This is a genomic window from Corynebacterium cystitidis, from assembly GCF_900187295.1.
Classification (GTDB): domain Bacteria; phylum Actinomycetota; class Actinomycetes; order Mycobacteriales; family Mycobacteriaceae; genus Corynebacterium; species Corynebacterium cystitidis.
In genome coordinates this window covers 689,674-920,359 of the sequence record NZ_LT906473.1, presented here as the reverse complement: position 1 = coordinate 920,359, position 230,686 = coordinate 689,674, and the positions used below count along the sequence as shown (strand labels likewise).

Sequence of the window (230,686 nt, the reverse complement as noted above, 5' to 3'; positions counted from 1 at the left end):
CCACAATAATCACCAAGGACCACGTGGTTGGCACCTCAGGTACGTCAAGGTTTTCTCCACCGTTAATGAACGGCAGGTTGTTCTCATGCAGAGCATGCAGGAGGAGCTTCACGCCAATAAAACCGAGGATCAGTGCAAGACCGTACGGCAGGTAGACGAGGCGGTCCAAGAGACCGTCGAGCAGGAAGTACATCTGGCGTAGACCCATCAAAGAGAACGCGTTCGTGGTAAAGACCAGGTATGCCTCGGAGGTGATGCCATAGATCGCGGGAATCGAGTCGAAGGCGAACATCACGTCGACAAGCCCGATAGATACAAGGGCAACAAAAAGTGGAGTCAGAGCAAACTTGCCGTGCTGATCCTTAGTAGTCAGCTTGTCACCATGGTAAGAAGCTGTAACCGGAACTACCTTACGCAGCCACTTGATAATGGCCATATCGTTGGGATCGGTTTCTGGCTGTTCTGTCGCTTCGTCGTAGATGAGTTTGATGGCGGTGTACAGCAAGAAAATGGCGAATAAGTAGAACACATCCGACCACGCGGCGATAACGGCTGCACCGAGCAAGATAAAGATTAAGCGGGCAATCAAAGCTATGACAATGCCCAGCAGCAACACCTTTTGTTGGTATTTGCGCGGAATTTTAAAAGCGCCCATGATCAGGGCGAATACGAAAAGGTTGTCAATAGAAAGCGCCTTTTCTGTTACATAACCCGTGTAATACTGCAGGCCATGCTCAGCGTCCCAGCCAAACCACACGAAAAGACCAAAAACCAGGGCCAAAACAACGTAGAACAGAGTCCAAAAACTCGACTCTTTCATCGTCGGCTCATGTGGTTCCTTAACGTGGGTATAAAAGTCAAAGATAAAGAATCCAGCGATCACAATGATTGTGATCGCCCAGACCCAGAATGGAACAGACATAAGGTGTTAGCCTCCGGTCGCGAACGAATAGAAATGTGACCGGAGGTCTCCCCCACCACTAACGGTTCACGTGGCCGACCCGACCGGGACCACGCTAGTCACTCTAGCCATGGTCCGTGCTGACGATCAAAGCCGATTGTGGAGTACTCCCCTCCAAGATACGAATCGACTATACATCAACGAATCACTTATTGTGCGATGCGCCGGCCAAGAAGGCCGCTTGACCAAGATGCTGCAAAGAATCAACAAGAACTAACGAGATGCGATCCTGACGCTTTTCCGGCTTCCCCTGAAACTCACCAATAATCTCGTCCCAGTCGGTGGTTTCCAGAGAGTCCACATAGCGACGCAGATTCTCAAGCCCAGCCTTGATGTAATCAACGAGCAAAGAATGCTTACGCACGTAAATACGGGCAGCCTCCTCCTTGCTCTGGCCGAAACCGGTTCCATCAGCAACATCACCTAAGCCGAACTTCTCCCGAAAGCCCTGTTCTTCCCATACAGGAGTGGTACCAGCCACCGGCGCGATCATGCCATCAAGCACTCGGCCTGTATGCCATAAGTTCCACGCAACCGAGTTGGGATGGCCAGCAGCCTTATAGTTCAGCTGCTTTTCGGTCAGCGCTGGGATCTTCTCCAGCTGAGCCTCGGTGCGATTGATGAGGTCAAGGTAGGTGTTCTTAGTATCCATGCTCTCTACCTTACTGAAAAAAGAATGAATATGCGCTGCACATCGTGTAGGTACACCCGCTAGAACGCACCGCTTGAAGGGTTGTAGGTAGCTTGGACCACTCGGGTATCAGAACCGGAATCCACATCGCTTGCCTCAGCAGTCTCGGCAGGGGCTTCGTCGTCAAGCGCCTGCTCTTCGAGGACTTCCTTCGGAGCATCAGCTGGGTCAGCGCCCTTGATCATCCAAATGATCGTGTCCAGCTCTTCAGGTTTAACCAAGACCTCACGGGCTTTGGATCCCTCAGATGGTCCAACAACACCGCGCGATTCCATCAGGTCCATCAAACGACCGGCTTTAGCAAAACCGATGCGAAGTTTACGCTGGAGCATCGAGGTAGAGCCAAGCTGCGAGGTCACAACAAGTTCAACAGCCTCAAGCAGGTCATCCATATCCTTGCCGATGTCATCATCAATGACCTTCTTCTCGGATTCTTTCTCCTCAGTAACGTTTTCAACATAGTTCGGCTCGGCCTGATTCTTGGCAGCTTCAACAACCGCTTGAACTTCCTCATCGGTGACAAACGCGCCCTGCATACGCTGCGGTTTACCGGCACCTTGAGGGATAAACAAGCCATCGCCCATGCCGATCAATTTTTCGGCACCCGCTTGGTCCAGGATCACTCGCGAATCAGTGAGCGACGAAGTGGCAAATGCCAGCCGCGATGGCACATTGGTTTTAATCAAGCCGGTAACAACATCGACCGATGGGCGCTGAGTAGCCAACACGAGGTGGATACCTGCAGCACGCGCCTTCTGGGTGATGCGGACGATCGAGTCCTCGATCTCCTTCGGAGCGGTCATCATCAGGTCCGCCAACTCGTCGACCACGCACACGATGAACGGGTATGGCTGCATCTCACGCTCCGATCCAGGAGGAGCCTGCAGCTCACCGGAACGGATCTTGGCGTTGTAGTCCTTAATATGGCGCACGCGTGCAGACTTCATGTCCATATAGCGCTGCTCCATCTCCTCGACCAGCCACTGCAAAGCAGCCGAAGCCTTCTTTGGCTGCGTAATGATTGGAGTGATCAGATGTGGGATCCCCTCGTACGGCGTAAGCTCTACCATTTTCGGGTCAACCAGAATCAGGCGGACCTCCTCCGGCGTCGCACGCGTGAGCAGCGAAACCAGCATGGAGTTCACAAACGCAGACTTACCGGAGCCAGTCGAACCAGCGACAAGGAGGTGGGGCATCTTCTGCACAGAGTGGGCAACGAATTCGCCTTCAATATCCTTGCCCAAACCGATCAGCATCGGATCATGATTGCCCCGAATCTTCGGAGCGTCGAGCACATCGCGCAAACGCACCATCTCGCGGTCCAGGTTGGGCACCTCAATACCTACTGCTGATTTGCCGGGGATTGGGGTAAGCAAACGCACATTGTCCGTAGCCACTGCGTAGGCCAGGTTGGACTGAAGGTTGGTGATCTTCGAGACTTTAACGCCGGGGCCTAGCTCAACCTCGTAGCGGGTTACTGTTGGACCGCGCGAGAACCCAGTGACCTGTGCATCAACCTTGAATTCACTGAAGACCTCAGTAATGGCCTCAATCATCCGGTCATTGGTCTCGGTCCGTGTCTTGGGCACATCACCTGCCACCAGAAGGTCCGTCGAGGGCAGAACATAGTCAGTTGCAGGTTCCGGTGTGCGCGCCTGGGGAGTGGGAAGATTCTTGTCCAGCTCAGACTTCGGAGTAGCTGCCGGAATAGCACCAGCGTCAATGCCGGAACGGGCGATGATTGCCTGTCGTGTCTTTTCTAAAGAAGTGGTAACCGCATCGTCCTGGCTGCGTGTAGGCTTCTCCACTACGGGTATTTCGTCGGTGTCGTCGTGGGATGCGGCAGGTGCGGGGCGCGATTTGGCTTGACGAAAACGCGATGGTGCTCGCTTTTTGGACGATGCAGGCAGAGTTTCACCTCGATCATCGTCGGCAAACTCAGGTTCTGCATTAGGGTTGAACTCGTCGCTTGGTGCCTCCTCGATAATTCGTGGATCAGCAATCAGGGTTTGTTGCGCATCGGCTCCTGCAGCTGGGTAGTTCTCCATCGGAGTAGGTTGCGCACGGCGGCGAGTAGGTCTCGGAGTATGTGCAGGGTTCTTTCTGCGATTGCGCGTTCGTCCCGCAGCTATGTCATCGACATCATCAGCCACATGCGCGTAACGGTCATCAGAGGCTTCGTCATCGAATTCATCGGGATCATCGGTGAAATTGCGTGACCCCATCGAGGAAAACAGCTCCCCGATTTGATTGAACAGTTGGCGGACCGTCACGCCCGTCATTTTGAGCGCACCGTACACAATCAAAAGAATCAGAAGTGGGACTGCGACATAACTGGAAAAGCCAGCAGCAAGGCTTCCGCCGATTATCGCCCCTATGGCACCCCCAGCAATTTTGCGAGTCTCCCAATCAGCAGGATTACCAGCAAAGATATGCATGAGCGAAAGCATGGCAACCACGATCAACACGACGCCTACTGTGATTCGAGTCTGAGTTTTTCGATCCGCCTTATAATCCAGCATCAGAACGATGGCAATGGCCACCAATGCCACTGGCAAGACCAAAGCTCCCGCACCGATCACTAGATGAGTAGCAGATTCGATTGCTGCACCAATGGGGCCCGCAATGTCGAGCCACACCGATGCACCGAGCACGGCCGCCAAACCAATCAACACGAGGCCTGCGGTATCCCCACGGTGGGAACCATTGCCACGGGTAATAACAGTGGTTGAGTCAGAATCCCCAAATTCAGAAACGTCGGATTCGTCTAGCGCTTCGATGGGCTTGTCCCCCTTGCGGTTTTTGAGGGCTTTTCGGCCTCTCGTGGTTGCCTCTACGTCGTCCAAGTGGTTGTCAGTGTTTCCGTCAATGCTTGTGTCGGAGTGGTCGCCCCTTCTTCGGGTCCGACCGAGTTTAGCACCCAGGCCTGCAACACCACGGGTCAGCGAGCCCATTCCGCGCGCTGTTCCACGCGCAAGTGCCCCGAAAGTCGATCCTACAGCCTTGTAGGCAGAACCAACACGCTCATCGGCCGTGTCTGCGGCCAACTGAGTGGTTGTTGCGGTCGATGGGTGCGTGGAACGAGTAGTGTGACCGACAGTTCGCGTCGTACCACCTCTACGTGCACGGCTCTTCGGGCCGCGAGTAGAGCGGCGCGATGAGCGCGACGGAGAACTTTTGACAGACATGCACCAAGGATAGCCCCATTTATCACATTATTCACATCTGCCACACCGGAAACTTCGGCATTTACTTCTCACGACCATCGAGAAGTAAATCCTAACCCCTTGACTTAGCTACGTGATCGGGGTCCCCGGTAACAGTTACCTCGACTACGTCACGCCCAAACACCCACAACAGTAACTCCCCTGGTTCGCCGACAACACGTATGACATCGCCACCACGCTGAGCGACGCCACGCTTGTCCCCCACGGTAAGAGGTGGAAGCGTGGTCGGCGACAAAATGACTGGAACCGGAGAGGACTTTAACAGCAACTTTCCAAATTGTCCGGCTAGTTTTGCCAGTTCCTTGTTAAGGACCGAGCTGAATTCGCGCGGTCGAGCAACTCCATCGCCTCGCAAAACATCCTCGTGATGCACGAAATGCTCTGCTGTATTCATGACAGTGTCGAAAGGTCTAAACAACAATGGTGGCCCAGCAGCCCATTCGCGGACGATATCGGCATATTCTCGCTTCGCAATCCTGTTGTCGAAGTAGCGCCCTACCCCAGGCAGAAACGCTAGCTGGTTCTGTTCCCGATGATACAAATGCTCTGCCAAATCTTGGGTTTGCCAGCCCTGGCACAAGGTTGGAGCGTGGGGGCCGACGCTTAGCAAAGTATCAGCGAGCCGTAAGCGTTCCGTTGCAGCAAATGACATGCGCCCCAGCATAGCTGAGGCGCATGATGTGGTGGAGCTAAGTTATCTAGAGAGATTCTCTCGCTGCACGAATATCGTCATCATCGACCGGAGTATCGTCTTCCGTCATCGGAACGACAGTCGGCAGAATCACTGGCTCTCGCCGGTACTTCTGCTCGATGGCGCGAGAGACCTTACGCCGCACCTGCTGTACCATCCGGTATGGATCATTCTCGCCTTCTGCGGCGAGGTCATTCATAGTCTCTTCCACCAGGTCAACGACCTCTGGAACAACACCACGATCGTCTTCAGAGAAACCAGTTGTCGACACTGCTGGACGCTCCATCAAACGTCCGGTGCGCGAGTCAATGACCGCCGTAATGGAAACAACACCACCTGCGGCTAGATTGGTACGATCAGCTAAGACATCAGCCTCAACCTCGCCCATGGTTTCGCCATCAACGTAGAGGTGACCGACCTGGTACTGACCAACAACCTTTGCATGACCGTTAACTAGGTCTACGACCACACCGTTCTGAGCAAGCACGGTATTTTCGCGCTTGACACCAGTCGAAATCGCGAGTTCATTGTTGGCTCTCATATGCCGCCACTCACCGTGGACAGGCATCGCGTTCTTCGGACGAGCCGCATTGTAAAGGAACAACAGCTCACCGGAGTAACCATGGCCGGTGGCGTGAATATGAGCGTCCTTGTTGGTGATCACCGTGGCACCGATCTGCGCAAGGTTATTGATCACTGAGAAGATTGCTTCTTCGTTTCCGGGAATCATCGACGATGAGAGGATAATCAAGTCACCCTCGCGGACAGTAATCTGGCGGTGTTCACGGCGCGACATCCGAGACAGTGCAGCCATCGGCTCACCCTGAGTACCAGTGGTGATTAGGAGCACGCGGTGTGGGGCCATCTTCGAAGCTTCATCGATGGTGATGATAGTACCCTTCGGCGCCTTAAGAAGGCCCATTTTTTCAGCGATCTCCATGTTGCGCAGCATCGAACGCCCGTTAAACGCCACTTTGCGACCTGCCGCAACAGCTGCGTTTACAGCCATCTGGACGCGCGAAACGTTCGACGCGAAAGACGCCAAAATGACGCGCTGTTTCGCCTCACGGACGATGCGGATGAAGTTATCTTCGATTCCCGCCTCGGACTCTGAGAAACCTGGAGTCGCGGCATTCGTCGAATCGCACATCATCAGATCCACACCCTCGTCGCCGAAGCGGGACAGAGCAGGAAGGTCGGTGGGTTTTCCATCGTATGGAGTCTGATCCAGCTTGATGTCTCCGGTCATAATGACTTGGCCGGCGCCGGTCCGGATCGACAACCCCAAGGCATCAGGGATGGAGTGCCCTACCGTCCAGAACCGGACGTTGAACGGGCCACAGGTGATCTCTGAATCCTTGTTTACCTCGTGCAGCTTGGGCCGCTGACGGTGTTCTTTAGTCTTAGCAGCGATAAGCGCGTTGGTGAATTTCGCAGAGTAAATTGGCAAATCAGGGCGCAGTTTAAGCAGCCATGGAATCGCACCAATGTGATCCTCGTGCCCGTGCGTGACGACGAGCGCCTCTACCTTATCCAGCTTCTTTTCAATCGGCCCGAAATCCGGCAGGATGAGATCCACACCAGGCTCACCCGAGGACGGGAAGAGCACACCACAGTCGACAATCAGGAGACGGCCGTTGTATTCGAACACCGTCATATTGCGACCAATTTCAGAAATACCGCCCAGCGCGTAAATGCGAAGCCCGTTTTGTGGGGCCTTGGGAGGTGCCGGCAACCGTTTGGTCATGTCGGTACCCTGCATGGACTTCATCGGGTTACGGCGGTTCTGTCCACCCCGGCCACGACCCCGACGACGGCCACGGTTGTTATTGCCGTCAGATTTCTTCTGTTGCGCATTACCCTTGGGTGCATCACCCTTGCTTGTACCATCGGCTGCCTGAAAAACAGGCACCTGGTCTCCGGCCTCCGGCGGGCCAGCCTTGCGGGTGACCTTTCGGGACCGATTACGGGGTTCATTCATATTCAGAGGACTCCAGCCTTCTTCAAATCTTCACGGAGAGCCTCAATTTGCTGGCTACTAGCTGCAGCGACTGGCAAACGAGGTTCCCCCACATCAATGCCCTGCAAACGCAGAGCTGTCTTAGCAAAAGTTGCACCACCCAAAATTGCCTGCTGAGTAGCAAGCACATGCATGGTGTTGGCGTTGATTTCCCGGGTTCGGGCGAGGTCGCCTTCCTCAAAGCTTGTGTATAATTCACGCAGAAGTGCAGGCGCTGCATGTCCAACCACCGAAATGAATCCGGTGGCACCGAGCGCGAGCCATGGCACGTTCAACGGGTCATCGCCAGAATACCAGGCGAGACCAGTTTCCTGAATTAATGGGGCAGCCTCAAACAGATCACCCTTAGCATCCTTCATCGCCTTAATCGTAGGAAGCTTCGCCAGCGTCCGGATTGAATCAGCAGCGATAGGAACTCCGGAACGGCCTGGAATGTCATAGAGACAAATAGGCAAATCGGTTGCCCCCGCAACCTCGGTGAAGTGCTGCACCAACCCCTCTTGGGAAGGCTTCGAATAATACGGAGTAACCACCAGCAGTGCATCGGCACCGGCCTCGGCAGATGCCTCGGCTAATGCAATAGAGCTACGTGTATCGTTAGTGCCTGCACCGGCGATCAAGGTCGCGCTGCCTCCCACCTCTTCCTTGACAGCCTTCAGGAGTGCCATCTTCTCTTCGGTGGTGGTGGTGGGCGATTCGCCGGTAGTGCCCGCGAGGACAAGCGAGTCGATTCCGTTATCCACGAGGTGGGCCGCCAGCTTTCGACCTGCGTCGAGATCGAGAGCGCCATCCTGATCAAACGGAGTGACCATGGCGACGCAGACGGTGCCGAAGTCAGATGCTCCGACGTTTGCTGTCAAAGTAATGCCCATGAGGCTCTAGATTACCTTCTTCTTTGCTTAAGCGTGCAACCCACCACAGCAATTGGTGTGTCGCAAACTCCTCTTTAGTTAATGTATGGGCTGGCTGCCATCTCAGAACCATCGGCCAAAGTGGTGACCAAAAAGTCATCAAACAGCGCGGGAGCCTGGTCTTGCAAAATTTTGAGACAGGTCACAGCGAGATTGCGAATTTCTACGTCGGCATGCTCAGTCGCACGCGCAGCGATGAAGTGACGCCAGGTCCGAAAATTCCCCGTGACGACAATGCGTGACTCCGTGGCGTTGGGCAAGATGGCACGCGCAGCTTGGCGTGCCTGCTTTTTCCGCAGAAGTGCATTGGGTTCGTCGGCAAGCTTCTCTTCGAGCGCGTCGAGCAGCTCATCATAGACAAATCGCGATTCATCAACAGCGCGGAGGAAAAGGTGCGTCAACTCCTCATCCTGAGCGATGAGCTCTGGAACCACCACATGGTTGGTATCCGAATGGACGAAACGCTGCGACAACTGCGAGAAGGAAAAGTGGCGATGCCGGACCATCTCGTGCGTTGCCGAGCGGGATAACCCCCGGATATAGACGGTGGCCGTGGCATGTTCGAGCAACGCGTGGTGCCCAACCTCCATAATGTGCCGGAGATAAGTCTCATTCGTCGCCGTATGAGGGTTTGGCTTATTGAAAGTTTCGTAACACGCACGGCCGGCGAACTCCACCAGCCCCTCGGCATCAGTAGCAGTCTGATCCGCTTCCCACTCCACATCCACGGGAGCAGTAAATCGGGTAGCCGCAATCAGCTGAACATCGAGCTGCGTAGGCTGCGACATTTACCCCTCCTTAGAGGCCCAAGTAGGAGTCGAGCCCGATGGTCAAGCCCTTGTGCGCCGAAACGTTACGCACACCGGTTAAGACCCCGGGGACGAAAGAATCACGGCCGTAGGAATCCTGGCGAATGGTTAAGGTCTGATCTTTGGTGCCAAACACGATATCTTCATGTGCGACCATGCCCGTCATCCGCACCGCATGAACTTTTACCCCGTCTACATCTGCTCCGCGCGAGCCTTCCAGTGCCTGCTCGGTAGCATCCGGCATTACAGCCATACCCGCGTCACGACGTGCTTGAGCGATCCCTTGAGCCGTTTTGACTGCGGTACCGGACGGGGCATCAAGCTTGTTCGGGTGGTGGTACTCCACTACCTCAGCGGATTCAAAAAACGGAGCCGCCTGCTTTGCAAAGGCCATGGCAAGAACTGCGGAAATTGCAAAGTTAGGAGCGATGAGCACCCCCACCTCAGGGTTGTTGTCAAGCCAGCCACGCACCTTGTCATAGCGCTCCTCATCAAATCCGGTGGTGCCCACGACGGCGTGAATACCGTTGCTAATGCAAAATTCAAGATTGTCCATCACAACATTGGGCGTGGTGAAGTCGACAATAACCTCCGCGCCAGCATCGACTAGGGCGGTTAGTGAATCATCGACATCAATCTCTGCGACGAGTTCGAGATCATCAGCCACTTTAATTCCCGCAACTACCGCTGATCCGACACGCCCCTTCGCTCCAAGAACGCCAACCTTAATTGTCATAGTTTCTACTCCTTCACTGCATACCTTAACTGCATACCTTAACTGCATATACGCATTAAAAAATGTTAAATTATCGCGCACGCGTAGCGCGTATATTCTTCCGCCCAGTGTATTCACACCACAAGGCATGCGGACACAGCGGTAGCTATCCACATCAAAATCACGTCTATTTAGGTCGAGACAGTCTTCAATCAGAGTGTCGTCGGCACGCGCGCTCCCGAACACCCCAGCCTGTCACTACCGGTCGACTGTAGTTGCAACGATTCGCTTACGATCACCTTGTCATGCTTCATCTGCACCGCAGGACGGGTTACCGTTAACTTATGAAACATAAGACACTCGCACTCATTTCCCTACCATTGGTTGCGGGCGTCATGCTGGCCAGATGTTCGTCCAGCGACGACTCCCTCGCCACAGACCCACAAACAGCATCCACCGCTTTGAAGGAAGCCGAGGAACCCACCGCAGCGGAAACCACAGACCCTAACGGCGAGGTCATGCTGGGTGCTGCCTCAACAAAACCGTCGTCCTTCATGAGTCCGAACCTCGGCGAGCTAGTTATTGCTGATGTCCGCGTCGGGGAGCACAATGGCTTCGACCGCGTCGTCTTCGAATTCACGGGCACAGGTACTCCTGGGTTCCACGCGGGGTACACCGACCAGCCACTGCAGCAAGCCTCAGGACTTCCCATCGAAGTCGCTGGCAATGCAGCATTTGAAATCATGATCCACGGCACCCCCATGCACCTGGGCGACTGGGACAGCCCGCTGATTCAAACCGGCCCGATGGATCTGCAGGCCGGCCACATCAAAGGCGTCACCCATGGTGGAGTGTTCGAGGCAGACACCCAGTACTTTGTGGGCCTAGACACGCAACGCCCTTACTCGGTCACACTGCTAGAAAACCCCACCCGCGTCGTGGTCGACTTCGCTAGCTAGTGCACTTAAGCGAGCACGCTTAACGACGATAAACCCTCCGGCTCATCGTCGTTGAAAAAGCGTGTGCGTAATCTTTAGTCTTCATCCTCGCCGACTGGCACTAAAGAGATCTTGCCACGGTTATCTACATCAGCGATCTCGACCTGGATCTTGTCGCCTACGTTTACAACGTCTTCGACCTTATCGATGCGCTTGCTTCCGCCCAGTTTGGAGATGTGCACGAGGCCATCCCTACCTGGAGTCAGGGAAACGAACGCACCGAACGCCACGGTCTTCACTACGGTGCCCAGGAAGCGCTCGCCCACCTTAGGCATCTGTGGGTTAGCAATCGAGTTAACCTGCTCAATCGCCTCATCAGCAGCCTCACCTGACGCTGCAGAAATGAACACGGTACCATCGTCCTCGATGGAGATGTTTGCACCAGTATCCTCGGTGATCTGGTTGATCGTCTTACCCTTCGGGCCAATGACCTCACCAATCTTGGCTACTGGCACCTTAATGGTGGTGATCTTCGGAGCAAACGGGCTCATCTCGTCAGGCTCTTCGATAACCTCAGCCATCGTATCCAAGATCGCTTCACGGGCCTCCTTCGCCTGCTCTAGAGCATCAGCCAAAACCTTGGAAGGAATGCCGTCCAGCTTGGTGTCTAGCTGCAGCGCGGTGATGAAATCAGGGGTACCGGCAACCTTGAAATCCATATCGCCGAACGCGTCTTCCGCGCCCAGGATATCGGTCAGGGCTACGTACTTGGTCTTGCCATTAACCTCACCGGAAATCAGACCCATGGCGATACCCGCTACAGGGGCGGCTAGCGGAACACCTGCATTGTAAAGCGACAACGTCGACGCACACACAGAGCCCATCGACGTCGAGCCATTGGAGCCGAGTGCCTCAGATACCTGGCGGATGGTATACGGGAAATCCTCACGCGAGGGGATGACAGGCTCCAAAGCGCGTTCGGCCAACGCACCATGGCCAATCTCACGGCGCTTCGGTGAACCAACCCGCCCCGTCTCACCGGTGGAGTACGGAGGGAAGTTGTAGTGGTGGATGTAGCGCTTGGATTTCTCAGGGTGCAAAGAGTCCAGCTGCTGCTCCATCTTCAGCATGTCCAGGGTAGTCACGCCCAAAATCTGGGTCTCGCCACGCTCAAACAGTGCTGAGCCGTGCGCACGCGGGATGAGGTCCACTTCGACACCCAGGTCACGAATATCGGTGGTGCTGCGACCATCGATGCGATAGCCCTCAGCCAAGATCTTGCCGCGAACAACATCTTTCATCACAGCGTTAAACGCAGCACGAATCTGCTTCGATGCACCCTCCTCACCCAACTCATCCTCGAACTTATCCAACAGGGAGTCTTCAATCTGCTCCATGTATTCGTTCGAGGCGTCATCGCGATCCTGCTTACCAGCAATAGTCATGATCCCGCCGAGCTTCTTGCGCGCTTTCTTATCCACCGCTTTGTATATCTCGTCGGTATAAGCCGGGAACAGCGGAAACTCCTGGGTTTCCTTCGCAGTGCGCTGCGCCAGTCCAGCCTGCGCCTCGCACAGAGTTTGGATGTATGGCTTAGCAGCCTCGATCCCCTCAGCAACGACAGATTCGGTCGGCGCGATCGCACCGTTTTTAACCTGCTCCACCACGTTGACACCAGCACCGGCCTCAACCATCATGATCGCCACATCGTCGACTTTCTTGCGGCCCTGCTTACGCGTGACCATCCGGCCTGCAACAACCATCTCGAATAATGCGCGCTGGTGCTGCTCATGGTTGGGGAACGCGACCCACTGGCCTTCTGGGTGGTTGTCGTCAGCGATAAGCGCCACTCGCACACCACCAACAGCGCCAGAGACCGGCAGGCCCGACAACTGGGTTGCGGCAGAAGCGCCGTTAATGGCAACTACATCGTAGTAATCCTCCGGGTTTTGGGACATCACAGTGATGACAACCTGGACCTCATTACGCAATCCCTTCACAAATGTCGGGCGCAAAGGACGGTCTATCAAACGACATGCGAGGATAGCTTCTGTGGACGGGCGACCTTCGCGACGGAAGAAGCCCCCGGGCAGTTTTCCTGCCGCATACATCCGCTCTTCGACATCAACAGTCAGGGGGAAAAAATCGAAGCCCTCACGTGGATTGTTCGACGCGGTGGTGGTAGCCAGTAGCATGGTGTCATCATCGAGGTAGGTGGTCACAGACCCATCAGCTTGGCGCGCCAGCTGGCCAGTTTCAAAGCGGATGGTACGAGTACCAAAGCGGCCATTGTCAATCGTTGCTACAGCTTCAGTGATTCCGTAATCATCATCGACTAGAAATTCAACGGAGTTATCAGGGGTGAAGTTACTCAAAGAAGGATCCCTTTCCTTTGGGGTTAATCCCGGCGATCTTCGGTGTCGCCGCTTAAAAGATATTTGGTGATGGGCGCTACATTACCAGGAATGAGGATAGTTTGCCCGGATCGACATACCGACTCCACCGAGCGTCAGATTGCCACCGAAATAAAACCGCCCATCCCCCTCTGCAAAAGAAGACGATGGGCGGTAGGTGCTCGTCGTTAAGCGAGCATTGAAGCAAAAATCTTAGCGACGCAGGCCAAGGCGCGCGATCAGGTCACGGTAGCGCTCAACGTTGTTGCTTGCCAGGTACTTCAGCAGACCACGACGGCGACCAACCAGCAGCAGCAGACCACGACGGGAGTGGTGATCGTGCTTATGGAACTTCAGGTGCTCGGTCAGGTTATTGATGCGCTCAGTAAGCAACGCAACCTGTGCTTCGGTGGAACCAGTGTCGGTTTCGTGCAGGCCGTACTCCTTGAGGATTTCAGCCTTCTTCTCGGTGGACAGTGCCATGAGAGTTACTCCTTGTTTATTTCAGTCCACATTCTTCGAAAAAGTCATAGAATCGCGCGCACTGCTGTGGACCACAGTGACGATGCGAAAGACCTCGGAAGAGAATACCCGAGGTCCGAACAAAAACCAAAACAAAAACCAAAACGTGGCTAACTTGGCTTTCTCAGCAACGCTATACCGCAGGGGTGTTCTTTGCCAGAACAGTCAACCGCTGCATGAACTCTCCCAAGAAGCGCTGCACATCGACAGCAACAGCAACCTGCGCGGTCTTCACACCATCGTTGAGGCGCTCTTCGTCACCAATGGTCCGGCCGCGGGTAGCGCCCTCGGTGTCGCACTTCATGTTCACACCAATGGTGGTAACCAGTGAAGGGTCCACCGCCACAGCGACAGCCAACGGATCGTGCAACCCACAACCACCCAGATGCGGGCTGGTGGTCTCGTACGCCTTGATGTAGTAGTCGGTGGCATCAGCCAAAAAGTTGCCACCGGTGGTCCCTAGTGCCCGCCACTTCGCGGTTTCTTCACTGGTGAGCAAAGTCTGCAGGGTGACATCCAGGCCGATCATGGTGACATCCTTGGCACGCTTGAACAGAAGATCCGTAGCCTCTGGGTCCTGGTTAACGTTCGCCTCAGCCCAGGCGGAGACATTGCCGGGCACGGTTAGTGCGCCACCCATCATCACGATATGCGCATTGTTTGCAAAGTCCTCGTCAGCCTCGATCGCTGCAGCCACAGTGGTCGACGGGCCAGTAGGGACAATCACGAGGTCATCACCGTACTCACGTACGGACTCCACCATGAAATCCACCGCAGACTTGCGCTCTACGTGGCGCGTCGGCTCTGGCAGCTCTGCCCCGCCGATCCCATTAGCCCCGTGGATGAACTCTGAGATTTCCAGCACCTCGAAAGAGTCACGCTTGCGGGCGTGATCTGGGCCAGCGAACACAGGAACGTCGGTCCGACCAAACAATTCGAGGATTGCCAGCGAGTTGCGCACCCCGGTTTCTACTAACACATTTCCGTAAGTGCCGGTCACACCGATAAGTTCAAGCTCCTCAGAGCCAAGCGCGTACGCCAGTGCGAGGGCATCATCAATGCCGGTATCGAGATCGAGAATGATCTTGCGTGCCATAAAGGGCGGTCTCCTTGCCTATATCCGTGAACGGCTTCACGACGAAAAAGAACACTACCTACTGTAGGCCAAGCACCTCGCGAGTGGTTCTCACATCTCGCGCCATATTCTTTAGTAGTTCCTCGACAGAGTGGAATTTGACCATGTCACGAACCTTTTTCACAAACTCAACTTTTGCGATTTTGCCATAAAGGTCTGCCTCTTGGCCCAAGATAAACGATTCAACCGAGCGGCGATGATCACCAAATGTCGGATTTGTCCCAATCGAAATCGCTGCCGGGTACCGCACGCCTGGCTGCATATCTCCGTCGATAGGTTGACTACCCAGTACAGTAAACCAGCCGGCGTACACACCGTCAGCCGGTAGAGCGACAGACTCCGAAAAGTATTGGTTGGCGGTGGGGTATCCGAGTTCTTTACCACCACGGCCTGCTCCATGTTCAATTTCTGCAACCACAGCATAGTTGCGCCCCAACGCCTCATTTGCTGCAGGGATATCGCCGGCAGACAGTCGCTGCCTAATAAAGGTGGAAGACACACGTTGGCCATCGTCGAATAGTAAATCCACAATCTGCACATTGACATTGTGACGCTGGCACAAGTCGCGCATCGTGTCGGCTGTTCCGGCAGCGTCTGCCCCGAATGTGAAATTCTCGCCGACTACCACGCAGCGCGCCTTGAGCGTATCGACGAGCACGGTGGTGAAGTAATCCTCGGGAGAAACCCCAGCGAGCTCGCGCGTGAAGTCCACAACCAACAGATGGTCTACGCCGAGCTCCGCTACCAGTTCTGCGCGCCCTGTCAGCGTCGAGAGCATCGTCGGCGTGCGCTCGGGAGCGAATACTGCAATGGGGTGTGGGTCAAAGGTCATCAGCACGCTAGGTACACCGCTGGTACGGGCGGACTCAACCGCTGTGGCAATTAACCGCTGGTGTCCGCGGTGTACCCCATCGAACACGCCAATGGTCACCACCGATGCAGTGAGGCTGTCAGGAACAGTGTCTAGTCCGTACCAAATATCCACGTCCCTTAGATTACGGCATACTTGTCAGTTATGAACCAACACCTGCATGATCCCCTGTCCGATTCCGGCATTGTGGTCGTCGATAAGCCCCAGGGTATGACAAGCCATGACGTGGTGGCACGTCTGCGGCGTTTCTTCGGCACACGCAAAGTGGGTCACTCGGGCACACTTGATCCGATGGCCACCGGTGTCCTGATCGCCGGCCTGGGCAGGGGCACGAAGTTGCTGGCGCATTTCGTGGCCCATGACAAGGTTTATGCCGCCACTGTCCGCTTGGGGCAGGCCACGTCCACCGAAGATGCTGACGGAGACATCACCTCGACGGCAGATGCCTCTGACGTCACCGTTGAACAGATCACCCAGGCTATTGGGGGCCTGACTGGTGAGATCATGCAAATCCCATCGAAAGTCTCCGCAATAAAAATCGATGGCAAACGCGCACATGAATTGGTGCGGGAGGGCAAGCAGGTGGAGATCCCCGCACGCCCCGTCACCGTGTTTAGCTTCGATATTTTAGAGATTCGACCCCATGACCAACTGGTAGATATTGACGTGCGCGTGCATTGCTCCTCTGGGACGTATATCCGGGCTTTGGCGCGCGATCTCGGCGAGGTCTTGGGGACAGGGGCACATCTGATCGCTTTAAGACGAGAGGCAGTAGGCCAGTTCGGACTCGATGATGCACGAACGCTTGTGCAATTAGAACAGTCACCCTCGTTCTCCTTGTCTCTCGATGAAGCGATGAAGCGTGTCTGGCCTGCTATGGAAGTATCTGAGCGAGAATTCGCAGATTTGGCCATGGGCAAATGGTTGCAACCTCGCGGGCTCGACGGGGTACATGCTGCCATCGGCCCTGATGGACGAGTCGTTGCGCTTGTTCAGGAGAAAGGAAAGCGCTTATCGACGGTGTTTGTGGCCCGACCATCGACTCTGTAGCAGTTTTCCTCCACTGATTCTGAACAGGCATTTCACCCCGCACACGAAATGTCCAGACACTGTGAAAACTTCTTCATTTCTAACTCATGGCTGCTTCACCTAGGGGTTCCATACTTGGTTCTTGACGTTCTAATTCGTCTTACCAAACCAAGGAGGACACCCCGATGCGCCGAGATTTTCGTTCTCGCATAGTCGGCATCTTTGCCGTCCTCATCATCCTCACCTTCGCGGTGATGCTGTTAACTACCAGGCAGGTTATGCACTCAATAACCACCCAGGAAGCAACAGCGGACATTGCCCAAGAGATTGATGAATTTACCACCTACGCAGAAACCGCGAAGGACCCAGACACTGGTGAACCAATCACCGATGCTGGCCGGCTCTTCGAGGTTTACCTCGCGCGCCAGGCCCCTGACTCTGGCGAAGCCATTGCTGCAGTCGTCGACGGCGCGCTCGTGGAGAATTCCACAGCACCCCGGCCCTTGTCGGCAGAAGGCCCTCTAGTCACAGACGTTCTCGCCTCTCCGGATTCTTCCGGAGGTTTTGATGACCAAGCCCACGGCGAAGTCATGTGGGGCAAAGTTTCTATCACGGCGGGAACTGATGAAGCGACACTGATCATCGCCCGCTTCCTCGAGGAGGATCGCGACGTTGTCGCATCGAATCTCAGGCTCATCACTTTGATTGCGTTCGGTTCCATCCTCATCGCAATCATTGTGGCCTGGATCGTCGCCGGACGCCTGATCAACCCGGTCCGCCAAGTTGGCCTCGAAGCATCCGATCTCAGCTTAATCAAGCCTGGTTCAACGCTCGAGACGACAGGACATCCTGACGCAGACGCACTGGCGACTACGTTCAACACAATGCTGGCTCGCGTCGACGCAACAGACCACGCCCACCGCGGGGTCATGCGCCGTACCGTCCACCAACTCGAAAACGCCAGCACCGCCGTGGATGGTCGTGACGATACGCTAGATGCGCTGCGTACCTTACAGGACCTCCCCGTGGGGCGTCGAGTGCCCTCAGCAGCACCGTCCACTCTGGATCACTTGTACACCCGGGTCCGTACGGCGGTGCGCGATGAACTGGGATCACAGGTTGTCTTTTCCTCACAAAATATTGACGACACTGAGGTCGAAGTCACCCCAGATCTCGTCGTTGCGGCTGCGCGCCACGCAGCGCGATCAGCACAGTCCCGACTCCCAGACAAAGCTGATGATGGTGCTAAACAGCCGATCGTCTCGATGCACATGGGGTTTGTCGACGGTCAGCTGACCGTCTCCGCCACCGATAGTTCATCCGCAATCGAGGCCGAAAGTCTGCCCGCTTTCTTTGAGTGGGATCCCGACCCCCTGGCGATTGACCAGCTCGCAGACCAGCCTCATCTCTCGCACGCCATCATGCGGGTGGTCGCTGATGTTCATGGTGGGCAAGCCTGGGTGGAGTCCGAGGCAGACAAGGGCACATCCATTGGGATTACTATCCCGGCACCTTTGACATACCCAGAGGACGCCGACGACGAGGAGGAGTCATGAGCATTCCAACCCGGTATTCCACGACTCCTCCCCCTGTCTACGACATTTCGCTAACCGACGATCAGCAAGACCAATTTCTTTCCGCCTTGCGGTGGACCCCAAAATTGGTCATCCAGATCATCAGCGCGGTGGCCATCGTGTTGTTCTGGCTGATGCCAACCAGCATGGAGCCAGAGGCGCGGACCACCCTTGCTGTGTTTGCTGCGGCGATCTGGTTCTGGATCTTTTCCTCCGTCCCAGATACCTATGTGGCTTTAGTCGCTGTATCGGCTGTGGTGCTACTGGACATCATCAGTGTAGAAGCGATGTTTGCGCCACTGGGGCATGACACCACTTGGCTGCTCATTGGTGCCTTCATCTTGTCCACGGCAATCACCACATCCGGGCTGGCCCATCGGGCCGCGGTTGCACTCACCGTGGGAGTATCCAGCCCCCGCGCACTAGTCCACTTGTTGACCTTTGCTACGGTGCTCACCGCGTTCGCCGTACCCGCTACCTCGGGACGCGCAGCTTTAATCCTGCCGGTCATAATCACCATTGCCTCTGTCGTTCCGGCGTGGCTTCGTCGAGTGCTCGCCATCGGTCTGCCATCAGTCGTGCTGTTTTCGGCGGTTGCCACGCTTATCGGCGCAGGTGCACACCTCATTACAAACCAGGTATTGGCTGGTAACGGTTTTGGCGAGATTAGCTTCACCCGGTGGATTGTGCTCGGTTTTCCTTACGCGCTGATCGTCTCCCACCTCGCTGCCGAATTGATCTACCTCACGTTCTCCACCGCTGAACAGCGTAGAGAACAGCTTTCAATCACGCGTCGCAAGCTTACTCGTGATCACCCGCTGTCCAAGCGGATGCAACGCAGCGAGGTTATGGCGCTGAGCATCTTGGCCACCGCAATCCTTTTGTGGTTCACCGAGAACCTGCACGGCATCCCGCCCGCTCTTGTAGCAATTCTGGCTGCCTTGCTAGCGTCATCTCCGGCAATCGGCATCACCGATTTCGCCTCCGCAATCAAGAAGGTGCCATGGAACCTGCTGTTATTCATGGCCGCCACGGTTGCACTGGCACAAGCCTTGACTCAGTCGGGTGCCGCCCGCGCTCTCGCGAACATGGCTTTCGGTAACCTGCCCGGTTGGTTATATATCATCGTGGTAATACTTGTCTCTACAGCAGCACACTTGGTGATTCAGTCACGCTCGGCACGATCCGCGGTCTTGATTCCGATCATTATCGCGACTGCTCCTGCAGCGGGGGTGAATCCAGTCGCAGCGGCGTTCATTTCTACTGCTGCCGCCGGGTTCTGCCACACCCTTCCCGCATCAGCCAAGCCTTTGACCATCTTCCGTGGAGAAGACGACAACCCGCGCTTCACCAACCAGGAGCTTCTGCGCGCCTCGGCAACCTTGGCACCAATGTTTATCGTCGTCACGCTCCTCTTCGCATTTTTCGTGTGGCCGGCACTCGGCCTCCCATTGTTCAATTCATAATTCCCTAGAAAGGATCCATCACTATGCCTATGACCATGTACTCCCCGACCCGTATCCTCGTGGCACCATCTGGCTTTAAAGAGTCACTGTCGGCTGTGGAAGTTGCGGACGGCATCGCAGCAGGTGTGCGCCGCGTCCTGCCTGGTGTGCGTGTAGACCAGTTCCCCGTTCCCGACGGTGGCGAAGGCACCCTGGAAATTCTGAGTCTGCGCCCAAACACCCGTTTTCACCGCTCAAAAGTCACTGGCCCGGTAGGCGATCAGGTACGTTCCCGTTGGCTCGAATTCACAGGCGATACTCCTGAAGAGTCCGTTGCTGTCATCGAGATGGCCTCGACCGCCGGTCTGTCCCTGGTGCCTCGCGATATGCGTGACCCTGGAGCGACCACAACAACTGGTGTCGGCGAACAGCTGGCTGAAATTCTCAACCGTGGTATCCGCCGCATTGTTGTCGGATGCGGTGACTCCGGCACCTCCGATGGCGGCGCCGGTGCTCTGCGCGCCCTCGGGCTGAAGATCTACGACACTCACGGCAACGAGATCGCCCAAGGCGGCGCAGCACTTGCTAAGGCACACACCCTTGATGCTAGCGGTATGCACCCCGGTCTCGCCGAGGCGGATATCACCTTGGCCTGCAACATCCACAACATACTGACCGGCCCGCGAGGTGTGGCCCGTGTCTTCGGCCCGCAAAAGGGTGCGACACCCGCACAGGTTGAAGAGCTCGAGCAAGGCCTCGAACACTTCGCTGATCTGCTCGTCGACACGTTCCACCCCCAGTCCGATATCCATTCCGGCCGTGGTTCAGGTGCCTCGGGTGGCCTAGGCGCCGGGCTGATGTCCATCGGGGCGACCGCTCGCGACCGCTTTGAGGTTCTGCTCGGCGACCTTCCCGCAACGGAAGACATTGACGCGCTGATTGAGCAGGCAGACCTCGTAATCACAGCTGAAGGCGCAGTGGATTTTCAAACCCCGCGCGGCAAGGTGCCGGCAGAGATCGCACGGCGTGCACAATCCACCGGTGTGCCGGTCATCGCGCTGGCTGGTTCCCTGGGCAAGGGTGCACACGACGTGTACGAGGTGGGGATCTCTGCAATCCAGTCCATTATGACGGTGCCGATGGCGTTGGAAGACGCTGTCCGCGACGGCCGAAAGCTGCTGATCGACGCAACCGAACGTGCAATCCGCATGCTCCAGATCGGATGCGTCGTCTCCGCCCGCCAGGAACAGGCGGTACGTCACCGCTACCAGAACCGCGAATCAGCCTAAACACGACTAACCGAGAAGGAATGCTCCACGTGCCTACCAGGTTCCGGACACGTTTCACTCGCACGGTCGCGGTGCTTAGCCTCATCATGTATGTCGTCGCTATGGCAGTGCTGCACTCCACGAGCCAATCACTGGCGGTGCGTTCTTCTAGTTCCGCTGACCGCGACCTGGCGTGGAGCAGTGCAGACTTCCTTCGTCGTCATGTGCAGCCTCACGCTAATCCTGAAAAAGGCTCCTACAACACCGCGGTACTAGCAATAATATAATTGCCGCGTATCGCCCAACGACCTTCGATGAACGGCACCGGGGTGGGTCGCACCAGTAGGTATGCGAGGAACGAGCCGTCAGAACGAAGGTCGATCTGAGCGTCCTCGAACCCTAACCAACGAAGTGTCATAGGAAACCACGCCTTATACACTGCCTCTTTGGCACAAAACAACAACATGTCGGCGTTTAGTCCCGGGATTTCGTGGTTAAGCGTTGCCAGTTGCTCTAACTCCCCACCACGCGCGATTTGTTCCAACACTCCCTCAGCAAGTTCGGAGTTGGATTCAGCATCAATGCCAAGCGAGCGGACACGTGCGATGGGCGCGGCCACAGCTGCGCGGAAACCGTCGGTGTGGGTCATGGAACCAGTAAAGCCGGCAGGCCATAACGGCATCCCCCGTTCGCCTCTAAGAATCGGTGGCGAGTCAGTAACTCCGAGTTCACTCAGGGCTCGATGCGCGCACCAGCGGGTATCGCCAAATTCCGCTTTACGACGATCGACCGAATGACTTACCAAGCTCTGTTCGCGTGGGTCAAGCTTTTCAAAATTTGCCATATCCTGCGATGCCGGATCCGTCAACACGTACACGTAGCGCGCGGATTCTGGAAACAGGTGGGTGTCTTGCATTACTGCTTCACCTCCATGACCGGGTCATGACCGGGTAGGGCCACGGCTGCGAAAGATGGTTCTCGCGCTGCCACTCCTTTGGGTAACCCAAGGACACTTCGATGTGTTTCACACCATCGATCACAGTGGTTTTCGGCATGTGAAGATGCCCGTAAATAACCGCCCTCGCGTTGTACCGAGTAGCCCAACTACGGGTATGGCGGGTGCCACACCATAAAGCGATCTCACTCCAGCGCATATCCAAGGTAGGTTCTTGCACCAATGGCCAGTGGTTGACCAGCACGGTCGGCCCGTCGATCCGTGACAATCGCTTAATAGAATATGTTAGGCGGTCCCAGCACCATGCACGGATATCGACGAAAGGGGCGATGGCCACCTCGTCTGTCATCATAATGTGTTTCTGTTTGGCTGAAGCGATAGCTTCCTCCACGCTCATGCCCGGGCCACGGAAAGAATAATCGTACAGAGTAAAAAGGGGCACCACGGTCACACCATCGAAGACGGGGTATGCGTCCTCTGGGGTAACTACCCCAATCCGGCGCAACGCAATAACCAGCTCTTCGTACTTGGCGCGCCCCTGATACCGGTCGGTGGTCCGCGAAAAAAGTTCATGGTTTCCAGGAACCCAGATCACTTTTGCGTACCGCTGGGCCAAGTCTTTGAGCACACGCACCACAACCTCGGTGCGTTCTGCGACATCCCCTGCAACTATCAGCCAATCGGCAGGGTTGGGCGGGACCAATGCATCGATGCGCTCATGGTTTGCTTTGACCGCCGCGTGTAAATCCGAGACGGCCCACAGCGTGGTGGTGGTGGCCATACTTACAGCTCTACCACGGCCCACGCCATCGAGCGGAATCGAATGACCACACCCACCAACCGAATCAGAATGAAAGCCACTAAACCCGCCCAGATGCCGGTGAGACCGCCGGATACAACGTGGCTGATCCAGACTCCCGGGAGGAATCCGAGCAGTACAGAGGCGATGGTGAGGTTGCGCAGAAAAACGGCGTCACTGGCGCCCAGCAGCACTCCGTCAAGCGCGAAAACCACACCTCCCGCCACGATCATGACTAGCAGCAGCCACCATGGGGTAGTCATGTGGTCAAGGACAGCTTGATCAGTGGTGAAAATACGTTGGATCCATGGCGCTGCCAGGCCGAAGACCACAGCCAGACCGCCGGCAAATATCGTTGAGTACACGGTGACTTTCGTGCCAACAGTGCGGGCGTCTTTCACATTTCCGCTGCCCAGCGCGGAACCAGTCAGGGTTTGCGCGGCGATCGCTAGCGAGTCCAGCACCAAGGTAATGAAATTCCACAGTTGGAGCAAAATCTGGTGTGCGGCCAGTGCGACCACTCCCACGCGAGCTGCAACAGCTGCGGCCGAAATGAATGCAATCTGGAAGGAGAGCGACCGCAAAACAAGGTCACGCCCGAGCACTAACTGCTTCTTCATCACGCCCCACAGCGACCTCCAGCTCCCCTTGTGGCTGCGCGCCAGGGCGACCAGGAAGCACGTTGACGTGATGGATACTCCCAGCACGTTGGCGGCAGCGGAACCGACTAGGCCCCACCACCCGACAAAAATCGGGATAGCTATCGCCCCAGGGATCACCCCAGCAAGTGTGAAATACAGTGGCCAGCGGGTGTTTTGGACACCTCGCAACCAACCATTGCCTGCCATCACAATTAAGGTCAAAGGAATCGCGAACGCAGAGACATGGAGCCACGAAGCCGAGCGGGACGCAGTATCCGGGTTCCCGGTCAAGGCTAAAGCAATTGGGTAGGCAAACACCCATACGATGGTTGCTAGGAGCAGTCCGACGACAATCCCCACCCACGTTGCTTGGACGCCTTCCGCGACCGCCTCATCGCGTTTTCCTTGCCCATAGAGGCGCGAGGAACGCGCGGTAGTTCCGTAGGACAAGAAGGTCAGTTGCGTGGTCACGGTGGATTGTACTGTGGTGCCGGCAGCAAGCGCTGCGAGTTGGTCTGCACCAAGCCTGCCAATCACAGCAGTGTCCAGGAGCAGATACAGCGGGGTAGCTGCAAGCACTCCTAGTGCGGGGAAGGCAAGCGAAAAGATGGTGCGCGCGGAAATCTCGCTTGCCTTTACTGTCACGTACAGCGGAGGGCATCGACAAGCTTGTCGACGACCTCCTGCACACTCCCCATAGCGGAATAGCCAGCAGCAGGCGAATGCCCTCCCCCGCCCAAACGCTTTGCTACTAGTGACACGTCGATATCGCTAGACCGCAAAGACACAGACCAGTCTCCGGGGTGGGTCTCTTTCAACACCACGCCAATATCTGTCCCTGCAAGGACGCGGGAGTAATCAATCACAGTCTCTACCGCAGGCTGCGACATGTGCTTCAAGTTTGCGGAATCCGCAATCAGAATCATTAGTTGGTAGCCGTGTGCCCGACGGATTTGTACCCCAGACACAATTTTGCCCAGGTGATGCAAATCAGTCGCACTCATACTATCCATCAGTTCCATGGAAATTTTGCGCGGATCCAGCCCGTACTCCAAGAGTTCCGCCGCCAGCGTATGCATGCGTGGGGTGCCCCACTTAAAGCTCCCAGTGTCTGTCACCAACCCTGCATACAGCGAGTAGGCCAGCTCGTAATCCAGTTCCACTCCTAAATGCTCGAACACGTCACGCAGCAATGTGGTGGTCGACTCTGCTTGCTGGATCAAATTGTGGTGGCCAAAGCCGGTATTGCTTACATGATGGTCGATAACAAGTACCTGTGGGGCCACCGCTATCTGGTCAGCCAACATTCCAGTGCGGTCTAAGGAAGCACAGTCAACTGTGACGATCAGGCGACCGTCGTCTAGCTCCCCTCCTAGCTGGATTTCTCCAGACCCAGGGATGCAGCGCAGGTTTTCGGGAAACGGGTGTGGCTCACCGATCAGGATGTTTACCTCCGTGCCTAGGGTGCGCAGTGCGCGTGCCAAGGCCGTGGCGGAACCGATGGCGTCGGCGTCTGGCCGGATGTGCGTCACGACGCTCACACGTGAAGCTGCTTGGAGAATTCGGGCCGCACCAGCAGAGTCGACGACGGATCCAGACGACATCAAGCTCCATCACTTTCAGACTTATAGGGATTTGCCTCACCTGCAGGCTTGGCATTCTTTTTCAGCTCAGCAAGCTCTGCATCCCGGGCACGCGCCTTGGCCAGTAATTCTTCCATCCGGGCCGAAGCTTCCGGCACAGTATCCAGCTCAAAGCTCAGAGTTGGGGTGAAGCGAACACTCAACTCGTCACCGACGATCTTGCGCAGCTGCCCACGTGCGCGATGCAGGGCTTCCGCAGCCTGCTCATAGTCAGGTTCATCATCAATATTTTGTCCGCGGACGGTGTAGTACACAGTGGCATCATGGAGATCACCCGTCACACGAGTATCAGTGACGGTGACAAGCTCCAAGCGGCGGTCCTTGATCTGACGTTCAATCGCGGTAGCTACGATCGTCTGGATCCTTTTGGCCAGACGGTTCGCACGTGGATTCTCAGCCATGTCATCTCCTCATCTCAACGGGGCAGTCTTCAACGCAGCCAGTGTACCTAACAGTGCGCTTGGCAGCTAAGTACCCATCCTGCGAACGATGCTGGATGAAAAACACCCTGCTTCTTTTCTGCGGCTGCAGAAAAGAAGCAGGGTGTGCGTCGTTACGCGAAACTAGTCGCGGGGAACTTCCACCATCTCGTAAACCTGGATGATGTCGTCGACTTCGATGTTCGGGTAGCTGAGCACCATACCGCACTCGTATCCCTTGTCCACCTCAGTGACGTCGTCCTTTTCGCGACGCAGCGACTCGATGGTTGCGTTCTCGGTGACCACGGTGCCGTCGCGGACCAGGCGTGCCTTGCCGTTGCGCACGACCTTGCCTTCGGTAACCATGCAACCTGCAATGAGTCCGACAGCAGATGCCTTGAAGATTTGGCGAATCTCGGCGGAACCGACCTCGCGCTCTTCGTAGATCGGCTTGAGCATGCCCTTGAGCGCGTCTTCCACGTCCTCAATCGCCTGGTAGATGACCGAGTAGTAACGGATATCCACGCCTTCTTCGTTGGCTTCCTCGGTTGCTGTGCCTTCGGATCGGACGTTGAAGGCCAGGATAACAGCGTCGGAAGCTGCAGCTAAGGTGACGTTGGTCTGGGTGACAGCACCGACACCACGGTCGATGATGTTCACCTCAACTTCGTCGTCCACATCGATCTTGAGCAACGCATCTTCCAGTGCCTCGACGGAACCAGCATTGTCGCCCTTGAGAATGAGGTTGAGCTGGCTGGTCTCCTTGAGCACCTGATCCAGGTTCTCCAGCGACACTCGCTTTTGGCGACGCGCCTGCATTGCGGAACGCTGACGAGCGTCACGCTGGGCCGCAATCTGGCGAGCCACGCGGTCATCATCGACCACGAGCAAGTTATCGCCCGGCCCAGGCACACCATTAAGCCCCTGCACCTGGACAGGGCGCGATGGGCCTGCCCATTCGACGTCGTTGCCCCACTCGTCTGTCATGCGACGCACACGGCCGAACGTAGAACCAACGACGATAGATTCGCCGACGTTCAACGTACCGCGCTGAACAAGAATCGTCGCAACAGGACCCCGGCCACGGTCGAGGTGTGCCTCGATGGCCAAGCCCTGTGCGTCCATGTCTGGGTTCGCCGTCAGCTCGAGGGCTGCATCGGCAGTGAGAGTGATTGCCTCTAGCAAATCGTCGATACCTGTGCCCTGTTTTGCAGAAATATCGATAAACATGGTCTCGCCACCGTACTCTTCTGGCACAAGGCCGTACTCGGTAAGTTGACCACGGATCTTTTCCGGCTGTGCTTCAGGCTTATCAACCTTGTTCACTGCAACCACGATCGGCAGCTCAGCCGCCTTAGCGTGGTTAATTGCCTCAACAGTCTGTGGCATCACGCCATCATCTGCTGCGACAACGAGCACTGCTAGGTCTGTGGATTGAGCACCACGGGCACGCATCGAGGTGAATGCTTCATGGCCTGGGGTATCCAGGAAAGTCAATACCCGTTCCTCGCCCTCAACCTCGACAGTCACCTGGTAGGCACCAATCCCCTGGGTGATACCGCCAGCCTCGCCGGAGCCCACGTTGGCTTGGCGGATGGTATCCAGCAGTCGAGTCTTACCATGGTCAACGTGGCCCATGACAGACACCACCGGTGGGCGCTGCTCAAGCTCTTCGTCGTCGCCCTCGTCTTCGCCAAATTGCAGATCGAAGGATTCAAGCAGCGCGCGGTCCTCATCCTCCGGTGAGACGAGCTTAACCTCATAGTTGATCTCAGCACCCAGCAACTGGAGGGTCTCCTCCGGCACGGACTGGGTAGCAGTGACCATCTCGCCCAGGTTGAACAGAGCCTGAACCAAGTTGGAGGCATCGGTGCCGATCTTCTCCGCGAAGTCCGCGAGAGATGCGCCCTGACGCAGACGAACGGTCTTACCGCCGCCGTCTGGCAAGCGCACGCCACCAATTACGTTCGGTGCCTGCTGCTCCTCGTACTCGTTACGCTTCTGACGCTTCGACTTACGTCCACGGCGAGGTGCGCCACCTGGACGTCCGAATGCACCCGCGGTACCGCCGCGACGACCGCCGCGTCCACGGAACCCGCCACCTGCACCTGGGCGTCCGCCAGGTCCACCCTGGCCGCCCTGTCCACCACGACGACCGCCACGAGAGGACTTCTGCGGCATTACACCTGGAGTCGGTGCTGCTGCCGCCATATCTGCAGGAGTTGGTGCTGGACGCCGGCTACCGCCCCCAGATCCTCCTGGACGTGGTGCTTGGCGCTCGCCCTGGCGCTGCTGGCCTCCGCGTCCGCCAGGCTTCGGGCTACCTTGGCCCTGACCACCTCGACGATTTTGCTGTCCACCGCGGCTCCCGCCTGGGCGTGGAGCCTGTCGGCCGCCACCGGATCCGCCGGTGGAAAATGGGTTATTGGCCACCCGTGGTGCACCACCAGGCTTGGGGCGGGGACGAGGCATTGCACCTGGCTTGGCTGCTACCTCTTCTTCACGGCTCTCAGCGAGCTTCTTTGCAGTCTCACCAGGTTTTGGAATGCTGTTAGCCGGCTTGGTTCCACCGGGCTTCGCGACAGACGCGGCGGGCGTCGCTGCAGCCGGGGTCTCTTCTTGCGGCTTATCCTGTGTCTTCGCAGGACCAGGCTTCGCAGCAGGACCGGGCTTCGCCGCAGCGCCAGGTTTTGGTGCCGCGGGGGTCTTTGCCGCAGCACCAGGCTTCGCTGCAGGTTTAGCAGCGTCTCCAGGCTTCGCAGCAGGCTTGGCCACCGGCTTCGTGGCCTCTCCAGGCTTGGCCGCCGGCTTCGCGGCAGGCATCGCACCAGGTTTTGCCTCCGGCTTGGCCTGTGTGTCTGGGGTCTTCTCGGCTTGGTCACCGGCATCGCCGGTTTCTTGCTTCTGTTCGTAGAGCGCCGTCATCTTCTTGACCACCGGTGGTTCGATGGTGCTCGATGCGGTTTTGACGAACTCTCCCTGCTCCTTGAGAGCCGCGAGTAGTTCCTTGCTTGTTACGCCGAGCCGCTTTGCGAGCTCGTGTACACGTAGCTTTCCGGGCACTTGTCTCCTCTTAGTTTGAGCTAGAGAAGCGGCCGCGGAAAACCGAGCCACCCTCTAGACGTTTACGTTGACTTTCATCGCTGATGCTTCATCGTGTTGTACTCATCAGTGTTCGGTCTTCCTTACAATCTCGGGTCCATCTGCATGTCTATCTGCATGTTCTGCGATGTACTGGCGTACAGAGCTTAAGTCCACGGGTGTGGACACGCGGAGTGCATGACTAAAAGCGCGCCTTTTCTCCGCAAGCTCAAATGCTTCCCATGTTGGGCTAATCCACGCTCCTCTACCAGGCAATCGCCTAGCCGGGTCTGCAATCACTCGAGCCGTCGACGCGGGGTCTAATACGCAGCGTAAAAGCTGTGTATCAGGAAAGAGCTGTCGGGTTGCTATGCAGGTTCGGTGCCTAATACTCAAAGGGCTCCTTACTGGGGTACAACAACAGGTCTTCGCGACACGGCCCGCACAATTACTCCCCTTTCGGGGCCCCACTACTGGGGAGCGCTCAAATGGGCCGTTGTCCAGCGTACTCTAAAGTTAAGAGAATTTGAACTTACGCACCCACAAACCTCCTTTAAGCGTCAACATCGGAATGGATATCAATCTTCCACCCCGTCAGGCGTGCCGCCAACCGCGCATTTTGGCCTTCCTTGCCAATCGCCAAAGATAATTGGTAGTCCGGCACGATAACTTTGGCAGTTTGGGCCTCTGCGTCGATCACCTCAACACGGACCACTTTGGATGGTGCCAAAGCGTTACCAACAAACACAGCTGGGTCATCCGAGTAGTCGATAATGTCGATTTTCTCGCCACCGAGTTCCTTCATAATATTGGTCACGCGCGCTCCTCGTGGACCAATGCACGCGCCCTTAGCGTTGATCCCTTTGGCCACGCCACGCACGGCCACTTTGGAACGGTGACCTGCTTCGCGCGCAATGGAGACGATCTCCACAGAGCCGTCAGCTACTTCAGGAACCTCCAGCGCAAACAGTCCACGCACAAGTTCTGGGTGTGTCCGCGAAAGATTCACCTGAATGGCCCGCTCGCCACGATTGACGCCAACTACATAAGCCTTGATTCGGTCACCGTGCGTCAAAGACTCCCTTGGGATCTGTTCCGCAGGCAGGAGGATACCGTCTTGAGGTTGTGCTTCTGTGCCGATTTGGACAATGACCATGCCACGCTCATTGGCCCGTACATCTTGCTGAACCACACCGGAGACGATTTGCCCTTCAAAGGTGGCGTATTCATCGTAGGCGCGTTCTGCTTCCGAGCTGCGCAATCGCTTCACAATGGCATCGCGAACGGCGGACGCCCCGATGCGTGAAAAGTTCACAGGGGTGTCGTCGTACTCCGAGATAACGGCGCCTTCGTCGTCAAGCTCACTGACGATCACCGACACGTCGCCTGTGCTGGTGTCGATGTCCACGCGGGCCTTGGAGCCGGGCGCTGCTGGTACATCTTTGGAGTCGCGGTATGCAAACAGCAGTGCTTCAGCAATTGTCTTGAGGAGTTCATCAACACTGATGCCCTCCTGCTTTTCGATGGCATTTAGCGCTGCAATGTCGATATTCACTTGTTTTCCTCTCGCCGGGCTACGGCTGTCTCGAACGTTTCGTCGGCAACTTCTGCTTCGGCCGCCGACGGCTTTCCAAATTCAATTTCTACCACTGCGCGAGTGGTTTCGAAAACCGGCACCACCTCAACCTCCGGGGACCGAACTTGTGAGGTCCCCGCTTGTGAGGTCCCCTCGTGCTTAACGACGATCACGTGTGTCTCCGCGTCGTTCAGCGCACCGATGCGCCACAGTGTTTTCTGTCCTTGCTCATCCGTCAGCTTTACCAAGCGGCCGCGATTTCGGCGCCAGTGCCGCGGTAGGGTCAGTGGGTGATCGACGCCGGGTGTGGTGACTTCAAGACTGTAACCCGCCCCGAAGCTCAGAGCGCCAGCCGCCTCGGCATCGTCAAGGATCTCGCCGATATCGTTCGACACAACTTCAAGCTCGTCGAGGGTCGGGCGCGAATCCGAGTCCACAGCAATCGAGACAACCGATTTCTTACCGGCCCGCGTAGTACCTACGTGTTCAATATCCATGGAGTGTGCATCCGCAACGGGTTGGATCAGCGTAGTGAGTTCTTCTGGGGTGGGAAAAGCCATGGCGCCATCTTAGCTGTGTCTGCCTCAACCTGTACCATCTTGTGTGTGTTTAGTTCCCGTAGACCTGCTGCCATTCTTTTCGCCGCTATCGCCCTTTCCGTTGTCCCGGCGAGTGGCTGCTCGGTCGTGCTTGATGCTGTTGGCCCGCGGCCGGATACTGAGTTGGTGCAGCTGGCGCATCAGGCTGACGCTGATGCAGCATCCTTGTCTGAGCCGTCTGCACAGGCGTTGCGGGAGAAGCAGGCGCGCGAGCTTTACGCCGAAATCAGTCGCGTCTGTGGTGTCGACTCGGATGGTCGCCCTCCTGCATCGTGCGAGGTGAAGCAGGCGAACGAGGCCACCGGTGCTGCAAATTTGGCGGATGCTGGTGAAGCTATGGCCCGGTTTACTGCGGATGAGGCACAGCAGTTGCCGGACGGGTCGATTGATTTAGTGGTCGCACAGGTCGTCGATACGCTCGCGGCTTCTGACTTCACTCTGCCGGGCGCGCCGGAGGTTCTTACTGATGAGCAGGATGCGCGGGCTGCGCTTGAGATGGCACAGCGCGAATATGCATTTCGGTATGGTCTTGGCTTGGCCAGCGCGTATGCCGATGACGCACTCCAGGAGCGGATCGACGCGCTGCAAGATGCCAGCCAGGAAAGACTAGGCCTTCTAGCCACAGTGGTTCCTGAGCAACTCCATGATCCTGCGGTAGCTGCTGGCTACGAATTTCAGGGAATTGAGCCCCCTACCACCACGGAGGCTGCCTCTGCGTTAGTCGATTCGCTTGTGCACAGTGTGGTAGGACAATGGCGCGTGACAGCAGCGGATGCGAACACTGGTACTTGGTTATACACATCGGCTCATCTTGCGGCGCACGCTCAGCGTGGGCAATAATCTCGATACAACTTTCCCGAACTACGTAAGGATTGCTCGGTGACTGCACAATCCGTTCGGCTCATGCGTTGGGTCTCACTGGCGATCATCGCCGTGACCATAGTCCTCATAGCTATTGGTCCAGCTCAATCCCCATCATCGCCCACCGCGATGTTGCCAGATAACTCTGATTCCACCGCGGTTGCACAGCAGCGGGCACAGTCGTCCGAGGATGCCGGTAACGCCGCTGTCGTATTGTTTACTGGAGTAAACCCGGAGAGCTTTGGGCAGCTTCAAACCAAGGCCGAGGAACTCGGTGGGCCACTTATCCCGAATGATGAGATGGATGCTGCCATCGTCCCGGTAGAGGTCAGTTCTAATTCCCTCCTCGGCAATGTTGATGCCGTCGACGACCTCCGCACCACGGCTGCTGCAGGCCTGCCAAACGGAGTTCAGTCGCAGGTTACCGGCCCAGCCGCTATTGATGCAGACTTATCCGGGGTATTTGAAGGCGCGAACTTCACTCTGCTGGCGGTGACAGCCATCATCGTTGCCGCCCTGCTGATTATTACCTACCGCAGCCCAGTGCTGTGGATCATTCCGCTGTTAGTGATAGGATTTGCCGACCGCCTGGTAGCGACTACCTATACCTGGGTTCTTGATGCAGCTGGCATGGTGTGGAACGAGTCCACCGGCGGCATCCTGTCAGTGTTGGTTTTTGGTGCGGGCACCAATTACGCCCTACTTCTCATCTCGCGCTATCGCGAAGAACTCACTAATTACGACAGTCGCTTTGAGTCGATGGCCCGGGCCTGGGCTCCGACGGTGAGAACAATCTTGGCTTCTGCTTTTACTGTGGTTATTGGCGTGTTGTGTCTTCTGGCGTCACTGACGCCTACTACTCGTGCGCTCGGTGCGGCTGCTGCATTCGGCATTGTCGTCGCGTTCCTGTTTTCCGCCTTCGTTCTGCCAGGCGTGCTGGTCTTGTTTGGCCGCTGGATTTTCTGGCCGCGGCGCCCCAACGTCGGTGACACGACCACCCACCGTGTTTTCGATGCCGTGGGCAATCAAATAGCCAAGCGCCCGATAACCATCTTGACTGCCTCACTCATTTTCCTCGGCATCCTCTGCCTGGGCTACTTCCAGATCACGACAGGACTGACGCAGTCGGATCAATTCATTGAGAAGCCCGAGTCAATCACAGCAGCAGAGTCGCTTTCCGACGAATTCCCCGCCACATCTGCAACACCCGCCGTCATCTCTACTTCCCAGCCCGATGCAGCGACTGCAGCTCTTGAGACCGCAGGATTTACGGTGACAGACAGCGACGGATTTTTGCAGGTTTCTGGCGGAACCACAGCGGAGATCCGCTCGTCGTTAAGCGATGTCGATGCCAAAGTTGGTGGCGCCGACGCTGAGCTGTACGACACGGAGCAGGCCGCGAAGCGTGACCGCGTAGTAGTCTTTCCGCTTGTGCTCGGGTTGGTTTTCATTGCGTTGATCTTCCTGCTGCGTTCGATAGTTGCACCGGTGATTATGGTGACTTCCGTACTCTTGACCAACATCGCGGCGCTGGGTTTGGGCTGGTGGGTATCCAGCGGGCTGTTTGGGTTTGAGCGATTCGATTCCACCACTCCGCTGTACGCATTTGTGTTTCTGGTTGCCTTGGGTATTGACTACACGATTTTCCTAGTCACCCGGGCACGCGAGGCTGCTGAGCGGGAGGGCACACGCCACGGCATTCTCTCGGCGCTATCGGCGACAGGTGGGGTTATTACCTCAGCCGGTATTTTGCTGGCGGCCGTGTTCGCGGCACTTGGCGTGCTACCGCTGGTGGTGTTGGCGCAGGTGGGCATAGTAATCTGCTTGGGCGTTTTGCTGGATACCTTGGTTGTGCGCTCGCTGGTTGTGCCTAGCATCGTGCAGCTGCTGGGAGAAAAATTCTGGTGGCCAGCTCGCCCGGATTGGCCCGCGACGGCTGTGGCGGACAGCGGCTCTACGAAGCTTGAAGAACACCTTTAGGCCGTTGCCTTCCCCCATATTAGGGTGAAATTCTTTCTGGTCGCATTGCAGAATCTTTACCCCCGGAAGATTACCCCCTAACCTGCCGTTAAGCCTTCGTTGTCAGCGCGAAAAAATTCGATTGCCAGCAGAAATGGCCGACGCTCAAGCCCGGAAGTCAGTAGCGTTGATGGAGTACGACATCCGAACACGAGTTTTACTCGGTCACCGGGGAACGTGCCCTGTACCGGATTACCGGCACCGCCCTCTTTGGCCCGCCAAAGGAAGGAATTATCGACTGTGACGACACAGCCTGATAACCGTATTGATTTCATCTACCTGTCCGAACCAGAGATGCTCGAGGCCGGCGTGGGGGACGCCGCTCGTTGTGTAGAAACTATGGAGGAAACCCTCGTCCTCTTGGCCCGGGGTGATTACCGCATGGCCGGCGCGTCTGCGAACTCGCACGGCGCGCAGATCAACTTCCCAAAGAACCCAGAGCATGAAGGTATGCCTGCCGACGGCCCTGACCGACGTTTCATGGCTATGCCAGCCTATATCGGGGGACGTTTCCGCACCACCGGTGTGAAGTGGTATGGCTCCAACGTAGAAAACCGCAAGCGGGGCCTGCCCCGCTCCATCCACCTGTTCGTCCTCAACGACACCGATACCGGCGCCCCGCTTGCTGTGATGAGCGCAAACACGTTGTCCGCATACCGCACCGGCGCTGTTCCTGGGGTGGGTGTGAAACACCTCGCAGTAGACAACGCTGAGACTGTGGGTATCATCGGCCCTGGTGTGATGAGCCGCACTATTTTCTCTTCCGCGGTGTCCCAGCGCCCCAGCATCAAAAACTTGAAGATTAAGGGCCGCTCCAAGGATTCCACCGAGCGCGCTGCGAACTGGTTCAGCGAAAAGTTCCCCGAGATTGAGGTCACTATCGTCGAATCGGAGCAGGAGGCGATTGAGAACTCTGACATCATCATCGGTGGCACCTCCACTTCGAAGGATGGCCCCTCCGGCTTCCCATATTTCAAGACGGAGTGGCTCAAGCCTGGCGCTCTGGTCCTGTGCCCTGCTGCTGCGCGTTTCGACGATGACTTCGTAGCATCTGACAAGGCCAATTTGGTCGTAGACTTCCGCGGCTTGTACTCCGAGTGGTTCCACGAGAACGGCAAGGATGTCACCTATGAGGATCTCTTGGGCATTCCTGGCAATCGCTGGTGGGACATGATCCAGGAGGGCTCACTAAAGGAAGAGGAACTGGTCAACATCGGTGATATTGCCGACGGTAAGGCGCCAGGCCGAGAAAACGACGAGCAGATCTTCCTGTACTCCATTGGCGGCATGCCCGTAGAGGACGTTGCATGGGCGACGGACCTGTATGAAAACGCCATCAAGAAGGGTATCGGCACAAAGCTGAACCTGTGGGACGATCCGATCCTGTCCTAAATCTGGATGAAAGTGGCCCGCGTGGGCAATTTTCCACAATGCCTTTTCCTGACCAATCTACCAACCAAGAACAAGAATTGAGTGTTAGCTTCGATGGCTTTCGAATCAGCCGAACAACTACGCAAGTTTATGAAGGACGAGGAGATGGAATTTCTCGACATCCGCTTCACCAACCTCACGGGCATGGAGCACGCACTGTCGGTCCCTGTCGACGAGTTTGATGATGACGCTGTAGAAAATGGCTTCGCTTTCGATGGTTCGTCCGTTGCGGGCTTCACAACGGTTGAGGCATCCGATATGACCTTGGTGCCAGACATTGGTACCGCCCATGTCGACCCGTTCCGTGCCCGCAAAACGGTAAATATGAAGTTCTTCGTGCATGACCCGTTTACGATGGAGCCGTTTAGCCGCGACCCGCGCAACGTTGCCCGAAAGGCTGAAGAGTACCTGCAAGAAACAGGCATCGCTGATTCATGCTCCATCGGTGCTGAGGCGGAGTTCTACGTGTTTGACTCGGTGCAGTATTCCACTGATATCAACGCAGCGTTCTATAAGGTCGATTCCGATGAGGGTTGGTGGAATTCGGGTGCAGACACCATGATTGATGGCTCCCCGAATCGCGGCAACCAAATCCGTGTCAACGACGGTTACTTCCCCACCGCACCGTATGACAAGACGATTCCAGTGCGCGATGAGATTGCCGTGATCTTAAGCCAGGTGGGCTTTAAGATTGAGCGCTTCCACCATGAAGTTGCCACCGGCGGCATCCAAGAGGTCAACTACCGTTTCAACACTTTGTTGCGCGCGGGTGATGATCTGCAGACTTTCAAATACATCGTAAAGGGTACTGCGGAAAAGATGGGTCAGACCGCCACCTTCATGCCCAAGCCACTGGATGGTGACGGTGGCTGCGGCATGCACGCGCACCAGTCATTGTGGAAAGATGGCAAGCCGCTGTTTTATGACGAGAATGGTTACGCCGGGTTGAGCGATCTGGCGCGCTGGTACATCGGTGGTCTGCTCAAGCACGCCCCTGCTGTCATGGCGTTGACTAACCCCACCACTAACTCTTACCGCCGCTTGTACTCTGGGTTTGAGGCGCCGGTCAACTTGGCGTACTCGCAGCGCAACCGTTCTGCAGCGATCCGTATTCCTGTCACTGGTGATTCTCCGAACGCGAAGCGCCTGGAGTTCCGCGCACCAGACCCCTCCGGCAACCCGTACTTAGGATTTACGGCACAGATGATGGCTGGACTAGACGGCATTAAGAACCGTCTCGACCCTGGCGAGGCGGTGGATAAGGATCTGTATGAACTTGAGGTTCAGGAGGAATTCAACGTGCCAAAGGTCCCGCACTCTTTGGAGGAATCTTTGCAGGCACTTGCCGACGACCATGACTTCCTCACCGAGGGCGACGTGTTCACGGGGGATCTCATTGAGATCTACATCCAGTTGAAGTACGACAATGAGATCATGCCGCTGCGCCAGGGTCCCACTCCGAAGGAATTTGAGCTCTACTACAACGTATAGGAGCCCTCTTCGCTAAAACCCGCAGTGAAGTTCTGAGGTGAAAATTTCTTGCCCGTGACCAGATGCGTCACGGGCATTCTTTTCTGCAATTTTTCAGTGCTCCTTTACCCCCTAATTTCACCCCCTTTTTTATTCAGCAAGCCCTACCAGTGACGAGAATCACATAACGACCCCCTTCCATCCCATCACCTCAACCCATTTTCAAAAAGCTTCCGCTAGTGAAAACGCAGGCCACACCGGCAAAACATAACCTAAGTAGAGCCTTAATTTTTTTAACGTTTAACTTATTTTCAGCTAACTGATTAGGAATCACTCTTCAAACTAAATAGTTTACCTATTAAATTTAAACGGCTTGACCTGCTATTGCTTATCGACAAACCGTTTCGATAACGTTTGAATAACACGATTGTCACACTCTTATTACTTTCCCAGGTTTTTATGGCACGCTATATCAGAGGCCGACGGGGGCAAGGATACAGCTGAAGGAGTCGGCCAGTCAGCGCGACGAAATAGGAGGAAGTTTGAACGGATTCCACTGACTGGAAACCACAAAAAATTACCAGGAATTCACTGCACACATTGAAGCAATTTGAAAGGCAAAATCATGTCGAAGAAGTCAAGACACATGATGCGAGCTATGGCAGGCGCAAGTGCGGTTCTTGCCATGAGCCTTGCTACGTCTGGGATCGCCTACGCTCAGGAAGATCTTCCCAATGAGCCAGGCGGAGAAACCGTGGACGAAGCTATCGACCCAGAAAACCGTGAAGCCATCACCACCTCCACCGACCGTTTCATCGTCGAATATCACGAGGATGTCCAAAAGGATCGCGACGAGCGAATGAGCGTGATGCAGGAGACGGGAGAAGCTCTGGATGAAGACGTAACAGAGGTCCGCGAGCGCGAAGACGGCACTGTGGTGGTCGAGGTAGAGGAGTATCTTGACCCGCAGGCGTCTGAAGAGTTCATGGAAGAGATGCGGAACTCGGGCAAGGTAGCGCACATCGAGCCGGATGCCCGTATGATGCCGATGGCTGTCAATGACCAGCATTACCGGCAGCAATGGCCAATTCATGGGAATTGGGGTGGAAAAGCGGACAAGGCATGGACGTTTGCTCCTAAACTCGGCGAGGGTGTGGTTGTGGCTGTCGTCGATACAGGAACAACCAGGCACCCAGATTTGGATCCCAATCTTCTGCCCGGATATGACTTCATTTCGGATCCTTCCATGTCCCGTGATCGAGACGGCCGTGATCCTAACCCGCAGGATGAAGGTGACTGGTACGCAGCCTATGAATGTGGTAAAAATCCGCATCCATCGAACTCATCCTGGCACGGCACCCATGTGGCAGGCACCGTGTCCGCTGTAACCAACAACTCGATTGGTGTGGCCGGTGTGGCACCTCAGGCGAAGGTTGTTCCTGTTCGTGCACTGGGCAAGTGTGGCGGCTACTCCTCTGATATCGCAGATGCGATTGTGTGGTCTTCTGGTGGCTCCATCAATGGTGTACCGGCTAACCGGAACCCAGCTCAGGTAATCAACCTGTCGCTGGGTGGCTCGGGCACCTGCTCACGCACTTACCAGCGGGCTATCGATACCGCGCGCGGTAATGGAGCGTCAGTGGTGGTCGCAGCTGGCAATGAGTCGCGCAACACCCAATACGCTCAACCTGGCAATTGCCCTGGGGTCATCAATGTAGGTTCTTCAGGTGTAACCGGACACTACGCCAGCTACTCTAATTTTGGCACGCATGTTGATGTGACCGCCCCTGGTGGCGATCAGCAACGCGGCACCACCGTCTTATCCACCCTCAATACTGGACGCACTACACCAGGTTCGCCCAGTTACTCCTTTTACCAGGGCACATCCATGGCTGCGCCCTATGTTTCTGGTATCGCTGCTTTAATGAAGGCGCAAGATCCTAGCCTCAGTACCGAACGCGTCGAGCAGATCCTGAAGTCCACTGCCCGCCCGCTAGCTCAACCACGCCAAGGCTCTGGAGCGGGGCTTGTCGACGCTGAAGCAGCGCTTAAGGCAGTCAACCCGGGGTCAGCGCCGGCACCACAGCCGGGGCCAGCCCCTGGGCCGAACCCACAGCCCCAGCCAGATCCTTGGCCGAACCCACAGCCCCAGCCAGATCCTTGGCCAGCGCCTTGGCCGGAACCACGGCCCGAACCACGGCCCGAACCACGGCCTCAGCCTAGGCCGGAACCACGGCCCGAACCACGGCCAGAGCCACGGCCTCAGCCTGTGCCATGGTGGCCATTCCCCTGGTGGCCTTTCTTCTAAAAGGTGACTTCCACAAGGAAACCGCAGTGTACCTCGCAGGTGTGCTGCGGTTTCTCGCTTTCAGAACACCCTACTTTGGTGGCACGTCGCCGTACATCTGCACCTTTTGCAAGTCTTCGTCCCACTCGAATGAGGCGTAGGCGCGCCCAGATGCATTTGCGGTGCCTTCGCCTGTCAGGGGATACGTGTACACCACGTTGATCATGTTGTCGGACGCGCGGGTAACACGAGGGAAGAAGCCGTAGGCTTCATAGGTGGCGGTGCCTAAATAGTCCCCTTTGTGGAACAGCATGATGTGGTTCGGCGACGAACCGGTCACCCCTTCCACAGTGATAGTGATCCATGACAACGCCGCACACGGGTCATAGCCTTCTGTGTAGGAATAGTCAGTATCCCACGGATAGTCACGAACTCTCCGGACTTTGCCAACGTTTGTGATAAGGGCTTGGTTAGCGCTCATCGTTCCACATTCAGAGCTGGTGTTTGGTTTTTGCGTGACAGTTTCAGTTTGTGTTTCCACCGCCGTGCTTGACGACGATCCCTGCCGGGTTTCTTCCGGCTGTCCCTCAGGGGCTGCCACAACGGTACTGACCTCTGTAAGTACCGCAGTGGGTTCCGCCACTGGTTGCTCGAAGAACTGCCCGCACGAGGAAAGCAGTAAGCCTGCTGCCACCATACTTGTAGCACGCATCACCCCTGCGTACCACGCTTTAACTGCGGACAAGGCCCAGCACCTTTTCAACGATCTGATCAAATGGCACCTCGGTGGTTTCTCCGCCGCGGATCCGAAGCTCTACATTGCCGTCTTTGAATGCGCGGCCCAGGATCACAGCATAGGGCATACCTAGTAGCTCAGCGTCCTTGAATTTCACGCCTGGGGAGACCTTGGGCCGGTCGTCGAAAAGCACCTCGATGCCTGCAGCGTCGAGTTCGGCGACCAGCTTGTCTCCTGCTTGAAGTGCTTCTTTGTCCTTGTTCGCCACAGCAACATGCACCTGGTACGGAGCAACTGCCGCAGGCCAGACCAGGCCTTTCTCGTCGTGCATCTGTTCCACCAGCACGGCCATCATCCGCGAGATCCCAATGCCATAAGACCCCATGGTTGGTACCGCCTGGCGGCCGTTTTCATCAAGGATCTGCACATCCATTGCTTCGGTGTATTTGCGCCCTAGCTGGAAGATGTGGCCCAGCTCAATGCCACGTGCCAGTTTCAGGGTGCCGTTACCTGTTGGTGATGGATCGCCCTCGTGGATTTCGGCGGCCTCGATGGTCTCGTCGACAGTGAAGTCCCGGCCTGCCACCAGTCCCACCCCGTGGTGTTCTTTCTTGTCCGCTCCGGCAATCCACGCGGTGCCGTCGACAATGCGCGGGTCAGCATAAATCTTGATGCCATTGGCCTGCAAAGCGCGCGGACCCACATAGCCCTTGACTAAAAACTCAGAGCGGGCAAACTCCTCGTCGGAAAGGAACTCCCAGGTTGCTGGTTCGAGCGCTGCGTCAAGACGGTCTTCGTCAAGTTCACGGTCGCCAGGGATGAGCACACCGATAATCTGCGGACTCGCGTCCTCGTCCTCCTCCTTTTTGTCGGCGGGCGCCAGCCCGACCCCGTCGACCTTGATCACCATGCACTTGAGCGTGTCGGAGGCAATCACATCGCGGCCCTCAACCTGAATACCGGCGCTATTAGCCCACTGCACCAAAGTCTCGATGGTCTCTGAATCCGGGGTTTCATAGTCCACTGCTTCGGGCAGTCCCTCGATCGGCCGTGGCTGCAGCGCCACAGTAGTTACTGCCTCAACGTTGGCTGCGTAGTCGCCGGCGGTGGAGATCACGAAGGTGTCTTCACCGTTGTCGGAGTACGCGAGGAACTCCTCTGAAGCAGACCCACCCATAGCGCCCGAGGTGGCCTTGCAAATCTCGTAACGCACACCGAGTGAGTCGAAGATGCGCTGGTACGCCTCGCGGTGAGCAACATAGGAATCGTCCAAGCCCTCGTCGTTCATGTCGAAGGAGTAAGAATCCTTCATCACAAACTCTCGGCCTCGCAGGATGCCGGCGCGGGGGCGGGCCTCGTCGCGGTACTTGGTCTGGATCTGGTACAAGGTGACCGGGAAGTCCTTGTACGAGGTGTAGAGGTCTTTGACCGTGGAGGTAAACATCTCCTCATGCGTTGGCCCCAGGAGCATATCGTTGTTACGGCGATCCTTGAGGCGGAACAGTTCGGAGCCATATTCATCCCAGCGGCCAGTGGCCTCATACGGTTCGCGCGGCAACAGTGCTGGGAACAGCATTTCCTGAGCACCCATTGCGTCCATCTCAGCGCGTACCACTGCCTCGATCTTGCGCAGTGTGCGCAGCCCTAACGGTAACCAGTTATAGATGCCGGGTGCGGCGCGACGAATGTATCCGGCGCGCACGAGCAGCTTGTGGCTGGGCACTTCGGCATCGGCAGGGTCTTCGCGCAGAGTGCGCAGGAAAAGCTCAGACATACGTGTGATCATGGCGATAATCGTACCCTCTCACAGGTCACGGTACGCTAGTACCGTGCTGATTGTGTTGCCCCCTTCCGAAACCAAAGCCCCCGGCGGAGAGTCCGACCCGATGGATGTCTCCTTCCCTACCCTCGACCCGGTCCGCGAAGAGATCATCGCCGATCTCGCCGCGTTGCCTGTCGACGCACAACTTGCCGCTTTGAAGATCAGCGAGCGCCAGCGCGCTGAAGCTGAAGCCAATCTCACTCTGGCCACTGCCCCTGTGATGCCCGCAATCTACCGCTATACCGGGGTCTTATACGACGCTCTCCAGGCGGATTCGCTTTCCGACGAAGCCCTGAAACGACTGACCATCGGGTCGGCACTGTTTGGTGTCGTGCGAGCCGATGACATGATCCCTAAGTATCGGCTTTCAGCGGGATCGAAAATTCCCCGTGTTTCCTCCTTCGTCGGAGACACGGCAGAAGTGCCGACGATGAAGGCGCGCTGGCGCACCCTGATTACTGAGGCACTACAAGAAACCGGAGGGTTTATCGTCGATCTGCGCTCCGGTCCATACCAGCAGCTGGGCAAAGTTCCAGAAGCAATGACAGTGCGCGTAGAGGCTGTGCAGCCAGACGGTTCACGGAAAGTGGTGAGTCACTTTAACAAGTTTTACAAGGGTGAGCTGGCCCGTCTGCTAGCTTCCGCGCCACGGAATGCAGATTCCATCGAAGGTGTGGCCGATATCGCCGAGGAATCAGGCCTCAACGTTGAAGTAACGGGCAGTGAACTAACACTCGTCGTTAAGCCTTGAGTTTGCGTGTGGTACCTGCACCAATCCACTGGATGCCAATTGTTGCAACAACACAGGCCAGGAACATCACGACAGCCATCGCGATCGGCTGCGACATGCCAAACCCAGCCACAATGCCCACCACCGGGCTGACGATACCGGCGAACATGAACTGACCGGCACCCATAATGGCCGAGGCGGTACCGGTAACGCCTTGTGCGCGGTCGATAGCCAGTGCTGAATTGTTGCCCAGATTCACGCCGTTCGACGCAACCACCACGAAAAGGCCCACCAAGACAAACCAGCGGTTCAACCCCATTACCGTAACCGCGATCAGGTAGATGGTGGCTGCTAGCTGCACGAGGTTGAAGATGCGCGAAAGGATCAGGGGCCCGGTGCGCCCGACGATGCGGCGGTTGATGATGGTGAGGATCGCAAGCCCCGTGGTATTCACCGCGAAAATGACAGCGTACTGGATGGGTGTAAACCCATAGTGCTCCTGCAACACGTACGGCGACGCCGAGACGTACGCGAACATGGTGACAAATGAAAACATGAAACCGAGCGAGTACCCCACAAAAGCACGGTCTTTACTGAGCTGAGTAAACGCGTCGCGGACGGCTTTAAGCGTGAAGGTGCGGCGCTTCTCGGCGGGTAATGATTCCGGAACGAAACGCCACACCCCCAGCCACATCAGCAAGTTCAGGAGAGCCAGCAGCCAAAACACGCCACGCCAGCCAACAAAGTCGACGATAAGCCCACCCAGGATCGGCCCGACCACGGGGGCGATTGACCCCAGCATCATCAGCAGGGCAAACACGCGGGCGAGTTCTTTTCCACTTGCAAGATCAGCTGCCACTGCGCGAGCCAGCACGACGGCGGTGCCGCCGGCTAAGCCTTGGGCCACACGGGCAAGGTAGAGTACCCAGATATTCGGGGCGACGGCGGCAAGCACGGATGCGGCCATGAGTCCGAGTGTTCCCCGAATGAACAACGTGCGGCGGCCGAGGGAATCCGAAACCGGCCCGACGATGATTTGGCCAACGGCAATGCCCGCCAAGAATGCGGTCAGTGTGAGCTGACCTGCCGTCTGATCTACTCCGAGGTCGCGTGAGAGTTGCGGCATGCCGGAGAGATACATGTTGATGGACAGCGGTTCGATCGCCGAAACGAGTGCCAGCACTGTCAGTAGCAATGGTGGGATTGCACCACTGGTACGTGTGTCACCCTGACTTTGTGTACGTGTCATCATAAAACCCCACACTAATACCCCGTGGGGTATACTGCAAACGGAACCCAATGGGAAAGAAAGTCTACACCGTCAAACGCGCCTACCGTTATGTAAAATATACTTTACATTCATTAAATTATGATTTACAATCCGGAAAAGAAAGGAGTCATATGGCACAGGATCCCAGCCCCACCACCAACAATATGGTTCGCCAGTGGCGTCGCTGGCTCGAGCTCAGCCAGCAGGAACTCGCTGACGCCGCCGGAGTATCACGACAAACCATCGCCAACATCGAAAAAGGCAACTATTCCCCCTCCGTCCACCTCGCACTCGACATTTGTCACACCCTTGGAAAAACGGTCGAAGAAGTTTTCGGCCGGGAACAGGACAACCAATGATCCAGAAATTCGGCGACTACGCCATCGAATTCACCGAACGCACCTCCAACGACGAGTACCACCGTCTTAAAACCCACGAGTCAAGCACTGTTGCCTTGTGGGCGATGCCGTTGACCATGTTTCTCGGCGCAGCAATACTGGCCTGGACCCTCCCAGGCTGGTACTCGACACTTGGCGCTGGGGTGATCATCCTGTGCACAGCCGCCACCCAGCAAGCAGGTTTGCAATGGATGAGAGGCTATGCACCTCGCCCCAAAACTGCATCTCCCCCGCCCTACATGGCTGCTGCACTACTGCTAGTGCTAGCTATGCTGGCAGGCGTTATCTGGAATGCAGCACTGTCCTATGAACGCTCCTGGCCACTAGCTTTCGGCATTCTTGGTAGCGCTGTCATTGGTGTGATCCTCGCCCTCACTACTGTTCCTCGCAGCATGTCTCGTCAGCATGAAAAGGATATTGCACGCATCGAGGCTGGATTGGAGGACTAAACTACACGCCATGTTTTCTGTCCGCTGCACGTTCGGCTAGGTGCTTTCCGACGACGTCCCTGGCACCAGCCCCAAGATCTGGGCTGGCCGCGCCACCGTCCTCAGCGAGTTTTCCACCGCTCTAGAATCCGGCCCAGGTCACCCCAACCGGTCCTTGACCATTTCCGGCTCGCGCGGCATCGGCAAAACAGTTCTGCTCACCGAACTGGAAGACCTCGCCCGCACCCAGGGCTGGGTGGTCATCCGCGCATCAGGCGCCAAGGCATGGCAGAAACACTGAAACACTGAAACACCGCCAAGCGCCGCTTTGTGGGTATGTCTGTGGTGGGCATCGGTTCGGTGCGCAGCGAGCTTAACGACGAACAACCTGCGGTCCCCCGCCTTGTCACACGGTTACACGAGCTTCTTGCTCTCCTTCATGGCACCGGGGTGCTCACCACCATTGACGAGATACAGGATGCTATTGCCGACGATCTCCCCGAGTTCGCGGGCGAGCTCACCCAAGGTTACCCCTACCTTGTGCAAATGATCGGCTACCTGGCCTGGAATGTGGCCGGTGATCACGAGATCACCCGGGCCGATGTAGCGTCGTTACGCGCGGTGCCCCCACGCCAGCGCGAGTACCTAGATGCGATGGCGCATATCCAGTACCAGACCGGGCAAACCACTGTGTCAACAACTGACTTGACCACTGCGCTGGACAGGCCGAGTACGGCTTTGTCGGATACCCGTGGCAAACTTATTGATCGTGATTTGATTGTGGCTGCTGGCTGGGGTGCGGTGGAATTCGCGCAACCGTATCTGGGTGATTATCTGCGCCGTGAGCAGAGGCCGGAAAGGGTGAATTAGATGCCGAGGTTGTGGAGGTTATACGGGCTAGCCATTGCCATAATCGTTGGTGCTTTTGGTTATGTGGCGGTGATCGTGCCTGAGCAGATCGTCGCGGCAACTCCCGGGTTTCTCACCGCGGCACTCATGGTGGTCCTGTTTGCGGTGATCGTCCCACCTGCACAGTTGGCGTTTGTGGGCAAGCCCGTGCCTGCTGATTCGCAGATTCCGTTCTCCCAGTCCCTGGCACAGCGCATCGCTGGCCTGCTTGATTCGGTGCACGTCATGATGGCGTGGCTGGCGGTGTTTTTGTCTGCTGCGATCTCGTTTAGCACTCTGGTATCCGTGTTGCCGGGCTGGCAGCGCTACGAAACGGCCGCCGAAGTGATTGGTGGGGTGGGCACGATTGTGGTGGCCCTGACCCTAGTGGTCAAGGTGTTTATGGACCATGACAGGCTGCGCAAGACGATTCCCGCCGACGAAGATGAGAAGAAGCGTAACCACGAATTACGCAACCACAGCGGGCTAGGGCTGATCAAGAACCCGGCCGACCCGTTGGTGCTACTGCAGGTGCCCGCCACCTCCACTAACATTAACGTGAATCTAGCCCACCGCGAAGGGCGGAAGGCCGCATTGTTCGGCGTCGGTATTTTAGTGGTGTTCTTGGTGGCGGTGATTACTCTAGCGGCGATGTAGTGTTCAGCTGTAGTGCTCACGGCCACCGCAGTATGCCTAGTGTTGAGTCCGTGTATATCAGCCCGCGGGGCTCATCAGCCCCAACGTTGTTGGAAGCCAGGTGGATACCGCTGGCACAAACACCACAATGAACAAGGCGATCAGGATCGCCGCCAAAAACGGCCATAGCCGTGCAATCACGGGCTCGATACGCAGACCGGCAACCTGGGCGCCCACGAATAGGACGTTGCCTACTGGAGGAGTGATCACGCCGAGCGAGAGGTTCATCACCACCATCGCACCAAAATGAATCGGGTCCACTCCAAGTTCGGTAACGATCGGCAAGAAGATCGGAACGAAGATCAGGATAGCCGGAGTCGGGTCCATGAATGTACCAATGAGCAGAAGAATCAACATAATGATAAGCAAGATCACTACTTTATTGGTGGACACAGCCAATAGCCCCTGCGAGATCAAGGCTGGGATTCCAGCAAAAGCCATAACCCAGGACAGTGCTGAGGATGCTGCCACAAGCATCATCACAATGCAGGTGGTGCGGGTAGCGCTTAGCAGCACTTGTGGTAAATCCTTCACTTCCAGCTCCCGGTAAATGAAGCCAAGTGCCAGGCAGTATACCACCGCGATCGCCGCAGACTCGGTCGGGGTAAACCAGCCAAGCAAAATACCACCGACCACAATCACGATCATGAGCAGTGATGGGACGGCACGCCAGAGCACCACAAACGCCTGGCTCAACGTTGGGTGTTCAGTGTCTCGGCGATAGTTTTCTTTCCGCGCTAGCCACACACCCACGACCAAGACCGCAATAAGCCATAACAGGCCCGGACCAATTCCTGCCATAAATAACGCTGCGATCGAGGTTGATGACACCAGTGAGTACACGATGAACGTATTCGACGGTGGCAACAGCATGCCTGCAGGTGCAGACGCGACGTTGACAGCGGCCGCAAAGGGCCGCGAGTATCCGTCCTTACGCATTTGCGGAGCCATCACAGTACCCACCGCAGACGCGGCGGCAACCGCAGCACCAGAGACAGAGCCGAACAAACCATTAGCCACGACATTAGTCTGCACCATCGATGCAGGTAGCTTACCGACGAGTACCCGGGCGGCGTCAATCAACCGGGTGGCAATACCGCCCGAGTTCATCAACGCACCCGCCAACACGAAAAAGGGGATGGCCAACAAAGAAAAAGAGTTAGCTCCGGTAAACATGCGCTGGGTCACGGCGGCTGCACCATTTTCTACTCCCAACACCGCCATCGCCGCCAGCATCGAAGGCAGGCCGATGGCTATAGCAATCGGAACAGAAGCGGCAATTAGTACGACAACGCCAACTAAAAGAATTAATGCTGCAACAGCTGCGGGCGACATTATTTCTCCCCTCCTGTGACGCTTTTCTCGTATTCTTCCACGTCTTCCTGGCCCCGAACCGCTTCTGGGTCCTCGATTTCGGGATAAGGTTCTTGTTTACCGGTTGCGACCTCAATCAGGTCGATCACTGCAAAAATGGCGATGCATACACCGGCGATGGGAATAACTACGTACACCCAGCCGATCGCAAACGGCAGCGCTGTCAGGTTCTGATACCATGCGTTACCTGCTGCGAGAAAGCCTCCCCACAACATGCCGACTACCGCAAAAAACAGTATCATGAGCTGCACGAATAACTGCATGGCGCGTTGGCCTGCAGACGGAAGTTTGCGAGCAAGAAAGTCCACGGCGATATGGCCACGTTCGCCAAAAAGAAACGCAGAACCAAGGAAAGTCAGCCACACGAAGCAGATTTTGGCGAACTCTTCGGACCACGTAGACGGTGCGTGAAAAACCTGCCGAGAAATCACCTGCCACGAGGTGGTAATAACTAGGACCGTGAACAGCACAATAGAGATAACCGCAAGAATATTGCGCAGCCCCACTTTGATCGCATGCATTAGTTCTCGCCTCCCTCTGCGGCGCGGATATCGTCGTAAAGCCTGTTTTGAAAATCAGTGGTGAGGAATTCCTGCCGGATTGGCGCTAGCGCTTCCTGGAATGCCTCGGTGTCGACGGCGACAAATTTTGCGCCTTCCGACTGTGCCTCCTCGATCGCCCTTTCGGTTTCTTCCGCCCACAACTCAGTGTGCTCTGTCATAGCTTTGGCCCACTCCTCATCGAAGATGGCGCGGTCCTCATCGCTCATGGCATCGCGCAAGTCTGCGCGCATGATCATGTAATCCAATCCAACAAGGTGCTCGGTACCGTTGAAGAAAGGTGCCACCTCGTTATGCTGCTGGGTGGTATAGGACACCTCATTATTTTCCGCACCGTCAAGCACACCCGACTGAATTGCGGTGTACACCTCGCCGTAGGACAATGGCGTCGCCGACGCGCCCATGAGCTCGATCATGCGGATATGCATGTCGGATTCCTGGACACGGATTTTCAGTCCATGCAGATCATCTGGAGATCGCGCTGGCCCACCCTTGGTGTACACGTTTCGGCTGCCCTGGGTAAACCCCCCGATTACAGTGATGTTGTCCCGATCCTCCAACGAGGTAAACAATGGCTCCATCAGGTCTTGGTTGCGGATCACACTCATCTGGTGGTCTATCGAAGAAAAAGTAGTGGGCATGTTGAGAACCTGGAAATCTCTATTGAGGTTTTCCAACTGGGTACCCGAAACGATTGCCATTTCGATAGCGCCGGACGAAACGAACTGCACCACCTCCTGCTGGGAGCCAAGTTGTTCGTTCGGGAAGATCGTAATCTTCCATCGGCCGTCAGTACGCTCCTCAAACCGTTGCGAGAAATCGTCCAGCGCAATATAGGACGGGTGATTCTCAGTCTGGTTCAACGCAAGCTTGACATAGGTGGTTGTGTTCGGCTCCCCCACAGTTTCCAGATTGAGCCCCCCGAGGCTGCCACACGCAGACAACATCAATGCGGTGACAGCAGTCGTCCCGGCAGTTGCAAGGTGTGAGGTTTTCACATCAGCTCCCTATAAGTAATACGAAGGTCTTGCATGCAAGTCTCACACATTAGACGAAGGACACACAAAGAAATAAAAGTGATGTACCTCATACAACTTTCGTTCATGCAGGCACGAACGTTAAAAGTCTTCATATTATTTACCCCCGACTACCCCCCCAAACCATCCTTGAAGTACGCCCGCGCCCAAAAATTAGCGTGCGCGCAACACCGTATAGCGCTTATTCCGCGCTACTTCCTTGACCCCTTTGAAGCGTCGTTTCACCTCATCACGGTAGCGCAGGTGCGAATTATGGACCACGAACACCTCGCCCCCATCAGCTACTAGGCGCCGCGCCGCATCCAATAAGTGTTGCACCAATGTCGCATCAACCGTAGTCCCCTCATGAAACGGTGGATTTAATGCAATCACGTCAAAACCTGGTTCGAGTTGTGAACCTGCATCATCCCATGTGACCTTCACACGTTCACCGAAAGGCTCGAAGGTGGCCCGCGCCGACACCACAGCATCCGCATCTGAATCCGTGGCCGTCACCTGCGTATCCGGCCACGCCTCCACGATGCGCTTGGCCACAGACCCGTTACCACAGCCCAAATCCAGCACCCGGCGCGGCGCGTCGCACGTATCGACGATCACCTGCGCCAACAGCTGCCCGCCATAGTCTTCTTTCGCACCACTAAACACGCCACCCACGCCAACAATGCCGTTGCGCTGAGCCGGCTGATACTGGCCCGGTTTCGGCCCTGAGGCGATCAAGCACCGGAGCTTTCCCCGCCCACGGGAGGCATGCACGTGTTCGAAGGAGCGCGCAAGCACCTCATTCATCCCGCGCGACAGATGCTTGTTATTGGCCCCTAAAACTACGGTCACTTCATCAAATCCTGCAGACGATACCGAGCGTGCCACATAGTCCAGCCGTTCCAGCGATTTTGGCATCTGGCCCACAACCACCGCTATGCCAGATCCACGCAGGTGGTCGTCGTAAAGCGAATCCCCTAACACCTCCGCCCCGGCTGCGCGTGCTGCTTGAGCCTGGCAAAAGTCAGACTGCAGCGAAACCACCCGCCCGGCGGCAGCCTGCAGCAAGCTGCTCTCAGGGTCATCGACGATGATCCATGTCTCGGCGTTCGGAGTGTTGTCTAGGATCAATGCATCAAGGGTGCGCAAGGCCAGCAACCTCCCCAATCACATAGACGGCTGGGTTGGTAATGGAGTGGGCCTCCATCTCGTCCGCAAGCGTGGCCGCTGTCGCTCGGACCACGCGCTGGCGCGGGGTCTCACCATTTTCGATCACCACCGCCGGTGTCTGCGCAGCCAGACCAGAGCCAAGCAGAGTCTCCGTGATCGCGCGCGCATTCTTCACCCCCATGATCACAACAAGCGTGCCCCCAACTCGCGCCAGCGCCTCCCAATCAATCAGCGACTTCGGGTGGTCAGGCGCCAGATGCCCGGAGACCAACGTGAACGAGTGCGTGATCCCCCGATGAGTGACCGGGACCTGCGCGGCCGCCGGTACTGAAATCGCGCTAGTAACACCCGGGACGACGGTGCACGCAACACCAACCCGAACGCATTCCAGGTACTCCTCAAAACCACGACCAAAGACATACGGGTCACCTCCCTTCAGGCGGACCACCTTCTTACCCGCCAACGCGTGTTCAACCAGCAGCGCATTCGTCTTGTCCTGTGCTACCTGCTTGCCGTACGGCAGCTTCGCCACATTGATGACTTCCTTGCCCGAAAGGTCTAGAAAATCCTCGAGCTGGTTTGCCGGCCCTAGGTGGTCCGTCAGGATCACATCGGCCGCCTCCAGTGCGCGCAGACCGCGGATTGTCAGCAGGTCCCACGCACCTGGGCCGCCGCCGACTAGCGTCACTTCTCCACTACTCATAGCCATCAAGTCTAGGCTGGTGACCATGGCTTACCCCCACCTGGATCACAGTTTCGCCGCCGCGCTACCCGAATTGGCCATCGCGTGTGAGGCCGCCACCCCACCGTCGCCCGCTCTTGTTGTGCTTAACGACGACCTCGCCCGCGCTTTAGAACTTGAGCCTGACTGGTTGCGTTCCGACGAAGGTGTGATGTGGCTTTGCGGTGCTGCTGGCGGCCATGCCACTGGTTATGCAGGCCACCAGTTCGGCCAGTTCTCTGGCGTGCTTGGCGACGGGCGCGCCCTCCTGCTGGGTAACCGGTGTGGATTGGAGATCCAAACAAAGGGTTCCGGCCACACCCCTTTCTCGCGAGGATACTCCGACGGCAAAGGGGCCTTGGGGCCGATGCTGCGTGAATATTTAGTCAGCGAATTCATGCACGCGACGGGGGTGCCGACCACCCGCGGCCTAGCGGTGGTGACAACCGGAGAACCCGTGCGCCGCGACGGTGGTGTTGAGCAAGGAGCCATTGTGGTGCGTGTCGCTCATTCTCACCTGCGCGTGGGAAGCTTCGAGTTGGCCGCCACACAGTCAGATCAGCTGGTGGAGCGGATGATCTTCTTTGCTGGGTTTACTGGTGCGAACGAACTGCTAGAGACCGTGGCCCGCCGCCAGTTAGATCTGGTGGCCCAGTGGATGCGCATCGGTTTTGTCCATGGCGTGATGAATACAGACAACACCGCCATCTCCGGCGAAACCATCGACTATGGCCCCTGCGCGTTCACCGAGAAGTTTGATCTTTCTGCCGCCTACTCCTCCATCGATACCCAGGGCCGCTATGCCTTTGGCAACCAGCCTGACATCATTGCCTGGAACCTCACCCGACTGGCCACCGCTTTGGGTGATCACCTAGACCATAAGAAAGCTCAGGACCTATTCGCTGACCTCCCCGCAATGTGGGAAAAAGCCCAACATAGGCACATGCCCGATATTGACGCTTTGGCACGTGCCGACGACATCACCACTTATAACCGTGAACATCACGGTGGCCCGGTGTTCATCCCCCGGAACCAGATGCTGGCCAGTGCCCTAGAGTCGGCCGAAGCCGGGGATTTCGGGCCTTACTTTTTACTCCTCGGTGCAGTCACCGATCCGTTTAACCCTGAGGCGGGACCTGAGTGGTTGTCACGGCCGGAAGGCCCGGCCGATTTCACGACGTTTTGTGGCACCTAGCCCGGGGTGTATTTGCCTGACCTAGCGGTCCAGCTTCAGCATCTTCTGGGTGTAATCCCACTGCTCTTGGAACTTAGCCTTGTCGCGCGACAGTGGCTCGCCGTAAGTTGGGATCATTTCGTAGAGCTTCGGGCCCCAATCGATCATGTGCTCACCGAAGCAGCGCTCGATCAGCTCAAGCATCACGGCTGGCGCGATTGACGCGCCAGGGGAAGCACCAAGGATGCCCGCGATGGAACCGTCCTGGTTGTTCACCAACGCAGTACCAAACTCCAGGGAGCCGAAGCTTGGTGGAGCGGTAGGCTTGATCACCTGCACGCGCTGGCCAGCAACGATGGTCTCCCAGTCAGATCCCTCAGCAGACGGGACGTACTCCTTGAGTGTTTCGACCTTGGCATCGAAGTCTTTGGTGACCTCCTCGACGAGGTACTTGACCAGCCCGAAGTTGGTTGCTGCAACTCCAAGGTAGGACGGAATGTTGTCTAGGCGGATGGACTTGAACAGGTCAAGGTAGGAACCTTTCTTCAAAAACTTCGGGGTCCAGCCACCGTACGGGCCAAACAGCAACCCTTTCTCCCCGTCGATCACGCGGGTATCCAGGTGCGGCACCGACATTGGAGGAGCGCCGACTTTAGCCTTGCCATAGACTTTCGCGTTGTGCTGTTCGATCAGCTCCGGGTTGGTGGAACGCAGCCACATCCCCGAGATTGGGAATCCTGCGTAACCACGAACCTCAGGAACGTTTGCCTTACGCAGCAGGTCTAGCGCGTAGCCACCGGCACCGACGAACACGAAGCGCGACTTGGTGACTTTCTTGTCACCGGTGTGGACGTTTCTAACGGTGACGCGCCAGAAGCCACCTTCTCTTTTCAGTCCAATAACTTCATGCCCGTAGCGCACCTCTGTGCCTGCGGCCTCAGCGGCAGTCAGGAACTGGCGGGTCAGAGCACCAAAGTTCACGTCCGTGCCCTGCGTGGTCCAAGAGATCGCCACTGGCTCAGCATCGAAGTCGCGTCCCTTGGCCATCAGCGGCAACTTTTCCGCGAACACTGAGTGATCGTCGCTAAATTCCATCTCTGGGAAGAGGTGGTTAGCGTTCAGCAGCTCGTAGCGGCGGCGCAGGTAATCGATCTGATCCTTGCCTTGAGCGAAGGAGACGTGCGGTACGGGGTTGATGAATTCCTCTGGGTTTGTCAGGATACCGTTGCCCAGTTGGTGCGCCCAGAATTGCCGGGAAACCTGGAATTGCTCGTTGATAGTCACCGCTTTAGTGATATCGATCTTGCCATTCTTTTCCGGTGTGTAGTTCAGCTCGCACAGCGCAGAGTGTCCGGTACCGGCGTTGTTCCACGGGGAGGAGGATTCTCCCGCTGGTCCGTCCAGGCGCTCGTAGACCATCTGAGTCCAGCTTGGCTCCAGTTCACGGAGCATGGAGCCAAGAGTTGCGCTCATTACACCTGCGCCGATCAGGAGGACGTCTACCTCATCTTGGGGAGTGCCGGTTGTATTGTCGTTCGTCACCTGTATAAACCTCTTTTGTTGTTTCGCGTGCGCCTGCGGCCACGTTCCGTAACGTGGTAGCTGCCGGAACGCCCGCAAGATTTGGCTTCTTTTCCATAATACGCAGATACTCGGCGGGGGTGAAAGAAGCGGCTTACTTCTTTCACTTTTGTTGGAATTCACTCCTCTAGCAGGGGTACAACGGGGTAGGTAATAGGAGGCAAGAATCGCAGCACGAGCTTTCCGACGCCCACCTGACCTGCCCATATTCATCACACCATAGCGCTGAGCGGGCGAGAAAGGGCCAGTGCTTTAAAGTGGATATCTATGACACCTTCCGCAGTCCATTTTGATGACTTGTCATGGCAGCCAGACGAGCTGGGCGACCAGTTTGAACGTGCCGACATCCAGTTAGGCCCTGATCCTGAAGGGGAAGGTGAGGCCGTAGCCACCCTTGTGCGCCATCTCCCCGGTGATTCCACGGGCAAGCCGGCCTTATTGTGGGTACACGGGATGACGGATTATTTCTTCCACGACCATGTCGCTGAGTTTTTTGCAGCCAAGGGGCTTCCTTTTTACGCGCTTGATCTTCGCAAGTGCGGACGAGCCCACCAGGTGGGCCAGACGTGGCACTACGCCGAGCAGTTGGAGCATTATTTCCCTGAGCTCACCGCTGCAGTTGAAGCTGTAGCTGAACGCCATGGTTCCATTGTGCCGATTGCGCATTCCACCGGCGGGTTGATCGTTCCAGTGTGGGCGGACCATGTTCGCCGTACCCGCCCGGAGGTTCACGCACATCTGGCAGGCATCGTTCTCAATAGCGCGTGGCTGGATATGATGTATCCCCAGTGGGCCTTGCGGATTGCCACACCGGTGATCAAATTCGTCGGCAAGCTTTGGCCGCGCATCGCTATTCCTGGTGGGAACTTGGGCACCTATGGCAAGTCGATCCATTCCAGCGCTCATGGACAGTGGGATTTTGATCTTGAGAAGAAACCAGTGGGGGGCCACCCCAAGTATCTCGGCTGGGTGCGCACCGTTATGGCCAATCAGGACCTCGTCCATCGTGGCCAGATTGATGCGGGTGTCCCGGTGCTCAGTCTGTGTTCTTCCAAGTCATATTTGAACAAGCCATACTCGGCAGCGTCAAACACAGCAGATACAGTGCTCGATGTGGAACAGATTCAACGCTGGTCTCCGCGTTTGTCGAAAGATGTCCGTGTCGTGGAGATTCAAGGCGCACGGCATGACGTGTTTTTGTCCCTGGAAAATCCACGCCACCACGCTTTCCAGATAACTATGCAGTGGCTGGATCAGCTCGGCGACTAGCATGGAGCGATCGCCTTGGGAATCAACTAGCCACGGTGCACGGTGGCCCCAATGTATTTATTTAAGAGTAAGAAGTATAGAAAGACGAAAAAGAAGAGGCGCTTGTGCGCATCTACCAACCATTTAGAGGAGTTTGTTGTGACCACCCCTACGGCACCTAGTGTCGACGCCCATTACGACTACATCATTATTGGTGCTGGCTCTGGCAATTCGATTCCGACGGACGATTTTGATGACAAATCCATCGCCATCGTGGAAAAGGGTTTGTTTGGCGGCACGTGCATGAACGTTGGTTGCATTCCGACGAAGATGTATGTGGTTGCAGCAGACACTGCGCTGTCCGCGGCCGATTCTTCCCATTTGGGTCTCGACACGAACTTTCATGGCGCAGACTGGAAATCGATTGTCCAGCGCATCTTCCACAATCGCATCGATCTCATCGCACAAGGTGGTGAGGAATACCGTCGCGGGCCCGAGACACCAAATATCACGGTATACGACAATCACGCCTCCTTTGTGGCGCCAAAGACGATTCAAACTGGCCAGGGCGCCGAACGAAAAACCATCTACGGCGACACGATCATCATTGCGACAGGTTCCCGCCCTATAATCCCGTCCGCGATTAAAGATTCTGGTGTGCCGTTCCACACCAACGAGACGATCATGCGACTCGACGAGCAGCCTGGGTCTCTCACGATCATTGGTGGTGGATTCATTGCTATGGAATTTGCACACGTATTCCAGTCGCTTGGAACAGATGTCACGGTGATTAACCGTTCTCCTCTGTTGCGCACCCTCGATGGGGATATCACTACTCGCTTCAATGAACTTGCGGAGCAGCGTTACACAACTCATATTGGGCGGACGGTGAGCACTGCACGTCACGACGACAGTGGTGTCACCGTTGTGCTTGATGACGGTACTGAGGTGAGTTCGGAAGCGTTGCTTGTTGCGACAGGCCGCAAGCCTAATGGTGATCAGATGAACCTAGACGCTGCAGGCATCGAGATGCACTCTGATGGCCGGATTGTTGTCGACGATTACGGCCGCACTACGGCTGACGGTGTGTGGGCGCTTGGCGACGTTTCATCCCCCTATCAGCTCAAGCACGTCGCAAACGCTGAGACCCGTGCTGTCCGCCATAATATTTTGAACCCCGATGGCATGGTTGCGATGCCGCACGATCATGTGCCGTCCGCTATCTTTACTCACCCGCAGATCGCCACTGTTGGGCTGACGGAAGAGCAGGCGCGTGAAGCAGGCCATGATGTCACCGTTAAGGTGCAGAACTATGGCGACGTCGCGTACGGCTGGGCTTTAGAGGACACAACGAGCATTGTGAAACTCGTTGCGGATCGGTCTACAGGCACCTTACTGGGGGCGCACTACATGGGGCCGCAGGCCGCAACCCTAATCCAGCAAATGATCACCGTAATGGCATTCGATTTGGACGTGCGCGAGGTTGCTACCCATCAGTATTGGATTCACCCCGCACTTCCGGAAGTGACTGAAAACGCGTTGCTGGGACTTGACTTTGAGTTCCCTGACGTTTAAGCACCGTTTGGGCAACAAGTAATTGGTGTGCCCTGCGTCGCCTCTCCCCCATTTGCGCAGAGTGTGACGCAGGACACTATTTGGGTTCCTGAGAGGGCGTAAGCTGCAAAACCAAAGGTCAATGGTTGCATCGTCAACACTCATCGACTTTGAATGACTTGTAAACTCAGCTTTCCCTCAGGCACGTTTACGCCACTTCGTGCTGGATCGTGCGCTTCCATCAAGTTTCGGTTACAGTTACGTACCGACACCGGGACTGAGCCTATAAGGGCTACCGGGTGATCATGGCAAACATGCAGGGTTTGCCACGATTCTTTTCAGATTTCCAACCCGGAAGTCTTGTCAGAACTACAAAGAAGGACTAGTTTCATGCGCAATTTCCGCAAGGCAGCACTGGTCGGCGCAACTGCTTTAGCAGTCGCTTTCGGCTCTACCTCCGTCGCAGCGGCTCAAGAAAATCCAACTTCTACAATCGGTGACTCCAACCTGTCTTCCCGGATTGGTGCTGCCCTGGGCACTGACCCGTCGAACCACGGTGCAAACAACCCAGCCCAGGGAGAGCCGGACAACACCACTGATGGAAAGGCACTGTTCGGTTCCTCCAAGGGCCAAGCTGAAGGCGAAGAGACCTTCAAGGCTCAGCCAGCTTGGGCCAAGCTTCTTTACGGTGGCACCATCTTTGCTGGCGTCGCGGGATTGGTTGGCTTGGTCTTCGGCCCACTGTATAACCTCTTCGTACACGGTATGTAAACTGCGGAACTCCGCACCCGACAACTAACTCACATTCTTTTCGAAAGAAGGAAAATCACAATGCGTAAGTTCCGCAACGCAGCTCTCGCTGTCGCAACCGCCACCACTGTTGCATTCGCAGGCGTCTCCGTCGCTTCGGCGCAGGAGCCGTCAGAGCAACCTGAGAAAGCCGTCACCGCCCCAGAAAATGACGGCAAGCCTGGTGAGAACGGTTCTACCAACCCAGTGCTGTCCTCTGGCTCCTCCCAGCCAGGCGATGCAGATGCGGATAAGCTGTCTGCGGCCGCCACTGCCGGCTTGTCCTCGAAGAATCCTAACCTTGCCGAGCTTGGCAAGGTGACCGGCGCAGACCAGCACGCCAACGCTCTAGACCTGCTGGGCTCCTCCGTTGACGACACCAAGAACCCACAGTGGTCTCGCATCTGGCGCGATGCTGCTAACTGGGCTGCGATCGCAGCAGCACTGGGTGGCGTCATTGCTGCTTATAACTACGCCGTCTTCCAGGGCATCATCCCTCACGCTATCCAGTTCTAATCACAGGCTAAGCGCACAGAGTCTAGCCTCCGAGTGAAGCCCCCGTTGAACTTGAGTTCAACGGGGGCTAACTTTTGTTCTTTTACTCCCAGGGCGAGGTGAACTCGTCGTCGGGAAGCGTCAAAACCTCATTACCGTCTTCGGTAATCACTAACGTGTGCTCAAACTGTGCGGTGAACTTGCCATCCAGGTTCTGGACAGTCCAGCCGTCATCCCACACGCGGTACGGTAGCTCGCCAAGGTTGATCATCGGCTCAACCGTCAGCGTCATACCAGGCTCTAGCACGTCCGTATAGGCATCAGAATCATAGTGCAGGACTACCAGCCCATTGTGGAATGTCGGGCCCACACCGTGGCCTGTAAAGTCGGTGACCACGTTGTAACCAAAACGTTTGGCATAAGACTCGATCACACGCCCGATCACATTGACCTGGCGGCCCGGCTTGGCCACCTTGATGCCACGCATGGTGGCTTCACGGGTGCGCTCCACCAGCAGGCGGTGTTCTTCGCTCACATTGCCAGCTAGGAAGGTTGCGTTAGTGTCACCGTGGACGCTATTTTTGTAGGCGGTCACGTCGATGTTGACGATGTCACCGTCCTGGATCACCGTGGTATCGGGAATGCCGTGGCAGACAATCTCATTGAGCGAGATGCACGTGGACTTGGTGTAGCCACGATAGCCCAAGCACGACGGATAAGCACCGTGGTCCAGCATGTATTCGTGGGCAATCGCATCTATCTCGTCGGTGGTCTTGCCTGGCTCCACCGCTTCCCCAGCAAGTGCCAAAGCGTTGGCAGCAATCTTCGATGTCTCACGCATCGCCTCGATTACCTCCGGCGTCTGAACAAAAGGCTCACCTACGTTCTCTTGGACGGTGTCCTTCCACACATACTCTGGCCGTTCGATGTGCTTGGGCACCTCGCGGATCGGAGTGGCTTTTCCTGGGGTCAACATTGCACGTTCAATCATATGAACAATGCTAGTCCTCGCTCATCGACGAAGACTACGCAGGGTGAACAGCCTGGTCGTAGTTGATCAGCATTCGATCCGTTACCGCAACAGCGGCCTCCGATCCACCACCTAACACAACAAGTGTTGCAAAGGCTATATCATCCCGGTATCCCGCAAACCATGAGTGCGAACCCTCGTTGATCTCCGCTTCACCAGTTTTGCCGTGGATTTCTCCGCCCGCGCTCATTCCCCGGGCGGTACCCTCAGTGACCACCGAGCGCATCATTTGCCGCACACCCTCGATAGTGTCCGGGCTCAATGGGGGCACTTGTTCGTTCACCACGGTCTCCTGGCCTTCGATCAAGTATGGGACGGGGGTGACACCGTTGGCGGCTGTGGCTGCCACCATGGCAAGACCAAACGGGCTGGACAGATCATAACCCTGGCCGTAGCCGGCCTCCGTGCGCTCCAGAGGGGTCACACCTTCTGGGATGGATCCCGTCATAGTATCTAATCCAGGAATGTCATAGTCCACTCCCAGCCCAAACTGCTTGCCCACTTCCTGCAGCTCTCCCGGCTCCAACTTGGTCGACATATCCGCAAACGTGGTGTTACAAGAATTGGCAAAGGCACGCTGCAGTGGCACGCTGCCCAATGAGAAGCCTGCATAATTCGTCACCACACGGCCGTAGATGTCCATAGTGCCCGGGCACGGCACGATAGCGGACGTCGATAAGCCCTGGCGTTCAAGCCCGGCAGCAGCCGTAATGATCTTGAATACCGAGCCCGGCGGATACTGCCCCATCAAACCAATATTGCCCTCGCGATCTGCGGCTGGTGTCTGCGCAATAGCGAGGATCTGGCCGGTCGACGGGCGCACCGCTACGATCACCGCTTGCTGCCCGGCAACGGGTTCCAGCGCCGCTTCAGCTGCGCGTTGTAAGTTGTGATCCAGGCTGATCCGCACTGCTGGCGCCGGGTCAGGTTCGTGGAATTCCACATCCTCCATCGCCGCACCTTCCTGGTTGACCTTGGCCACACGCCACCCGTTCGCGCCGTCGAGGTCATCGCCTACAATGCGGCCGACCCGTGCCATGATATCCGGAGCAAATGTTGGATCAGCGTTTACCATGGCAGCCTCCTCGTTGAGGCGCACGCCGGGCTCACCAGCAAGAGCCTCAGCCACCGCAGGCCCCTGCGCCTGGGGGATCATCGCAACGGAGTAAACCCCGGCCGCGTTCTCCAGCTCCACGGTAAGCTGGCCGGCCTTACGGGTGGGCACGGCACCGTCGCGATCGTGTGCCTCAGCCAGCGCTGTCGAGATCGCATGCGCTGTCTCCGGCGCCCGGCGCATCGCATCGGTATCCACCAACAACCTGTAGGCCACACCGGGCTTCAGCAGTTCCACACCATCCGATGAAATCACCGATGCTTTCTCCGCCTGCACCGGGCGCAGCTCTAAGTGCTGATGCGCACCCAACGACGGGTGCAGCACCGACGGCTGCCACCGCACCGTCCACTCCTCGTCAGTCTGAGTGAGAATCATCGACGTGTCATAGGCAAGCTCGCGCTGGCGGGGCAGCTGCCACCGCAGAGAAAAATGCGCAGTTGCGAGGTTCTCATCCTGTTCTACACCTGTCAGTTCTGTTGTGAGGCCCTCGGCCTGCAAACCAGAAAACGTCGCATCAATTGTTCCGGTCGCCGCGGCGGAGTCGTCGACAAGCGCGGCGATGGCATCCGTATCATGGCGAGCCAGCGCATCTATAAATTCTTGAGCAGTGGGCTCGGCCGAGTTCGGTTTCGGCGTACATGCGACGAAGCTGGCACCAAGGAGGATCACGGTGAGCAGCACCCAGATGCGTTTCATGCCCAAAAAATAACAGCACCGACCGAACGGTCAATGCTGCCACTTCCTAGTCGAAGAAAGTCTAGCGAGTAACCTTGACTTCCACCTTGTTTCCCGACTTCTCTTCTAGGCCTTCTTCCTCAGCGATCTGGTGGGCCATCGCAATGAGCGTCTCGACGATTTCTGCTTCTGGAACCGTCTTCACGACCTCACCCTTGACAAAGATCTGGCCTTTACCATTGCCAGATGCCACGCCGAGGTCAGCGTCGCGCGCCTCCCCTGGGCCGTTGACAACACAGCCCATCACAGCCACCCGCAGCGGGTATTCCAGATCCTCCAAACCAGCGGTGACATTCTCCGCTAAGGTGAACACGTCCACCTGTGCGCGACCACACGATGGGCACGACACGATCTCCAAGCCACGCTCGCGCAGGTTCAGCGACTGCAAGATTTGGTCGCCTACCTTGATCTCCTCTATCGGGTCGGCCGACAAAGACACGCGAATAGTATCGCCGATACCCTGGCTCAGCAGCGCACCAAACGCCACCGAAGACTTAATGGTGCCGAGGAACTTCGGGCCGGCCTCTGTAACGCCGAGGTGTAGCGGGTAGTCTGTTTGCGCAGCCAGCTGGCGATAGGCCTCCACCATCAACACCGGGTCCGAGTGTTTCACCGAGATCGCGATATCGCCGAAGCCATGCTCCTCGAACAGGCCCGCCTCCCAAATCGCGGACTCAACCAGTGCCTCGGGAGTAGCCTTGCCATACTTTGCCAAAAGCCGCTTATCCAGCGAACCGCCGTTGACTCCGATACGGATGGGGATACCCGCATCTCCGGCTGCCTTCGCAACTTCTTTCACACGGCCGTCAAATTCCTTGATATTGCCCGGATTCACGCGCACGGCAGCGCATCCGGCGTCGATCGCAGAAAAAATATATTTCGGCTGGAAGTGAATATCAGCGATCACGGGGATCGGAGACTTTTTCGCGATGATGGGCAATGCCTCAGCATCGACGGTCTTGGGGCACGCCACGCGTACTATATCGCAGCCTGCGGTGGTCAACTGCGCGATCTGCTGCAGTGTGGAGTTGATGTCATTAGTCTTCGTCGTGGTCATCGACTGCACGGTCACCGGATGGTCAGAGCCAACCCCTACCCCACCAACGGACAATTGGCGGGTCTTGCGGCGTGGGGCGAGCGTGGGGGCTGGGCCTTCCGGCATTCCAAGGCCGATGGGTGAAGTCATCATTCTCCTCAATCACGACGAACTAGCGGTAGCGCTGCCCACCAGATTAGCACTGGTGTCAATTACCCGAACAGCCTAATCGGATTCACCACATCCGCGACGATCACAATCACACCAATGGTGAGCAATGTCGCCGCCATGACAAAAGTCAGTGGCATGAGCTTCTCATAGTTTGCCGGCGGTCCCGGTGGCAGCCGACGCAGGCCACGGAAAAAATCGCGAACCTTCTCATATAGCACCACAGCAATGTGTCCACCATCTAATGGCGGGAGGGGCACCAAGTTGAACATGGCGAGAAAGAAATTCAGGTTAGCCAGCAGCATCCAAAACACGCTCCACAAAGAGCGCTCCACCAACTCGCCGCCGGCCATCGACGCACCCACCACGCTCATCGGGTCCTCAACGTCGCGTTCAGCGCCAAAAACTGCAGCCACCACACCTGGGATCTTCGCTGGGAATTCGAGGAGCGCGTGGAATGTGGCTTCTATTGTTTGCGCTGAAAACGTTAACGACGCGGGGACAGCCTCAAGCGGGCCAAACTGGCGGATCGGATCCTTAACTGGTGCATTGACTAGGCCGATCGCCCCTGCATCGACCATCTCGCCTTGGGCGTTTAAACGCTTCACCGGCTCCACGTTGATCGGCAGCGTCAACTCCTGCCCACCTCGGTCCACTGTCAGCTCCACTATTTCCCCGGGGCGCAGCATCACATAATCCCTCAGATCCGTGAAGTGTTCCAACTGGTGGCCATCGACCGAAACGAGCTTGTCTCCGACCTGCACACCTGCCTCACCGGCGGGGCCGGAACCTGAACAATCCGCAAGTGTTTCTTCGTCGATCTGATCGGATACACACGCTACTTCGCCTACTGTGGGTGTGCGGTCCGCGTACGGGTTAGGGATACCAGCACTCACCGCCACGAAGTACAGGATGATAAACCCCAAAAATAGGTTCATCAGAACGCCACCAGAAAGCACAATGACACGCTGCCACCACGGCTTATTCACCATGGCATGTGGCGCCTCTTCTGCAGTGACTGGGTCCTGGGCGGTCATTCCCGCAATGTCACAAAACCCGCCAAACGGTAACGCAGCAACACCGTATTCTGTATGCCCCTTTGTGGTAGACCACACTGTAGGGCCAAAACCAATGAAGTAGCGGCGCACGCGCATGCCAAAGCTCCGGGCAGCCAACAGGTGGCCTAGCTCATGCAACGCAATGGTGACGGCGATGCCCAAAGCAAACAGGACAACACCCAAAATATAAGACCCCACCGTGGGTGAGCCCCTTTCTTACCAGGCCTTTTAGTCGGCGATTTCGTCGATTAGCGCGTTAGCGCGACGACGAGCTTCGTCTTCTACAGTCACAACATCTTCGAACGATGTTGCCGGAACCGCAAAATCGGCAGCCCCACCAACTATCTCGGCGACCACATCCACAATCTGAGGAAAACGGATCCGACCACCCAGAAATGCCGCTGCGGCCTCTTCGTTCGCCGCGTTGTACACCGCAGGGAACGTACCCCCTTGAGTTGCCACATCGCGTGCCAGCTGGACAGCGGGGAAGGCTTCGTCGTCAAGTGGTTCGAAGCGCCAGTCATGCGACTGGCTGAAGTCGAGCGCAGGCTGGGCATCAGCAACGCGACGTGGCCAAGCCAAGGCGTGGCTGATCGGTAGCTTCATACTCGGCGGGCTAGCCTGAGCAATGGTACTGCCATCGACGAAGGTCACGGCTGAGTGGATGATGGACTGCGGATGCACGGTCACATCAATCAGCTCAGGGGCCACGTTGAACAGCAAGGTGGCCTCAATCAGCTCAAGGCCCTTGTTCACCATGGTTGCCGAGTTCAGCGTATTCATCTGCCCCATCGACCACGTCGGATGCGCGGCCGCCTGCTCGGGAGTGACGTCCCACATCTGCTCACGGGTCTGCCCCCGAAACGGCCCGCCAGATGCAGTGAGCACGTAGCGCGCCACTTCGTCGGCACGCCCGGCACGCAGGCACTGCGCCATCGCAGAATGCTCAGAGTCCACCGGCACGATCTGTCCCGGCTGCGCCTGAGACGTCACGAACGTGCCGCCCGCCACCAACGACTCTTTATTTGCCAGCGCAAGCGTTACGCCCGTCTTCAGCGTGGCCAGCGTGGCAGCCAAACCCATCGAACCGACCAGCCCGTTCAGCACGGTATCCGCACGGTGCTTATCGACGAGCAAACGTGCCGCCTCCTCCCCGGACAAGACAGTGCCCCCCAGTTCCTGGCTGACCTGACGCGCAGCTTCCGGCTTGGCAACTGCCACTTGTTCAGCGCTCAGCCGCAAGGCGCGCGCCTGCTGAACCACCAGGTTTGGGTTAGAACCCGCAGCACTAATTCCCACAACCTCAAATCGGTCTGGATTCGCCTCGACAACCTCGATGGCCTGTGTGCCAATCGAGCCAGTAGACCCCAGGATCACAATCTTTTTCTTCATGCTCACGTCCCCATTGTGACACCCAAAAACCGTCAAGCGAAAGTATGAAACATTTAGGGGGTGACAACTCACGTTATGCCTGTTTCGTATGCAAAGATAGAAGCCAGGTATCAGTGCATGTCGTATGCTGGTTTCACTGTGCTTTAACCGTGCTTTAACCGTGGCGTACTGCACTGCTTTTAACTGTGAATGACAAGGAGAACACATGGCTACGTCCCATGAGAAGACCTACGAGGTGTATAACGGCGTCTCTGAGCAAGACGTTCCATCAGCAAAGTGGGGCTGGTCGGAGCTGAGCCCGAAGACGATCCAGATCGCCGGCTGGATCTCGGTGATCGTCCTTGTGGCTTACCACTTCGGCAACCACCGAGGTCACGTGGAAACCCTCTGGCTCATCGTCATTGCAGCACTGATCGCGATCGGCCTGATCCTGTTTGCGCTGCGCCCGCAGCTATCTCAAGTACGCACGCTGACAGGTGTCAACCAGCCTGTCGGCTACCAGGAAAAGGACTGGGATTATGACCAGAAAACCCTGTCTGGTGATTACGCAAAGCTGACTGATTCCCAGCTGCGCGCACTGAACATTGATCCCGCACGCGTTGCACACTTGCGTGAACTGGACTCCGCGGGGAAGACTGCCGGTACCTTCGCCGGCATCGATTCCACCAAGGCTCCTAACGCTCACACCACCCGCGTAGACCGCTCCGGTTCTACAGCAGCCAGCGAGAAGTAACAGCTTTCTCCCTATAATTACCCCGGGTCCCTCTGTAAGGAGGAGCCGGGGTTTTGTATGTGCTAGACGTAACTTTTCGCACTCGCTACCTCGAATCACGCTGCCAGAATTACTGAGTGTGGAAGTCACAATGCAGCTTTAAGCGTGTCGCTGGCTTCGGAGTCACAAACACGCAAACTTCCACAGTGTGACTTCCACCCTCAACAAAATCGGGGCCGGGGACCGGGCCACAACGGGGTCGCGCTAGGCCTCCTTAATTGATCCAGTGCCCCACCTTGGCGAAGATTTCCGGGAAGTGGGTAGCGTAGCGTCGTGAAGCAAGAATGATCGCACCGGCGTAAAGTGCTGCGGGTAGTGCCAGTACGAGCACGACTCCGGCCGACACCACGCTGATCGACGAACCCCACCCGATTGCTGCCAACGCAGCACCAGGGGCTACAGGAATCCAGCTGACCAGCAATGTGGCAAACACAGACACATAGGCAGCAGCGTTGTTGCCCGACTTATCGGACCACGGGTTAGTACCGGGCCGCGACATCGGGTACGGGTTGAAAGCAGACAACACCACTGCGAGCGCGCATGAAGACAAGGCAAGGCCGAGACATACCACTGCCACAACCGCAGCTAATGCCGTGTTGTCCATGATCACTACTAGCGCCACGTTGAAGACGATGGCGAAGAACACTGGAACTGTGATGGATGCCAAATGTCGAGCAAACACGACTGTGCGCGCGGGCACGGCAGCCAGCGAATAGGACGCAATGCCCGGACCATCGTAGCCAAAATCATTGATTGCAGTAGATGCAACGAACAGGCTAATCACCACCGCACCGAAATACAGCATATTTGTGTCAATAATGAAGCCCTGGATGATAAACACTCCCGCAACAATTGGTATTATCACCAGGGTTCCCATCACGCGCGAATCACGACGCAAGTAGCGAAGAGCACGTGAATAGATCACTCCCCCAGGACCAGCCGGCACCCAAGGCAACAACAGGGAGCGCGCCACTTCTTCGGCAGCTCTGGACGTATCAGTGGTGTTGTCGCGACGCACATCGAGTGGCGCAGTGAGCTCTCGAACCGTCCAGAACCGCCACAGGTAAATTCCACCCACCGCGGTGGCAACCGCGATCAGCAGCTGAACAGTTGCGGCCAGCCACGCCCCGTGCATCGCGCTGGCCAACGTACCAGGCGCTGCCGCCAGCGGTGTCCAGGCAAGATACCGGCCGTAGGATGACAGCGGGATCTCCCCCATCGAACCCATTAAGTAGTTAAAACCGAAGATCGCACCGAAGCCGACTACCAATGTAATAACGTTGGTCAACTCTTTGCTTCGTCGCGTTCCACCACGGTTAAAAGACGCAACCAACTCCCCCAAAACCACCGTAGTCAACAATGCCACCAGCATCAGCGGTATAGCAGCAACCGCAGCTAGCGGTCTGCCTGCGCCCGCGAACATCGCAGTAGCCACCCCAGTGGTGACCACAGTGGCAATCACAGCGGCAATGCCTCGGCTAGAAAGCACAGATGCCCACCCCATTGCCGGCAGCACGTCACGCGAAGTGACAGGTTGGGCCGCCAACTGCGCAGGACTAATCTGATTCTCCCCGTTGGGAAATACCATGGCAGCCAGAGCGTATGCGCCGGTACCAATAGCTACTGCGGCGGTCAAGGCATGCCACTTGCCACTACTTAGTTCCGTACTCATGGCTAGGCCAATAGAGACCAACCCGAGCAGCGTGTACAGAATAATCAACACCGCAATCATGGCTACCGACACATTGTTTTTCACATTGCGCCACCACAACGTCCGGTGCAGTTTGAGCAGCAAGCGGGTCACTGGTTATCACCCCGCAGCCAACCCAAAGTACCTTCTGCCAGCGCTTCACCGCCGACAAACTCCACAAATGCATCATCAAGGGAGCGGCCTTGCGCCACATCCGAGACAGGCCCGGCAGTCAGCACAACACCCTTGTTGATGATCGCCACGTGATCACATAGGCCTTCTACTAGGTTCATCACATGCGACGAAATCACCACAGTGCCGCCCGCAGCTGCATAGGCACGAAGAATAGACTGGATCAACCTGCCTGAGACAGGGTCGACAGCTTCCAACGGCTCATCAAGCACCAGTACTTCTGGATTGTGCAGGAGTGCTCCCGCCAGAAGAATCTTCTTAGTCATACCCGCGGAGTAGTCAACGATCTGTTTATCGTCGGCCTCCACGAGCCCGAGCGCCTGCAGCAACTCAGCCGTGCGCGATTCGACGACCGACTGGTCCATCCTGCGCAGCCCACCCAAGTAGGCCAGGTACTCCCGACCGGTGAGACGGTCGAAGACCGTAGCTCCGTCGGCAAGCAAACCCAACGCACGCTTCGCCTCAACTGGTGTACTCCACACCTCGTGTCCCGCGATCCACGCCTCGCCCTCCGTCGGGCGAGAAAGGCCACAGGCCATGGTGATCATGGTTGTCTTACCCGCACCATTCGGACCAACTATGCCAAAGATGGAACCACGAGGAACATCCAAAGATAAACGATTGACTGCGACATTGTTCCCGAACACCTTAGTCAGCCCCCGCACTGCCAATGCTTGGGTAGCAGGGTCAGGGGCCAGCGGTGGAAGGACCGATTGGATAGACGACATGTCCTCCAGCATACTGGTTAATTTACTGGGCAACACCAGTTTTTTCATCAGCGGCTAGCTGCCCGCACGCAGCCGCGATCTCCTGGCCCTTAGTGTCGCGTACGGTACACGTCACTCCCTGGGCCACAACGCGGCGCACAAATTCGTCTTGACGTGGCTTGGGCGATGCATCCCACTTCGACCCAGGTGTAGGGTTTAGCGGAATGAGGTTCACGTGGGCTTTCGAGCCGAGCGCGTCGTGCAGCTTCTTGCCCAACATGTCGGCACGGAAGTCTTGATCGTTAATGTCGCGGATCAGCGCGTATTCGATAGACACACGCCGCGAGGACTTGTCAGCATAGTAGCGTGCAGCGTCGATTACTTCCTCTACTGAGTACCGCAAGTTGATTGGTACTAGCGTGTCGCGGAGTTCGTCGTCAGGTGTATGAAGGGAGACCGCGAGTGTGCAGGAGAGACCTTCGTCGGCAAGCCTCCTGATTGCCGGCGCAAGTCCCACCGTAGAAACTGTAATATTACGCTGCGAAATCCCGAACCCATCCGGCGACGGCTGCGTGATCTGACGTACAGCAGAGACCACACGCTTGTAGTTGGCTAACGGCTCCCCCATCCCCATAAACACGATGTTAGACAGGCGCGAACCTTCCGACTCCATGCGGGCCGCAGCCTCACGCACTTGGTCAACAATCTCGGCCGCAGATAAGTTGCGGTCCAGCCCACCCTGGCCCGTCGCGCAGAATGGGCAGGCCATACCGCAACCAGCCTGAGAGGAGATGCACAATGTGGCGCGGTCCCGGTAGCGCATCAGCACCGACTCCAGCAAGATTCCATCATGGAGGCGCCATAGCGTCTTAGTGGTGTCGCCTTCATCGGTCTCCACGGTACGGACCGGGCGCAGCAACTGTGGGAACAAGGCCTTTTTAACCAAGTCGCGTTGAGCTGCAGGAAGATCCGTCATCGTGGTGGGGTCCGCCGCGAAACGACCGTAGTAGTGGCGCGCGATCTGGTCTGCGCGGAACTTTGGCAGACCCAGCTCCTGAATGGCCTCCTGGCGCTCCTCTTTGGCCAAGTCAGCGAAGTGCTTAGGGGGCATTCCATGCTTCGGTGCAAGTAGTTGAATCTTAGGAATGTTGTCACTCATCAGGTGTGCTCCGTCAACGTTGTCTGGGTCTATGCAGGTAGCAAGCTTAGTATTGATCCAGTGGCACATCGTAAATCGAACAAAACGACGGGTGAACTGCCACCATCACACCGCCGGGTTTACACTTGGGGCATGACACACGAACATAACCCTGTAAACCAGCCGGGCGCTTATCCGGACCAGTTTGATGCCACAAGTCAGCCACCAGCTACGCGCGACGAATCAGTCTACATCACTGAAGAGTCGAACTCCACGCGCGAACAACCGCGGCAGGAGCCTGACTACGAGCCTCGTCGAGAAGTAACCAGAGAAGAAACCAAGGAGCAGACAAAGGTGAAGGGGTCCTTCGCCGGAGGCACATGGGCTGCGCTAATTATTGGCGCGTTTCTGCTTATCGTGCTTATCGTGTTCATTCTGCAGAATCAGCAAGAAGTAGAAATTACCTTCTTGCAGTGGACTGTCCACTTCCCTGCCGCAATCGCCTATCTGCTCTCCGCGATCACTGGCGCTTTGATCATGGCCCTGGTGGGTGGCTGGCGCATTATTGAGCTGCGCCGCCAAGTGAAGAAAGCCAGCCGCTAAATTGCGATTACGCTCAACACCAGCCAGGTTGCTGCGGCGGCAGGAAGCATCCCATCGAGACGGTCCATGAGACCGCCGTGGCCTGGCAGGATCTTCGACATATCTTTAATGCCCAGCTCACGTTTGAATTGGCTTTCGACTAAGTCACCCATCGTGGCGCACACGACGAGTGCGAAACCGAGGACCAAACCAATCCACCAGGATGCGTGTAAGAGAAAGATTACGCATAACACCCCGGTGACCATCCCGAAGACCACGGATCCAACGAAGCCTTCCCACGATTTCTTCGGGCTTACCGCTGGAGCCATGGGGTGGGATCCAAACATTACGCCGGCGACGTAACCTCCGATATCGGACGCGACAACACACAGCATAAACGTGAGAATGAATAGCGGGCCCGACACCTCCCACCTTTCCAGTTTGGAAAGCATAGCGGCGAACGCGCCAAACAATGGGATCCAAACCAACACAAAGATGCATACCGCGGTATCACGCAAATAATTCTTTGGGGGTGTCGTACGCCCATGGTGGAATAAGCGCCCAAACATGAGCAGTAATACACTCATGGTGAAGGCGAAGAGCAGACCGGCTGCATCAAAGGGCCACGTCGCCCAGATCATCACTTGCCCCAAAATGATCATGATTGTGCGGGGCAACACGTAGCCTACTTCACGCAGACGGGTCAACACTTCGTACATGGCAACGCCAACTGCAACGGCCACCAACGGGTACCACCCCACCGGGCCGGCAATCAGGGCAATGATGACGATAACGCCAAGGAGAGCGCCCACGGCGATTGCTTGCCGTAGGTCTCGGCCAGCCGAGTTTTTCGGCTTGGGCATCTCGAGGTGAAGTTTCTCCTCAAGATGTTGTCGCGCACGGTCCCGTTTTCGGCGCCGCGCCTGTTCTTGTTTCTTAATCAAATTCGTGAGGTCGCTACTCAAAGGGCTTTAGATCTCCATCAACTCTGCTTCCTTGTTTTCCACCAAGTCATCGATCTGCTTGACATACTTGGCGGTGATACCGTCAAGCTCCTTTTCCGCCGCGGTTACTTCGTCCTCACCAGCATCGCCGTCTTTCTGAATCTTCTTTAGCCCGTCCATACCATTACGACGAATATTCCGGACTGCGATCTTACCGTCTTCACCCTTCGACTTTGCTAGTTTCACCATGTCGCGACGACGCTCTTCGGTCAGTTGCGGGATGGTCACACGCAACACCTGGCCATCATTGGTCGGGTTGACTCCAAGATCAGAATTGCGGATCGCGTCTTCAATATCGCCCATTGTGGACATGTCGTACGGCTTGATAAGGAGCATGCGCGGTTCAGGTACCGAGATCGTTGCCATCTGGTTAATCGGCGTTGGGGCGCCGTAAAAGTCAGCCACCACACCATTGAACATCGCTGGGTTTGCACGGCCGGTACGAATCGTTACCAGTTCCTCACGCGTGTGCTCAACGGAGTTTCCCATGCGTTCTTCGGCGTCCAACAGGATGTCATCAATCATAGTGGTTCCTTTAGGTCTCAGATTTAGTCCAGCTTCTAATCTTAGCAGCGGGTGTTACCCCACCACTCTACCCGACCTCATACCCTGCATACGCTGGGCTAGGCGACGAGCGTGCCGATCTGCTCGCCTGCGATTGCACGCTTGATGTTGCCGTGCTCCAACAGATTAAACACGAGTATGGGCATGTTGTTGTCCATACACAGTGAGAACGCGGTGGCATCTGCAACCTTCAGGCCCTTTTCGATGACCTCGCGAGGGCTGATCTCCGTGAACAATTCCGCGTTTGGGTTGGTACGGGGGTCATCGGAGTAGACGCCGTCGACTGCTTTCGCCATGAGCAGCACCTCGCAACCGATTTCTAAGGCGCGCTGTGCGGCGGTGGTATCCGTAGAGAAGTACGGCATACCCATACCCGCACCGAAGATGACTACGCGACCTTTCTCAAGGTGGCGTGCTGCACGCAACGGTAGGTAAGGCTCTGCAATCTGGGCCATGTTAATGGCGGTCTGCACACGAGTGTCGATGCCCCGCTGCTGCAAGAAGTCCTGGAGTGCCAGGCAGTTCATCACCGTGCCGAGCATACCCATATAGTCGGAGCGCGCGCGGTCCATGCCACGCTGCTGCAGCTCAGCTCCGCGGAAGAAGTTACCGCCACCGATGACAACAGCGATCTCAGCGCCAGTGGATGCAACCTCGGCGATTTGTGTGGCAACGTTTTCAACAACGTCAGGATCGATACCGACTTCACCGCCACCGAACATCTCACCACCTAACTTGAGCATCACGCGCTTATAACCTTGACGTTGTGGGGATTCCGGGGCAGACACTGCTGTAGGCTCCTTAAAGGTGGTGTGTAAAACTGCTCCCATACTACCTGCTCACCACGCACAGACCCACTCGCCTAGCCACTGGGAGCTTCGGAGGAGACGAACTAACTGGTCTCCGAGCCGACCTGAAGCAAATTCGATCTCCACACAACAATCTCGAGCTGCCACTCTTGCTAGATTTGTTTCAAACCGAATGATCACGCTTTGCGTTGCTTTTGACACCAAAACCCCCGGGAAAGCCTTCTAAAGAAAAGCTGCCGGGGGCTTAAGAGTTACAGCGATTTACTGCTGACCAACCTCGAAGCGAGCGAAGTCAGTGATTTCCACACCGTTTTCTTCGCAGAACTGCTTGGTGGTCTTCTTGGAGTCAGCCAGTGCAGGCTGCTCCAGCAGGACGATGTCCTTGAAGAATGCGCCAACGCGACCCTCGACGATCTTGTCGATCGCGGCTTCCGGTTTGCCCTCGTTGCGGGTGATCTCTTCCTGAACAGCGCGCTCTTTCTCCACAACGTCGGCAGGAACCTGGTCACGGGTGAGGTAGCGGGCTTTCATGGCCGCGATCTGCAAAGCGACCTGGTGAGCGGCCTCATCAGCCTTCTCGCCCTCGCCGGTGTAGGCAACCAAAACACCAACAGCTGGGGGCAGATCAGCAGAGCGCTGGTGTAGGTACTTGTGGGTCTTGTCGCCTTCGACGGTGACTGCGCGACGCAGCTCCAGCTTCTCGCCAATCTTTGCGGACAGTTCCTGCAGGACGTCGTGTGCGGTCTTGCCGTCGACGTCAGCGTTTGCGAGCTCCTCTTGAGAGTTTGCCTTCACTGCTGCGGCGGCATCAGCGATCTTGCCTGCGACATCCTTGAACTCCTGGTTTTTAGCCACGAAGTCAGTCTCGGCATTCACCTCGATCATGGTGTTACCGGAGACTGCGATCAGACCTTCGAGAGCGTTGCGCTCTGCGCGCTTACCCACGTCTTTTGCACCTTGGACGCGCAAGATTTCGACAGCCTTGTCGAAGTCGCCACCGGATTCTTCCAGAGCCTTCTTGCAGTCCATCATGCCGGAGCCGGTCATCTCGCGGAGCTTCTTAACATCAGCAGCGGTGTAGTTCGCCATAGTGGGCGATCCTCCTCGTTAAATCGTGATCAGTATCAGTTGTTGATCTTGTAAAAAGACTAGTCGACTGCCAGTGCACTGGCATGTCAAAAACGACTACACCCCCGGTGAACCTGACGTGCGCCCTGATTGTGATCGGACGTGGCGCAGGGCACGAGGGGTGATAATCGTTACTGAAAGCGCGGTGTTAAGCCTCGGTCTTTTCCTCAGCCTTCGACTCTTCAGCCTTGGTCTCTTCTACCTGGGCTGGCGCCTCGGCAGTCTCGGCTGCCTCAGAGTTCTCGGAAGCCTCTGCTGCAGCAGATGCGTCGTTGGCTGCTTTCTCATCGGTGTCGCCAGCCTGCTCACGAGCAGCCGCTAGCTGGCGCTCTTCGCGCGCCTGCTTACCAGCGATAACCGCCTCACCGATGACGTGGGTGAGAACCTTGACGGACCGAATTGCGTCGTCGTTGCCCGGGATTGGGAAGTTCACCACGTCTGGGTCACAGTTGGTATCCAGGATTGCGACAACTGGGATACGCAGCTTTTCAGCCTCTGCGACTGCGATGTGTTCTTTGTTGGTGTCCACGATCCACAGGGCGGAAGGCACCTTGGTCATGTCGGAGATACCGCCCAGGACGCGCTCCAGCTTGGTGCGCTCGCGGTTCAGCATCAGGACTTCCTTCTTGCCGCGACCTGCGTAGCCGTCTTCGGCTGCGTCCATTGCCTGCAGTTCCTTCATGCGGCGCAGACGCTTGGACACGGTTTGGAAGTTGGTCAGCATGCCGCCGAGCCAGCGGTGGTTGACGTATGGCATACCAACGCGGTCTGCCTCTTCCTGTACTGCTTCCTGAGCCTGCTTCTTAGTTCCGACGAACAAGATGGTGCCACCGTGTGCGACGGTTTCCTTGACGAATTCGTAAGCCTCGTCGATGTAGGTCAGCGTCTGCTGCAGGTCAATGATGTAGATGCCGTTACGGTCAGTGAAGATGAAGCGACGCATCTTCGGGTTCCAGCGACGGGTCTGGTGGCCAAAGTGCACACCAGCGTCGAGGAGTTCGCGCATGGTTACAACTGCCATGGGAAGCTCTCCTTCGGAGTAAAATCAGTTCGGTTACATGTCAATGCACAGGTTTTTATCCTGCGCCCTAGCGACGAGCCACTTCAACACCCAGCTCAGCTGGGACCGTTGTCGAAGATAGCGCCGTGATAACCACGGTGAATCGTCGCGCGTAGTCAGCGGGCCGAGTAGCCCCGAAAGGCTGTAGACACACTGCTGTTGCCTAGTGTAGACCCTTGGCACACTTTCGGCCAAACGAAAAGGCACCGTTATCCACAGGGCTTATTTCATCCACAGATTATCGGGTACCTGCCTGCGACGTTGCTTCGGTTTTGCGACGATACAGCTATGAACCACATTCGCTTTTCGCTCAGCGCACTGCTGCTGATTGCCACTGTCCTTTTGTCTTCTCCCCTCGCCTGGGCTTATATCGATCCCACCACAGGCGAAACGTCGGCCGGCAGGGTGTTGCGCGGCGCCGACATCCCAGAGAAAAATTGGCTTCCCGGCCACCGTGGGGTCGACCTCGAGCTTGCCGTCGGCGCCGACGTCCTCGCAGCTGAGGATGGCATCGTCGCTTTTCGTGGGGTGGTCGCTGGCACGCCGGTAATTTCCATCGACCACGCAGATGGGATACGCACGACCTATCAGCCTGTGCATTCACTTCTCGACGAGGGCGAGCCGGTATCCGCAGGTGATGTGATTGGGCGGCTGGGTCACGCAACCGATGGTTACCCTGGTTTGCATTGGGGTGCGTTGATCGCGCGAGATACGTATATCAATCCGTTGTCACTTCTCGACGAACCAGTGATTCGCCTTAAGCCCGTGGATGCGCCCGCGCGTAGACCTCTTTAAGCCGCTGCGCCGAAACGTGGGTGTAAATTTGGGTGGTCTGTAAGGATGAATGGCCGAGCAACTCCTGGACCACGCGCAGATCGGCCCCACCTTCAAGTAAATGGGTAGCGGCGGAGTGACGCAGTTCGTGCGGGGTGAGTTCGCTCACACCTGCTCGTTGTCCAGCGCGCTCGACGATGCGGCGGACTTGACGTTGATTAATGCGCCCACCACGAACCCCGACGAAAAGCGCGTCGGTGTCCGAGGCCAGGTCGTCGCGGGCACCCTCGATCCAGGCGCGAAGTGCTGATGTGGCCTGTGTACCGAAGGGAACTACGCGTTGTTTGTTGCCCTTACCTGTCACGCGGGCTTGCTGGCGTTTGAGGTCGATATCGTCGATATCAAGTCCGACGAGTTCTGCCACTCGCATGCCGGTGGCGTACAGCGTTTCTAGCATCGCCTGGTCGCGCAACTGTTCTGGGCCCGCCTGGTCGGGGGCTAAGACGTCGGGGGCCTGGACAATGTCTTTAGCACGTTCCGCGTTAACTACTGTGGGTAGGTGTCGGTTGATTTTCGGGGTGGCAAGTCGTGCCGCAACATCAGAGTTTATGTGTCCGTGGTTGTACGCCCAGGTGGAAAATGACCGGGCTGCTGCGGTGCGGCGGGCAAGCGTAGTGCGTGCTAAGCCTTGGTGCACGGCGTCGGCAAGCCATGAACGAAGCGTAGTCAACGACAATGATCGGAAGGTCGGCGCATACTCAGTCAGTGTTGCAAGGTCTGAGCGGTAGGCGCGTACGGTGGCCTCGGAACGGCTCTGGACGAAGCGTAGGTAGTCGGCGAAGTCTTCGATGGCTTCGCCGACTTGGGTAATTTCACTCCTGTCACTCACGTTTCATTACTATACCCGTTGCCAGAGACTGCCTTCCCGGATTACAAGGCCACGCTTAGCCAGATCCACCAGCAAATGCACTGTGAGGGCGACCGGCAGATTACTCTTCGCCGCGATCTCCTCGGCGGTCAGGTGGGTTCCACCCGGCGCGGGCATGGCATCATAAACACGCAGCTCATTACGTGAAAGTTGCTGGACAGGGGTAGCTTCAAACTCCAGTTCCAGCTGCTCATCCATATCAACGGTGCCTACCGCTGCGATATTGGCATGCACTTCTCGCACATCGGCGATGGGAATAACTTGATGGTTACGGATCCGCACATTGCACCCTGCGGAACTGATGTCAGTGATCGGACCCGGCACTGCCATCGCCACTCGGGCAAATTGCTGCGCCCGCGTCAACGTATTCAATGCTCCCGAACGGTACCCAGCTTGGGTCACTACTGTCCCCTGTGACAGTGCTGCTACCAGCCGGTTACGTTCCAAAAACCGGTACCTCTGCACAGAACTGCGGGGATAGTATTCGGTGAGCAAGGCCCCACCTGCTTCCACTATCCGCTCGAACAAATCAGTGTTGTGCCGCGGGTAGACGTAGCCAGGCCCACCCGCCATCACCACTACGGTGGGCGTGCCTCGTTCTAGTGCCACGGTGTGCGCCTGCGTATCCACGCCTAGCGCCCCTCCGGAGATGATGGTGTACTGGTGTGCCGCTACGTCTTCTGCGATTCCGCGTGTGACGGCCTTGCCGTAGTCGGTGATGGTACGCGTGCCGACGATGGCCACTGACCGAGCAGCCAACTGCCCTAAGTTGGTGTTACCACGCACCCACAACCCGTGCGGTAGAGTCAGTTCGCCAACCGATGTTTTCTGATTAATCGTTGCATCCTGTGCAGCCGCCTGAAACGCGGTGGTAAATTCTGCACGTGGCCACCGGTTATCGTCCGGAGTAAGAAGCTCAAACCCTTCACGGTCTGCCTCCTCCAACATCTGGTGTGGGCTGGCGCGGTAGCGTGTGGCAGTTTCGTCATAGAGGGGCCCGATCCAGCTTTCCCGGTTTTTAATGCCGGCGACGATTTCTTCTGGGCTGCGCTGTGCGCGGAGCAGGCTTTGCAGGTTCTGGGATGGCCCATCGACCACACTTTTGAGGTATGCCCAGGTGAGAAGCGATGTCATGCTGCCACCTGCCCGCCTGGAACGTCGCGGAGCTCTGCTGCTCGCGCGACATGATCAAGATCGGGTTGCGTCGCGTTGTCCAGATCCGCCAAAGTCCACGCCACCTTCATTGTCTTGTCCACTCCGCGCTGGGTGAGATCACCTGCAGCTAGGTAGGCACCCAACATCGCCATCCCCGCCTCGGTTGCTGGGAAGTCCCGGCGCAGCCTGGCTCCCGAAACCGTTGCATTGTTGATATCCCCTAGCCCTGCCGTGGACCACCGAGCCCGGCTACGTTCATGAGCTGCAGCTACTCGGTCGGCGATCGCACGTGATGGCTCGGAACCATGTGCGTGGAGCACCGCGGTGTCCCCGCTGGTCTGCACAGAAATGTCGACACGATCACGCAACGGCCCTGACAGATTGCTTAAATAGGTGGTGCGCTGGCGGGACGTACACGTACACCCTTTCCAATCAGCCGCCCCACACCGGCATGGATTTGCGGCCATTACCAGCTGAAATTGGGCGGGAAATACTACCTCTCTTTGTGCCCGCGACAAGCGCACACAACCTTCCTCGAGTGGCACCCGCAACCCATCGAGCACGGCTGCCGGTATCTCACTGACCTCGTCGAGGAATAACACGCCGTGGTGGGCAAGACTGACCGCGCCGGGCATGGGACGCCCGCTACCACCGCCGATCAGTGCAGCTTTTGTGATGGCTGGGTGCGGCGCTACATACGGTGCGTGTGTGATCACTTCCGAGGCGGTCTCTGTTGCCACCGAGTGCACGGCCGTTGCCTCGACCATCTGTGTCGTGCTCAGCGGGGGCAGGATCGACGGCATGCGTGCTGCCAACATTGATTTTCCGGAGCCGGGTGGGCCTGTCATAAATACGTGGTGACCTCCAGCAGCAGCCACTTCGAGTGCCCACTTCGCTGAAGTTTGGCCCGCGATGTCCGCGAAGTCAGCGCACGCGGGTGCGGCGGGGCGTGGTCCCGCCACATCTATAGCGGCGGCCAGCTCGCACTGGTTTTGTGCCCACCCCCACACCTCAGCAAGATCATCGGCAACCAGGATGGAGCGATCACCTAAAAGTGCGGCTTCGTCAGCATTGGCGCGCGGAATAATCTTATAGTCTACGGGTGCGTCGGCGAGCAGCATGGGCAGCACACCGTCGACGGGTCGCAGCCGCCCGTCGAGGCCGAGCTCCCCGGCCAAAAGGGTGCGTTCCAGTACAGGAACGAGTTCTGGAATAAAGGTGCTGAGCACCGCGACGGCTACCGGTAGGTCAAAGTGGGAGCCCGCCTTGGGCAGATTCGCAGGCGACAGCGACACGGTGATTTTCGTCTTTGGCCACGGTAGACGCGCGTTACTTACGGCCGTGCGGATCCGGTCTCGCGACTCTTTAACCGCCGCGCCTGCCAACCCCACAATGAACATGCCGGGTAGCCCGTTTCCGATGTTGGCTTCTACCATCACTGGGTGTGCTACCACCCCTTCCACGGTGGCGGAATACGTTCTAGCAAGCGCCATTGTCCACCCCTTCGAATAGCTCTACCGCGAAGGTATCCCCCACCACGTTCAGTGCCAGCACGTCGAATCGCACCGGCGCATACGGCTTATCCATCAGCCATCGCAATGCTGCCCGACGCATTCTGTCCAACTTGCGCTGGGTGACGGATTCAGCGTTGCCGAAACCTAATCCGGACCTGGTCTTTACCTCTACGAACACCACCGTTCCATCGGTTTCTCTCACAATCAGGTCAAGTTCACCGAAGGTGTAGTACACGTTGCGCGCAAGTACGGTTGCCCCGCGGCGTTCATAAAAGTCGGCGGCGGCCTGTTCCCCACGACGCGCCAACGACATCCGAGTAGTCGTCATTGTTTCCCCCTGAGAATGAATGTTGGTACACCCTCATCATCCACGCCCGTGAGGTGGGCGTCGATAAGCGCATAAAAAATGCCCGAAATCTGTGGAAAACAACATTTTTATCCACAGATTTCGGAGCAAATCCCGAGAAAGGCTATCTAATCATCGGGGAAAATAAGGTCAGGCTTATCAAGTTCTTCGATATTGACATCTTTGTACGTAATGACGCGCACGTAGCGCACGAAGCGCACGGCACGGTACATGTCCCACACCCACGCATCGGACATGCGCACCTCGTAGTAGACATCCTTGCCCTCAGTGTGCGGGATCAGCTCCACGGCGTTGGCTAGGTAGAAACGGCGATCTGTTTCCACCACATAAGAAAACTGGCTGACCACGTCGCGATACTCCCGATAAAGGCTCAGCTCAACCTCTGCCTCGTAGTTATCCAGTTCCTCAGCGCTCATGGGCACGCACTCCTTCTTGGTACATCGCGTTGGCTGCAGCCACGTTGGCATAAGTGTAACGATGCAAAGGCGTTGCCCCGTGGCGGCGCACCGCATTCATATGGGCTTTTGTGCCGTAGCCCTTATGCTTATCCAGCCCATACTCGGGATAATCTTGCGCGAGCTTGACCACGAGCCGATCCCGGCTCACCTTCGCCAACACACTTGCCGCTGCTATGCAACGGGCAGTGTAATCACCCCCTACGATGGGCAGCTGAGGCTGAGTAAGGCCAGGCACATGGAAAGCGTCGATAAGCACGTAGCCGGGCCGCACACGCAAGCCCGCTACCGCCCTGCGTGCCCCGTCCAGGTTGGCATTCTGGATTCCACGGGCGTCAATTGTTGCTGCGCTGATATGTACCACGTTGAAGGCGGTTGCGCATTTAACGATCACATCAAAAAGTTCATCGCGACGCTTCGCGGTGAGCTTTTTCGAATCGGTCAGCCGGTCAAGCTCCGGGATCACGCGGTCCGGCAGGATGCAGGCCGCAATCGTGATTGGGCCGAAACAAGCACCACGGCCAGCCTCGTCGATCCCTGCGGCAGGACCGAGTCCCGCTTTCGACAGTGCAACCTCATAGGTGCGCAGCTGCTGTAGCCGACGCACGCTACTGCTGGATATCCGGGTCTTCAACCGCCCCGAAACGACCGAGAGGCAGGATAATCAGCTGCACTTTACCGCGCAGATTCTCCTCCGGGATCGCCCCCTGGTGTGGGTCACCAATGTGGTAGCGCGAGTCCAGCGAGTTAGTGCGATTATCGCCCATCATGAAGTAGTGATCTTCCGGCACCTGGATAGGGCCGAAGTAGTCACCACCGCAGGCCTGCGACCCAGTCTCAGGATTGACCGGGTAGGTGGGGGGCTGCAGTGTGTAAGACTGGTCAATCGCCTGCCCATCAACCATCACCGCCGGATCGCCTTCCTGGCACGACACCGTCTGCCCACCGGTAGCCACAATGCGTTTGACCAGATTATTCTCATCAGGAGCCACCAAACCCACATAAGACCCCAGTTTCTGCAAGCCGCGAACCACACCATTGTCACTGCGCTGGGAAACAAACCCCTGGTTCCACGAATCAGTGCCCTCGAACACCACAACATCACCGGCTTTCGGTTCGCTGAAGTAGTACGAGACCTTTTCGACGAAAATCCGGTCCCCAGTGCAGCCCTCACAGCCGTGTAGGGTGGGCTCCATTGATGCCGACGGGATTAAATAAATACGCCCCACAAACGCCTGCAGCACGAAGATGATCGCGAAGGTCACAACAATTACCAGTGGAATTTCGATATACCACGGGGTAGTTTTTTCTTCTTGCTCTTCCTGGTTCGGATCCTCAGATGCCGCGTTAGTTGAAGTGGTCACAAGGGGCTACTTTAGCAGCCTGGTTCAGAAAAAGCGCCCCCGGCACCTGCCAAGAATCTGACAGTGTGGCGGGGGCGCTCCTCGAAAAGCGTCCTCAGACTAGCGGCGTTCTTTAATACGCGCTGCCTTGCCGCGCAGATCGCGCATGTAGTACAGCTTCGCGCGACGAACCTTGCCACGGCGGTCTACCTTGATCGACTCGATGTTTGGAGAGTGCACTGGGAAAGTACGCTCCACACCGATACCGAAAGAGATCTTGCGTACGGTGAAAGTCTCGCGGATACCGTCGCCCTGGCGGCGGATGCACACACCCTTGAACAGCTGGGTACGGATGGTGGAACCCTCGATGACCTTCACGTTAACGTCCAGGGTGTCGCCCGGGCGGAAGTCTGGGATGTCGTCGCGCAGCTGGGCTGCATCAATCTTGTCGATTATGCCGTTGCTCATTGAAGCAATCCTTTTCAATTCTGGATAGAGGATCCTGGCGGCTTCTCCCGCGCGGGGCGCTCGTGCCGGTTCATATCAGCTACAAAGTACAAGCGAATATTGTGCCACAGACCAGGCCTACTGGCCAAATCCAGCCTTGCGCAGCGCATCCGCCATACTGCCAGAGCCGGCGGAACCGCCAGACCGACGCTTTGCGGGCGCCTTCTTCTTCTTCGCGCCCTTCCTCCTAGCTGCGGCGGCGCGAGCCGGCGCGCCAGGTTCGTCGTCAAGGCGCAGGCTCAACCCGATGCGCTGACGTTCAACGTCAACGTCCATCACTTTCACCTTGACCACTTCACCAGAGCGCACAACGTCGTGCGGGTCTTTAACAAAAGTAGTGCTCATCGCGGAGACGTGAACGAGACCGTCTTGGTGCACACCGACATCTACGAACGCGCCGAAAGCGGCAACGTTGGTCACGGTGCCTTCTAGAATCATGCCAGGGGTCAAGTCCGAGACCTTGTTGACACCTTCCTTGAACGTGGCTGTCTTAAACTCGGGGCGCGGATCGCGGCCTGGTTTGTCCAGCTCGGCAATAATATCAGTGACGGTTGGCACGCCGAAAGTATCGTCTGCGAAGTCCGCGGGCTTGAGTTTCTCCAGCACACGCGTGTTGCCGATCAATTCATCGACATTCAGGCCGGTACTGGAAGCGATCTTTTCGACGACAGGGTACGCCTCTGGGTGAACTGCCGACCCGTCCAGCGGCTGGCTGCCACCATTAATACGCAGGAATCCAGCGCACTGCTCGAACGCTTTCGGGCCCAAGCGTGGCACCTTGCATAGCTCCTTGCGTGTTGCAAAACTGCCGTTGTCGTCGCGGTAGGCCACAATATTTTTTGCCAGGGTGTTGGAGATGCCGGCAACACGCTCTAGCAAAGGCACCGACGCGGTATTGAGATCCACGCCCACGGCATTCACGGCATCCTCAACCACATCATCGAGTGTTTTCGCCAGTGCTGTTTGGTTCACGTCGTGCTGATACTGGCCCACACCGATCGACTTTGGATCCACCTTGACCAGCTCCGCTAGTGGGTCCTGTAGGCGACGAGCGATAGACACTGCGGAACGCAGCGAGACATCCATGTCGGGAAATTCTTGAGCCGCGATCTCGCTGGCCGAATACACCGACGCACCGGATTCGCTGACGACGACAGGGGTGGGTCGAACTCCCCCAGCTTTCTCAATCAGGTCTGCGACTTCTCCTGCCAACTTCTCTGACTCACGGCTCGCCCTGCCGTTGCCAATCGCGATGAGTTCTACACCGTGCGCAGCCGCGAGCGTCGAAAGCTCTTGCACCGCCTGGGCCCACTGGTTTTGTGGCTGGTGCGGATACACGATAGTAGTGGCCAGCACCTTTCCGGTCTCATCCACCGCGGCGCACTTCACGCCGTTGCGATAGCCAGGGTCCAGCGCCAAGGTGGCGCGCTGGCCGGCCGGTGCTGCCAGCAACACGTCGCGTAAATTCGTAGCGAAGATCTCCAGCGCGCCCTGCTCCGCCTTTTCTTTGAGGCGCATGCGCGTATCCAGGCCCGAGGACACCAGCAGCTTTGTGCGCCAGCCCCACCGCACCGCCTGGGCTAACCACTCAGAGGTCTTAGTGTCCAGCTCAAAGCGGTCTGCGATCTTCTGCTCATAGATCGCGTCATCGCCGGGATCCAGATTCAGGGTGAGCACACCTTCTTTCTCGCCGCGCAGCAGCGCGAGAATGCGGTGCGAGGGCAGCGAAGTGAAGGCCTCATTGAAGTCGAAGTAGTCCTTGAACTTCGCACCTTCTTGCTCTTTACCTTCGACGACAGTGGCACGCATGGTTCCGGTCTTGTACATCTCCTCGCGCACCTCGCCGACCAAGTCAGCGTCGAGGGCAAACCGGTCGATGAGAATCGCGCGCGCACCGTCCAGCACCGCCTTTATGTCAGCAAAGCCTTCCGCGATGTACCCCTCGGCGAGCGTTTCAGGATCGGCAGAGGGATCGTCGATAAGCGAATCCGTCAGCGGCTCAATACCCGCCTCACGTGCGATATCCGCCTTCGTCTTGCGGCGCTTCTTAAACGGCAAGTAAAGATCCTCCAAGCGGGATTTGGTGTCGCAGGCCTCGATGAGCGCGCGCAACTCATCGGTTAGCTTTCCCTGCTCTTCAATAGCCTCAAGGATCGTTTGTTTACGCTCGGCGAGTTCGACGAGGTACGTAGTGCGCTCCTCAATGTGTCGCAGTTGGGCGTCGTCAAGCCCGCCGGTAGCCTCCTTACGGTAGCGGGAGATAAACGGCACAGTATTACCTTCAGCAAGCAGGCTCAGCGCTGCCTGGACCTGCGTATCTTTGATACCTAGTTCTTCTGCGATGGTGCGGGCAATAAATGTCATTCATGTGATTCTAGCGGATGCACCACTGCCCTATTGATGGCTGCCACAAGGCCCACGACTCGCCTCATTTCCGGCTTTATTCTCGGTGGTTCCATGCGCAGGCAGCAGTGACACCTGGCTCCTTGTACCCCTCATCGGTAGTGCCATACCAGTACGTTCCGGCAGGCAACGCCGCAACCACTGCTTTTGTGGCATCGCGCAGGTCTAGCGCGCTGCGCCCATTAACCACCACTCGGTACAAAGATTCGGCCACCGGCACGTGCCCTTCCGCCTGCTCGAACTGGGCGACCAGCATATTGTCCGGCTCACAGCTCAGATCCACCTGCTCAGCGTGAATCTCGCGCGGTTCAAAGCCTGCTTTGCGTAGCTTCTTCGGCATCTGCCCCGCCGCACGTTCCCACTCGGCTGCGGTGATCAGCACATTCAAATCAGTAGCAATGTCGCGGGCGTTCAAGGCAAACAGGTCCTCCTTGGTCAGGGTGCTTTCATCGATCAGCTCGGGGCGAACAGACTTAGTCCGAAGCAGCGATTGGTCGCGCCGCCACCGCTCAATCTTGGTGTGATTTCCGCTCAGCAGCACCTCAGGGGCTTCGAGCCCGCGCCACACCCGCGGCTTGGTGTAGCTCGGGCCCTCAAGCAACCCATCCGAAAACGAATCCTGCTCGTGGCTGGCAGTATTGCCCAGCACACCGGGGATCAGCCGAGTTACGGCCTCCGCGATCACTAGGGCTGCTACTTCCCCACCGATCAGCACGTAATCGCCGATGGAGACTTCACGTACCCGGTAGCGCTTCTCGGCATCCTCGAATACGCGCTGGTCAATGCCTTCGTAACGCCCGCACGCCACCACAATGTGGTTTTCGCGCGACCACGCCTGCGCATCGGCCTGCGTAAATGGCGTGCCTGCCGGAGTGGGTACTAAAAGCAGTGGCTTAGAACGATCCTCGCCAATAGCAGCATAAGGGCGTGCTTGGGTGCCGTGGACTTCGTCGTGGCGCAGCCGGTCATTACGGTGCTTGCTTGCCGACGACAACTCGTACCCCACTCTGCCTGCAGCGATATCGTCGAGCGCCGGGCCCCACACCTCGGGTTTCATCACCATGCCGGGCCCGCCACCCAGCGGAGTATCGTCGACAGATTTGTGGCGATCAGTTGCCCAATCACGCAGGTTGTGCACGCCGACTTCGAGGATTCCTTCCTCAATGGCCTTGCCCAGCAGGGCATGGCGGAGCGGTTCGAGGTATTCGGGAAAGATGGTGATGATATCGAGTCGTAGCGCCAATTGAGTCACCTCTTCTACGATACTAGGGGCCATGCCGAAGTTGAATCGCCTTGTCCCTCTCACCGCCACTGCTACCATCGCAGCTGTCCTTGTCGCCTGCGGCTCGGGCTCAGAATCTGCCGCGCCGGCGCCTATGCCAACAGCACCACCTGAGGTGCTGCAGAATGATTTGCCCAGCGAGTCTCCGGCGCCTGAGATGGCACCTGAAACCACCGGCAACCGCGAGGAAGACCTCGCCTCCGGCACGGACAAGGGCGCGTGCATTACGGAGAATCTCGAAGTGGTGCTAGCTAATGAGCAAGGCGCTGCCGGCTCGCGCATCTTCGAAGTGGAGTTCACCAACACAGGCCGCAAGTGTGAGATGATCGGCTTTCCCGGTGTCAGTATTATTGGTGATGGTGTGGGCCGCCAGATCGGTGCGCCAGCCAATCGCGAACCGGCGGGAACAGATTATGTCGCGCTCAATAAGGGTGATTCTGCAACCGCCACCGTCACTGTCTCCCAGGCAGGCGCTTACGACGAAGCCATCTGCTCCCCCACCGAGGCCGATGGCCTGCGCGTATTCCCACCGGCGAACACAAACTCGGTGTATGTCCCCATTCCAGGTCTCACAGGCTGTGACAACCCGGATGTATCAATTTTGAGTGTGGGCCCAGTTCGCTAAAGTTCGAACAGTCCCTCCGGAGGGGTGACCACAGCGATACCTTCTTCGAGGTCGACCTCGGGCACGATGTCGTACACGAATGGCACGAGCACTTCTCGGCCTTCGTAGGCGACCTCGAGTATCTGACGGCCCGGTGTGTGCATGACACCGGTAATTTCACCGATGTCCTCTCCGTCGCGCACCACTTTCAACCCGATCAGCTCGTGGTCATAAAAACCATCGTCATCTTCTTCTTCGCGGGGAGGTGCGAAGAACACTGTGCCACGCAGGGTTTCGGCAACATTGCGGTCTGGCACTTCCCGGAACTTGATCAACAGGCGCCCTTTGTGCGGACGCACAGTTTCCACGGTAAGTTCGTGCTCTTTGCCGGTTTGCTTCCCGGCGAGCACCTCGTCGATAGCAAACCGGATTTCCGGCACATCCGTAGTGGGGTCCACGACCACTTCACCCTTGATGCCGTGGGATTTGACCACACGGCCGATCTGTAATTCCATGAGCGCTGATTCTACCTTGTCCCAGACTCGTGCTTACCGGCACGACTCATGAAACACATCAGGCCTATCAACGAAGTCCCACACGAACCGCATCACTGATTCGCGGTAGGGCAAAAATTGTCCGGCTCGCATCAGTTCGATCACCTTGTGGTACCCCACCCAGCGCACCTCTGCTACTTCCTGGTTGGGCACCGCAAGTTCTTCAATGTCTACGTTGTGACGCAGCACATACACATCGTCAAAGCCTTGGGCGTAGTTCACGGTGAATGCTGGCCTGCCAAGTTCGAGATCAAGGCCTAGTTCTTCACGAGTTTCCCGCTGTATCGCCTCGCGTGAATTTTCGCCTGCGATGGCAGACCCGCCAACGGTCACATCCCACAGCCCCGGCCACAGAGCTTTATCTTCCGAGCGGCGCTGGATCAGCATCCGGTCTTGGTGATCGAACAGGCACAGCGTGACTACAAGGTGAAACTCTCCTTCACCATGTTCGGCGCCAGCATCGACGATTTTTCCGGTGCGATTGCGGTTCTCGTCGTAAATGTCCCATTGCTCCATGGATTTAAAGATACCCCGCACCACAGTGTGGTACGGGGTCAGGAAAACGACAGAGTTTTTACTGCGCGTCCTTCTCTTCAGCTTCCTCAGCTGGGGCCTCTGCCTCAGCTGGGGCCTCTGCCTCAGCTGCCGCTTCTTCCTCTGCCTTCTTTTCAGCCTCAGCCTCAGCAGCAGCCTTCGCCTCTGCTTCTTCCTTCGCCTTCTTGCGCTTTTCGGTGATCGCTTCGGCGGTTGGGCCGTTGTTGGCCTCCTCCAGAGCCTGGTTGAACAGGTCGAGCTTGGATGGCTTTTCTTCAGCGGTCTTGAGAGTGCCTTCTGCGCCAGCCTCGCCCTTGTGCTTCTGCCAATCACCGGTGACCTTCAGCAAAGCTGCAACAGGCTCGGTTGGCTGTGCGCCAACGCCCAGCCAGTACTGTGCGCGCTCGGAGTCGATCTGGATGAGCGATGGCTCTTCCTTTGGGTGATAGATGCCGATGTTCTCGATGACCTTGCCATCGCGGCGGGTGCGTGCGTCTGCAATGACAACACGGTACTGTGCGTTGCGGATCTTACCCACACGCTGCAACTTGATCTTGACAGCCATAATTTTTCCTTACGGTCACTGGGCAGTTCAGTCACCCGCCGCGGATTCGGCAGGCCGGTTCAGCCCCTGGTTTTTACCTGCGCGTGACACGACCGGCGGGACATACCCGTAATCGGCGCTGACGCAGTGCATTGCGCGCTTGACGACGAGCACACAACCCGAATAATCCTAGTGGATTGGTACTGCACTTTCCAAACCGCTGGCATCTCTGAGCGCGTGGCAACCATCACCCTAGCATCACCCTCAGAATCAATCATAAGTTTGGCAGGGGTGGGCCGCACTTAGGTCCTACCCGCTTTTCGCGCTACAGTCTGGAGGACGTTTTCTTCCAGCTTTAACGGGTGGTGCTATGACTTCCGCACAGCGCAAGCCCACGTACCGGCATGATCTCGATGGTCTGCGCGGTTACGCCATTGCGTTGGTAGTTCTGTTTCACGTCTACGTCGGCCGGGTCTCGGGCGGTGTTGACGTGTTTCTGCTCCTGTCAGGTTTCTTCTTTCTAGGTTCCCAACTACGTTACGCGTTACGACGCCACGCCAGCCTCAATCCGTGGTGGCCAATCTGGAGGACTGCTCGCCGGCTTCTCCCGGCGCTTGCTGTGACTCTTATTGCCACGGTTATTGCGGTTTTGACACTTGCTCCGGAGCTGCTGACTCCGGAACTCACCCAACAATTCACCGCTGCCGCGTTCTATTACCTGAACTGGCAGCTCATGGCCCAGGATGCAGCCTACTCGGCCGCCAGCGTAGATACGTCCCCGCTGCAGCATTTGTGGTCCATGAGCGTGCAGGGCCAGTTTTACCTGCTCGGTATCGTGTTTGCCCTCGGTGTGGCGTGGTGGATTCGCCGCTTTCATACCCCGCCGGAGATTGTACGCCGGACGGTAGTAATCATCCTGCTCGTGGCGACACTCCTCTCTTTCGCGTGGGCGTCACGCCACGGCCTTATTGGTACGGCCGACAACTACTACTCCACCTTCTCACGCATGTGGGAAATGACACTCGGCGGCTTGCTCGCCATTGTGGCCCACCGCCTCACTATTCCGTCAAAGTTTGCTGCATGGACAGCGGGATTAGGCGTTGTCATGATCACGATCACGGGCATAGTGGTGCCCACCTCGCTGGCTTTCCCTGGCCCCGTTGCATTACTGCCATTGGTGGGTGCGGTGCTGGTGATCACATCCGCGGGCGACCACCCGATCTCCCGCGTTTTGTCGTCGAGGCCGGCGACGTGGCTTGGACGTATCGCCTACTCGCTGTATTTGTGGCACTGGCCGATGCTGATAATTACCACTGCTATGACAGGCCATGAGACTCCTCCAGTCTGGTTGGGCACCCTCGTGGTCGCAGCGTCGCTACTGTTGGCGCACGTGACTCACCGGTGGGTGGAAGAGCCTCTAAAACAGCATCGCAAGCGCCCGACGCTCGTCGAAAAGCCAATACGTGATGCCCAGCTCAGCCTGAAGCTTCCAACCGGACGCAAACGTGCTGCAGGTGGCGTGGTTGTCGCTGCTCTCATGGGGGCGATTGTGGCGGTACAACCGGTCTGGGACTCCGTCACCGAAGATGCGAGCAAGCGCCTTGACCCTGCGCGCTACCCCGGCGTGATGGCACAGTTCGGGGCCGATATCCCTGATGTGAAGCCGAAGCCAGACCCCACCCTCATCGCAGGGATGTACCCTCCGATCGGCGGAGACGGCTGCATGATCGGCATGCATGATTCTGCCGACGAATTTCGTGGTGATGAATGTATCTACGGCAACCCGGACGCTGAGGCTACCGTGGTCCTTGTGGGTGGCTCCCACGCTGAGCCCTATGGCATACCGCTGGACAGCCTGGGCTGGCAGCACAATTTCCGAGTCATCCCGTTTGTTCGCCAACAGTGCCCGATAATGCTTGGCGACGACACCGGAGTCCTGCCTGAATGCGCCGCGTGGAGCGAGAATGCCTTCCAACGCATCGTTGAGCTTGATCCGGACTTAGTCGTTTCTACATCGACGCGGCCCGAGGGTGAGTTCGGCCATGGCCCGGACTTTGTACCGGCAGGCTATATCGGTTTCTGGCAGGCACTCGACGAGCACGCCATCCCATTTTTGGGACTGCGCGATAACCCCTGGTTCTTCGATGCGGAAAAACTGCCCGAGGACCCGAACCATTGCCTGATCCGCACCAAAGATGAAAGGGTGTGTTCAATGCACCGCGACGATGTGTACGCTCCTGTCGACCCAGCCCAGGAGATCGTCGCTGACCTTAACCATGTGACCGCGATCGACACCGCCGATTGGTTCTGCACCGCCGATTACTGCTCACCGATTATCGGCAATATCTACGTCTACCGAGACACCAACCACATCTCCAACCAGTTCGCAGCCTCCACCGAGGAGGTGTTATGGAACGGCATGCAGTACGCAGTGCAGTGAGGGGTGACGCGATTCATGAACTAGTTACTTACCCTTGTTCATCCGCTTCATGGCTTCGCTGAAGTCCAAATTATTAAGGTCAATATTTTCCATGCCCTTTGGCATAGGTGGCATGGCTTGTCCCGGCATTCCTCCGCCCTGCTCCATTTGCTGAGCGAGCTTCTGCATTTCAGCCATGTTCGGCATGCCACCACCTCTGCCGCGACGGTTCTTCACTGGCTTGCGCTTACCGTTTTTACCCCTGCGGCCTTTCGGCTTCTTTTTAGTGGCAGAACGACGCATTCCTGGCATGCCTGGCATGCCCATCTGATTAGCCATTTTGCTCATCATTTTCTTGGCTTCGAAGAAGCGCTCCACGAGCTGATTAACCTCAGAGACTTCAACGCCGGAGCCATTGGCGATCCGCTTGCGCCGCGAAGCATTCAAAATCTTGGGATCCTGGCGTTCCGCTGGAGTCATGCCACGAATAATGGCCTGAATGCGATCGATCTGTTTCTCATCGACCATGTCAGCCATCTCGTTCATCTGCTTACCACCGGGCATCATCTTTAACAGATTGCCGATGGGGCCCATACGGCGGATCATCAACAGCTGGTCGAGGAAGTCTTCCAGAGTGAGCTCACCGGTGCCAATCTTCATGGCCGCGTCAGTGGCCTTTTCCTGGTCCATAACGGACTCAGCCTGCTCAATCAGCGAGAGGACATCCCCCATGCCAAGGATCCGGCTGGCCATGCGATCTGGGTGGAAGACATCGAAGTCATCCAGCTTCTCACCGTTGGAAGCAAATAGGATTGGCTTGCCTGTGACCTCACGGATCGACAGTGCCGCACCGCCACGGGCATCGCCATCGAGCTTGGTTAGTACAACGCCGGTAAAGTCCACCCCCTCAGCGAAGGCCTGAGCCGTGGTGACGGCGTCCTGGCCAATCATCGCGTCGATGACAAACAGCACCTCATCTGGGTTGACTGCATCGCGAATGTTGCGGGCCTGTGTCATCAGGGTTTCATCAATACCCAAACGTCCCGCGGTATCGATGATCACCACGTCATGCTGCGCACGCTTCGCCTCTTCCAGGCCTGCCTGTGCGACAGCAACTGGGTCACCATGTGAGGTGCCCATTTCGTGGGCGTGCGAATCTACCGACGTGCCCGGATCTGGTGCAAATGTTTTCACACTGGCGCGCTCACCGACGATCTGTAACTGCTGCACCGCACCAGGGCGCTGCAAGTCACAGGCAACCAGCATCGGGGTGTGCCCCTGCTTCTCCAAATGGCGCGCGAGCTTACCGGCGAGGGTGGTCTTACCCGCCCCCTGCAGACCAGCAAGCATGATCACCGTCGGCGGGTTCTTAGCAAAGTTCAGTCGACGCGTCTCACCACCCAAGATGGCAGTCAATTCTTCGTCGACAATCTTGATCACCTGCTGCGCAGGATTAAGTGCTTCAGAAACGTCCGCGCCGAGAGCACGTTCCTTGACTCGCTTAATGAAGGAGCGAACGACGGTCAGAGACACGTCGGCTTCCAGTAATGCGATGCGAATTTCCCGGGCAGTAGCATTAATGTCCGCCTCGGTGAGCTTGCCCTTGCCGCGCAATCCCGACAAAGCTGTTTGGAGGCGGTCGGACAGTGACTCGAACACGCTTCAACACTCCCTTAAGTAGCTAATAGGTAACGCTCCTAGCCTAGCGCGTGACCACCCCCACGGTCACATTGCTTTCCACGGGGCTCTCACAGGGTTTCGTCGAAAAGCGAGTTTAGCCAAGCAACGCGTCGACAAAACCCTCGACCTCGAACGGAGCCAAATCATCAGCACCCTCACCTAAACCAACGAGCTTGACGGGAACCCCCAACTCTTCCTGCACCTGGAACACAATGCCACCCTTGGCGGTACCATCCAGCTTGGTCAGCACCACACCGGTGATATCCACAACATCACGGAAAATCCGCGCCTGCGTCAGTCCATTTTGGCCCACGGTAGCGTCCAGCACGAGCAGGACTTCGTCAACCTGCGACTTCTTTTCCACAACGCGCTTGACTTTACCCAGCTGATCCATCAGACCAGTCGAGGTGTGCAGACGGCCCGCGGTGTCGATCACTACCACGTCGGCCTGCTCCTGCACTCCCCTAGCCACAGCATCGAAAGCGACCGCAGCTGGATCTGCGCCCTCCTTGCCGCGCACCGTGATTGCGCCAACGCGTCGACCCCACGTCTCCAGCTGATCTGCCGCTGCAGCACGGAACGTATCCGCTGCGCCAAACAGCACGCGGTGGCCCATGGAGACCAACACGCGTCCCAGCTTGCCAGTGGTGGTGGTCTTACCAGTCCCGTTTACGCCCACAACCAAGATCACGGCTGGTTTGCCGTCGACAGGCATCGCCTTAATCGAACGGTCCATTTCGGGCCGCCCCGCCTCAACCAACGTCTCACGCAGCATCGCGCGAGCTTCATCTTCACTGCCCACACCACGTTCAGCGATCTTTTCTCGCAACTGATCTGTCACGCGCATCGTCAAATCCGCGCCTAGATCAGCCATGATGAGGGTGTCTTCGATTTCTTCCCAGGCGTCCTCATCCAGATCACCCGCAGTCAAAATACCCAGCAGTCCCTGACCGATCGCATTCTGCGAACGCGACAAACGGCCACGCAAACGGCCGATCCGACCTGCCACCGGTTCAATATCATCAAGGGGTTCCTGTGCCGGAGCCGGCTCCCCCTCGGGGGCGGGGGTTTGCTCGCGCGCCTGGTCCGCAACCTCAGCGGTTACCTGCGCGATATCGGCAGCTTCCTGCGCTTCTTCTTCCGGGGTGGGAGTTTCCGCTTCGGTGGCCTCGAATTGCTCAACACGCTTTTCCACATCCACATCATTGTCCGGATCCTCAGCGTGTTCCTCCGCTAGGTCTTGAAACAGTGGCGCGTCCTGCTGTTCCTGCTCCTCATCTACCTTGGGTGCCTCATCGTCGTTAAGCTCTTCAACCGCCTCGGCCGCGTCATGCGTGAGCTCAAACTCAGGTTCCTTTTCTGCAGGAGCAACTGTTTCTGTTGGCTTGTCCACGCGGCGTGGCTGGACGGGCTCTGGCTGCTTTTCGGGAGCATTCGCGGGAGCAAAGTTGAACCCTCCCTTAGCCTGATAATTGCCGGATTTCTCCTGTTGGGTGAGCTCCTTAGGCTGCTCCTCATTCTTCTTAAAAGAGACAGTCTTAGACTTCTTACGGTTATTACCAACGACGACAACGATGCCCACGATAATGAGCAGTACGACGACAATGGCGATGATTATCCAAAGAAGATTCATATTCATACCATCCATAGTGCCAGGTTTGTCCCTTCTAGCACTAATAGCGAAGGCCTCACCAGACCGCGCTAGGCTGCACTAGGAGATGCAGAAATTCGGCAGTTACACAATCACCTGCCCAAAAACTTACCTAACCAACCGCATCGCAACACGAAAGTGCAAATATCAAGTTTACGTCACAGTGGCAGTACTGGGCGCCGGACTCATACGCTGAGAAATCACACGTGTGACCCCGTCGCCACGCATAGTCACGCCGTAGAGCACATTCGCCACATCCATCGTGGGCTTCTGGTGGGTGATCACTATCAGCTGAGAATCTTCACGGAGCTCTTCGAGCAAGGCAATCAGGCGGCGCAGGTTGACGTCGTCAAGTGCTGCTTCAACCTCATCGAGAACGTAAAACGGCGAGGGCCTAGCACGAAAGATTGCCACAAGCAGTGCCAACGCTGTCAAAGATTTTTCGCCACCAGACAGCAGTGACAATCTTTTGACCTTCTTACCCGGTGGACGGGCCTCAATTTCGATGCCGGTGGTAAGCATGTCATCGGGGTCAGTAAGCAGCAAGCGGGCCTCACCACCCGGGAACAAGGTGTTGAAAACTTTGGGAAACTCGGTCTCAACATCGTTCCACGCGTCGGTGAACAGCTGTAAGATCTGCGCGTCCACCTCCTCAATGACACCAGAGAGATCTTTACGTGCCTGCACAACATCAGCAAGCTGGGTTGACAGGAAACTGTAGCGCTCCTCCAACGCCTTATACTCCTCAAGCGCTAACGGATTGACCTTTCCCAGAGAAGTCAGATCTTTCTCGGCCTGCTTCAGCCGTTTCGTTTCCTCAGCCTTGTCGAAATCTTCACCCGGGGTGTAGCCCTCAAGAAGGTCAACAATCGCGATGCCCAACTGCTCGGTGATCTTCGCTTCGGCCTCGTCGATACGCACCTGCGCCTGCGACTGCGCAATGTCGGACGCGTGGGCATTATCAGTCAACCGCGACAGTTGCTGGCGTGTGGCGTTTACCTTGTCGCGAGCCTGGGAATGCTGCACCTGCAAGGACTTAACCTGCGCAGATAACTCATCGCGGGAGGCGGTGGCACGAGCAAGCGCGTCGTCGGTGCGTGCAACCAAATCGCGGGCATGTCCCGCCACGGTCTGCGCTAGTTCAGCTTGCGCTTTCCGACGCGCCATCGCCGCCTCATGACGAGCCTTCGCCTGGCGCTCGTGCTCAGCCTGACGGCGTAGCCCATCGCCCTTTCCTGCAATCTGCTCCGCATTCTGGGTTGCAGTGCGCCACTGCAACGTCGCCTCCAGCTCCATAGACTTAACCTGCGCCAAGGCTGCTAAAGCCTCATCGCGGCCTTCCGTCGATGCCTCTTCAGGGCCGTCCGAATCTTCAACGCGCGACAAGCGATCACGGGTTACCGCCAACTCTTCCCTCCGGCGATTTAAACGCACCTCCGCCTCGGTGGCTCGCTCCGCAGCGCGCTCGTGCTCAGCTTTGTTGGCCTCATACTGTTTGAGCAAGCGTTGGTGGTCACGCTGCCACGCCTCGACATTCGCGTCATGTTCGTTAAGTGCCGCGCGTGCCGACGCCGCCGCTACCCGCGCATCCTCAGCGGCAAGTTTCGCGCCCTCCAAGGTGCCCGATAGCTCCTCTAGCTCGGCGCGTGCTGTAGCCAGCTCCTCGCCTGCCACCTCAATCTGGGCTGTCACCTCCACGGTGCTGGTCTGCCCGCTGCCCACAGCGACCCACCCCTCGCCAACAAGCACCCCCTCCGGTGTGACAGCTCGCAGGCGCGGGTCATCCTCCACTACTGCGCGTGCCTGAGTGAGATCGTCGGCAAGTACCACGTCTGCCAGCAGACGAGTAACCGGGCCGGTGACGGCGTCAGCTAGCGTGGCGTGGTCCAACAACCAAGACGTTCCCGCGGGCAGTGTCCCGTCAAGCCGCCAGCTACGCCCACCCGCTGTATCGATGACGATGGTGCGCGACGCGCCGGCGAGCTTATCGACGACCGACTGATCTACCACACCAGCCACCGCCTCCGAGTACTGCCCTAAAGCCACAGCCAGGGCCTTCTCCACACCTTTCTCGGCGCGGACCAAACCGGCAAGAGGACCATAATCGCTGCCGAGGGCTTCAGTGCCGCTGGCAGTCGGGGCAGATTCCTCCAGGGTGGAAATGCGCGACTCCAAAGAATACACAGCACGCTCCCGCTCACGCTGAGCATCACGCAGCTGATCCAGGCGTTTATCAGCCGCGTCTGATTCGGCAGCCGCCCGAATATGAGTGTCGTGGAGCGGGGCGCGATCGTCGTGAAGCTCCTGAAGCTTGGCCCCCACCTCGGACGCTTCGCGGTCGGCCGTCATCGTGCGCGCACGGGTCTCCTCCAGCGTTTCATTCAGGCGCGCGATCTCATCCTCAGCCGCCTGAACCGCCCCCGCCTGCGACTCCTCCTGGGCAAGCAGGCGGACCACGCCCTCGCGACGGTCGGCGATCGCACGAACCTGGGCCATATGCTCAGCCTCAGCGGCATCGGCGGCCTCTTGTCGTGCGGCAACCTCCTCGCGGATGGCCTCGAGACGTTCCGCAGCTTCCTCCGCCACCAGCAGTGCTTCCTGGTACTGCTCGTCGGCGATAGTGGCGCGCGCGAGCAAATCATCAGGGTCCGGGCCAGAATAAGCAACCTGCGCACCCACATTAGAGGCACGCTCCGTGGCGATACGCACGGTCGCACTGACACGTTCCGCCAGCGTAGACAGTTGGAACCAGAGTTGCTGGGCCTGCTCCGCCCGCGGGGTGACCTCCTGCTGTTGAGCCTCGATCGCCTCCTGGGCTGCAGTGAACTCCTCCAGCTGGACAGTGACAGACTCGACCTGCTGCGCCAACAGCTCAGCGTTGCGGGCCGCGTCGTTAAGTTTGGCGCGCAACTCCACCACCTGGTGTGCGGCGAGCTTCAGGCGAGCGTCGCGAAGCGTGGCCTGCACCGATGCGGCTCGCTGGGCTGCTTCCGCTTGGCGGGCGAGAGGCTTGAGCTGCTTGCCCAACTCGTCGGTCAAATCCTGCAGGCGATCGAGATTGGCCTGCATACCAGTAAGTTTGCGTTGTGCCTTCTCTTTCCGACGGCGGTGCTTAAGCACACCCGCAGCCTCTTCGATATAGGCGCGGCGCTCCTCCGGCTTCGAATCCAAGATCTCGCTTAACTTACCTTGGCCCACAATAATGTGCATTTCGCGGCCGATCCCGGAATCGCTGAGCAACTCCTGGATATCCATCAAACGCGCTTTAGAACCGTTAATCTCGTACTCACTAGCACCGTCGCGGAACATGCGGCGCGTAATTCCGACCTCGGTGTAATCAATCGGCAGGTGACCGTCTGAATTGTCAAAAGTGAGGGTAACCTCCGCGCGACCCAGTGGCTTACGATCACCCGCGCCCGCAAAGATGACGTCCTGCATCTTACCGCCGCGCAAATTTTTCGCACCCTGCTCCCCCATCACCCAAGCCAATGCGTCAACCACATTGGACTTGCCCGAGCCGTTCGGCCCCACCACAGCACAAATGCCGGGCTCGAATTTCATGGTCGTTGCAGACGCAAAGGACTTAAATCCCTTGAGAGTCAACGATTTTAGGTGCACCGAAGAATTTTAACATTTTAGTACCCTGCACTGACATTCCTAAGCTGCACGGTCACATTTTGCAGAGTTCCGTGGATGCAGCAATCACCTCAGGCAGCGTCCGGTCGATGAATCCTTAAAAAGAGGCTCAAAAACGCACGATTTAGAACAATCCATCGACCGGAGCTCACCGAAAGCTGTACAGACGCCAGCGGTTTAAGAAAATTGCTACATCACCTTGACCACTCGCAACCTGTGGGGGCTTTCATCGAGAAAAGAAAGAAGCTTATCGACACCTCCTTGCTCAGATCTCTGGATTCACAGGATTGGAGCCGTCCCAGGTCTCCACATTTCTAAGTTCGGGAATCATGTTCTTGTGGAACACCGGATCAATTCCAGCAGCCCGCTGTTCAGAGTAGTTTTTCAGCAATTTAATGGCTACCCCACCCAAGGGAACTATCGCAAGCAGGTTGATGAATACGAGGCATGCGGCAAATGTATCGCCAAGCGCCCACACCAACGGAATGGAACCAACCGCGCCGAAAAACACAAAGCCGATAACAGCTACGCGGAAAATGTTCATCACCAGCTTGGAATTAGTGAGGTACTCGATGTTGGCCTGAGCCAAGTAGTAGTTACCAATAATCGACGAAAACGCCAGAAAGAACAGGATAAAGCTGACAAAGTGGATCGCCCAATCACCCACGGAATCAGCAAGCGCAACCTGGGTCAGAGATGCGCCCTGGACCTCTTCACCGTACATCGGTTGCGGACCGAGCAAAATGATGAAAGCCGTGATGGAGCACACCACGATGGTGTCAAAATACACGCCGAGAGTCTGCACTAAACCCTGCTTAACCGGATGCGACACGGTGGCGGTCGCTGCGGCATTCGGTGCGGAGCCCATACCTGCCTCGTTAGAAAACAGGCCACGGCGCACACCGTTCATAAACGCGGCACCGAGGGTAGCGCCAGCAATCTCCTTGAAGCCCAGAGCGTGGCTAACGATGTCGACGAACATGCCCGGAATCTCACTGATATTCACAATGAGCACGATCGCACCCATGATGATATAGGCGCCGGCCATGAACGGCACGATGATCTGGGTAGCGCTAGCAACCCTAGTCACACCGCCAAAGATGATGGAGGCGGTCAGCAACGCCACAAGCCCGCCGACGATCAACTTGAAGGTCAGCGAATCGGCTTCAAAGGAGGTGCCCACTGACTCAACGATGGAATTAGTTTGGATCGCGTTGTACACGAAGCCATAGGTCACCGCGAGAAACACCGCGAAGACCATTGCCAGCGGGGTCCAGCCCAGGCCACGGGTCATGTAATAGGCCGGCCCGCCGTGATAGTTGCCTTCCTCATCTTTCGTCTTCCACAGCTGGGCCAAAGTGGACTCTACAAACGAGGTCGCACCACCAACGATCGCGATCAGCCACATCCAAAACACAGCCCCAGGGCCGCCCAATGAGATCGCCACGGCCACACCGGCCACGTTGCCAGTTCCTACGCGCGATGCCGCAGAAATGGTAAACGCTTTAAAGGCAGAGATGCCACCCGCACTTTTCTCAGCACCACCGGGCTTTTCGATGATGGCCTTAAACATGTCGGGGAGCATGCGCACCTGGACAACAATGGTCCGGATACCGAAATAGATCCCAGCGGCGATGAGCACCCAGGGGACAACCATCCAGAGGTTGTCATTAATCGTCGATGTGACGAAGTTTTCGAGCTGTTCCATGTGAAAATCTTAAATCACCTGGCAAGTAGCGCAAAAATAGCTTGAGCGGCCGTTAACTTTAGTGCGTTTAATTGGGTTGCCACACCGTGCACACGGCCGGTCTACCTGCCCATACGCGTTGAGCGACCGCGAAAAATAGCCACTCGCACCGTTGACGTTCACGTACAGGGAATCGAAGCTGGTGCCGCCTTGCGCTAAAGCGCGGGCCATCACTTCACGCGACTCTTCGAGCAGGCGCACGGCATCTTTTTGCCGCAGTCCGCGCGCTTTCCTGGTCGGCTTGACGCCAGCAGCCCACATGGCTTCATCAGCGTAGATAGAACCAATACCAGACACGATCCCCTGGTCCAGCAACACCGTTTTCACCGCCGAGTTCTTAGATCGCATGGCACGTGCCGTGGCAATTACATCGAAAGAAGCGTCAAATGGGTCAGGTGCAATGTGGGCCATCGTCGTGGGGAGGCCCTCGTCGTCAAGCGAGGCATAGTGCCAGTAGCCAAAGGTGCGCTGATCGACGAAACACAGCTCACGATCACCGAGGTCCGCGCGGATCCTTAAGTGCGGGCTGGTAACCTCGCCGTGCTTGCCGACGAGCATCTGGCCACTCATGCGCAGGTGAATCACCAGTGCGTAGCCGTCAGACAGCTCAAACCACAAGTACTTCCCGCGGCGGCGCACTGTATCGATAGTAAGCCCTGGCAGAACATCGGTGAGATCAACATCGTTGTCGCGCACAGCACGCGGATGGAGCACTTCAATTTCGCGGAAGGTCAGTCCACGAACATGCTCATCGAGGCCACGACGCACCACTTCAACTTCAGGCAGTTCTGGCATTAGCTTCAGGCTCCGGAGCCTGTGACAGTGCCTGCGACGGAGCTGGGATGGTCGCGCAAGAATAGCACAGCCTGACGAGCTGCTTCCTGCTCCGCCAACTTTTTATTCGGGCCCACGCCTTGGCCACGAGAGGTGTCCCCGATCATGACATTGGCGGTAAAAGTGAGATCGTGTTCCGGGCCAACACTCGTTGCCACATACACCGCCGCGGGTGCTTTGAGTTCAGCCAGGCGTTCCTGCAGAGTGGTCTTCCAGTCCTGGTGGCGGCCGGCGGCACTCGCCGTGTGGATCTTCTCGTCGAAAAGCCGCAAGATCACATCGCGAGCAGTCTCGAACTCGTGCTGTCGGTAGATAGAGCCAAATAACGCCTCAGTGGTGTCAGCCAGAATCGAATCTTTATTTCGGCCATCTGTGACCTCCTCGCCCCGGCCCAACAGGATATGCGGGCCCAGGTTGATCTGGCGGGCGATATCGGCCAGCCCATAACGCGACACAATCGACGCACGCATCTTAGAAATATCTGACTCAGGCCGCGAGGGGTACACCTCATACAGTTTCGTGGCCACCGCCAGGCCCAACACAGCGTCACCCAAAAACTCCAGGCGCTCATTATTCGGCAGGTTTCCGTTTTCGTTAGCGAAGCTGCGATGCGTCAGGGCTAAGCGCAGATATTCGTCGTTGATATCCACACCCAGTGCTTCCTTCAGCGGGCCGTGATCAACCGCTTCAAAGGCCTGCTGCCACGCATCCTCACCAGTAATCTTGCGCTTGCGTGGCCGGCTCACAGGAACTTCTCCAACCCTGCCCACCGGGGATCCACACGCTCTTCTGCACCGGAAACACCATCCGGTGCCGGAACATCAGTCTCGGCACAGTCGGGCTGACACGTGGGATTGAACGGCAAAGTCAGTCCAGCTTCGTCTATGAAAGACTGCTCAAGATCAACAGTGTCATCAGGGTTGACATACTTTACCTCGTCACCGGACCCCTGATCTTCATCTACTTCCTCATCACCAGTAATGAAATCCTCATCGATGGAAAACACCTGGCTAATTGTCAGAGATTCGGTAGGAGTCAGTGGCGCCAAGCAACGCACGCACTCCCCCTCCAGCGAAGCGGTTGCAGTGGCATCAACCAGCACACCGGAGCCTAGATTAGTCACTGTCGCCTCGACGGTGACCTCGCCACCTTCAGGGATCGCGATCATCTCCGGGCCGATCCGCGACGGCGACGACCCAGTAGTGGTGATCACCTGTGGCATGCCGTCAGAGCGAAGCACGTCAGCGACATTGAGAACAAAAGGATTGGTAGCCATAACAGCCACCGATCTTAACCTATCCCGGCCCTATTCGGAACGTGGGCGACGAGTCCGCTCGGGCCGGTCAGGAAAATCATAACGCTGGTAAGTATCAGTGCGCTGGGCACCCGAAACGCCAGCGCCTCGTCGTAAAGCACTGCGATCGCGTGTAACCGTACGCAAAATGCCAGACAAAGTCTCCTCGAACTCGCCCAGCTTCGTATCCACAAATTCGTCGCATTCAGTGCGCAGACGGTTGGACTCGGTGTGCGCATTTTCAACAATCCGGTGCGCTTCCTCGTCGGCACGCTTCATCACCTCAGCCTCGGACACAAGGCGCTGCTGCTCCGCCAAACCCTCAGTTACGGAACGTTCGTAAGCCTCATTGCCCTCGTGGTTCAGGCGTTCGGCCTCAGCCTGGGCGGACTGCAGCGTGTAGTGAGCCTCTTCGTTGGCACGCCGCACAGTCTCGGCGGCCTCGTCCTGCGCCTGAGCAACCATCGACGTGGAACGCTGCTGTGCATCGGCCAGCATATCCTGAGACTCGTTGTGAGCGTCAGCCACAACGCGCTGCGCTTCTTCCTCAGCATCGGTGATGATGCCGTCGGCACGCTCCTGCGCGCCTCGCAAAATCTCATCCTGTTTATCCAGCACGTCCTGCGCATCATCGAGCTCTACGGGCAGGGCATTGCGCAAGTCATCGAGCAAGGCCAGCATGTCATTGCGTGGCACCATGCAATTAGTGGTCATGGGCACGCCGTAGGCCTGCTCCAAGGTGTGTACGAGTTCATCCAAGGATTCAAAGACGCGATACATGGCTTTGATGCTAGTGCTTAACGACGAGAAAACGCCCGCTCGACACGAAATCGATCGGGCGTTTCTACGCCAAGGGCGTTAGACGACACCCTGGGCAAGCATTGCATCGGCAACCTTCTTGAAGCCGGCGATATTCGCGCCCAGAATGTAGTCATCCTCGCGGTCGTACTCGGCTGCTGTCGCCTCACAACGCTGGAAGATATTAGACATGATTTTGTGCAGACGTTGATCGGTGTACTCGAAGGACCAGGAGTCACGCGATGCGTTCTGCTGCATTTCCAGGGCGGAGGTGGCCACACCGCCCGCGTTTGCCGCCTTGCCCGGCGCGAAGCGGATCTTTGACTTGCGGAAAACCTCAATTGCCTGTGGGGTGGATGGCATATTCGCGCCTTCAGCGACGTACTTCACACCGTTGTCTACGAGCATCTGTGCGTGTTCCCCACCCAGCTCATTCTGAGTAGCACAGGGGAGAGCTACGTCTGCCTTCAACGACCAGATGGAGCCATCGGTGTGCAGGGTTGCCCCCTCTGCTTCCTTCACATAAGCAGAGATACGTTCGCGGCGGACTTCCTTGATGTCTTTAAGAAGTTCGAGGTCCACGCCGTCTGGGGTGTGGACCCAGCCGGAGGAGTCGGAGAAACCGATGACGGTCGCGCCCATCTCTTGTGCCTTCTCTATAGCGTAGATCGCCACGTTACCGGAGCCAGAAACTATAACTTTGGCACCGTCAAGGGACTCGCCATGGGCACGCATCATCTCGTTGGTGAAGTACACGCACCCGTAACCAGTAGCCTCGGTGCGCACCAGGGAGCCACCCCACGACAAACCCTTGCCGGTCAGGACACCGGACTCGTGCTGGTTGGTCAGACGACGGTACTGGCCGAACAGGAAGCCGATCTCGCGTCCGCCCACGCCGATGTCGCCTGCTGGCACGTCGCGGTACTCGCCGATGTGGCGATGTAGCTCCGTCATGAAGGACTGGCAGAAACGCATGATTTCGCCCTCGGAGCGACCCTTCGGGTCGAAGTCGGAACCGCCTTTGCCTCCACCAATGGGTAGACCGGTCAGGGAATTTTTAAAGATCTGCTCGAAGCCCAGAAACTTGATGATGCCCAGGTTCACCGAGGGGTGGAACCGGAGGCCACCTTTGTAGGGGCCTAGTGCTGAGTTGAACTGGACACGGAAGCCACGCGCAACGTGGACGTTGTTGTTGTCCGAGATCCACGGGACACGGAAGATGACCTGACGTTCTGGCTCGCAAAGGCGCTGAATCAGCCCGTAATCGGCATAGTGTGGGTCCTTTTCCAGGACAATTTTCAGGGAGTCCAGCACCTCGGCCACGGCCTGATGGAACTCTGGCTCGCCTGCGTTACGTTTCAGCAGCTTGCTGTAATAGCCAGAAACCAGCTCGTCAGTCTTCGACATCGCATTCCCATCCTTACACGTCGTTTCGTGTGGGGCACACCCCACTTAGGCATACTCCACTTAGGCACACAGCCTAAGGCAAAGACTGTGCGCATGTACGCAGAATAGTTTTCACGCAGAACCCCAGTTTCGCAAGTTGATATGAAAGAAAACTCTCTAGTTTAAAATCACACCGCAAAGCTGGCCTCTACACTGGGTGTCATGACTGATTCAGCCCACAGCCCACTCGATTCTCTAAGCGGTGCACGTGCCGAGGATTTGACCATTGTGATAGCCCCGGATTCCTTCAAGGGAACCGCATCTGCGGACCAGGCCGCCCAGTGGTTGGGTGAAGGTGTGAGGCAGATTATCGCGAACGCCGATATCGTGCTTGCCCCCATGGCCGACGGTGGGGAGGGTACCTCCGAGCTCTTTGAAGGCGAACGGATCACGCTGCCGACTACCGACGCGGCAGGCCGTCTTACTGAAGCGACTTATGTCTACCATGCAGCCAGCACCACCGCCTATATCGATGTGGCGGCCGCTTCTGGGCTTCCTGCGGTGGCCGACAACCCTGTCGCAGCTACCGGTGATACCTACGGCACCGGTGTCTTGATTGCCGATGCGCAAACGCGAGGAGCAACCCGAATCGTGTTGGGGCTGGGGGGTTCCGCCACCGTGGACGGCGGAACGGGAATCCTGGTCGCTTTTGGTATTAACCCCATCAACCAGGAGGGGTATACGCTACGCACAGGCGGGACCCACCTGCGTGAGCTGCACGACTTTGATACTGCCACGATGAATATTCCCGCAGCCGGTGTGGAGTGGGTCTTGGCCGCGGATGTCACTTCACCAGTCACCGGGCCCAAGGGAGCTGCCCACGTGTTCGGGCCGCAGAAGGGTGCTACCGCAGAGGAGGTGGAGCTTCTCGACGAGGGGCTAGCTCGCCTGTGTGCGGTCACCGGGATTGCTGCAGACACACCTGGATTCGGCGCTGCCGGTGCGGTCCCTGTGGGGATCACCTGGGTCTCGCAGTTGCTCTACGGCAATTCTGACAACGTCCACCTAGTGTCTGGTGCCCAGCTGGTTGCTGATGCTTTGGGCTTGCCCGAGAAAATCAGTCAGGCCTCTCTGGTCATCACCGGTGAGGGCAAGTACGACGACCAGACGGCGGCGGGAAAGGTTGTCGACGTCGTGGCACGGTTGGCTAGGGAATCAGACGTGCCTGTAGCGATCGCCTCTGGCCGGTTCGAGGCGGAGGTTCCCGAAGGGGCGATTGCCGTGGAACTGGAAGCCGGTCTCGATGTCGCGGAACAGATGCGCCGTGCCGGGGCTCGGATTGCAGTGGATTACCTCAATATCTCCACGGTCCAGGGGTAGAGCGAGGGCAGTTCAAAATCGGTTTCGCGCTCGAGCGCAACGGGGTCGTTCGGTAGCTTGGCGGGCGGGGTAAGAATGCGTGACAGCCCCATCGCCAGCTGATTATATGAGCGCACATTGTCGGCAGTAACAATGATGCGGTGCATGCTGGCATGGTCCGGATCCTCGCCGCGTTCCTCACGGTAAACGTTGCGCAACTGGTTGACGGTAAAATCGTCACACTTCTGGCCTGGAGTATGGGCAACCTCACCATCGGTGAGCATCTTATGCTTTTCGAGGATCTGAACTGCCCGTCGGAACGCGTCTGCGAGCTCCTCGGCGGCGGACGTAGGCTGGTCCGGAATCAAAATATCGAACTGGATAGAAGGCATGTTCCAAGACTAGCTAATAGTCTGGAGACTATGACGTTCCCAATCCATTCCTACCGCGAAGCCCTCTCGACGATGGCGGACGGCACAATTAAACAGATCAACCCCTTTTCTGGAACCCAGGTATGGACGGTACCTGGGCGCGGCAATCGCCCCCTGTCGAAGCCGAAGACCGATACGGCACCGCTCACTCCGGAAGATTTCACCCACTCGTGTGCGTTCTGTACCGGTAACCCTTTGAAAACACCACCAGAAAAGTCGCGGATGGTTCGTGGCAACGACGGTGAGTGGCACATCCTCACCGGCTTGCTTCCCGACGAGATGGAGCACACCTCCGCCGCTTTTCGACGAGTGCCTAACCTCTTCGAGATTGTCTCCTACGACTACTGGGTGGAAAACTACCAGTACGAGATGGCCTCCGATACAGCGTTTCAGATGAAGCGCTACATTGCCGATAAGCGCGGCCGCCAACATGTCATCGACATCGTGCGCACCCGCCTCAATGCGTCTGGCAACGGCAAGGGTGACAGCATGACCGACGAAGAATTGCTTGCCAAAGCCCCAACTTATTTCGCGGGTGGACACGACGTCATCCTGTCGTCCCGCCACTACGTGGATGGGGCTACAGATGATTCTCAGCTTGCATCGTCGGGAACACTGACACCGGAAGAACACTACGGTTTTATCGCGTTTACTATCGACGCGATGCGGGACTTGTATGAAAACAATCGGTATGCCCCGTATGTAGTGGTGTTTCAGAACTGGCTCTCTGCGGCTGGCGCATCCTTTGACCACTTGCACAAGCAGCTTGTGGCAATCGACGAACGTGGTGTGCAAACCGACATGGAAATCCAGAAGCTGCGCACCAACCCCAACATGTACAACGAGTGGGCGATCAACTATGCCAGCTACCACAACTTGGTCATCGCTGAAAATGACTATGCCATCCTGATTGCAGGAATCGGCCACCGCTACCCCACTTTGGGCCTGTACTCCAAGTCTGCAATACCAGAGCCGTGGCTGCAGTCGGCGGAAGAGGTTCGCGGCATGTCGGATCTGCTGCATGCAGCGCACGCGGCAACTGGCGCAGACATCGCGAGCAACGAGGAGTGGCACCACAAGCCGGTGGATTTGGATATGCCAATGCCGTGGCGGATCAATCTCAAATGGCGCGTGTCCACCTTGGCTGGCTTCGAGGGCGGAACGAAGGTCTACGTGAATACTATTTCACCATTTGAACTGCGCGATCGCGTTGTCAGCGCCATGTACAAGCTGCGCGATGAAGCCACGATCGAATCATCGATACGCATCGCTACCGAATGTTCTGCGGCGACCAACGTGTTACGTTATAACCCCATGCTGCATCTCTCCTAGCGGCAATTCGCTATCGTCGTTGGTAGAAAAGTTCGCTAGCACTGGGAGCTGTTACACCATGCCAAGTATTGCGCGTATCCTGCAATCGCACGACGTTGACCTGTCGTGGCAGCAAACGACCTATGAGTGGTTACACGAACACCCCGAGCTGTCCGGACACGAGCATGAAACCCACCGCCGGATCCTCCAGGAATTGGAACGCTTCGACTGTGAGGTGATCGCACCGATAGGCGGATACGGCATCGTCGCGGTTTTTCGCAACGGTGACGGCCCCACAGTCTTGTTCCGTGCAGACTTCGACGCGTTGCCGATCAAGGAAGAGACTGGGGTGCCGTATGCGTCGACACGCGTGCGCCCCAACCCTGACGGGTCTCAGGTGGGTGTGATGCATGCGTGCGGGCATGACATGCACACCACGGCACTATTAGGTGCGTGCGCAATCCTGGACGGGATTCGCGACGAGTGGTCCGGTACCTTCATCGCCCTGTTCCAGCCTGCCGAGGAAAACGCGATGGGTGCAACAGCGATGGTGCACGACGGGTTGCTCACCCGTATTCCCCGCCCAGATGTGTGCATGGCCCAACACGTCATGCCTGGGCGCGCCGGCGAGGTGCAGACGAAACCTGGCCCACAGTTCGCAGCGTGTGATTCAATCCGCATTCACATCCCGGGCCGCTCCGCCCACGGTTCGATGCCGCATAAAGCGATCGATCCCACCTATATCGCGGCCATGGTGGTCATCCGTCTGCAAGGCATCGTCGGGAGGGAGGTCGATCCAAATGAGTTCGCCGTGGTGTCGGTAGGTACCCTGCGCTCAGGCTCCACAAACAACATCATCCCTGACCACGCGGAGCTTGTATTGAACTGCCGGTTCTACAACGATGACGTGAAGCGCCGGGTGTACGCGTCCATCCGCCGGGTGGTGGAAGCTGAGTGTCAAGCCTCTGGTGTGGAAGAAACTCCACGGCTAGAGTTCTTTGCCCACGGCGAGCTGCTGGATAACTCGCCCGAGGTCTTCGCACAAGTTCGAGGCACGTTTGATGCTGTGTTTGGCTCTCGATCGGTTGACGCAAAGCCACGTACCGTGTCGGAGGATTTTGCCAATATTCCGCTCGCTTTGGGTACTCCGTATCTCTACTGGGTTGTTGGCTGCACTCCCACTGAGGTGTGGGACGAGGCTGTGGCGAATAATCGGGTCACCGAAGACGTGCCGGTCAACCACATGAATACGTTTTTGCCCGACTACGAACCGACGGTGTATGCCACCACCTATGCTGCTGCGGCGGGTGCCCTGTCTTACCTCGCAGACGAATAGTATGACCAATGAGTGAGAAATGGCCGGATAACTTGGTACACTCTGTCTCTGTACGGTTAAAATCCCCAACTCGTTTTTTACGTGAGGTAATTATATGAACCAGCCCGCTACCCCGCCTGCACTGGAAACCACCGTCGGTGGCCATGTGCGCGCTTACTCCGGCCAGACGCCGTCCTCGGCGACGAACTACAAGTTCTGGGCCGGTCTAGCCGCTGCAGTACAAGAGCAAATTGCAGACAAGTGGGAGGCCACTAACAAGGCTTATAACGGCACCCGCAAGCAGTCCTACCTGTCCGCAGAGTTCCTGATGGGTCGCGCGTTGTTGAACAACTTGACCAACTTGGGGCTTGTCGACGAAGCTAAGAAAGCAGCTGAAGCCAATGGGCACAATTTGACCGATGTCCTCGAAGCTGAAAACGATGCAGCACTCGGCAATGGCGGTCTAGGTCGCCTTGCAGCATGCTTCCTCGACTCCTCGGTCACCCAGGACTTCCCGGTGACTGGCTACGGCCTGCTGTACCGCTACGGGCTTTTCCGCCAGGAATTTGTCGACGGATTCCAGAAGGAACACCCAGACGCTTGGAAGGAAGAAGCCTACCCGTTCGTCGTGCGCCGTAACTCTCAGCAGCGCATCGTGCGTTTCGACGATATGACTGTCCGTGCCGTTCCTCACGATATGGCGATCACCGGCTATGGCACCGACAATGTGGGTACCCTACGCCTGTGGAACTCCGAACCAATTCGCGAGTTCGACTATGATGCCTTCAACTCCCAGCGCTTCTCCGATGCCATCATCGAGCGCGAGGCTGTCCACGACTTGTGCCGCGTGCTGTACCCGAATGACACCACCTATCAAGGAAAGCTGCTGCGTGTACGCCAGCAATATTTCTTCGTCTCCGCATCACTGCAGGAGCTCATCGATAGCTACATTGAGAAGCACGGCGAGGACCTCAAGGACTTCCACAAGTACAATTCCATCCAGCTCAACGACACCCACCCGGTGCTGGCTATTCCTGAGCTGATGCGCCTGCTGATGGATGATCACGGCATGGGATGGGAAGAGGCCTGGGACGTGACCACCCAAACCTTCGCCTATACCAACCACACCGTTCTCACCGAAGCTTTGGAGACGTGGGATGAGTCCATCTTCAAGCAGCTGTTCTGGCGCATTTGGGAAATCACCCTGGAGATTGACCGCCGCTTCCGCATCGACATGCATGACCGTGGCATCACACCTGAGCGCGCACATCGCATGTCCCCTGTCCACGACGGCAAGGTGCACATGGCGTGGATCGCGTGCTACGCCTCCTACTCAATCAACGGTGTGGCGGCGCTGCACACCGAAATCCTGAAGCGTGACACTCTCAATGACTGGTACGACATCTGGCCAGAGCGTTTCGACAACAAGACTAACGGTGTCACTCCTCGCCGTTGGCTGCGCATGTGCAACCCACGCTTGTCTGAATTGCTCGATCGCCTGTCAGGATCAGATGACTGGGTGACTGACATGGACAAGCTTAAGAAACTGCGCAAGTACACCGATGACGCTGAGGTGATGAAGGAACTCAACGACATCAAGGTGGCCAACAAGAAGGACTTCGCAGATTGGATCCTGCAGCGCCAGGGTATCGAGGTGGACCCAGAGTCCATCTTCGACACCCAAATCAAGCGCCTGCACGAGTATAAGCGCCAACTCATGAACGCTTTGTACGTCCTCGACCTATACTTCCGCATCAAGGAAGACGGCGAGACTGTGCCACGCCGCACCTTTATCTTCGGCGCAAAGGCAGCACCTGGCTACACCCGTGCGAAGGGCATCATCAAACTGATCAACGAGATCGGCGAGTTGGTGAACAATGACCCCGAGGTGTCCAAGGTTCTGTCTGTAGTCTTCGTGGAGAACTACAACGTCTCCCCTGCTGAGCACATCATCCCGGCAACCGATGTCTCGGAGCAGATTTCCACCGCGGGCAAGGAAGCGTCCGGTACCGGCAACATGAAGTTCATGATGAACGGTGCTCTCACCCTGGGTACTCTCGACGGCGCGAACGTGGAGATCGCAGAGGCTGTCGGCGAAGACAACGCTTATATCTTTGGTGCGAAGGAAGACGAGCTGCCAGAGCTGCGCAAGAACTACAACCCACAGCACGTCTACGAGAACGTCGACGGGGTGAAGCGCGTCCTCGACGCACTGACCGACGGCACCCTCAATGACAATGGCTCCGGCGCATTCCACGACATTCGTTCTTCCTTGCTGGACGGTGGCGGCTGGGAGACCCCAGACACCTGGTACGTTCTGGGTGACTTTGAGGATTACCGCGCTACCCGCGACCGGATGGCCGAGGAGTACTATGCTGATCCGCTGCACTGGGCGCGCATGTGCTGGGTGAATATCTGCGAGTCTGGTCGCTTCTCCTCCGACCGCACTATCCGTGATTACGCGGATGAGGTCTGGAAGATTAAGCCAACCCCGATCAGCAAGTAAGCCTTCCCGCTTTACGACGAATAGGTCCGCCTGTTGAGCGTTATCCCTCTGGGGTTGGGTCCTCCCCCAGCTCTAGAGGGTTGAACCACAAACCTGCTTCGATCAGTTTGTCTGAGTACTTCTGCCCCAGCAGCACCTCAAACACCTCGTCGGTAAGTGCTCTCATGTCAATATCCTCGAAACGATCAGGGTAGGCGACCTTGCCAACGTAATAGGTATCTGCGATGGCTAACTCAAAATTCGTACCAGACATAATATACGGCGGTTGTGAATACACGCCGTTATTTTCTACCGCGGTAAGACTGTTGAAAAATTCCGGGTTGCTGTTGTAGTCCTCGTTCACTAGATCCATATTGGATGGGTTCAGGAAGATCAGGTCTGGATCCCAATCCTGTAGCTTCTCCAGATCGATTTGGAATGCACCTTCTTGGCCGGTTTCGTCGACAACATTGATTACGTTGACGAGGTCGAACGGCATGTACCGAGCATACGAACCGGCAATGCCATGGCTACCGTTGAAGTTTACAGCCCCTGTGTAGGCAGTCACTCTTTCTTTCTCGGGAATATCGCCCACCCGTTCGTCCAGATCGTTGCCCCATTTCTTCATGGCCGTAGTTACGTTGGATGCTTGTTCCTCCGTTCCCATCAGCTCACCGAGCAACTCGATCATCCGGATAATTTCTTCATCAAATACATTGTTCTGGACGATAGTTTCGTAAAGCGCAACAACCGGAACGCCTGTCCGTTCCTGCATCTCATCAAGGAAACCCGCATCAGCCGAGGAAGAGACTATGATGTCGGGCGACAGTTCAATAATCTGCTCCTCGTACATGGGATCGGCAGATTTTCCTGAAGTTCCTACTGGGAGATCCTTCAGCTCGCCATGATGCACATAGGCATACGGCATGGCCACGTTCTCGCGTTGGTCGCCTTCAGCAACAACAGACAACTTTTCGATACCACCGGCGTAGATCACCATGCGCGCCGCCGTGCCATGGGTGGCTATCTCATCGACTCGGGCAGGAACCTCCACCTCACGCCCAAGAGCATCTGTAATCACCCTTGTTTCAGACTCAGACGTGCCCACCGCGGGTGACGTTGAGCTTCCAGAAGACTCCGCTGTCGATGAACTTCCGCCGGTACTGCTACACCCTGAAGTGAGGGCTAACGCAGCAGCTAATACGCTGGCAAACAGTGACTTTGTGATTTTCGATTTCATGAATCTTACTCTCCTTCGAAAGTGGTACTCGAATATTCAGTGGTTCAATCAGGGGCGGTTGGTTATTGACTCCAGAAAATCTGGACAGCTATCTTTTCTAGAGCGTGACGACGACCTTGTGGCCTTTATGCTCGATCACATCGGCGTTGATCCCGTATACAGCATGCAGAGTTTCCGGTGTAATTGTTTCTATTCCTCCGTGGGCGTAGACCGTTCCTTCTTTAAGTAGGACGAAGGTGTCACAAAACCGGACTGCCAGATTTAGGTCGTGCAGCACAGCAATGGCCGATATTTGGTCTGCATCAATAACCTCACGGACAGCACGCATGACTTCATACTGGTTGTGCGGATCCAGGTTGTTGGTTGGTTCGTCGAGAAGCAAAATACTGGCGTCTTGTGCCAAGGCGCGGGCTAAAATTACTTTCTGAAATTCACCGCCGGAAAGCTCATCGACGTACCGGACAGCGAGGTCGTGGATACCCATCCGCGCCATTGACTTTTCGACGAGCCGATAGTCTTTATCGGTTGGCGAAAAGTTTATATGTGGGCGCCTCCCCAGCAGTACTGCATCAAACACCGTCAGGCGCCCTGCGTGACTGTGCTGTGCAACAAACGCCATATTTCGTGCCAGTTCCATCCGACTCATATCAGCAACGTCACGCGCTACGCCGCCTGTTTTTAACTCGACTTTCCCCCGGTTGGTTGCAAAATCCGGTTCAGGCAGAACATGAAGGTGGATTTGCCAACACCATTGTTTCCAAGGATCGCCATGAAGGAACCCGGAGCGACGCGCGCGCTGACTTGATGCAGAATCTGGGGGCTATTTTTGAACGCGAAATCAATATCTGTTGCTGTAATCAACGGCGGTTCACCCCTTTAAACAGCAGATAAAGGAACATTGGCCCGCCTAGGAATGATGTGATGGCTCCGATAGGCAAAATAATAGGAGCCATAATCATGCGCGCGGCCAGATCGGACAGTAACAGGAGTAAACCGCCTGCAACCCCTGCTGCAGGGATGAGATAACGGTGGTCTGAACCAATGAATCGGCGCATGATGTGTGGCGCAATCAAACCGATAAAACTAATGATCCCCACAAAAGACACCACCACGGATGTCACCAGCGTTCCCATGATCATGGTCCATAACCGGACTCGGTTCGCGTTAACGCCAAGGCCTATGGCCGTGGTTTCACCACTTTCCATCGCGTTATAGTTCCAGCGGTTATACATAAAGTAGATGCCGACAATGAGCACTATAAGAACGATAATGGCTATCTCGTTGTAGGAGGCGCGCCCTAGATCCCCGAATGTCCAAAACACTACTGCGGCGATTTGGACTTCGTCGGCAAAGTACTGCACCAACGTAGTACCCGCAGAAAAGATGGCAGACAAAGCTACCCCAGCCAACACCATGGATTCCGGGGTGATCTGGCGGAACCTAGACAGGCCGAGAATAACCACGGTGGATAACATTGCCCCACTGAAAGCACAGATCGTGACGATATAGGGATTATTGATTTGCACGGGACTAGCGGCTGAGACTCCGGCTGTCGTTCCCGCACCAAACACAATGATGCCGATTGAGGCACCGAAACTGGCTCCTTGTGCAACACCCAAAGTAGATGGTGACGCTAGTGGGTTGCGCAGGACGCTTTGGAAAGCTGCACCGGCGATTGCTAACCCGAATCCACCAACAATGGCAACCAAAACACGAGGAAAACGCAAACGCATGACAATGTTTTGGGCTTTGTCGTCGCCTCCCCCAAGAAGCGCCCCGATGGACTCAGAAATGGTGAGCGTGGCCGACCCCATCCCGACAGATAGCAGCCCTGAGACAAACAGGATGAGAAGCGTAACGACGATAACAAGCCACTTCTTTCCCACGTACCCTTTGTAGCGGGCGATGACGTCAGTTCCTTCGCTCCTGCCTAGCTGGCCATGGCTAGGTGCATCAGAAACGGTGGATCCTGGCAAATTATCCACTCTCTCCACTATTGGACATCCTCGCCTAAGGTAAGCTCCTGGAACCACAGTCCTTCTTGCTTCAGCAAATCAACGTAGTCCATCCCGAGGTAGGCCTGGAAAATGTCGTTGACGGTCTCCTCCATATCGATATCAGCAAACCGTTCGGGATAGACTACTGTGCCGACATAGTAAGCGTTCGCGATAGCGAGTTCGTGGTTCAGCGAATGCCAGATAAATGAGGGTTGGGAGTACACGCGCCCTTCTTTAACCGCAGTCAAATTATCGAAGAATTCAGGGTTGGCATCATAGTCTTGATTGACAAGATCCATGCTCGCCGGGTTGAGGAAAATGAACTCTGGGTCCCACTCAGGGACCTTTTCCAGATCGACTTGAAATGCACCATTTTGACCAGTTTCGTCAACGACGTTGATAACCCGTACGGTATCGAACGGCATGTAATGTGCCCTGGTACCGGCAAATCCATGGCCGCCCTTATAACTGACGGCACCGGTGTAGGCGGTCTTCCGGTCTCCTTCGGGAAGATCGGCGACACGGTCAGCTAAATCTTCTTCCCACTGCTGTACTTGTCCTACAAGGCCGTTTGCCTGCGCTTCGGTTCCTAACAGCTCCCCAAGAAGAAGGATCATATCTAGATTGATCTTAGAAAACGATGTGTAATCAGGGGCGGGATCGGACACCGCAAGAACAGGAACGCCCGTTCGTTCCTGGATATCGTCAAGCATCGCCGGGTCGGTCCATGTAGTCACTACAACGTCCGGCGCAATCTCAATAAGCTCTTCCTCGTACACCGTCTGTGTAGGACCGCCTGGGCTAGTGACAGGCAAATCAGCGAAATGCTCCCGCGCGGCGTATTTGTACGGAGCGCCAATCGCAGGCCCCTTGTCAATTTCGGTAACCGCAACAATCTTGTCTAATCCACCAGCATAGATAACATTACGTGCTCCGCTACCCTGTGTTGCTACTGATTCCACCCGAGCAGGAACCTCAACTTTACGCCCTAAAGAATCGGTGACAGTGCGAGTGGCGGCATCACTCGCGGATAACTCTGTACTTCTTGTAGATTCTGTTACGGCCGTCCCGTCACCGGCCTCATTATTTGGTTCTTCCGGTGCCGAGCAGGCACTCGCTACAACCATCACGGCTACAGCGCACAGGGATACCAGTTTCTTCCATCCCACCACCTTTAACTCCTTTACTTCAAGAAGTATAAACACGTATTCAATTGATTATATTGTGTATCATACTAATCATTATCACTGAAAAGTCAAGCATTAAAGGCCTAAAAGCCCGCTGTCCACCCCATGTGAACAGCGGGCCTTCTTAGCGCAAAACTAAAACTTCGGGGACTTCGTATCCTCGCCTAACTGGTGCACGTGGACCATGTTGGTTGTACCAGCAACCCCTGGAGGTGTACCAGCGATGACGACCATGGTATCGCCCTCGTTGTAGTCCGCGAAGCCGAGCAACTCTTCATCGACAACCTTGATCATGTCATCAGTGCCGGAAACTTCGCGGCACAGGAAAGTCTCGGTGCCCCACGTCAAAGCAAGCTGGGAACGAATCTCCTGGCGGGGCGTGAAGACAAGCAGCGGATGCTTAGAGTGCAGGCGTGCCACACGACGAGCAGTATCGCCCGAGGTGGTGAATGCCACCATTGCCTTTGCGTTCAGCCGCTCAGCGATATCACGCGCAGAATAAGAAATAACACCACGCTTAGTACGTGGAATGTGCACCAGCGGTGGAACCTGGCCAGTGCTCTCAGCAACGCGAACAATGCGCGACATAGTGCGCACAACGTTGTGCGGATCAACGCCAACAGACGTCTCACCAGAAAGCATCACAGCGTCTGCGCCGTCTAGGACAGCATTAGCAACGTCCGATGCTTCCGCACGCGTTGGGCGGGAATTATCAATCATGGAGTCAAGCATCTGGGTGGCCACGATCACTGGCTTCGCGTTCTCACGAGCAATCTGGATCGCACGCTTTTGCACCAGTGGCACCTGCTCGAGGGCGATCTCAACACCCAAGTCACCACGTGCAACCATGATGGCGTCGAACGCCAAGATGATGGATTCGAGGGCGTCTACAGCCTCTGGCTTCTCCAACTTCGCGATCACAGGAACGCGTCGGCCAACTTCGTCCATCACTTCATGAACAAGATCCACGTCAGACGGCGAGCGAACGAACGACAAAGCAATGAAGTCCACCCCTAGCTTGAGGGCAAACTTCAGGTCAGCAATATCTTTTTCAGACAGTGCAGGCACGGAAATATCCATCCCCGGCAACGAGACACCTTTGTTGTTAGATACCGGTCCGCCCTCGGTTACACGGCAGACAACATCATTGCCATCAACCTCGAGGCAAATCAGTCCCACCTTGCCGTCGTCGACAAGCAAGCGGTCGCCAGGCTTCGCGTCCTTGGCCAGGTTCTTGTAGGTCGTCGACACGCGATCATGTGTGCCTTCAACCTCGTCTACGGTAATACGGACAATCTCCCCGGTCTCCCAGAAAGTTTTATCCTCCTTGAAGCGACCCAGGCGAATTTTCGGCCCCTGGAGGTCAGCGAGGATGCCAACAGCTTTCCCAGTCTCATCGGTAGCTTCGCGCACCCACTTATAATTCTGTTCATGATCGGCGTGATCACCGTGAGAGAAGTTCATGCGGGCGACATTCATCCCATCGCGGACAAGTCCGACGATGGCCTCCTTGCTCGCTACCGCAGGACCAAGAGTACATACGATCTTCGTTCGTCTATCCACAATTACCAACCTACTCGCTTTGATACGACTTTTCAGGAGGAAGCGCTGAAAAGGTATTCACAGTGCCCTAGGCTACCTGCTGGCGTCATCTTTCGCTTGACCAGACTGTGCTACCGGTTCAGTCGACGTCTCGTCGTTCCGCTCATGCTTTTCGACGCTATTTCGACGCGGATCAACCTGCTGTGGAGATTCTTGTCCACGCGGCAGCTTGAAAAACACGATCAGTGCGATAATGAACACAATCGCGGATACCCACGTGTTTACGCGCAAGCCCAAGATCATGTTGGCGGTGTCATCGCGCAGCAGCTCAATCCAGAACCGTCCTAACGTATATCCGACAACGTAGAGCGCAAACACCCGTCCGTGGCCAAGACGCCACTTGCGTTCAGCCCACAGCAAGAACACGAAAACCAACAGGTTCCACACCAATTCGTAAAGGAAGGTAGGGTGCACGCTGGCAATCACTTCACCGGTGGACTGGCCAGTCAGCGGTGCGAAATTCCCGGACTCGTCAACACGGTAGTAGATATCTAGTGCCCACGGCACATCCGTGGGCCGGCCGTAGAGTTCCTGGTTGAACCAATTGCCGAGGCGTCCGATGGCCTGCGCCACAATGATCCCGGGAGCGACCGCGTCGGCGAACGGGCCCAAAGGCAACTTCTTCACGCGGAATAAGATCCACACCGCAACACCGCCGAGGGCAACCGCGCCCCAAATTCCCAATCCCCCGCCCGCAATGTTGAAAGCATCCCAGGCGTTTTTGCCGGGTCCGAAATATTTATCATAATCGGTGATCACATGATATAAACGGCCACCGATAATACCGGCGGGAACGGCTACTATTGCAGCATCCCACACCACATCGGGGTCTCCGCCTTTTGCCCGGTAACGGCGCAACGTCAACCACAGCGCTACCAGAATGCCGATAACGATAAATAGGGCGTACGCGCGGATTGGAATGGGTCCAAGTTCCCACACGCCTTGGGATGGCGAAGGAATATTAGCCAGAATCGTAGTTTGCACGTTTCTTAGTGTGCCCCATGAGAGCGTATTTTGCTAAGAACGGGAGGGACACGATGGATGCTGCCCGGCAGCTGCCAGGCGCATCGTCGCGACGCGAATGTCCTCCTGGCTCATCACAGACTCCGCCGCCAGTACCGCATCCGCTCCTTGGGACGCCGCATCCAGCAGGTCACGAGCGTTGCGTACCCCGCCTAAACTTATGCGTAACACATCGCTGGGGATGCCAGGTTCGATCTGTGCGAAAGAATCGCGATTTAAAGAGTTGGTATCGAAAGACCAAGAATTGACACCAATGACACGAGCTCGGGCCTGCAGGGCACGGTCCGCTTCTTCTGGGGTGCGTACCTCGGCCATGGCAACCATTCCGAGAGATTCAATTCGGTCAATGAGTGCTTCCAAACGGTGCTGGTCCATCAGACTCACCTGCAGGGGAATCATATCCGCCCCGTAACAGCGCGCCTCATGGATTTGGTACGGGTCGACTATGACATCACGGCACACCATGGGCAGGTCGACAGCTTCGCGTGCCACAGCCATATCCTGCAACGACCCATTGAACCGAAGTCGCTCAGTTTGGCATGCAATGAGATGAGCCCCACCGGCTTCTATACCTCGCGCGATGTCTGCGACTGAAGCGACAAGGCCGGTGGGGCCAAAGACTGGGGAGGTGCGTTTAATTTCGACGATGACACCACAGCCCGGTTTCAGTAAGGCTGCGCGGACGTCCCTCGTGGGAGCCATATCGCGCGATCTCGCCTTGATTTCTTCGAAGGGCAGGCTCGCTTCTCGCTCAGCAACATCGGCCAGCACTCCGCTGACGATGCGTTGCATGCTGTCTAAGGTGCGCACCGCGCTCACCTCCCAACCTCGATCTGAAGCTCTGCCTCAAGGCTAGTGGGTGATAGTTCTGCGGGGAAAATCACGTTGCTAGCTATTTACCTAGCGGGGGTAGCCAGAGGGTCAGCCGTTGCGATCGGTCGGATCGATATCTGCATCAAGGGCATCCCACATTACCCGGCCAGAATCAGGGGTGGAGTCGAGATCGTCCTCAAGTTTTTCGCGCCGCATCGTTGCGGTTTCATACTTATTCATCTTCGGCGAGTCTCCACCTGGCTTGAGTGCCAGAACAATCCCAGCAGCGACGGCCACAAGAGCACCGAGCGCAGCGACGATCGGGCCGACCGCCTGTACGGAGATGCCGGTAATCTCCGCCCACTCGGCGATAGTGACTGGCGCAGTAGAACGTTGGCTTGCCGCACCCGAGGTGAGCAACAGCTTGGCCCGCTCGGCATCTGGGTTGCCCACCAAGACCGCAATCGGAGAGACTACAGCCCCGAAGGCTGCCAGAGCACCAATCACGCCGATAATGCGACGGCCCCAACGCCTGACAACGAAGGCAGCGATCATTCCGGCCAGCAGAACCAGAATCACCGCGGTGATCTCAGTAGACCACGACGAGCCGGACAGTGCGATGCTGCCCGGGCCAGATTTGTCATCCTGGTATGCCACATCAATCCACGGCATCCGAGAACCAATCCACATGATGATCGCGCCGATTCCTAAGCCGAGTGCACCCAGGCGAGACCAACCCTGAGACGGGGCCTGCGAGGCAGTGGTCACAACGGTCACAACAGTTCCTTTCGGTTAGTGCTCAAGTTAGAGCAGAATACTAGAGCAGAGGATCTGCGTCGAAGCAGGTGCGGTCACCGGTATGGCACGCACCACCGACCTGCTTGACCGTCACCAGGAGGGTATCGCCATCACAGTCAAGACGCACGCCCGTGACCTCCTGGGTATGACCACTGGTCAAACCCTTAATCCAGTATTCTTTCCGGGAACGCGAGTAGTAAGTGCCTCGTCGTGAAGCAAGAGTATAAGCCAAAGCGTGCGTATCCATCCACGCCATCATCAGCACCTCACCGGAGCCGTGGGCCTGCACGATCGCCGGAACCAAGCCCTGATCATTCGGCTTCAAACGCTGGGCAATAGCAGGGTCAAGGGCGTAGTCCGCCGGGTTGTCACTCACTGGCGGACCTCGTAGCCAGCACCCGCCAGCGCGTCTTTGACCTCCTTGATGGAAACCTCGCCGAAGTGGAAGATCGAAGCCGCTAGCACCGCGTTTGCACCAGCTTCAACCGCCGGTGGAAAGTGCTCTGGCTTGCCTGCCCCACCTGAGGCGATAACCGGAATGGTTACTGCTTGACGCACCTTAACTAACAGTTCGATATCGAAGCCGTCTTTAGTGCCATCACCGTCCATCGAATTCAACAAGATCTCGCCCACACCCAGTTCCTGGCCGCGGCGCGCCCACTCGATGGCATCGATTCCAGCGGACTTTGTCCCGCCGTGAGTGGTCACCTCAAAGCCGGATGGCTGAGACTGACCACCCTCAGGGACACGGCGGGCATCCACCGATAATACGATGCACTGCGACCCGAACTGCTCTGCCATCTCGCGCAGTATCTCCGGCTTGGCAATCGCTGCGGTATTCACGGACACTTTGTCCGCGCCAGCGCGCAGCAGCTCCTTCACATCGTCAACGGTGCGCACTCCCCCGCCCACAGTCAGCGGAATAAACACCTCGTCGGCTGTACGACGCACAACATCCAACATGGTGCCACGCCCGTCCTTAGAAGCGGTGACATCAAGGAAGGTCAACTCGTCTGCGCCCTCCTCACCGTAACGCCGCGCCAGTTCAACAGGGTCACCCGCATCACGCAGGTTTTCAAAATTGACGCCTTTTACCACCCGCCCGTTGTCAACGTCGAGACAGGGAATTACACGAATAGCTACAGCCATAATTTGTCTTTCTAGAGTTTTAAAATTGTGTCAATGGTGCTCATCACTGTGGCATGAGCAGCGCGCGTGCCGACGATCGCACCTGGCGAGGTGGGGGTCCAAGGGCGACCTACACCATCGGTGACCACCGCCCCGGCATTACGGGCAAGCAGCACACCTGCGGTGTTGTCCCACATATTGGGCGAGAAACTCATCGCCGCTTGAAACGCACCGGAAGCAACCAGCGCTAGGTCCACCCCGACAGAACCGGTAATGCGCGGACGCAAGTTAGTAGCTGTCAGCCACCCCATCAGTTTGAGCCGGAACTCGATCGGGAATCTAGCAGAGTCAGGAGACCCCACAGAACCTAAACCAATCAGACCGCCGCGGCCGTTATCGTCGTCAAGCTCCGGAAGTTGTTCTCCATTGAGGTAAACCGGTTCATTATCACGCGTGGATAAATGCTTGGAAAACAGGGGCATGGCAGTCACCGCGATACGTGGTTCATTCTGAATCACCAGCGAGACCAAAATAGAGCAGTTGGGGTTGCCGGAAGCATAATTAGTAGTGCCATCAATCGGGTCGATGATCCAGCACGCTTCAGGGTCGAATTTGCCGCCCTGTTCCTCCCCGTACACGGGGATAGCAGATTCTTTTGCCAGCTCATCGCGGATGAACTTTTCGATGGAGATGTCCATCTCAGTGGCGAAATCCCCATCCTTTTTATACAGGGAGGGTGCAGCGCCCACACCATCGACGAACATCTCGCTGGCTTGCCTCACAATATCATCAGCGACAGTGAGGAGGGTGCGGGTATCTACCATGCTGAATACCTTACTGAACTATTGGCCTACTGCTGCTAGCGCATCGCGCAGCGTGAAACGCTTCTCATAGAGCGCTTTGCCGATAATCACAGAATCGATCCCCTCATCTTGGTATTTGGAAACCTCCACCACATCGTCGAGCGTAGCAATTCCACCCGATGCGGTGATCAGCGCGTCGGTCGCGGCAGACACGTCGCGCAGCAACTCAATATTCGGGCCCGCCAGGGTGCCGTCCTTGGACACGTCAGTAACCACGAAACGGGTACAGCCGGCGGAGTCAAAGCGCTCCAGCACCTCCCAGAGATCACCACCATCGCTGGTCCAGCCGTTGCCTTTGGTACGCCACTGCCCGTTTTCTTCACGCACGGCGATATCGATGGCTACCTGCTCCGGGTAGCGGCGCAGCACATCTTCCATCCACTCCGGGTTCTGCAAAGCTGCGGTGCCAATATTCACGCGCTTTGCGCCTGTCTCCAAGGCTCGTTCCAGCGATTCGTCGTCACGGATTCCGCCGGTAAGCTCCACGTTGATGTCGAGCCGGTGTGTAATATCGGCCATCAACTCATGATTTGAACCCCGTCCGAATGCGGCATCGAGATCAACGAAGTGGAGCCACTGCGCCCCCTGTGCCTGCCATTCCAACGCAGCATCGAGTGGCTCTCCATAGGTTTTTTCGGTTCCTGCCTCGCCCTGATCCAGGCGGACAGCTTTCCCATCGACAACATCGACGGCCGGAAGCAAGGTAAAAGTCATGATACTTACCTTAACCCACAGTATGCAGCCAATTCTCCAAAAGGTGCAAGCCGGCATCGCCAGACTTCTCCGGGTGGAACTGAGCAGCCCACAACGGCCCATTTTCCACCGCCGCCACAAACTTCGCCTGCTCATGGTTGGCCCAGCTCACTGCGGGGGCGGCAATGAACTCGTCGACCTTAAGTACCCAGTCCTGCACCCCATACGAGTGGACGAAATAGAAGCGTTGATCGTCGTCAAGCCCCGCGAACATCTCGCTACCGCCAGCCTGGCTGACTGTGTTCCAGCCCATGTGCGGCAGGATGCAGGCGTCGAGCTTATCGACGACGCCGGGCCACTCTCCTACCCCTGCGGTTTCCACCCCGTGCTCTACTCCCTTATCGAACAACACCTGGAAACCGACGCAGATCCCGAACACGGGCCGCGACCCCGCCAGGCGCTGGCCAATAATACGGGCACCGTTGACCGCGTTGAGACCTTTCATGCAGGCTTCGAATGCGCCCACGCCAGGAACGACAAGGGCGTCGGACTCGATGGCAATGATCGGGTCGTGAGTGATCGCAACATCAGCGCCGACGTGTTCGAGGGCTCGCTGCACACTGCGTAGGTTGCCGGCACCATAATCTAATACTGCGATCTTCTTCATGGGGTGTGATTCTACTTCCGCCGATGCACAGCTTTGAGCCGGGTGGCCATGTTGTTGTGTTCGGTTACCCGGTGGCGCCCCAAGGCACGGTCCAAGACTGTCATTCCAATGCCGATTATGATGACTAACGCACCGGCGGCGAACGCCCCTGGATAGCCAGAAGCAGCAACGACCACCCCAAAGACGGTTGATCCGAGGCCCGTACCACCGTCGAAGAAAATGTTCCACACCGCCGACGCGTTGGAGAGCTGGGAGCGAGGCAGGCGGTGGAACATGCTCAGCAATGATTCATTCTGCACCGCGCCAAAGGCACCACCGTACAAGATGGCAGCAACTAACAGCCACCACACTGAGGCGCCGGTAAGCATGACAACAACGATGATGACCATTCCCACACACCCAGCAAACTGTGCCGGAATCATTGTTGCCCCTGGTTCACCGCGTTGATCCGACCTGATACCCACGACGTACCGCACGATCATTGAAGCCACGCCAACCACCGACAGGATAATTCCTCCCAACGTCACCCCAATTGTGGCATCCATTTCTCGCATGGCCGACGGCAGGAAGGACGTGATCACGCCGTAGCTCATCGACAAAGTGGCCAGCGCTAGAGCGGGCACTGCCACTAACTTCCACATTGGGGTGTGGGGTGTGGCGGAATCGGTAGAACGTGGCTCTACTGGGTCGGCTTGCAGCGCTGGAATCCGCAGCGCCATCACACCAGCGATAAGAGCGATAACAGCGCCCACCACGTACACCGCGTGATAGCCAAACTGTGGTGCAATCATCAGCCCCACCGGAAGGAATAGCATCTGTGCCACGCCGACGAACACACCAAGCAGGCCAGTGCCTTTGCCGAGAAATCTAGCAGGTACAAGCTCTGCAACCAACGCGGATTCCGCAACCGTGATCGCGCCGAAGCCGATGCCACGTATGGCACAGAACAACAGAACTGCCCATGGCTGCATACTGATCATGTGGCCCAGCGCAGGAACACCCAGCAGCAGTGCAGACACCACCATCACCGGACGGTAGCCCACAACACGCAGCATCAGCGGAGTAAAAATTTGGGTGATCACGGTGGCCAGCATGAAAATACCGGTAGTCATCCCCGCCAGGGTGGCACTGCCACCAGAGTCCAATACCGCCACGGGCAGCACGGGAAGCAACAGCGCCCACGCACCAAAAGCTGCACCCACCGCAATCATGGTGGGTAGAAAACCTGGAGCCTGCCAGATGCTCTCAAGCTTCTCGATCTCTCCCCGGCTCATCTGCTGCTGTGCCACTGCTCCCCTTTCGCGGTGCTGGTTGAACTCAACAACCGAGAAAGGATAACAGATTCACCCGCTAATTCTTGGGCTTTCCTCCCCGGTTTGTGAATCGTCGCACTATCCGCCACGTCAACCAGGCGATAAGCCCCAATACCAGCACCCACGGCAGCAGACCAAGCGTGATGATCAACAAAGTATTGACCGAGCTGAGCAGCGCATCCCACGCTTTGCTGAATGGGTTGCCGCCGCGTGACGACGGGTTCGACTTGTCACTGTCCGCCGTGCTGAAGACCACGGTGAGCGTGGACATCGCAATTCGGTTCTCCAGGTTGTTGAGGCGCCCACGGACGGAGTCAAGTGTGGCCTGACGGTCCGTCAACGTCTGTTCCGCTTCAAGCAACTCCTCGACACTTCCTGCTTCCTCCATCAGCCCCGACAGCCGATCCACAGACGCCTGGAGGGCGTCTACACGCGCTTGCAGGTCAACCTGCTGGCTGGTGACATCTTCAGACGACGTAGTGACAGTAACAACCGTGCCATAGTTGTTAAGCGCATCGACAAAATCTTGGTACTGGTCTGCCGGAATCTTCACGGTCACTTCGGCGCGCGGATTCTCATCTTCTGCTTCAACATCCATGGAGGACACGAGTCCGCCACGCTTCTCAACATCTTCAATGAAATCCTGTGAGACAGAGTAGGGATCGTCGTGACGCACGCGCGCCTGCCCAACGGTCACCACTGATGCCTCAGCAACCTCGCCAACGCTGTAGGCACCATAAGATGCTTCGTCCTGAGCGCTGTCAATTACTAGCTCTGATGTTGCTGATGGTCCGTCAAAGGACTCAGCGGAGTCTTGGGAGATGTCTGCGCTGCTGCAGCCACTGAATACGAGCATGGTTGCAAGCAGTGCCATAGTGAGGTGACGCTTCATAGTGAATTCGCCTTCGCTTTAGATTTGTCTTTAAATCGGCATCGCGTTCAAGAGGTTGGCCAGCGCGACGAGCAGCGCCACGGCTGCCAAAACCACCATGATCAGCGTAGCTTTCTTGGAGCCGTTTTGGTAGGCGCTCCAGGCCCCGCCGACCAACAGGCCAGCGATGATAAACAGGATCCACACGAACAAAGACCCGGCTAACCCGGGGCTACCTGCTGCTTGTGCAAGCACCGCCATTTATAAAGCGCCCTTCGTCGACGGCACACCAGTCACACGTGGATCAAGCTCGGTGGCCTGCCGTAATGCGCGTGCTACAGCCTTGTACTCAGCCTCGGTGATGTGATGTGGGTCTCGGCCATAATGCACATTCACATGCAGGGTGATACGCGAGTTATAAGCCAACGTTTCAAAGAAATGGCGATTGATCACCGTGGCGTAGTGCCCTCCGATGATCTGCCACTCCATGTTCTCAGGCTCACCGTTCATCACAAAATAGGGGCGGCCCGAGATGTCCAGTACTGCGTCGACAAGCGTTTCGTCCATCGGTAACTGCATCGATCCGAAGCGACGGATACCCTTTTTGTCGCCAACCGCTTCCAGCAGCGCCCACCCCAGCGTAATGGCGGTGTCTTCGACGGTGTGGTGCGCATCGATATGTGTATCGCCCGTAGCGTGAACCTTCAGGTCGAAAGAACCGTGGGTGCCAAATGCGGTGAGCATATGGTCGAAAAAGGGCAAACCGGTATCGATATCGCACTGGCCGGAGCCGTCGAGGTTGATCTCGACGGTGATATCAGATTCGCTAGTGGTACGGGTTGCTGTGCCGATGCGATCAGCCATGGTTATAGACCTTTCTTTTTCACAATTTCTGCGGCTTTTAGGAAGATGTCATTTTCAACGTCCAAGCCGATGGTCACCCGCAGATGCCCTGGAACACCGACATCGCGGATTAGTACCTCCTCATCCAGAAACGCCTGCCAGGCAGCTGTGGCATCGTCGAAATCGCCGAAGAAGAGGAAGTTCGATTCGCTGGGCACTACCTTGTAGCCCAGCTCGGTAAGCGCCGCCTGGACGCGTTCGCGCTCGCTTGAAAGCTTATCGACGGTTGCCAGCGTGTCGGCCGAGTGACGCAAGGCCACGGTGGCTGCTGCCTGAGATAGCACCGAGAGATGATAGGGCAGGCGCACCAGCATCACAGCTTCAATAAACGCCGGTGCCGCCACAAAGTAGCCGAGGCGGCCACCAGCAAAATCAAAAGCCTTGCTCATGGTGCGCGAGACAACAAGCTTCGTTGGGAACTTCTCGATCAGGCTCACTGCCGACGGCGACGGCGAGAACTCCGCATACGCTTCGTCGATGACCACAATGCCCGGCGCAGCCTCCACAATTTGGACGATGTCTTCCAGGCTGGTGACATCACCGGTGGGATTGTTCGGGGTGGTCACGAAGATGATATCCGGCCCCCGCTGGTCAATCTCCCGCAACGCGGTTGACATATCAATGCGGAAATCTTCGCCGCGATCTACAGCAATGAACTCCGTTTGAGTTCCGGCAGACAAAATGGGGTGCATCGAGTAGCTAGGAACAAAACCCATTGCGCTGCGTCCAGGTCCGCCGAAGGCCTGGAGAAGCTGCTGCAAAATTTCGTTAGAGCCGTTGGCTGCCCACAGGTTGTCTTTGGTCACAGCCACACCTGTCTGTGTACTCACATAGTCAGCCAGCGCGGTCCGCAGCTCAACGGCGTCGCGCTCTGGGTACCGGTTCAGTGTGGAGGCCAACTTAGATACTTCAGCAACGAGATCATCAATCAGCGCCTGCGACGGCGAGTACGGGTTCTCGTTGGTGTTGAGCTGGACTCGGACCTCAAGCTGTGGGGCCCCATAGGCTGATTTGCCACGCAATTCCTCGCGCAGAGGAAGCTCGCCGAGTTTGGTATCGGATGCCAAAGTATTGGGGTCAAACTGCATTAGATCTCCTCAAAACGGGCGCGGATGGCTTCACCGTGTGCGGGTAGCTGTTCGTCGTCGGCAAGCGCGATGATGTGTCGTCCAATCTCCTTGAGTGCGACGCGATCATACTCAATCAGGTTCACGGGGCGCAGGAAAGTGTGGGTAGACAATCCCGCAGAAAAACGCGCGGTGCCAGAGGTCGGCAAAACGTGATTCGAACCTGCCGCATAGTCACCCAACGGTACTGGGGAATACGGGCCGACGAAGATGGCACCGGCGTGTTGGATCCGCTCAGCCACCTCGCGCGCGTTGCGAGTATGGACCTCTAAGTGCTCCGCGGCATAGGCATCAGCAACCGCGATGGCCGCCTCGAGATCGTCGACAAGCACGATGCCGGACTGCGCGCCCGTCAATGCCTCACGTACTCGCTCAGCATTGAGGGTCACAGTGTAGCGTGCTTCGATTTCGTGGTTGACGGTATCTGCTAGCTCTTCGGAATCGGTAATCAGCACACTTGCTGCAAGCAGGTCGTGCTCCGCTTGGCTGATCAGGTCATAAGCAAGATAGACAGGGTCAGCGGAGTCGTCGGCAAGCACCGCAATCTCAGAGGGACCAGCCTCTGCGTCGATGCCGACCACACCGTTGACAAGGCGCTTCGCGGCAGTGACGAAGATATTGCCGGGGCCTGTGATCATATCCACCGGCTCCAGCTGATGATTGTCATCGCCGTACGCCATCAGCGCTACAGCCTGGGCTCCACCGACGGCCCACACTTCGTCCACACCAAGCAGCTTGCACGCCGCCAAAATAGTAGGGTGAGGCCAACCGCCATGTGCCTCCTGCGGCGGGGTACACACCACCATCGACTGGGCGCCAGCTTCCTGGGCGGGGATCACGTTCATCAGCACACTAGACGGATACACAGCCTCACCGCCGGGCACATAAAGACCGACCCGAGTAATTGGGATGAATTTTTCAGTCACGGTCGCACCGTTGCTTAACTCGGTGGTGTGGCTCGATGGCTTCTGGTCCGCGTGCACCTTGCGGATGCGGGTGATGGCCTCCTGGAGAGCTTCACGGACCTCGTCGGAGATAGTGGTCAGGCCGTCATCGATTAGCGCGCTTGGAACGCGCACCGATTCGGGTGTGATGCCGTCAAAATTCTGGCCGTACTCCAATGCCTTGGCGGCGCCATGCTCCTTTATATCCTCCACGATGGGGGTGACAGTGGGCAGCACCGCGTTGATATCGGTACCGCCGCGAGGCAGAACGCGCCGCAACTCAGATGTAGTTGGGGTGTGTCCGCGCAGATCTGTGACTTTCAGCATGGGGTCTCCTGGATCAAAACTTAGGGCAAAAATACTGCTTAACTTCACCATTGTATTCATGGCTGTCACCTGCACCAACGGCAACCCCATATGAAGCACGCCTACACTGAAGGCCATGGCACGTCACAGGAAACCAGACGAGATTGGTCAGGCACACGCCAGCGCGGTCGACCTGGCCCGTGTCGCTGAGGCTCTGACCGGCTTAGGCTTTGACAATGAGGCCGAGTTTGACCGCATTGTAATCCCCGCCCATCACTACGTAGCCACCGTGTGGATCGACCACTGCGCTCCCCTGGCACTTGTCATCGATGCGCGAGGGCGTGTGCCCCTCGATCTGGATTACGCCAGCCAGCTTGCAGAGGCACTAGACATGTGGAACCAGGAGCGCATCACGCCAACCGCGTCATACCGGCTCACCTCCGCCGGAAACATTGAGATCCGCCTGCGCACAGCCACCTGGATCAAGCATGGACTATCCGACGGCCAACTCGACACCTTTCTCGGATCTTCCCTGAACGCGCTGGGCACCTTCGCCCGAGAGTTTCGGGCCGAGATGGAGCTTGACGACGACCATCTCGCCCTGCCTGCCACCGTGATGTCAGAGCAAGACCACCAAGCGTTACACGGCCCGCACCCCAACGTGCGCCACCTCTCGGATGGAGAAAGTCTAGAGGTCTACACTGTCCCAGATGAACCTTTGATCGCCGAATACGAGCCCATCGACAGATTTGTGGCTGAACACGTCACAGAACCACTTGAGCAGCTGGAGTTTAGCTTCGGGCTCGGCGATGACGGAATTGTCTCCACCGCAGTCAATGGGGTGGGCTTCGCCATGTGCGTGGACGGTGGAGCCTACTTCCGGATTACAGGCGGGTGGATCACCGACTTCGACCCCCAAGAGGATTTTCTTGACCTGTGGCTGGCGTGCAATGAATACAACGAAGTAGCCGTAGGCACAACCGCGTACACCCGGATGGAAGATGAGACGATGCTGCTCCACGTAGAGGCCTCGGTCAATATCAGCGATGGAATGGCGTTGGACCAGCGCAGCCATTTTGTAATTTCCGCGTTGGTGGGCATCTTGGGCGCGATGGACAGGTTGAGTACTCAAACCCGCGGCAAGTCTATTGTGGACTGGCCGCGATAGCCCCAACTGTGGCAACTATTCAGTGCGAGCTAAGCGATCGTCCCGGAAATTTCAGGCCTAAATTCTTCCGGGAAGGAAATCACTGCAAAGATCCAGTACGTCAGGGTTGCCATCAACGGTGCGGCCACCCACCCTATCCTCGGAACAATTGGCGGCACTAAGGTAACCATCTCTTCGGTTCCTGCTTCAGGAATTGGGTGGAGCACATAAGTTACCCAATTGCCCACCACCACAAGGGCGAGGGCGCCAGCAGTGGCCACCAGCCCTACCCAAAGCAAGGTTGCTAACCCCTCAACACGCCCCGCGGAAACGTACGCGACGATAGCCACCCCCACACCGATTACGGCTGAAAGCAACACACACCAAATAAAAGAAGTGAATTCTATGTTGCTCGGTTGGCCGACAGGGTCTGCGGTGAAGACTCCGTTGATAATATTTCCCGTGTACCCTGGGCGCAGGAAAGCCCACACCACACCCAGTACAAAACCTTTGAGCAGACCGACAAAAAGAAGCCCCGCGGCTGATCCAAGTCGCTGACGGCGGGGTGAGTGCTGCTTGCTAGACGGCTTGAGCTGCGGGGTTTGATCTATTGCCATAAGTTCAACAGCCTAGTCGGCCTTGAAAGTTATGGCATGACTAGCAACTAGTTGCACATCTTCCAACGGCCGCCTTCCTTCTGGAAAATCTGGGTCGCGGAATCGGTGCCATTCTGAGTCCGGACAACAACGGTCGCGGAAGCACGGTCACCGTCGACCTTTACGTCACGAACATCTTCGACGCCCATCTGGCTCATGTCAAGACCGACCTCTGCCAAAGACATATCCTGTCCACCAAGATCAAAGACCTGTGCTCCACCATTTTCCTCAATGACACGAGAACACGTGTTATTAGCCAGAGCATTAGTCCAGCCTTGGACAGTGGTCTGGTTGTAAATCTCATCCAGATTCGCCCTGATCTGCGCCGTATCCTCGGCGGATCCTGCATGGCCCGTCTCCAGAGGTTCGAGCTGCACCGTTGGCAGTTGACTACCTTCTAGCGGGTTTCCCACACTCGGTGCTGCCCCACCGGCAGCCCGCGGAGTCCCAGCCCGCGCAGCGCCAGGATTATTTGGGTCTGCGTCCGGATTATTCGGATCCTGCCCATCTGCAGCCTGCTCTCCCTCAGGCTTCTCCCCATCTTTGTCCTTGTCTTTGCCCTTGTCTTTGCCCTTGTCTTTGCCCGCCACCTCAGACGCAGAGGAGGTCGCTGTGGAACTAGACGTTGCATCCGCTGCTGCTTCGTCGGACTTGTTTGAGCCACAAGCAGTAAGAGTCAGTGGAAGGACCACAGCCAAGGCGGCTAGGGTTTTTTTGGAAGTGAAGGAAATCTTCAAGGTGTTTCTCCTGGTTATGAATCACCGGCAACCGCACGGCAGGCTTACGGTTCTCCAGTAGGGGGATGTTAAAGGTAATTTGTCCCGCCTCAACCTATTTACATTCAAGATCAAGTTCGAGGACAACCATTACGGATTCTAGCAAGCGACCTCTGGATGTTTCTGCAAGTATTCCGCATAGGTGACTGTGAGCCTCCCTAGTAATTGCCGACAACACAAGAAACGATAAAAGAAATTACTGAATTTCAAGATCTTTTATCATCACCTCCTATCACTACCCCCTCTGCCCTGCTTGATCGGATCCAGTTACCCCGATAACCTCCTACAATCCAGCATTTGATAGTCCCAATCAGGTTTATCTACGTCGGGCCCGGAGCGCCCAACACAGTTTTTATATCATTCTCCACTACGATAAGTGCACATGACTGACATGACCGCAGAATCTCTGCAAGTGTGGCCAGGCGACGAATATCCTCTCGGTTCCACATACGACGGCGCAGGTACAAACTTCGCCCTTTTCTCCAATGTGGCTGAGAAGGTTGAATTGTGTCTGATCGACGAAGACATGACCGAGACCCGCGTCGAACTCACAGAGGTGGACAACCATGTATGGCACGCCTACCTCCCAGGGGTCACCCCAGGCCAGCGCTACGGCTACCGTGTGCACGGCCCTTGGAACCCTCACGACGGAAAGCGGTGCGACCCGAACAAGCTGCTCGTTGACCCGTACGCCCGCGCGTTCGACGGGGAATTCGACGTGCACCCATCTCTCTTCTCCTACGACATCAATGCGGAACCGCAAGGCACTGGCCGAAATGAGGAAGACTCCCTTGGCCACACAATGCTTTCTGTAGTGGTTAACCCATTTTTCGATTGGGGCGATGACCGGGCCCCGAAGATTCCACCGAATGAGACGGTTATTTATGAGACCCACGTTAAGGGAATGACAGCAACACACCCCGATGTTCCCGAAAGTATGCGTGGCACCTACGCCGGCATGGCGCACCCAGCCGTGATCGAATACCTCAAAGACCTCGGCGTGACCTCGGTCGAGCTGATGCCTGTCCACCAGTTCCTCCAGGATGATCGCTTGCGAGAACTAGGACTGCGCAACTACTGGGGGTACAACACCTTTGGTTTCTTCGCACCGCAGGCGGACTATGCCTCCGGCGACAATCCTGCCGATGCAGTGACGGAATTCAAGGGAATGGTCCGCGCCTACCATGAAGCAGGCATGGAAGTGATCTTGGATGTGGTGTACAACCACACTGCAGAAGGCAATCACTTGGGCCCTACCATCGCATTCCGCGGAATCGACAACGAGGCGTACTACCGGCTTGTCGAGGGCGACAAGTTCCACTACATGGACTACACCGGTACCGGTAATTCGCTCAATGTGCGCGACCCACACTCTCTCCAGTTGATCATGGATTCGCTGCGCTACTGGGTTACTGAGATGCATGTCGACGGCTTCCGCTTCGACCTCGCTTCCACGTTGGCGCGCGAGTTCTCGGACGTAGACCGCCTGGCAACTTTCTTCGACCTGTGCCAACAGGACCCAGTGGTCTCCCAAACCAAGCTGATCGCTGAGCCGTGGGATATCGGTCACGACGGTTACCAAGTGGGTAACTTCCCACCCCTGTGGTACGAGTGGAACGGCAAGTACCGTGACACCATGCGTGATTTCTGGCGCGGTGAGCCCTCGACGCTGGGTGAATTCGCTTCCCGCCTGACTGGCTCATCTGATTTGTATCAGCACAATGGCCGCCGCCCTACCGCGTCGATCAACTTCATCACCGCCCACGATGGCTTCACGCTCAATGACCTGGTCAGCTACAACGAGAAGCACAACATGGCTAACGGCGAGGACAACCGGGACGGCGAATCTCACAATCGTTCCTGGAACCACGGCGAAGAAGGCCCCACCGATGATCCGGTCATCAATGATCTACGCGATCGCCAGCGCCGCAACTTCCTCACAACGCTGCTGTTGTCGCAAGGTACACCGATGATCTCCCATGGCGATGAGATCGCCCGCACTCAAGGCGGGAACAACAACGTGTACTGCCAGGACAACGAGATTGCCTGGATGGACTGGCAGTTGTTGGAGGAGAACAAAGAGCTGCACGACTTCACGCGTCGTCTGCTCACGATTCGTCGCCACCACCCAGTCTTTCGCCGTTACCGCTTCTTCGAAGGTGGCCCTCTGGGTATCGACGACCAGGACCGAGACATTGCGTGGCTCACTCCCGAAGCAACACTGATGACTCAGGGCGACTGGGACTTCGCATTCGGTAAGGCACTGATGGTCTACCTCAACGGCGACAAGATCTCCGAGCCGGATTCCCGCGGTCGCCGAATCAAGGATGACTCGTTCATCATGATGTTTAATGCCCACTACGAACCCATCGAGTTCACCATTCCATCGAAGAACTTCGGCACCGAGTGGCAGCTGCTGATCGACACAACCGAATTAACGGGCTACCCGTTAGAGCAGTCTATTGTGGCAACTGGCGACACCGTCACCGTCGAGGCACGCTCCACCTTGGTCTTGAAGCAGGTGGGCGAACCTGAGTTCGACGACGAGTTGGACGACATGTCGGAGGACGAGTTGGACGACATGTCGGAGGACGAGTTGGACGACATGTCGGAGGAAACCAACCCACAATCTGCGGCACAGGTCGAGAGCAACCAGTAGTCGGCGAAAGTCCGTGTCGGCCACGCGGGTAGGATGAGCACAAACACTCATCCCACCCGTTTCGCGTCTAAAGGAGACAGCTCACGTGATCGCAGCTCACGGCGCCACAGTCACTGTCACTAACACCACCATCCGCTTGACACCGACAGAGCTAGCAGCATCATTAAGCGGCTCATCAGGAGATGTCACTATTGCCGTCGATGAGCTTGACGATGTCACTGTCACCCCTGGCGACGCGTGGGATAACGCGACTGTGACGCTGACTACTGCGACCACAGCCAGCGCACCGATTACGATCAGCTTCGCCCCGGGCTCCCACGCCGCTATCGATCAACTCATCGCGCTTATCGACGCCGCCCGACGCGGCGAAGCACCCAGGGACGCCGTACTCGATGCAGGTGTGCCAGGGCTTGATTTTGTTGCCTTCGATGTGGAAACGGCAAACGGCCGATGGGGCTCGATCTGCCAAATTGGGGCTGCCAAAGTCATCGACGGTGCCATCACCGAAACCGCCTCGTGGTTGTGCACCCCTGCCCCTGGGCTAGAAGAGTTTGATCCCTTCAACGTTGAGATCCACGGCATCACCGCTGAGACAGTAGCCGGCCAGCCAACTTTCCAAGAACGTCTGGCCGAGTTTCGCGCATTTGTGGCTGATCTACCTCTTGTTGCCCACAACGCGCAGTTCGATACCACTGCGCTGCGTGAAGCATGCCAGGCCAGCGATGTAGAAGCGCCCCACGCCATGTTCGCGTGTACCCTGGCTCAGTCACGCGCGTCGTCGTTAAGCGTGCGGGACCACAAACTGCCCACGATTGCCGCACACCTCGGAGTCGACCTGTCTTCGCATCATGATGCTGAGGCCGACGCGGTCGCCTGCGCAGGAATCATGGTGGAGCTCGCACGACGCGCCCACCACACGGGTTCCCTCATGGAGTTCGTGCACTCGGCCGGGTTTACCTTGGGAGTGTTAGAACCAAAGCGGGTAATTCCAACGCTGCGCGACCGCTCGGGCGCGTCCCGCGCCCTGCAGGCGAAACGCGTAAAAAACGATGAGTCACCCGCCCCACATGTCTCCGGAGCAGGCACCGACCAGTCCACGCAGCCGCAGCAGACCACCCGCCGTGGCCCCGCCCCATGGCAATCAGTGGCCACCCCAGACACCATTCCGGAACCGAATGAAGAAGCAGACCCCAGCCACATCCTCTTCGGCGAGAACGTCACCCTCACCGGCGAATTTGAACCTTTTGACAAAGGCACGCTGTGGGCCGGAATTGCACAATGCGGCGCCCAGGTAGGAAAAAACGTGACCAAAAAGACCACAATTTTAGTCACGGGTCAATGGGCCACGATGACATCGAAGGAGAAACGCGCCCGGGAGCTCATCGATCAAGGCCAAGAGTTGCAGATCTGGTCCGCGGACAAACTATTAGAAGCCTTGGGGTTAGACGAACAACCCCCGTTTTAAAAAAAATTTCATAATGTAGGGAACCGAAGCGGGCCCGGATCAGTCTAAAGGTTAACTGTTTCGACCACCGCGAAAGGTTTTCCGCTCATGTCCACCAGGCATGCCCCTACTCAAGCCCCAATGCTTGAGATGGGGATTGTCCCCTCTTCCCAGGTGTCTGACCGGCCGTGGGGTGTGTCGTCGATACGCGACGATCTTGCCTCAATCCCGCTGTCGCGGGACCTTCGAAGCGTGCTGCACGACGAATCGGGCACCCCGCTTACCTACCTAGATTTGGGCCGGATGGGTGTGAGCGTGCACGAGGCTTGGGACCGCGCCGCACGGGATCTACTAGCGCAGAATAGCTGCAGTGAAGGGGTAGAGTTTCTTATCCGCCCCGCGCCTCACCTCCTTGACGGCACACCGGGCTGGGACATCGCGCATGCGCGGAAGTGGATGGCGCACCCGTCAACTTTCACTGTGCTCCACCGGCACTTGCACTCGCTGCTAGCGCCCCGAACTGAACTCAGTTTCATCCTGTGCCCGGACCAGGAGGTAGCGGTATATGACTGCGCGCCCGACAGTGCGCGCCAAGCACTAAAGCGTGCTACAAGCCATGCAGAGGTAATCACATATTCACTGGGGTTTCCCGTGATCCGGTAAGGCAAACCCGCGGCGAATGAAAAAACATTAGTGTAGAGATTAAAGAATCTGGATGAGAAGGAGTTTTCTCGTGCGTCGACCGATCACGTCTACCTACCGTTTGCAGCTGCGCGGCCCGAAGGCCGACCCGGGAGGACGTGCCTTCGGATTCGCCGAGGCCGAAGCACAACTTCCCTACCTGAAAAAGTTGGGAGTCTCCCACCTCTACCTCTCCCCAATCCTCACAGCGGTGCCGGACTCAAACCATAACTACGATGTCACCGACCCGACTGAGGTCAGCCCAGAACTCGGCGGTATCGAGGGGCTACGTAACTTAGCGAAGGCAGCACACGCCGAGGGGATTGGCCTGATTGTTGATATTGTGCCCAACCACCTAGGTGTTGATGAACCCACACTCAATGCATGGTGGTGGGACGTACTCAAAAACGGCCAAGATTCCGATTTCGAGCCCTACTTCGACATCGACTGGCACGAGGACAACGGCGCCGGCGGCAAACTGGGAATGCCGGTTCTGGGAGCCGAGGGCGATGAGGACAAACTTGAAATCCAGTTCCACTCCGACCTCAGTGAGCTCGTGCTGGCCTACTACGACAACTACTTCCCCATCGCGCCTGGAACCTGCGAAGGGCCTGACGACGATCCACTCGAGGTGTATGAGAAGCAGGCCTACCGCCTGATGTACTGGCGCGACGGAGTAATCTCCTATCGACGCTTTTTCTCGGTAAATGGTCTGGCCGGTATCCGCCAAGAAGATCCCCTTGTCTTTGAGCATTCACACCGCGTACTGCGCACCATCATCGCAGAGGAATTGATTGATGGTGTTCGCGTGGACCACCCAGACGGTTTGTCTGATCCTTTCGGTTATCTCAACCGCCTGCGTGATGTGGTGGGCGACGATCGATGGCTGGTTATTGAAAAGATTCTCAGCGTCGATGAGCCACTCGATCCACGTCTTGCTGTCGATGGCACCACAGGCTACGATGCGCTGCGTGAATTCGACGGAGTGTTCATTTCGCGTGAAGCAGAAAATCACATGAGTATGCTTGCACTGCAGCAAACAGGCTCGACCTGGGACGAGAACGCCATCAAGGCGACTGAGCACCACCTGAAGCGCGAGGTTGCGCGCACCGAGTTGGCGGCCGAGGTGCGTCGTTTGGCACGCGCGATTCGACGCGATAATTTTTCCACCGCAGGCGCATTGGTGGCCGAGGAGGACCTTATTTCCACGATCGAAGAGTTGGTTGCGGCGATGCCTGTCTACCGCGCCGACTACGTGTCCTTATCACGCATCACTTCCTCGGTGGTTGCCGATATGTCCCGTCGCTTCCCCTCACGCCGTGACGCCCTTGACCTGATTTCAGCTGCGCTATTGGCAAATGGTGAAGCAAAGGTACGTTTTGCCCAGGTGTGTGGCGCTGTGATGGCCAAAGGTGTCGAAGACACCACGTTTTACCGTGCTTCTCGCTTGGTGGCGCTCCAAGAGGTCGGTGGCGCACCCGGGCGCTTCGGGGTATCCGCTGCCGAGTTCCACCTGTTACAGCAGGAGCGCCGCACTCTGTGGCCACTGGCAATGACGACACTGTCTACCCATGACACCAAACGCAGCGAAGACGTGCGCGCCCGCATCATCGAGCTGACCGAGTATCACAGCGAGTTTGCGGAACTAGTTACCCAGGTTAACGCCGTAGTTCCTGCGCCCGACCCCGCCACCGCGCACTTCTTGATCCAGAATGTGCTGGGTGTGTGGCCTGAAAGCGGCGAGATCACTGATGCTTTGCGCGCCCGTCTGAGAGACTATTCGTTGAAGGCCGTGCGCGAGGCTAGCCTCCACACCACGTGGGTAGACCAGGATCAGGCCTACGAAAAGGCAATTTTGACGTGGGTTGAAGCACTCCTAGATGGCCCGGCTGCTACAACTATTACTGATTTCATGCGCGATATCCATCGCGGTGCAGTGCAGATCTCGCTCGGACGCAAAATGCTGCAAATGGTAGGTCCCGGCATTCCGGATACTTACCAGGGGCAGGAGTTTTTCGACTATTCTCTGGTTGATCCTGACAACCGTCGTTTCGTCGACTACACCGCGCGCAGCCAATCCTTAGCTGTGTTGGAGAACCCAGACCGTGACGATCTGGCCGCACTTGCCAAGCAAGCGCGCGCTGAACAGCGTGATGTCGGCGAAAACCCGACGCCCTACCCACATCTTGCGCGCTGGTCTGATCGAGCCAAGCAGGCTGTGGTTCACCAGAGCATGGTTCTGCGCCGCCAGTTCCCCGACGTGTTCCTACGTGGAGAGCACCAGGCTGTGTTTGGTGTGGGCCCGGCTGAGTCTCATTTGGTGGGCACGGCACGAGGCGATGGAAATACCTCCGGTGCCGCCGGCCTCTCAGTGATAGCTTTGGCTGTACGCCGCCCACTGCTGCTGGAGCAAAGCGGTGGCTGGCGCGGTACTACGGTAACCCTGCCCGAAGGTCAGTGGCGAGATCGCCTTACTGGCCGCACTTACTCCGGTACCGTTCCCGTCTCCGAGGTTCTTGAGCTACTGCCAACCGCCCTGTTGGTGTCGTCGCGGCTGGACGAGCTTATTTCCGGTAACTAATGAGTAAGAGCCAACAAGCGCCCACGATCGCCGCACTGGGCGCTACCTATCATGAATGGATTGCGGCGCACCCCACAACAGCTGCTGACTTCGCGCGCGCTCTCGACGATATCTTGAGCGACGCCGGAGTGAACTTTGACAACATCACATCTCGGGTGAAAACATGGAACTCGCTGCAGAGAAAGGCATCGAAACGCCACCCGGACGGGAGCTTGATGTACCCAGACCCGTGGCGCGATATCCACGACCTGATCGGGGCGCGCATCACAGTGTTGCACTCGACTGAAATTCCGGTGGTACTGGACATCATCGCCCACTCCTTCGCAGTGTTGCGCAGCGTCGACAAAGCACAAGAAACGAAGATTTCCGGCGGATTTGGCTATGGTTCCCATCACCTGATTCTGGAAGTCACCGCTGCCTCGGAAGGTTTAGAACAGTACCGTGGAATGGAATTCGAGGTGCAGGTCCGCACTGTTTTGCAACACGCGTGGGCGGAGTTTGAACATGACGTTCGCTACAAACGGGGCGCGAACTCGACCGCCCCTCAGGTAGATCGTGCGTTCACTCTGGCAGCTGGCCTCATTGAATTGGCAGATCAGCAGTTTGACCAGATTGCGGCGCTTCAGGCCCCAAGTAATGTGCGCCTGCCAGATGAAGAACTTGATCTCACTACAGATACTTTGCCGGGAATTTTGACCATGATGCTAGGCACTCGCTTTCCTCGTTCCCGCACCGAAGCCTACCGATGGTTGCAGGATTTGCTGTTTGCTAATGGGCTCACCACAATTCGCGACTTGGCGGATTTGGTTAACGAGGCAGATATTGAGGTGGTTCGAACAGCGATGAACTACCGCTTTCAACCAGGCCAGGTACGCATCATCGATGACTTGTTGCTCAACCGTTACGGCACCGAACACATCCGCCGCACAGGCAACCTAGGCCGTCAGGCAAAGCAGCGTCCACAACGATTGAAGCGCAGGTTAGAGCAATTGCGCTTAACGACGAACCCTTGAGGGCTGGTGGCCACATCTTAGCTGCGGTAGCCACGTAATTTGTCTAGTTGACGTCGCTCCCGTTTTGTTGGACGCCCTGCTCCCCGATCTCGGCGCGGCATCGAAGCGATGATCTCTTTTGGCGGTGGTGGCGGGGAGTGGTCAATATAACACGTGCGCGCAATGGGTGCCCCGACTCTTTTGCGCACCGTTGCGGTGACCTCAAAATCAAAATTTCGGTGGTCTTTCCACACCTGTACCCGGTCCCCCGGTACTACTTGTGCCGCTGGTTTAACGGCGCCACCGTTGAGCTTGACATGCCCCGCGCGCACAGCCTGTGCAGCGTCGCTGCGTGTTTTAAAGATGCGGACAGCCCAAGTCCACACGTCGATGCGCACTGGTGATCCATCAGGAGTGGTCACGGACACCCACCCGCTTTAGTAATGATCTTTATGGTTCACAATTTTCTGAACCTTGTTGTAGTTGAACACGCCGCCGACGACGGCGATGACAAATCCTAAGATGAGCAGGTTCCAGGAATTAAAAATAAGACCAAGGGCGATCCCACCAACTACGCCTCCGCCTGCGAATAGGACTGCGTTGCGGGAGAATTTACGGACGGCGTCCTTACGAGCCTGAATCGGGTTCGGGTTTCGTCGCTGCATAGACATGGTTGTTATTCTACAACGTCAAGTTCTACCCAGCTGTGACCGGCTTCCTCCGCCTCAGCAGCCCCTTGAGTGGCTGCTGCGAGTAGAGCGTCAAGCTGGTCCCGCCCGCCGGGGTCGTGGGCCAAAGTGTAGGTGGCAGCCTGCCCGTAGTCCACGCCGATCACGTCCACACTGTGGTTGCGCAATTCTGCTTCGATGCGGCCGGCGTCAGCATGCGGGAAGTCCACTGTGACGAGTTCCTTCATCGTGCGTCGGACGCGTCGTACGTGTGGAAGTGCGTTGACAACGGAGTCTGAGTAGGCTCCGACGAGGCCTCCGGCGCCTAACTTGATGCCACCGAAGTAGCGGATGACCACGGCGGCAGCATCGAGCATGCCCGATCCTTTTAGCGCATCCAACATCGGTTTGCCGGCTGTGCCGGAGGGCTCCCCATCGTCACTGGAACGCTCGATCGGATTGGCACCGTCGATATGCACCACGTAGGCCGAGCAGTGGTGTCGCGCATCAGGATAAGTTTCGCGCGCTAAAGCTATCAGGTCGCGGGCTTCGTCCTCGCTTTGTGCACGCGCGATCCAGGTGATGAAGCGGGAGCGCTTGATCTCAAATTCGTGGGTGAAGATTTCACCATCAGCGGGGAGCTCATAACTAGTAACCATGATGCAAGGTATTTTAGTCTAACCTGTGAGTATGACTTCTTTTCAACCGTATTCCGTGTGGGCCCCCTTCGCCCACGATGTCCGTTTGAAGCTCAATGGTTCGACGGTGGAGATGCACCGCGTGACCGATCCTTGCACCAACCGGTCCAGCTGGTGGACGTGCGATATTGTGGCTCGCCCGGGCGACAGGTACGGATTTGAAGTTCACGACGGTGAGCACTGGTCAATCACTCTTCCTGATCCGCGCACGAAGTCGCAGCCGGACGGGGTTCACGGGCTGTCCGAGGTGCTTGACCCCGGGTTTGAGTGGACCGACCAGGATTGGACCGGTCGCGTGCTGCCCGGCCAAGTGATCTATGAACTACACGTAGGCACCTTCACCCCAGAAGGCACTTTTGCCGGTGTCGTCGATCAGCTCGATTACCTGAAGGCCCTGGGCGTAACCACAATCGAACTGATGCCTGTGCAGCCTTTTGGCGGCGAGCGCAACTGGGGCTATGACGGCGTGGAGTGGTTCGCCGTTCAAGAATCCTACGGTGGAGCACGTGGCCTGAAGGAGCTTGTCAACGCTGCCCACAATAAGGGCATCGGCGTGATTTTGGATGTGGTGTACAACCACTTCGGCCCAGACGGTAACTACAACGGTTTCTTCGGCCCCTACACCGCTGGTGGTTCCACCGGCTGGGGTGAAGTTGTTAATATCTCCACCCCCGGTTCAGACGAGGTGCGCCGCTATATCTTAGATACGGTGCTGCAGTGGCTGGACGAATTCCATATTGATGGCCTGCGCCTTGACGCTGTGCACTCGCTGGATGATCGTGGCGCGTATTCGATCCTGGAGCAGATCCAGGACATCGCCGACCAGGTAGAAGCCCGCACCGGGATCCCTCGGCCCATCATTGCAGAGAGTGATTTGAATGATCCGCGTGTGATTACTCCGAAGGCCAGTGGTGGGTACGGTTTGGCCGGCCAGTGGGTGGATGATATTCACCACGCGCTGCACACCGTTGTTTCTGGTGAGCAGCACGCCTACTACGAGGATTTCGGTTCGATCGAGCTCTTAGCAGACACGTTGCGCCACGGGTTCCGGTTCCGTAATTCGTGGTCCGGTTTCCGCGGGCGCACGCACGGCCGTGCGATTGACTTATCCACGACATCCCCTGCTCGCCTGGTCACCTACACCACCACGCATGACCAGACGGGTAACCGTGCAAAAGGTGACCGCCCATCGCAGAACCTCACGCCAGCACAGCAGGTTCTTAAGGCGGCAGTGATCTACTTCTCGCCGTTTACCCCGATGCTGTTTATGGGTGAGGAGTTTGGTGCGCAAACTCCGTTCCCCTTCTTCTGTTCGCACACTGACGACGAGCTCAACCGTCTCACCCGTGAGGGCCGCTTCCGCGAATTCGCCCGTTCTGGCTGGGATGCTTCCGATGTTCCAGACCCAGCGGCGGAGGAAACCTTTGAATCAGCGAAATTGGACTGGGACTTCACCAGCGAACAGGAAAAGATCCACGCGGCCTACACCCGCTTGCTTGAGTTGCGCCGCGAGCTGGGTTTGAGCCGTTCTGATCTGCGCGAGCTGCAAGTAGATCACGGCAACACGTGGCTGACCATGGGGTATGACGATGTTGTGCTGGCTGTCAACCTGGGCGAGGAGCCCGCAGTGGTCCCTGTTGGTGGCCAGCTGATTTACAGCTTCACACAGCCAGATGTGCGTGACGACGAGACCCACCTGGGTGGGTGGGAGTTCGCAATAATTCGTCGTTAAGCGTTAATTGCCCACAATGTACTCGTAGGCCGGTGTGCCCGGCATGAGGCGCTCGCAGTCCATGCCGGACTCCTCCATGCGCTTCAGCAGTGGGCCCAGATCACGCGCTGCAGCAAGCTCGATACCGACGAGGGCGGCCCCTGTTTCGCGGTTATTTTTCTTCAAATACTCGAACAAAGCGATGTCGTCGTCTGGGCCAAGAACATCGGTGAGGAAACGGCGCAGCTGACCAGGTTCCTGCGGGAAGTTCACCAAGAAGTAGTGCTTCAGGCCGCGGTGGACCAGGGAGCGCTCCATAATCTCGGCGTAACGTAGCACGTCATTGTTGCCTCCGGAGATGATGCAGGCCACGACGGAACCCGGGGCGAGCGAGGTTTCCTCCAGCCCGGCTACGGAAAGAGCACCGGCGGGTTCCGCGATGATGCCCTCGTTTTGGTACAGGTCTAGTATCTCGGTGGATACCGCGCCCTCATCAGCGGAGAGCAGGTGGATGCGGCCCTGGTTTGCCTCCACGATCTGGTAGTTCAGATCGCCGGTGCGCTTGACGGAGGCACCATCGACGAAGTTGTCCACGTCCTTCAGCGTGACCGGGCCTTTGTTAGCGATCGCGGCCTGCAACGATGGGGCACCAGCAGGCTCAACACCCACGATGGCGGTACGGGGAGACATATCGGCAAGGTAACTGGTGACACCCGACAGCAAACCGGCGCCACCCACCGGCACCACAATCGAGTCCAGAGACTTGCCCAAAGCAGTCAGCTGTGTGATGATCTCGGCAGCCACAGTGCCTTGGCCGATGACCGTATCGCGCGAATCGAACGGCTCGATCATGGTTGCGCCCCGCTCGTTCGCGTCACGACGAGCAGCTTCGGCTGCCTCATCAAAGTTGGCGCCCGTGACCACCAGCTCGACCTTGTCACCACCATGAACGTGAATGCGGTCACGTTTCTGCTTCGGGGTGGTACTCGGCACAAAGATGCGACCTTCAATCCTCATCGTCCGGCAAGCGTACGCCACACCCTGGGCATGGTTGCCTGCCGACGCGGCCACCACCCCCGCGCTGCGTTGCTGCGCTTGTAACTGGGACATCGCATAGTAGGCGCCACGAATCTTGTAGGAACGCACATCCTGCAAGTCCTCGCGCTTGAGGTAGACCTCCACACCATGTTTGTCTGACAAGCGGGGGCAGTACTGCAGCGGGGTCGGGGCAATCACTGACGAGATACTCGCCTGCGCCACCTGAATGTCTGACGCATGTACCGGATCGAAGCTCATGGTTGTTTAGTGTAGACCCCTAAAGTACGCGCCCGACCACCCACCACAGGTTCATGTGGACTTTACCTCCCGCGCACGCAGATCCCATTTGACCCATCTGACTGTGATGAAGACGGCGACAGCGGTGCAATTAAGATGGGCACCTGGCAGGTCAAGGGCATCCGCCAACCAGACTCCATCGGCGCGTACGAAGTTGCAGGCCAGACCTACGTGGTGACCGCCAACGAGGCCGACGCACGCTTGAAGGATTTAAACGCACCTACGCATTCATCGGATTCGAGCGCTTCGGTGGCGTCATTGTGTACGACATCACTGACGCAGCACAGGCGAAGTACGTGGCCTATGTCAACAACCTACCGAAGGCCGGAGATTTGGGTCCAGAGGGCTTGGCGTTCATCCCCGCGACTGATTCGCCCACTGGTGTAAACCTGCTAGTAGTTGGAAACGAGGTATCAGGGACCGCCACTATTTTCCAGGTAGATGATCGTGTGGAAACTACCCCACCTGCAGGCTCAGCCTCCGGTGATACTATTAGCTCCGGCGGCGTTGGTGCGATGAACCCTGCTGTGACCGCAGAGCGGTTGGACCAGCTCCGTCCTTTTCTTTCACAGCGTCCGCTGTAAAAACGTTGACAATGCTGCTAGATTCTTTTGAAGGAAATGGGAAAAAGTTCAGAGGAGAATAAAAACATGAAGCGCCGTCTTTCGGTCGCAATCGCAACAGCAGTTGCAGCAACATCCATCGCCGTAGCACCAGCAATGGCAGATACACCCAACAATGGTACGAACCCAGAGGGCCAGACCAACTCTACGCAAACGGACAATGGCTCTTCCAGCTCGTCTGAAAACGCAGAAGGCTACGTTGTGGCTGGTGTCTCCGGTGTTCTGGGCGCCGTCGTTGCAATCGCATTGGTTTTGGCATCGGACCCCCGTGGCATCGAGAAAGCTGCGAACATGCTCGGCGTCCAGATCAACCTAAATTTCTAAACTCACAATATTTCACGAGGAGTTCCCACAGTGAACCGACGCATTACCGTTGCGCTGGCCACCGCTGCCGCCGTTGTTCTCGCAGGAGTGTCACCAGTACACGCTGAAACCCCTGCAGATCCAGGCAAAGCGGATAGCACCGTCACCTCCGCTGGCGAACAAGCTCAAACCACCGACCAGGAAAAGGGCACGGCACCTGAGCAGGACAAGCCTGAGCAGCCTTCTGATGAGGACACCACCAAAGACGGCTCCTCTGGATCTTCCTCCAGCAAGGACCCCGACAAGACTTCATCAGAAAACCTATCCAGCACACTGCTGGAATGGAACAAGCTATCGCCTGAAGCGGAAGAAACGTTTAAGTGGATCAATGTGATCATGGGTATTCTCACCGCGATCACCCAGGCACTTGTCATCATCGTGCCGATTATCAAAGCGTTGAGCTAAGCTCACACATAAAAATCCGGCGCCGTTGCCCCCAACTACACAGTAGTTGACAGCGGCGCCGGTTTTTCGTCGATAAGCGACTTAGCCGAACAGTTCCTTCGACGCGATCTCGGCTCCCTCAACCAAGGACTCCAGCTTCGCCCACGCAATCTGGTGGTGCAGGCGACCGCCCAAACCACAGTCAGTAGATGCCACAACGTTCTCTGGGCCTGCCGCCTCAGCGAACTGAATAATGCGGTCTGCCACCAAACGTGGGTGCTCAACCGCATTAGTGGAGTGAGAAATCACACCCGGGTAGATCAGCTTGCCGGCAGGCAGGGTGCCGTTTTCCCAGACGCGCCACTCATGGCCGTGGCGAGGCGACGCACCCTCGAAAGAGTAGCCGCCCACATCAGCACGCAGGATCTCGTCAATGATGTCGCCGAACTCTACGTCCGTAGTGTGCGGACCATGCCAAGAACCCCAGCAGATGTGCAGGCGGACCTGCTCCTTCGGAAGGTCCTTGATGGCGGAGTTGATGGCGTCAACACGGATGCGCAGCCATGCGCGGTAATCCTCGAGACTTGGCTCTGGGTTGATCTGGTCCCAGGACTCAGCCAGGTCCGGCGCGTCGAGCTGCACGGTGAAGCCAGCATCGGTAATCGCCTTGTATTCTTGTGCCATTGCGTCAGCACACGCCTGGACCAGCTCCTCGTCGGTTTCGTAGTACTCATTCTTCAGACGCGCTGCGGACCCCGGCGACAGCGCAGCGACGAAACCGTCCTTTGCGCCAGCCTTATCCATGGCCTCACGCAGGAACTTCACGTCCGCGTCGACGTCTTCCTGGCCAATATAGGTCACCGGGCCGGTGAACTTCGGGTTGCCCACCTTCGCTCGTCCGGTGAAAATACCGGAATCAGGGTCGTTATATGCTTCTGCGAAGATCTGGCGGTCGCGACGATCCGAGAAGCTGGTCAGCTGGATGTTGCCCGGGGTGGAGCGCTTGATTTCCTGAGCTGCCCAACGGTCCTCATCGGTCATGGTCAGCCCGCCGAGGCGAGAGAAGGAGTAGTTCCACCACGCCCCGTAGTCAACAGCGCCGGAGGTGATGTGGCCGTACTCCCCCTCATTGATGATATCGATGCCCATGTCTACTTGACGCTTCACGACGTCATCCGCTGACTTCTGCAGAATTTCGAAGAACTCTTGGTCCTCGATGGTGCCTTCCGCGCGGCGCTGATTCGCCTCCAGCAGTTCCGGGGTGCGCGGCAGGGAGCCGACGTGGGTGGTACGAATCTTGTTTACTGGCATGCATTCTCCAAAAATTGTTAGTACATAAGGTGGTGCACAAACTTGGTACACACTACTGTCAGCCAGACCAGGGCTCTGGTTTTACAGGCTTGCTAGGTGTCATCTTAATGGCAATGAAGTGGAAGCCGCGCTTCGGTACCACAAATATATTCTTCCGAGTACGTTCGTCGCAGATTCTGCAGCTGCAGAATCTGCGACGATAGCTAACAGACACGTAAGCGAAGGTGAAGCATAGTGCTACTGATGATGCATACTGAAGCCGGTTGGCGCGAATGGATAAACAAATACCCTGCAGTTACCAATAAAGCCACACTAAAGCAGCAGTATGATTGCCATGTTACCCTCGGCACCGTAGGGTTACCTTTCACAGGAACCTATAATCTAGAGCGTTTCCGCCACAATAACCGTTACTGGGTGTGGAACGTGTGGAGCCACCGCTGCAATTGGTGAGACCTAAGGAAAGGATCTGTCTGCCATGTCACGAAGAAAGCTAGGTTTCCTTTTTATCGGCATTGGCCTCGTGTCCTTGGCAGTGTCTGTCATTGCCTCCGGCTTGGACTACCGACAGATGGAAGCACAGGGCCTCGACAGATACGCGCCCACGTGGATTCTTGTGTGGCACGCGTTGTCACTGCTTGTCACCATCGTTGGGGTTATCGTCGCACTTCTACCAAGTCGACGAGCTGATACCGAGAAGCACAGCAGTGACTACTAGATCGTGTTGTGAAATTGTGGTCAGTGAGTTCGGCGTGTCTTGGAGCAGCGTGAAGGGTTTCCTGCGCTCGCCGGTGGTATCTAATCATCTACGCTCGCAAGGAAACCTTCGTTGGCTATTATACCGCCCTCGGCTCGCCATGATTTGACAGATGACGAATGGGGCCTACTTGAGCCACTGTTACCTGCCCCCTCACAGCGGGGCAGGCCCCGTATTTGGAACGTACGCCTTTTGGTCAGCGGTATCTTCTGTTCGTATCTGCACCGGTTGCCCCTGGCGTGACGCTTCCGAGCGCTACGGACCGTGGTGGCGGGTCTATTACCTGTGTGCCCGCCTTAATGCCCAGGGTGTATGGGCATCAGTCCATACACGCCTGCTGGCCCATGCCCAGCGTACGGGAAAGCTGTCGTGGGAAGTCGGCGTCGATTCGACCACCGCACGTGGGCATGTTCATGGCGCTGGCGCGAGGCAAGTCAGCACGATGCGCCACCTTAGCGACCCCCTTGATCACAGCCTTGGCCGTTCGCGTGGCGGGTGGTCTACAAAACTCCATGTCAACTGTGATGCCCACTGTGGAGTGATGTAGTTTGCGATCACTGCCGGTCAAGCAGGTGATGGCCCGCAGATGGTGCCTGTGCTCGACAAGATTCGCGTGCCTACCGGCGACGCAATACCGTCGAGCGTGCCAGCAACCACATCAAACACAACCGCGCATGTGCTACCCGCTACGACAAACTAGCAACGACGAACTAGCAGTACACTAGCAGTACACTAGCAAGGCACTTTCGGCTGACAAATCAGCCGATTTTCTGGGCGAAGGGCGTTTTTGTCAGCCGAAAAGTGCAGGTTTAGCCCAAAATCCCGGCACCCATCGTCGCTTTAAGGTCACCCATCAGGTTGCCGGAACGTTCGACGCGTAAGTGGTCGCCCAGCACAAGCAACTGAGACTCGTCCCCGTTGACCAAGTTCAGGTACACGTCAGACTCGCCGGGATTATTCACCAGCACGTTCTTCAGCTTGGTGATGTTATCCATGGTGCACTGCTCTGTGCGTAGCGTCAGGCGCAGTGGAAGGCCAGCTCCGTTACCTGGGCCGAGCTCCGGCACGCGCACATCATCGCCGAAGATGCTCATGCGGTCATCCCGGATGGAGATGTGAGCCGAGACCAAGATGATATTGTCCTCCACGATCTGTGGAGCCACCATGGAATACACCTTGTTAAACAGCAGCACCTCAACCTGGGCACCGTGATGGTCTTCCAGGGTCACAATCGCCCACGGGGAACCATCCTTCTTGGAGAAGCGACGGTCCACAGCAGAGATGATGCCACCGATGACAACTTCGGTACCGTGGCGCATCTCGCCCGACAAGATCTGGGTCAGTGGGGTGTCCGTCTGGGCGTCGATCGCCTCTTCGAAACCGTCGAGCGGGTGGCCGGACACGTACATACCCAGCATTTCACGCTCCAAGGCCAGCTTGTGTTTACGGTCCCACTCTTCGTCAGGCACCTCGATAGCAAACGCACTGGCAGCATCATCCGAGTTTCCACCAAAGCCTGCAAACAAGTCGAACTGGCCCTTATCCGCTGCCTTCTTCGTGGTCAACACAGAATCGACGGCGTCCTCTTGGACCAGCATGAGGCCTTTGCGGGCATGCCCCAACGAATCAAAGGCACCAGCCTTAATCAACGATTCAGTGATGCGCTTATTGCACGGCAACAGGTCAATTTTGTCCAGGTAGTCCGAAAATGACGTGAAATTACCCTTGGTGCGGCGCGACTCCTTGATGGAGTCCACCACTTCCCTACCCACGTTTCGCACGGCGGCCAACCCGTAACGGATATCTTCGCCGACAGCCATGAAGTCTTCTTCAGACTCGTTGATGTCCGGCTGCAGCACCCGAATGCCGAGGTGGCGGCAGTCCGACAGGTAGATAGCGGACTTATCCTTCTTATCCCCCACGGAAGTCAGCAGTGCTGCCATGTATTCTGCGGTGTAGTTCGCCTTCATGTAGGCGGTCCAGTATGACACTAGGGCATAGCCTGCGGCGTGAGACTTGTTAAACGCGTACGAGGCGAATGGCTCGATGGTGCCCCACAACGCATCCATTGCGTCCTTGGAGTAACCGTTTTCCTGCATGCCGCTCCAGAACTTCTCATACTCGGCGGCCAACACCTCCGGCTTCTTCTTACCCATGGCTTTACGGAAGCCATCTGCCTCACCAGCAGTATAGTTCGCCACCTTGCGCGCGATCTCCATGATCTGCTCTTGGTACACGATCAGGCCGTAGGTTTCGTCCAGAATCTCCTTGAGTTGTTCCTCCAGCTCAGGGTGGATCGGAGTGATTTGCTGGCGACCATTCTTACGGTCCGCGTAGTTCCAGTGTGCATTCACACCCATGGGGCCCGGGCGATACAGCGCAAGCGAGGCCACGATATCGTTAAAGCCCGTCGGCTTCATCCGCTTGAGCAGCTCCTGCATCCCGCCACCGTCAAGCTGGAACACGCCCAAAGTTTCGCCGCGGCTGAGCAGTTCATAAACGGCTGGGTCATTGGTTTCCAGTGCTTCTAAGTCGATGGTTTCTTCGCGGTTTTTCTTCACATTTTCAATTGCGTCCCCTAACACTGTGAGATTACGCAGGCCCAAAAAGTCCATCTTCAGCAGGCCGATATCCTCACATGCCGGGTAATCCCACCCAGTGATGATGGCGCCGTCGGCAGGCCTCTTCCACATCGGGATGCAGTCCATCAGCGGCACCGAGGACATAATCACGGCACACGCGTGCACGCCTGCCTGGCGCACCACGCCCTCCAATCCGCGGGCGGTCTCATAAATTTTGGCTACATCCGGATCGGTCTCGATCATGGTGCGGACCTCGGTAGCTTCACCATAACGCGGATGCTCCGGGTCAGTAATACCGGATAGTGGAATATCTTTTGCCATCACAGCTGGAGGCAGTGCACCGTTGATGCGGTCCGCCATAGCAAACCCTGGCTGCCCAAAGTTCACCTTAGCGGCATCCTTGATAGCTTGTTTCGTCTTCACGGTACCGAAGGTGATCACCTGGGCAATTTTGTCTTCACCCCAGCGTTCAGCGGCGTAGGTGATCATCTCGCCACGACGGCGATCGTCAAAGTCAATATCAATATCTGGCGCGGATGGGCGTTCCGGGTTCAAGAACCTCTCAAACAGGAGGCCATGTTCCATCGGGTCAATATTGGTGATGGTCAATGCGTACGCTACGAGCGCACCCGCGGCCGAGCCACGCCCGGGACCAACACGAATGCCAATCGATCGGGCGTGTTTGATGATCTCGGCGACGATCAGGAAGTACGACGGGTAGCCTTTCACATCAATAACATCAATCTCGTACTTCGCGCGATCGATATATTCCTGAGGTACTTCGCCGCCGTCGAAACGGTCCTGCAGGCCTCGCATCACCTCTTCAGTCAGCCAAGATGTAGGGGTGTGCCCTTCTGGGACATCGGCCACTGGCATGCGGTCCAGCGGGTGTTCTTCCCAAATCTCGTCGTACGGCTGCACACGTTCGGCGATCCACAACGTGTTATCGCAGGCATCTGGCACATCGTCGTCCCACAGCTCACGCATCTGCTCGGCGGTTTTGATGTAGTACCCGGTGCCGTCGAATTTGAAACGATCCGGATCCAGCAATGTTTTACCGGTTTGCACACACAGCATCGCCTCATGGGCAGGTGCCTGCGACTCCAAAACATAGTGGCAGTCATTCGTGACCACAGGCGGCAGATCCAGCATCGTGCCGATCCGCAGCAAGTCATCACGCACCCGCTTCTCAATAGACAGGCCGTGGTCCATGAGCTCGAGGAAGTAATTGTCTTTACCGTAAATATCCTGCCACATCGCGGCCGCTTCGAGGGCTGCGTCGAACTGCCCGAGGCGCAGCCTGGTTTGCACATCGCCCGAAGGGCAGCCCGTGGTACCAATGATGCCGTCGGCATGCTCCGCGATCAGCTCCGCGTCCATCCGGGGCCACTTGCCTAACTGGCCCTCATATGACGCGAAAGACGAGAGCTTAAACAGGTTGCGCAGGCCGGTGACATTCTCTGCGATCATGGTTTGGTGCAGGTAGGCACCGGAGGCGGAGACGTCGTCACGCTTTTGGTCAGGTGTTCCCCACAACACGCGCTTTTTGTTGAAGCGAGATTCAGGAGCCAAGTAGGACTCAATGCCGATGATCGGTTTCACATCCGCGGCCTTCATTGCCTTGTAGAATGCATCGGAGCCAAACATGTTGCCGTGATCTGTCATTCCCACAGCCGGCATGCCTTGGCGCACGACCTCGTCGGCAAGCATGTCCACCTTGCACATGCCGTCCAACATGGAAAATTCGGTGTGATTATGAAGGTGAACAAACGACGATTTTTTGGCCATGTCGCCAGTCTAGCCCAGCTGTCAACCACCCAACATATGCAGGTCAGCGCCCTTTATCGGCAACGCGCCCACAGTGCAGAGCATTGCTCAGCACGATGCCACGATTGTTCACTGTGTCGTAGCAGTCGATCTCGCCTGCACGCTTGTGGTCAGCCCGGTGCAGGTCGGGCCGTTCCAGGCGCAGGAACGCGTCAATATCTGCCTGCTCCGCTAGTTCTGGCAGGGGGTAAGACATCAGGTACGCGATACCGTGGCGCGGCTCAGGGACGCGAGGGGCTTTACGACGCCGGTCTGTGGGGTAGGTGCGGTCATCGATGATCACTTCTGCACGGGTCTCGGGGTCGGGGGTAGCAAGGATCCGGATCGTGCCTGGCAGCTGCGGCGCTTTTTCGACGACCACCCGGTTACGGCTGGTGTTGTTGCGGTCGGTTAGCTCCTCCACGCTCATGCCCGTGGCACCGGCGAGCATGAGCGACCACGCGTTACCCGAGTCCATCTCAGTAATGAAGTCCACGTTCAGCCCGCGTGCCGAATTACCCAGTGCGATAGTGCGCAGCAGCGAGGTAACCCCACTGCCTTTTTCACCATAGACGACGGTGACAGTGCCGGTGCGAAGCCGGCCGAACTTTTTATCCATACGGTGCATGCCCCACGTCGTGGGCGCAGGGCGTTCCACACCGAGCAGGTGGGCGATCATGCGTCCGGTATCGCCAGTGAACTCCATCTCGGTGGCGGAGGTGGGGCAATTGAGCAGTGCTAGTTCTATATCTGCCGGATCGTGATGTTCTCCTGCCCATGTGTAGAGGACTTCAATGTAGTGGGAATAGGCGGCCGTATTCCAGGGGCCGGTGGGGTCGATGTTAACCCCGGCCCGGGTGAGGTTGGTGGCCACCTGGCTATCCAGCACGAATGCCTCTGGTGTCACCGCGGCAAGGAAGCGGGTAAACATGGCCGGGCCAATGTGCGGGAAGTTGTTGCGCGAGCCGGTACGAAACAGGGTGTAGGCGGCAGAGACATCTTCGTGCGCGGTGGTAGCGATCTCACGCAGTTTCTCTTGGGCATCCACGCTTGCGATGGAACGCAGGCGCTGCTTCGCACCGCGTAGCGAGGTTCCTGAGTTCGCCGCGATGACCTGCACCATCAGGAGCGTGGCGGCAGCAGGATCTATTGTCGCGTTGCCGGCTGCCTCGACCATCTCGTCGAAAGAGATCGATGTGTTCTCCAAGGTGATGTCCAGCCCCACAGCTTTAAGCATTTTGTTCATCCCGGCGCGGTTAATGGGGTACGCATCAGCCCACGGGGTGCGCCCAATATGGATAGCTAGCCAGACGGGAAGAGTGGGAATCTGCTTATTCACAGCTACTCATCGTAGCGGTGGACACAAACCAGGTAAGGTGCCACCGTGTGATCTATGGACTATTCGCCTACTTGACGTGGGGCTTGTTCCCCGCTTTCTTTCCTCTCTTGAAGCCAGCCGGGCCTGTCGAGATTTTGGCCCATCGCGTGGTGTGGACCGCGGTGTTGATGGCCACCGTGCTTACTATCACGCGTCGCTGGGGTGAATTACGCACTGCAGGCCGAAGGCAATGGTTACTGATCGTTCTGGCCGGCGCGTTGATTACCACCAACTGGGGCGTCTACGTGCTGGCGGTGAACTCCGGAAACGTTGCTGACGCGGCCTTAGGGTATTTCATCAACCCGCTGTTTTCTGTGCTCCTGGGTGTGGTTTTTCTGCGGGAGCGTCTGCGCACACTCCAGGTTGTCGCGGTGGGCATCGCAGCAGTAGGGGTGATCTGGCTGCTGGTGTTTTCAGAGCAGCCCCCAATAATGGCGCTTGGCATGACGGTAACTTTCGGCCTTTACGGGCTGGCTAAAAAGCGCATCACGGTCTCTTCTCAAGCTTCCCTTGCGGGTGAAACACTGGCAATGTTGCCTTTTGCGGTGGTGTTTCTTGTCTGGCTGGAGGCCACTGGCCGCAGCACGATGTTTACTGAAGGCCCGGTGCACACAGGGTTGTTGATCGCCTCGGGGTTGGTCACGGCCATTCCGCTGTTGCTGTACGGCGCGGGCGCAAAACACCTCACCTTGACCACCCTGGGTATGCTGCAGTACATCACCCCAACCATGCAGATGCTCTGGGCGCTGTTTGTCACCCAGGAATATCTTTCGGTGACCCGGTGGGTAGGCTTTTTAATTATTTGGCTTGCTGTTGCGATCTATTTGTGGGATATTCTTCGCTTCGGCAGACAGCACCGCGCTTTACGACGTTCCCCTAAACCGGCGTAGCCACAGGTGAGACACCGAACCTGCCCCACTGCGCATCCGCTGGAAGAACTTCCACAGTGGCAACATGGGGATTCTCGTTTAGTGTGCGTAGCGTCGGCGGCACATCCCACACCACCACACCAGTGAGTGTTTCTGGGGCAGCAATTCTGCCGAGTTCACGGGTGTAGACATCCGCACGGACTTCCCCCCGGATGGGTTCGGGCAGGGGCCACGGCTGGGCGTTGGCCACGATCATCGCATTGACTCGGGCCACGGCCTCGGTGACCTCACCTGCCTGCTGCGGAGGAAGCGGTTCGGTGAATGTGACCAGTGCGAAATGGTGGGAGGTGTCGTCGTCAAGCGCGCTCAAGGAAGCGCTGGCACGCACTGTGTAGTCCTGGAAGCTTTCTCCCGTTTCCATGCCCAGCTGGTCGCCGTTGATCGGTGGGGGCGGGTCTGAGCGCATCCCCAGTACCACGATGAGGGCCACAATCACGATCAGGCTTATAACAGCGGCGGTTACCCGCCCGATATCGAAGGTGCTCATCCGCGTATCACGTCAAGGGCGGATTGGAGGTCAGCAGGGTACGGCGATTCCACTTCCATCCACTCGCCTGAGCGCGGATGATGAAAACCGAGGCGCACGGCGTGGAGCCACTGCCGGGTCAGCCCTAAGCGTGTGCCCAGATTCGGGTCGGAGCCATACATCGGGTCGCCACAGCACGGACTACCCAATGCTGACATGTGCACTCGGATCTGGTGGGTCCGGCCTGTTTCCAAGGTGACTTCGATGAGGCTGGCCTCCCGGAACGCCTCAATCACTTCGTAGTGAGTAATCGCTTGCTTGCCGTCAGAGGTCACCGCGAACTTCCAGCCACTCGACGGGTGCCGTCCAATCGGCGCGTCCACTGTTCCCACGATCGGATCCGGCAGACCCTGGACCAAGGCATGGTAGGTCTTTTTCACCTCGCGCTCTTTGAAAGCACGCTTGAGCACCGAGTACCCCGGTTCGCTCGCTGCCACCACCATCACCCCGGAAGTGCCCACATCCAGGCGCTGCACGATGCCCTTGCGTTCTGGTGGTCCGGAGGTGGAAAGGCGAAATCCGGCGGCTGCCAACCCGCCGACAACGGTTGGCCCTTCCCACCCCACCGTGGGATGCGCCGCTACCCCAACGGGCTTGTCCACCGCGATAATATCGCGATCCGAGTACAATATATCCAGGCCCGGAACCATTTCCTCTTTGGGCATGGGCGGGCCCTGTGGCACTGGCAGCGTGACGTCAAGCTGGCTGCCTTCCACAAGCCGGTCAGATTTCATTACACGTCGGCCGTCGACACGTACATCTCCAATTGCGGCGAGCTCTGCCGCAACCGTGCGCGAAATCCCGAACATCTTGGCCACCGCCGCGTCAACCCGCATCCCTGCCCAGCCTTCGGGTACTGGAACACTCCGGAAATCCCCCGCCACTACTTCTTCTCCCCCTTCGAAGCAGTGCTGTCGGAATCGTCGAGTATTACCGCAATGATAAAGACCACCACACCGATGGTGATCGACGCATCTGCCAGGTTAAACACGGCGAAATTGCCCACGGAGATGTAGTCAACCACGTGCCCGAACCAGAACCCCGGTTCGCGGAACAACCGATCGCACAAATTGCCCAGCGCCCCACCAGCGATTAACGCAATCCCAACCGCGTACCAGGGCTGTCGGATAAAAAACGCGCTGATCAGTGCACCAACAACGAAGACAAGCTGGACTGTGGTGAACAACCACGTGGAGTCCTGGCCCATCGAAAACGCTGCGCCGGGGTTAAACAGTAGGTAGAAACGAAACCAGTCCCCGATCACAGCCACAGGCTGGCCAGGTTCAAGCCAGTTCGCCATGAACTGCTTGACGGCTTGGTCTACCACGGCTACGACGACGATGATCGCCACCATCAGACCAACGTAATTGCGCTCCCGCTTCTTCCTTTGAGATGTCCTGTTCACTCGCACCATTGTTCACTACCTTAGTACCGAAAAGCTAGTTCAGGACGTTTCACAGCGTGGGGTAGGTTAAGTATGTGAGTATTCGAGCGAAAGCACCTGCACTTATTCTGCCGGCACTTACTGCTTTCCTGCTGTCGGCGTGCAGCGCAGAACCAGACCCCGTGGCGGAGGTACCCGCCTTCCCCGTCGATGTCGCACGCGTCGACGTGATCGAGTCCGGCCAGGACCCACAAGTTCTCGCATACGACGACATCACCGATGATCAAGCAAAAGGCCAAGAGGGGGCGTCGAGGCGCACCGTTGAGGTAGAAAACGGCTTTGCCCAGAACGTAGTGGCAGCAAACGCAGTGGACCGTGCTGCTTCGCCAGTGACGAACACTGACACCCTAGCGCTGCCACTGGAGGTGCGCACAGTGGAGGCCCCCGCACCTGGTGAGGGTGAAACTGAGGCAACCCGGCGCGTGCAGTTAACGGTAGGCCAAGCGCTCCACAGCGGGGTTGATATAGCCCAAGAGATTGATTCTGCTGCGGGGTTTTTGTCAATGTGGCGCGGTACTAACGATGGGCGCGTGAGCACGATCAAACTGCTGGCTCCGGCAGAGGCGTCGGAAGATGCCCGCGCTGCTGTCGAGTCCGGGTTGCTGTCGGTACTGACAGGGACGGTGATTTTCCCCGGCGAGCCAGTCGGAGTGGGTGGCTCGTGGACCGTCGAATCGCGCGTGACCGGCGGGTCGACCATGCTGCGTACCACGACCTACACCGTCACCGACATTGTCGGTACCGAGGTGAGCCTTGAGGTGTCCATTGACCAGCGGCCCGCCCAAGAGACCCTCAACTTCGATGGTGAACAAGCACCGCAGCTGGCTGGTCAATCACTCACAGTAGAAAGTTCGGATACGAGTTCTGCAGGCTCCATCGTCGTTGATCTCACCGAAGCGCTCCCCGTTGAGGGTAGGGTTACTACCTCCACTCGCGTGATCTACGCAGGTGCTGACGATAACTTTCGTATTGTCCAGGACCAGACGCAAAGCATTGACTGGTCATAGCCAGTTGCACGGCAGAGTAGGATGAAAGTGTTCTTACCTCGCGTGTCCACGCCCCACGAAGGAGGCCCACCATGGTCGCAGCTCTACACTTCAATATCGACGGTGTCTCGTTTTCGTACCCTGGGGGCCAGCGCGTCCTAACCGACATCTCGTTCGCCGTCCCCTCAGGTTCCGTCACGGGCTTGATCGGCGAGAACGGTGCGGGTAAGTCTACTTTGTTGGGCCTGATCTCCGGGAACTTACAGCCTGATGTCGGACACATTATTACCCCACCAACCACGGGGTTTATCGCCCAGGAGACTGAGCTACCTTTTTCGTCGCCTGCCAGCACACTTATCGACGCCGCGATTGCCGAGCTGCGCGCTGTGGAGCAGGCGATCACTGATCTTTCCCAGGCCATGGTGGATACACCCGAGGACTCATCTATCCCAGAGCAGTTCGACCTCGCTCTCGCCCGCGCTGAATCGTCTGGAGTGTGGGAACTGGATTCCCGGGTGAGCACCGTCCTCGCTGGTTTGGGCCTAGCCAATATTGACCTGGCTACCCCACTCGGTGACATGAGCGGAGGCCAGCGCCGTCGTTTTGCGCTTGCCACGCTCCTGTTGCGCCCAGTAGATGGCATGGTGCTTGATGAGCCTACCAACCACCTCGATGACGAAGCCGTGGACTTCCTCATCAGTGAGCTTGCGGCTTTCAAAGGCCCGGTTCTTGTGGCCAGCCATGACCGCTATTTCCTTGACACCGCTTGTGATGGGCTGGTGGATCTGGATCCTGGACTTGGCCCCGAAGGCGGCTACGGTGAAGAAACCCGCCAGGGTAACCGGTTCACGGGATCATTCTCGGACTACCTCAAGGCCCGTGAGGCGCGCCGCAACCGCTGGATCAGCGATTACAACGCACAAGAAGCAGAGCGCGCTCGGTTAGAAAAGGCCGCAGGCCAAAGCGAAGAGGATGTTTTCCATTCCCAGGAAAACAAAACCGAAATTCGCATGGCGGCTAAATTCTTCGCCGACCGCGCCGCGAAAACGGTGGGCAACCGCACCCGGGGTGCCAAGAATCGGTTGGAAGACTTGGAGCGTAACCAGCTTCCTAAACCACCGGAGCGGTTGCGGTTCCACGGTATTCCCGAACACACCGCAGCAAGCCTCGGCGAGCCGGCGGTAGCCACAAAAGACCTCGCCGTTGAAGAGAGACTGGCGCCGCTGACCGTGAAGGTGCAGCCCGGCGATCAGTTGCTCGTCGAGGGCCCAAACGGCTCCGGAAAATCAACCTTGCTCAAAATCCTCGATGGGCATCTTACAAACTACGAAGGTGAGTTGCGCATCCCCGACGAAGTCACCGTTTCTCGCTTGGAGCAAGACGATGACTGGCTGGACCTGACTATCACGGCCCAGCAGGCTTTCGAGGCGCGTGTGCCCTCTGGCACACCGTCGCTGGTGGAGATGGGGCTGATGACAGAGGAGCAGGTGGTCAAGCCCATCGCGGACCTTTCACTGGGGCAGCGTCGCCGTGTCTCCCTCGGCATCATTTTGGCGTGCCCGCCGGACTTGTTGCTGCTGGACGAGCCCACCAACCACCTCTCCCTCGCACTGGCGGAAGAACTAGAGCGGGCGCTGCTGGACTTCCCTGGTACTGTCATTTTGACCAGCCACGACCGTTGGGTTCGGCGGCGTTGGCGCCGACGCATCGCGAAAAAGGAACGCCGCGCCACAATCCTCACGCTAGAGACCTTATGGTCTGATGAGGTGTGGCGCGACGAACAGTAGCGCAGTGGGCTACTGTGCTGGCGCAGCGGGTGGCTGTGCTGGCGCAGCGGGTGGCTGTGCTGGCGCAGCGGGTGGCTGAGCTGGCGCAGCGGGTGGCTGAGCTGGCGCAGCGGGTGGCTGAGCTGGCGCAGCCGGATCTTCCGGAGCTGGTGCGCCAGCATGACACATCGCAGGGACCTGGTCCGGAGTGACCGTATTGGTAATCAAGGTGCAGGCCCACGACTGGGACAGCTTCCACGTCCCGTTCTCGTAGACAAACTCAACATTTTCCGCCAACTGGGTTGGCTGATCCGGCTGGGTAAAGTTTACGGTAGCCAACACCGAATTCGCAGAGTAACCAGGCAGAACTGGGTCTACCACCTGGAAGTTAGCGCCGGATTCTTGCTTCGAAAGCGTCATCGTGTCAAATAATTCCGGCGCCGTCTCGCCACCTTGAACAGTCTTAACGCGCTCTTCCATCGGCAGTTCCGGATTGGTAGCACGCGAGAGAACCTCGTTAAGTTCAGCAGCCGACGGCAATTCCGGGGCAGGGCTTTCTTGTGCAGCGGCGTCTTCTGCAGCGTTGGACGCGACGGTTTCCGCGCCGGTGGCTTCGCCATTTTCAGTCTTGTCACCGGAACACGCCACCATGCCGACGGCCATTCCTACAGTGGCGACAATTGCGCAGATTTTGTTGAGTTTCACATTCTCTCCTAGTGCGTTATCGGGCTGAGGGTAAGACGCCGCACACGTCGATACATTCACCTACGTTACCGTTTTGTAACCTCCAAACCAAAGCGTGACGCACTATGGCAGGCTAATTAGTATGCATCATCCAGCAACTACCTATGTTGCGGTCATCGCCACCGGCGGCACCATCGCCTCGGTTGTCGATCGCACCGGCGCACGGACACCCACTCTCACCGGCGCCGACCTTGTCTCCCGCTGCGGCAGCGACGTTGCAACACGCGTTTTTGACACCGCGTCGCTTGATTCATCGACGATGACTTTGGCAGATATCGACACGCTTGCTATCAACGCCGTGCGCGCGCTTTCCGACGCGCAGTGTGCCGGCGTAGTGATCACCCACGGAACTGATTCCATGGCGGACACAGCCATCGCCCTCGACCTTATGATTGACGACCCTCGCCCCATCGTGCTCACCGGCGCCCAAGAATCTGCGGACCACCCCACCACCGACGGGCCCGCTAACCTACGTGGCGCCATCAACCTGGCAGGCTCAGCAACCAGTGGTGTCCAAGTGTACTTCAATGATGCCGTGTTTCCCGCCCGCGGCTTAATCAAACAACACACTGCTGATCACAACGCATTCGCGCTAACAGCTGAGACGTGGCTTCCACGCCCAGACCCTGTTGGGGTGGTTACTTTGGATGGCACTCGTGTTGCGGTGGCAGCCGCCTGGCCCGGCGCGACTAGCGAGGTCATTGAGGCGATCGTCGATACGCGTCCGCACGGCCTCGTGGTGGAAGCTCTAGGTTCTGGCAACGTGTCCGAAGAGATGGGCCAGGCAATTGTGCGCGCGCTCGATGCGGGAATTCCGGTAGTAATAACCACACAGGTTCCGCGGGGCCCCGTGCAGTTCGCCTATGGAGGTAGTGGCGGTGGCAGCACCCTCGGCACCCACGGAGCTCTCGCTGCCGGCTGGTTACGCGCCGGGCAAGCCCGCATGGCACTGACCGTCGCCATCGCCGCCGACGTAGACCCTGCCTCTCTACTCCTGTGAATCCTGCAGCTGCCAATCATCCCACCCGAGTGAGTCGATGGGGTCTGCCGGAAGCAAGTGAGGGTCATCGACACGCAATGTTTTTGTGCGTCCTGGTCCGGTCGCTCGCGTTTCAAAGCGGACCGTGACCCAGCCGAGGCCGCAGCCTTGCACCCAGCCGTGGCCGTACTCGCAGTGGTACACGTCCTGGGTGGCGCGCCAATGGCCGGGCTGGTCGGCGGGCGTGATGTCAACTTCGATGGATTCTGCACCGGTGTGGTCGCTGACACCAGATTCATAGTCAGTGTCGATGGGCTGCGGGCGCACGATCTGCTGGTCGAGTTCCGGAAACAGCACGTGCTGCAACGCGTCCTCTAAGCCGGAATAGCTCACACCCACTAGTCGGATCGGGCCCACCTCGTCGGGGTAGCGCACCAGCCGAAAAGCGGTGGCTAGCAGAGTTTCGGCATCGTCGGTGGCATACGGCAGGGTGGCTGAGCGGGATTCAATCCGGAAATCAGCCATGCGAAGCTTCACGCTGACTGTGCGAGCACCACGGCCGTCTTGCAGGAGGCGACGGTGGGCGTCCTGGGCGGCGCGGACCAAAGCGGCATCGACCTCGGCAGGTGTTGTCAGGTCATGCGGGTAGGTGTGTTCGGCAGAAATCTGCTTGGCTTCAGCGCGTGGGGCGACAGGCCGGTCATCGTGGCCGCGTGCCAACGTCCACAGCTGGTGGCCCACCGCCCCTCCCAACGCAATGCCCACTTCCTTTTCGCTGAGCGCAGCCAAATCACCAATGGTCTCAATCCCCATCGTGGAAAGTTTGCCTTGAGTCACAGGCCCCACACCCCACAGCTCCTTGACAGGAAGCGCCTGCAGCGTCGCCAATTCACGCTCGGGGTCGAGGACGAAGATCCCATCCGGTTTTGCTAGCTCCGAGGCAATTTTTGCGTACTGCTTGCCAGAACCCGCACCAATGGAAGCCGGCAGCCCGGTTTCTTCCCGGATGTCGCCACGCACAGCTTCTGCCCACTTTTTCACGTCGTCAACGGAGGCATCGATCAGCTCGGGTGGCTCCATGAACGCCTCATCGATACTGAGCTGTTCGACAACACCGACATGCCTAGCCAAAACTTCAAAGACGCGTCGCGACGCCGTGGTGTATACAACACGACGGGGTGCGACTAGGACAACGCGCGGGCCGACAAGACGTGCCGCCCGCTGGGTAGGCATCGCCGAACGCGCCCCGTACTTTCGGGCCTCATAGCTAGCGCCAGCGACCACTCCCCTGCCAGATACCCCGGCAACAAGGACGGGGCGGCCTTGCAACGTGGGGCGGGTCAACTGCTCGCAGGACGCGTAAAACGCATCCATGTCGATATGGAGGACCCAGCGGCGCATGATTCTACGGTACCTACCTAAGGTCGTCGTAAAGCAACCGCTACCACGATCAGAGCCATGCCGACCAGCTCAGCTGTACTAAGCCACTGGGACAAGGCAATCGCCCCAATGACCGCTGCGACCACCGGCAGAATTGCCTGAAGTACCGCGAAGTAGGCGCGACCAGCTTGGCGCAGCACGATCTGATCAATCGAATACGGGACCGCGGCAGACAAAAGACCCAACCCTAAGGCAAGGCCAAAGGTCAACGCAGGGTGCTGCGTCAGCGTGTCCGGCCACACGACAACAACCAGTGGCAGGCCGATCACCGCGGCCCAACTAAAGCCGATGGCAGTGGATACCCGCGACGTTGCAGCATCCCCGGCAATGCGCGACCCAGCCACGATATAGCAAGCCCATAAAAGCCCCGCAGCCAAGGCCAGCACGATGCCCACCGAATCAGTGGCCCACGTCGCCCCGGAAATCACCACCACGCCGGTGCCCGCAAGCAGCAACGCCAACCAGTCACGCACCGTCCGCGAACCACATGCGGCGACCGCAATCGGCCCTAAAAACTCGATGGCCACGGCTGTGCCCAACGGAATCCGGGCGATGGCCTCATAAAACGTCATGTTCATGGCCATGGTGACAACCCCGTAGACGGCAGCAGTACGTCCCACAGGTCCAAGGAAATCTCGGAGGCGTGGCCGGTTCAGCACCAGCAGGATCACCGCGGCGGCGCTCACACGCATCCACGCCACCGCTACCGGCGGAAAGGCGTCAAACAACCCCACTGCGATCGCGGCACCCAGATACATCGAAGTACCTGAAACCACCATCAACAATGGGGCTGTCAGACGTTGGCGCATTTAACTGTTCTTCTCCACGGTCGCGGTCACGCCCTCGACAATGTCGTGGCTACCATGTGCAGCGTCGGTAGTCACGGTGAACGAGGTAGACAGGGTCTCCGCCGCAATGTGATCAGCGTGGCGCTTGGCCCACTCTTCCTTGTCCGCTGGCACTGAAAGCGTCGTCGTAATGCGATCAGAGACCTCAAAGCCGGATGCTTTACGCGCGTCTTGGAGGCCACGGATCACGTCAGCGGCCCAGCCTTCAGCCTCCAGTTCCTCGGTCACAGTCATGTCCAGCACGACCAAGCCCTCGGTACCGTCGATCGCGGCAGTAGACTCCGGGTTCTCGGCCACGAGGCGCTCCGTGTACATCTCCGGGGTGAGAGTGATGTCACCGCCTACAATGACGTTCTCGCCGTCGCGGGTGTAATTACCGGCCTTCACGTTCTTAATCGCGCGCTGGACATCTTTGCCCAGGCTTGGTCCTGCCACCTTCGCATTCACCACCACGTCAAAGGAACCGACCGAGTCCACATCATTGGTCAGCTCTACAGCCTTGACGTTGACCTCGTCGCGGATGATCCCGGCGTACTGCGTCAACATATCCGCGTTCGGCAGCGCCACAGTCAGCTTAGGCAGCGGCAGTCGGTTGCGCAGCTTGTTAGCCTTGCGCACCGAGCTTGCCGACGAACACACCTCGCGGGTCGCATCCATCGCAGCAACCAAATCTGCATCTGCTGGGATCTTGGAAGCATCTGGGTAATCCGCCAGGTGAACGGAACGCTCACCAGTCAAACCACGGTAAATTACCTCAGTGATGTACGGCAACAGCGGTGCGGCCACCCGGGTCAGTACATGCAGCACAGTGTACAACGTGTTAAACGCCTCTGGGTGTTCCTCCTGACCCACCCAGAAACGGTCGCGGGAACGGCGCACGTACCAATTGGTCAGAGCATCTGCGAACAGGCGCACCTTGTCACACGCGCCCGAGATATCGGTGGATTCGAGTGCCTGATCCACTTCCACCACCAAGTCGTGCAGCTTCGCCAGGATGTAGCGGTCCAACACGTCGGTCGAGTCAGTGGAGAACTCCGCCTCGTGCGAGCTGTAGAGCTGCAGGAAGGTGTACGCGTTCCAGATCGGCAATAGTGCCTGGCGCACGCCTTCGCGAATGCCCTGTTCAGTAACAATCAAATTGCCGCCGCGCAGGATGGGAGAAGACATCAAAAACCAGCGCATCGCATCCGAACCGTCGCGATCGAACACCTCGTTGACGTTGGGGTAGTTACCCTTGGACTTACTCATCTTCTGCCCGTCGTCGCCAAGCACAATGCCGTGGGCGACAACCTGCTTAAAAGCCGGGCGATCAAACAGCGCAGTGGACAACACATGCAGCAGGTAGAACCAGCCACGGGACTGGCCGATGTACTCCACGATGAAATCGGCGGGGTGATGGTCCTCGAACCACTGCTTGTTCTCAAACGGGTAGTGGAATTGGGCAAACGGCATGGAGCCGGAATCGAACCACACGTCCAGCACGTCTGGCACACGACGCATCGTGGACTGCCCTGTCGGATCATCCGGGTTGGGGCGAGTGAGCTCGTCAATATACGGGCGGTGCAGCGACTCAGGCCGCACCCCAAAATCGCGCTCCAGTTCATCCAGCGAGCCGTAGACATCCGTGCGCGGGTACTCCGGGTTGTCTGACTGCCACACCGGGATGGGGCTGCCCCAGTAACGGGTCCGCGAAATATTCCAGTCGCGGGCATTTTCCAGCCACTTGCCAAACTGGCCGTCGCGCACATGCTCCGGAACCCATTCAATGTGTTCGTGGTTCAGCTCCACCATCCGGTCACGGAACTCGCTGACTTTCACAAACCAGCTCGGCAGCGCCATGTAGATCAGTGGCTCACCACTGCGCCAGGAGTGCGGGTAGGAGTGCACGATGGTTTGGTGGCGCAGCACCCGGCCCTTCGCCTTTAGATCGCGGATGATGTCCTTGTTCGCATCGAACACCAGCTGGCCTTCATACTCCGGCACCTGGGAGGTAAACTGACCATCCATATCCACCGGGATCACCACATCAATGCCGTACTTCTGGCAGGTCAGCATATCGTCTTCACCAAATGCAGGCGCCTGGTGGACCACACCGGTACCGTCCTCGGTGGTCACATAATCCGCCAGGATCACCTTGAATGCGTTGGGCTGGTCGGCAAAGTAATCAAAAATCGGGGTGTACTGCAGACCCTCTAACTCCGCACCGGAGAAGGTGGCGACAGTCTGCGCGTCGGTGCCGAATTCCTTCGCATAAGCTCCAACCAGTGCGGTTGCGATTAAGAAACGCTTGCCGACGAAGTCCTCTGCCCCATCCTCAGCGACCTCGACCAGGGAGTACTCCACCTCAGGGTGTACTGCCAGTGCGAGGTTAGACGGCAAGGTCCATGGAGTAGTTGTCCACGCAAGTGCTGCGGCGTTGTGAAGCTCCTCGTGCTTATCCCACGTCTTTGCACCCGCAGTGCCCTCCTTTGCACCAGTAAAAGGCATGGTCACCGTCAGCGTTGGGTCTTGGCGTTCACGGTAGGAGTCGTCGAGACGCGTCTCCTGATTCGACAGCGGGGTGTGCTCTGCCCACGAGTACGGCAGCACTCTGAAGCCCTGGTAAATCAGACCCTTATCGTAGAGCTCTTTGAACGCCCAGATGACGGATTCCATGTAGGTCAAATCCATCGTCTTGTAGCCGTTATCAAAATCGACCCAACGGGCCTGGCGGGTCACATACTCTTTCCACTCCTCGGTGTACTCCAAGACGGACTTGGCGCAGTACTCGTTGAACTTAGCCAGGCCCATGTCCTCGATCTCGCCTTTATCTTTGATCCCCAGCTGCTTCTCCGCTTCCAGCTCAGCGGGCAGACCGTGGGTATCCCAACCAAACACGCGGGGTACGTGGTAGCCCTTCATCGTGCGGTAACGCGGGATGATGTCTTTGACATAGCCGGTCAGCAGGTGGCCGTAGTGAGGCAGGCCGTTGGCAAATGGTGGGCCGTCATAAAAGACGAACTCCTCATTATTCTTCCGGTTGTCCAAAGATGCCTGGAAAGTCTGGTCGTCCTGCCAGTACTTGAGGACGTTTTTCTCCATCTCGGGAAACTTACTGCTACCCCCGGTCATATCAACCTTGGGGTATACGCCACCGACGGGGGTGCTCATACGTTAGTCCTTTCTTCACACACACGAATGCAATCGAGCTCATGGCGTGCAGGGACGCAACTGTGGTTACGCGGTACCACCCTGCTTGGACAACTTGTAGTGCCCCACTTCGTTTGTGGTGAAGAATGTGACGGCTTCTTAAACCCCGTCCGGTTCTACTGGGCCACGCTGGGCTGTTCTTCCGGAAGCGCTCCCCGTTGATCGCGGATCATTGCGCGCTGCTACACCGCCTGTGTGGCGAAGTTTCAACAGTGGGTAACTATACACGGGCAAGCGTGGTCACGCCCAACCGAGAGAACAAACGACCGCCCGGACACCTTCTTCAAAGGTGTCCGGGCGGTGAACTAGTAGTGCAAAACGTTTAGCTGTTAGCGCCCTTTTGGCCTGCGTCACCGTTAGGTGCGGAAGAACCCCGGCTCTCCAGCTCTTCCAGCTGGGACTGCAGGAGGGTCTTCAGGCGAGTGCGGTACTCACGCTCGAAGGTCCGCAGCTCAGCGATGCGGTTTTCCAAAGCTGCCTGCTGGTTCTTGACCGCCGTCATGATCTCGGAGTGCTTCTTCTCCGCGTCAGCCTGCAGCTGAGCAGCTTTCTCCTCAGCCTGGCGGATCTGGGCCTCGGCGCGAGAGTTAGCATCGTTGGCAGTCTGAGTTGCCTTCCTCTCAGCCTCCGAGACAAGCTGGTTAGCCTTGTTTTCTGCTTCCTGAGCACGTGCCTGCGCCTGCTTGTCAGCCTCCGCGAGCTTCGCCTTGGAGCGCTGCTCTGCATCCTTCAGCTGAGCCTCTACAGCCTGGCGGGCCTCATCCAGCATGGACTTGGACTGATCCTGCGCGTCGGCAGTCAGGCGGTCCGCTGTCTCCTGAGCCAGGCTCAGGACCTTTGCAGCCTGCAGATTAGTTTCCGCTGTAGCATTACCGGCTGCTTCTACGCTGCTGGCCGAAGCGGTGGAGGCTTCCTGGCGAGCCTTGTCAGCATCCTGGCGAGCCTGCTTCGCGTCGATCTCTGCCCTGTTCTGCGCGTCCTGGGCCTTCTTCAGCTTGGCCTCATACTGCGCACGCAGGTCATCTTCGATCTGCCTGCGCAGTGCCTTTTCATCCACCTGACTGTTCATAGCGGTGGATTGGGCCGTGGTGGCATGAGGTGATGGTTTCGCCGCAGCGAAACCGCCGACCTTAACCTGGCTATTCAGTTCCTCAACGCGGGCACGCAGGTCGTCGTTTTCATCCTGCAGCTGGGCCAAGGTGTCTTCAACCAGATCCAAGAACTGGTCAACCTCATCCTCGTTGTAACCGCGCTTGCCAATTGGTGGCTTGCTGAAAGCCACATTGTGCACGTCTGCTGGTGTCAGCGGCATTAGCGTTCCCTTCGAGTCAAATCATCATGAACCCACCCTAACAGTGGGTTCCCAAGCATTATAGTTAATTTTTCTTCGTTACACTAGATAACTCTAGTCAAGAGGAGGCCGGAAAGAAGCAACTCCCACCCTCAATCTTTACGCAACGGTGAGCTTTTTCTGCACTTATACCCTTTTTCCAGCGGAAATAGCCCAGGCTGAAGTGAACTAAAAGATGGCGAGAATAAGCAAGCTGAGGATAAAAAGCCCTAGGAAGAGCACAATCACACTGACGTCTAGTGCCACCCCGCCCATTCGCACAGGTGGGATCATACGTCGCAGCGCCTTGATCGGCGGGTCGGTGACAACGAAGAAAAACTCCGCGATCACCATGAACCAGCGAGGCGGATCAAAATGGCGTGAGAAGGACTGAATCATCTCAATAATCAGTCGCACAATCACGATCAACGTGTAAAGACGCACCAAGGCGTATAAAATAGCTCCGAGCATGCTCACGGTGTTCTACCCTACCTACTTCCTCTTGAAACGACGAACACCCCACTTGCATGGGGATGGTCGTCGAACAGTGTTCGTCGTTAAGCCCCTACGCAACTGGGGTGATTCTCGCGCGATCACCAGGCCACACGCGCTTAGTTAGCGCAAACCAGCTACCCGCTCAAGCTCGCCAGTGGAAATCTGACCGTTTTCTGGGACGATTGCAAACACGACACGGTCCGTGTCAGCGTACTTCGCTAGGTTGTGCATTTGGCCACGCAGACCGAAGCATAGGCCGGCTGAGAAATCGATCATACGGGTCATAGATTTACGGTCTAACTCAGTCAGATCCATCACTACAGCATCACCATCGCGGAATGGCTCACCAATGTCTTTGGCATCATCGTAGGTGCGCGGAGTCACCACGACAATAGATGGGGCGTACAAACGCGTATCACGACTAAACCCACGCTCTGATCGCTCAGTGTGCATGCCCCGGCCTGCACGGACTGTACGGTCTGTACGGTCTGCACGGTTATAGGAGTAAGAGTGCTCAGGTTCTGGGGCGTACGCAGCCGAACCGTCGTCGCCATAGCGAGGCTCGTCGTAGTACGCATCTTCTTCGAGCTTATATGGTGTAAAACCGAAAAATTCCTTGGCGTTTTTCACAAAAGACATGGGTTGAGGCCTTTCCAATGTGTCGGTGGTTGTGCGTTCTGACCTGGCGGGTTCAGTAAATAACACGAGTGTTTTCTTGTGTCTTTACCCTAAAGGCCGTTGGCCAAACACAGCGGTTCCGACACGCACAATATCCGAGCCACACGCGATTGCGTCGACATAATCGCCACTCATTCCGGCAGACATTTTCAGGCGCCTGCCCAGCCTCTCACCGAGGCCGTCCGCAAGCTCACGGGCTTGGGAAAACACAGCTTTCGCATCGGACTCCAGCGGAGGAACAACCATAATGCCGCCGAAAACAAGATTGTCTGCCTCCTCCACCAGCGTTGCCAGCTGGTCAACCTCATCCAAAGGAACGCCACCGCGGGTAGGGTCATTGTCCATGGATACCTGAACAAGACACGATAGTTGCCCCGCTGCGCGATCACCGCGCTCAATTGCCAGAGCCACTCCGCGGTCCAGCCCGTGAGCTAAACGAACCGTGTCCACCGAGTGGACTTCAGCAGCCCAGCGCGCAACGGCATTGGCCTTTTTGGTTTGGATTTGACCGATCATCGCGATTGCAATATCGCTTGTCGACGCTTCTCCTGCCAGCTGTTGCGCTTTGGCACGGGCCTCCTGCTCACGGTTTTCGCCCACCAGATGTACTCCGAGCTCCCCGAGGATGCGAATGTCGTCCACTGGATGAAATTTTGATACCGGCAGCAAACTAACAGATCCCGCGTCGCGGCCGGCGGCTCGCTCTGCCTCACGGATCTTTTCTCGGACCTGGTTGAGGTTGGTTTCTAACTGTTCACGGCGACTCATCAGTTATGCTTCCTTTTCGGTTAGCCACACCACACCTGCTTGGCGCCCGGTGGTGCCTTCGCGGCGGTACGAGAAAAAGTTCTCATCGGTAATTGTGTCGCGTGGGTCCGCGTCGATATTTGTAATGCCGAGACTGAGCAATTGACGTACCAGGCCGGCTCGTACGTCGATTCCCGGCGTGCCTTGAGTGGTGGTAGCGCGTGATCCGGGCAAATGCTTCTCCACGTCCATGGCCATCTCCTCGGGCACCTCATATGACGCGCCCGCGGCTGCAGGCCCCAACAGCACTTGGATGGCCTGTGGCTTAGCCCCATGTTGCCGCATTAGCTTCACCGTGTTGGGGATAATCCCATTGCGTGCACCCATCCGGCCGGCGTGTGCTGCGGCCACCACGCCGTTGGTGTGATCTGCCAACAACACCGGCACACAGTCTGCAACCAGCACGCACAGGGCTAATCCCGGCGTGGTGGTGACAACGGCATCGGTCGCTTCTAGTGGCTCAGCCTGGGGCGTGTCGACGAAGGCCACGGTGTTGGTGTGAAGTTGTTCCATCCACACAAAATTTTCCGTGGGCACGTCAAGAATTTCTGCGAGGCGGGCACGGTTGGCACACACGTGATCGGGATCATCACCAACGTGTCCACCAAGGTTGAACGAAGCGTATGGGGGTTGCGAAACCCCGCCCGCACGAGAGGTAAAAACCATGCGGACGGGGCGATCTTCTAGCTGCGACATACTCCATAGGTTAGCGCAGTCGCGCCGGCTGGAGACCAAGCCGCGGGCTTAACGCAGAAAGCTTGGCACGTCCAAGTCATCATCATCGTCCCGGCGGCTGTCGCGACGATCCTCGCTTGAGGTAAACAAGCCAGAGCGACGAATCTCACCCCGGCCAGAGCTCTCCGAGCGCTGTGGATCGTAGCGGTGGCGCGCGGCGTAGTCGTCGTCAGGTGCCTCCTCGCGCAAGCGCTCTTCAAACAGGGAACCGCGGGCTGGTGCTGGGGTAGCATCCTCAGATGCCGGGCCCTGGGGTGCGCGTCCATTGTCGGCGGCTTCCTGGCTCTGGTCCGATTCCTGTGGCAGCGCGTTGGCTTTCTCGTCGAAGCCCGTGGCGATGATGGTCACGCGCACCTCGTCGCCCAGGTTGTCATCAATAATGGTGCCGAAGATAATATTGGCATCGTCATCGGCCTTTTCCTCCACGACAGACGCGGCGTTGTTCACTTCCATCAAACCCAGGTCGGAGCCGCCAGCCACAGAAATAAGCACGCCCTTTGCTCCCTCCATGGAGGATTCCAGCAGTGGCGAGTTAATGGCCTGCAAGGTGGCATCCATCACGCGGTCCTCCCCGTTGGCGGAGCCCACACCCATCAAGGCGGAACCAGCATCAGCCATGACAGAGCGGACATCGGCGAAGTCAACGTTAATCATGCCCGGGATGGTAATCAGATTAGTGATGCCCTGGACACCGTTGTAGAGCACCTCGTCGGCGGCACGGAAGGCCTCCATCATAGATAGGTCGCCGTCGGCAAGCTGGAGAAGACGGTCATTCGGGATCACGATGACGGTGTCGCAAACTTCCTTGAGGCGGTCGATGCCCTCCAGTGCCTGGCGGGTCCGGCGCTTGCCTTCGAAGGAGAATGGGCGGGTGACAACACCGATGGTCAGCGCGCCCATCTTCTTGGCGATGCCCGCAACCACTGGGGCCGCACCTGTCCCGGTTCCGCCACCTTCACCTGCGGTAACAAAGACCATGTCGGATCCCTTGAGGGATTCTTCGATCTCGCTTTTGTGGTCTTCGGCAGAAGTCCGGCCCACCTCCGGGTTGGCACCGGCACCAAGGCCTCGGGTTGCTTCGCGCCCGATGTCCAGCTTGGTATCTGCGTCTGTGAACAGCAGTGCCTGGCTATCGGTGTTGATTGCGACGAATTCAACGCCTTTAAGGCCTTCTTCGATCATGCGGTTAACCGCGTTGACGCCACCGCCGCCGACACCGACAACACGGATCATGGCGAGGTAGTTGTTAGGTGAGGTCATGAGTGAGGCTCGCCTTTCAAAATCATGGGAGGAATAAGTTCGCTTCAAGTGCTTGCTATCCATCATGGGTGAAAGTGAGACAAAAAGGTGGTAGATTTTCGCGGCGTGTCGGTACCCTCAACCTCTACTTTAGGGTTATGGCCTGGGGTTTTGTGGGCTAGCGAACCGCCACCAAGCTCGGGTTCGAGATATCGAAGCGCTGTCCTTCGCGCCGCACAACAGTGCCCAACGCCAACGACTTATCATGATTGTCCTCAGAGGCGCCCCACACCACAACACGGCCATCATTGAGCTGCAGCTCGAAGTTGTAGGCATCGTGCGCATTAATCGACGACACTTCCCGGCGTAGCTCCACAGGAATCGACGCCGCGATATCGACGGCGTTCTTGCGGGCGTGCTCGTCGGAACGCGCATCACCGGTAATTTCCACCGCCTCCGGAGGAGCCACATCAATAGCAAACGGCACGCCTTCCGCGTTGATGAGATGGGGGCCGTCGTCCTCGTCGGAGAAGGCCACCGCCTGGTGCTCCGTGATCTCAATATTCAACGACGACGGCCAACCGCGTGTCACCGTCACAGACTTCACCCACGGCAACCCAGCCACTGCCTGTGCCGAGGCACCGACATCGGCACGGGCCAAATTGGTTCCCTCAGGCACACCGGCCGCGTCCACAACCTGCTCCAGCGGAATATGGTCATTTCCCTCCACGTTGTAGCCACGCACCGAAAACAGTGGCGTAGCCAAGACAACCACCGCCGCGAGAGCCACAACGATCACGACACTGGCCAGTGCGATCCATAGCGGCCTGCGATTTCGCACAGTCGCAGCTTCGGCTTCAGGTGAAACAGCAGTAGACATGTCTTCGCCCCTATTCGGACAGGGTTGCCAAGATCTCTTGAGCAAGCATGGTCACAGAACCCGCCCCCATGGTCAACACAACATCGCCGGGCTGCGTCAAATCCTTGACAGTCTGCGGCGCGACCGAAAAGTCCTTCTCATAGACAACCTCATTAGTCATCCTGTCAGTAATGATGCGCGAGTCAACACCCTCAACAGGCGCCTCGCGCGCCCCGAAGATATCAAGCACCACGGCAGCGTCGGCAAGCGACAGCGCCTCGGCGAACTCAAACGCGAATTCCTGCGTCCGGGAATACAGGTGGGGCTGGAAGCACACCACTACGCGTGCACCTGCACCCTCGGCATCGACCTTCTCGCGCGCCGCGGTCAGCACCGCATGAACCTCGGTGGGGTGGTGCGCGTAATCGTCGTACACGCGTGTGCCAACAAAGGGGCCGTCTTGAACTTCGCCGTGATACTCGAAGCGGCGACGCACACCAGTAAATTCGCTCAATCCGGCAGCAAGCCGCTTCGGATCAGCACCAGCCAGCGTTCCTGCGAGCAGAGCTGCAGCGGAATTCAACACCATGTGGCGGCCCGGGATCTCCAGAGCGTACTCAAGCTCCACGGATCCCCCCTCCGATCTCGCCAAAGTCACAGTCACCTCGGTGGCCCCGCTAGTCACCCGATCTTCCTCAACGATCACACCCGGAGTGATCTCCGGGTGTGCCTCAATAGCCCGGCGGGTTCCGTAGCCCAACACCGCAATACCGCGATCTAACGCACGCTGACCACATGCCGTGGCATGTTCGTCATCCAAGCACACCACCAGATGACCGCTGTTAGTGACGCGATCCGCGAACTCATCAAAAACCTGGAAGTAGGCTTCACGCGTACCAAAGTAGTCCAGGTGGTCTGGCTCAATATTAGTGATCACCGCAACGTCAGGCCGGTAGCGCAGCAGGGAGGCGTCCGACTCATCCGCTTCTGCCACAAACGCTTGACCAGTGCCATGATGCGCGTTGGTACCAGCACGGTTCAGTTGGCCACCAATCGCAAACGAAGGGTTCTCCCCGGCCGCCTGCAAAGCGACCACAGCCATCGATGTCGTCGAAGTCTTCCCATGAGTGCCTGCGAAAAGGACCTGGTTGTAGCCCTCCATCAACTCGCCGAGCAGGTCAGAGCGACGAATCACGGGGATGTTCTCCTCAGCTGCACGTTGCAACTCCGGATTATCCTGCGGGATCGCAGCAAAACTAGTCACCACCACCGTTGGCAACTCGCCTGCCAGCTCAAGATTGTCGGCTGCGTGGCCAATAGCCACCTTCGCCCCCTGCGTTGTCAACGCGCGCACCGGGCGCGAATCCTTCACATCGGACCCGGTCACCACACTGCCGCGGTCAAGCAAGATGCGCGCGACACCTGACATCCCCGAACCTCCAATTCCAATGAGATGGACGCGGGACAGGTCGATCGATTCTTGATCTAGGGTCACGGCAGTTCGTCTCCTTTAATTTTTAGTCTCTTGTTTGCTGGCTGCAACAAGCTTGTCAGCCAAAGTAGCAGCAACATTGCCGGCACCGCTGTCACGCAACGCCGAGCGCATCTTGTTATAGGTAGCAGGATTATCAAGGATGGCTATAACAGCCTCGGCCAGCACCGTGGCGTCTAAGTCCTCATCACGGATTGTCCGGGCCGCACCGGCCTCCACGAGATGGGCTGAGTTCAGGCCCTGCTCGCCATTGCCGTGTGGCAGGGGCACATAAATAGCGGGCAGCCCTGCAGCCGAATTTTCGGCCACCGTCATTGCGCCCGAGCGGCACACCACAATATCTGCCACAGCGAGGGCCGCCGACATGTCATTAATGTATGGCACCGCCACGTAATGATCATGCGGGTGCGGTGCGTCATTTTTTTGTCCATACGCATGGAGCACCTGGTAACCGGCGGCCACCAAGCGAGGCACTGCCTCTACCATGGCATTGTTCAGGTTCACTGCGCCTTGAGAGCCACCGGTAACCAGTACGGTCTTTCTCTCCGGGTCCAGGTCCCACGTTTTAAAACCACGTCGAGCCTTCTCACCGTCCTCATCCGCACCGACGGTCGGGCGCACCGGGATTCCAATGACGTCGCCTTCCATCCCAGATCCCGCCACCGCGTTAAAGCCACTCCCGCCCAGCCGAACACCCAGCTTGTTGGCCATGCCGGCCAGGGCATTGGTCTCCAGCACGAAAAACGGCAGGCGCAGCGAAGCCGCAGCCAGATACGCCGATGCAGCCACATACCCACCGGTGCCGAACACAATGTCCGCCCCGGTATCCTTCAGCACGTGACGTGCCTGCGAGACTGACTTAGCCACCTTGAATGGCAAACCGATCAGCTTCAAGGGCTGCTTCCGGGGAACCGGAACCGGGTCGATTAAACGCAGCTCGAAGCCACGGGCAGGCACAATTGATGTTTCCAGCCCCTTCGGCGTACCCAAGGCGACAACGGTGGCGTGGTGCTGATCACGGAGCACTTCACCAACGGCAAGCGCCGGCTCGATGTGCCCGGCGGTTCCGCCACCTGCCAAGACAACAGTGGGGGGTGTACCCATGTTTTTCCTCATTTCCTTATTATCGCCGACCGCGCCCCGAAAAATGGTCTAGGGCCGATGGTGCGCGTCGTGGCCGATCTGCGCCACCGTCGCGCCTACGGTGCCTATCGACGCCGGTCTCACCGCGTTCCCGGCGCACCCGTTCCGGTGCAGTAACCCGTGCTCTCACAGGAGCTTCACGACGACGCGCTGTCACAGGTTGGCCGTATTTTGAACGCTCGCCTCGTGGTTCATCGTGCGACGAAATCTTGCGTTGCCCTGGCGCGGTGGGTTCCGGAATGCCAAAGAGCCTGTCAAACAGTGGGCGACCGTGGTTTTGCATCGATGACACAGCTGGTGGCTCATGGCGTGCCACCGAAGCCAACAGTCCCATCGACCCCAAAGTAATGATGGCGGAGGTACCACCCGCAGAGATCATAGGTAGCTGAATACCCGTCACCGGCAACAAACCAACAACATAGCCGATATTGATGAATGCCTGCGAGACCACACCCGCGGTCAGGCTGGCTGCCAACAGTGATTGGTATTGGTTACGGGCGCGTCGGGCCGCGCGCAACCCGAAGAATCCCAGCCCGAAGAACATCAGAATCACAAGTGCGCCACCCCACAGGCCAAGTTCCTCACCGATGACGGCAAAGATGAAGTCATTCTTTGCCTCCGGGAGGTAGAACCATTTGGCTCGCGACTGTCCAAGCCCCACACCGAACAGGGAGCCGTCGGCAAGCGACAAGAAGCCCTGGTAAGACTGAAACGCTGTGTCCTGAGTATCTTCGAACCGTCCGAACAGCGCGTCAAAGAAGACGTGAAAACGGTGAGATCGAAAGCCCCCGGCGATCAGCACGAGGAACACCAACACCGCGCCGAAAGCTGCGACAGCCCCAACCCAGAGCCAGCTAATCCCGGCGAAAACAAGGACAAAACCGACGACAATGCCAAATGAGATTGCCATACCAAAGTCGCCCTGCCCCGCAATCAGCACGAAGCACAGGACTGAAACACCCGTAAACGGAATAAACCCGTTATTCCAGCTGGGGGAACGCGGATCTTTATTTGCTAGCAGGCTCGCTCCCCAAATAGCGATGGCGGCCTTGGCAAACTCGGACGGCTGCAATTGGAAACCGGGCAGCGCAATCCATGACTGGGAGCCCACTGACTCGCGTCCGGTACCCAGCGGCGTGAGCACCACGATGAGCAAGATGACGGCGATCAGCATCATCCACGGGGCCCACCTGCGGATGCGCTCCGGTGAGATACGTAAAGCCAAATAAAACGCGATGAGGCCAAGAACTACCATAAGCGCTTGTTTGACGGGCTGGGCCCACACCGTTTGATCGTCAATAACCGACCACGTCATTGACGAACTTGTCACCATGACCACACCAAGCCCGGCAAGCACTAGCACGATGGTGCGGATCATCTGATAGTCCAACAGTGGCTGGCCTGTCATCCACTCCGCAGCTTTATCGATGGCCTGGGCTGGCTTGGAGCGGCGCTGATTAGGTTGGGTAGGTCGGGTAGGTCGGGTGGTGGTCACGGCTATCCCCTCTCCTGCGGACTGATCGCGTGCGTTCGGGCAGCGGCGGCGAACATGTCTCCACGCTGCGCCATGCCGGTGTACATATCAAGACTTGCGGCTGCCGGCGCAAGTACCACCGAGTCCCCTGGGCGGACTTGCTGGGCAGCAAACTTCACTACCTCATTCATGGCAGCCTCAGGGTCGGTGGAATCACTGACAAACAGAGGTACATCCGGTGCCAGCTTGCGCAGCTCGACAGCGATTTCTTCGCGGTCCACGCCGAGCAGGCCGACGGCGCGGAACCTGTGCGAGTGAGCCGCCACCAGTTCAGCGACCGTTGCCCCTTTAAGCTGGCCTCCGGCAATCCATACCACTGTGCCCGCCCCGGCGAGAGCCGAATGAGCAGCATGCGGGTTGGTCGCCTTGGAGTTATCGATCCAGTCCACGCCACCGGCACGGTGAATAACAGTGCCCCGGTGCCCGTCGACCCGGAAATTACGTAAAGCTTCCGCCACGTCCTCAGCAGTGGCACCGAAAGAGCGAGCGAGAGCCGCGGCAGCGAGGGCATCGTATAACCCCGCAACACCTGCAGGTTCGATGCCGGTGGCCTGAGCCAAACGCCTGCGGTGGCCCTCCCACACCTCGACGAGATAATCATTGTCGATGCCGTACTGGTGTTCACCAGGTTCGTTCAAGGTAAACCCGATGATGTCGCCCCGACCGGTCTGGGCTGCGTATGCACGAACCTGTTCATCGTCAATCCCCGCCACCGCTACCGGTGCTTGCAGGACCTTGGCTTTGGCCTCGGCATAAGCTTCGAAGGAGCCGTGCCAGTCAATGTGGTCGTCTGCAAGATTGAGCAGCACTCCCCCATCAGGACGCAGCTGGTTGGACCAATACAGCTGAAAACTGGAAAGCTCGGCTACCAGTATGTCAACACGGTCAGGATCAGTCAGCGCATCAGCAACCGCAACACCGATGTTGCCGCAAGCGGCCGCACGCAACCCGGTATGGTGGCCGGCCTGGCTCATCATTTCCGCCAGCATGCCTGTGGTAGTTGTCTTGCCATTGGTCCCGGTAACCACCAGCCAGGTGCGCGCGGGCCCGAAGAACTCTGCCTTATCGAGGCGGAAGCACAGCTCCACATCACCGATGACTTCAACGCCAGCTTCTGCAGCTGCAACGAGTAGCGGCGAATCTGGGCGCCACCCAGGTGACGTTACGACGAGGCAGTATTCTTTTAACTCCTGTGTTGCTTCAGCCACACTCACCGCGTGTGCACCAGTCACGGTGATGATTTTAGAGCGGCTTACCTCGTTGTCATCAGCGACAACGGTCTCTACACCAAGTTCTCGGAGCAGACGTGCGGCCCCCAGACCGGACACGCCAGCGCCTGCGACAAGCACTCGACCGTTAAGGAAGTCTGGACGCGCAGTGGACATTTACAGACCAACTCCTGACGTTGTCAGCCATTCGGTATAGAAAATCGAAATGCCCAACGCCGAGGCAATGCCGGTGATCAGCCAGAAGCGAATCACCACGGTTGTTTCTGCCCAGCCGCCGGCTTCGAAGTGGTGGTGAAACGGTGCCATGCGGAAAACTCGCTTGCCTGTCGAGCGGAATGAGACGACCTGAATAACCACAGATGCTGCCTCAATGACGAAAAGGGCACCGATAATAATCATGAGTAAATGGGTGTGGCTTGCCACCGACAACCCAGCGACCAGGCCACCTAAGCCAAGCGAACCAGTATCCCCCATGAAGATCTTGGCGGGTGAGGCGTTCCACCACAGGAAGCCGGCACACGCCCCCATCCCCGCGGCAGCAAGCACAGCAAGATCCAAAGGATCACGCACGTTGTAGCAGCCAGGTTCTGCACTAATGGCACACGAATTACGGAACTGCCACCACGCAATCAAGGTATACGCACCCATCACCAAGGTGGTGCTACCAGCAGCTAAGCCATCAAGCCCATCGGTGAGATTGACCGCGTTAGACCACGCCGCAATCAGGATATACATAAAAATGAGAAAGAAGATGGTGCCGATAATCCCGCCGCCTAATGCAAGATCAACCGTGTCAATATCGCGGACGAATGACAACACTGTCGAACCAGGTGTGAGCCCTTCGGCATTGGGGAACTGCAAAATCAGCAGGCCGAACGCGATGGCTATCACCAACTGGGACACCAATTTGGCCGTCTTGTTTAGCCCCAGGTTCCGCCCCATATAGAGCTTGATGAAGTCATCGGCGAAACCGACACCACCTAAGGCAAGTGTGAGTCCGAGAACGAGCCAACCCGACGCGGTGAATCCGCCGCGGCCAGAGGCCAAGGACCACGCCCCGGCTACCAGGTAGGCCACAGTGATTGCCAACAGAATAGCAATACCGCCCATGGTGGGCGTTCCGCGCTTGTGGGCGTGCGACTGTGGGCCGTCTTCTCGGATTTCTTGGCCCATTCCTTGGCGGAAGAAAAACTTAATCAGCGCCGGAGTGGTGAAAATGGCCACCAGGAAGCTGACAATCCCCGCGATAATAATCTGTGTCACGATGGCCTACCTCAAGTTCCTTGTTCCAGTCTCCAATAGCGTCTCAGCTACTCGCCAAAGCCCCAATGCATTGGAAGCTTTGACCAAAATAACGTCTTTGTCTTCGCGCGCATGCCAGTTCTCTTCCCCTGGAGGCGCCGCTGAAATGATACCTTTCACGGCTGCAGTCGCCTCATCCACGTCGCGAACTAATTGAACGCGCACCCCCTTACCTGCAGCTGCAGAAGCCAAGGCTTGGGTTGCGGGGTTCACGCCCACTGCCACCAGATCAGTCACACGGTAGCGCGCCAGCTCGTCGGCAAGCGCGGTATGTTCCCGGACAGTGTCGCTTCCCAATTCGCCCATCTCACCGAGCACGGCAATGGAACGGGCCCCTGGGCGCGCCGCGGCCGTAAAACCGAGTGCAGCGATTCCCGCGCGCATGGATTCAGGGTTGGCATTGTACGCATCATTAATGATGGTCACGCCATCCGAGCGAGTTTGTAGATCCATCCGATTCGCTGAAGCCGAGCGTGCCGACGACAACGCGTGCGCAACATCCTCAGCCGTCATTCCCGACTCAATGCCCACCGCTGCTGCTGCCAAGGCATTAGACACCTGGTGCAGCCCGAAAACCCCCAGGCGCACCTGCTGTGGCACGTAGTTCGGAGAGTGTAGAAGAAAAGAAGCCCGGGCAACATCATCAAGCTGAATGTTGGTCGCGTAGTAATCCACATCTGCAGCCGCAGGGGTGGCAGCCGAGTAACGCACGACCCGGGCCACAGTCCGAGACGACATCGCGGCCACAAACGGGTCATCCGCATTAAGCACCGCCACCCCACCCTCGGCGGCGGGTGGAAGAGCCTCTACCAGCTCACCCTTGGCTTGGGCGATATTGCCGCGCGACCCGAATTCACCTAAGTGCGCGGTTCCTACGTTCAAAACAACACCGATCCGTGGCGGAGCAATCGTCGCTAAGTGCGCAATATGCCCGATGCCACGCGCAGACATCTCGGCGACAAGAAACTTGGTGCGCTCAGAACAGCGCAAGACAGTGTATGGATGCCCAATTTCGTTGTTGAAAGAACCGGGAGGTGCCACTGTCTCACCAGCGCGCGCTAGCACAGCAGCGATCAAATCTTTGGTGGAGGTCTTACCTGCGGAACCAGTCACCCCGACGATGGTGAGACCACCAGCCGCAGTCAACTGGGTGGCGACGTAGCGCGCAAGTGTGCTCATCCCTTCCACGACCGCGGACGCAGACCCGTCCGGATCATTCAACGCGAGATCCGAATTATCGTTCTCACGGCGCTGCACCGGAGGAACGATCACGGCGGGCACACCTACCTCACGGGCCGCGAGTACACCGACGGCCCCCTTCTCAATGGCGGTCTGCGCAAAATCATGTCCGTCGACATTAGCGCCCGGCAGGGCCACAAAAAGTCCACCCGGATTAATCTTGCGAGAATCGAACTCGACGAAACTTGTTACCAGCGACAAGCCGCCACCCCCAGAGGCATGATCTTCATCGGTATCAGCGACGCGACCATTGGTGATCTCGGCGATCTGGTTAAGACTAAGTGGAATCATTCCCAGCTACCCGTCCTTTCATGGTCAGCGGTGGATTCGTCGAAAAGCGTCATGGCGAATAATTTTCCCTCTTGAGCCGAAACTTAATCTGTCGAGCTGTGAAAGTGGGCCAAGGCACGGCGAACTTCCTCCCGGTCATCAAAATGATGGACCTCATCACCCACGATCTGGCCAACTTCGTGCCCCTTTCCGGTGACGATCACCGCGTCGCCAGGCTGCGCCCACTGGATCAATTCATCGATCGCTTCAGACCGCTCGCCTACTTCACGAAGCTCAACGTGGCGGCCTACTTCAGCCTGAGCCACCACCTCGGCGCGAGCCCCCTGCATGACAGCATAGCGGATTGCCGCTGGATCCTCTGAGCGTGGATTATCGTCGGTCACAATCACAAAATCTGCACCTTTGACACTCTCCGCACCCATAATCGGGCGTTTGGAGGCATCACGGTCCCCTCCCGCTCCGACGATCACCCCTACTCGCCCATCTACCTGACCACGCATGGTCTCTAAAACAGCAGCCACCGCCGCTGGCTTGTGGGCGTAATCAACCACAACAACAAAATCTTGGCCTTCGTCGATCCGCTCCATCCGCCCTGGGACTCCAGCAGTTTCCACACCCTTTAAGAATTGCGCCACATCGACTCCGGCAGTCGCCGCCAGAGCCGTGGCCAGCGCAGCGTTGGCAATATTGAAGTTGCCTGGCAGCGAAAGCGTGGTGGTGTAGTGCGTGCCGTTAACGTCAATGTCCAATGTTTGGGCACCGGTGGCATCAAGGTTGATGCGACGTGCCGACACATCGACACAGTCCTGTCCGCGCGTGCCGACGAGCACCGGCTGCTCTGCAACACCGGCCATGCGCTCACCCCATTGATCATCGACGCAAATCACCGCACGCCGGGCGTGAACCGCTGAAGCAGGGTCAAAAAACCGCGCCTTAGTGCGGAAATAATCCTCCAAGGAGGGGTGAAAATCAAGGTGATCCTGGCTCAGGTTCGTAAAACCAGCAACTGCGAATGAGGTGCCGTCAACCCGCCCTAAGCTCAATGCGTGAGACGATACTTCCATGACTACATGGGTCACGCCCTCATGACGCATCCGAGAAAACAGCGCCTGCAAGGTAGGAGCTTCTGGTGTTGTCAGTTTCGTGGCAACTTCGCGGCCGTCAATCCGCGTTCCCGTAGTCCCGATAATGCCTACCTTATGCCCCGCGGACATCAGGCCTGCCTCAAGCAAATACGTAGTGGTGGTCTTGCCTGAAGTACCGGTCACCCCCAAAACTGTCAGTGCTGCCGACGGGTGGCCGTAGATTTCTGCAGAGATCTCTCCCAGCACCGCGCGAATATCGTCTACCACCAGAACTGGACGACGATCACCCGCTCCAGTTAAGAGGGCCAATCCTGCCTCATCAGTCAGAATCGCGGCGGCCGGGGTCTCGCCCGCAAAGCGCGCACCGTGTACACGTGTTCCAGGAAGAGCCGCGAAAATACCTCCACTTTCAACATCAGCCGAATTCAAACTGATAGAGCTAAACTTGAGCGACTCAGGGGCTGCGGGCGCATTCTCGAGACGCGCCGAGGCGATCCGTGCAAGATCAACCAGCGACGGGGCGGGCTGCGTTGGCGTTGTCATGAAATACCCTTCTCCTTACTGCGCCTGCAAGATGATCGGATCATCAGCCGGCGGGTTCGGTGGAATGTTGTCGCGGTTGATCAACCAGTTGGCAATCTCGCGGAAGACTGGCGCTGCCGATTGTCCACCTGCTCCACCCTCCATGGGGCCACGCTGCGGTTCATCCAGCATGACTGCCACAACGAAGCGTGGATCGTCGGCAGGCGCGATGCCCGCGAAAGTAATCCAAAACTTGTTCTGAGAATACGCGCCGGTGTCAGGATCGACTTTCTGGGCCGTGCCTGTCTTCCCGGCAAGCTGGTAGCCCTCAATTCCCTGCCCCTGGGCCGTGCCGGAGTTCAACCCTGTCGGATCTTCTTGGAACACGGATTGAAACATATCCACTGTGGTCTTCGCAGTCTCGGGGCTGACCACCTGGGTGCGCGCCGGTTCCGGTTGCTCTACCGGCTTACCCTCGGCATCAGTAACCGATTCGATGATGCGAGGCTCAATGCGCTCGCCGCCGTTGGCCAGCGTTTGATAAATGCTGGCCATCTGCAGGGTGGTCCAGCTCATGCCCTGCCCAATTGGCAAATTGGCAAACGTCCCGCCTGACCACTGTTCCAGCGGCGGGTACAGCCCAGCGGACTCGTTGGGGAGTTCGATACCGGTAGTCTGCCCCACACCGAAACGGGTGAGGTAATCAGCGAAACGTTCTTCACCGAGGCGCTCGGCGATCATGAGCGTACCGACGTTCGACGATTTACCGAAGATACCGGCAGTGGTATACGGAACAACGCCGTGATCCCACGCGTCAGCGACAGTGACTCCCGCCATATTAATCGAGCCTGGGACTTGGTGGACCTCATCAGGAGTGGTCACACCCTCCTCTAGGGCTGCTGCGGCAGGGATAATTTTGGCCACAGAACCAGGTTCGTAAGGGTGGGAAATCGCCTGATTTTCAAAATCTCGGCCCTGGCTGAGCTGTTTCTCGAGGTCCCCATTCGGGTCAATCGTGTCCGTATTAGCCATAGCCAGTACATCGCCGGTGGCAACATCAAGAACAACTGCCTCCGCTGATTTCGCACCCGAGTTGGTCTTCGCTTGTTCCAGCAGCTGCTGGACATACGTTTGCAAATCCAGATCAATGGTGAGAGTAACATCACTGCCATCGATGGAAGGGACTTCGTCGCGAAGCGTTCCAGGGATAGCTTGCCCATCAGTAGAAACATCTTCGGTGCGACGCCCGTTATTACCCGTCAGCAACGCGTCGCCCGAGGCCTCGAGGCCGAACTGGCCCTGTCCATCCATGGACACTTTACCGATAATATTCTCTGCAATCGCACCATTGGGATACTGGCGGATATCCTGGTGGTCCGCGGCAACACCATGGAAGGTCGCTGCAATCTCATCAGCCAAGTCTGGATCCACGTTGCGCACAAGCACCTCATAGTGGTTATCGGCCTTCAACTTGTCCAGAATCTCTTTCGGGTCCACGTCCTCCGCATTGTCAGACGTGCTTTGCCCTGCAGCATCAATGAGCTTCGGAATTTCATTGGCCATGGTGCGCAACCGGTCTTCCGTTTTCGCCGGCAACTGCGCCTCGATCATTGCAGCATCCAAGCCCTCCTCTTCGAGCGCTGCACGCTCTTGCTGCGTGATTTCATCGCGCAGACGAATGGGTGAGACAGTCAGGGAACGAGCCTGCATAGTGTAGGCAAGTTGGTTTCCTTCGCGATCTTTTATTTCACCGCGGCGCGCCGGGTCGACGTAGATGCGCGCCCGTTGCTCCTCTGCCGCTGCAGAAAGTTCGGGCCCCCAAACAACTTGTACCCAAGCAAGCCGTCCAACAAGCAGAGCCGCCGCCACGGTAAAGGCTAAAAGGACAATCCCGAGGCGTTTGTGAGTGGTGGCTTTCTGATCAGTCACGGCCGTTAGTCACCTGCTTACTTTCCTACGTCATTATTGTCTAGATATTGTCTAGATTGTCTTGCTTGATCTGCGTGTTCCCCATCTTTGTTAAGCCACGAACTTCCAGCCTTAGAACTGTGCTGGGACGTTCGGGGAGTATGGTGCAACTGCTGGTGCAGGTTCCGGTGCTAAAACCGGAGCCGGCGCCTGTCCTGGGGCCTGCTCTGGTGCTTGGGCATCAGATGCTGGTGCTTCACCACGCTGATTAGGGCGGTTACTTGGTACTGTCCGGACGTTTTGGGGGCGGGCTTCGAGAGAATCCGAGACATCATCGGTTGCGTCTGGGTCGCTCGAGGCGCGTCCTGGTCGTACCGGTGCACCGTTGACATCAATCATAGGTTGCGTCGCGGGATCAGCCGGGCGACGCTCTGACAGCGCGCCATCGTTTTCGATATCGACAATTCCAGGGGTGACGGGAACCACCATTCCTGCTTTGCTTGCACGCCGAGCAACCTCGGCGGACGACTGGAGGTTTTCCAGGTCTCGGTTCAGGGTTTCAATCTCATTGGTGAGCTGGGTTTCCGTGGTCTGCAGCTCTTGGATTGCGAAAGTCTGTTGGGTGGAAAACGCCGAGAACATCATTGCTACTACAACACCGAGGACGAGCAGCGGGAGTACCACAAGCGACACTGCCGAGAAGCGACGCCTGGCATCCGTGGGCTGCTCGGTGATCCGGCGACCGCGGATCGAAACAACCTGCTTCGAACCCAACCGCCCTGAGTTGGTGCGGGGGACGTGCGGGGCAACACGCTGGCGGTAACCGGTTGGTGCGTGGGGAACTGTAGTGCGTGCCGACGATCGACCGGACGCCCGACTTGCGTCGTAGCGTGCGGTGTCGGCGTAGCCATAATCCTCGCGGCCATTCGTCTCTTTTAACAAAGTGGCGGTGGCCCCGGTCTCATAACCGGCAGTCAGGTCTCGGCTGGCTCCCATGGTCGTGTCCCTTCGATGTGGTGGCGTGTGATGTTGTGGTGATTAGGTGTCGTTCGGATCAGGAAGTTTCTCGATGACTCGGACCCTGACTGGTGCCGCCCGTGAGTTTTCATCGATTTCCGCTTGCGTTGCCTTCTCGGAACCATTGGTCACTGCACGGAAAAGCGGAGCGGTGCCGGGGAGGTCCATGGGTAACCCTGGCGGTGTCTTAGACGTGGTGAGCTCAGCAAAGGCGCGCTTGACAAGCTTGTCTTCCAGGGACTGGTAGCTCATAAACACCACTCGCCCACCAACACCCAAAGCACCGGTGATGACGGGGATGACATTTTCAACGGCTTCGAGCTCCCGATTCACTTCCACGCGCAACGCCTGGAATGTGCGCTTGGCGGGATGCCCGCCAGTGCGCCGGGTAGCTGCAGGAATAACGTTGTACAGCAGTTCAACGAGACGGCCCGAACGCTCGAAAGGCTCCTTCTCACGCTCTTTGATCACCGCAGAGGCAATCTTTCCAGCGAAGCGTTCATCGCCGTAGGTCTTAAGAATTCTGGCTAGGTCGCCGTGACTGTAGGTATTAAGCACCTCGGCTGCAGTGATCCCTGTTGTCGGGTCCATGCGCATATCTAGAGGTGCGTCGACGGAATATGCAAAGCCACGTTCCTTCTGGTCAAGCTGCATAGATGAGACACCAAGATCAAAAAGGGCTCCCGCCACACCGTGGTTACGGGCTAGTGCGAAAGTCTCGCCGGCTTCGTCGTTAAGCGTCCTGCCAATCTCGTCAAAGCGTGTCTGAACCGTGGTAAATCGGTCCCCAAACCGAGAAAGCCGTTTGGAGGCGTCGCGCAAGGCATTCGGGTCACGGTCCACGCCGATCACGCGGGCCTGGGGGAAAACTGTTAAGAAGTGTTCCGAGTGCCCGCCCGCACCGAGAGTGCCATCGACAATGACGGCATGAACACCGAACGCTTCCACGGCAGGAGCTAAGAGTTCCGTCACACGGTCACGCATTACGGGGACATGGCCGTGGTTGGCATCGATATTGAAATCCATCTGCTTCACGGCCAGGTCACCCCCTTCACAATTGGCTGCCGGTGTTGAACTCGTTGCGGGGAACGTATAGGGCCCTGCCCGAAGCGGTCACTCTGATGTCGGGGAAGTACACCAGAAAGACTCACGCTTCGGGCAGAGTCCGTACACGCTCTCCGTGCGTGGCTACCGCTAAAGCAGCCCGGAAAGAATGTCATCTTCGTCCGCTGCAGCGAACGCAGCTTCCGTTTCTTCTTGGTATTTAGCCCAGGACTGTGCGTCCCAGATTTCGAGAAAATCCACCGAACCGATTACTACGCATTCCTTGGTGAGGTTTGCGTATTCACGGTGCGACGGCGACAAGGTGATTCGCCCGGACCCGTCGGGGGTTTGCTCATCCGCGCTCGCTGCGAGGTTACGAATGAACGCACGTGCCTGTGGGTTCGTGCGAGAAACAGCTGCCGCCTTTCGTGCTCGGGCCGCAAATGCCTCCCGGGGGTACACCGCTAGAGAGTGGTCTTGCCCCTTGGTCACCATCAACCCGTCTGCAAGTTCCTCGCGAAACTTTGCAGGGAGGGTCAACCTGCCTTTGTCATCGAGCTTGGGTGTGTAGGTACCCAGAAACATCCCGGGCCACCTTCCTTCGCTCAACTACGCCGGTGTGAATCTTCCCCAGCGATCAGACAGTCACCCACCTGATCGCCAGTAAGCCCCACTTTAACCCACTTTGCCCCACAAACGCCACATCTGTCCCCGAATAACTTTTCAAAAATGAAATTACTGCAGGTAAAAGACATGATTACCGGGTGGCGAATGATCCCCCGATCATAACAATTTCAGTATCCCAGTTGCCACAAAAGTCACAACTCTTCGATTTTGACCCTCCAATAACGGCCATTGTCAACAATTCGAATGTCTATGACCTGCACATTCTCAGGGAATGTGGCGACGGTGGGGCAAAGTGGGGCGCGACGGTGGGGCAAAGTGGGCCACCCCGATAAAAGTGCTGCCACGGCAGGATGGCGGGGGCCGTGGCACCGAAGACTGGCGCTACGCCACCCCTGGATGGGGGCAAATTCCGACACGCGCATTATGCACACGGTGACAAAACTCGAAAATCGCGCCTCACAGATTTGTGAGGCGCGATTTTTAAGGCGCGTTGAAAATTGTCCCAGCAGCCACTGCTGCCGTGGGTTACCTGGTTAGTTCCCTTCGAAACGGCGACGGAAGTTTTCTTCCATCCGGGAGCTAACGCCATCCTTTCGTGGCGTCTTCGCCTTTTGCGCTGAATGATTAACAGGAGAAGCACCATCATTCGGAGTACGCAAAATCCACACGCCGGCACCGAGCATGACAAAGAAGCCAAGAACACTAAGCGCAATGAACCAAAGGCTGACCTGCGCTAACGCGACGCCAGTAACGAGCAGGACGAGGCCCACTACGACAAGAGCGACGCCTCGCAGCGTGATCTTTCCAGTCGCAGGGCCGTCACCAAACGATGAACTTCCTGAAACTTGCGCGCCAAATTTAGGATCGTCTGCCAGCAGCGACTGCTCAATTTCACGGAGCGCGCGCTGTTCTTGCTCTGAAAGGGCCACGATTCCTCCCGGTGTAGTGGTGTTATATGTCCGGACCGAACTCTCTAACTTCTCAACGTACAGGGTATCCCGTTTGTTCCCGCAGAGGGAATCACCTACTTTCTACCCCCTCACCAAACCTCTACACCCTCGCAGCTGCGCGACCTTACGCAGCTGCGCGACCTTACGCCACTGCCGCACCATCCGGACCGAAGACAGCATCGTCATAAAAAGCGTATGCCAGATCCAGAAGTGCAACCACGTCGGCACGGGGAGGGTGCTCCACAATTCCAGACGCCACCCGCCCACGCAAAGCGGAGTAGCGCTTAAATTGCACCGCCCACCCTTTACCTACCTCACCGGTAAGAGAGAGTTTGTCCCACGCACTCGTCGGCAAGCGCTTACGCCGTGCAATAACGGGCGAGGATGCATTTACAGCGCCTGCCACACGTAAGGCAGCCCGATACGCATCCTCAAGCGCAAGATCGCACTTTCCTTCACCGAGGTGAGCCGACGCAGAAGCCAGCAACGATTCCGCAGCGGAAAGAAAACTACCCACTCGTTTCGTTCCCTGGCCATGGTGACTCGCAGCCCCCATCACCGTTCCGGTAGTTGCCGAGATAACGCTGCTCATGTCCGCTTTCCTGCCTTTCTCAATCCTGGTTTCGCTGCACTTTGGTTTTAATGTTGTGAGATCACCGTAGAACACGCTCCCGACACTAGCCCGCAAAAAATTCGAACATAGATTCTAATTTTTCGCATCGCTGCAGGTACTTACAGCAAACATCGAAATTTAAAGGCAAAAAGAGCAGTCACATGGTTTTATAGACCATGTGAGTGTGACGTTGCGACGCCTCAGTGGCCCCGAGTTTTCGATCCTGGTTCCCCGACTTGTCGATATCTATATCGACGCCATGGGGTATGCCCCAGGAATCCGCAGCGACAGAATTCGCGTATGGCGCCGAGAGATCCACCAGCCGGGCTTCACATCACTCATCGCTGTGTTGAACGAAGAGGTCGTCGGAGTTTCCTACGGGTTCATCGGCAATCCCGAACGCTGGTGGGACCGCCAACTCCGCCGCGGATTTGCTGAACGCGGTGGGGCGACACCCCAACAACAGGAAATGTTGCGCGACTACTTTGAAGTCGCAGAAATTCATGTTGAGCCTCAGCTCCAAGTCCGCGGCATCGGGCGTGCTCTGCTCACTGAACTATTGTGGAACGCGCCGGCATCGTACGCGATGCTTTCAACACCTGAAGTTCCTGACGAAAATAACGCTGCGTTCGGATTGTATCGGTCCCTAGGCTTCGAAGATGTCTTGCGCGACTTCTTCTACCACGGAGATACCCGCCCCTTTGCAGTCCTCGCTCGCGCCCTCCCGCTTCCTCAAGAAAATAGGGCATAGATATCTCGATGTCGTGGGAGCTGGGTAGGGTTAAAGAAAATATCTCAACTCGATTTTCACAACACAATTTTTACAACACAGTTTTCACAGGAGTGTGCCACGTGAGCGCAGCTCAAGATTTCCGGAATCTATCCCTTAACGACGTTCCCGCTGCAGTCACTGAGGAACTTCGCATTTTTCTTGATCAGCGCAATGACGACGTAGCTAAGATTGGCGCGCCAGTTACTCGCGCTGTAGAACACCTCCATAGTTTCGTCCTCAACGGTGGGAAGCGCGTCCGCCCCTTGTACGGGTGGGCAGGCTTCGTTGGAGGTGGAGGACTGGAGAATTCTCCTGAAGATCCACATGCAGTCTTACGCGCAGTGTCCTCCTTGGAGTTCATTCAGGCATGCGCGCTGATCCACGACGACATCATCGATTCATCCGACACCCGTCGCGGTAACCCAACTGTTCACCGCACAGTGGAAAAGCTCCACGCCGATTCAGGTTGGAAAGGCAATTCACTGCACTTCGGTCAGTCCACTGCGATCCTCATTGGAGACCTCGCGCTCGTCTGGGCCGAAGATTTGTGGCGCTATTCAGGGCTAAGCACCGAGGCTTTAGAGCGTGCAGCTGAACCGTGGCGCGCCATGCGCACGGAAGTGATCGGTGGCCAACTTTTAGACATCAACTTAGAAGCCACGGGGGACGAAAGCCCCGCACTGGCCAATGCTGTAAATCGCTTCAAGACAGCTGCTTACACCATCGAGCGGCCTCTTCACCTTGGAGCAGCACTTGCTGGCGCCCCGGAGAAAACCATTTCTGCTTTTCGTGGTTACGGCCATGACATCGGCATCGCCTTCCAACTGCGCGACGATCTGCTGGGAGTATTTGGCGATCCGGAGATTACTGGAAAGCCCGCTGGCGACGACCTTCGCGAGGGCAAACGCACCGTCTTATTGTCGCTTGCACTAGCACGTGCCGACGAAGCCGACCCCACTGCCGCTGCAGCTCTACGCGCAGGTGTAGGCACAGTCACCGACCCCACCGACATCAACAAGCTTGCCACCATCATCAAAGACACCGGCGCAGTGGAGCAGATCGAGCAGCAGATCACCACCCTGACAGAATCGGGTCTCGCCTACCTCACAGCGGCAGGCGTCGACAAGCACGTCCACGATCGCCTCCGCGAGCTTGCTATTAGGGCTACGGAGCGGCGCAAATAATGCAAATAATATGGACTCGACTCAGCCGAATAAACCCCACAACCTTAGGACTTATCGGCACCATCCTCATCACCATTGGATCTTTCGGTGCAGGCGCCACCCGCAACCGTGGTGGACTCCTCAGCGCCTTAGGCCTCGATTTCCTCACCTTTGGCCACGGTAAAGGAATTCTAGAGATCGTCTTGATGGTGGGCATCGCTGTACTTCTCGGTGCCTGGATCTTGACTGGCCGGCACGTCATCGTCGAAAAGCCCGAGTGTGACGACGACCGTTTCGCCACAACCTGGCGCTCCTTGTGGGCTTGGGTTGCGCCTCTCGCATTCGCAGCCCCAATCCTGTCGCGCGACGTGTACTCATACCTCATGCAGGGCGCGATGATGCGCGATGGCTTCGACCCGTACAACGAAGGTGCCGCCGTTAATCCTGGGCCCTATCTGCTTGAGGTGTCGCACGACTGGCGCAACACAACAACACCTTATGGGCCCCTCCACCTATGGATCGGCGAGGGCGTTACCACACTGGTAGGCGACAACGTGGCACTCGGCCTCATCGCCTACAAAGTGATCTCTCTTTTCGGTTTCGCAATGATCGCGTGGGGCGTGCCCCACATCGCCCGCAAACTCGGTGGTGACCCTGCACTAGCTTTGTGGATTGGCGTGGCCAACCCCGTCATGATTTTGCACATGGTGGGGGGAATGCACAACGAGTCAACCATGGTCGGCATGGTAACCGTGGGACTAGTCCTGGCGGTAAATCGCAGATTCGTGGTGGCAGTGGCACTCATCTCCGTCGCGGTATCGCTCAAGGCCACCGCCGCCATCGCGCTGCCCTTCGTTGTCTGGATAGCAACAAACTACTATGCAGGAGACACAGCTAAAGTTGGTCGCCGCGTGGCCACCTTTGTGATCACTGGCGTGATTGGAGTGATCGAAACCTTGGCCGTGGTGGGACTGGTCACCTGGGCTTCCGGCTCGTCGTGGGACTGGCTGGCGGAAATCTCCGGAAATTCCAAAGTGGTCAATCCACTAGCGCTGCCAACGTTAATTGCCGATGTTGTCGCTCCGTTTATCCAGCTGTTCCACGAGCGCTTCCCCTACAACGCCATACTTGCAGCGACACGCACACTTGGAACGATCGCCCTGTTAGTAGGCCTCGTCATAATTTGGTGGATCTTCCGCCAGAGTGATCGGCGCGCCGTGATGGGTACCACATTGGCCTACCAGTGGGCGTTCACCGTGAATTCAGTAGTGCTGCCGTGGTATTACGCCTCGGTTATTTCCCTGGTAGGCACATTCCGTCCACCCATGTGGGTGCTGCGCCTGACCACCGGGGCCTCCGTGGTGCTGGCACTGGCATTCACCGGCGGAGGTAACCACAGGTTCTATGACCTCTGGTTCCTTGGGGTCGCCATATTTCTCGCGTGGGCGGTAACAGCGTACGTCTTCCCCATGGGTACTAAAACGCCATCGCCTGAGCGCGCCGAATCACCTCTCGCGCCAAGTGTCCATGCAGTGCGTCAACAGGGCGACCAGGCAACGAGTCATCCTCAGTAAATAAATACTCGAGGATTTCCTCCTCAGAGAAATTGTTATCCGCCAGGACAGTCACCACCCCGGAAACAAACTTGGGCAGCTCACCATACTCGTCGAATAGTGCGGCAGGCACGTAGTTCGTCCCATCTTTGCGGTAGCGCACCAGCTTCGAAGTACGCACGAGATCATGCACCTTCGTCACAGGGACAGCGAGCTGGTCTGCAACCTGGGGGAAGGTCAACAGGTTCTCGTCGGATAGCAATGCATCAAGATTTGTCATACTCACACGAATTACTTTACGTGCTTTACGGCTGTCGGATTCCCCTTGGAGTGTAGTTTGGGGAATACTTGAACCTATGAAGCAGCTCGCCGTTGGAGATTACTTGGAGGACCGCTACCGCATCGATCACCCGATCGCCCGCGGAGGAATGTCCACCGTGTACCGCTGCGTCGACGAGCGACTCGGGCGTGAGGTCGCCGCCAAGGTGATGGATGACCGCTACGTCGACGACGCCGTGTTCCTCGACCGATTTCGCCGCGAGGCCCGCGCAATGGCCCAGCTCACCCACCCTAACCTAGTCAATGTGTATGACTTCTCCGTCCACGGCGACCATGCCTTTCTGATCATGGAGTTGATCACCGGTGGGACGCTGCGCGAACTGTTAGCAGAACGTGGACCTATGCCACCGCATGCTGCCACCGCAGTGATGCGCGCCGTACTCACCGGGCTGTCTGTAGCACATGCGAAGGGGATGGTGCACCGCGATATCAAGCCGGATAACATCCTGATCAACTCTGATAATCGGGTGAAGCTGGCAGACTTCGGGCTTGTGCGTGCCGCTAGCGACGCGAAGCATTCGACCGACCAAATTGTGGGCACGGTAGCCTATCTGTCCCCCGAGCAAGTCGATGGTAACGAGATCACACAAGCCTCGGACGTTTATTCTTCCGGCATCGTCTTATTTGAGCTTCTCACCGGTACTACCCCATTTTCCGGCGACACTCAGCTGGCTCACGCGTTCGCGCGCATTAACGAGGATGTGCCTCCCCCATCGAGTCGCATCGAGGGAGTACCTAAGCTTTTCGACGAGTTGGTTGCCACCGCTACCGCACGTGAGCCTCACGCCAGGTTCCGCGATGCCGGAGACTTCCTGGCAGCGCTTGACGATGTAGCTGCCGAACTGAACCTACCTGCCTACACCGTGCCGGTGCCCACTGAGTCCGCAGCGCATCGTGCCGCCGCAGTACCTACCAACATGGGCCCCGGAGACGCGCGAGACAACGACCCCTCGGTCGACGACACAGCACATGATGCTGGTGCTACCAGCGTGATCCACGCCCAACTTCCAGAGCCGTACAACGAAACACGGGTTCAGCCCGTTGTCCCTCCTCCTGCACCTGCTCCACAGCCTGCTGCTCCCCCGCCGGCGCATGCTTCGGGCCACGAGCCGGCGGTTCAGCGCAACGTCGAACCGCCTGCGCCTGAAAGCAACCGTTCCTCAATGTCGCTTTTGGTGTGGTTGATCATCATTGGGGTTTTAACCGCCGCTGTCGCAATTGGTGCCTGGTGGTTCGGCTCAGGCCGATACGGGGAAATCCCTCAGGTACTTGGTATGGACCGTGACCAGGCAGTCACCGCCGTCAGTGAAGCAGGTTTTGAGCCCGCAACAGAAATTGTGTACCACAATGACGTTCCCAAAGATCAGCCGGTGGGTACAGACCCGCCCGGTGGTAATAAAGCACTTCCCGGCGAAGAAGTGACGGTGCTGATTTCCCAGGGAAAACCCACGGTGCCTGAAGTCCCGGCAGGCATGGGCGTGGAAGATTACCGGGCACTAGCTGATCAGCGCACTTTCGAGGTCACCACTGGCGAATCGGTTTACTCCTCTGATGCGCCCGTTGGTTCCATCGCCGTCACCGACCCACCCGCGGGGACACCTTTGTCCATTGGATCGACGATCACTGTTTCCGTCTCCAAGGGCCCCGAGCCGATTGCTGTGCCCGACATTCGAGGACTTCCCGAAGCCGATGCCATTGCGGCACTGGAAAATGCTGGTCTCAACGTCGGCGAGATCAGTGAGACCTTTGACGACGAGATCTATGGTGGCAACGTCGTTAGCACTGACCCTGCGAAAGCCACCGAACTTGAACGCGGCGACACAGTCGACCTTGTCATCTCCAATGCCAGAACTATTCCAGACGTTAGCGGAAAAACTATCGACGACGCCACCGACGCTTTAGAAGAAAAAGGAATTACCGTCGACCGCACAACACGCAGTTCAGACCAGGTCTCAGATACCGCCCACCGCGTTCTGTCGACTGATCCACCGGCGTGGACCAATCTCGAACCCAATAGTGCCGAGGTTGTGCTGATACTTCCGGGTCAAGTGACTGTGCCAAACTTTGTGGGCATGCGTGTCGAAGACGCCCGGGCACTCGCCGACGAGGTTGGCCTAAAAATTAATCGCGGTAGTCGCTACAACGACGAAGTGATCACCAAGCAGCGGACACAGGCCAGCGACGCGGTACGGCCGGGTTCTACCGTGCGGGTTGAGTCAGAATAAACGTAGCTCCTCTACCCGGCACCAAGGTGCCAAGGCACCAAGGCACCTGCACCTAGGCACCCAGCAATCCGCTTAACTAGTAACGCAGCATCTCCGCGACGAGGAAGGACAACTCGAGGGCCTGCTCAGTATTCAGCCGTGGATCACACGCCGACTCGTAGCGGCCAGGCAAATCCACATCAGTGATGTCCTGGGCTCCACCTAGGCACTCCGTCACATCCTCACCGGTGAGCTCAATGTGAATACCGCCGGGGTGGGTACCCAAAGAACGATGAACCTCGAAGAAGCCTTGGACTTCGTCGATAACCTTGTCGAAGTGGCGGGTCTTGTACCCGTTCGATGCAGTAAAGGTGTTGCCGTGCATCGGATCAGACTGCCAGACAACCTTGTGCCCAGATGCTTCAACGGCCTTGATAATGCCAGGTAAAACCTGGCGAATCTTGTCGTGCCCCATCCGCGCAACCATGGTCAGGCGTCCGGGTTCGTGGTGTGGATCAAGGCGGTCCGCATACGCTACTGCCTCCTCCGGAGTCACCGAGGGGCCGAGCTTCAGACCGATCGGATTATCAATCAAGGCTGCAAAGTTTACGTGGAAATCCTCGATGCCGCGGGTGCGTTCACCAATCCACAACTGGTGCGCCGACAAATCATAAAGCTTTGTGTCACCGTTCTCGTCCTCCCCCAAACGCAGCATTGCGCGCTCATAATCCACAAGCAGTGCCTCGTGAGACGCGTAAATATTTGAGGTACGCAGGTGAGTGTCGTTGACACCACACGCATCCATAAACGCCAGCGAACGCGATATCTCGCGAGACAGCGCTTCATACCGTGCACCAGCTGGTGAGTTCGCGACGAATTCGCGGTTCCATTCATCCAAGTTGTACAGGTCTGCTGTACCGGACTGAGTCAAGGCACGCACCAAGTTCATGGCTGCGCCGGAGTTCGCGTAAGCGCGTACCATACGGGAAGGATCGTGACGACGAGCCTCCTCGGTCGGCTCCACACCGTTGACAATATCGCCGCGATAGTTCGGAAGACCGTTGCCGTCGAGGTCACTTGACCTCGGCTTTGCATACTGGCCCGCAATACGGGCGAGCTTAACCACCGGCATCGAGGCGCCGTAGGTAAGCACCACTGCCATCTGCAGAAGGGTCTTGATGTTGGCGCGGATATGTGGCTCCGTGTTGGACTCAAAGGTCTCAGCACAGTCACCGCCCTGCAAGAGAAAGGCCTTCCCGTTGGCAACATCAGCCATCTGTGCCTTCAGGCGATGGATTTCAGGCGCCACGACGACAGGCGGGACCGACTCAAGAATCTTGCGTACATTCTCGGCCTTGGTCTTGTCCCAGCTCGGCTGCTGCTTCGCGTCACGGGCAATAACGTCCTGGAACTTCTCATTCAGGTCACCGGGCAACGGTGGCAGGTCCGGCAGAACTGTTTCGGGGATATCAATTGTCCAACTCACACTCTTAGTTGTAGCACGGCACCCTGCGAAAACCCACTTTCCTAGACGGAACTACCTGGGTGGCTTCTACTAGGTTGCTTCGTCCGCACAGTTATCGGTGGACTCAGCCGGGCCCTAATCGCGTTGCGCTCGCCCCTTCGCATCGAGTGGCAACACTTTCTCGCACACCTTAAATTTCTGCAGGTTATGCCGGGCGTCGATAAGCGCATCATGGTTGCCATCCGGAGTCTTCGGCAACCGGGGGCGCCCCGCCATCTCCCAATACTGTTTCAGTTCATGGGTGTACCGTGGCAAGCTGCGCGGCAGACCTGCCATGTCCCCCCACAACTGTGCCAAGACAACATGATCATAGGCACCAACCCATGCCCACAGTTCAGGCCGAGTGGAATCAGCGGTGAGAAAATCATAGACATCTTGACGGATCGTGCTTGTTGGCTTCCATGCGCCGTCATTAGGGCTAGGCAGTTTGTCCAACACGTTCTCCCGCACCCAGTCGTTGGCTGCCGACGAATCGAAATCGGTAGAGACAGCGTAGTACTCTCTGCCATCTTCGGACACGATCCCGATGCTCACCAACTCAATGGTGCGCCCGTCCTCAATAAACTCTGTGTCGTAGAAGTACCTCACGGAATCAGACACACTCGCATTTCTATTCTTGTGACATCGTATAGATCGTTCTGGTCACGGCTCGACGACGTCAGTGTGAGGCTTCTGAGAGCCGCCCTGAGTGTGATCGCGACGGTTTATGGGGAAAAACAGCACGAGGGCTATAGACACGATGATCGTAGGACCCGTGTAAGAATCAGGCACCCCCATCGCCACCGCAGCAATATAAGCAATGATCAAGACAGCAACGATGATGACACGGATGACGATAGAGCGCCCCATGCGTCGTTAGTTCCCTTCTAACCTCTATTGATGAGTGCGACCAGCATCGCCGACTGTATACGGTTCGATGATGCGACGCTCACTACTAGTTCGCTTCGGCTCTGGCAGCTTCGGCGGGTATAGAGACCAGCGTAGTCCAGGCACCTTTCCAAGCGCCCACATACCCAGCCCGCCAGCAGCCGAAGCTACCAAGCCGATCACAATCCACACGTGGGTAGACATCCAAAAACCCGCACCCTCCATGCCCACCGGTAGATCATAAAGTTCGCGAGGAAACGACACCAACATTGTCAACGCAATAGGATGCCCGAGATAAATTGGGAGAGTATTACGCCCGAGGAACTGCAATGTGTCAGATATACCAGGGACCTGTGTCAGCGCCACAACTAGCACCACTCCCGCAGGAAGCATGAGACTGTACTGAAGCTGGTTGACCAGAAGCTGCAACGCGGTGTGATCCAACCCTCCGATCACCGGGACGGGAAGAACAATTGATTGGTTGGCCTCGATAAAATTATTCCAGGCGATCACAAGTGCGACTGCGGACAGGTAACCGGCTAAAGCGAACAGGATCCGTGTCGGCGTCAGCGCTGTCGTCGCAAAGCGCTTAATCACGTGGCAGGCATAGGTGCCCGCCATAAAAATCGGCAAGTACATAATCACCTTCGCCACGATCGGAACCTCATGGTGCCACTGAATCCCCAACACTGGGCTCAGCGCAACCACAACAGTCGCCCACATCGGAAGCTTTCGGGTTAACCACAGGGCCAGGTTAAAAAGAACGAGTGCGTAAAGAAACCACGCCATATTTCGCCCCGTGACGATCAGTTCCACATACTCCCGCAGAGTAAACGGCTCCGAAATACCGGCTAATTGCCTCATCTCGTTAGTGAGGGTGACTTCGATAGGAACCCACACTAGGTAAGGGATGAGGAAAAACCACAGTCTGCGACGGAAAAGCTCAGGCAAGCTAAAGTTCAAAACCTTGCTGGAAAAAAGACCACTGACAAGAAAGAACAACGGCATCCGCAAAGGGTCAATAACAGTATTTGCCTGAGACAACGCTGTGTCTCTCGCCCCGGGGATTAAGAGGGACACGTGGAGAACGACCACCCCGATGATGGACAAACCTTTGGCCACGTCGGGCCACGCAAGTCGCTGTGTACTCATTGTCACCCTCCTGCCAACCTGTACGCGAACCAGTGTAATGCTACCGCCTTAACCTGCGGAAACCAAAACATTCAACGCATCGTGTGCAGTCTGGTGGGGTGAGAGTGGTTAGTGTGGGCGTGCCTGCGGCGGGTACCCTTTCCCTTCAGCCAAAGATTTCTTCACGTCAGTGGCATACACATCCACGTAAGAAAAACCTGTTAATTCCGTTAATTTCGCCATGACATAGTCCGTGAACGGGCGCATTACTTCATTGGACCCTGGGTCGAATCCATTGCTGCGTGCCCATTCGTGAGGGTCAATAGCCTCCCCCACCCGCATTTTGACCTGGACGGGGCGAATGAACTTAGTTCCAATCGGATTCGCATCAGCCGAGTTGATCATCCCCAAAGGAATAACTGGAGCTCCAGTATTCATGGCCACGCGCGCCATCCCCGTCTTTCCTTTGTAGATACGCTTATCCGGCGCTCGAGTGCCTTCGGGATAAATACCGAGGAGATCCCCACGCTCCAGAACCTCACGCGCCGCTTGAAGCATATTCTCACCAGCGCCCTCAGAACCCCGATACACCGGGACCTGGCCAACCGAAGTGAAAAACCACTTTTTAATACGGCCCTTTAATCCCGGCGCAGTGAAATATTCGCTCTTGGCAGGAAAAGTGAGCTGACGGTCGCACACCAGCGGGAAAATAAAGGAGTCATACACCGACTGGTGATTGGATGCGACGATAGCTGCCCCTTGCTTGGGGATATTGTCGAGGCCTTCGGTTGTTGGACGGCTCCAGACCCATGCCAGTGGCCCCAGAAGAATATGCTTATAGAACCAGTACCACTTGTTTTGCACGGGATGCTCCTCACAGGCTGTCGCGGGCGAGATCAGACACTCCGATCATACCTGCCGCCGGCCCTAATTCAGCGACAACCACCCGCGGCAAAGGCCGATAACCCGATCCGACAATATTTGCAGCTAATTGCTCCTTCGTCTTTGGCAGGAACATATCTGCATCTGCGCTAACACCGCCACCCAAAACAATGAGCTCAGGATCAAGTACATCGGCCACAATCGACAGTCCCTGGCCAAGCCACCCCGCGAAATTAGCCACGGTGGCAAGGCCAAGCTTGTCTCCGTTGCGTGCAGCCTGCATCACATCGTCGCCCGTGGCACGCTTGCCGACGACCCTCCGGTACAGCGACGTGTCCTCGTAACAGCCCTGCGTGGCAATGTGAATCGCCGTATCTAGAAGCGCTGTACCAGAAGCGTAACGTTCGAGGCACCCCTGCTTCCCACAGGAACATACCCGCCCACCCGGGACCACAGTGATGTGGCCGAACTCCGGGGCAGTCCCGAAAGACCCACGATAAATCTCGCCCCGATGCATCAGAGTCGCGCCGATCCCCGTGCCCACTGCGAAGAAAACCCACGTCTCTAGATCTCGAGCAGCACCAAATCGATATTCGCCCCATGCTGCCGCGTTGGCGTCATGCTCAAGACTTACCGGAAGCCCAATGGAGTCTTGGAGGATTTGGCGTACTGGTGCATCGTTTCGCCACGGCAGATGTGGGGCAAAGCGGATAATTTCACGATCTGGATCCAAAAAGCCCGCAGCGGCAACCCCCACCGCAGCAATCTCGTGTCGCGAGCGAAGATCTTCGGTGAGTTTTACAATCGCTTCTTCCATGTCTCGGGCTGTCTCGGGAGTCCGCACCGAAGCTTGATCGATTATTGCACCGGTGTGAGTAACGACGCTGGCGCGGGTATTCGTGCCTCCGATGTCGAAGCCCACAGTCAGAGCTTCACGACGTGGCGGTGAGGATTCCATAACGTTAAACCCTATCCTGCTGCTTAAGAAAAACGGTCACTGGCCCACATTAGAGCAGATCATTGAGCCTTTTCCCCATGACATCCCACGTCCAATTCCGAAGCACATGGTCACGGCCTGCCTTCCCCATACGTGCCCGACGCACCGGGTCGTCGATAAGCGACATGATGGCGTGCGTTATCGAGCGGGTGTCAGCGCCATCTACGACGATCCCTGTTTCCGGAGTAACGGTCTCGGGCGCTCCGCCGGAATTTCCAGCGATCACCGCTACCCCGCACGCCTGTGCCTCAAGATACACAATTCCTAATCCCTCAACATCCAACCCACCACCACGTGTTCGCGCCGGCATGGCCACGATATCCGCCGCGGCTACCAGATCACGCATGTCCTCCGATGAGACAGAGCCGGTGAAAAGAACAGAGTCAGAAACACCTTTAGCCAATACTTCAAGGGCACGACGATACCGGCCCTCGCCCACGATCACGAGGTGTGCATCCGGGTGCTGCTGCAAAATTTCGGGCATACAACGAATGAGTTGATCCTGGCCCTTACGAGGCACCAGCCGAGAGGCGCACACGATCACAGGACCCCGCCCCACGTTCCAAGCGCGACTGGTGGACTCAATGTGTTGTGGGGTTGCGGGCCGGAAGAAATCCGTGTCGACACCACTTGGTAAGTGAACATAGCGCGGTGCGTCACCCACAACATCCCGAATCCGCCGCACCGTGTATTCGGAAATGTAGGTAATAATATCGGCACTCCGGCCGATGCGCGACAGCGCCTGACGCGCCCCAGGGAGCATAGACCAGCCGACCTCGTGCCCATGGGTTGTGGCAATAACACGGGTTGCACCAGCGCGTTTCGCCGCAGCCCCCATCAGGGCTAAAGGTGCGGCTGCCCCAAACCACACCGTGTTGATGGAATGCGTCCGGATCAGTTCCTGCATTCTTGCGGTAGTCGCCGGAGTAGGCAACATGACTGAACGTGGCCAGCGCACAATGCGGTAATCACTGGCTGCATCGTGAGCAGCGGCTGCAGCGGCATCCTGGGTAGAGGCAAAGACGATGATCTCGCGGGGATCAACTGTGGAAAGAAAATCTCGCAAGTACGACTGAATCCCGCCGACTGCGGGCGGGAAATCGTTTGTCACAAGCAACGTTGTCATTCAGCCGGACACCGTTTAGTAGCGGGCAGCACCCTGAATTGGCATGGAATTATACGGGACGACCTGGACGGGGATTCCATAGTCAGAAGCATGAACGACCTGGCCATTACCAATGTACATTCCGACGTGAGTCACACCGGGGTAATAACCGATGATATCGCCCGGCTGAAGGTCAGATAACGGAACCGACTGGCCACCTGCTAGCTGTGCCTGAGATGTGCGCGGGATCGACTTACCGTTTTGTGCGTACGCCCAGAACATCAAGCCGGAGCAATCAAACTGATTCGGGCCTGCGGCACCCCAACCGTACGGCGCTCCTATTTTACTCATTGCGGCACCTACGACACCGCTGGCAGCTGGGTTCAATGCGAGGCCTGGTTGCGGGTTCTTAATGGGGCCATTCTTGTTGAGCCATTCCTCGCGCGCTTCGCCGTCCAACGAGTTCACCTGATTCTCCAGGTTGCGCACTTGCTCCTCGAGCTCGCTACGCTCCTCGTTTAACTTCCGGTGCTTCGAGTCAAGTTGATTGCGATAGAACTCGGCTTCAGCTAAGGCAATATTAGCTGCGTTTGCCATTTGCGCGGCTGTTTGATTTGCGTCTTGGAGCTCCCCAAGGGTGCGTTCGGTATTGCGAGAGATGGACCCGAGGTAGGAAGCTCGGTCGATTACCGTCTGCGGATTGCCGGACTCCAAGGTGGTGATTAACGGATCTTTTTGCACATTCCGGTATTTGGACACCGCTATCCCATTGACGTCAGACTGATATCCATTTTTAGCCCCGATAGCGCGTGCAGCAGCGGCATTTGCGGATTCTGCTTCATCTTTCAGGCGATCCAGATTTGACTGAGCACGTTCGATATCGTTCTCTAGTTCCTTCACCTCTTCATTCTTTGCTCCCGCCGCGGTGGAAACTTCGTCCATCTGAGAGATCAACTTATCAATATCTTGGGCGTCTACCGGGAACGCAAGCCCGGTTGACACCGCAGCTGCAGTGAGTGAAGGGACCAAGAAGGTAAAGCGTGAGCGCCTTGGCGCGCGGTGTTTGGCCACAATATCCTCTCTCGAGATACTTAATAAATACTAAGTGCACGGCGTGCTAACCCTTGTAACTATAGCGGTTGAGCAAACCTGTGCAAAGCGCATAAGTCTAAGAAATTGCTTTCGAATCACAACAGGCACAATTCTCACGAAGCTCCCGTTCCGACCCCATTAAAACGCACGGCAACCGAAGAAATTTGATAACAATGCCCCCAACCGCTAGGGGTGCCTGTCGGCAGAATCCCTTGGGCTGGGGGCAAGCCTATCCCGCCATAAAGTAAGGCGGATTTGTGCTCAGAATTTGCTTAGAAGCGGACAACTGAGTGGATTGGCATGTAGTGCAGTGGGCGCTCAGCTACTGGGGACCCAGAGTTAAGTGCATCAATCATCACACCGTTACCTGCGTAGATTGCAACGTGGGATGCGCCACCGTAGTAAACAACGATGTCACCAGGCTGAATCTGGTTCAAAGGGACCTTCTGACCAGCTGCTGCCTGCGCACCGGAAGTGCGTGGAATGTTCTTACCAGCCTGGGCGTAGACCCAGGAGGTAAAACCAGAGCAATCAAACGCGTTTGGGCCAGCGGCACCATAGACGTACGGGGAACCAATCTTCGATCGAGCGATGTCTACAATCTCTTGCCCCGAAGACTTCTGCACTACTGGTGCCGGCGCTGGGGCCGGTGCCGGCGCAGGCGCTGGGGCAGTAGCTGGGGCTGCGTAGGTAGCAGGAGCCGGCGCATAGTTTGCCTCTACTTGGTCCAAAAAGGCAGCGAAACCTGGAATCTGAGTTGCTCCTGGAATGGCACGAACCTGTGCGACGGCAGAACGGACGTCGCCGTAATAGCTGTTGCTGCTCTGGATGGATGGAATCCACTGCTGGATACCTGGAATGTTTTCAATACCTGGAACGTTCTCGATGCCCGGGACATTCACTGACACAGGGCTACCTGGAACGGTAACCTCTGCTGCGGTCGCGGTAGCTGGTACCAGGAGGGTCGACCCCATGGCCGCTGCGGAAACAGCAGCGACCTTACGTGCAGTATTCTTGTCCTGGCGACGGTGCTTAGCCACGAATAATCTCCATATCTTCCTGTAATGCCTACCGAGTTAGCTGACGGGCTAGGTGAGGAAATCACCCTTCCTTATGCAACGGCCTATTGTGGGTCGCCCCTCTAAGGAATTCACCCCGGGTTAGAGAGGTGGGTCCCCGGCCCCGTTCCGGCCAGTGGCCCGAATGGGATTCGGCAATATATGTTCAGTTCGTACCTTGCGTCCGGTTGGTCGCAATGTCTCAATAAGGTTACGAAACTGCAACAAACTTTGTCCAATGGCTCGCCCGTTATCAAGCCGTTATTTTCGGAGTGCCTAAAATGGCAGTCAATAACGCAAGAGCGAAACCAATTTCTGCGGCAACTTGTAGATTATAAAAAGTCTCTGAACAGCAGTTTTAGACAGACAGGCCGGTCCATTTCACTTTCACGATTTCCAAAAACTATTATTTTTCTTCAAAACATGTCCCATTGTGTTCTTCCTCACATTGCACCGGCAAAAGCACAAAGATGGGCCACACAAGTTTGAGTTTTCTCCGTCTGCAGCGCTTGAAATTCTTCTTGGAACCGCCACTGCTCCGAAACAGTGAAAACACTATTTGAAAAATGTTTCGGTCACTCACTTATTCGAAAGCTCTCTATTTCACCTCTCGCCGGTGCTAAGGAGCGCTAGTCATAAGCCTCCGCTTCACTTTTGAAGAAAAAACAGCGCCCCATCCTCCAAGGGGAGGGTGGGGCGCTGTAGTGAGCGCAATTCTTCGCGTTGTCTCTAGTTGAGACCCTTCTGTTCATCCTCGAGTCGGTTCTGCTCGTCGATCCGACGCAGAGCTTCCATCTCTTCATGATGGTTGTCACGCTTGATCTGTGCACGGCGCGCCATGATCTCAGGATCATCAGCCTTGAACATACCGGAGGTCTCGGAGTCAGAGTAACCCAGTTGGTTCATCTGCTTCGGAACACGAGCACCAGTGTACTCAAGCGGGACTGCGTTGCCTTCAGCATCGGTAGCCAACGGCTGGTGGATTTCCACGAAGGCACCGTTTGGCAGCTTCTTGATCACGCCTGTCTCAATGCCGTGTTCCAGTACCTCGCGGTCAGAACGCTGGAGACCAACGCAAATGCGGTAGGTGATGAAGTAGGCAATTGGAGGTAACACGATCAGGCCGATGCGACCGACCCAAGTCATCGCGTTCAACGAGATCTGGAAGTGGTAGGCGAATAGGTCGTTACCACCAGACAGGGTAAGAAGCAGGAAGAACACGATGCCCATCACACCGATTCCTGTGCGAACCGGAACGTCACGCGGACGTTGAAGCAGGTTGTGGTGAGCGTTATCGCCAGTCGCCTTCTTTTCAATCCAGGGGTAAGCGATCAGCAAGATCACCATGACCATGGCCATGACGATAACCCAGAACGCACCCGGGATGGTGTAGTTACCAAAGTAGAGCTCCCATGCCGGCATGACACGGGCTGCGCCGTCTGTCCACAGCATGTAGATATCCGGCTGGGAACCAGCGGAGACCTGAGACGGGTTATACGGGCCAATATTCCAAATTGCGTTGATGGTTGTCAGACCAGACATTGCCGCCAAGACTGCGAACACAATCAACCCCATACCGATGGCCTTGGTGGCAAAAACCGGCATGATGCGGATACCCACAACATTGTCTTCGGTACGACCAGGACCAGGGAACTGCGTGTGCTTCTGATACCAGACCAGCAAAACGTGCGCGGCGATTAAAGCCAGGATCAAGCCCGGCAGAACCAGTACGTGCAGGATATAGAAACGGTCGAGCATCAGGTCAGATGGGAAGTCTCCACCAAAGATTGCCCAGTGTACCCAGGTACCCAAAATGGGGACCGCCAGGATAATCGCGGACATAATGCGCAGACCAACACCTGACAGTAGGTCGTCCGGAAGAGAGTAGCCCATGAAGCCCTCAATCATACCGAGAAGAATCAGGGTACAACCGATAATCCAGTTAGCCTCACGTGGGCGACGGAATGCTCCAGTGAAGAAGATACGCATCATATGCGCAACCATGGACATCATGAACAGCAGTGCTGCCCAGTGGTGCATCTGGCGAACAAACAGTCCACCACGCACGTCGAAGGAAATGTCCAGAGCGGTCGCGTATGCACGTGACATCTCCACACCATTGAGCGGCAAGTAAGCCCCGTCGTAGATCACCTTCGTGATCGATGGGTCGAAGAATAGTGCCAGGTAAATACCCGTCAGCAGCAAAATAATGAAGCTGTAGAGGGCTACCTCACCGAGCATGAACGACCAGTGAGTTGGGAATACCTTATTCAGTTGCGGGCGCAGGAAGCCCGCGATTGTCATGCGCGAATCAACAGCATTCGCGGCTTTACCTAATTTTGTACTCATTACGACTTACGCTCCCAGAAGGCCGGGCCAAGTGGCTCAATGAAGTTGCCACGGGCGATGAGGTAGCCGTCTTCGTCGACCTCCAGTGGCAGCTGTGGCAGTGCACGAGCTGCTGGGCCGAAGACTGGCTTGCCGTACTGCAGCGCATCGAACTGCGACTGGTGGCACGGGCAAAGAATACGGTTGGTTTGTGCTTCATACAGCGAGGTCGGGCAACCAATGTGCGTACAGATCTTGGAGTACGCGTAGTAGTCGCCGTAGTGGAAGTCTTCCTGACCTTCACGCTCCACAACTTTCGCTGCGTCATCGGAACGCAGACGGATCAGCATGACAGAGTTACGAGGACCGTGAATGGAATGCATATGGTTTTCGTAGACATCTCGCGTTGGATCGTAGAGATCGCCGTCGTTAACATCGTCTGCTGCCAATGGGTAGACGGTCTCCATGCCTGCGGCTGCGATCTCTTCCGGGCGGACACGAACTAGACGAGAAACACCAGTCGTGGTGAAGTGTGTGCCGGTGTCTCCCTCATGCTTCTCGGCGATTGCGCCGGTGTCGCGGGCGAGGTACAACTTGACGCCTTGGTCATGGAGAGACCATCCAGAAGTCCACAGAGTGCCATCACCGTTGTAGTTCATCTCATGGCGCGGCCGCCATGGGTCCTTGATAGCACCACCCAAGGGAGCGATGATGACCAAACCAGCCAAGAGGCCTGCACCGCCGAGCAGTCCCTTCATCACATTACGACGACCAAGCGTGGAAGTTTCCCACGCGTCGTTCAGCAGTGCGGTAGTAGTGCGACGATCAACCTCAGAAGAGATGCCATCGTGTCGACGCTGTACTGCTACTTCTTCAGGGATGAACTTCTTCACGTACTGAATTACAGCTACACCAAGTCCGAGCAAGGCCAGGCCTGAAGTTAGACCCAGCAGCGGGGTGTACATCGTGTAGATTGCCAAGCCCTCGTCACCGTGGAACTTAGGCTCCCACGGCCAGAAGAGATACACAGCAAGGAATGCGATACCGGCGATAATCGAAACGATCAACCAGGCATTGATGCCAGCCTCAGCACGTTTCTCGGCGGGATCATTATCAATCGGAAAACGTTCCTTGCGATACGCAATGGTGACGTCGTCCATTTCAGTGCCGAGAGTTGCTAACTCGACATTAGTCATCGCGTCGAGTTCGCGGTCGGTGTAATTCTTATTTACGTCGTTGCTCATGAGCGCGATCCAATCCACATAGCGGCGGCACCGATCAGGGTGACACCAATAATCCACATAGCCAGACCCTCAGAAACTGGTCCTAGTCCGCCGAGAGCGTAACCCGAAGGGCTCGGTGTTTCTTTCGATGATTTCACGAATGCGATGATGTCCTTTTTCTCATCAGCGGTGAGCTGACGGTCTGAGAACTTCGGCATGTTCTGTGGGCCGGTGAGCATCGCCTGATAGATTTCCTGCTCATTTGCAGGGTCCAGTACAGGTGCGTACTTGCCTGATGACAAGGCACCGCCACGACCGGTGAAGTTGTGGCACGAAGCGCAGTTAGTGCGGAACAGCTCACCACCACGGGCGACATCCTCAGGCTGTATCTGCCCGTTGTAGTTCTTGCCACGCAGCTCCTCCATCGCTAGGGTGCCGTCCTCATTGTAAACGAGGCCGGGCCCTCCGCCGTTTGCTGCGACGTACGCTGCAAGCGCCAGCGACTGCTGCTCTGTGTAACGAGGCTGCTTACGCTCAGCCTGAGCGTCATTCGACATCATCGGCATGCGCCCGGAGTGCACTTGGAAGTAGACGGCACCTTCACCGGTGCCAATCAGGGCGGGCCCGCGGTCTTCAACGCCTTGCAGGTTTGCGCCGTGGCAGGTGATGCATGCTACGTCGTAGAGGTCCTTGCCCTCCTGGATCAGCGCTTGCTCATCCCTCTGAGCCGTGGCAACCTGCGCGTCCGGGGTCAGAGCCGTGGCCAAAATGCCTGCGCCAGTTAGGCCGACCGTCAGGGCTGCAGCACCGGCGACTGTGCGACGCACCTTGCGGTTGCGCACCTTCTTCGGGTTCTTTTCCATCTTTATCCCTTTAGCGACTATGTGTTGTTTTGATTTCAGACCGAATGGTCATTACTGGACTAGGTACAAGGTGATGAACACGCCGACCCAGATCAAGTCGACGAAGTGCCAGTAGTAGGAAGTCACCATTGCGGCAGTTGCCTGTGCAGGTGTGAACTTCGACTTGGACACACGCAGCATCACGACAATGAAGGCGATAATGCCTGCTGTTACGTGAGCCATGTGGAAGCCGGTAATGATGTAGAACACCGAACCATAGACACTGCTCTGGATGGTTACACCGTGATGGATCATCTCGTACCATTCGAAGGCAACCAAGCCCAAGAAGATCACGCCGAGAAGGATCGTGATGGTGAACCATTTCCTCAGCCCGTATACGTCACCCCTTTCTGCAGCGAAGACGCCGAACTGCGATGTGATAGAAGAGGTGATCAAGATGACGGTAATAATTGCACCGTAGAGGACGTTCAGGTTTGCTGTCTGAACCTCCCAGTCACCAGTTGCTATGCCGTTCGCGCGCGATGTGAAGTACATCGCGAAAAGCCCAGCGAAGAACATCAATTCCTGCGCCATGAACAGGATGGTACCCACGCTGACCATATTTGGTCGGTTCAGCACGGGCACACGCTGTTGCTGCGCAGCCGTTTTGTCATTAGAAATTGCGCTCGTCACGCATGTAAGTATGGCCGGTTTTAAACCTAAAGTCACCTTGTTCACCCCCGCCATTTTCCTGTTAGCAAGTCATGTACCTGCACTTTTACCCCAAACGAAAGTTGTAGAAAAGAGTTTTGCTAGGACGGGAACTTTTTAGTGCTTCCAAACGACGCGCCGTTAATGCTGGTCAATCCACTGTCAATACGTCCAACCCTGCAACCATGGCTCTCGAAATTTCGGCCTAGATTGACGTTTGAATTTTAAACTATGGCTCCTTAGTTCCGATTTGTGATGGAGCTAACAAATAATGGGGGTATGTTCCTGCAGGTTCCATACTTTCGGTTGACCCCGAGACGAAAGTCGGAAACGTCCCAGTTACCCCCTAGAACGATAGACCAGAAACCCACGGTGCCCATCACGAATTCGTGATGGGCACCGTGGGTTTTTCAGCAGAGAAGGCGATGGCTACCGGTACGAGTGTTGGCTCGAAATTAGTGCTTTTCCCGAGGGATGGAGAACTGCAGGTTTAGCATCGTCGTCGACCAGATAAGGCATACCCCACCAAATACCACGAGCCACAGCTGCCAGAAGGCAATGCCGGCACCAAGGATAAAGATAGAGCCTGACATCGCCAGTGGCCACACGGAGTTAGGGGCAAAGAAGCCCAGCACGCCAGCGCCGTCTTCGATCTCCGCCTCTTCCCAGTCTTCTGGGAGAACGTCTGCTCGACGCTCGGTGAAGTGGAGATAACCTCCCACCATGAGCGACATGACCATCGCGAGGATAATCGCGACACCACCCGCCCATTCGTAGCCGAAGAGGTACGCGTCATCACTAATCCAGCTAGTTCCAAGTGCGTACATAACCGCCATGATAGCCAGGAAGGCCGCTAGGCCGTAGAAGAGTTTTGCTGATGGTCCCATTGATTTTACCTAGCCCTTCTTAGACTCGCGCGTTGTTGTCTACGTAGTTCTGCTCGTCACGAGTACCGGTACGGTCAGAAACGAATGGATGGGTCGAAGTTGCATATGGAGCCTCGCCAATCGACGCTAGAGCCTCGGAGTTCGGTGCCTCCGGATTCTCAAGACGGTACTGCATATACTGCACGAACTGATCGCGTTCAACGACGCGCAGCTCAAAGTTCATCATTGCGTGATAGGTACCGCACATTTCTGCACAGCGACCAACAAACGCGCCAGTCTCATCGATGGATTCTACCTGGAAGCTACGCTCCTGCTGGTTAACCTCGGGGTGTGAGTAAACGTCACGTTTGAAAAGGAATTCTGGCACCCAGAACGAATGGTTAACATCGCCGGAAGCGAGTCGGAACTCGATCGGAGTATCCACCGGAAGAACCAAAACCGGTACTTCTTCAGTGGTACCCAGAGTCTCGATCTTGTTGAAGTTCAGGTACGACTGGTCGCCCTTGGACTGTCCATGAATTGGGTTTGCGTTGGGAGTACCCTCGGGATCGAAGCGAGTCTCGTCGGCACGCGCCTGACGCTCTTCATCTAGGCCAACATAGTCCTCGTTAGTGCCCGCCAGATCTGCGGCGACATTCGCGTAACCAAACTTCCAGTTCCACTGGAAACCAGTGACGTCAACGACAACCTCAGGGTTCTTGTCCTTAGCGATCACTTTCTGCTGTGTCTGGACAGTGAAGAAGAACAACACCATCACGATGACAATCGGTGCAATGGTCAACACCAACTCTAGTGGGATGTTGTATTGCAGCTGGTTCGGAAACTCACCGGCACCCTTCTCCTCTCGGCGCTTGCGGTTCCAACGGAAAATCGACACGAGGAAGATCGCCCACATAATGATGCCGATGATCCATGCCGTGACCCACACCCAGATCCAGAAGTTGTACATGCTCTGACCCTCTGGAGTTATCGGGTCTGGCCAACCCATGTCCAAAACGTTGGCCAACGCGTCCGGGGCTGCTACGTCACAGCCAGCTAGCGCTAGACCACCGAGCGCGATAGCGCTGACAGCGCCGAGCTTGCGCGCGAAGCCACCATTGTTTCGCTTTTCCACGTGTGTCTGCCTTCCTGTCCACACAACAAAAGTCTCGAAGTGCATTCGAGTTTTACTACCTACCTAGGATAGTTCACCGGCCCCACGCCTTTAATTCAATAGTAAAGATCAAACTTTCGATAGCTGAACGGGGATTATGCCGCGGTTACTAAACCACAGGCCATTATGCATCTACCCCCTCAAATGTTGCCACCACCCCGCACCCCATGTGATGTATGCCATATTTTGGATTTTTTGCGTGCATCAAAAGTTGCACCCCAATCGGGGACCAGCTAAAGGTGGAACCGAAAAACATCACCTTAACTGCCGATAAGTGCCTTACCGCCGTGCGCACTCCACCCCGTCAGGATCTTTTTGCATCTTCAGTCGGGTGGGAGATAATCCTTAGCCCAATGCGCGTAGACTGCTGTGGAGAACTGTTGAACTCGGGGCGCGCGCTCCCGACATTCTATACCTTATATATAGGAGCAATTTTTAAGCTATGTGTGGTCTACTAGGAATGCTGACCAGTCGCGGCAACGCCACAGACTATGTTGACGCCGTGGAACAGGGCCTGCCGTGCATGCGCCACCGTGGCCCGGATGGTGCGGGCACGTGGAATGATGAATCGGTCGTGTTCGGTTTTAATCGCCTTGCGATTATTGACTTAGCGCACTCCCATCAGCCTTTACACTGGGGCCCTGTAGATGCACCGGAACGCTACACGTTGGTTTTCAACGGCGAGATCTACAACTTCGTTGAGCTTCGCGCTCAGCTCCAAGCCGCCGGCTACGAATTCAAGACTTCGGGCGACTCCGAAACCATCGTCGTTGGGTACCACCACTGGGGCAAGGATGTTGTCCAGCACCTGCGTGGCATGTTTGCTTTCCTGATCTGGGATACGGAAACCCAGACTCTGTTTGCGGCCCGCGATCAGTTCGGTATCAAGCCTTTGTACTACGCCACGACCGAAGCGGGAACAGTGTTCGGGTCTGAAAAGAAGTCGATCCTGGAAATGGCCGATCAGATCGGTCTAGGCCTTGAGCTTGATAAGCGCGCCATCGAACACTATGTTGATCTGCAATATGTTCCGGAACCAGAGTCCCTTCATAAGGAAATTCGCCGAGTAGAGTCCGGCTGCCATGTCACAATGCAGGCCGGTGAACGGGTCGAAGCGGTGCGCTACTTCAATCCGCAGTTCCAGACAGTTCCGGTACCGAAAGATAGGGAGCAGGCCCTCTTCGACAGGATCGCTCGAGTGTTGGATGATTCCGTCGAAAAGCACATGCGTGCAGACGTCACTGTCGGCTCGTTCCTCTCCGGCGGTATCGACTCGACCGCGATCGCTGCGCTGGCTAAGAAGTACAATCCGAATCTGCTTACCTTCACTACCGGTTTTGAACGCAAGGGCTACTCAGAGGTGGATGTCGCCGCAGAGTCTGCGGAGGCAATCGGGGCAGAGCACATCGTCAAGATCGTGTCACCGGAAGAATACGCCGACGCCATTCCGAAAATCATGTGGTATCTGGATGATCCCGTGGCCGACCCCTCCTTGGTTCCGCTGTACTTCGTGGCACAAGAAGCACGCAAGCACGTCAAGGTGGTCCTGTCCGGAGAAGGAGCAGACGAGCTGTTCGGCGGTTATACCATCTACAAAGAGCCGTTATCGCTAACACCGTTTGAAAAAGTTCCGGCCCCCCTTCGCAAGGGCTTAGGTCAGCTTTCGCGCATCTTGCCTGATGGTATGAAGGGCAAGTCTTTGCTTGAACGCGGCAGCCAGCCGATGGAGACGCGCTACTACGGCAATGCGCGCAACTTTAATTGGCAGCAGCTGCAGCGCGTCTTGCCGTGGGCGAAGCCGGAGTGGGATCACCGCGAAGTCACCGCCCCGATTTACCGTGCTTCCGCAGCAGCAGACATGGATCCGGTTGCCCGCATGCAGCACCTCGACCTGTTTACTTGGATGCGTGGCGATATCTTGGTGAAGGCCGATAAAATCAATATGGCTAACTCGCTTGAGCTGCGCGTTCCATTCCTTGACAAAGAAGTATTCGAGGTGGCGCAGACCATCCCGTACCACCTCAAGATTGCTAATGGTACGACAAAGTACGCTTTACGACGAGCACTTGAGCAGATCGTCCCAGCCCACGTTCTGCACCGCAAGAAGCTGGGCTTCCCAGTTCCGATGCGCCATTGGCTGGCCGGTGACGAACTCTTTGGCTGGGCCCAAGACACTATCAATGAGTCTCAGACCGAAGACATCTTCAACAAGCCAGAGGTTTTGGAAATGTTGAAGGAGCACCGCGATGGAATCTCCGACCACTCGCGTCGCCTCTGGACTGTTCTTGCGTTCATGGTGTGGCACGGGATATTCGTCGAAAAGCGAATCGACCCAAAAATTGAGCAGAAAAACTATCCGATCGATCTGTAGGAACGCTGACGCAAACCGTAGGCCCGTGACATATTCTTGTCACGGGCCTTGTGCTGCTGTAAGAGTGCAAAACCGATTTTTAGTTAAATGAGTCGCCGCAGGCGCAGGCGCCACCTGCGTTCGGGTTGTCGATGGTGAAGCCCTGAGCCTCAATCGAGTCCGCGAAGTCAATGGTTGCTCCTGCCAGGTATGGCACGCTCATCTTATCCACGACCAGCCGGACACCACCAACGAAGTCTTCCTTATCGCCATCGAGCTCACGATCATCAAAGTAGAGCTGGTAGCGCAAGCCAGCGCAGCCACCCGGCTGGACGGCGATTCGGAGGGAGAGATCGTCGCGACCTTCCTGGTCGAGTAGTGCCTTTGCCTTAGCAGCGGCGTCGTCGGTGAGGATGACACCGGTAGAGGAGGTAGGTGCGGTCATGATGGTCTCCTTAAAACTATGCTTCCTTATTTAAACGGTCCAGCCCGAGTTTAACCCCGTGTTAGCAGTCCACAGTACACGCGTTCGGGGAGAAACGGTAGGGCTACACCGTCAACAACGCCAATGATACGACCCGTATTCCCGATTTTCTTACCGGCCTTGTAGCCTAGTAATCGTGAAACTTCCCTGGCAGAAAAAAGATGACAACAAGTCCGGCAGCACTTCTTCAGGCTTGAATGATTCAACAAACCCGTCGCCGGAGTCGACGTCGCCGACAAACGCTCAGCGTCCCCTGCCAAAGGGCTATACCCCGCCGAAGGGAAGGCCCACGCCCAAGCGCCGTGAGCAAGAGATAGCCCGCGGCGTGGTCCGCGACCCCAATGCACTCAGCCCAGCGGAAGCCGCGCAACGCCATAAAGAACTAAAAAAGTCGATGACGAAAAAAGAGTGGCGCGAATACAAGAAGAAAAATCGTGAAGAAAACCGCGAGCAAAACCGCGAGATCCAACGTCGCATGAACGAAGGCGACGAACGCTTCCTCCTCGATCGCGACAAAGGCGATGTGCGCCGCTACATTCGTGACTGGGTGGATTCGCGCCGGTTCTTCACAAATTGGGCGATGCCATTCATGATTGTGCTGCTGATCGTCATGGTGTTGAGCTCGTGGTTCCCCGCCCTTTCGGTAGTGGTGACAGGCGCGTCGATGCTGCTCATCCTGGGATTGTTTGGTGAGGGCCTGTATATCGGCAAAGCAGCCAATAAGGCCGCCAGGGAGAAATTCCCGAATGCTACCGACATCGGTTTCGGTACCGGTATGTACGCGTACTCGCGCGCTTCCCAGCCGCGGAAGTGGCGCACCCCTAAGCCTCAGGTGGAGATTGGTAGCACTGTTTAGCGCCGGGAACGGGCTATGCTTGGATAAATAGTTCCATCGACATCGCCTTTTGGAGAGTGAATCCAGGTGTTTAACCCCGTCACCAGCCCTAATGAATCCATCCGCTCGACGGTGGCGGCCGCTGTAGCGTCCACTCCCCGCGGTGGATCTTTCGGGCGATTGGGTGACGCCGGAGCGTGGATAGCCGCCTGCCAAGGCAATGAAAGCCCGGTCCCTTTCGAGCAGGCGCGCACCATCGTTATCGCTGGGGACCATGGAATCGCCACACGTGGTGTTTCTGCGTTTCCTGTGGAGGCGTCAGTTGCCCAAGCCGAAGAGATCCAGGCTGGTGGTGGCCCAGTCCACACCATGGCCCGTGCTGCTGGTGCCGCGGTGCGCCTCGTCGACGTGTCATTGGACCGTGATAGCTGGGGAGAAGAACGCGTCTCCCGTTCGACTGGTGCCATCGATGTCGAAGACGCCATGAGCACTGAGCAGTTTGAGCGCGCTATCGGCATTGGCAAGCGATTGGCTGACCAAGAAATTGATGCTGGTGCCGACTTAATAGTTCCTGCAGATCTGGGCGTTGGCAACACCACCATTGCTGCGGCAGTTATCGGCGCGCTCACCCGGACTGAACCAGTCTTAGCGGTAGGCCCGGGTTCTGGTATTAACGATGAGGCATGGAAGACCAAGGTGTCCATCATCCGCGATGCAATGTTCCGCGTCCGCCACCTCCGTGACAACGTGCCCGCCGTGCTCACAGCAATCTCCGCCCCATGCTTCGTGGCATTGGGTGCGCTGATCGCCCAGTCTGCTGTGCGACGCACCCCAGTGCTTATCGACGGTGCCTACCCCGCCGTCGCAGCATATGTCGCAGAACGTCTGGCCCCAGGGACGAAGGATTGGTTGGCAGCAGGACAGCTATCCCCCGAGCCGTGTCACCTCATCAGCTTGCAGGCGCTGGATCTCACCCCCCTCATCGCTTTAGATATGTCTACTGGTCAAGGTGCCGGCGCGCTTGCCGCACTACCTTTGTTGAATTGCGCCGCCCAGTTAGTTGGCGATGAGATTGATGATTTGGTGCCGCGCTCCCGCGTAACTGTTGTCAAGGATGCTCCACACCCGTAAAGCGTGATCCCCTCGTCGTAAAGCGTGCGCATCGACGCACCGAAACGTTACTTTACCAGTGGATATACCCAGCCGTGGAGATCTTCGACTGTGCCGTGCTGAATGCCGGTGAGACGCTCGCGCATCGCCATGGTGATCTTTCCGGGCTCGTTGTTGTTCACCAGGAACTCGCCGTGGTTGGACAGCACTCGCCCCACCGGAGTGATCACAGCAGCGGTACCGCAGGCCATGGCCTCGCTCATCGCACCGGATCGAGCGTCGTCGGCCCATTCCTGCTTGTGAATGCGGCGCTCCTCAGTCTGATAACCCATGTCGCGCGCCACCTGAAGTAAGGAGTCACGCGTGATGCCAGGCAGCAGGGAGCCTGAAAGCGCTGGGGTGACAACCTTGGCGTTGTCGCCAGTTCCATAGACGAACATGAGGTTCATGCCGCCCATCTCTTCGATGTAGTTGTGTTCGATGCCGTCAAGCCACACCACCTGGTCACATCCCTTCTCCTCAGCCTGTGCCTGGGCCAGCAAGGAAGCTGCATAATTGCCGGCGAACTTCGCATCGCCGGTTCCCCCTGGCGCGGCGCGTGTGTAGTCCTCACTGAGCCACACGCTCACAGGCTTCAGGCCACCCTTGAAATAAGCGCCCGACGGAGAGGCGATCACGAAGAAGCGGTATGCATCCGCAGGCGAGACCCCCAAGGAAACCTCGGTGGAAATCATGAATGGACGCAGGTAAAGGCTGGCCTCTCCCCCGGCTGCTGGTACCCAGTCCTGGTCTGCGTCGACAAGCAGGCGCAGCGCTTCAAGAAAGTCTTCTACGGGGAGCTCGGGCATGGCCATGCGGCGCGCGGAGTACTGCATCCGCTTCGCGTTCTCCTCCGGGCGAAAAGTTGCAATCGTTCCGTCTGGCTGGCGGTAGGCTTTCAAGCCTTCGAAGATTGCCTGGCCATAGTGGAAGACCGTGGTCGCGGGGTCCATGGGGATGGACTCGTAGGGGCGCAGCTGCGCGTCATGCCAGCCTTTGTCCTCGGTCCAGTCGATGGTGATCATGTGGTCAGTAAATTTTTTTCCGAACTGCGGGTTTGCAAGGATCTCTTCCAGATCCTTGCCGGTAGTTGGGTGTGTGGTCTTTGTGATCTGAAATTCAAGAGAGGTCATGCGTTCCAACATACTCGCGCTGTGTCGGGCGTTGTCGATATGCTCGTGGGTACAACTAAGAAAGGAACGTATTCATGAGCTTTACCCTCCCGGTTACTGGAACCACGCTCACGCTCGGTTTTGCCGCGAAGGCACCGAAGCAACCCGAAACCCTCTTGATCCCTGTCACCAAAGGCGAGGCACTGGAGGTGCCCGTCACCCAGTTGGTGCCGAAGGGGCTGCTCGAAGCGCTAGAGCGCGTCGGCGCCACAGGAAAGCATGGCGAGGTCACGCGTGTGCTTTTCGACGATCAGCTGATTGTCGCGTTCGGCTTGGGGCATGCTGAGGAGCTTGACGACGACGCCGTGCGCCGTGCAGCCGGTGAACTTGGACGTTCTCTCACCGGTGTGCGGGAGGCCGTTATCTCTACCGAGTTTGGTGTAGCACCAATCGTGGAGGGCCTGCTGCTTGGTGGCTATACTTACGCCGGTTTTAAGGCAGCTGGCGATGAAGAGCAGAAGCCGGCTGTGGTCACTGTTGTGGGTGAGAAATCTGCCAAGGAAGAGTTCGAGACGGCCCAAATTGTAGCGGAGTCCGTGAATTTTGCCCGCGACTTGGTGAACACCCCAGCCAACCACCTCTACCCCGAGGTCTACGCGGAGCTAGTGCAGGCTGTGGGTAAAGAGGCGGGCCTCAAGGTTGAGGTACTGGATGAGAAGGCCTTGGAGAAGGGTGGTTATGGGGGCCTGATTGCGGTGGGCAAAGGATCTCACCGCCCACCCCGGCTGGTTCACCTCGAGTGGAAGCCCCGCCGCGCGAAGAAGAAGGTCGCGCTTGTGGGCAAGGGCATTACTTTCGACACTGGTGGTATCTCGCTGAAGCCTGGCTCCAAGATGGAGGACATGATCTCCGACATGGGTGGTTCCGCCATGATGCTGGGGGCCACCATTGCTGCGGCCCGCTTGGGAGTGCCGGTGCAGATTGATACGTGGCTGTCGATGGCAGAAAATATGCCTTCCGGCGGCGCAACCCGCCCGGGCGATGTGATCACCCACTACGGTGGCAAGACCTCCGAGATTATCAATACGGATGCTGAGGGCCGTGTGGTGCTTGCCGACGCGCTCGCGCGTGCTTCTGAGGAGAAACCAGATTATCTGATTGAGGCTTCTACTCTGACCGGTGCGCAGCTGGTGGCTTTGGGTGCTCGGACCGCTGGTGTGATGGGTAGCGATGAGTTCCGCGACCATGTTGCTGCTGTGGCCCGCGATGCCGGCGAGCCTGCTTGGGCGATGCCGCTGCCTGAGGAGACCGCGGATGATCTCAAGTCCCCGATTGCAGACGTGCGCAACTCCCACAGCTCGCGTTTTGCCGGCATGCTGGTAGCTGGCCGGTACATTGAGGCGTTTGTGGGCGAGGGCATTCAGTGGGCTCACGTTGATATTGCCGGACCTGCCTTTAATGGCGGCAGCGCGCACGCCTACACACCGAAGCGTGCAACGGGCTATGGCGTGCGCACCATTGTTGACGTGCTGCGGAGCCTTTCTTAAGTACTGCGAACGGGGTGTGCACCGGTTTACTAGTTGGGGTCTTCGCCGCGCTCGAATTTGGCGCGGCGTTCCCGCTGTTCGGCACGTTTGCGCAAGATGCGCTCCTGCTCTATTTTGCGGCGCATGCGATCAGGGTAGCCGGTCTCCTCCACGTCGTAGATGGGGATATTGAGCAGCTTCGCTACGGCGTCGATGCCTTTCGGACCTCCGATGCGGCGACGCGTGTGCTCACCATTTTCGTCGACAAGCACAACCGACATCTCGTTGACCATCGTTTCGGGTTCGACGAACCCCTCGACGAAGGCACGGCCTTTCACCCACTCGGCGAGGTAGGCACTATCTTCGGGGCGGATTGTCTCACCTGGACCGCGGGGAGGGGTCAGGGGTGAGGACTTTTTCTTGCGTCCGAAAAGGTTAAACACAATTATCCATCATACTTAGGTATGGGGGTAGTTTTAATTCGCCCCATCTATGCAAGGTTTATGCCCACAAAGTTTTGTCAACAGGTACTCTGGACGCATAAAGCTTCCGTTTAACTAATTTTCGAGGAGACTCAAAACATGGCGCACTCAGTTGAGATGCCCGAGCTGGGCGAATCCGTCACCGAAGGCACAATTACCACGTGGCTGAAGGAAGTCGGCGATACCGTCGAGGTCGACGAACCGTTGCTCGAGGTCTCTACCGACAAGGTTGACACCGAAATCCCGTCCCCTGTCGCTGGCGTGCTGCTAGAGATCAAGGCGGAGGAGGACGACACCGTCGAGGTCGGCGAAGTCATCGCCATCGTCGGTGATGAGGGCGATTCCGCCGACTCTGGCGCAGACGCAGCCGAGGAACAGGATGAGCCAGAAGAGAAAGACGAGCCAGAAGAGAAGGAAGAGAAGAAATCTTCCGGCAGTTCTGGGAAGGCTTCTGGCAAGGCCACCGACGTTGAGATGCCAGAACTTGGCGAGTCTGTCACCGAAGGCACCATCACCACGTGGCTGAAGGAAGTCGGCGACGAAGTCGAGGTCGACGAACCACTCCTTGAGGTCTCTACCGACAAGGTCGACACCGAAATCCCATCGCCTGTGGCAGGCACCCTGGTAGAAATCCTCGCTGAGGAAGACGACACCGTCGAGGTCGGCGAAGTCATCGCACGCATCGGCGACGCAGACGCTGCGGCCGCTGAGGATGAGGACGGCGATGTTCCTTCCGACGAGGCTATCGAAGAAGCTGAGTCCAAGGAAGACAACGCTACCGTTGACGAGGCGAAGGATGCCAAGCCGAAGAAGAAGTCCGGTGGCTCCGGTGAAGCTACCGATGTTGAGATGCCAGAACTTGGCGAGTCTGTCACCGAAGGCACCATCACCACGTGGCTGAAGGAAGTCGGCGACGAAGTCGAGGTCGACGAACCACTCCTTGAGGTCTCTACCGACAAAGTCGACACCGAAATCCCATCGCCTGTGGCAGGCACCCTGGTAGAAATCCTCGCCGAGGAAGACGACACCGTCGAAGTCGGCGAAGTCATCGCACGCATCGGCGACGCAGACGCTGCGGCCGACGCTGATGCAAGCGCTGATACTGACGACGCAGGTGCCGACGCTGACGAATCCGACGAGAAGGACAAGTCCGAGGAGAAGAAGTCCGAATCTCAGGAAGAAAAGCAGGAGGAAAAGCAGCCCGCCGCTAAGGATGAGCCGAAGCAGACTCCAGGATCGGAGAAGGTCAATAACTCCGGCAACGTTCCTTACGTCACTCCTTTGGTGCGCAAGCTGGCTGATAAGCACGGCGTTGACTTGAACTCGATTGAGGGCACCGGTGTTGGTGGCCGCATCCGTAAGCAGGATGTCTTGGCTGCGGCCAAGGATGATTCTGCAGCTTCAGAATCCGCAGACGCATCTAAGTCTGAACAGAAGGCTGCACCAAAGGGCTCTCGCGCTAACTGGTCCACCAAGTCTGTTGACCCAGAGAAGGCTGAGCTGATCGGCACCACCCAGAAGGTCAACCGGATCCGCGAGATCACCGCGACGAAGATGGTTGAGTCGCTGCAGACCACGGCACAGCTCACCCACGTTCAGGAAGTGGATGTCACCCGCGTCGCAGAGCTGCGTAAGAAAGCTAAGCCAGCTTTCGTCGAAAAGTACGGCGTGAACATCACCTACCTAGCGTTCTTTGTCAAGGCTACTGCTGAGGCTTTGGTCTCCCACCCGAATGTCAACGCGTCTTATAACGCTGAGGCGAAGGAGATCACCTACCACGAAGCTGTGAATATCGGTATCGCTGTGGACACCCCACAGGGTCTACTGGTGCCTGTGATCAAGGATGCTCAGAACCTCAACTTAGCTGAGATCGCGAAGGCTATCGCAGACCTGGCAGATCGCGCACGTAACAAGAAGCTGCGTCCGGATGACCTGTCTGGTGCAACCTTTACCGTGACCAACATTGGTTCCGAAGGTGCGCTGCTGGATACGCCGGTGCTCACTCCTCCCCAGGCAGGGATCCTGGGCACGGCTGCGATTGAGAAGCGCCCTGTCATCATCACTGAGGACGGCGTGGACTCCATCGCCATCCGCCAGATGTGCTACCTGCCGTTCACCTACGACCACCAGCTGGTTGACGGTGCAGACGCGGGTCGATTCGTCACTACCATCAAGGATCGCCTAGAGACCGGCGACTTTGAGGATGACCTCGGCCTGTAGTCCGGGCATAAGCGCTGCTACCGCCACCTCCCTACCCCTGGGAAGGTGGCGGTTTTGCATATATATACCAGTGTCCGTGCTGACAGAATATGATGAGAGGAACATCAATCACTCCCGACAATTAAGGAAGTTGTGCATGGCTCTGCCACACATTTCGGAATCATCCCCGTTTATCCACCGCCACCTCGGCCCAACGTCCAAGCAGCGCGACGAGATGCTGGGTGCTATCGGCTACGCAACCCTAGACGAGCTCATGGATGCCACTTTGCCCCCGAAGCTTACCGCCACGGAAGTTCCGGATCTTCCTCCGGCGCTTGCAGAGCACGAAGCACAACAGCGCCTCCGCGAGCTTGCAGGCAAGAACACCGTACTCAAGGCCTTCTACGGGCAGGGCTTTTCGACGACCATCACTCCCCCGGTGATCCGCCGCGGCGTGGTGGAAGACGCCGGTTGGTACACGGCGTACACCCCGTACCAGCCGGAGATTTCCCAGGGTCGCCTTGAGGCATTATTAAACTTCCAGACGATGGTCCAGGAGCTCACTGGTCTACCAATGTCGAATGCGTCGCTTCTCGACGAGGCTTCTGCCACGGCCGAAGCAATAGGGCTGATGAGCCGAGCTGTCAAAAAGGGCCGCCGCGTGATCTTGGATCAGCGCCTCCACCCCCAAGTGTTGGCTGTGGCCGCTGAGCGTGCCCGCGCCATCGATCTGGAGGTGGAGATCACCGCACTGGATTCCACACTGGTCGGTGAAGACCTTGTGGGGGTGGTAATTGCGTACCCAGGCACGGAGGGAGACATCAAGGACCCCCGCCCGGTTATCGATGCGATCCATAGCCGCGGTGGCTTGGCCGCGGTGGTGGCGGACCCGCTGGCGTTGATGGTGTTGGAGTCGCCCGGCGCGATGGGCGCAGACATTGTGGTTGGTTCCACGCAGCGGTTTGGTGTGCCCTTATTTTACGGCGGTCCGCATGCCGCTTATATGGCTGTCACGGATAAGTTGAAGCGCCAGATCCCTGGCCGCCTGGTGGGCGTGTCGAAGGATGCTGAAGGGGTGCCTGCGTACCGTTTGGCGCTGCAGGCTCGTGAGCAGCATATTCGCCGTGAACGCGCGACCAGTAATATTTGTACGGCGCAGGCGTTGCTGGCGGTTACGGCCTCCTTTTACGCGGTATACCATGGCCCTGAGGGTTTGACTGCGATTGCGCAGGATATTCACCAGTGGGCGGGCAGGTTTGCTGCGTCGGTTGCGCAGGCGGGGCTTTCTGTCAAGCATGAGCATTTCTTTGACACGGTTGCTATCGAGGTGCCGGGGCGTGCTGAGGGGATCGTCGATACGCTCGCTCAATCTGGTTACCTGGTGCGCGCGATTGATGCGGATACCGTTGGCGTGAGTTTCGGCGAGGGCACCTCGGAGCGTGACTTGGCCGCGCTGGTGGCTGGTTTTGGTATCACGGCGCTTGCCGACGATCACTCCTTCGAGTTGCCTGGGGAGCTTGCGCGAGCTGAGGCGCCTTTGCAGCACGAGGTGTTTAACACCTACCACTCGGAGACTCAGCTGATGCGCTATATCCGCATGCTGGGTGATAAGGATTTGGCGCTGGACCGAGCGATGATTCCGCTTGGTTCGTGCACGATGAAGCTGAATCCTACTGCGGGCTTGGAGGCGATTACGTGGCCTGGGTTTGCGGACGTGCACCCGTACACCCCTGATCAGTACACGCAGGGCTGGCGTGAGCTGATCGCGGAGTTGGAAGACTGGTTGGCGCAGTTGACGGGTTATGCGAAGGTGAGTGTGCAGCCGAATGCGGGTTCGCAGGGTGAGTTGGCTGGCTTGTTGGCGATTCGCCGCTACCACGAAGCCCAAGGGGACAGTGGGCGCGATATCTGTTTGATCCCGTCGTCGGCGCATGGTACGAATGCTGCTTCGGCCACCCTGGCAAACCTGCGGGTGGTGGTGGTCAAGACGGCCGATGATGGTTCTATCGACACCGCTGACTTAGACGCGAAGTTGGAGCAGTATGGCCCTCAGGTCGCAGCGATTATGATCACTTACCCGTCCACTCACGGTGTGTTTGATCCTGAGGTGCGCGAGGTGTGTGACAAGGTGCATGCGGCCGGCGGCCAGGTCTATATCGATGGCGCGAACATGAACGCGTTGACGGGTATTGCGCGCCCGGGTGATTTCGGTGGCGATGTCTCGCACCTGAACCTGCATAAGACGTTTACCATTCCGCACGGTGGCGGTGGCCCTGGTGTGGGCCCGATTGGTGTGGCAGAGCACCTCATTCCGTTCTTGCCGGCTGATCCGATAACCGTGGATGCCTCCGCCCCGGTACCTGTGGGTGAGGGCGTGCCGGTGGCTTCTACCAAGTTTGGTTCGGCGGGTGTGTTGCAGATTTCCTGGGCGTACATCGCTATGACGGGCTATGCGGGCCTGGCGCAGGCTACCGCGCATGCTGTCCTGGGCGCGAACTATATTTCGCGTATGCTTGCCGACGACTTCCCCACCCTCTACACCGGCAACGCTGGGTTGGTGGGCCACGAGTGCATCTTGGATTTACGCGATCTGACAGACAAGTCTGGGGTGACTGCGTTGGATGTATGTAAGCGCCTGATGGATTTTGGCTTCCACGCCCCTACCCTGGCTTTCCCGGTGGCGGGCACCGTGATGGTGGAGCCTACTGAGTCTGAGGACAAGGATGAGCTGGACCGTTTCATCACGGCGATGAAAACTATTCGTGCGGAGATCCAGGAGATTATTGATGGCAAGGTGGCCTACGAGGTGTCTGTGATTGCCCACGCACCGTTTACTGCTTTGTCTGTCAGCCGCAACGAGTGGGATTACTCTTTCGGCCGCGAGAAGGCCGCCTACCCGGTGGACACGTTGCGTCGCTGGAAGTATTTCCCACCGGTGCGCCGTATCGATGATGCCTATGGCGACCGCAACCTTGCGTGCTCCTGCCCACCTCCGGCCTTCTTCGATAGTGGAGACGCCACCGAATAGATGCTGATAGATGCTGATCGATGCCGTATAGATAAGGACTAACATAATGACTCAATCACCACTGCACGCCGTCCACGAGAAGCTGGGCGCAACGTTTACTGATTTCGGCGGCTGGGACATGCCGCTGAAGTATGACAACGAGCTGGACGAGCACCGCGCTGTCCGCAACGCCGTCGGTGTGTTCGATCTGTCCCACATGGGCGAGATTGCTGTTACCGGCCCCGACGCAGCTGCTTTTCTAGACTATGCGTTGATCTCGCAGCTCAGCACTCTGAAGCTGGGTAAGGCGAAATATTCCATGCTGGTCAACGAGCAGGGAGGCATTCTCGATGACTTGATCACTTACCGTTTGGGCCAGGAGGACTTCCTGGTGGTGCCTAACGCCTCGAATACTGACACTGTGTGGCAGGCTTTCCAGCAACGGGCTGAGGGTTTTGACGTCCGTCTGGATAATCAGTCGCGTGACACCGCGCTGGTAGCTGTCCAGGGGCCCGGCTCTGTGGCGTTGCTGCAGACCATGCTTGACGACGACCCCGACAAGCTCTCCTACTATTCAGCTGAACCTATGAGCTTGCAGGGCACCGACGTGTTGGTGGCACGCACCGGATACACCGGCGAGGACGGCTTCGAGCTTTACGTTGCTGCCGAAGACGCTTCCGTGGTGTGGGAGTACGTTGCCCCCGGAGCCACCCCCTGTGGTTTGGCGGCCCGCGATTCGCTGCGTCTCGAGGCCGCGATGCCGCTGTTTGGCAACGAGTTGTCCGAGCAGGTGACTCCGGTGGAGGCTGGCATGACGCGGGCGTTTGCGAAGAAGGACGCGGATTTCGTCGGCAAGCAAGCCCTCACCGGGCGCGAACCTGAGTTTGTGATTGCTGGTCTGACATCGGAGCAGCGTCGCGCTGCGCGCAGTGGTGCGGAGGTGTACCTGGCTGATCAGAAGATCGGCACGGTGACTTCAGGTCAGCCCTCGCCGACATTGGGCTACCCGGTGGCGCTGGCGCATCTGGCCCCAGAACATGCGGAAATCGGAACTGATGTTGAAATTGACATCCGCGGACGCCGTTATCCGTTTACTATTTCTACAACCCCGTTTTACTCTCGAAAGGATTAAGCACATGAGCATGCCCCAGGAATTTTCCTACTCCGAAGACCACGAATGGATCAACTCCACCCCCGAGGCCGCCACTGGCACTACCGTGCGTGTTGGCATTACCTCGGTGGCTACTGAACGTTTGGGCGAGGTTGTCTTTGCCGAGCTGCCTGAGGTGGGCGATACCGTCACCGCCGGCGAAACCTGCGGTGAGGTCGAATCTACCAAGAGCGTGTCTGACCTGTACTGCCCTGTCACCGGGACTGTGACCGCAGTGAATGACGCGGTGCACGATGGCTACGAGATCATTAACTCCGACCCATTCGGCGAAGGCTGGCTGTTTGAGGTGGAGGTCACCGAGGTTGGCCCACTGATGACTGCCGAGGAGTACGCGAAAGCAAACGGCGTGTCCTAAACTTCGGTGGCGTAACATCGGGCGGTATGACTGCACCGCGCGATCCGTTTTTCCCCGCAGACAAGTCCATTCGAGCCTCAGCTGAGCCACTTGATGTGCGTCGGTTGGGGCTTGTGGACTATCAACAGGCCTGGGACATGCAGGCTGAGATTGCGCGTGCGCGTGCCGACGATCAGGTGCCCGACACTGTGCTGGTGTTGCAGCACCCGAGTGTTTATACCGCTGGAAAGCGCACCCAACCTGAGGACCGCCCCACCAACGGGTTGCCGGTGATTGATGTGGACCGTGGTGGGCGTATCACGTGGCACGGTGAGGGCCAGCTGGTGGTCTACCCCATTCTCAAACTGGCGGACCCTGTCGATGTGGTCGACTACGTGCGCCGGCTCGAAGAAGCGATCATCCAAACGGTACGCCAGGTAGGTGTGGAATCTGCCGGGCGGATTGATGGGCGCAGTGGCGTGTGGGTGCCCGCTGAAGTGGCGGCAGCTGACCCGGTTGCACCGACGCGCGACCGCAAGATCTCCGCGCTGGGGATTCGCATCTCACGCGGGGTGACCATGCATGGGCTGGCGCTGAACTGCAACAATACTCTTGAGTACTACAGCCATATCGTGGCGTGTGGCATCGACGATGCAGACAACACCACCATGAGCTTAGAGCTGGGCCGCGAGGTCACCCCCGATGATGTCACGGACCCGTTATTGGCTGCGCTTGATGACGCATTGGCTGGCCGGCTCATCGTTGCAGACCACACGTTTAAAACGATGCCGGACCCCACGAAGGGTTTGCCGCGGCGTTAGGCCCCCTGCACTGAATCTGGTATTCGACACCCCAATCAAAGAAAGCTACGGTAAAGCGTGTGACTATTGCACCTGAAGGACGCCGGCTGCTACGCATTGAAGTACGCAACATGGAAACCCCGATTGAGTCGAAGCCGCGCTGGATTAGAAACGCTGTCAAGACTGGTCCCGAATATGAGGACATGAAGACCAAGGTGAAAGGCGCTGACCTGCACACTGTGTGTCAGGAGGCCGGTTGCCCTAACATTCACGAATGTTGGGAATCCCGCGAGGCTACCTTCCTGATCGGTGGGGCGAACTGCTCGCGCCGCTGCGACTTTTGTCAGATTAATTCCGCCAAGCCTGAACCGCTGGACGTGGAGGAACCCCAGCGTGTTGCTGAGTCTGTGCGTGGTATGAACCTGAATTACGCCACCATCACTGGTGTTACCCGCGACGACCTGGAGGATGAGGGTGCGTGGCTGTACGCCGAGGTGGTGCGCAAGATCCATGAGCTCAATCCGCATACCGGCGTGGAAAACCTCACCCCGGACTTCTCTGGTAAGCCTGATTTGCTGCAGGAAGTTTTCGAGGCACGCCCCGAGGTCTTTGCCCACAATCTGGAGACGGTGCCGCGCATCTTTCGCCGCATCCGCCCCGCCTTTCGCTATGACCGCTCCCTGGATGTGATCCGCCAGGCCCGCGACTTCGGCCTGATTACCAAGTCCAACCTGATTTTGGGGATGGGCGAAACACGCGAGGAAGTCATGCAAGCGTTACAAGACATGGTGGATGCTGGTACCGACATCATTACGATTACCCAGTACCTGCGCCCGGGCCCGAACTACCATCCGATTGAGCGTTGGGTAAAGCCTGAGGAGTTCATCGAGTACCGCGACGCCGCCTATGAGATGGGTTTCGGCGCTGTGATGGCCGGCCCGCTGGTGCGTTCCTCGTACCGCGCCGGCAAGCTCTACGTCGAGGCGATGGAGCACCGTGGCCTGGACCTGCCGGAGAACTTGCAGCATTTGAAGGAAACTTCGCAGGGTGCTACCGCCCAGGAAGCCTCAACCTTGTTGGAGAAGTATGGCCCGTCGAAGGATCATCCGGTTGGTGCTTCGCGCACTTAAGTCGCCTACGGTTGTTGCGGCAGTGCCCGTACGCGCTTAACGACGCCCCGCCCCGCACTTTTCGCTTCTTGCAGCAAGCAGCGCGGGGCTTTTTACGCATTTGCTCAGCGTCTGGCTAAAGTAGGGGCCATGGCTGAGTCGAAGAGTGCAAAGGCTGCCGAGAAGGCGGCGAAGAAGGAAGCGCGCCGAGCAAAACGCGCCAAGCGGAACCAAACGTTTTCCCAGATGTGGCAGGCGTTTAAGCTGCAGCGCAAGCGTGATAACAAGCTTGTACCGTATATGGTGCTCACGGTGGTTGTTGTGGCTGCTGTGTTCTTTCTCATCGGCCTGCTACTTAATCTTGAGTGGTTATTCCTCCTCTTTGGTATCCTCTTTGGACTGGTGGCCGCACTGTGGGTATTTACTCGCCGCCTAGAAAGTTCCATGTATGACGAGGTTGGCGATACCCCTGGTGCTGCCGGCTGGACGCTGGAAAACATGAAGAACACCGTGGGGATCGCCTGGGTGACCAAGACTGGTGTGGCTGCGAATCGTTCGATGGACACGATCCACCGCGTGGTGGGCAACCCCGGCGTGGTGCTTGTTGGCGAGGGCGACAAAAAACGCCTGAAGCCAATGATGGATAAGACGAATAAGCGTGTTGACCGCCTGCTGGCCGGCGTTCCTGTTTACGAGATTTACGTTGGCGAGGGCGAAGGCCAGGTTCCTCTGAAGAAGCTGCAGAAGGAAATGCTGAAGCTTCCTCGCAATTATAAGAAGGACGAGGTGTATGCCATCGCGGCGAAGTTAGATGCGATGGAGGCCGCCCACGGAGGCCAGATGGCTGGCCTGCCGAAAGGCCCCATGCCACGACAGGCCCAAAACATGGCAGGTATGAACCGCCGGATGCGCCGAATGCAGGAGCGCCGCGGCGGCAAGTAAGCCCCGGCTGGCGCTGTTTAGCCCTGGTTGGCCCCGGTTGGTGGCGGCTAGAACCCGCCAAGGATCTGCGCTGTCAAAATCTTCGCGATCATCGCCACGGGGTACACCATGGCGTATCCGAGTGCTACACGCGGATCGGAGCCTGTGCGATCATTGGAAAACGCGAGAACGGCCGGTTGTGTCTGCGCACCCGCGAGGAAGCCGGAAAGTTTGGTGCCACCCATGCGGAACAGGTAGCGCATCATCACGAAAAGCCCTGCACCGTAGGTCGCGGTAATAATGGCGCCCAGGACCAGGATCGACAGCCAGGCGCCTCCAGCAAACGCATCTAGAATGCGTGCACCTGCTGTGGTACCAGCGGCGGCCAGGAAGATCAGTAGCCCCAGCTCGGATAGCACAGCACAGGTGGTCTGCGGCAGTGCCGTGACAAATCCGCCGATCCGGCCGATCCGGCCAAACACCAACCCCACCAGCAGGGCACCTGCGGCGGCGCCGATGGAGAACGTGCCGCCTCCTGGCATGGGGATGTCGATAGTGCCCAGGAAAATTCCTAGCGCCAACCCCAAGCCCAGCGCTACTGGGTTGATATCGGTCAGGCCACGGGAGGAGTCGCCGAAGTAGTGGGCGATATCCTTCATGTTCTCGTGCGGGGCGACGATACGCACCCGGTCACCCAGCTGCAGTTTCTCGGCTTGTTCGGCCACCTTGTCGGTATCACCTCGGCGGATACGAGAGGTGTACGCGCCGAAGCGTTCGTCGATTTCAGCATCGATTTCACGCACGGTTTTGCCGGCTAGTGTGGAGTTGGACAGTGTCATGCGCCTGAAGTCGAGGTCTTTGCGGTCCAGCATGAGTGAGCGTTTCGACGGTTTACCAAGGTACTCGATAGCTTGATGCATCTGGTGCTCTGTGCCAACGATGGTCACAAGATCGCCGTAATCCAAGGGGGTGTGCACATGTGGGATTTCAATGGTGCCGCCTGCTCCGTGCTGAATGCGGGAGAACACCATTTCAGATCCCACGTAGTTCTGTACGTCTTCGACCACGGGGCGGTCGGTGCGTTTCACCTCGATGGTGCGGTTGAGTACTGGGTCTGGCGCGTCGGTGTCGCTCTTGGCCTTGCTCAGTGCCACTAGGGCGAAGATAAGCATGCCCAGCACACCGAAGATGTAGGCGATGGCGTAGCCCACGGTGGCAGCGGCTGCATCTCCCGACGAGGTACCCGCGGCAGACAGTGCTGGGGTGTTGGTCAGCGCGCCGGCAAACGTACCGGCAATCGTGGCAATATCGAGGCCGAGCAACCGTCCCACACCCAAAGCCACACCAGCGGTGAGCACCAGAATCACTACGTAGCCGGCCAGCTCCCCCACGGAGGTGCGCAGCGTGTGGAAGAAGTTCGGGCCGGAGGTGATACCGATGGCAAATGCGAACAAGACGAGGCCTAGTGTGGAAATGTCGTGGGATAGCTGCAGTTCCACGCCCTGGGTGGAGGCATAGGCCGTCACAATCAAAGAGACGAAGAGTACGGCAGCTGCACCCAGCGAAATACCTTTGATGCGCAGCCGTGCAACGAGCATGCCCAGCCCCACCAATAAAGCTAGGAGGAGTACTTGGTTATCGGCGAGGGCCTGCAGCACGAACTCTGTTCTTTCTCTTCAGTTAGTACGGAAATGAGCTAAGGAAATTTTTTAGCTACGTATCACTGTAGTTCCAGTTGCACGGTCATGCATGCCACGGCCGTCGGTGTCTACCATGGCGGCGGGCAGCACAAACGAGGTCAGAAGGGTTCGCACCGCTGCACGCCAGAACCCGACGTGGGCGCCGGGGACGTCGATACGCGCCACACCCATGCCCAGCACTGCCATGCCGGGTGTCCGGGCGAAAAGCCAGCCGCAGATAATACCTAGAATGACCCACACTAAAAGGGGGGTCCCTGCTCGACCGATATGGAAGTCTGTGAACGAAACCAAGAAATTGGCGATGATCGATGCGACGATCCAGTCGATTAAGACTGCCCCGGCGCGACGTGCTACTGATGCTTGGGCGCCGGAGCCTGTTTCGGGCAGCCCAATTTTTTCGCCGGGCCACTTTCCTGGTGCGTGTGGGTCATCGTTCTCGCCCGCGATTTCCGGGCCGTCAAGCCAGCTGCGCTTCTTCTGTGCCATGGGTTTCAGCCTAGTCGGGTGCGCGTGTGTGGCGAAAACCATAATCGACGTGAAAAATTTTCTTCGGCGCTTGGGCCAACTAGTTTGTAAGATTGGCCAACAGTGTTCGTACCCAGCTACCACAAGTGTCAGGAGTTTTCCTATGACGTTTCAGTCCGTTCAAGATGTGATCCAGTTTATTAAGGACGAAGACGTCGAATTTCTCGATGTCCGCTTCACCGACGTCCCCGGCATCGAGCAGCACTTCTCACTGCCTGCCAGCGAGTTCGATGAAGAGGCAGCGGAAGAGGGCCTGGCTTTTGATGGTTCTTCTGTGCGGGGCTTTACGACGATCGACGAGTCCGACATGATCCTGTTGCCAGACGTCACTACCGCCAAGATTGACCCGTTTCGTTCTACCAAGACGCTGAACATGAAGTTCTTCGTCAATGACCCTTTCACCCGCGAGCCTTTCTCCCGCGACCCGCGCAATGTGGCAGCCAAGGCTGAGGAGTATCTGCAGTCCACCGGTATCGCAGACACCTGCTCCATGGGGGCGGAGGCTGAGTTCTTCATCTTCGACAAGGTGAAGTACTTTGTGGATAACAACCAAGCCTTTTATGAGGTGGACTCCGATGAGGGTTGGTGGAACCGGGGCAAGGACACCAAGCTGGACGGCTCCCCCAACTTGGGCAACCAGACACGCGTGAAGGGTGGCTACTTCCCCGTGCCGCCGTATGACCAGACATTGGAGATCCGCGACGCGATGGCCAAGAATCTGCGCGATAACGGTTTTCACCTGGAGCGCTTCCACCACGAGGTAGGCACCGCCGGACAAAATGAGATCAACTACCGTTTCAATACCCTGCTGGCGGCAGCGGATGATCTGCAATCCTTCAAGTACGTGATCAAGCAGACTGCCGCCCACTACGGCAAGGTGGCCACCTTCATGCCGAAGCCAGTCGCTGGTGACAATGGCTCCGGTATGCACGTGCACCAGTCCCTGTGGAAGGACGGGGAGCCGTTGTTCTATGACGAGTCCGGCTACGGTGGTTTGAGCGATATGGCACGCTGGTACATCGGTGGCCTGCTGCATCACGCGGGCGCGGTGCTGGCGTTTACTAACCCCACTCTGAACTCTTACCACCGCCTGGTCAAGGGCTACGAGGCGCCGATCAACCTGGTGTACTCGCAGCGCAACCGCTCCGCGGCGGTGCGCATCCCGATCACGGGCAATAACCCGAAGGCAAAGCGCATCGAGTTCCGCGCACCCGACCCATCGGGCAACCCATACCTGGGATTTGCCGCGATGTTGATGGCAGGGCTGGACGGTATTAAAAATCGCATTGAGCCTCACGAACCGGTAGACAAAGACCTCTACGAGTTGCCACCGGAGGAGGCTAAGTCCATCCCGCAGGCACCAACCTCCCTGGAGGCTTCGCTGGAAGCGTTGCAGAAAGACCACGACTTCCTCATCGAGGGCGATGTGTTTACCTCTGATCTGATAGAGACCTACATTGACCTGAAGTATGAAAACGAGATCCAGCCGGCGCGCGTGCGCCCCACCCCACTGGAGTTTGAGCTGTACTTTGATTGCTAGGTGGGCTGGGACTTTTATGCTTCTGACCTGCGGAGATTTACGAAACTAGATTAGAGGGCCGGTCTGCTAAATTCTTCCAGCGCGGAGGTTCTGCCAGGCCGGTTTTCGGTCTTTTAGGGTGAATTTTTGTGGTTCTTTGGTGTTGAAAAACAGCCGTTTTAGCTCATACCCACGAGGTGCAGACCACGGACCTGTATGGTCTCGTGGCCTAGGCGGCTTGTTGATCTTCTTCGGGTGGTGCGTTACTCCATGCAGCGCCAATCACATTGTCCTTCGCCCGCTTCTTGCGTGGCCTACCACCGCCCGGTGAGGTGGGTGCAAGGTCGCCGTCACGTCCACGCTTCAGGTACCCAATAACACGCAACGCATTCGACGCCGCGACAAGGACGGTGAGCAACACTGCGAAACCGTCAAAACCACGCATACCCCGCTTGGCACGGTCGCCCATACCTAAGGCAACGTCATGCTTGGCACTGGCATTACGGGCTTCCACAGCAGCACGACCTCGCTTGTAAACGTCGTGCCACTGGTCGGTGTAAACCGGCGGGCCTTGGTGGAGATGTTTGTTCAGGTTGTCTTTTCCGCCTTTGTCTATGTAGAGCGGGACGGTCACCGACTTCTTGGTACAGATTCCGCCCTGCTGGGCCTTCGCTGGCGTCTGCTTTACAGTCAGCGGCAGCGGAACACGGCCAGACCGTGCCTTCTTAACAGCAGAAAGACGCGCCTGTTTGTCGGCCTTGCGTACCGGACAGCTCACCTTTCCTTCAAGCGCCGGGCACGAAAAGCGTACCGAACCGTCTTTGTTGATCTGCTTGGTGCGCAGGCGTAAGGCCTCACGCTGGGCAATAAACGTCTCGAATTGCTCCTGGGTGATCTCGCCTGCTTCTAGCACGCTGCGCGGGTCAAGAAGCTGGGGCATAGTCTTAATTGACGGGCAGTAGGCCTGACCATCAACGACGACCACACCCTCGTACTCGCCTTGAATACCCCGTGACTCTTCTCGGTTGGGAATATCACCAGTCAGCTTCCACCCGGCAGCACGCATAGGCCTTTGGTAGTTGTCTACTGCTGCACCGGGCGAGTAGGCCATGTCCCCTGACATGTAGCGGCGCGGCAGGCCGGTAGCTTCATAGATAGCGAGTGCCTGCCGGGCGTTAAGCCCTATGCGGTGGCCTGGCTTGTCGATAGAACAGCCAGTAATCAAATGAGGGACGGAGACACCGAACTCACCGCCGCTAGTGACCGTGAAAGTCGCCTCAAAGCCCCAAGCGTACTTCTTGGCCCGGGGATTGTCTTTAGGGTTGTGGTTGCCCTCACGCACATAGTGGCCAGCGTCAGGCGTCGAAGGCACTCGCTTCTGACCCTCGAAAGAGCCGTAGCCGGTGACCGGGAACATGGTGCCGTCAATAGCCATATCTCCCTTGGAGTTGGTGAGAGTGTCGTCGCCAATCAGTCGCGCAGATGCGAGCGCGAACG

Annotated in this window: 210 protein-coding genes, 2 pseudogenes and 1 riboswitch (2 of these 213 running past the window's edge); of the genes and pseudogenes, 67 read left to right on the top strand and 145 right to left on the bottom strand. The window is 57.2% G+C overall.

Translation table 11 applies throughout. The features are described from left to right. The 8 genes from CKV99_RS04330 to dapB all read right to left on the bottom strand — a co-directional run. Positions 1–922, bottom strand: the 5' portion of a protein-coding gene (locus tag CKV99_RS04330; protein ID WP_092254915.1) for a TerC family protein. The gene continues 248 nt to the left of window position 1, outside the view; the window shows 922 of its 1,170 coding nt (coding positions 1–922); it begins with the start codon at positions 920–922; its stop codon lies beyond the left edge, outside the window. 184 nt (positions 923–1,106) lie between these two features. Continuing rightward, a complete protein-coding gene (locus CKV99_RS04325; RefSeq protein WP_092254912.1) occupies positions 1,107–1,613 on the bottom strand; it encodes a DinB family protein in 507 nt (168 codons plus the stop codon). Positions 1,614–1,672: 59 nt separating this feature from the next. Beyond that, a complete protein-coding gene (locus CKV99_RS04320; RefSeq protein WP_092254909.1) occupies positions 1,673–4,840 on the bottom strand; it encodes a DNA translocase FtsK in 3,168 nt (1,055 codons plus the stop codon). A gap of 91 nt (positions 4,841–4,931) precedes the next feature. Further along, a complete protein-coding gene (locus CKV99_RS04315) occupies positions 4,932–5,531 on the bottom strand; it encodes a TIGR03085 family metal-binding protein (protein ID WP_231910169.1) in 600 nt (199 codons plus the stop codon). Between the two features lie 46 nt (positions 5,532–5,577). Beyond that, positions 5,578–7,551 (bottom strand): ribonuclease J, encoded by a 1,974-nt coding sequence (locus tag CKV99_RS04310; RefSeq protein ID WP_092254903.1) that lies wholly within the window; start codon positions 7,549–7,551, stop codon positions 5,578–5,580. A 2-nt stretch (positions 7,552–7,553) separates the two neighbouring features. Further along, complete coding sequence (dapA, locus tag CKV99_RS04305; protein ID WP_092254900.1) at positions 7,554–8,462, bottom strand: 4-hydroxy-tetrahydrodipicolinate synthase; 909 nt, start codon at positions 8,460–8,462, stop codon at positions 7,554–7,556. 74 nt (positions 8,463–8,536) lie between these two features. After that, positions 8,537–9,289, bottom strand: coding sequence for an FAD-dependent thymidylate synthase (gene thyX, locus CKV99_RS04300; protein WP_092254896.1), 753 nt, complete (start codon positions 9,287–9,289; stop codon positions 8,537–8,539). 10 nt (positions 9,290–9,299) lie between these two features. Then, a complete protein-coding gene (gene dapB / locus CKV99_RS04295) occupies positions 9,300–10,046 on the bottom strand; it encodes a 4-hydroxy-tetrahydrodipicolinate reductase (protein WP_092254893.1) in 747 nt (248 codons plus the stop codon). 323 nt (positions 10,047–10,369) lie between these two features. On the opposite strand from dapB, the gene CKV99_RS04290 reads away from it, so the two are divergent. After that, the gene (locus CKV99_RS04290; RefSeq protein WP_092254890.1) at positions 10,370–10,984 is read left to right on the top strand and encodes an AMIN-like domain-containing (lipo)protein; all 615 of its coding nucleotides are present in this window, start codon (positions 10,370–10,372) and stop codon (positions 10,982–10,984) included. Positions 10,985–11,058: 74 nt separating this feature from the next. On the opposite strand, the gene CKV99_RS04285 is transcribed toward CKV99_RS04290, so the two are convergent. The 4 genes from CKV99_RS04285 to CKV99_RS04270 all read right to left on the bottom strand — a co-directional run bounded on the left by CKV99_RS04285 (position 11,059) and on the right by CKV99_RS04270 (position 15,998). After that, a complete protein-coding gene (locus tag CKV99_RS04285) occupies positions 11,059–13,338 on the bottom strand; it encodes a polyribonucleotide nucleotidyltransferase (RefSeq protein ID WP_092254888.1) in 2,280 nt (759 codons plus the stop codon). Between the two features lie 231 nt (positions 13,339–13,569). Beyond that, positions 13,570–13,839 carry a 30S ribosomal protein S15 gene (rpsO, locus tag CKV99_RS04280; RefSeq protein ID WP_092254885.1) on the bottom strand — a complete coding sequence of 90 codons (270 nt, stop codon included), beginning with the start codon at positions 13,837–13,839 and terminating at the stop codon, positions 13,570–13,572. Positions 13,840–14,011: 172 nt separating this feature from the next. After that, entirely contained in the window at positions 14,012–14,974 is a 963-nt protein-coding gene (locus tag CKV99_RS04275) for a nucleoside hydrolase (RefSeq protein WP_092254882.1), read from the bottom strand. A gap of 58 nt (positions 14,975–15,032) precedes the next feature. Further along, on the bottom strand, positions 15,033–15,998 hold the full coding sequence (locus CKV99_RS04270; protein WP_092254880.1) for a bifunctional riboflavin kinase/FAD synthetase: 966 nt from the start codon (positions 15,996–15,998) through the stop codon (positions 15,033–15,035). A gap of 42 nt (positions 15,999–16,040) precedes the next feature. On the opposite strand from CKV99_RS04270, the gene truB reads away from it, so the two are divergent. The 5 genes from truB to CKV99_RS14235 all read left to right on the top strand — a co-directional run bounded on the left by truB (position 16,041) and on the right by CKV99_RS14235 (position 21,487). Further along, a complete protein-coding gene (gene truB, locus CKV99_RS04265) occupies positions 16,041–16,934 on the top strand; it encodes a tRNA pseudouridine(55) synthase TruB (protein WP_197697216.1) in 894 nt (297 codons plus the stop codon). 164 nt (positions 16,935–17,098) lie between these two features. Then, positions 17,099–18,469: an ATP-binding protein gene (locus CKV99_RS04260; protein WP_092254875.1), complete on the top strand. Its 1,371-nt coding sequence runs from the start codon at positions 17,099–17,101 to the stop codon at positions 18,467–18,469. Further along, on the top strand, positions 18,466–19,953 hold the full coding sequence (locus CKV99_RS04255; RefSeq protein WP_092254872.1) for an SLC13 family permease: 1,488 nt from the start codon (positions 18,466–18,468) through the stop codon (positions 19,951–19,953). Before CKV99_RS04260 ends, CKV99_RS04255 begins: the two co-directional genes overlap by 4 nt. A gap of 29 nt (positions 19,954–19,982) precedes the next feature. After that, positions 19,983–21,221 (top strand): glycerate kinase family protein, encoded by a 1,239-nt coding sequence (locus tag CKV99_RS04250; RefSeq protein WP_092255665.1) that lies wholly within the window; start codon positions 19,983–19,985, stop codon positions 21,219–21,221. Positions 21,222–21,250: 29 nt separating this feature from the next. After that, positions 21,251–21,487, top strand: a complete 237-nt coding sequence (locus CKV99_RS14235; RefSeq protein WP_143063378.1) for a hypothetical protein — start codon at positions 21,251–21,253, stop codon at positions 21,485–21,487. Here CKV99_RS14235 and CKV99_RS04245 read toward each other — a convergent pair. The 9 genes from CKV99_RS04245 to rimP all read right to left on the bottom strand — a co-directional run bounded on the left by CKV99_RS04245 (position 21,457) and on the right by rimP (position 30,874). Further along, positions 21,457–22,116 (bottom strand): 4'-phosphopantetheinyl transferase family protein, encoded by a 660-nt coding sequence (locus CKV99_RS04245; protein ID WP_092254868.1) that lies wholly within the window; start codon positions 22,114–22,116, stop codon positions 21,457–21,459. The genes CKV99_RS14235 and CKV99_RS04245 overlap by 31 nt on opposite strands. A gap of 7 nt (positions 22,117–22,123) precedes the next feature. Further along, positions 22,124–22,936: a metallophosphoesterase family protein gene (locus tag CKV99_RS04240; protein WP_092254866.1), complete on the bottom strand. Its 813-nt coding sequence runs from the start codon at positions 22,934–22,936 to the stop codon at positions 22,124–22,126. A 2-nt stretch (positions 22,937–22,938) separates the two neighbouring features. Next, positions 22,939–24,240 (bottom strand): MATE family efflux transporter, encoded by a 1,302-nt coding sequence (locus tag CKV99_RS04235; protein ID WP_092254863.1) that lies wholly within the window; start codon positions 24,238–24,240, stop codon positions 22,939–22,941. Continuing rightward, positions 24,237–25,199, bottom strand: coding sequence for a DHH family phosphoesterase (locus tag CKV99_RS04230; protein ID WP_092254860.1), 963 nt, complete (start codon positions 25,197–25,199; stop codon positions 24,237–24,239). Before CKV99_RS04230 ends, CKV99_RS04235 begins: the two co-directional genes overlap by 4 nt. Next, the gene (gene rbfA, locus CKV99_RS04225) at positions 25,199–25,639 is read right to left on the bottom strand and encodes a 30S ribosome-binding factor RbfA (protein ID WP_092254857.1); all 441 of its coding nucleotides are present in this window, start codon (positions 25,637–25,639) and stop codon (positions 25,199–25,201) included. The genes CKV99_RS04230 and rbfA overlap by 1 nt, the downstream gene beginning before the upstream one ends. Positions 25,640–25,801: 162 nt before the next feature. Then, the gene (infB, locus tag CKV99_RS04220) at positions 25,802–28,720 is read right to left on the bottom strand and encodes a translation initiation factor IF-2 (RefSeq protein WP_092254854.1); all 2,919 of its coding nucleotides are present in this window, start codon (positions 28,718–28,720) and stop codon (positions 25,802–25,804) included. Between the two features lie 105 nt (positions 28,721–28,825). Next, entirely contained in the window at positions 28,826–29,134 is a 309-nt protein-coding gene (locus tag CKV99_RS04215; protein ID WP_092254851.1) for a YlxR family protein, read from the bottom strand. A gap of 157 nt (positions 29,135–29,291) precedes the next feature. Beyond that, complete coding sequence (nusA, locus tag CKV99_RS04210) at positions 29,292–30,293, bottom strand: transcription termination factor NusA (protein WP_092254848.1); 1,002 nt, start codon at positions 30,291–30,293, stop codon at positions 29,292–29,294. Next, positions 30,290–30,874 (bottom strand): ribosome maturation factor RimP, encoded by a 585-nt coding sequence (rimP, locus tag CKV99_RS04205; protein WP_092254845.1) that lies wholly within the window; start codon positions 30,872–30,874, stop codon positions 30,290–30,292. The genes nusA and rimP overlap by 4 nt, the downstream gene beginning before the upstream one ends. Positions 30,875–30,919: 45 nt before the next feature. Here rimP and CKV99_RS04200 point away from each other — a divergent pair, with 45 nt between their 5' ends. From CKV99_RS04200 to CKV99_RS04180, 5 genes are all read left to right on the top strand, one after another. Beyond that, a complete protein-coding gene (locus tag CKV99_RS04200; RefSeq protein WP_143063377.1) occupies positions 30,920–31,753 on the top strand; it encodes a hypothetical protein in 834 nt (277 codons plus the stop codon). 39 nt (positions 31,754–31,792) lie between these two features. Beyond that, positions 31,793–33,754, top strand: coding sequence for an MMPL family transporter (locus CKV99_RS04195; RefSeq protein WP_231910168.1), 1,962 nt, complete (start codon positions 31,793–31,795; stop codon positions 33,752–33,754). Positions 33,755–34,087: 333 nt separating this feature from the next. Continuing rightward, on the top strand, positions 34,088–35,185 hold the full coding sequence (locus CKV99_RS04190; protein ID WP_231910221.1) for a tyramine oxidase subunit B: 1,098 nt from the start codon (positions 34,088–34,090) through the stop codon (positions 35,183–35,185). A gap of 93 nt (positions 35,186–35,278) precedes the next feature. Beyond that, on the top strand, positions 35,279–36,715 hold the full coding sequence (glnA, locus tag CKV99_RS04185) for a type I glutamate--ammonia ligase (RefSeq protein ID WP_092254836.1): 1,437 nt from the start codon (positions 35,279–35,281) through the stop codon (positions 36,713–36,715). Positions 36,716–37,319: 604 nt separating this feature from the next. Continuing rightward, positions 37,320–39,002, top strand: coding sequence for a S8 family peptidase (locus CKV99_RS04180; protein WP_218141567.1), 1,683 nt, complete (start codon positions 37,320–37,322; stop codon positions 39,000–39,002). Positions 39,003–39,072: 70 nt separating this feature from the next. Here the strand turns inward: CKV99_RS04180 and CKV99_RS14715 are convergent, their stop codons facing one another. Continuing rightward, complete coding sequence (locus CKV99_RS14715) at positions 39,073–39,726, bottom strand: LppP/LprE family lipoprotein (protein WP_231910167.1); 654 nt, start codon at positions 39,724–39,726, stop codon at positions 39,073–39,075. Beyond that, positions 39,713–41,503, bottom strand: a complete 1,791-nt coding sequence (locus tag CKV99_RS04170; protein ID WP_092254833.1) for a proline--tRNA ligase — start codon at positions 41,501–41,503, stop codon at positions 39,713–39,715. Before CKV99_RS04170 ends, CKV99_RS14715 begins: the two co-directional genes overlap by 14 nt. A 43-nt stretch (positions 41,504–41,546) precedes the next feature. Here CKV99_RS04170 and yaaA point away from each other — a divergent pair, with 43 nt between their 5' ends. After that, positions 41,547–42,290, top strand: coding sequence for a peroxide stress protein YaaA (yaaA, locus tag CKV99_RS04165; protein ID WP_092254830.1), 744 nt, complete (start codon positions 41,547–41,549; stop codon positions 42,288–42,290). Here yaaA and CKV99_RS04160 read toward each other — a convergent pair. Further along, positions 42,280–43,521, bottom strand: a complete 1,242-nt coding sequence (locus tag CKV99_RS04160) for a multidrug effflux MFS transporter (RefSeq protein ID WP_092254827.1) — start codon at positions 43,519–43,521, stop codon at positions 42,280–42,282. The genes yaaA and CKV99_RS04160 overlap by 11 nt on opposite strands. 149 nt (positions 43,522–43,670) lie before the next feature. Here CKV99_RS04160 and CKV99_RS04155 point away from each other — a divergent pair, with 149 nt between their 5' ends. Genes CKV99_RS04155 through CKV99_RS04140 form a run of 5 tightly spaced genes read left to right on the top strand, consistent with a single transcriptional unit; the run spans position 43,671 to position 45,910 of the window. Next, complete coding sequence (locus tag CKV99_RS04155) at positions 43,671–43,898, top strand: helix-turn-helix transcriptional regulator (protein ID WP_092254824.1); 228 nt, start codon at positions 43,671–43,673, stop codon at positions 43,896–43,898. Next, entirely contained in the window at positions 43,895–44,386 is a 492-nt protein-coding gene (locus CKV99_RS04150) for a LapA family protein (protein ID WP_092254821.1), read from the top strand. The genes CKV99_RS04155 and CKV99_RS04150 overlap by 4 nt, the downstream gene beginning before the upstream one ends. A 40-nt stretch (positions 44,387–44,426) precedes the next feature. Then, positions 44,427–44,666, top strand: coding sequence for an ATP-binding protein (locus CKV99_RS14710; RefSeq protein ID WP_231910166.1), 240 nt, complete (start codon positions 44,427–44,429; stop codon positions 44,664–44,666). Between the two features lie 29 nt (positions 44,667–44,695). Next, positions 44,696–45,235: a hypothetical protein gene (locus CKV99_RS04145; protein ID WP_231910165.1), complete on the top strand. Its 540-nt coding sequence runs from the start codon at positions 44,696–44,698 to the stop codon at positions 45,233–45,235. Continuing rightward, complete coding sequence (locus CKV99_RS04140; protein WP_092254817.1) at positions 45,236–45,910, top strand: hypothetical protein; 675 nt, start codon at positions 45,236–45,238, stop codon at positions 45,908–45,910. It begins immediately after the preceding gene. A 57-nt stretch (positions 45,911–45,967) separates the two neighbouring features. Here the strand turns inward: CKV99_RS04140 and CKV99_RS04135 are convergent, their stop codons facing one another. From CKV99_RS04135 to cobA, 5 genes are all read right to left on the bottom strand, one after another. Further along, positions 45,968–47,287, bottom strand: coding sequence for a TRAP transporter large permease (locus CKV99_RS04135; RefSeq protein WP_092254814.1), 1,320 nt, complete (start codon positions 47,285–47,287; stop codon positions 45,968–45,970). Beyond that, a complete protein-coding gene (locus tag CKV99_RS04130) occupies positions 47,284–47,844 on the bottom strand; it encodes a TRAP transporter small permease (RefSeq protein ID WP_092254811.1) in 561 nt (186 codons plus the stop codon). Before CKV99_RS04130 ends, CKV99_RS04135 begins: the two co-directional genes overlap by 4 nt. Then, positions 47,844–48,830 carry a TRAP transporter substrate-binding protein gene (locus CKV99_RS04125; RefSeq protein ID WP_092255657.1) on the bottom strand — a complete coding sequence of 329 codons (987 nt, stop codon included), beginning with the start codon at positions 48,828–48,830 and terminating at the stop codon, positions 47,844–47,846. Before CKV99_RS04125 ends, CKV99_RS04130 begins: the two co-directional genes overlap by 1 nt. Positions 48,831–49,073: 243 nt before the next feature. Further along, positions 49,074–50,048, bottom strand: coding sequence for a class I SAM-dependent methyltransferase (locus CKV99_RS04120; protein WP_092254808.1), 975 nt, complete (start codon positions 50,046–50,048; stop codon positions 49,074–49,076). Next, a complete protein-coding gene (gene cobA / locus CKV99_RS04115) occupies positions 50,035–50,772 on the bottom strand; it encodes a uroporphyrinogen-III C-methyltransferase (RefSeq protein ID WP_092255654.1) in 738 nt (245 codons plus the stop codon). The genes CKV99_RS04120 and cobA overlap by 14 nt, the downstream gene beginning before the upstream one ends. Before the next feature lie 25 nt (positions 50,773–50,797). On the opposite strand from cobA, the gene CKV99_RS04110 reads away from it, so the two are divergent. After that, on the top strand, positions 50,798–51,985 hold the full coding sequence (locus CKV99_RS04110) for a protein adenylyltransferase SelO family protein (RefSeq protein ID WP_092254805.1): 1,188 nt from the start codon (positions 50,798–50,800) through the stop codon (positions 51,983–51,985). A gap of 21 nt (positions 51,986–52,006) precedes the next feature. Here the strand turns inward: CKV99_RS04110 and mqo are convergent, their stop codons facing one another. Continuing rightward, the gene (gene mqo / locus CKV99_RS04105) at positions 52,007–53,506 is read right to left on the bottom strand and encodes a malate dehydrogenase (quinone) (protein WP_092254802.1); all 1,500 of its coding nucleotides are present in this window, start codon (positions 53,504–53,506) and stop codon (positions 52,007–52,009) included. A 306-nt stretch (positions 53,507–53,812) separates the two neighbouring features. On the opposite strand from mqo, the gene CKV99_RS04100 reads away from it, so the two are divergent. From CKV99_RS04100 to CKV99_RS04085, 4 genes are all read left to right on the top strand, one after another. Continuing rightward, positions 53,813–54,814 (top strand): alpha/beta hydrolase, encoded by a 1,002-nt coding sequence (locus tag CKV99_RS04100; RefSeq protein ID WP_092254799.1) that lies wholly within the window; start codon positions 53,813–53,815, stop codon positions 54,812–54,814. A gap of 138 nt (positions 54,815–54,952) precedes the next feature. Further along, a complete protein-coding gene (gene mtr / locus CKV99_RS04095; protein ID WP_231910163.1) occupies positions 54,953–56,368 on the top strand; it encodes a mycothione reductase in 1,416 nt (471 codons plus the stop codon). A 369-nt stretch (positions 56,369–56,737) separates the two neighbouring features. Then, positions 56,738–57,118, top strand: a complete 381-nt coding sequence (locus tag CKV99_RS04090) for a hypothetical protein (protein WP_092254794.1) — start codon at positions 56,738–56,740, stop codon at positions 57,116–57,118. Positions 57,119–57,178: 60 nt separating this feature from the next. Next, positions 57,179–57,652, top strand: a complete 474-nt coding sequence (locus CKV99_RS04085; RefSeq protein ID WP_092254791.1) for a hypothetical protein — start codon at positions 57,179–57,181, stop codon at positions 57,650–57,652. 82 nt (positions 57,653–57,734) lie between these two features. Here the strand turns inward: CKV99_RS04085 and map are convergent, their stop codons facing one another. The 5 genes from map to dxr form a co-directional block, all read right to left on the bottom strand. Further along, positions 57,735–58,622 (bottom strand): type I methionyl aminopeptidase, encoded by an 888-nt coding sequence (gene map, locus CKV99_RS04080; protein WP_092254788.1) that lies wholly within the window; start codon positions 58,620–58,622, stop codon positions 57,735–57,737. Between the two features lie 34 nt (positions 58,623–58,656). Continuing rightward, a complete protein-coding gene (locus tag CKV99_RS04075; protein ID WP_092254786.1) occupies positions 58,657–60,471 on the bottom strand; it encodes a penicillin-binding transpeptidase domain-containing protein in 1,815 nt (604 codons plus the stop codon). A gap of 61 nt (positions 60,472–60,532) precedes the next feature. Beyond that, on the bottom strand, positions 60,533–61,696 hold the full coding sequence (ispG, locus tag CKV99_RS04070) for a flavodoxin-dependent (E)-4-hydroxy-3-methylbut-2-enyl-diphosphate synthase (RefSeq protein WP_092254783.1): 1,164 nt from the start codon (positions 61,694–61,696) through the stop codon (positions 60,533–60,535). Positions 61,697–61,758: 62 nt separating this feature from the next. After that, positions 61,759–62,970: a M50 family metallopeptidase gene (locus CKV99_RS04065; RefSeq protein ID WP_092254780.1), complete on the bottom strand. Its 1,212-nt coding sequence runs from the start codon at positions 62,968–62,970 to the stop codon at positions 61,759–61,761. Positions 62,971–63,000: 30 nt separating this feature from the next. Beyond that, positions 63,001–64,164: a 1-deoxy-D-xylulose-5-phosphate reductoisomerase gene (gene dxr, locus CKV99_RS04060; protein WP_092254777.1), complete on the bottom strand. Its 1,164-nt coding sequence runs from the start codon at positions 64,162–64,164 to the stop codon at positions 63,001–63,003. 205 nt (positions 64,165–64,369) lie between these two features. Here dxr and CKV99_RS04055 point away from each other — a divergent pair, with 205 nt between their 5' ends. After that, a complete protein-coding gene (locus CKV99_RS04055; RefSeq protein WP_092254774.1) occupies positions 64,370–64,897 on the top strand; it encodes a DUF2631 domain-containing protein in 528 nt (175 codons plus the stop codon). A 253-nt stretch (positions 64,898–65,150) separates the two neighbouring features. On the opposite strand, the gene CKV99_RS04050 is transcribed toward CKV99_RS04055, so the two are convergent. Genes CKV99_RS04050 through rlmN form a run of 3 tightly spaced genes read right to left on the bottom strand, consistent with a single transcriptional unit; the run spans position 65,151 to position 68,684 of the window. Further along, entirely contained in the window at positions 65,151–66,740 is a 1,590-nt protein-coding gene (locus CKV99_RS04050; RefSeq protein ID WP_092254770.1) for a hypothetical protein, read from the bottom strand. Next, on the bottom strand, positions 66,737–67,546 hold the full coding sequence (locus tag CKV99_RS04045; protein ID WP_092255651.1) for an ABC transporter ATP-binding protein: 810 nt from the start codon (positions 67,544–67,546) through the stop codon (positions 66,737–66,739). The genes CKV99_RS04050 and CKV99_RS04045 overlap by 4 nt, the downstream gene beginning before the upstream one ends. Before the next feature lie 22 nt (positions 67,547–67,568). Then, positions 67,569–68,684: a 23S rRNA (adenine(2503)-C(2))-methyltransferase RlmN gene (rlmN, locus tag CKV99_RS04040; RefSeq protein ID WP_092254766.1), complete on the bottom strand. Its 1,116-nt coding sequence runs from the start codon at positions 68,682–68,684 to the stop codon at positions 67,569–67,571. Positions 68,685–68,816: 132 nt separating this feature from the next. On the opposite strand from rlmN, the gene CKV99_RS04035 reads away from it, so the two are divergent. Continuing rightward, entirely contained in the window at positions 68,817–69,266 is a 450-nt protein-coding gene (locus CKV99_RS04035) for a LapA family protein (RefSeq protein ID WP_092255648.1), read from the top strand. On the opposite strand, the gene CKV99_RS04030 is transcribed toward CKV99_RS04035, so the two are convergent. The 5 genes from CKV99_RS04030 to rpsB all read right to left on the bottom strand — a co-directional run bounded on the left by CKV99_RS04030 (position 69,263) and on the right by rpsB (position 73,771). Then, complete coding sequence (locus CKV99_RS04030; protein ID WP_092254762.1) at positions 69,263–70,108, bottom strand: phosphatidate cytidylyltransferase; 846 nt, start codon at positions 70,106–70,108, stop codon at positions 69,263–69,265. The two genes, CKV99_RS04035 and CKV99_RS04030, sit on opposite strands and share 4 nt — an antisense overlap. A 108-nt stretch (positions 70,109–70,216) precedes the next feature. Next, a complete protein-coding gene (gene frr, locus CKV99_RS04025; RefSeq protein ID WP_092254759.1) occupies positions 70,217–70,774 on the bottom strand; it encodes a ribosome recycling factor in 558 nt (185 codons plus the stop codon). A 98-nt stretch (positions 70,775–70,872) separates the two neighbouring features. Next, positions 70,873–71,556, bottom strand: a complete 684-nt coding sequence (pyrH, locus tag CKV99_RS04020; protein ID WP_218141569.1) for a UMP kinase — start codon at positions 71,554–71,556, stop codon at positions 70,873–70,875. 327 nt (positions 71,557–71,883) lie between these two features. Next, positions 71,884–72,711, bottom strand: coding sequence for a translation elongation factor Ts (gene tsf, locus CKV99_RS04015; RefSeq protein ID WP_092254753.1), 828 nt, complete (start codon positions 72,709–72,711; stop codon positions 71,884–71,886). A gap of 187 nt (positions 72,712–72,898) precedes the next feature. Next, positions 72,899–73,771 (bottom strand): 30S ribosomal protein S2, encoded by an 873-nt coding sequence (gene rpsB, locus CKV99_RS04010; protein WP_092254750.1) that lies wholly within the window; start codon positions 73,769–73,771, stop codon positions 72,899–72,901. Positions 73,772–74,098: 327 nt separating this feature from the next. On the opposite strand from rpsB, the gene CKV99_RS04005 reads away from it, so the two are divergent. After that, positions 74,099–74,605: a M23 family metallopeptidase gene (locus CKV99_RS04005; RefSeq protein WP_092254747.1), complete on the top strand. Its 507-nt coding sequence runs from the start codon at positions 74,099–74,101 to the stop codon at positions 74,603–74,605. On the opposite strand, the gene xerA is transcribed toward CKV99_RS04005, so the two are convergent. From xerA to trmD, 10 genes are all read right to left on the bottom strand, one after another. Then, the gene (gene xerA / locus CKV99_RS04000; RefSeq protein WP_092254744.1) at positions 74,568–75,473 is read right to left on the bottom strand and encodes a site-specific tyrosine recombinase/integron integrase; all 906 of its coding nucleotides are present in this window, start codon (positions 75,471–75,473) and stop codon (positions 74,568–74,570) included. The genes CKV99_RS04005 and xerA overlap by 38 nt on opposite strands. A gap of 9 nt (positions 75,474–75,482) precedes the next feature. After that, positions 75,483–76,646, bottom strand: coding sequence for a DNA-processing protein DprA (locus CKV99_RS03995; RefSeq protein WP_092254741.1), 1,164 nt, complete (start codon positions 76,644–76,646; stop codon positions 75,483–75,485). Then, the gene (locus tag CKV99_RS03990; protein WP_092254738.1) at positions 76,643–78,160 is read right to left on the bottom strand and encodes a YifB family Mg chelatase-like AAA ATPase; all 1,518 of its coding nucleotides are present in this window, start codon (positions 78,158–78,160) and stop codon (positions 76,643–76,645) included. Before CKV99_RS03990 ends, CKV99_RS03995 begins: the two co-directional genes overlap by 4 nt. Further along, the gene (locus CKV99_RS03985) at positions 78,147–78,509 is read right to left on the bottom strand and encodes a YraN family protein (RefSeq protein ID WP_092254736.1); all 363 of its coding nucleotides are present in this window, start codon (positions 78,507–78,509) and stop codon (positions 78,147–78,149) included. Before CKV99_RS03985 ends, CKV99_RS03990 begins: the two co-directional genes overlap by 14 nt. Before the next feature lie 146 nt (positions 78,510–78,655). Next, on the bottom strand, positions 78,656–78,964 hold the full coding sequence (locus CKV99_RS03980) for a DUF2469 domain-containing protein (protein ID WP_092254733.1): 309 nt from the start codon (positions 78,962–78,964) through the stop codon (positions 78,656–78,658). Beyond that, complete coding sequence (locus CKV99_RS03975) at positions 78,954–79,610, bottom strand: ribonuclease HII (protein WP_092254730.1); 657 nt, start codon at positions 79,608–79,610, stop codon at positions 78,954–78,956. The genes CKV99_RS03980 and CKV99_RS03975 overlap by 11 nt, the downstream gene beginning before the upstream one ends. A 1-nt stretch (position 79,611) precedes the next feature. After that, positions 79,612–80,367: a signal peptidase I gene (gene lepB / locus CKV99_RS03970; protein ID WP_092254727.1), complete on the bottom strand. Its 756-nt coding sequence runs from the start codon at positions 80,365–80,367 to the stop codon at positions 79,612–79,614. Between the two features lie 99 nt (positions 80,368–80,466). Further along, positions 80,467–80,814, bottom strand: a complete 348-nt coding sequence (gene rplS, locus CKV99_RS03965; RefSeq protein ID WP_092254724.1) for a 50S ribosomal protein L19 — start codon at positions 80,812–80,814, stop codon at positions 80,467–80,469. 117 nt (positions 80,815–80,931) lie between these two features. Beyond that, positions 80,932–83,217, bottom strand: a complete 2,286-nt coding sequence (locus CKV99_RS03960) for a Tex family protein (protein ID WP_092254721.1) — start codon at positions 83,215–83,217, stop codon at positions 80,932–80,934. A 76-nt stretch (positions 83,218–83,293) separates the two neighbouring features. Continuing rightward, complete coding sequence (gene trmD, locus CKV99_RS03955) at positions 83,294–84,532, bottom strand: tRNA (guanosine(37)-N1)-methyltransferase TrmD (RefSeq protein WP_092254718.1); 1,239 nt, start codon at positions 84,530–84,532, stop codon at positions 83,294–83,296. Between trmD and CKV99_RS03950 the strand changes: the two genes are divergently transcribed. Further along, on the top strand, positions 84,531–85,163 hold the full coding sequence (locus tag CKV99_RS03950; protein ID WP_092254715.1) for a DUF4232 domain-containing protein: 633 nt from the start codon (positions 84,531–84,533) through the stop codon (positions 85,161–85,163). The two genes, trmD and CKV99_RS03950, sit on opposite strands and share 2 nt — an antisense overlap. Here CKV99_RS03950 and rimM read toward each other — a convergent pair. Genes rimM through rpsP form a run of 3 tightly spaced genes read right to left on the bottom strand, consistent with a single transcriptional unit; the run spans position 85,160 to position 86,795 of the window. After that, positions 85,160–85,657, bottom strand: coding sequence for a ribosome maturation factor RimM (gene rimM, locus CKV99_RS03945; RefSeq protein WP_092254712.1), 498 nt, complete (start codon positions 85,655–85,657; stop codon positions 85,160–85,162). The genes CKV99_RS03950 and rimM overlap by 4 nt on opposite strands. 33 nt (positions 85,658–85,690) lie before the next feature. Beyond that, entirely contained in the window at positions 85,691–86,212 is a 522-nt protein-coding gene (locus tag CKV99_RS03940) for an NUDIX hydrolase (RefSeq protein WP_092254708.1), read from the bottom strand. A 58-nt stretch (positions 86,213–86,270) separates the two neighbouring features. After that, positions 86,271–86,795, bottom strand: a complete 525-nt coding sequence (gene rpsP, locus CKV99_RS03935; protein ID WP_092254706.1) for a 30S ribosomal protein S16 — start codon at positions 86,793–86,795, stop codon at positions 86,271–86,273. A gap of 349 nt (positions 86,796–87,144) precedes the next feature. On the opposite strand from rpsP, the gene CKV99_RS03930 reads away from it, so the two are divergent. After that, entirely contained in the window at positions 87,145–89,214 is a 2,070-nt protein-coding gene (locus CKV99_RS03930; RefSeq protein ID WP_092254703.1) for an acyltransferase family protein, read from the top strand. A gap of 24 nt (positions 89,215–89,238) precedes the next feature. Here CKV99_RS03930 and ffh read toward each other — a convergent pair whose 3' ends face one another. The 9 genes from ffh to gdhA form a co-directional block, all read right to left on the bottom strand. Continuing rightward, positions 89,239–90,852, bottom strand: a complete 1,614-nt coding sequence (gene ffh, locus CKV99_RS03925) for a signal recognition particle protein (protein ID WP_092254700.1) — start codon at positions 90,850–90,852, stop codon at positions 89,239–89,241. Between the two features lie 115 nt (positions 90,853–90,967). Continuing rightward, entirely contained in the window at positions 90,968–92,512 is a 1,545-nt protein-coding gene (ftsY, locus tag CKV99_RS03920; RefSeq protein ID WP_092255645.1) for a signal recognition particle-docking protein FtsY, read from the bottom strand. A gap of 165 nt (positions 92,513–92,677) precedes the next feature. After that, positions 92,678–96,142: a chromosome segregation protein SMC gene (smc, locus tag CKV99_RS03915; protein ID WP_092254697.1), complete on the bottom strand. Its 3,465-nt coding sequence runs from the start codon at positions 96,140–96,142 to the stop codon at positions 92,678–92,680. A 283-nt stretch (positions 96,143–96,425) separates the two neighbouring features. Beyond that, on the bottom strand, positions 96,426–97,868 hold the full coding sequence (locus tag CKV99_RS03910; protein ID WP_092254694.1) for an alanine/glycine:cation symporter family protein: 1,443 nt from the start codon (positions 97,866–97,868) through the stop codon (positions 96,426–96,428). Positions 97,869–97,877: 9 nt separating this feature from the next. Beyond that, the gene (mutM, locus tag CKV99_RS03905; RefSeq protein WP_092254691.1) at positions 97,878–98,702 is read right to left on the bottom strand and encodes a bifunctional DNA-formamidopyrimidine glycosylase/DNA-(apurinic or apyrimidinic site) lyase; all 825 of its coding nucleotides are present in this window, start codon (positions 98,700–98,702) and stop codon (positions 97,878–97,880) included. Between the two features lie 5 nt (positions 98,703–98,707). After that, the gene (gene rnc / locus CKV99_RS03900; protein ID WP_092254688.1) at positions 98,708–99,487 is read right to left on the bottom strand and encodes a ribonuclease III; all 780 of its coding nucleotides are present in this window, start codon (positions 99,485–99,487) and stop codon (positions 98,708–98,710) included. Beyond that, positions 99,484–100,017 carry a YceD family protein gene (locus tag CKV99_RS03895; protein WP_092255642.1) on the bottom strand — a complete coding sequence of 178 codons (534 nt, stop codon included), beginning with the start codon at positions 100,015–100,017 and terminating at the stop codon, positions 99,484–99,486. The genes rnc and CKV99_RS03895 overlap by 4 nt, the downstream gene beginning before the upstream one ends. 30 nt (positions 100,018–100,047) lie before the next feature. Beyond that, positions 100,048–100,815 carry a DivIVA domain-containing protein gene (locus CKV99_RS03890; RefSeq protein ID WP_092254685.1) on the bottom strand — a complete coding sequence of 256 codons (768 nt, stop codon included), beginning with the start codon at positions 100,813–100,815 and terminating at the stop codon, positions 100,048–100,050. Between the two features lie 78 nt (positions 100,816–100,893). Then, complete coding sequence (gdhA, locus tag CKV99_RS03885; RefSeq protein WP_092254682.1) at positions 100,894–102,240, bottom strand: NADP-specific glutamate dehydrogenase; 1,347 nt, start codon at positions 102,238–102,240, stop codon at positions 100,894–100,896. Between the two features lie 201 nt (positions 102,241–102,441). Between gdhA and CKV99_RS03880 the strand changes: the two genes are divergently transcribed. Beyond that, on the top strand, positions 102,442–103,599 hold the full coding sequence (locus CKV99_RS03880) for a glycerate kinase (RefSeq protein ID WP_092254679.1): 1,158 nt from the start codon (positions 102,442–102,444) through the stop codon (positions 103,597–103,599). Here the strand turns inward: CKV99_RS03880 and CKV99_RS03875 are convergent. Beyond that, entirely contained in the window at positions 103,569–103,970 is a 402-nt protein-coding gene (locus tag CKV99_RS03875) for a hypothetical protein (protein WP_092254676.1), read from the bottom strand. The genes CKV99_RS03880 and CKV99_RS03875 overlap by 31 nt on opposite strands. Positions 103,971–104,000: 30 nt before the next feature. Here CKV99_RS03875 and CKV99_RS03870 point away from each other — a divergent pair, with 30 nt between their 5' ends. The 3 genes from CKV99_RS03870 to CKV99_RS03860 all read left to right on the top strand — a co-directional run bounded on the left by CKV99_RS03870 (position 104,001) and on the right by CKV99_RS03860 (position 109,141). Continuing rightward, positions 104,001–105,341, top strand: coding sequence for a DUF4921 family protein (locus CKV99_RS03870; protein WP_092254673.1), 1,341 nt, complete (start codon positions 104,001–104,003; stop codon positions 105,339–105,341). Between the two features lie 58 nt (positions 105,342–105,399). Continuing rightward, positions 105,400–106,656 (top strand): amidohydrolase, encoded by a 1,257-nt coding sequence (locus CKV99_RS03865; RefSeq protein WP_092254670.1) that lies wholly within the window; start codon positions 105,400–105,402, stop codon positions 106,654–106,656. Positions 106,657–106,750: 94 nt separating this feature from the next. Beyond that, the gene (locus tag CKV99_RS03860) at positions 106,751–109,141 is read left to right on the top strand and encodes a glycogen/starch/alpha-glucan phosphorylase (RefSeq protein WP_092254667.1); all 2,391 of its coding nucleotides are present in this window, start codon (positions 106,751–106,753) and stop codon (positions 109,139–109,141) included. 40 nt (positions 109,142–109,181) lie between these two features. Here CKV99_RS03860 and CKV99_RS03855 read toward each other — a convergent pair whose 3' ends face one another. The 20 genes from CKV99_RS03855 to hisD form a co-directional block, all read right to left on the bottom strand. Further along, positions 109,182–110,360 (bottom strand): ABC transporter substrate-binding protein, encoded by a 1,179-nt coding sequence (locus CKV99_RS03855; protein WP_092254664.1) that lies wholly within the window; start codon positions 110,358–110,360, stop codon positions 109,182–109,184. A gap of 97 nt (positions 110,361–110,457) precedes the next feature. After that, positions 110,458–111,006: an ABC transporter ATP-binding protein gene (locus tag CKV99_RS03850; RefSeq protein ID WP_197697210.1), complete on the bottom strand. Its 549-nt coding sequence runs from the start codon at positions 111,004–111,006 to the stop codon at positions 110,458–110,460. A 32-nt stretch (positions 111,007–111,038) separates the two neighbouring features. Next, positions 111,039–111,221, bottom strand: coding sequence for an ATP-binding cassette domain-containing protein (locus CKV99_RS15095; RefSeq protein WP_256232141.1), 183 nt, complete (start codon positions 111,219–111,221; stop codon positions 111,039–111,041). After that, positions 111,218–112,345 (bottom strand): FecCD family ABC transporter permease, encoded by a 1,128-nt coding sequence (locus CKV99_RS03845; RefSeq protein ID WP_231910162.1) that lies wholly within the window; start codon positions 112,343–112,345, stop codon positions 111,218–111,220. The genes CKV99_RS15095 and CKV99_RS03845 overlap by 4 nt, the downstream gene beginning before the upstream one ends. A gap of 8 nt (positions 112,346–112,353) precedes the next feature. After that, a complete protein-coding gene (locus CKV99_RS03840; protein WP_231910161.1) occupies positions 112,354–113,529 on the bottom strand; it encodes an ABC transporter substrate-binding protein in 1,176 nt (391 codons plus the stop codon). A 150-nt stretch (positions 113,530–113,679) separates the two neighbouring features. Continuing rightward, the gene (gene pyk, locus CKV99_RS03835) at positions 113,680–115,107 is read right to left on the bottom strand and encodes a pyruvate kinase (protein WP_092254659.1); all 1,428 of its coding nucleotides are present in this window, start codon (positions 115,105–115,107) and stop codon (positions 113,680–113,682) included. A gap of 72 nt (positions 115,108–115,179) precedes the next feature. Then, positions 115,180–116,130 (bottom strand): prolipoprotein diacylglyceryl transferase, encoded by a 951-nt coding sequence (gene lgt, locus CKV99_RS03830; RefSeq protein WP_092254656.1) that lies wholly within the window; start codon positions 116,128–116,130, stop codon positions 115,180–115,182. Positions 116,131–116,163: 33 nt separating this feature from the next. Continuing rightward, the gene (locus tag CKV99_RS03825; RefSeq protein ID WP_092254653.1) at positions 116,164–116,979 is read right to left on the bottom strand and encodes an indole-3-glycerol phosphate synthase TrpC; all 816 of its coding nucleotides are present in this window, start codon (positions 116,977–116,979) and stop codon (positions 116,164–116,166) included. 111 nt (positions 116,980–117,090) lie between these two features. Continuing rightward, positions 117,091–117,672: a TIGR02234 family membrane protein gene (locus CKV99_RS03820; protein ID WP_092255633.1), complete on the bottom strand. Its 582-nt coding sequence runs from the start codon at positions 117,670–117,672 to the stop codon at positions 117,091–117,093. A gap of 127 nt (positions 117,673–117,799) precedes the next feature. Next, complete coding sequence (gene hisI, locus CKV99_RS03815; protein WP_092254650.1) at positions 117,800–118,156, bottom strand: phosphoribosyl-AMP cyclohydrolase; 357 nt, start codon at positions 118,154–118,156, stop codon at positions 117,800–117,802. After that, entirely contained in the window at positions 118,153–118,929 is a 777-nt protein-coding gene (gene hisF / locus CKV99_RS03810) for an imidazole glycerol phosphate synthase subunit HisF (protein WP_092254647.1), read from the bottom strand. Before hisF ends, hisI begins: the two co-directional genes overlap by 4 nt. A gap of 11 nt (positions 118,930–118,940) precedes the next feature. Beyond that, positions 118,941–119,732, bottom strand: a complete 792-nt coding sequence (locus CKV99_RS03805; protein WP_092254645.1) for an inositol monophosphatase family protein — start codon at positions 119,730–119,732, stop codon at positions 118,941–118,943. An 18-nt stretch (positions 119,733–119,750) separates the two neighbouring features. Then, the gene (gene priA / locus CKV99_RS03800; protein WP_092254642.1) at positions 119,751–120,485 is read right to left on the bottom strand and encodes a bifunctional 1-(5-phosphoribosyl)-5-((5-phosphoribosylamino)methylideneamino)imidazole-4-carboxamide isomerase/phosphoribosylanthranilate isomerase PriA; all 735 of its coding nucleotides are present in this window, start codon (positions 120,483–120,485) and stop codon (positions 119,751–119,753) included. Positions 120,486–120,495: 10 nt separating this feature from the next. After that, positions 120,496–121,131 carry an imidazole glycerol phosphate synthase subunit HisH gene (gene hisH / locus CKV99_RS03795; protein ID WP_092254639.1) on the bottom strand — a complete coding sequence of 212 codons (636 nt, stop codon included), beginning with the start codon at positions 121,129–121,131 and terminating at the stop codon, positions 120,496–120,498. An 11-nt stretch (positions 121,132–121,142) separates the two neighbouring features. Further along, the gene (locus CKV99_RS03790) at positions 121,143–122,420 is read right to left on the bottom strand and encodes an MFS transporter (RefSeq protein ID WP_092254636.1); all 1,278 of its coding nucleotides are present in this window, start codon (positions 122,418–122,420) and stop codon (positions 121,143–121,145) included. 61 nt (positions 122,421–122,481) lie between these two features. Then, complete coding sequence (locus CKV99_RS03785; RefSeq protein ID WP_092254633.1) at positions 122,482–123,336, bottom strand: DUF4349 domain-containing protein; 855 nt, start codon at positions 123,334–123,336, stop codon at positions 122,482–122,484. A 30-nt stretch (positions 123,337–123,366) separates the two neighbouring features. Next, entirely contained in the window at positions 123,367–123,576 is a 210-nt protein-coding gene (locus tag CKV99_RS03780; RefSeq protein ID WP_092254630.1) for a hypothetical protein, read from the bottom strand. Beyond that, positions 123,577–124,185 carry an imidazoleglycerol-phosphate dehydratase HisB gene (gene hisB, locus CKV99_RS03775; protein ID WP_092254627.1) on the bottom strand — a complete coding sequence of 203 codons (609 nt, stop codon included), beginning with the start codon at positions 124,183–124,185 and terminating at the stop codon, positions 123,577–123,579. Next, positions 124,182–125,306, bottom strand: coding sequence for a histidinol-phosphate transaminase (locus tag CKV99_RS03770; protein WP_092254624.1), 1,125 nt, complete (start codon positions 125,304–125,306; stop codon positions 124,182–124,184). Before CKV99_RS03770 ends, hisB begins: the two co-directional genes overlap by 4 nt. Next, positions 125,306–126,616, bottom strand: coding sequence for a histidinol dehydrogenase (gene hisD / locus CKV99_RS03765; RefSeq protein WP_092255630.1), 1,311 nt, complete (start codon positions 126,614–126,616; stop codon positions 125,306–125,308). Before hisD ends, CKV99_RS03770 begins: the two co-directional genes overlap by 1 nt. Positions 126,617–126,731: 115 nt before the next feature. On the opposite strand from hisD, the gene CKV99_RS03760 reads away from it, so the two are divergent. Then, a complete protein-coding gene (locus CKV99_RS03760; RefSeq protein WP_092254622.1) occupies positions 126,732–127,763 on the top strand; it encodes a YbjN domain-containing protein in 1,032 nt (343 codons plus the stop codon). Between the two features lie 29 nt (positions 127,764–127,792). On the opposite strand, the gene CKV99_RS03755 is transcribed toward CKV99_RS03760, so the two are convergent. Both CKV99_RS03755 and CKV99_RS03750 read right to left on the bottom strand, forming a co-directional pair. Next, positions 127,793–128,359 (bottom strand): hypothetical protein, encoded by a 567-nt coding sequence (locus CKV99_RS03755; RefSeq protein ID WP_092254619.1) that lies wholly within the window; start codon positions 128,357–128,359, stop codon positions 127,793–127,795. A gap of 47 nt (positions 128,360–128,406) precedes the next feature. Further along, a complete protein-coding gene (locus CKV99_RS03750) occupies positions 128,407–129,096 on the bottom strand; it encodes a hypothetical protein (protein WP_231910160.1) in 690 nt (229 codons plus the stop codon). A gap of 460 nt (positions 129,097–129,556) precedes the next feature. Between CKV99_RS03750 and glgX the strand changes: the two genes are divergently transcribed. The 5 genes from glgX to CKV99_RS03725 all read left to right on the top strand — a co-directional run bounded on the left by glgX (position 129,557) and on the right by CKV99_RS03725 (position 137,552). Then, on the top strand, positions 129,557–131,833 hold the full coding sequence (glgX, locus tag CKV99_RS03745) for a glycogen debranching protein GlgX (protein WP_092254613.1): 2,277 nt from the start codon (positions 129,557–129,559) through the stop codon (positions 131,831–131,833). A gap of 85 nt (positions 131,834–131,918) precedes the next feature. Continuing rightward, entirely contained in the window at positions 131,919–133,298 is a 1,380-nt protein-coding gene (locus CKV99_RS03740; RefSeq protein WP_092254610.1) for an exonuclease domain-containing protein, read from the top strand. Positions 133,299–133,385: 87 nt separating this feature from the next. Then, entirely contained in the window at positions 133,386–133,940 is a 555-nt protein-coding gene (locus CKV99_RS03735; RefSeq protein WP_092254607.1) for a hypothetical protein, read from the top strand. Positions 133,941–134,010: 70 nt separating this feature from the next. Next, positions 134,011–136,539, top strand: a complete 2,529-nt coding sequence (treY, locus tag CKV99_RS03730) for a malto-oligosyltrehalose synthase (protein ID WP_092254604.1) — start codon at positions 134,011–134,013, stop codon at positions 136,537–136,539. Next, entirely contained in the window at positions 136,539–137,552 is a 1,014-nt protein-coding gene (locus CKV99_RS03725; RefSeq protein ID WP_092254601.1) for a GTP pyrophosphokinase, read from the top strand. The genes treY and CKV99_RS03725 overlap by 1 nt, the downstream gene beginning before the upstream one ends. Positions 137,553–137,569: 17 nt before the next feature. Here CKV99_RS03725 and CKV99_RS03720 read toward each other — a convergent pair whose 3' ends face one another. The 3 genes from CKV99_RS03720 to CKV99_RS03710 are packed head-to-tail and all read right to left on the bottom strand — an operon-like array spanning position 137,570 to position 138,858. Then, positions 137,570–137,953 carry an RNA-binding S4 domain-containing protein gene (locus CKV99_RS03720; RefSeq protein ID WP_092255627.1) on the bottom strand — a complete coding sequence of 128 codons (384 nt, stop codon included), beginning with the start codon at positions 137,951–137,953 and terminating at the stop codon, positions 137,570–137,572. Positions 137,954–137,968: 15 nt separating this feature from the next. After that, complete coding sequence (locus CKV99_RS03715) at positions 137,969–138,202, bottom strand: hypothetical protein (RefSeq protein WP_092254598.1); 234 nt, start codon at positions 138,200–138,202, stop codon at positions 137,969–137,971. 5 nt (positions 138,203–138,207) lie between these two features. Continuing rightward, a complete protein-coding gene (locus CKV99_RS03710; RefSeq protein WP_092254595.1) occupies positions 138,208–138,858 on the bottom strand; it encodes an IMPACT family protein in 651 nt (216 codons plus the stop codon). 31 nt (positions 138,859–138,889) lie between these two features. On the opposite strand from CKV99_RS03710, the gene treZ reads away from it, so the two are divergent. Beyond that, positions 138,890–140,629 carry a malto-oligosyltrehalose trehalohydrolase gene (treZ, locus tag CKV99_RS03705; protein ID WP_092254593.1) on the top strand — a complete coding sequence of 580 codons (1,740 nt, stop codon included), beginning with the start codon at positions 138,890–138,892 and terminating at the stop codon, positions 140,627–140,629. 3 nt (positions 140,630–140,632) lie between these two features. Here the strand turns inward: treZ and ilvA are convergent, their stop codons facing one another. Further along, a complete protein-coding gene (gene ilvA, locus CKV99_RS03700; RefSeq protein WP_092254590.1) occupies positions 140,633–141,904 on the bottom strand; it encodes a threonine ammonia-lyase IlvA in 1,272 nt (423 codons plus the stop codon). Positions 141,905–142,039: 135 nt separating this feature from the next. Here ilvA and CKV99_RS15090 point away from each other — a divergent pair, with 135 nt between their 5' ends. The 4 genes from CKV99_RS15090 to CKV99_RS03685 all read left to right on the top strand — a co-directional run bounded on the left by CKV99_RS15090 (position 142,040) and on the right by CKV99_RS03685 (position 143,334). Then, on the top strand, positions 142,040–142,330 hold the full coding sequence (locus CKV99_RS15090; protein WP_408607551.1) for a choice-of-anchor I domain-containing protein: 291 nt from the start codon (positions 142,040–142,042) through the stop codon (positions 142,328–142,330). After that, complete coding sequence (locus CKV99_RS14705) at positions 142,213–142,527, top strand: hypothetical protein (protein ID WP_408607558.1); 315 nt, start codon at positions 142,213–142,215, stop codon at positions 142,525–142,527. Before CKV99_RS15090 ends, CKV99_RS14705 begins: the two co-directional genes overlap by 118 nt. Positions 142,528–142,593: 66 nt before the next feature. Further along, the gene (locus CKV99_RS03690; RefSeq protein ID WP_095114671.1) at positions 142,594–142,890 is read left to right on the top strand and encodes a hypothetical protein; all 297 of its coding nucleotides are present in this window, start codon (positions 142,594–142,596) and stop codon (positions 142,888–142,890) included. Between the two features lie 30 nt (positions 142,891–142,920). Further along, complete coding sequence (locus tag CKV99_RS03685) at positions 142,921–143,334, top strand: hypothetical protein (protein WP_092254584.1); 414 nt, start codon at positions 142,921–142,923, stop codon at positions 143,332–143,334. 81 nt (positions 143,335–143,415) lie between these two features. Here CKV99_RS03685 and CKV99_RS03680 read toward each other — a convergent pair whose 3' ends face one another. After that, entirely contained in the window at positions 143,416–144,624 is a 1,209-nt protein-coding gene (locus tag CKV99_RS03680; RefSeq protein ID WP_092254581.1) for a cobalamin-independent methionine synthase II family protein, read from the bottom strand. A gap of 243 nt (positions 144,625–144,867) precedes the next feature. On the opposite strand from CKV99_RS03680, the gene CKV99_RS15085 reads away from it, so the two are divergent. The 4 genes and pseudogenes from CKV99_RS15085 to CKV99_RS15080 all read left to right on the top strand — a co-directional run. Beyond that, on the top strand, positions 144,868–145,074 hold the full coding sequence (locus tag CKV99_RS15085) for a DUF2599 domain-containing protein (RefSeq protein ID WP_143063376.1): 207 nt from the start codon (positions 144,868–144,870) through the stop codon (positions 145,072–145,074). 25 nt (positions 145,075–145,099) lie between these two features. Then, positions 145,100–145,339, top strand: coding sequence for a hypothetical protein (locus tag CKV99_RS03675; RefSeq protein ID WP_092254578.1), 240 nt, complete (start codon positions 145,100–145,102; stop codon positions 145,337–145,339). A 111-nt stretch (positions 145,340–145,450) separates the two neighbouring features. Next, a complete protein-coding gene (locus CKV99_RS14700; RefSeq protein WP_408607550.1) occupies positions 145,451–145,621 on the top strand; it encodes a transposase in 171 nt (56 codons plus the stop codon). Continuing rightward, a pseudogene (locus CKV99_RS15080) lies at positions 145,596–145,655 on the top strand (hypothetical protein); the annotation flags it as partial. The gene CKV99_RS14700 and the pseudogene CKV99_RS15080, both read left to right, overlap by 26 nt. A gap of 42 nt (positions 145,656–145,697) precedes the next feature. Here CKV99_RS15080 and CKV99_RS14945 read toward each other — a convergent pair. Next, positions 145,698–145,829 (bottom strand): hypothetical protein, encoded by a 132-nt coding sequence (locus tag CKV99_RS14945; protein ID WP_256232139.1) that lies wholly within the window; start codon positions 145,827–145,829, stop codon positions 145,698–145,700. Between the two features lie 155 nt (positions 145,830–145,984). Here CKV99_RS14945 and CKV99_RS15075 point away from each other — a divergent pair. Beyond that, positions 145,985–146,092, top strand: a pseudogene (locus tag CKV99_RS15075) (IS5 family transposase); the annotation flags it as partial. Positions 146,093–146,187: 95 nt separating this feature from the next. Here CKV99_RS15075 and dnaE read toward each other — a convergent pair. Beyond that, positions 146,188–149,748 (bottom strand): DNA polymerase III subunit alpha, encoded by a 3,561-nt coding sequence (dnaE, locus tag CKV99_RS03665; protein ID WP_092254575.1) that lies wholly within the window; start codon positions 149,746–149,748, stop codon positions 146,188–146,190. Between the two features lie 43 nt (positions 149,749–149,791). Continuing rightward, positions 149,792–151,105, bottom strand: coding sequence for an 8-oxoguanine DNA glycosylase OGG fold protein (locus CKV99_RS03660; RefSeq protein WP_092254572.1), 1,314 nt, complete (start codon positions 151,103–151,105; stop codon positions 149,792–149,794). A gap of 47 nt (positions 151,106–151,152) precedes the next feature. Between CKV99_RS03660 and rarD the strand changes: the two genes are divergently transcribed. Beyond that, positions 151,153–152,034, top strand: coding sequence for an EamA family transporter RarD (gene rarD / locus CKV99_RS03655; RefSeq protein WP_092254569.1), 882 nt, complete (start codon positions 151,153–151,155; stop codon positions 152,032–152,034). Here rarD and CKV99_RS03650 read toward each other — a convergent pair. Genes CKV99_RS03650 through lspA form a run of 3 tightly spaced genes read right to left on the bottom strand, consistent with a single transcriptional unit; the run spans position 152,021 to position 154,013 of the window. Continuing rightward, a complete protein-coding gene (locus CKV99_RS03650; RefSeq protein ID WP_092254566.1) occupies positions 152,021–152,560 on the bottom strand; it encodes a hypothetical protein in 540 nt (179 codons plus the stop codon). The genes rarD and CKV99_RS03650 overlap by 14 nt on opposite strands. After that, the gene (locus CKV99_RS03645) at positions 152,557–153,435 is read right to left on the bottom strand and encodes an RluA family pseudouridine synthase (RefSeq protein WP_092254563.1); all 879 of its coding nucleotides are present in this window, start codon (positions 153,433–153,435) and stop codon (positions 152,557–152,559) included. The genes CKV99_RS03650 and CKV99_RS03645 overlap by 4 nt, the downstream gene beginning before the upstream one ends. 47 nt (positions 153,436–153,482) lie before the next feature. Continuing rightward, complete coding sequence (gene lspA, locus CKV99_RS03640) at positions 153,483–154,013, bottom strand: signal peptidase II (RefSeq protein WP_092254561.1); 531 nt, start codon at positions 154,011–154,013, stop codon at positions 153,483–153,485. 65 nt (positions 154,014–154,078) lie between these two features. Between lspA and CKV99_RS03635 the strand changes: the two genes are divergently transcribed. Further along, positions 154,079–155,050, top strand: coding sequence for a DUF6263 family protein (locus tag CKV99_RS03635; protein ID WP_231910159.1), 972 nt, complete (start codon positions 154,079–154,081; stop codon positions 155,048–155,050). A 71-nt stretch (positions 155,051–155,121) separates the two neighbouring features. Beyond that, the gene (locus CKV99_RS03630; protein WP_092254558.1) at positions 155,122–156,816 is read left to right on the top strand and encodes an ABC-F family ATP-binding cassette domain-containing protein; all 1,695 of its coding nucleotides are present in this window, start codon (positions 155,122–155,124) and stop codon (positions 156,814–156,816) included. Positions 156,817–156,825: 9 nt separating this feature from the next. Here the strand turns inward: CKV99_RS03630 and CKV99_RS03625 are convergent, their stop codons facing one another. Then, on the bottom strand, positions 156,826–157,500 hold the full coding sequence (locus CKV99_RS03625; RefSeq protein WP_092254555.1) for a hypothetical protein: 675 nt from the start codon (positions 157,498–157,500) through the stop codon (positions 156,826–156,828). A gap of 121 nt (positions 157,501–157,621) precedes the next feature. Here CKV99_RS03625 and CKV99_RS03620 point away from each other — a divergent pair, with 121 nt between their 5' ends. Further along, positions 157,622–158,539, top strand: coding sequence for an asparaginase (locus tag CKV99_RS03620; protein ID WP_092254552.1), 918 nt, complete (start codon positions 157,622–157,624; stop codon positions 158,537–158,539). Here CKV99_RS03620 and CKV99_RS03615 read toward each other — a convergent pair. From CKV99_RS03615 to CKV99_RS03505, 23 genes are all read right to left on the bottom strand, one after another. Then, a complete protein-coding gene (locus CKV99_RS03615; RefSeq protein ID WP_092254549.1) occupies positions 158,528–159,919 on the bottom strand; it encodes a DNA polymerase IV in 1,392 nt (463 codons plus the stop codon). The genes CKV99_RS03620 and CKV99_RS03615 overlap by 12 nt on opposite strands. A 17-nt stretch (positions 159,920–159,936) precedes the next feature. Continuing rightward, a complete protein-coding gene (locus tag CKV99_RS03610) occupies positions 159,937–160,767 on the bottom strand; it encodes an EamA family transporter (protein ID WP_092254546.1) in 831 nt (276 codons plus the stop codon). Next, positions 160,768–163,956: an isoleucine--tRNA ligase gene (gene ileS / locus CKV99_RS03605; protein ID WP_092254543.1), complete on the bottom strand. Its 3,189-nt coding sequence runs from the start codon at positions 163,954–163,956 to the stop codon at positions 160,768–160,770. 361 nt (positions 163,957–164,317) lie between these two features. Then, the gene (gene wag31 / locus CKV99_RS03600) at positions 164,318–165,307 is read right to left on the bottom strand and encodes a DivIVA-like cell division protein Wag31 (RefSeq protein ID WP_092254540.1); all 990 of its coding nucleotides are present in this window, start codon (positions 165,305–165,307) and stop codon (positions 164,318–164,320) included. Positions 165,308–165,514: 207 nt separating this feature from the next. After that, positions 165,515–165,796, bottom strand: coding sequence for a YggT family protein (locus CKV99_RS03595; RefSeq protein WP_177178072.1), 282 nt, complete (start codon positions 165,794–165,796; stop codon positions 165,515–165,517). Between the two features lie 144 nt (positions 165,797–165,940). Next, on the bottom strand, positions 165,941–166,459 hold the full coding sequence (locus CKV99_RS03590; protein WP_092254534.1) for a cell division protein SepF: 519 nt from the start codon (positions 166,457–166,459) through the stop codon (positions 165,941–165,943). 84 nt (positions 166,460–166,543) lie between these two features. Next, complete coding sequence (locus CKV99_RS03585; RefSeq protein ID WP_092254531.1) at positions 166,544–167,266, bottom strand: YggS family pyridoxal phosphate-dependent enzyme; 723 nt, start codon at positions 167,264–167,266, stop codon at positions 166,544–166,546. Positions 167,267–167,269: 3 nt separating this feature from the next. Then, positions 167,270–168,001 carry a peptidoglycan editing factor PgeF gene (pgeF, locus tag CKV99_RS03580; RefSeq protein ID WP_092254528.1) on the bottom strand — a complete coding sequence of 244 codons (732 nt, stop codon included), beginning with the start codon at positions 167,999–168,001 and terminating at the stop codon, positions 167,270–167,272. Between the two features lie 48 nt (positions 168,002–168,049). Continuing rightward, on the bottom strand, positions 168,050–169,300 hold the full coding sequence (gene ftsZ, locus CKV99_RS03575; protein WP_092254525.1) for a cell division protein FtsZ: 1,251 nt from the start codon (positions 169,298–169,300) through the stop codon (positions 168,050–168,052). 157 nt (positions 169,301–169,457) lie between these two features. Further along, complete coding sequence (locus CKV99_RS03570; protein ID WP_231910158.1) at positions 169,458–170,159, bottom strand: cell division protein FtsQ/DivIB; 702 nt, start codon at positions 170,157–170,159, stop codon at positions 169,458–169,460. 10 nt (positions 170,160–170,169) lie between these two features. Beyond that, positions 170,170–171,567: a UDP-N-acetylmuramate--L-alanine ligase gene (gene murC / locus CKV99_RS03565; protein ID WP_231910219.1), complete on the bottom strand. Its 1,398-nt coding sequence runs from the start codon at positions 171,565–171,567 to the stop codon at positions 170,170–170,172. Between the two features lie 81 nt (positions 171,568–171,648). Continuing rightward, entirely contained in the window at positions 171,649–172,734 is a 1,086-nt protein-coding gene (gene murG / locus CKV99_RS03560) for an undecaprenyldiphospho-muramoylpentapeptide beta-N-acetylglucosaminyltransferase (protein WP_092254520.1), read from the bottom strand. 19 nt (positions 172,735–172,753) lie between these two features. Beyond that, positions 172,754–174,268, bottom strand: a complete 1,515-nt coding sequence (locus CKV99_RS03555) for an FtsW/RodA/SpoVE family cell cycle protein (protein ID WP_177178067.1) — start codon at positions 174,266–174,268, stop codon at positions 172,754–172,756. A gap of 2 nt (positions 174,269–174,270) precedes the next feature. Continuing rightward, positions 174,271–175,692, bottom strand: a complete 1,422-nt coding sequence (murD, locus tag CKV99_RS03550) for a UDP-N-acetylmuramoyl-L-alanine--D-glutamate ligase (protein WP_092254517.1) — start codon at positions 175,690–175,692, stop codon at positions 174,271–174,273. Continuing rightward, a complete protein-coding gene (gene mraY / locus CKV99_RS03545; RefSeq protein ID WP_092254514.1) occupies positions 175,693–176,799 on the bottom strand; it encodes a phospho-N-acetylmuramoyl-pentapeptide-transferase in 1,107 nt (368 codons plus the stop codon). A gap of 6 nt (positions 176,800–176,805) precedes the next feature. Beyond that, a complete protein-coding gene (locus tag CKV99_RS03540) occupies positions 176,806–178,368 on the bottom strand; it encodes a UDP-N-acetylmuramoyl-tripeptide--D-alanyl-D-alanine ligase (RefSeq protein WP_092254511.1) in 1,563 nt (520 codons plus the stop codon). 83 nt (positions 178,369–178,451) lie between these two features. Next, positions 178,452–179,996: a UDP-N-acetylmuramoyl-L-alanyl-D-glutamate--2,6-diaminopimelate ligase gene (locus tag CKV99_RS03535; protein WP_092254508.1), complete on the bottom strand. Its 1,545-nt coding sequence runs from the start codon at positions 179,994–179,996 to the stop codon at positions 178,452–178,454. Positions 179,997–180,011: 15 nt separating this feature from the next. Next, on the bottom strand, positions 180,012–181,904 hold the full coding sequence (locus tag CKV99_RS03530; RefSeq protein ID WP_092254505.1) for a peptidoglycan D,D-transpeptidase FtsI family protein: 1,893 nt from the start codon (positions 181,902–181,904) through the stop codon (positions 180,012–180,014). A gap of 111 nt (positions 181,905–182,015) precedes the next feature. Then, positions 182,016–182,879 carry a hypothetical protein gene (locus tag CKV99_RS03525; RefSeq protein WP_092254502.1) on the bottom strand — a complete coding sequence of 288 codons (864 nt, stop codon included), beginning with the start codon at positions 182,877–182,879 and terminating at the stop codon, positions 182,016–182,018. Positions 182,880–182,921: 42 nt separating this feature from the next. Beyond that, complete coding sequence (rsmH, locus tag CKV99_RS03520; RefSeq protein ID WP_092255614.1) at positions 182,922–183,926, bottom strand: 16S rRNA (cytosine(1402)-N(4))-methyltransferase RsmH; 1,005 nt, start codon at positions 183,924–183,926, stop codon at positions 182,922–182,924. 168 nt (positions 183,927–184,094) lie between these two features. Beyond that, positions 184,095–184,529 (bottom strand): division/cell wall cluster transcriptional repressor MraZ, encoded by a 435-nt coding sequence (mraZ, locus tag CKV99_RS03515; RefSeq protein WP_092254499.1) that lies wholly within the window; start codon positions 184,527–184,529, stop codon positions 184,095–184,097. Positions 184,530–185,104: 575 nt separating this feature from the next. Then, a complete protein-coding gene (locus CKV99_RS03510) occupies positions 185,105–185,500 on the bottom strand; it encodes a DUF3040 domain-containing protein (RefSeq protein WP_092254496.1) in 396 nt (131 codons plus the stop codon). Positions 185,501–185,663: 163 nt separating this feature from the next. Continuing rightward, on the bottom strand, positions 185,664–186,113 hold the full coding sequence (locus CKV99_RS03505; RefSeq protein ID WP_092254494.1) for an SAV_6107 family HEPN domain-containing protein: 450 nt from the start codon (positions 186,111–186,113) through the stop codon (positions 185,664–185,666). 199 nt (positions 186,114–186,312) lie between these two features. On the opposite strand from CKV99_RS03505, the gene CKV99_RS03500 reads away from it, so the two are divergent. The 3 genes from CKV99_RS03500 (at position 186,313) to CKV99_RS03490 (ending at position 189,643) form a co-directional block, all read left to right on the top strand. Then, positions 186,313–186,885 (top strand): GNAT family N-acetyltransferase, encoded by a 573-nt coding sequence (locus CKV99_RS03500; protein ID WP_092254491.1) that lies wholly within the window; start codon positions 186,313–186,315, stop codon positions 186,883–186,885. A 101-nt stretch (positions 186,886–186,986) separates the two neighbouring features. Next, complete coding sequence (locus tag CKV99_RS03495) at positions 186,987–188,090, top strand: polyprenyl synthetase family protein (RefSeq protein WP_269457285.1); 1,104 nt, start codon at positions 186,987–186,989, stop codon at positions 188,088–188,090. Further along, positions 188,090–189,643, top strand: a complete 1,554-nt coding sequence (locus CKV99_RS03490; RefSeq protein ID WP_177178066.1) for an alpha-(1->6)-mannopyranosyltransferase A — start codon at positions 188,090–188,092, stop codon at positions 189,641–189,643. The genes CKV99_RS03495 and CKV99_RS03490 overlap by 1 nt, the downstream gene beginning before the upstream one ends. Here the strand turns inward: CKV99_RS03490 and CKV99_RS03485 are convergent. Then, on the bottom strand, positions 189,546–189,902 hold the full coding sequence (locus tag CKV99_RS03485) for an Rv2175c family DNA-binding protein (protein WP_092254485.1): 357 nt from the start codon (positions 189,900–189,902) through the stop codon (positions 189,546–189,548). The two genes, CKV99_RS03490 and CKV99_RS03485, sit on opposite strands and share 98 nt — an antisense overlap. A 76-nt stretch (positions 189,903–189,978) precedes the next feature. On the opposite strand from CKV99_RS03485, the gene pknB reads away from it, so the two are divergent. Continuing rightward, positions 189,979–192,186, top strand: a complete 2,208-nt coding sequence (gene pknB, locus CKV99_RS03480) for a Stk1 family PASTA domain-containing Ser/Thr kinase (protein WP_092254482.1) — start codon at positions 189,979–189,981, stop codon at positions 192,184–192,186. A 76-nt stretch (positions 192,187–192,262) separates the two neighbouring features. On the opposite strand, the gene CKV99_RS03475 is transcribed toward pknB, so the two are convergent. The 15 genes from CKV99_RS03475 to ctaC form a co-directional block, all read right to left on the bottom strand. Further along, entirely contained in the window at positions 192,263–193,651 is a 1,389-nt protein-coding gene (locus CKV99_RS03475; RefSeq protein ID WP_092254479.1) for a class II 3-deoxy-7-phosphoheptulonate synthase, read from the bottom strand. A 114-nt stretch (positions 193,652–193,765) separates the two neighbouring features. Beyond that, positions 193,766–194,278 (bottom strand): polyadenylate-specific 3'-exoribonuclease AS, encoded by a 513-nt coding sequence (locus tag CKV99_RS03470; protein ID WP_092255608.1) that lies wholly within the window; start codon positions 194,276–194,278, stop codon positions 193,766–193,768. Positions 194,279–194,332: 54 nt separating this feature from the next. After that, positions 194,333–194,539, bottom strand: a complete 207-nt coding sequence (locus tag CKV99_RS03465; RefSeq protein ID WP_092254476.1) for a hypothetical protein — start codon at positions 194,537–194,539, stop codon at positions 194,333–194,335. A 24-nt stretch (positions 194,540–194,563) separates the two neighbouring features. Beyond that, positions 194,564–195,709 carry an acyltransferase family protein gene (locus CKV99_RS03460; protein WP_092254473.1) on the bottom strand — a complete coding sequence of 382 codons (1,146 nt, stop codon included), beginning with the start codon at positions 195,707–195,709 and terminating at the stop codon, positions 194,564–194,566. A 108-nt stretch (positions 195,710–195,817) separates the two neighbouring features. Continuing rightward, positions 195,818–196,552: a lysophospholipid acyltransferase family protein gene (locus tag CKV99_RS03455; RefSeq protein ID WP_092254470.1), complete on the bottom strand. Its 735-nt coding sequence runs from the start codon at positions 196,550–196,552 to the stop codon at positions 195,818–195,820. 10 nt (positions 196,553–196,562) lie between these two features. After that, a complete protein-coding gene (locus CKV99_RS03450) occupies positions 196,563–197,528 on the bottom strand; it encodes an ROK family protein (protein ID WP_092254467.1) in 966 nt (321 codons plus the stop codon). A 49-nt stretch (positions 197,529–197,577) separates the two neighbouring features. Beyond that, complete coding sequence (locus tag CKV99_RS03445) at positions 197,578–198,693, bottom strand: glycosyltransferase family 4 protein (RefSeq protein ID WP_092254464.1); 1,116 nt, start codon at positions 198,691–198,693, stop codon at positions 197,578–197,580. Positions 198,694–198,708: 15 nt separating this feature from the next. Continuing rightward, entirely contained in the window at positions 198,709–199,743 is a 1,035-nt protein-coding gene (locus CKV99_RS03440; RefSeq protein WP_092254461.1) for a C40 family peptidase, read from the bottom strand. A 293-nt stretch (positions 199,744–200,036) separates the two neighbouring features. Beyond that, on the bottom strand, positions 200,037–200,804 hold the full coding sequence (locus CKV99_RS03435) for a C40 family peptidase (RefSeq protein ID WP_092254458.1): 768 nt from the start codon (positions 200,802–200,804) through the stop codon (positions 200,037–200,039). Between the two features lie 10 nt (positions 200,805–200,814). After that, positions 200,815–200,990, bottom strand: a riboswitch (cyclic di-AMP (ydaO/yuaA leader). A gap of 561 nt (positions 200,991–201,551) precedes the next feature. After that, positions 201,552–203,171: a cytochrome bc1 complex cytochrome b subunit gene (qcrB, locus tag CKV99_RS03430; protein ID WP_092254455.1), complete on the bottom strand. Its 1,620-nt coding sequence runs from the start codon at positions 203,169–203,171 to the stop codon at positions 201,552–201,554. Continuing rightward, positions 203,171–204,394, bottom strand: coding sequence for a cytochrome bc1 complex Rieske iron-sulfur subunit (gene qcrA, locus CKV99_RS03425; protein ID WP_092254452.1), 1,224 nt, complete (start codon positions 204,392–204,394; stop codon positions 203,171–203,173). Before qcrA ends, qcrB begins: the two co-directional genes overlap by 1 nt. Further along, entirely contained in the window at positions 204,391–205,236 is an 846-nt protein-coding gene (gene qcrC, locus CKV99_RS03420) for a cytochrome bc1 complex diheme cytochrome c subunit (protein ID WP_092254449.1), read from the bottom strand. Before qcrC ends, qcrA begins: the two co-directional genes overlap by 4 nt. Positions 205,237–205,287: 51 nt before the next feature. Next, positions 205,288–205,908 (bottom strand): aa3-type cytochrome oxidase subunit III, encoded by a 621-nt coding sequence (gene ctaE, locus CKV99_RS03415; RefSeq protein WP_177178065.1) that lies wholly within the window; start codon positions 205,906–205,908, stop codon positions 205,288–205,290. 473 nt (positions 205,909–206,381) lie between these two features. Next, positions 206,382–206,813, bottom strand: a complete 432-nt coding sequence (gene ctaF / locus CKV99_RS03410; RefSeq protein WP_092254446.1) for an aa3-type cytochrome oxidase subunit IV — start codon at positions 206,811–206,813, stop codon at positions 206,382–206,384. Positions 206,814–206,832: 19 nt separating this feature from the next. Then, positions 206,833–207,927 (bottom strand): aa3-type cytochrome oxidase subunit II, encoded by a 1,095-nt coding sequence (gene ctaC / locus CKV99_RS03405; protein WP_092255602.1) that lies wholly within the window; start codon positions 207,925–207,927, stop codon positions 206,833–206,835. 481 nt (positions 207,928–208,408) lie between these two features. Here ctaC and asnB point away from each other — a divergent pair, with 481 nt between their 5' ends. Beyond that, positions 208,409–210,337, top strand: a complete 1,929-nt coding sequence (gene asnB / locus CKV99_RS03400; RefSeq protein WP_092254443.1) for an asparagine synthase (glutamine-hydrolyzing) — start codon at positions 208,409–208,411, stop codon at positions 210,335–210,337. Between the two features lie 79 nt (positions 210,338–210,416). Here the strand turns inward: asnB and CKV99_RS03395 are convergent, their stop codons facing one another. Then, positions 210,417–210,761, bottom strand: coding sequence for a HesB/IscA family protein (locus CKV99_RS03395; protein ID WP_092254440.1), 345 nt, complete (start codon positions 210,759–210,761; stop codon positions 210,417–210,419). 175 nt (positions 210,762–210,936) lie between these two features. Between CKV99_RS03395 and CKV99_RS03390 the strand changes: the two genes are divergently transcribed. After that, positions 210,937–211,656, top strand: coding sequence for a DUF3043 domain-containing protein (locus CKV99_RS03390; RefSeq protein ID WP_092254437.1), 720 nt, complete (start codon positions 210,937–210,939; stop codon positions 211,654–211,656). A gap of 66 nt (positions 211,657–211,722) precedes the next feature. Next, positions 211,723–212,766, top strand: a complete 1,044-nt coding sequence (locus CKV99_RS03385; RefSeq protein ID WP_092254434.1) for a nicotinate-nucleotide--dimethylbenzimidazole phosphoribosyltransferase — start codon at positions 211,723–211,725, stop codon at positions 212,764–212,766. Between the two features lie 47 nt (positions 212,767–212,813). Here CKV99_RS03385 and CKV99_RS03380 read toward each other — a convergent pair whose 3' ends face one another. Continuing rightward, positions 212,814–213,917: a branched-chain amino acid aminotransferase gene (locus tag CKV99_RS03380; RefSeq protein ID WP_092254431.1), complete on the bottom strand. Its 1,104-nt coding sequence runs from the start codon at positions 213,915–213,917 to the stop codon at positions 212,814–212,816. Positions 213,918–213,991: 74 nt separating this feature from the next. Between CKV99_RS03380 and CKV99_RS03375 the strand changes: the two genes are divergently transcribed. After that, a complete protein-coding gene (locus tag CKV99_RS03375) occupies positions 213,992–215,443 on the top strand; it encodes a leucyl aminopeptidase (protein WP_092254428.1) in 1,452 nt (483 codons plus the stop codon). A 29-nt stretch (positions 215,444–215,472) separates the two neighbouring features. On the opposite strand, the gene CKV99_RS03370 is transcribed toward CKV99_RS03375, so the two are convergent. Next, positions 215,473–215,865 carry an oxidoreductase gene (locus tag CKV99_RS03370; RefSeq protein ID WP_092254425.1) on the bottom strand — a complete coding sequence of 131 codons (393 nt, stop codon included), beginning with the start codon at positions 215,863–215,865 and terminating at the stop codon, positions 215,473–215,475. A gap of 138 nt (positions 215,866–216,003) precedes the next feature. Between CKV99_RS03370 and sucB the strand changes: the two genes are divergently transcribed. The 7 genes from sucB to CKV99_RS03335 all read left to right on the top strand — a co-directional run bounded on the left by sucB (position 216,004) and on the right by CKV99_RS03335 (position 225,466). After that, positions 216,004–218,124, top strand: coding sequence for a 2-oxoglutarate dehydrogenase, E2 component, dihydrolipoamide succinyltransferase (gene sucB / locus CKV99_RS03365; RefSeq protein ID WP_095114669.1), 2,121 nt, complete (start codon positions 216,004–216,006; stop codon positions 218,122–218,124). A gap of 136 nt (positions 218,125–218,260) precedes the next feature. Beyond that, complete coding sequence (gcvP, locus tag CKV99_RS03360) at positions 218,261–221,131, top strand: aminomethyl-transferring glycine dehydrogenase (RefSeq protein ID WP_092254419.1); 2,871 nt, start codon at positions 218,261–218,263, stop codon at positions 221,129–221,131. A 46-nt stretch (positions 221,132–221,177) separates the two neighbouring features. Then, positions 221,178–222,242 carry a glycine cleavage system aminomethyltransferase GcvT gene (gene gcvT / locus CKV99_RS03355; protein WP_092254416.1) on the top strand — a complete coding sequence of 355 codons (1,065 nt, stop codon included), beginning with the start codon at positions 221,178–221,180 and terminating at the stop codon, positions 222,240–222,242. A gap of 4 nt (positions 222,243–222,246) precedes the next feature. Then, a complete protein-coding gene (gene gcvH, locus CKV99_RS03350) occupies positions 222,247–222,636 on the top strand; it encodes a glycine cleavage system protein GcvH (protein ID WP_092254413.1) in 390 nt (129 codons plus the stop codon). 26 nt (positions 222,637–222,662) lie between these two features. Next, positions 222,663–223,436, top strand: a complete 774-nt coding sequence (gene lipB / locus CKV99_RS03345) for a lipoyl(octanoyl) transferase LipB (protein ID WP_092254410.1) — start codon at positions 222,663–222,665, stop codon at positions 223,434–223,436. 59 nt (positions 223,437–223,495) lie between these two features. After that, positions 223,496–224,545, top strand: coding sequence for a lipoyl synthase (gene lipA, locus CKV99_RS03340; RefSeq protein ID WP_092254407.1), 1,050 nt, complete (start codon positions 223,496–223,498; stop codon positions 224,543–224,545). Positions 224,546–224,674: 129 nt separating this feature from the next. Then, positions 224,675–225,466 (top strand): DUF4191 domain-containing protein, encoded by a 792-nt coding sequence (locus CKV99_RS03335; RefSeq protein WP_092254404.1) that lies wholly within the window; start codon positions 224,675–224,677, stop codon positions 225,464–225,466. Positions 225,467–225,513: 47 nt separating this feature from the next. Here the strand turns inward: CKV99_RS03335 and CKV99_RS03330 are convergent, their stop codons facing one another. Then, positions 225,514–227,103, bottom strand: coding sequence for an aspartate:alanine exchanger family transporter (locus CKV99_RS03330; RefSeq protein ID WP_092254402.1), 1,590 nt, complete (start codon positions 227,101–227,103; stop codon positions 225,514–225,516). Positions 227,104–227,154: 51 nt separating this feature from the next. Beyond that, positions 227,155–227,631, bottom strand: coding sequence for an RDD family protein (locus CKV99_RS03325; RefSeq protein WP_092255601.1), 477 nt, complete (start codon positions 227,629–227,631; stop codon positions 227,155–227,157). Between the two features lie 142 nt (positions 227,632–227,773). Here CKV99_RS03325 and glnA (CKV99_RS03320) point away from each other — a divergent pair, with 142 nt between their 5' ends. Next, positions 227,774–229,210: a type I glutamate--ammonia ligase gene (gene glnA, locus CKV99_RS03320; RefSeq protein WP_092254399.1), complete on the top strand. Its 1,437-nt coding sequence runs from the start codon at positions 227,774–227,776 to the stop codon at positions 229,208–229,210. A 208-nt stretch (positions 229,211–229,418) separates the two neighbouring features. Here glnA (CKV99_RS03320) and CKV99_RS03315 read toward each other — a convergent pair whose 3' ends face one another. Continuing rightward, positions 229,419–230,686, bottom strand: partial view of a hypothetical protein gene (locus tag CKV99_RS03315; RefSeq protein WP_095114668.1) — the 3' portion only. Its footprint extends 589 nt past the window's final position; only the last 1,268 of its 1,857 coding nucleotides appear in the window; its start codon lies beyond the right edge, outside the window — the gene reads right to left on this strand; it ends in the stop codon at positions 229,419–229,421.

What these genes read in the sequence shown, in the direction of transcription:
- CKV99_RS04325 (WP_092254912.1), bottom strand. Translation starts at nt 1,613, where the DNA reads ATGGATACTAAGAACACCTACCTTGACCTCATCAATCGCACCGAGGCT.
- CKV99_RS04320 (WP_092254909.1), bottom strand. Translation starts at nt 4,840, where the DNA reads ATGTCTGTCAAAAGTTCTCCGTCGCGCTCATCGCGCCGCTCTACTCGC.
- CKV99_RS04315 (WP_231910169.1), bottom strand. Translation starts at nt 5,531, where the DNA reads ATGTCATTTGCTGCAACGGAACGCTTACGGCTCGCTGATACTTTGCTA.
- CKV99_RS04310 (WP_092254903.1), bottom strand. Translation starts at nt 7,551, where the DNA reads ATGAATGAACCCCGTAATCGGTCCCGAAAGGTCACCCGCAAGGCTGGC.
- dapA (WP_092254900.1), bottom strand. Translation starts at nt 8,462, where the DNA reads ATGGGCATTACTTTGACAGCAAACGTCGGAGCATCTGACTTCGGCACC.
- thyX (WP_092254896.1), bottom strand. Translation starts at nt 9,289, where the DNA reads ATGTCGCAGCCTACGCAGCTCGATGTTCAGCTGATTGCGGCTACCCGA.
- dapB (WP_092254893.1), bottom strand. Translation starts at nt 10,046, where the DNA reads ATGACAATTAAGGTTGGCGTTCTTGGAGCGAAGGGGCGTGTCGGATCA.
- CKV99_RS04290 (WP_092254890.1), top strand. Translation starts at nt 10,370, where the DNA reads ATGAAACATAAGACACTCGCACTCATTTCCCTACCATTGGTTGCGGGC.
- rpsO (WP_092254885.1), bottom strand. Translation starts at nt 13,839, where the DNA reads ATGGCACTGTCCACCGAGAAGAAGGCTGAAATCCTCAAGGAGTACGGC.
- CKV99_RS04275 (WP_092254882.1), bottom strand. Translation starts at nt 14,974, where the DNA reads ATGGCACGCAAGATCATTCTCGATCTCGATACCGGCATTGATGATGCC.
- CKV99_RS04260 (WP_092254875.1), top strand. Translation starts at nt 17,099, where the DNA reads ATGCGCCGAGATTTTCGTTCTCGCATAGTCGGCATCTTTGCCGTCCTC.
- CKV99_RS04255 (WP_092254872.1), top strand. Translation starts at nt 18,466, where the DNA reads ATGAGCATTCCAACCCGGTATTCCACGACTCCTCCCCCTGTCTACGAC.
- CKV99_RS04250 (WP_092255665.1), top strand. Translation starts at nt 19,983, where the DNA reads ATGACCATGTACTCCCCGACCCGTATCCTCGTGGCACCATCTGGCTTT.
- CKV99_RS04245 (WP_092254868.1), bottom strand. Translation starts at nt 22,116, where the DNA reads ATGCAAGACACCCACCTGTTTCCAGAATCCGCGCGCTACGTGTACGTG.
- CKV99_RS04240 (WP_092254866.1), bottom strand. Translation starts at nt 22,936, where the DNA reads ATGGCCACCACCACCACGCTGTGGGCCGTCTCGGATTTACACGCGGCG.
- CKV99_RS04230 (WP_092254860.1), bottom strand. Translation starts at nt 25,199, where the DNA reads ATGTCGTCTGGATCCGTCGTCGACTCTGCTGGTGCGGCCCGAATTCTC.
- rbfA (WP_092254857.1), bottom strand. Translation starts at nt 25,639, where the DNA reads ATGGCTGAGAATCCACGTGCGAACCGTCTGGCCAAAAGGATCCAGACG.
- rimP (WP_092254845.1), bottom strand. Translation starts at nt 30,874, where the DNA reads ATGGCTTTTCCCACCCCAGAAGAACTCACTACGCTGATCCAACCCGTT.
- CKV99_RS04190 (WP_231910221.1), top strand. Translation starts at nt 34,088, where the DNA reads ATGCTCGAGGCCGGCGTGGGGGACGCCGCTCGTTGTGTAGAAACTATG.
- glnA (WP_092254836.1), top strand. Translation starts at nt 35,279, where the DNA reads ATGGCTTTCGAATCAGCCGAACAACTACGCAAGTTTATGAAGGACGAG.
- CKV99_RS04180 (WP_218141567.1), top strand. Translation starts at nt 37,320, where the DNA reads ATGTCGAAGAAGTCAAGACACATGATGCGAGCTATGGCAGGCGCAAGT.
- CKV99_RS04170 (WP_092254833.1), bottom strand. Translation starts at nt 41,503, where the DNA reads ATGATCACACGTATGTCTGAGCTTTTCCTGCGCACTCTGCGCGAAGAC.
- CKV99_RS04160 (WP_092254827.1), bottom strand. Translation starts at nt 43,521, where the DNA reads ATGATGACACGTACACAAAGTCAGGGTGACACACGTACCAGTGGTGCA.
- CKV99_RS04155 (WP_092254824.1), top strand. Translation starts at nt 43,671, where the DNA reads ATGGCACAGGATCCCAGCCCCACCACCAACAATATGGTTCGCCAGTGG.
- CKV99_RS04150 (WP_092254821.1), top strand. Translation starts at nt 43,895, where the DNA reads ATGATCCAGAAATTCGGCGACTACGCCATCGAATTCACCGAACGCACC.
- CKV99_RS04140 (WP_092254817.1), top strand. Translation starts at nt 45,236, where the DNA reads ATGCCGAGGTTGTGGAGGTTATACGGGCTAGCCATTGCCATAATCGTT.
- CKV99_RS04130 (WP_092254811.1), bottom strand. Translation starts at nt 47,844, where the DNA reads ATGCATGCGATCAAAGTGGGGCTGCGCAATATTCTTGCGGTTATCTCT.
- CKV99_RS04125 (WP_092255657.1), bottom strand. Translation starts at nt 48,830, where the DNA reads ATGTTGTCTGCGTGTGGCAGCCTCGGGGGGCTCAATCTGGAAACTGTG.
- cobA (WP_092255654.1), bottom strand. Translation starts at nt 50,772, where the DNA reads ATGAGTAGTGGAGAAGTGACGCTAGTCGGCGGCGGCCCAGGTGCGTGG.
- CKV99_RS04110 (WP_092254805.1), top strand. Translation starts at nt 50,798, where the DNA reads ATGGCTTACCCCCACCTGGATCACAGTTTCGCCGCCGCGCTACCCGAA.
- CKV99_RS04100 (WP_092254799.1), top strand. Translation starts at nt 53,813, where the DNA reads ATGACACCTTCCGCAGTCCATTTTGATGACTTGTCATGGCAGCCAGAC.
- CKV99_RS04090 (WP_092254794.1), top strand. Translation starts at nt 56,738, where the DNA reads ATGCGCAATTTCCGCAAGGCAGCACTGGTCGGCGCAACTGCTTTAGCA.
- CKV99_RS04085 (WP_092254791.1), top strand. Translation starts at nt 57,179, where the DNA reads ATGCGTAAGTTCCGCAACGCAGCTCTCGCTGTCGCAACCGCCACCACT.
- map (WP_092254788.1), bottom strand. Translation starts at nt 58,622, where the DNA reads ATGATTGAACGTGCAATGTTGACCCCAGGAAAAGCCACTCCGATCCGC.
- CKV99_RS04075 (WP_092254786.1), bottom strand. Translation starts at nt 60,471, where the DNA reads ATGAAACGCATCTGGGTGCTGCTCACCGTGATCCTCCTTGGTGCCAGC.
- ispG (WP_092254783.1), bottom strand. Translation starts at nt 61,696, where the DNA reads ATGACTTCACCCATCGGCCTTGGAATGCCGGAAGGCCCAGCCCCCACG.
- dxr (WP_092254777.1), bottom strand. Translation starts at nt 64,164, where the DNA reads ATGAAGAAAAAGATTGTGATCCTGGGGTCTACTGGCTCGATTGGCACA.
- CKV99_RS04055 (WP_092254774.1), top strand. Translation starts at nt 64,370, where the DNA reads ATGGCTACGTCCCATGAGAAGACCTACGAGGTGTATAACGGCGTCTCT.
- CKV99_RS04045 (WP_092255651.1), bottom strand. Translation starts at nt 67,546, where the DNA reads ATGTCGTCTATCCAATCGGTCCTTCCACCGCTGGCCCCTGACCCTGCT.
- rlmN (WP_092254766.1), bottom strand. Translation starts at nt 68,684, where the DNA reads ATGAGTGACAACATTCCTAAGATTCAACTACTTGCACCGAAGCATGGA.
- CKV99_RS04035 (WP_092255648.1), top strand. Translation starts at nt 68,817, where the DNA reads ATGACACACGAACATAACCCTGTAAACCAGCCGGGCGCTTATCCGGAC.
- CKV99_RS04030 (WP_092254762.1), bottom strand. Translation starts at nt 70,108, where the DNA reads ATGCCCAAGCCGAAAAACTCGGCTGGCCGAGACCTACGGCAAGCAATC.
- frr (WP_092254759.1), bottom strand. Translation starts at nt 70,774, where the DNA reads ATGATTGATGACATCCTGTTGGACGCCGAAGAACGCATGGGAAACTCC.
- pyrH (WP_218141569.1), bottom strand. Translation starts at nt 71,556, where the DNA reads ATGCTCAAGTTAGGTGGTGAGATGTTCGGTGGCGGTGAAGTCGGTATC.
- tsf (WP_092254753.1), bottom strand. Translation starts at nt 72,711, where the DNA reads ATGGCGAACTACACCGCTGCTGATGTTAAGAAGCTCCGCGAGATGACC.
- rpsB (WP_092254750.1), bottom strand. Translation starts at nt 73,771, where the DNA reads ATGGCAGTTGTAACCATGCGCGAACTCCTCGACGCTGGTGTGCACTTT.
- CKV99_RS04005 (WP_092254747.1), top strand. Translation starts at nt 74,099, where the DNA reads ATGAACCACATTCGCTTTTCGCTCAGCGCACTGCTGCTGATTGCCACT.
- CKV99_RS03995 (WP_092254741.1), bottom strand. Translation starts at nt 76,646, where the DNA reads ATGACATCGCTTCTCACCTGGGCATACCTCAAAAGTGTGGTCGATGGG.
- CKV99_RS03990 (WP_092254738.1), bottom strand. Translation starts at nt 78,160, where the DNA reads ATGGCGCTTGCTAGAACGTATTCCGCCACCGTGGAAGGGGTGGTAGCA.
- CKV99_RS03985 (WP_092254736.1), bottom strand. Translation starts at nt 78,509, where the DNA reads ATGACGACTACTCGGATGTCGTTGGCGCGTCGTGGGGAACAGGCCGCC.
- CKV99_RS03980 (WP_092254733.1), bottom strand. Translation starts at nt 78,964, where the DNA reads ATGAGCGCTGAGGAACTGGATAACTACGAGGCAGAGGTTGAGCTGAGC.
- rplS (WP_092254724.1), bottom strand. Translation starts at nt 80,814, where the DNA reads ATGAGCAACGGCATAATCGACAAGATTGATGCAGCCCAGCTGCGCGAC.
- CKV99_RS03960 (WP_092254721.1), bottom strand. Translation starts at nt 83,217, where the DNA reads ATGACATTTATTGCCCGCACCATCGCAGAAGAACTAGGTATCAAAGAT.
- CKV99_RS03950 (WP_092254715.1), top strand. Translation starts at nt 84,531, where the DNA reads ATGCCGAAGTTGAATCGCCTTGTCCCTCTCACCGCCACTGCTACCATC.
- trmD (WP_092254718.1), bottom strand. Translation starts at nt 84,532, where the DNA reads ATGGCCCCTAGTATCGTAGAAGAGGTGACTCAATTGGCGCTACGACTC.
- rimM (WP_092254712.1), bottom strand. Translation starts at nt 85,657, where the DNA reads ATGGAATTACAGATCGGCCGTGTGGTCAAATCCCACGGCATCAAGGGT.
- CKV99_RS03940 (WP_092254708.1), bottom strand. Translation starts at nt 86,212, where the DNA reads ATGGAGCAATGGGACATTTACGACGAGAACCGCAATCGCACCGGAAAA.
- rpsP (WP_092254706.1), bottom strand. Translation starts at nt 86,795, where the DNA reads ATGGCTGTCAAGATCAAGTTGCAGCGTGTGGGTAAGATCCGCAACGCA.
- CKV99_RS03930 (WP_092254703.1), top strand. Translation starts at nt 87,145, where the DNA reads ATGACTTCCGCACAGCGCAAGCCCACGTACCGGCATGATCTCGATGGT.
- ftsY (WP_092255645.1), bottom strand. Translation starts at nt 92,512, where the DNA reads ATGAATATGAATCTTCTTTGGATAATCATCGCCATTGTCGTCGTACTG.
- CKV99_RS03910 (WP_092254694.1), bottom strand. Translation starts at nt 97,868, where the DNA reads ATGGAACAGCTCGAAAACTTCGTCACATCGACGATTAATGACAACCTC.
- mutM (WP_092254691.1), bottom strand. Translation starts at nt 98,702, where the DNA reads ATGCCAGAACTGCCTGAAGTTGAAGTGGTGCGTCGTGGCCTCGATGAG.
- CKV99_RS03895 (WP_092255642.1), bottom strand. Translation starts at nt 100,017, where the DNA reads ATGGCTACCAATCCTTTTGTTCTCAATGTCGCTGACGTGCTTCGCTCT.
- CKV99_RS03890 (WP_092254685.1), bottom strand. Translation starts at nt 100,815, where the DNA reads ATGTATCGCGTCTTTGAATCCTTGGATGAACTCGTACACACCTTGGAG.
- gdhA (WP_092254682.1), bottom strand. Translation starts at nt 102,240, where the DNA reads ATGTCGAAGACTGACGAGCTGGTTTCTGGCTATTACAGCAAGCTGCTG.
- CKV99_RS03880 (WP_092254679.1), top strand. Translation starts at nt 102,442, where the DNA reads ATGACTGATTCAGCCCACAGCCCACTCGATTCTCTAAGCGGTGCACGT.
- CKV99_RS03875 (WP_092254676.1), bottom strand. Translation starts at nt 103,970, where the DNA reads ATGCCTTCTATCCAGTTCGATATTTTGATTCCGGACCAGCCTACGTCC.
- CKV99_RS03870 (WP_092254673.1), top strand. Translation starts at nt 104,001, where the DNA reads ATGACGTTCCCAATCCATTCCTACCGCGAAGCCCTCTCGACGATGGCG.
- CKV99_RS03865 (WP_092254670.1), top strand. Translation starts at nt 105,400, where the DNA reads ATGCCAAGTATTGCGCGTATCCTGCAATCGCACGACGTTGACCTGTCG.
- CKV99_RS03860 (WP_092254667.1), top strand. Translation starts at nt 106,751, where the DNA reads ATGAACCAGCCCGCTACCCCGCCTGCACTGGAAACCACCGTCGGTGGC.
- CKV99_RS03855 (WP_092254664.1), bottom strand. Translation starts at nt 110,360, where the DNA reads ATGAAATCGAAAATCACAAAGTCACTGTTTGCCAGCGTATTAGCTGCT.
- CKV99_RS03850 (WP_197697210.1), bottom strand. Translation starts at nt 111,006, where the DNA reads ATGAGTCGGATGGAACTGGCACGAAATATGGCGTTTGTTGCACAGCAC.
- CKV99_RS03820 (WP_092255633.1), bottom strand. Translation starts at nt 117,672, where the DNA reads ATGTGGATTGGTTCTCGGATGCCGTGGATTGATGTGGCATACCAGGAT.
- hisF (WP_092254647.1), bottom strand. Translation starts at nt 118,929, where the DNA reads ATGGCTGTAGCTATTCGTGTAATTCCCTGTCTCGACGTTGACAACGGG.
- CKV99_RS03805 (WP_092254645.1), bottom strand. Translation starts at nt 119,732, where the DNA reads ATGGTAGATACCCGCACCCTCCTCACTGTCGCTGATGATATTGTGAGG.
- priA (WP_092254642.1), bottom strand. Translation starts at nt 120,485, where the DNA reads ATGACTTTTACCTTGCTTCCGGCCGTCGATGTTGTCGATGGGAAAGCT.
- hisH (WP_092254639.1), bottom strand. Translation starts at nt 121,131, where the DNA reads ATGAAGAAGATCGCAGTATTAGATTATGGTGCCGGCAACCTACGCAGT.
- CKV99_RS03785 (WP_092254633.1), bottom strand. Translation starts at nt 123,336, where the DNA reads ATGAAGCGTCACCTCACTATGGCACTGCTTGCAACCATGCTCGTATTC.
- CKV99_RS03780 (WP_092254630.1), bottom strand. Translation starts at nt 123,576, where the DNA reads ATGGCGGTGCTTGCACAAGCAGCAGGTAGCCCCGGGTTAGCCGGGTCT.
- CKV99_RS03770 (WP_092254624.1), bottom strand. Translation starts at nt 125,306, where the DNA reads ATGCAGTTTGACCCCAATACTTTGGCATCCGATACCAAACTCGGCGAG.
- hisD (WP_092255630.1), bottom strand. Translation starts at nt 126,616, where the DNA reads ATGCTGAAAGTCACAGATCTGCGCGGACACACCCCAACTACATCTGAG.
- CKV99_RS03760 (WP_092254622.1), top strand. Translation starts at nt 126,732, where the DNA reads ATGGCACGTCACAGGAAACCAGACGAGATTGGTCAGGCACACGCCAGC.
- CKV99_RS03755 (WP_092254619.1), bottom strand. Translation starts at nt 128,359, where the DNA reads ATGGCAATAGATCAAACCCCGCAGCTCAAGCCGTCTAGCAAGCAGCAC.
- glgX (WP_092254613.1), top strand. Translation starts at nt 129,557, where the DNA reads ATGACTGACATGACCGCAGAATCTCTGCAAGTGTGGCCAGGCGACGAA.
- CKV99_RS03735 (WP_092254607.1), top strand. Translation starts at nt 133,386, where the DNA reads ATGTCCACCAGGCATGCCCCTACTCAAGCCCCAATGCTTGAGATGGGG.
- CKV99_RS03725 (WP_092254601.1), top strand. Translation starts at nt 136,539, where the DNA reads ATGAGTAAGAGCCAACAAGCGCCCACGATCGCCGCACTGGGCGCTACC.
- CKV99_RS03715 (WP_092254598.1), bottom strand. Translation starts at nt 138,202, where the DNA reads ATGTCTATGCAGCGACGAAACCCGAACCCGATTCAGGCTCGTAAGGAC.
- CKV99_RS03710 (WP_092254595.1), bottom strand. Translation starts at nt 138,858, where the DNA reads ATGGTTACTAGTTATGAGCTCCCCGCTGATGGTGAAATCTTCACCCAC.
- treZ (WP_092254593.1), top strand. Translation starts at nt 138,890, where the DNA reads ATGACTTCTTTTCAACCGTATTCCGTGTGGGCCCCCTTCGCCCACGAT.
- ilvA (WP_092254590.1), bottom strand. Translation starts at nt 141,904, where the DNA reads ATGAGCTTCGATCCGGTACATGCGTCAGACATTCAGGTGGCGCAGGCG.
- CKV99_RS15090 (WP_408607551.1), top strand. Translation starts at nt 142,040, where the DNA reads ATGGGCACCTGGCAGGTCAAGGGCATCCGCCAACCAGACTCCATCGGC.
- CKV99_RS03690 (WP_095114671.1), top strand. Translation starts at nt 142,594, where the DNA reads ATGAAGCGCCGTCTTTCGGTCGCAATCGCAACAGCAGTTGCAGCAACA.
- CKV99_RS03680 (WP_092254581.1), bottom strand. Translation starts at nt 144,624, where the DNA reads ATGCCAGTAAACAAGATTCGTACCACCCACGTCGGCTCCCTGCCGCGC.
- CKV99_RS15085 (WP_143063376.1), top strand. Translation starts at nt 144,868, where the DNA reads ATGATGCATACTGAAGCCGGTTGGCGCGAATGGATAAACAAATACCCT.
- CKV99_RS03675 (WP_092254578.1), top strand. Translation starts at nt 145,100, where the DNA reads ATGTCACGAAGAAAGCTAGGTTTCCTTTTTATCGGCATTGGCCTCGTG.
- dnaE (WP_092254575.1), bottom strand. Translation starts at nt 149,748, where the DNA reads ATGGCCAAAAAATCGTCGTTTGTTCACCTTCATAATCACACCGAATTT.
- CKV99_RS03650 (WP_092254566.1), bottom strand. Translation starts at nt 152,560, where the DNA reads ATGAGCACCTTCGATATCGGGCGGGTAACCGCCGCTGTTATAAGCCTG.
- CKV99_RS03645 (WP_092254563.1), bottom strand. Translation starts at nt 153,435, where the DNA reads ATGCGGGTTGACGCGGCGGTGGCCAAGATGTTCGGGATTTCGCGCACG.
- lspA (WP_092254561.1), bottom strand. Translation starts at nt 154,013, where the DNA reads ATGGTGCGAGTGAACAGGACATCTCAAAGGAAGAAGCGGGAGCGCAAT.
- CKV99_RS03630 (WP_092254558.1), top strand. Translation starts at nt 155,122, where the DNA reads ATGGTCGCAGCTCTACACTTCAATATCGACGGTGTCTCGTTTTCGTAC.
- CKV99_RS03620 (WP_092254552.1), top strand. Translation starts at nt 157,622, where the DNA reads ATGCATCATCCAGCAACTACCTATGTTGCGGTCATCGCCACCGGCGGC.
- CKV99_RS03615 (WP_092254549.1), bottom strand. Translation starts at nt 159,919, where the DNA reads ATGCGCCGCTGGGTCCTCCATATCGACATGGATGCGTTTTACGCGTCC.
- CKV99_RS03610 (WP_092254546.1), bottom strand. Translation starts at nt 160,767, where the DNA reads ATGCGCCAACGTCTGACAGCCCCATTGTTGATGGTGGTTTCAGGTACT.
- ileS (WP_092254543.1), bottom strand. Translation starts at nt 163,956, where the DNA reads ATGAGCACCCCCGTCGGTGGCGTATACCCCAAGGTTGATATGACCGGG.
- wag31 (WP_092254540.1), bottom strand. Translation starts at nt 165,307, where the DNA reads ATGCCGCTGACACCAGCAGACGTGCACAATGTGGCTTTCAGCAAGCCA.
- CKV99_RS03595 (WP_177178072.1), bottom strand. Translation starts at nt 165,796, where the DNA reads ATGCTCGGAGCTATTTTATACGCCTTGGTGCGTCTTTACACGTTGATC.
- CKV99_RS03590 (WP_092254534.1), bottom strand. Translation starts at nt 166,459, where the DNA reads ATGTCTTTTGTGAAAAACGCCAAGGAATTTTTCGGTTTTACACCATAT.
- CKV99_RS03585 (WP_092254531.1), bottom strand. Translation starts at nt 167,266, where the DNA reads ATGAGTCGCCGTGAACAGTTAGAAACCAACCTCAACCAGGTCCGAGAA.
- pgeF (WP_092254528.1), bottom strand. Translation starts at nt 168,001, where the DNA reads ATGTCGCAGCTAGAAGATCGCCCCGTCCGCATGGTTTTTACCTCTCGT.
- ftsZ (WP_092254525.1), bottom strand. Translation starts at nt 169,300, where the DNA reads ATGACCTCACCTAACAACTACCTCGCCATGATCCGTGTTGTCGGTGTC.
- CKV99_RS03570 (WP_231910158.1), bottom strand. Translation starts at nt 170,159, where the DNA reads ATGTCTACTGCTGTTTCACCTGAAGCCGAAGCTGCGACTGTGCGAAAT.
- murC (WP_231910219.1), bottom strand. Translation starts at nt 171,567, where the DNA reads ATGTCAGGTGTCGCGCGCATCTTGCTTGACCGCGGCAGTGTGGTGACC.
- murG (WP_092254520.1), bottom strand. Translation starts at nt 172,734, where the DNA reads ATGGGTACACCCCCCACTGTTGTCTTGGCAGGTGGCGGAACCGCCGGG.
- murD (WP_092254517.1), bottom strand. Translation starts at nt 175,692, where the DNA reads ATGTCCACTGCGCGTCCAGACTTCCTTAACGGTCGAGTGCTTGTCGCA.
- CKV99_RS03540 (WP_092254511.1), bottom strand. Translation starts at nt 178,368, where the DNA reads ATGATTCCACTTAGTCTTAACCAGATCGCCGAGATCACCAATGGTCGC.
- CKV99_RS03535 (WP_092254508.1), bottom strand. Translation starts at nt 179,996, where the DNA reads ATGACAACGCCAACGCAGCCCGCCCCGTCGCTGGTTGATCTTGCACGG.
- CKV99_RS03525 (WP_092254502.1), bottom strand. Translation starts at nt 182,879, where the DNA reads ATGGGAGCCAGCCGAGACCTGACTGCCGGTTATGAGACCGGGGCCACC.
- rsmH (WP_092255614.1), bottom strand. Translation starts at nt 183,926, where the DNA reads ATGGATTTCAATATCGATGCCAACCACGGCCATGTCCCCGTAATGCGT.
- mraZ (WP_092254499.1), bottom strand. Translation starts at nt 184,529, where the DNA reads ATGTTTCTGGGTACCTACACACCCAAGCTCGATGACAAAGGCAGGTTG.
- CKV99_RS03505 (WP_092254494.1), bottom strand. Translation starts at nt 186,113, where the DNA reads ATGAGCAGCGTTATCTCGGCAACTACCGGAACGGTGATGGGGGCTGCG.
- CKV99_RS03490 (WP_177178066.1), top strand. Translation starts at nt 188,090, where the DNA reads ATGCAAATAATATGGACTCGACTCAGCCGAATAAACCCCACAACCTTA.
- CKV99_RS03485 (WP_092254485.1), bottom strand. Translation starts at nt 189,902, where the DNA reads ATGACAAATCTTGATGCATTGCTATCCGACGAGAACCTGTTGACCTTC.
- pknB (WP_092254482.1), top strand. Translation starts at nt 189,979, where the DNA reads ATGAAGCAGCTCGCCGTTGGAGATTACTTGGAGGACCGCTACCGCATC.
- CKV99_RS03465 (WP_092254476.1), bottom strand. Translation starts at nt 194,539, where the DNA reads ATGGGGCGCTCTATCGTCATCCGTGTCATCATCGTTGCTGTCTTGATC.
- CKV99_RS03460 (WP_092254473.1), bottom strand. Translation starts at nt 195,709, where the DNA reads ATGAGTACACAGCGACTTGCGTGGCCCGACGTGGCCAAAGGTTTGTCC.
- CKV99_RS03450 (WP_092254467.1), bottom strand. Translation starts at nt 197,528, where the DNA reads ATGGAATCCTCACCGCCACGTCGTGAAGCTCTGACTGTGGGCTTCGAC.
- CKV99_RS03445 (WP_092254464.1), bottom strand. Translation starts at nt 198,693, where the DNA reads ATGACAACGTTGCTTGTGACAAACGATTTCCCGCCCGCAGTCGGCGGG.
- qcrB (WP_092254455.1), bottom strand. Translation starts at nt 203,171, where the DNA reads ATGAGTACAAAATTAGGTAAAGCCGCGAATGCTGTTGATTCGCGCATG.
- qcrA (WP_092254452.1), bottom strand. Translation starts at nt 204,394, where the DNA reads ATGAGCAACGACGTAAATAAGAATTACACCGACCGCGAACTCGACGCG.
- qcrC (WP_092254449.1), bottom strand. Translation starts at nt 205,236, where the DNA reads ATGGAAAAGAACCCGAAGAAGGTGCGCAACCGCAAGGTGCGTCGCACA.
- ctaF (WP_092254446.1), bottom strand. Translation starts at nt 206,813, where the DNA reads ATGGGACCATCAGCAAAACTCTTCTACGGCCTAGCGGCCTTCCTGGCT.
- asnB (WP_092254443.1), top strand. Translation starts at nt 208,409, where the DNA reads ATGTGTGGTCTACTAGGAATGCTGACCAGTCGCGGCAACGCCACAGAC.
- CKV99_RS03395 (WP_092254440.1), bottom strand. Translation starts at nt 210,761, where the DNA reads ATGACCGCACCTACCTCCTCTACCGGTGTCATCCTCACCGACGACGCC.
- CKV99_RS03380 (WP_092254431.1), bottom strand. Translation starts at nt 213,917, where the DNA reads ATGACCTCTCTTGAATTTCAGATCACAAAGACCACACACCCAACTACC.
- CKV99_RS03375 (WP_092254428.1), top strand. Translation starts at nt 213,992, where the DNA reads ATGAGCTTTACCCTCCCGGTTACTGGAACCACGCTCACGCTCGGTTTT.
- sucB (WP_095114669.1), top strand. Translation starts at nt 216,004, where the DNA reads ATGGCGCACTCAGTTGAGATGCCCGAGCTGGGCGAATCCGTCACCGAA.
- gcvP (WP_092254419.1), top strand. Translation starts at nt 218,261, where the DNA reads ATGGCTCTGCCACACATTTCGGAATCATCCCCGTTTATCCACCGCCAC.
- gcvT (WP_092254416.1), top strand. Translation starts at nt 221,178, where the DNA reads ATGACTCAATCACCACTGCACGCCGTCCACGAGAAGCTGGGCGCAACG.
- gcvH (WP_092254413.1), top strand. Translation starts at nt 222,247, where the DNA reads ATGAGCATGCCCCAGGAATTTTCCTACTCCGAAGACCACGAATGGATC.
- lipB (WP_092254410.1), top strand. Translation starts at nt 222,663, where the DNA reads ATGACTGCACCGCGCGATCCGTTTTTCCCCGCAGACAAGTCCATTCGA.
- CKV99_RS03335 (WP_092254404.1), top strand. Translation starts at nt 224,675, where the DNA reads ATGGCTGAGTCGAAGAGTGCAAAGGCTGCCGAGAAGGCGGCGAAGAAG.
- CKV99_RS03325 (WP_092255601.1), bottom strand. Translation starts at nt 227,631, where the DNA reads ATGGCACAGAAGAAGCGCAGCTGGCTTGACGGCCCGGAAATCGCGGGC.
- glnA (WP_092254399.1), top strand. Translation starts at nt 227,774, where the DNA reads ATGACGTTTCAGTCCGTTCAAGATGTGATCCAGTTTATTAAGGACGAA.